Origin of the sequence: Streptomyces litmocidini (assembly GCF_014649755.1) — a bacterium.
Taxonomy (GTDB): domain Bacteria; phylum Actinomycetota; class Actinomycetes; order Streptomycetales; family Streptomycetaceae; genus Streptomyces; species Streptomyces litmocidini.
Window position 1 is genome coordinate 57,672 of sequence record NZ_BMTQ01000010.1, and the last position, 223,682, is coordinate 281,353.

Sequence of the window (223,682 nt, forward strand, 5' to 3'; positions counted from 1 at the left end):
CCGTAGTAGGAGTCGGCCGGTACACGTCTGTCACCGATCAGGTCATGCTCCGTGCGATGCGAAACCACGCGCGCCCCTCAGGTCAGTGCTCGATCCGGTACGCCGCGAGGTGCGGCACACTGAGGAGTATCATGCATTACATGACGCCTCCACAACCCTGCTGTCGAATCATCCGTTACGCTTTCCGGCGTCACCGTGGTCCACCGCCACGGGACATCGCGAGGGGAGCGGACCGAGGGGCGGGCCGCGCGGCCAGGGCGCCGCCCCGACGGCCACCGGGGCCCGCGAAACCCCCTCTCGGCCCTGCGGTTCGCGTGACTCCGGTTCGCCGTAAGGCGCTCATCGGATTCGGCGTCGGCCGAGCCGCCCCCTCCGTACGCCAGGGCTATCCGTGCGCCCTTTTTCAGAACCGGTCGGCACCATCCCCCGCGCCGGTAGCCGGATCGTCACGGAGCGCGCTATCGGCGGGATGCCGATCAAGTTGCGGTTACGGTCGGTAATAGCTCGACAATCCTGAGTTCGGGGCGTTCAAGATCGAAGTCATCCGCCCTGGCCAGCGGGGCGAGGCCGTCCTTCCGGGCCGCCCGCCGCCCCTCGCCGACCGTGCGTCCATTGGGCGAAAATCTCTCCCCGTTAACGCAGCCTTTAACAACGTTTCGGCAGGTCAGGCCGACAAAACCAGCGTAAAACGGATAACCCCAAGATGGGGGCTCCCCAACCAGCACATCGTGGGCTTAACTTATGTGCCATGACCTCCCCCCGCTCCACCTATGGAGGCGGTTACCACACCGCGCCGTCCTTCCCGGACACCCCGATCTACGACTCCCTGGTCGCGGAGCGGGGCACGCCTCAGATCGCCCCGATCCGAGTGCCCGCCGCCTACGACACCGGCAGCAGCTTCTCCGGAAGCGGTTCCCATCTGCCGGCGCTCCCCTCGGCACTGCCCGCCCTCCCGGCGGCGCCCGTCCCGCAGTCCGCCCCGGCCTACGGCGGCGGCTACGGCTACCCGCAGCCCTCGCCCCAGATGGCCCCCGTCCCGCTGCAGCACGCCCCCGCCCCGTACATCCCGCAGCAGGCGGCGGCCCCGCGCGGCTACCCGGGCGGCCCGTACCCGCAGCAGCCCCGTCCGGCCGCCGCCGGGTACGAGGCGATGCGTCCGGCGGCCCCCCGGCCCGCGCCGGTACCGGCCCCCGCGCCGTACGACGACCCGTACAACCGGCCCTACCAGGGCGGGGGTTACTGACCGGCCGCGCGCAACGCCCGACGTGGGGGCCGGGGCGGCTGGCAGGATGGGGACATGCCCACTCCTGTGCTCCGCTCCGTCCACGTCCATCCCGTGAAAGCCATGCGCGCGCTGTCCCGCACGGAGGCCGAGGTGCAGCCCTGGGGGCTGGCCCGGGACCGCCGCTGGGCCGTCCTCGACTCCGCGAACAAGGTCGTGACCCAACGCCGTCACCCCCGGATGGCGTTGGCCACGGCGGAGCCGCTGCCGGACGGCGGGGTCTCCCTGTCCGCTCCCGGCCGGCCGACGCTGACGGTCGAGGTGCCGCACCCCTCGACCACCGTCACGATGGAGATCTTCGACAAGTTCGTGGAGGCGGTCCCGGCCGACCCCGCCGCGGCCGCCTGGCTCTCGGCGTACCTGGAGAGCGACGTGCGCCTCGTGCACATGGACGCGCCCGAGCACCGGCGTCCGGTCGACCCGGACTACGCGCTGCCCGGCGAGACCGTGAGCTTCGCGGACGGCTATCCGCTGCTCGTCACCACCACCGCCTCGCTCGACGCCCTCAACTCCCTGATAGCCCAGGGCGACCACGCCGACGAGGGCCCCCTGCCGATGAACCGGTTCCGGCCGAACCTGGTGATCGAGGGCACCGCCCCCTGGGCGGAGGACGGCTGGAAGCGGATCGCCGTCGGAGAGGTCACCTTCCGCGTCGCCCGGCCCTGCGGGCGCTGCGTCGTCACCACGACGGACCAGTTCACGGCCGAGCGGGGCAAGGAGCCGCTGCGGACGCTCGCCCGGCACCGCACGCACGACGGCCGGGTCCTCTTCGGCCAGAACCTCGTCCCCGAGCACACCGGCACCGTCCGGGTGGGCGACTCCGTGAAGATCCTGGACTGAGGCCCGGCACGCGCACCCCGCTCCACCGGCCCGACGGGCGGGGAACCCGCCCCGGGGGCACACTCGTTGGAGGAAGGTGAACAACGAGGCGTCGTACAACCAGGGGGTCCAGACGTGCGTGCAGCCACCGGACTCTGGCGCTGGCGGCACAATCCCCTGCGCCGGACCACCGATCTCGTCGAGGCGTGGATCGCCCTCGTGGCGGTCCTCCTGCTCTGTACCGCGGTGCCGCTGACCGGCTGGGCGGCCGGCACCTCCGCGTACGGCTCGCTGTCGCGCGCGGCACGCGCGCAGCAGGCGCAGCGGCTGCCGACGACGGCCCGGGTGGTACGGCTCGCCCACGGCCCCGCGAGCGGCTCCCGGTCCGTCGAGGCCACCGGGGAGGAGCGGCTGCGGCGCTCGGTGGTGGCCCGCTGGACCGCGCCGGACGGTTCGGTGCGCACGGGGACGGTGGTGACGGCCCGGCGGCACTCCGCGCCCGGCGCCGCCTTCCGGCTCTGGACCGACCGGGACGGACGCCCGGCGGCGCCGCCGATGCAGCCGGGCACGGCGCGCGCGCACGCGGCCCTCGCCGGCCTGACGGCCGCTCTTCTCGTCGGTTCGCTGGTGGAGCTCGTCCGCCGTCTCGCCGTCCGCAGACTGGTGCTGCGGCGGTACGCGCGCCTCGACCGCGCGTGGGCGGCCGCGGGCCCGGACTGGGGCCGTACGGGCACGGGCAGCTGACACCGGCGGGCGGCCCGTTCGCCGACCGGTCCGCCCGCCCCGGCCGGCACGGCCCTCCCCCACGCGCCGCGTTCGAGTTCGACCGCTCCGCGACCGAGCCCGACCGCTCCGGACCGGCCCGGACCGGCGGTGACGCGTGTCCGGCAGCGGCCGGCCTCCCGTGCGCACGCGGGTCGGCGACCCGTCAACCCGGCGGCGCCGCGCGCGCTACGGTGGGGCATCGGATCAGCGGCGAGGCATGAGGCGGGGGCAGGACACACCCATGGCACAGGGCACGGTCCAGGTGACGCACACCGGCACATCGCGGTGGCGGCGCCGCACGGGTGAGTACCCCTCCCTCGCCGCCGCCCTGGAGGCCGCGGGCGACGGGGACGTCCTCACCGTCGCACCCGGCACCTACCGGGAGAACCTCGTGGTCCGGCGGGCCGTCACCCTGCGCGGCCCCGAAGGCGGGATCGGCTCCGTGCGGATCGCGCCCCCGGACGGGGTGCCGCTGACCCTGCGCGCCTCCGTCACCGTGCAGGACCTGCACATCGAGGGGCAGGACGTGGCCGCGCCCGCGCTGCTCGTCGAGGACGGCACGCCCGAACTGCTCGACCTGCGGATCATGACCCGCTCGGCCGCCGGGATCGAGGTGCGGGGCGCCGCCCGGCCGACGGTCCGCCGCTGCACGGTCGACAATCCGGCCGGGATCGGCATCGCCGTGCTCGACGGCGCCGGCGGGGTGTTCGAGGAGTGCGAGGTGGTCTCCGCCGGGCAGGCCGGGGTCTCGGTGCGCGGCGGGGCGCATCCGCGCCTGGAGCGCTGCCGGGTGCACCACGCCTCCGGCGCGGGGATCGCCGTGACCGGCGAGGGCAGCGGCCTGGAGGGCGTCGGCTGCGAGGTGTACGAGATCAAGGGCGCCGGTCTGCAGATCGCGGCCCGCGCCACCGCTCACCTCACCGACTCCTCGGTGCACCGCACCTCGGCGGACGGCATCACGCTGGACACGGACGCGGTGCTCACGCTCTCGGACTGCGACATCCACGACGTGCCGGAGAACGCGGTCGACCTGCGCTCGCGCTCGGTCCTGACGCTGACCCGCTCGACCGTCCGCCGCTTCGGGCGCAACGGCCTGTCGGTGTGGGACCCGGGGACGCGGGTGGACGCCAACCAGTGCGAGATCCACGACAGCACGGGCGACTACCCGGCCGTGTGGGTCAGCGACGGGGCGACCGCCGTCCTCGACGCCTGCCGGGTGCACGACGTGCCGGACGCGCTGTTCGTCCTCGACCGGGGCTCGCGCGTGGACGTCGTCGACAGCGATCTGTCGCAGGTGCGGAACACGGCGGTGTCGGTGAGCGACGGCGCCACCGCCCAGCTCGACGACTGCCGGATCCGGGAGGCGTCCACGGGCGCCTGGTTCCGGGACCACGGCAGCGGCGGCACCCTCGGCGGCTGCACCATCGACTCCGTGCAGACCGGGGTCATCGTCACCAAGGGCGCCGACCCCACGATCGACCGGTGCGTGGTCACCTCGCCCGCCGAAGCCGGTTTCTACGTCTCGGCGGAGGGCCGCGGCTCCTTCCACGGCTGCCGGGTGACGGGCAGCGGCGGATACGGCTTCCACGTCACGGACGGCTGCCGGACGATCCTGCGCAAGTGCCGCACGGAGCGCTGTGCGCGCGGCGGTTACGAGTTCCCCGAGGAGGGCGCGAGCGCGGAGGACTGCACCAGCGACGAGAGCGCGGTCCGCTCCTCCGTGCCCGACGGCGGCACGGTCCTGACGGCCACGCAGCCGGCGGGGCTGCTCGGCACGGTGCCCGCGCCGCGCACGCCGGTGGCCGCGCCGGAGCCCGCTCCGGAGGCCCGATCCTCGCACGACGTGCTCGGCGAACTGGACGCCCTGGTGGGCCTGGAGAGCGTCAAGCTGGAGGTGCGGACCCTCACCAACATGATCGAGGTGGGGCGCAGGCGTCAGGAGGCGGGCCTCAAAGCGGCCTCGGTCCGCCGCCACCTGGTCTTCACCGGCAATCCGGGCACGGGCAAGACGACGGTGGCCCGGCTGTACGGCGAGATCCTCGCCTCGCTCGGGGTCCTGGAGCGCGGGCACCTGGTGGAGGTCTCCCGGGTGGACCTGGTCGGCGAGCACATCGGCTCGACGGCGATCCGCACGCAGGAGGCCTTCGACCGGGCACGCGGCGGCGTCCTCTTCGTCGACGAGGCGTACGCGCTGTCGCCGGAGGACTCGGGGCGGGACTTCGGCCGTGAGGCGATCGACACGCTGGTGAAGCTGATGGAGGACCACCGGGACGCGGTGGTGGTCATCGTCGCCGGGTACACGGCGGAGATGGAGCGCTTCCTCACCGTCAACCCCGGTGTGGCCTCCCGTTTCTCCCGGACCATCACCTTCGGCGACTACGCGCCGGAGGAGCTGCTGCGGATCGTCGGCCAGCAGGCGGACGAGCACGAGTACCGGCTGGCGCCGGGCACGGACGAGGCGCTGCTCGCGTACTTCGAGAAGCTTCCCAAGGGCCCGGCGTTCGGCAACGGCCGCACGGCGCGGGGGACCTTCGAGTCGATGGTGGAGCGACACGCGGGCCGGGTCGCCGCGCTCGCCGAGGCGAGCACGGACGACCTGACCCTGCTCTATCCCGAGGACATCCCCGACATCCCCTGATCCAGCGGCGATTCGGTCCGCTGGAGCGGGAAGGCCGGCGGGAGCCGGTCGAGGAGTCCGGAGCGGCACCGGGCGAACGCCGGGTCGGCCTGGTAGTCGGAGTGGCCGAGGATCGGTTCGGGCAGCGGGTGCCGGCGGGTGCGGCCGTACGCCACGGGGTCGAGCAGCACCGCCGCGTCCACGGCCGGACGGCCGTCCTCGGCGGGGACCCGGACGGGGCCGCCGATGGGGTCGGTGGCCCGGTACAGATTGCTCCAGCAGTGCACCGTGCGGTTCAGGGCGCGCAGCGCCTCGGGGCCGAAGTAGGCGGGGAACCAGCGGCCGTAGAGCCGCTCCAGCGGCGAGCCGTAGGTGAGCAGGGCGACCCGGCGCCGGGTGGCGGGCTGCAGCTGCCAGACGGCGGCCGCGGCGAGGACGCTGCCCTGGGAGTGCCCGGAGATGACGAGCCGGCCGCCGGTGCTCCGGGTCCAGGAGCTCATCCGCCAGGTGAGGTCGGGGACCGCCCGCTCGGCGTAGCAGGGCGGGGCGAAGGGGTGGGCGGCGCGGGGCCAGAAGGTGCCGACGTCCCAGAGGATGCCGATGGTGCGGCGGGCGGAGGCGTCCTTGTAGGCGCGGCGGCCCCAGGTGACGAAGAGCAGGAAGCCGAAGCCGATCATCCAGGAGCCGAGGGCCTGGGTGACGGAGGCGAGGGAGGCGATCGCCGGGTGGGCCCCGTCGAAGGCCCGGCCCGGCACGTTGCCGCTGGTCCAGGCTCCGACGACGGAGACGGCCCCGAGGAGCAGGGTCGCGCCGGAGACGACGCCGACGAGGACGGGCGCGGAGTCGGTGAGCGAGGCGCGGGCCCGGCCGGCCGCGATCTGTCCCGTACGCACCGGGTCGCGTTCGGCGGCGGCGGCGTAGTCGGCCTCGACGGCGGAGCGCAGGCGCCTGGCGTCCAGGAGGGTCCGTACGGCGAGGAGGGCGGCGGGGGCGAGGAGGAGCAGGAGCAGGACGGGGATCACCGAGGCCTGCCAGCTGAGGAGGACCGGCGGACCGATCCTGGGGCCGCGGTCGCCCATGCCGGGGGTGGCCGGGCCGTCGAGCCAGTCGGCGACCCGCTGCGCCACGCCCCCGGACATGACCCCGGCGAGCGCGCAGGCCAGCATGGCGACCGCCGGCCCGCCGAGTCCGCGCAATGCGGTGCGGGGGTCCCGGTGGGACCGCTGGAGGAGCAGGGCGACGACGCCGAGGGCGACGACCAGACCGCCCTGGACGAGGGTGAGGGCGCCGAAGACGGCGTCGCCGGGGAGGGTGCCGGAGGAGGTCCAGCCGGGGCGGGACCAGCCGGCGTGCACGGCGGTGAGCACGAGGACGACGAGGGCGGCGGCGGGCAGCCAGGAGACGAGGGCCCGTTCGACCCGCAGGTCGAGCCGGCTCTCGCTGCGGCCCCGTCGGCAGACGACCCAGACCACGACGACCGCGAGGACGACGACGGCCGCCTGGAGGACCCGGCCGAGGACCGGACGCGGGCCGGGCGAACCGGCGTCGTGGCGGACGGTGGCCGTGACGAGGGCGGCGGCGACGGTGAGGAACCCGGCGGCGGTGTGGGCGGCCCGGAGACGGGCGACGAGCCGGCGGCCGTACCAGAAACCGGGGCGGCCGAGCGCGGGACGGAGCTCGACGGGGCCGACGGGCTCGGCGGCGTCCGCCGCCTCCGTGTCGGTCCCGGGCTCCGCGACGGGGGCGTCGTACCCGGTGGGCGGGCGCTGCGCCTCGTACGCGCTCCAGGTCCGGTTGGAGAGGTACCAGAGCAGGCCGACGAGCACGGTCGGCACGAGCGCGGCGAGGGCGAGGCGGCGGCCCGGCAGCGACCACCAGCCGCCGCGCCCGGCGGAGAGGAAACCGAGCCAGGAGTACGCGTCGGTGCAGGCGGTGGTGGCCGCGCACTGCCAGGCCGTCAGGTCGAGCGCCACCTCGCAGGCGGCGGCCGTGAGCAGGACGGTGAGGGTGAGGGCGACGAGCCGGACGACGACCCCGTAGAGCCGCACCAGCGTCGGCCTGCCCTCGGCGGGCGGCCGCATCCAGTGCGCCAGGTTGGCCACCATGAAGGGCAGGAGCAGCAGCCACAGGGCGCGGGCGCCGTCGCCGGAGGTCATGTTGGACCAGCAGTACGCCTCCGGGACGGGACGCGCCGCGTACCGCTCGGGGTGCTCCTCGGCGTCGAGGTCCTCGCCGCGCCGGTACACGGCGGCGGTCCGGTCGCCGGTGACCCGTACGGTCCTGGGGTCGTCGAGCATCGACTCGGGGGTGGCTCCGCCGACTCCGTGGACGAGGAGTTCGAGCGCCGCGCCCCCGCTCTCCGGGGTGGTTGTGGCAAGGGACACTGAGGCGACTCCCTCTCGGAGTGGGAAGATGCGACGTCGGCAACAGGATCGCGGAAGGCCGTGCGTCCGCGCACGGCCTCTCACCGAATCCGACACTCATCCCCTTGTCTCCTGCGGAAGGACCGGCCCCGGCGGTGACTGACAACCAGAACCTCCTCGCGGAGCAGCGGCGTGCCCTGATCCTCGACGAGGTACGGCGGCGTGGCGGTGTGCGGGTCAACGAACTGACCCGTCGCCTGAACGTCTCGGACATGACGATCCGCCGCGACCTGGACGCGCTGGCCCGGCAGGGCATGGTCGCCAAGGTGCACGGCGGGGCCGTTCCGGTGGTCGAGGCGAGCACCCACGAGCCGGGCTTCGAGGCCAAGTCGGTGCTCGAACCGAGCGCCAAGGACGAGATCGCCCGCACGGCGGCGGCCCTGGTCGCGCCGGGCACGGCGATCGCCCTGTCCGGCGGGACGACGACCTACGCGCTGGCCCGGCACCTGCTCGACGTGCCGGACCTGACGGTGGTCACCAACTCGGTGCGGGTCGCCGACGTGTTCCACGAGGCGCAGCAGGCCGGCGGCGGGGGCGAAGCCCGGCGCGGGGCGGCGACGGTCGTCCTGACCGGCGGGGTCCGCACGCCGTCCGACGCGCTGGTGGGACCGGTGGCGGACCGGGCGGTCCGCTCGCTCCACTTCGACCTGCTCTTCCTCGGTGTGCACGGCGTGTCGGTGGAGGCCGGGCTCTCCACGCCGAACCTGGCGGAGGCCGAGACCAACCGGTGCCTGATGCGCTCGGCGCGACGGGTCGTGGTGGTCGCCGACCACACCAAATGGGGGACGGTGGGCCTCAGTTCCTTCGCGGCCCTCGACGAGGTCGACACCTGGGTGACGGACAGCGGTCTGCCCGCGGGAGTACGGGCCGAGGTGACGGAGTACGTCCCGGGTCTCCTGGTGCCGGGCGAGGAACAGGAGTGAGCCTCTTCCGGGTCGAGCGCACGGTGCCGTCGGCGCCGGAGGAGGTGTGGCGCCGGCTGACGGACTGGCCGGCGCACGGCCGCCGGGTGCCGCTGACCCGGACGAGGGTGCTGACGCCGGGGCCGTACGGGGCGGGCACCCGGTTCGTCGCCCGCACGGGCATCGGCCGGCTGTCCTTCGACGACCCGATGGAGGTCGTCCGCTGGGAGCCCCCCACGGCCGGCCGTCCCGGCGTCTGCCGCCTGGAGAAGTCCGGGCGGGTGGTGCGGGGCTGGGCGGTCGTCGAGGTGACGGCCACGGCGGAGGGCGGCTGCCGGGTGCTGTGGACGGAGGAGCTGTCGGTACGGGGCGTGCCGGGGGTCTTCGACCCGGTGCTGCGCCTGGCGGGGCGGGTGGTGTTCGGACGGGCGGTGGACGGGTTGCTGCGGGGGGCGTGACCCTGCGCCCGCCCCGTTGCGGACCGCACCCGCCGGGGCGGTGCCCCGCCCGTTGTGGGCGGTCGTTCCGCTGGGGCGAGGGGGGGTCCCCCTGCTCGAGCGGAGCCGAGAGCTCGGGGGAGGGTGGGCACAACGGAACGGCGCCCCTTGCCGGCACACGGGTGCGGGTCCGGGCCCGGAACGCGGAGGCGCCGCTCAGGGCGCCGTCCCGTGTGCCCACCCGTCCCGCCCTGCGGGACGATTGCCCACACGGGCGGGGGCGGGGACGCCGCCCAGCAGGGCGCGGGCCCCGCACGGGCGAGGGGCGGGCGCCCCGCCGGAGGCGGGTCCACGCGGGTGGGGCAGGGGCACCGCACCGTACCCCCTGTGCTGTTGACAGTGCGTCAGCTATGGTGCTGCATCCACCCACGCCCACCCCGGGAGGGTCCATGGCACGCCGACTGCGCCCCGTGGAGCTCGACTTCACCGCGTCCGCGCCCGTCCGCCTGGTCTTCGCCGCGACCCTCGCCGCACCGCCGTCGACCGTCTACCGGTCGGTGGCCGTGGAGGTGGGGAGCCTGCCGTCGTGGTTCACGGCCGTCGCCTCCGCCGTCCCGACCGGCGACGGCGCGGGCCGGACCATACGGCTGCGCGGCGGGATCGCCTTCGACGAGACGATCCTGGCCTCCGAGCCCGACCTCCGCTACGCCTACCGGGTGGACGCGACGAACGCGCCCGGCGTGACGGCCATGGCGGAGGAGTGGGCCCTCTCCCCCACCGGGACCGGGACCCGGCTGCGCTGGACCATGGCCGCCGACGGCGCCGCCGCGTTCCGGCTCGCCCTGCGCCTCGCGGCGCCGGGCGTGGGCTTGTCCTTCCGGGACGCGGCGCGCCGCCTGGACCGGCGGCTCACTCCGGCCAGGCCCCCGTCGCCAGGAACCGCTCGATAGCGGCGGAGTAGGGGGCGATATCCAGGCCCTGCGTGGCCAGCCAGTCGTCGGAGTAGTACTTGTCGAGGTACCGCTCGCCCGGGTCGCAGATGAGGGTGACGACGCTGCCGGTGCGGTCGTGGGCGACCATCTCGGCGATGATCTTGAAGGCGCTCCACAGTCCGGTGCCGGTGGAGCCGCCCGCCTTGCGGCCGATCGCGGTCTCCAGGGCGCGGACGGCGGCGACGCTCGCCGCGTCGGGGACCTTCATCATGCGGTCGACGGCGCCGGGCACGAAGCTGGGCTCCATGCGGGGGCGGCCGATGCCCTCGATGCGCGAGCCGCAGTCGGCGGTGGCGTTCGGGTCCTGGTGGGTCCAGCCGTCGAAGAAGCAGGAGTTCTCGGGGTCGGCGACACAGATCCGGGTGTCGTGCTGCATGTAGTGGACGTAGCGGGCGATGGTGGCCGAGGTGCCGCCGGTGCCGGCGGTGGCGACGATCCAGGCGGGCTCCGGGTACCGCTCCAGGCGCAGCTGCTGGTACATCGACTCGGCGATGTTGTTGTTGCCGCGCCAGTCGGTGGCCCGCTCCGCGTAGGTGAACTGGTCCATGTAGTGGCCGCCGGTGCGCTCGGCGAGGGCGGCGGCCTCCTCGTACATGGTGCGCGAGTCGTCGACGAAGTGGCACCGCCCGCCGTGGAACTCGATGAGCCGGCACTTCTCGGGGCTGGTCGTGCGGGGCATGACGGCGATGAAGGGGACGCCGATGAGCTTCGCGAAGTACGCCTCGGAGACGGCGGTCGAGCCGCTGGAGGCCTCGATGACGGGCTTGCCGGGGCGGATCCAGCCGTTGCAGAGGCCGTAGAGGAAGAGGGAGCGGGCGAGGCGGTGCTTGAGGCTGCCGGTGGGGTGGGTCGACTCGTCCTTGAGGTAGAGGTCGATGCCCCACTTCTCGGGGAGGGGGAAGCGCAGCAGGTGGGTGTCGGCGGAACGGTTGGCGTCGGCCTGGACCTTGCGCACGGCCTCCTTCAGCCAGGACCGGTACGCCGGGTCGCTGCGGTCGACGTCGACCGTGACCGCGGCCGCACTCTCGTGGGTGGTGCTCATCCGTCCCTCTATTCGTGTGTCGCCTCAGGGGTCTCCCCCTTCTCGACAATACCGCTCTCACCTGGGCAAACGTTCCCTTTGACGTTCCATAGGCCTCCCTTGTGGACGGTCTTCGGGAGGGCTACTGGTGCGTACGGCGACGGCCCGGCACACTGGGTGGGGCAACCGGGTGAAAGGAACGGATCGGCATGGCGGAGCCCGAGTTCAGCGCCAGGGGCGTACGGATCGCGCGCTGGCCGCGCTCGCTGACGCGAGCGGGCGAGGTGCGGATCGAGGACGGCCGCCTGGCGCTCCTGACGAGTTACGGCAGCGAGATCGACAGCGCGCCGGTCTCGGCGGTGCGGGCGGGGCGGCCGTGGTTCGCGAAGGCGGACGAGACGGTGGCGACCGTGAACGGCACGCGGTACCGGCTGACGCTCCAGGACGACGACCGTGCGCGGGCCGGCGGGTCCCAGGTGTCGGGGCGCTTCCTCGCGGCGCTGAAGAGGGCGGCCGGACGGCCCTGAGCTGCGAGGGTTCGCGGCGAGTTGCGGGGCGGTCACGGCTGGTCCAGGCTGGAATCCACCTCACCGAGGGTTCAGCGGTGGTGACGCTGCGATCAGGTCGCCACCCCTTCTGTACCGCAGAGACAGATCCGAATCTTCGTCTTCTTCCGGACCACTTCGGGGAGTCGCAGCCGTGATCAGCGAGCCGAGCAGGTACTACGCGGTGGAGCTTCAGGCCCTGCCGTCGCGGATCGGACAGGTCCGCCGCATCATCTCCGCCCATCTCCGGCACTGGCAGCTGGACGCCTTGGTAGACCAGGCCGTGCTGGGCGTGACCGAACTCCTGACGAACGTGCACCGCCACGCCCAGCCGGACAAGGACTGCACGGTCGAGATCGAGCTGCTGCTCGACCGCCTCACCGTCTCCGTCCGGGACCACGATCCCCGGCTCCCCGAGGTCTGCCCGGCGGCCGCCTTCGGTCTGCTGGACGACGCCGAGGCGCTCGCCACCTCCGGTCGGGGCCTCGGCATCGTCAGGGCGGTCAGCGAGAGCTGGGGCATCCGGCCGTGCGGCGCCGAGGGCAAGGTCGTGTGGTTCACCCTCACGGCGCCCGCGCCCCCCGCCCCGTTCGAGGCGCGGCCGCAGGCCGTTCCCCTCTCCCTGGCGGAGGACCCCTTCCCCTCGTACGGCCGTCTCCCCGGGGTGCCGATCAGCGTGCCGGAGGAGCCGCTGAGCGCACCGGCCCACGCGGTCCGCACCCCGGTGGGCGCCCTCTGAGGGGTGCCCCGACGCCGTGGCCGCCCGACCGGTGACCCGGTCGGGCGGCCGCAGCGCGGCCGGGGGCCGATCAGGGGCGTACGCGCTTGGCGTCGGCGCCGGTCGCCGGGGGCGGACGGGTCGGTGCGGCCGACGAGGGCGGGGGCGGCGGTCTACATCCGGCGCCCCTTGGGGTCCGCGGCGCGGCCGAACTGCTCCTCCAGGACGGTCAGGCGCCGCCAGTACTCGTCCTCGTCGATCTCCCCGGCCGCGAACCGGTGGCCGAGCAGGGCGATGGGCGAGCGCTCGTCCGGCCCGGGGCCGCGCCACGGACGGCCCCGGCGCCAGCCGGCGCGGCGGGCGACGGTGACGATCCCGACGACGGCGGCGGCCCAGACGAGGGGGAAGAAGAGGGCCCACGGGCCGGGGCCCGCGTAGGCGAGTGCGTTCATGGGGGTTCAGCTCCTCGGTGGTCTCCGGTTCTGGTTCGAGAGTCGCTCCGGGAGGGGGTTCCGGTCGTCGTCCGGGCAGCGGCTCCTGGCGTACGACACCGGGAGTACGCCGCCTCGCGGGCACTGCTTCCCTTCTGTACCTACTGGTATGTACAGTGCCGCCATGAGCATGAGCACCCCCGAGCGGCTGATCGAGGCGACCCGCGAACTGCTGTGGGAGCGCGGCTACGTCGGCACCAGCCCCAAGGCCGTCCAGCAGGCGGCGGGAGCGGGTCAGGGCAGCATGTACCACCACTTCGCCGGCAAGCAGGACCTGGCGCTCGCGGCCATCCGGCGCTCGGCCGGGGAGCTGGGCGCGGCGGCCGAGGCGGTCCTCGGCGGCGGGGGTTCGGCGTACGCCCGCATCGAGGCGTACCTGCGGCGCGAGCGCGACGTCCTGCGCGGCTGCCCGGTGGGCCGGCTGACCATGGACCCCGAGGTCATCGCGGACCCGGAGCTGCGCGCGCCGGTCGAGGAAGTGCTCGGCCGGGTGCGCGGCAGGATCGCCGAGGTCGTGCGAGAGGGCGTGGAGAGCGGCGAGTTGAACGGCTCCCTCGATCCGGTCGAGATCGCGGCGACGGTCCTCGCGACCGTGCAGGGCGGGTACGTGCTGGCCCGTGCGACCGGTTCGCGCGCCCCGTTCGACACCGCCGTACGCGGACTGCTCGCCCTGCTCGCCCCGGGCGACGCCCCGGTGTGACCCTCCGCGTCCAGAGAAACGGAGCATTCCCGTGCACGCGCTGCAGTACGAGATCACCCTGCCCGCCGACTACGACATGGAGATCATCCGCGAGCGGGTGGCCACCAGGGGGCACCTGCTCGACGCCTTCCCCGGGCTCGGCCTGAAGGCGTATCTGGTCCGGGAGCGGAAGGCCGGGTCGTCCGTGAACCAGTACGCGCCGTTCTATCTCTGGGCCGCCCCCGAGGGCATGAACTCCTTCCTCTGGGGCCCCGGTTTCCAGGGCGTCGTCGACGACTTCGGCCGGCCGGTGGTGCAGCACTGGGCGGGCCTGTCGTACGAGGAGGGGCCGGCGACCGCCTCGGCGCCGGGGGCCGCGACGCGGCGGAGGACCCCGCTCGGGGAGGGCGTCCCGCCGGGCGGGGCCGTGGCGGAGGCGGTGGCCCGGCACGCGCGCGAGGCGCGGCGGGACGGGGTGGTGGCCTCCGCCCTGGCGGTGGACCCGCGCCACTGGGAACTGCTCTCGTTCACCCTGTGGGAGGGCCCGGAGGCGCCCTCCGACGAGGGCGAGCGCTTCCGGGTGCTGCACCTGTCGGCCCCGGGCCGTGCGGCGCTGGGCCGTGGACGGCAGTGGTGAACCGGTCCCCGGTGGACCTCAGACCACGGCGACGAGGGTGAGGTAGGCGATGCCGAGGACGCCCCGGTAGCCGTTCAGCCAGCTGGAACGCTGCCGGTCGACGCGCTCGCGCGTCTCGGCGGCGAGCGGGTGGTCGGGGTGGGCGGCGAGCCAGACCTCGGTGTCGTACCGGTAGCCGGACTCGAACTCCTCCCACTCCTCCGCGCTCGCCGTCTCGATCCACGCGGGCCGGAACCCCGCCTCGACGGCGAGGTCGACGAGGGCGCCGAGGGAGAAGTGGTCGTCGACGGTCGCGCCGGGCCACATCCCGGCGAGTTCCGCCCCGGTCGGCGTGCGCTCCCAGAAGCCCTCGCCGAGCACGACCCGCCCGCCGGGCCGGACGAGCCGGCGCAGCTCGCGCAGGACGGCGGCCGCGTCGTACGGCAGCTCGGGGTCGCAGAGCGCCTGGCCGGCGCCGAGACAGAGGACCGCGTCGACGGGCCCCCGGTCGGTGCCGAGCGCCGACTCCTCGACGAAGGCGACGCGGTCCGCGAGCCCGCGCCGCTCGGCGAGCGCCCGGCCGCGGGCCAGGTCCTCGGCGTTGATGTCGATCCCGACCCCCTCGGCGGCGGGGGCCGCCTCCAGGAGGCGCAGGAGCGACTCGCCCCAGCCGCAGCCGATGTCGAGCACGTCGGCGGGTCCGGCGACGGCGAGCCGCTCGGTCATCCGGGTGGCGCGGGCCTCGGAGAGGGGGCCGTGGAAGGTGAGGCTGCCGAGACGCGGAGGGAGGTCGGTGCCGGAAGTGATCATGACGGGGAACAGTACGTCGTCCCGGCCCCCCGGCACACCGGTTTTCCGACGGCGCCCCGCGCCCTGACGCCCCCCCGGCGGCGCCCCGCGCCCGTGCGCCGCCGGGGGCGTCCGGAAAGCCACGGGGCCGGAGGGCGACGGCCGGAAGGGTGCGCGCCCGGGGTCAGGCCGGGAAGAAGGTGGGGCGTCCCATCCACCAGTTGCCGGTGGCGTCGGGGTCCGGACTGGTCCAGAACTCGATGACCGCGTCGGTGAACTCGGCGGGCGAGAGCATGCCGTCGCCATCGGTGTCGAGGTGGCTGAACGCCTCGGCCGCGCTCTCCTCGGTGAGCTCCGGGAAGTGCCCGCGCTGGAAGGCGAGGAACTCGGCGGGGCTGATCCGGCCGTCCTGGTCGATGTCGGCGATCTGCAGGTAGGTCTCGGCGATCCCGCCGAGGACGGTCCGGGCGGCCCGGGGGTCCTGAGCCAGCGCACGGGTCGAGGCGACGAACCGGTCCTTCGGGATTCCCCGGCCGCCGGCCGGGAGGAACGGCAGATGCACCTCCCGCCAGATGCCCGTGTAGGCGCCGACGATCCGCTCTGCCTCCGGGGAGCCCTCGGCGTGGCCGAGGGAGGACGCCACCCGCCGGCCCATCTCCACGTGGTCGTCCTCGGTCAGTACGCCGCTGCCGTTGACGTCGAGCTGGTCGAAACCCTGCTCGATCTTCGCTGTCAGAAAGTCCTGACCGGTCATCACCGCTCCTCGTGGACAAGCGCGCTGCGCACAGGACGCGGGAGCGTCCTGCCATGCGGGGCAACGAGAAACCGGTGGCGAGGAAACGCCCTCCGTCGTGGTCGCGTCGGCGACGCCGAAAGCGTGGAGCCGGTGCGGAAAGCCGGCGATCGGCGGCCGGGAACCGGCGCCGGGCGGGGGACGACGGGCAGGCCCGGAAGCCGCCGGACCGTCACAGGTTGCGGATCTCGAAGGACGCGCGCGCCTTGGTGAGCAGGTCGTCGGCGCTCTTCTGCGCCGTTCTGCCGTCGGGCAGGTCGACCCCGAGGGTGATGCGTTCCTGCTGCGAGGCGACGATGATGCGGATCTTGAGGATCTTGGTGAGGCGCCGGGGCGTTCCCCGCTGTTCTCGCTGTAGGACTCGGTGAGGACGGCCGCGTCGCGGCCCTGGCGGGTGGTGGGCTCGGCCGTGGCCACGCTCGGCGAGCCGCCGGTGGGCGGGACGGCGCTCTCGTGCTCCTGATTCCAGCGGTCGACGATCGCCCGGGCGGTCTCGGTGCCCCTCTCCTTGCGGTCCGCCGGAAGGGACCTGTCGCCCTTGGGAGCGGTGTAGCGGGTGCCCCGGTACGGGTCCTTGTCCGCGCCCAGGTCGTCCTCGGTGGTGATGGTCCAGTCCGCGGGCGCGGCCACGGACAGGTTCATCCGGTACTCGTCGTACTTCTTCCGGCCGTCCGGCACGTCCTCCTGGTTCAGGAGCACCGCGGTGGTGATGAGGAGGGCGGCGGCAGCCACGCCGCCGATGACGGTCCGACGCCGGTTCGCCCTCCACCGGGCGGGCCGTTCGACGGCGGCCGTCCGTCCGGACCCGGCGAGCAGCGGGGCGGGAGGGGCAGGGGGCGCGGGGGTGGGGAGGGTGAGCGCGCGCAGCGTCGGCTGGGCCGCCGGGACGGTGAGGCGGCTGTCGGGCTCCTTGCGCAGCAGGCCGGTGATCAGGCCGGTGAGCTCGCCGGCCTTCTCCGACGGCCGGTCGGCCGCCGGCGGCGACGCCACGGCCGGTGGTCGAAGCTCGTGGCTCGTGGGCTCCTCGTGCCGTCCCCGACCGTTCACTTCGCCCTCACGACCGCTCACTTCGTCCCTGCCCTCGCCTTCTGCTGTCCTTCCCGCGGCGGCCGCCGGAGCCCCGCCCGGACGGCAGCCTCCGTCCGTAGGGGGCTCGGCCGAAGCCGGCCCGCCAGGACGTGCCGAACGACTGCGACGCCTGATCCCCGACCAGCCTTCACCGGCTCAGAATCCCGCCGGGCCACCGCCGGTGAACCCGCCCCCCGGGCCGTGCCCGCCCCCGCGGCCGCCCGACTTCCACAGGAGCACGCCCACCACCACGACGAGGGCGACGAAGCCGACGAACCACAGCCCGAAGGCAACCACCATGTAGACCAGCAGATCCATGGGTGACCGCCCCCTTCCGGCCCGCCGTCGCGGGCGAACGCCTCCTCGTGCCCGGCCTGTTCAGCGTAGGGATCCGGGAGGCGGCCCGCGTCCACCCAGGGGTGGGCACGGGGGCTGCAACAAGCAGGGCAGCGCCTGGGTTCCTCATACCCAGGGTGTATGCGGTGCGGCGCGAATCCGCTGTCGTGTGCCCTGTGCGTCCCACTGCCGCGGGAACAAGCGCCCCGGTCACGCCCCGGGAGTCAACCCTGGGGTGGACGACGTCTCGGAGGGGCGTGCCTACCCTGCGGGAATGCAGGGAGGCAGAGTGCGGGCGCGGGTCGATCCGCTGGTGATCGACGTGGTTCTGGCGTGTGTCCTGGCGGCGCTGACCATCGTCTACGGCCGGCAGGGGTACGAGGCCGTTTACCGCCACAAGGGATGGCCCCCCTTCGGCCTCCTCGCCGTCGGACTCAGCCTGGCGGTGAATCTCCCCCTCGCGGTACGGGGACGCGCCCCCTGGACGGCGTTCGTCGTCTCCCACGGCGCGTTCGTCGCCTACACCGCGGCGGGATTCCAGCCGTCGGCGAATCTGTGGGCGCCCCTTCTCCTCTGCTACACCGTGATCCGGAACGACCCGGCCCGGCGGGCCGCGTGGGCGGCGGCGGCAACCGCCGCGACATGGATGGCGAGCGGCCTGGCAGCCCCCGTATCGGTCGAACTGGCGATAGGACAGAGCGTCATCGGGGTGGGCGTCGTGTGGTCGTGGGCCACCAGCAACAACCAGCTGGCCCAGCGCAACGCCCAACTGGCGGAACTGTCCGCGAAGCTGCGGCGGGAGCAGGAACTGCGGGCCCGGCACGCGATCGTGGAGGAGAGGCTGCGCATCGCACGGGAGCTCCACGACGTCGTCGCCCACCACCTGTCGGCGCTGGCGGTCCAGGCGGGCCTGGCCGATTTCGTGTTCACCTCCGATCCCGCGGCCGCCCGGAGGGCGGTGGTGTCGATCGGCGCGAGCAGCCGGGAGGCCCTGGAGGAGATGCGCGGCCTGCTCGGAGTGCTGCGCACGGACCCCGACGCCGTCGACCCCGACCCGCTCTACCAGTCCTCGCCCGGCCTGGAGCGTCTGGACGAACTGGCGGAGCGCACCCGTGCGGCAGGGCTCGACGTCGCGCTGACAGTGACGGGACCACGGCGAGCGCTGCCGTCGGGCGTGGACCTGTGCGCTTATCGCATCGTCCAGGAGGCGTTGACCAACACGGTCAAGCACGCCGGCCCGGGGGCACGGGTCAGCGTGGGGCTGAGCTTCGAGGCCGACCGGCTGACGGGCGAGATCAGCGATCGGGGCGGCAGCGCGCCGGCGGCGGTGCCGTCGAACGGGCTCGGCCTGGTCGGGATGCGCGAACGGGTGGGGCTCTACGGCGGGACCCTGCGAGCCGGACCCGGACCCGGGGGAGGGTTCGAGGTCGTCTTCACCCTTCCACTGGCCCCGCTTGACACCACCGGGGGCGGGTGATCGTCTTTCTCCGCAGACACGGGGGGGGGAGGCGGCAGCGATGACACGGCTGCTGATCGTGGACGACCAGGTACTGATCCGGGCGGGGCTCGCGGCCCTGGCCACGGCCGCGCCGGGCTTCGAGGTGGCCGGTCAGGCCGCCACGGGAGAGGAAGCGGTCACGCTCGCCGCCTCCACGCGCCCGGACGTGATCCTGATGGACATCCGCCTGCCCGGCATCAGCGGCATCACCGCCCTGGAGCGCATCCTCGCCGACGCGAGCGAGCCCAGGCCGAAGGTGGTCATGCTGACCGTCTTCGACCTCGACGAGTACGTCTACGCCGCCCTCAGGGCCGGAGCCAGCGGCTTCCTCCTCAAGGACACCCCGCCCGAACGCCTCCTCGCCGCCGTGGCCCTGATCGCCCAGGGCGAGATGCTCTTCGCCCCCGCCGTCACGCGCCGGCTCGTCGAGACCTTCGCCCACCGGTCGGAGACGGAGCGGGAACGGCCCGCCTCCCTCGCCGGGCTCACCGACCGCGAGACCGACGTCCTGCGGCTGGTCGGGCAGGGCCTGACCAACGAGCAGATCGCGCAACGGCTGGTGGTGACCGTCGCCACCGTCAAGACCCACCTCAACCGCGTGATGTCCAAGCTCGGGCTGGCGAGCCGCGCCCAAGCCGTCGTCGTCGCCTACGAGAGCGGCCTGGTCTCCCCCGGCCGGCCCGGCTTCGACCGGCCCGGCCCCGACGGCGACGGAAGCCCCCGTCCCTGAGCGGTCCCGGAGGCGGCACAGCCGGGGAGGACCGGGAGCACCCGGGCGCGGACGACGGCCGAGGCCTCACGTCGTCGCACGCCTCCGAGGCGCGCGGAGGGGGCGCCTTCCGGGTGTCGCCGCGGTACGGGTCGCCCGGCGGCGACGGTCCCGCGGCCCCGGCGGGCGGGCGCGTCGACGTCCTGGGCGCCGCCGCCCGGCGGAAAAGGCGTACGGCGGAAAGGCGTACGGCGGAACAGGGCTCAGACCGGTTCGCGTCCCAGGGCCGCGAGCGGGTCGTCGAGCACCGGCTGCCAGGCGAGTTCGGCCGCACCGACGAGGCTGTTGTGGTCCAGGGTGCAGGGGAGGATCGGCACGCCGCCGCTGCGGCCCCACAGGCTGCGGTCGGCGACGACCGCGCGCAGCCGCTCGGCGTCGGCGTCGAGGAGCTCTCGGTGGAGCCCGCCGAGGATGATCCGGTCCGGGTTGAGGATGTTCACCAGACCGGCGAGCCCGAGGCCGAGCCGGTCGATCAGCTCCCCCACCGCGACCCGGACGCCCGGGTCGTCGGGGCTGGTGCGCAGCAGGTCGCGGGACTGCTGGAGCAGGGACACCTCGGGACCGGGGGTCCGGCCCGCGGCCGTGAGGAACGCGAGCGGGTCCGTCTCGACGTCGAGACAGCCGCGGCTGCCGCAGTGGCAGGGACGGCCCTCGGGGTTGACCGTCAGATGGCCGACCTCCAGGGCGAGTCCCGAACTCCCGGTGTGCAGGCGCCCGTCGAGGACGAGTGCGCCGCCGACGCCGCGGTGGCCGGTGGCGACGCAGAGCAGGTCCCGGGCGCCGCGCCCCGCGCCGTGGCGGTGCTCGGCGAGCGCGGCGAGGTTGACGTCGTTGCCGGTGAAGGCGGGGCCCTCGATGCCGGCGGCCCGCACCCGCTCGGCGAAGATCTCCCGTACGGGCGCTCCGGCGGGCCAGGCGAGGTGGAGCGGGTTGAGCGCCGTGCCCTCGGGCTCGGCCACGGCGGAGGGGGCGGCGAGTCCGGCGCCGACGCACCGGCGGCCGCTCTCCCGGAGCAGCGCGGCCCCCGCGTCGACGACGGCGCCGAGCACCTGTGCCGGGTCGGCCGAGACGGTGACGCAGCCGGGGGCGGTGGCCACGATGGTGCCGCCGAGGCCGACGAGGGCGGCGCGGAAACCGTCCGCGTGGACCTGGGCGGCGAGGGCGACGGGGCCTTTCTCGTCGACGGCGAGGCGGTGCGAGGGACGTCCCTGGGAGCCCGCGGCGGCACCGGGGTTGGAGTCGACGCGGATGAGGCCGAGGGCCTCCAGTTCGGCGGCGACGGCACCCGCGGTGGCCCGGGTGACGCCGAGTTCGGCGGTGAGGACGGCCCGGGTCGGCGCCCTGCCGGTGTGCACCAGTTCCAGTGCGGGGCCGAGTGCGTTACGCCCCCTGTCCAGCCGTGTCCGGGTCGTCGTCGCCTTGCCGTTCATGGTGGTGAGTCTCCCATGATCGGACCGGCGCGCCGCCCCCGCCCGGTTGATTCCCCCGCCCCCGACCCCTATCCTGAGTTTGTGCCGCTACTAAACAAAGTACGGACGGCTCTCTCGGGGGACTCCGGCGGAGACACCGCCACCCGCCCCCTGACCCGCCTCCGCTCCGCCCTGACCCTCTTCTTCGCCCTCGACGGCTTCCTGTTCGCCGGCTGGGTGGTCCGGATCCCCGCCGTCAAGCAGCAGACCGGCGCCTCGGCCGGCGACCTCGGCCTCGCCCTCCTGGGCGTCTCGGCGGGCGCCGTGATCACGATGACGCTGACCGGCCGGCTCTGCCGCCGCCACGGCTCCCACGCCGTCACCGTCGCCACCGCCGTCCTGCTCTCCCTCTCGGTCGCCCTCCCCGCCCTGACCCGGTCCCCGCTCGCGCTCGGCCTCGTGCTCCTCGTCTTCGGCGCCGCGTACGGCGGGATCAACGTGGCCATGAACAGCGCCGCCGTCGACCTCGTGACCGCGCTCCGACGGCCGGTGATGCCGAGCTTCCACGCCGCCTTCAGCCTCGGCGGCATGCTCGGCGCGGGACTCGGCGGACTGCTCGCCGGAAGCCTGTCCCCCACCGCCCACCTCCTCGGCCTCACGGTCGTCGGCCTGGCCCTGACGGCCGTCGCCGGTCCCGTACTGCTGCGCCACCCCTCCCCCGTGCGCCCCGAGGCCCTGCCCGCGCCGTCCGCCCCGAAGGGCTCCGGCACACGCGCGGCCGGGCCGCGCCGTACGGTCCTCGTCTTCGGGGTGATCGCGCTCTGCACCGCGTACGGCGAAGGGGCCCTGGCCGACTGGGGCGCCCTCCACCTCACCCAGGACCTGCACGCCCACCCGGGGACCGCCGCCGCCGGGTACTCCGTCTTCGCACTGACCATGACCGCCGGCCGGCTCTCCGGGACCGCGCTGCTCGAACGCCTCGGTCAGACCCGCGCCCTCGTCGCGGGCGGCACGACCGCCGCCGCCGGCATGCTGCTCGGCGCGCTCGCGCCGAGCGTCTGGGCCGCGCTCCTCGGCTTCGCGATCACCGGCCTCGGCCTCGCCAACATCTTCCCCGTCGCCGTGGCCCGCGCGGGCGCCGTCGCCGGCCCCGGCGGGGTCGCGACGGCCTCCACGCTCGGCTACGGGGGCATGCTGCTCGGCCCGCCCGCGATCGGCTTCCTCGCCGACCGGTTCTCCCTGCCGCTGGCCCTCACCACGGTCGCGGTGCTCGCCGCCGGCGCGGCGGCCATGGGCTACGGGGCGCGCAACGCGGGGACGTCCCGGGACGGTTGAGCGACCGCGCCACGTGCGCCGGCCCCGTGCGACTGCCACAATCCGCGGCATGGACACGCTGAAGATCACGGATCACATCGAGGCCCTCGAGGCGGCCGGCCACGGCCTCGCGGACGCCGCCGCCGAGGCCGGTCCCGACGCGGAGGTGCCGACCTGCCCCGGGTGGCGGGTCCGCGACCTCCTCCGGCACACGGCCATGGTGCACCGCTGGGCCACGACCTTCGTGGCCGAGGGGCGCACCGCCTTCCACCCCGGTGAGGGCGAGACGACGCTCGACGGCGAGGAGTTGCTGACCCACTTCCGCGAGGGGCACGCGCGGCTGGTCTCCGCCCTGCGCGCGGCGCCGGAGGACCTGGAGTGCTGGAGCTTCCTCCCGGCACCGTCACCGGTGGCCTTCTGGGCCCGCCGCCAGACCCACGAGACGACCGTCCACCGCGCGGACGCGCAGTCCGCGCTCGCGAGCGGCCCGGGCCCGGTGGATCCGGCGGTCGCCGCCGACGGCATCGACGAGCTGCTCGGCGCCTTCCACGCCCGCGACCGCAGCCGGGTGCGCACGTCCGAGCCCCGGACCCTGCGGGTACGGGCCACGGACACCGGCGACGTCTGGACCGTGCGCCTGTCGCCGACCGGGCCGCCCCGGACGGAGCGGGGCGACCGGGGCGCCGACGTGGCGGCCGACACCGAACTGAGCGGCTCCGCCGACCGCTTGTACCTGACCCTGTGGAACCGGCTGCCGGCCGGCGCCGTCGCCCTGACCGGCGACGAGGAGGTCCTCCGGGTCTGGCGGGAGAACTCGGCGGTCACCTGGGGCTGACGCCGGCCCCGGCCGGGGCCGACGCCGATCGTCCCGCCCGGCCGGGGCCGACGCCGGTCCCAGCCCGGCCGGCCGGATCCGACGCCGGTCCCGGCCCAGCCGGATCCGGTGCCGGTCTCAGCCCGGCCGGATCCGGTGCCGGTCTCAGCCCAGCCAGCCGGGTCTGACCAGCCCCGACTCGTAGGCCAGGACGACGAGTTGGGCGCGGTCCCGGGCGCCGAGCTTCACCATGGCCCGGCTCACATGGGTCTTGGCGGTGAGCGGGCTCACGACCAGTCGGCGGGCGATCTCCCCGTTCGACAGGCCGATCCCCACCAGGGCCATCACCTCCCGCTCCCGTTCGGTCAGGGTGCCCAGCGCGGCCGTCGCCGCCGGCGCCTTGGAGCGGGCCGCGAACTCCTCGATGAGCCGGCGGGTGACGCCCGGGGAGAGCAGCGCGTCCCCGTGGACGACGGCCCGCACGGCCCGCAGGAGTTCCTCCGGCTCGGTGTCCTTGACCAGGAAGCCGGAGGCACCGGCACGGATCGCCTCGAAGACGTACTCGTCGAGCTCGAAGGTGGTCAGCATGACGACCCGGACCCCGCCGAGGTCCGGATCCCCCGTGAGACGGCGGGTCGCCTCGAGACCGTCGAGCCCGGGCATCCGGATGTCCATGAGCACGACGTCGGGGCGCAGCGCGCGGACCCGGTCCACCGCCTCCCCGCCGTCGGCGGCCTCGCCCGCCACCTCGATGTCGGGCTGGGCGTCGAGCAGCGCACGGAACCCCGCCCGTACCAGGGACTGGTCGTCGGCGAGCAGGACACGGATCACGGACGGTTCTCCTCGGATCTCGGGGTCTTCCCCGTCCTCGGCGCCTCCTGCGGGCGGAGGGGAAGGACGGCGTGGACGCGGAAGCCGCCGTCCGGGCGGGCGCCCGCCTCGATGGTGCCACCGAGGGCCGCGGCCCGCTCCCGCATTCCGGCGAGTCCGTTCCCGCTGCCGCCGACCTCCGTGCCGGTGGCGGGGCCGTCGTCGTCGACGGTCAGCTCCAGGCACCCGGAACCGTGTCCGACCAGCACCCGGGCCGTACGCGAACCGGAGTGCCGCACCACGTTGGTGAGCGCCTCCTGCACGATCCGGAAGGCGGCGAGGTCGGTGCCCGGCGGCAGGGCGGGCGGGGAGCCGCTCGTCGAGACGGTGACGGCGAGGCCCGCGGCGGCGGCCTGCTCGACGAGCTCGGGGAGCCGGTCGAGGCCGGGGGCCGGGGCGCGGGGAGCGTCGCCGGGGGTGCGGAGGGTGTCGAGGACCTGCCGGACCTCGCCGAGCGCCTCCTTGCTGGCCGCTTTGATGGTGGTCAGCGCGGTCCGGGCCTGTTCCGGGTCGGAGTCCAGGAGGGCGAGGCCGACGCCCGCCTGGACGTTGATCACGGAGATCGAGTGGGCCAGCACGTCGTGGAGTTCGCGGGCGATGCGGAGCCGTTCCTCGTCGGCACGCCGCCGTTCGGCGGCGGCCCGCTCGGCCCGCAGCTGGGCGCCCTGCTCGCGCCGCACCCGGACCACCTCGGAGGCGGCGAGCACGGCCGCCGCGAACGCCGCGGCCGGCAGCTCCTGCCCCCAGGGCGCGGGCCCGTCACCGGCCGGGGGCAGCCACCGGTAACACCAGTGCGAGAGCAGCAGATGGCCCGTCCAGAGCAGGCCGATGGCCCACCAGGCGGCGGTCCGGTGGCCGTGGACGACGGCCGCGAAGCAGGCGACGGCCACCATGAGGAAGACCGGGCCGTACGGATAGCCGGCCGCGAGGTACCCGAGGGTGACGGCCGCGACGGCGAAGACCACCGGCACGGGCCTGCGGTGACGGAACAGCAGCGGGACCGCCCCGAGCAGGAGCAGGGCCCGCCCGAGGGCGTCGAGCGTCTCCCGGCCCGGCTGGTTCCGCGCGGAGAAGACGGTTCCCGTCATGACGAACACGGCGATCAGCAGCGTCGACCGCCAGGGCAGCCCCTGACCGCTCCTCCACCTCGGCTCCCCCGGCCCGTACCGGGGCGGACCGTCATGCCCGCGCCCACGCCGGGGCAAGCGGCCACGCTCCCGTCCGCGCCGGGGCTCGCGGCCCCGCCCGCTCCGGGGCTCGGGGTCCTGCCCGCTCCGGGGCTCGCGCCGGGGTCCACCCGGCCGCTCCTCGTCCCTACCGGCTTCCATACCGGTCACGCTAACCGTGACCCCCCGGCGCGCACGTCGACCCGGCGGGGTGGTCGCGCGTACTCCCACGGGAGTAGGGGCAGGGGGCCCGGGCGGCCGGGTCAGCCGCGCGGGAGCAGGCCCACGTCCTGGCCCAGGCGGCGGGCGGCCGCCGCGAAGAAGGTGTCGCGGTCCTCGACGACGCGGTGGAACTGGCCGAAGACCTCGAAGGAGACGAGACCGAAGAGCTGCGACCAGGCGGCGACGAGTGCGGCGGCGAGGGCCGGCGGGAGGTCGGGGGCGATGTCGGCGCTGATGCGCGCGGCTTCGGGGCGCAGGGCGTCGGGCAGCGGCGGGAGGGCGACGCCCTCGCCCGTGTGGGCCCGGCGGACGATGTCGATGAGGACCAGGCCGACGCGGGAGGCGGGGACGACCGTGTCCTGGGGGGCGGTGTAGCCGGGGACGGGGGAGCCGTAGATGAGGGCGTACTCGTGGGGGTGGGCGACGGCCCAGGCGCGGACCGACCGGCAGGCGGCGGTCCAGCGGTCGAGGGGGCGTTCGTCCTCGGCCTCGGCGGCCGCTCGTTCGGCGGCGGCGCCGACGGCGTCGTAGGCGTCGACGATGAGGGCGGTGAGCAGGTCGTCGCGGCTGGGAAAGTAGCGGTAGAGCGCGGAGGACACCATGCCGAGCTCGCGGGCGACGGCCCGCAGGGACAGCTTGGCGGCGCCCTCGGCGGCGAGCTGGGTGCGGGCCTCTTCCTTGATGGCGGCGGTGATCTCGATGCGGGCGCGGGCGCGGGCTCCTCGGACGATCGTCATGGAGAGCAGTGTGCCATTTCCGGAGCACCGGAACGAAACTAGAGCGCCTAAATGAAACGAGAGCGTTGCTCTTGCTCGTGAGTGCCGAACCGTGCACACTGATCTCAAGCGAGAGCAGTGCTCACGGTTTCGTTCCGCAGGATTCGCCAGGAGGCCCCCATGTCCGACCAGCCCGCCACCCCCGCCGGCTCCACCCCCGCCGACTCCTCCCCCACCGGCTCCTCCCCCGCCGCCCACGTCATGAAGCCCGGCTGGTTCACGGTGAACGTCTTCAACCGCGCCGTCGCCTGGATGACCCGCCGGGGGATCAGCGTCTGGGGCTCCCGCGTCCTGGCCGTCCGCGGCCGCAAGAGCGGCGAGTGGCGCCGCACCCCCGTCAACCTCCTGACGGTGGACGGCGCCCAGTACCTCGTCGCCCCCCGCGGCCACGTCCAGTGGACGCACAACATGCGGGCCGCCGGCGGTGGGCAGCTGCACCTCGGCAAGCACGTGGAGGAGTTCACCGCCGTCGAGGTGGCCGACGACGACAAGCCCGCCCTGCTCCGCGCCTACCTCAAGCGCTGGAAGGCCGAGGTCGGCGTCTTCTTCGACGGCGTCGGCCCCGACTCGTCCGCGGAGGAGCTGCGGGCCATCGCCCCCAAGCACCCGGTCTTCCGCATCACGACGACGGGCCCCGCCACCCCGGCGGCGTGACGCGGCCGGGGCGACGGGGCCCGTGAGGAACGCTCAGGCCTCTTCCGGGGCGCTCTCCGACTCGGACGCCGCGCGCTCGCGCGGGCTGACGCCCCGCCCCGCCGGGCCGACACCGGCCGAGGTGTCCATCCGCTTGTCGAGGAGCTCCAGGGCCCGCCGGGCCATGCCGTTCGAGCGGACCATGCCACCGAGCGTGGCCGAGCCCCGGGTGATGTCCGCGAAGGCGTTCCAGGCCGGCCGCAGGCCCGTTATCGTCGCGTGCAGCAGCCCCGGCCGCCGCTCGAAGACGGCGAGCATCCGTCGTCCGACCGCCATTTCGACACCGAGCCCCGCCTTGACGGCGAAGGCGTAGTTCAGGGCCTGGCGCCGCGCGTCGACCGCGTCGTTCGACTCGGCGACCCGCACCGCCCACTCGCCGGCGAGGCGGCCCGAGCGCAGCGCGTACGAGATGCCCTCGCGCGTCCACGGCTCCAGGAGACCGGCCGCGTCGCCGCAGACCAGGACCCGGCCGCGGGAGAGCGGCGAGTCGTCGGTGCGGCAGCGCGTCAGATGGCCGGAGGAGATCGTGGGCTCGAAGCCGGCGAGGCCGAGCCGGGCGACGAAGTCCTCCATGTACCGCTTGGTGGCGGCGCCCTCGCCGCGCGCCGAGATGACGCCGACGGTCAGCGTGTCGCCCTTGGGGAACACCCAGCCGTAACTGCCGGGCATCGGACCCCAGTCGATGAGGACCCGCCCCTTCCAGTCCTCGGCCACGGACGGCGGCACGGGGATCTCCGCCTCCAGGCCCAGGTCGACCTGGCCCATCCTGACCCCCACGTGGGCGCCTATCCGGCTGGCACTGCCGTCGGCGCCGACGACCGCGCGCGCGAGGACGGTCTCGCCGTCGGCGAGGACGACGGCGACGGTCCGCCGGTCCGGCACCGCCGGGCCGTGCTGCTCCACCCGGGTCACCGTGGCGCCGGTCCGCAGTTCCGCACCGGCCTTCTGCGCGTGCTCGACGAGCTGCGCGTCGAACTCCGGACGGTTGATGAGCCCGAAGAGCATCCGGCGCGAACGGCGGGTGCGGGCGAAGCGTCCGTCCAGGGAGAAGGTGACGGCGTGGACCCGGTCCTGGAGGGGCAGTTCGAAGCCCGGCGGGAGCGAGTCCCGCGAGGGGCCGATGATGCCGCCGCCGCAGGTCTTGTACCGGGGCAGTTCGGACTTCTCCAGGAGCAGCACGCGGCGGCCGGCGACCGCCGCCGCGTACGCCGCGGACGCGCCGGCCGGGCCGGCGCCGACGACCACGACGTCCCAGACGTCCGCCGGCTCCGCGGACCCGTCGGCCGAGAGGTCGCCCGCCCGCGCCGGGGCTTCGTCCGACGCCGCGTCATCCGGGAGCCGCGCCGCCTCCGCGTCCGGGCTCCCGGCGGCCCCGGAGGCCCCGCCTTCGGGCTCGGTGGGCTCCGGACCGGCGTTCTCTGCGTGCTCGCTGCTCACGTGTGCTTCTGCTCCTGATCCGACCGGTGGTCTGCTCCTGACGCATCCTACGGCGCGGTAGCCGAGGGGCCGCCCGTAGGATCGACGGTGCGTTCGGCGTACCACGACATACGACGGACGTCGTCCTCACGTCGTAACGTCGCACCCATCAGGAGCGTGCCCATGACCTCGAATCCGATCGCCGAGACCGTCCGGTCACTGATGCCCCGGGCCAGGGCCGAGCTCACCGAGCTGGTGGCCTTCGAGTCGGTGGCGGACGAGGCCGTGGCGCCCCGCAGCGAGTGCGAGGCGGCGGCGAACTGGGTCGCGGACGCCCTGCGCGCCGAGGACTTCCAGGACGTGGCGCTGCTCGACACCCCGGACGGCTCGCAGTCCGTGTACGGCGTCCTGCCCGGCCCGGCCGGCGCGCCGACCGTCCTCCTGTACGCCCACTACGACGTGCAGCCGAAGCTGGACGAGTCCGTCTGGCTCTCTCCGCCGTTCGAGCTGACCGAGCGGGACGGCCGCTGGTACGGGCGCGGCACGGCCGACTGCAAGGGCGGCTTCATCATGCACCTGCTCGCGCTGCGCGCCCTCAAGGCGAACGGCGGCGTGCCGGTGACGGTCAAGGTGATCGTCGAGGGCTCGGAGGAGCAGGGCACCGGCGGTCTGGAGCGGTACGCGGAGCAGCACCCCGAGCTCCTCGCGGCCGACGCCATCGTCATCGGCGACGCGGGCAACTTCCGCGTGGGCCTGCCGACGGTGACCGCGACCCTGCGCGGCATGACGATGATCCGGGTCACGATCGACACCCTGGAGGGCAACCTGCACTCCGGTCAGTTCGGCGGCGCCGCGCCCGACGCGCTGGCCGCGCTGATCCGCGTCCTGGACTCGCTGCGGGGCCCGGACGGCTCCACCGTCATCGACGGCCTCGCGAGCGACCAGGTGTGGGAGGGCCTCCAGTACCCGGAGGAGGACTTCCGCCAGGACGCCAAGGTGCTGACGGGCGTGTCCCTGCCGGGTTCCGGCACGGTCGCCGACCGGATCTGGGCGCGCCCCGCGGTCACGGTCATCGGCATCGACGCCCACCCGGTGGCCGGCGCGACCCCGTCGGTCCCGAGGTCGGCGCGCGCGCAGATCAGCCTGCGGGTGCCGCCGGGCGAGGACGCGGCCGAGGTGACGAAGCTGCTCTTCGCGCACATCGAGAAGCACACGCCGTGGGACGCCCGGGTGTCCTTCGAGCAGGTCGGCCAGGGCCAGCCGTTCCAGGCGGACACCTCCAGCCCGGCGTACGCGTCGATGGCGGAGGCGATGCGGATCGCGTACCCCGGCGAGGAGATGCAGACGGCGGGCATGGGCGGTTCGATCCCGCTGTGCAACACGCTGGCCTCGCTCTACCCGGAGTCGGAGATCCTGCTGATCGGTCTGAGCGAGCCGGAGGCGCAGATCCACGCGCCGAACGAGTCCGTCTCGCCGGAGGAGCTGGAGCGGCTCTCGGTGGCCGAGGCCCACTTCCTCGTCAACTACGCCCGTTCGAAGCAGAGCTGACGCAGGATCGGTTCAGCTCTCGGCGAAGCTCGCCGAGAGCGTAGAAGCACGCGGCGGACCCGCGCGGATGCGTAGGTTCGCCGCATGGCTTCCATCGAACTCGCCGGGATCACCCCGCGGTTGCACCTCCTCGACTTCTCCATCGGCCAGGCCTATCTGTGGCAGGACGAGGAGGAGCTGACCCTGATCGACGCCGGCTGGGCCGGCACGGCGGACGGCACGGCCGAGGCGATGCGGTCGGCCGGCCTGGATCCGGACCGGTTGCGCCGGATCGTGCTGACCCACTGCCACCGGGACCACGTGGGCTCGGCCCAGGAGCTCGCGGACCGGCACGGGGCCGAGATCCTCGCGCACCGGCTGGACGCGCCGGTGATCCGGGGCGAGGCGCCGGTCCCGGAGCCCGACCTCCTGGACTGGGAGGTCCCGATCTTCGAGCACGGCCTGACCACGCCGGAGGCGCCGCCGACCCGGGTCGACCGGGAGGTCGAGGACGGCGAGGAGCTGGGCTTCGGCGACGGCGCCGTGGTGGTCCACGCCCCGGGCCACACCCCCGGTTCGATCGCCGTCCACCTCCCTCGCCACGGCGTGCTGTTCGCCGGGGACACGGTGGCCTCGGTGCCGGACGTCGTGTTCGGCGTCTTCCACGTCGACCGGGCCCTCGCCCTGGACTCGATGCGGGCCCTCGCGAAGCTCGCGCCCTCGGTGCTGTGCTGCGGTCACGGGGCACCGGTGACCACGGACACGGCGGCCCGGCTGACGGCGGCCTCGGCGGCGGCCCGGGTGTGAGCGGCGGTCCGGGTCCGAGCGGGGGCACGGGTCCGAGCGGGGGGGCACGGGTGTGAGCGGGGGCCCGGGTGTGAGCGGGGTTCAGCCCACCGGGTCGCCCGCCTCCAGGTTGAGGACCGTGCCGCGTTCGCGGGCGCGCAGGGCCCAGTGGAGGCGGCGGTAGCGGACGGGGGGCAGCAGCTCGGCGGCCTCCTCCTCGGTGACGAACCGCCAGCCGCGGAGTTCGGCGCCGGGGAGGCGGAGGCGCTCGGCGTCGGCGGTGCGGAGCGTTCCGCCGTCGAAGAGGAGGCGCAGGCCGCCGTAACCGGGGGGCTTCGGCCGTTCCCAGTCGACGAGGAGCAGACGGGGCACGGCGTCGAGTTCGAGGCCGAGCTCCTCGGCGACCTCGCGCATGCCGGCCCGGGCGGGGGGCTCGCCGGGCTCGACGACGCCGCCGGGGAACTCCCAGCCGGGCTTGTAGGTGGGGTCGACGAGGAGGAACCGGTCCTGCTCGTCGAAGAGCAGGACGCCGGCGGCGAGGGTCTCGCCGGTCGGCTCGGGCGTCTGGACGATGCCGCAGGGCGCGATCCGGTCGGCCCGGACCGCGTCGGCGACGGCCCGGGCGGCTTCGGTCGCGGTGAGCGCCGAGGTGTCCAGCGCGTACGCGTCGTGGGCGAGCCAGTCGAGGGCGGCGCGGTACGACGGCAGGTGCCGGTGGCACCACTCCCGGACGCGCGCGTCGACCTCGGGGTCGCCGTACTCCGCACGGTTGTCGATCCGCTGCCGCAGGATCGTTTCCTCCGGGGCGAGCAGCACATGGCGCACGTCGATGCGGCGGGCGGCGAGCCCGCCGAAGATCTCGTCCCGGTACTCCTGGCGCAGCAGGGTCATCGGGACGACCAGGACACCGCCGACCTCGGCCAGCAGGGCGGCGGCGGTGTCGACGACCAGACGGCGCCAGATCGGCAGGTCCTGGTAGTCCTCGACCTCGGCGAGCCGCTTGGCCGGGAGCAGCCGGCGCAGTCCTCCGCCGGTGAGCTCGGGGTCGTACAGGGTGCTGTTCGGGATCAGATCGACCAGTTCGCGCGCGGTGCTGGACTTTCCCGCGCCGAAACCACCGTTGATCCAGACGATCACGTTTCCCCCTCTTCGATAGCCCCCAGTGGCTTGCCCGCAACACCCTGCCACGGAAACCACGAACACACGTCTCGGCATGTGCGTGACACTTCCGGACGACTCTCGTTGAGAACGGCGAGCACGAGGGGGTGCTGAGATGAGTCGTACGGTTCTCGAACGGTTTCCGGCCGGCGGGCCGCGGGGCAGCTGGCCGGCGGAGGAGTTCGCCGGGGCGCGGCGCGAGGAGGGAGTGCCGGCCCGGGTCGTGATGGACCTGGAGTCCGACGCGTTCCTGGTGGTCGTCGAACAGCGGACGGCGGAGCGGATACGGGAATGAGTGGCGGACACGGGAAGGGTTCAGGTCGGCGGTGAGGGGCGCCCGCTCCAGGAGCCCCTCACCGGGCCGGTCCCGCCATGGCCGACGCCGCAGCCCCCAGAAGCCCCGCGTCCGTGCCCGTGACGGCGGGGACGACCTTCAGATCCCGGACGAAGGAGAGCGCGGCGTAGGTGCGGAGGCTGCGCCGGAGCGGGGCGAAGAGGACCTCGCCGGCGCCCGCCACCCCGCCGCCGACGACCGCGATGTCGATCTCGACGAGAGCGGCGGTGGCGGCGATGCCCGCCGCGAGCGCCTGGGCCGCGCGCTCGAACGAGGCGACGGCGATCGGGTCCCCGGCGTGTGCGGCGGCGGCCACCGCGGCGGCGGAGACGTCGCCGTCGGGCCCCGGCCGCCAGCCGTTCTCCACGGCGCGGCGGGCGAGGTGCGGGCCGCCGGCGAGGCGCTCGACGCAGCCGCGTCCGCCGCACGCGCAGGGCTCGCCGTCGAGGTCCACCGGAAGGTGGCCGATGTGACCGGCGTTGCCGGTGGGGCCGGGGTGGACCCGGCCGTCGAGCACGAGGCCGCCGCCGACGCCCGTGGAGACCACGAGGCACAGGGCGTCGGAGTGGCCCCGGGCGGCTCCGAGCCAGTGCTCGGCCGCCGCCATGGCGACGCCGTCGCCGACGAGGGTGACCGGCCGCCCGGTCGCGGCCCGGCGCACCCTCTCGACGAGCGGGTAGTCGCGCCAGCCGGGCACGTTCACCGGGCTGACGGTCCCCAGGGCGGCGTCGACCGGACCCGCGCTGCCGATGCCGACGGCACCGGCGGACTCCCACAGCGGGGAGGCGGCGAGGTCGGCGAGCACCGCCTCGACCGCGGCCGCCACCGTTTCGCCGTCCTCGCGCGCGGGCGTGGGACGCCGGGAGCGGAGGCGGATGCGGCCCTCCCCGTCGACCAGCGCGCCGGCGATCTTGGTGCCGCCGATGTCGAGGGCGGCGACGAGACTCGGGGTGGGTTCGGCGTCCATGCGCGAAGCCTCCTGTCGGCGGCGGGAACGGGAAGTGGCTCCCTGGAGTCTCCCAGGTATGACAACGTTATCCAGGGCCTATGCTCGATCCGAGATCGACTCGACACGCTCCGGAGGAACCGCGCACCGTGGCCGACATCGCCCGCCCCGAATCCCGCTACGGCAATCGGCCCACGATGAAGGACGTCGCCGCCCGGGCGGGCGTGGGCCTCAAGACGGTGTCCCGGGTCGTCAACGGCGAACCGGGCGTCACCCCGGACACCGAGCACCGGGTGCGGGAGGCCATCGAGGCGCTGGGCTTCCGCCGCAACGACAGCGCGCGCGTTCTGCGCAAGGGCAGGACGGCGACCGTCGGACTGGTCCTGGAGGACCTCGCCGACCCCTTCTACGGGCCGCTCAGCCGGGCGGTCGAGGAGGTGGCGCGGGCGCACGGCGCCCTGCTCGTCAACGGTTCCAGCGCGGAGGACCCGGAGCGCGAGCAGGAACTGGCGCTCGCCCTGTGCGCCCGGCGCGTGGACGGACTGATCGTCATCCCGGCGGGCGGCGACCACCGGTATCTGGAGCCGGAGATCCGGGCGGGCGTCGCCACCGTCTTCGTCGACCGCCCGGCGGGCGGGATCGACGCGGACGTCGTCCTCTCCGACAACTTCGGCGGCGCGCGGGCCGGGGTGGCGCACCTCGTCGCACACGGCCACCGGCGGATCGGCTTCATCGCCGACCGGCCCGGCATCCACACCGCGAAGGAGCGGCTGCGGGGCTACCGGGCGGCGATGGAGGACGCGGGCCTCGACGTGGCCGACGCGTGGGTGTCGCTCGGCCCGACCGACCCGGAGCGGGTGGCGGAGGCGGCCGGGGCGATGCTCTCCGGGCCGGAGCCGGTGACGGCGCTGTTCGCGGGCAACAACCGGGTGACGGTCACCGCCGTACGGGTCCTCGCCGGTCGTGAACGCCCGGTCGCCCTCGTCGGATTCGACGACATCGAGCTCGCCGACCTGCTGGGCGTCACCGTCATCGCCCAGGACGCGGCCGCGCTCGGCCGGACGGCGGCGGAACGGCTCTTCCGCCGCCTGGAGGGGGCCGACGAGGCGCCGGCCACGGTGGTCCTCGACACCCGTCTGATCGCCCGCGGTTCGGGCGAGGTCCCGCCGGCCGGGGGCTGACCCCGGCCGGCCCCGTACGGCCGCGCCGGACTCCGCCCCGGCCCGGCACGGGGTGACCGGCCGGCGGTCCGGCGGTCCGTTCAGCAGATCGGGAGGCCGGGCACGGGCCGGTCGTCGGCGCCGCCCTTGAGGTAGACGACGCTGAAGTACACGTTGGTGTTGCCGCTGTCGTCGTCGGTCCTGGCCCACCAGGTGTTGGTCCACTGGCCGTACGTCTCGCGGCGGCCCAGGTCGACCTGGCAGTAGAAGTAGTTCGTGCCGGCGTTCAGGACGCCCATCTCGCCGCCGTCGTGACGGTACGTCTTCTCGGTGCGCCACACCTGGCAGTCGTACTTCCCCCCGCCGATGGAGGTGCAGCCGCCGGAGGCGGGGCTCGGGGACGTGTCGCCGCCGCCCGTCGTGCTCGATCCGCCGCCGGACGTTCCGCCGGCACCGCCTCCCGGCACCGGCGCCTCGGCCGTCCTCGACGGAGACGGGGCCGAGTGCGACGAGGAGGAGGACGAGGACGAAGAGGAGGACGAGGAGGGGGACGCGGACCCGCTCGGGCTCGCGGACGACGGGTTCTTCGGGTCCCCCTCGGAGGGCGTGGCGGACGCGGACGGGCTCAGGGCGGCGGACGCCCCCGCCCCCGGCGCTCCCGAGTCGAGGACCCGGCCGGGGTCGGCGCTCGGGCTCGCCGGCGACCGCCCGCCGGCCGACCGGGCCTGCTCCGGGCCGCCGTCCCGGCCGACCAGGGCGTACGTGACGCCGCCGCCGACCAGCAGGACGCCCGCGACCGCCGCGGCGACCAGGGCGCCCGAACGGTTCCGCCCGGTCCGCCCGCGCGTGGCCGAACGCGTCGTCGGCGCGGCACCGGAGCCGTACGCCACGGGCCCAATCGGCGCCCCGGACACGGGCACGGGGCCGCCGGGACCGGTCGGCACCCCGGCCGCCGGCACCGGACCGCCGGAGCCGGCCCGCCCGGGCGCGCCCGTGGCCGGCGGCACGACCGGCCCGAAACCCTCGGGTCGGTGCGGTACGGCGTCGTGCCGGGTGGGCGACCACGGAGGCCAGGCACCGGGGACCGGCCCGTCGGGGCCGCCGGGCCGGGCGTCCGGGGCCGGGGGCGACGTGCCGGGGCCCGCGGTCGGCGTGCCCTGCGCCGGGGGCGACGCGTCCGGGGCGCCGGCGGCCGCGGACCAGGGGCCGGCGGCGCCGGGCGCCCCGGCCGGTCCGCCCCGCGCGCCCTCCGCGCCCGGCGCCGTCGCGTCCCGTCCCTCCGCGACCTCGGTCAGCAGGCGGGCGGCCGTCCGGGCGTCCGGGCGCAGGGCCGGGTCCTTGTCCAGGAGCCGGGCCAGGACCGGGGCGAGGGGGCCGGCCAGGCGGGGCGCCGGAAGGGGCTCCACCACGATGGCGTTCAGGGTCTGCCAGGTGGAGGTGCGGCGGAACGGGGAGGCGCCCTCGACGGCCGCGTAGAGGGTGGCGCCGAGCGCCCAGACGTCCGAGGCGGGGCCCGGCTGCTGCCCCTGGGCACGCTCGGGCGCCAGGTAGTCGAGCGAGCCGACGATCTCCCCGCTGCGCGTCAGACGGGTGGCGGAGCCGTCGCCGGGGTCGTCCATCGTGGCGATGCCGAAGTCGGTGAGGACGACCCGGCCCCCTCGGTCGAGGAGCACGTTGCCGGGCTTCACGTCGCGGTGGAGCACGCCCGCGTCGTGGGCGGCGGCCAGCGCCTCCAGGACGGCGGCGCCGATCCGCGCGGCCTCCCGGGGATCGAGGGTGCCGCGTTCGCCGAGGACGCCGTCGAGGGAGGGGCCGTCGACGAGTTCCATGACGATGACCGGGCGGCCCTCGTGCTCGGTCACGTCGTGGACGGCGATGACTCCGGGATGCCGGACCCGGGCCGCCGCCCGCGCCTCGCGCTGCATCCGCAGCCGCAGGTCCTCCAGTTCGGGACCCGACGCGTCGTTGTAGGTGCGCAGTTCCTTGACGGCCACCTCGCGGCCGAGGACCTCGTCGACCGCGCGCCAGACGACGCCCATGCCGCCGCGCCCGAGTTGCCGCACCGTTCTGTAGCGGCCCGCGAGCCGCTCGTACTCCCCCGATGACACCGATGCCCCGTTCCCTGTGGCCGCGTTGGACGCGTACAGGGTACGGGGCGGCGGTCGACCGCCCGGGGGCGACCGGTTACTGGGCGGTCGCCGTCAGGTCGCCCCGGCGGGGGGCGGCGAAGCGCTCGACGTCGGCGCGGGTCATGCCGGTGAGGGCGTCGACCTCGGCGGTGTCGAGGGCGCCGCACTGGAGGCCGCGCAGCAGGTAGGAGGAGAGGGCCTTGGCGGTGGCGGGCTCGTCCATGACGTCGCCGCCAGCGTGGTTGGCGTAGGCGGAGAGGCGCTTGGCCGCGGTCTCGAAGCCCTCGCGGTAGAAGGCGAAGACGGCGGCGTAGCGGGTGGGGATGTGGCCGGGGTGCATGTCCCAGCCCTGGTAGTAGGCGCGGGAGAGGGCGCGGCGGGTGAGGCCGTAGTGCAGGCGCCAGGCCTCGTGGACGTGCGCGGTGGGGCCGACGGGGAGGACGTTGGTGGAGCCGTCGGAGACGCGGACGCCGGTGCCGGCGGCGGCGACCTGCATGATCGCCTTGGCGTGGTCGGCGGCCGGGTGGTCGCTGGCCTGGTGGGCGGCGGAGACGCCGAGGCAGGCGCTGTAGTCGAAGGTGCCGTAGTGCAGTCCGGTGGCGCGGCCCTCGGCGGCGCCGATCATGCGGGCGACGGTGGCGGTGCCGTCGGCGGCGAGGATGGCCTGGCTGGTCTCGATCTGGATCTCGAAGCCGAGGCGGCCGGCGTCGAGGCCGTGGGCCTCCTCGAAGGACTCCAGGAGGCGGACGAAGGCGGAGACCTGCTCGGGGTAGGTGACCTTGGGGAGGGTGAGGACGAGGCCGTCGGGGAGGCCGCCGTTCTCCAGGAGGCCGGTGAGGAAGACGTCGGTGGTGCGGATGCCCCGGTCGCGTACGGCGGCCTCCATGCACTTCATCCGGATGCCCATGTACGGGGCGGCGGTCCCCTTCGCGTACGCCTCGGAGATCAGGCGGGCGGCCCGGGCGGCGTCCTGGTCCTCGTCCCGGCCCGCGTAGCCGTCCTCGAAGTCGACGCGGAGGTCCTCGACGGGCTCGCGCTCCAGCTTGGCGCGCACGCGGCTGTAGACGTCCTCGGCGAGGTCGTCGGAGAGGCCGAGGACGGCGGCGAAGGAGGCGGCGTCGGGGGCGTGCTCGTCGAGGGCGGCGAGGGCCTGGTCGCCCCAGGAGCGGATGGTGCCGGCGTCGAAGACGTTGCCGGGCACGTAGACGGTGTGGACGGGCTGGCGGGTGCCGGGGTCTCCCGGGTAGCGGCGGTCGAGCTCGGCGTCCACCGCTGCGAGGGAGGCGCTGATGCCCTCGCTGACCGCGCCCGCGAGGCTCGTCGACACCTTCTCCTGCTGACCCATCCTGCATCCTCCTGTTTTCCGCTGCACGGAATCAACAATCCGTATAGCGAAGTTAGTAGGCGGTCGGGACCTGCGTCAATGGTTGTCCGAAACGGCCGGGGGCCGCACGGCGACAGATCGCCGTGCGGCCCCCGGGACCGACAGAACCGCAGGTCATCAGCCCTTGCGGGACTTGACCTCTTCGGTGAGCTGCGGGACGACGTCGAAGAGGTCGCCCACGACGCCGTAGTCGACGAGGTCGAAGATCGGCGCCTCGGCGTCCTTGTTGATGGCGACGATGGTCTTCGAGGTCTGCATGCCCGCGCGGTGCTGGATCGCGCCGGAGATGCCGGAGGCGATGTACAGCTGCGGCGAGACCGACTTGCCGGTCTGGCCGACCTGGTTGGAGTGCGGGTACCAGCCGGCGTCGACGGCGGCGCGCGAGGCGCCGACGGCGGCACCGAGGGAGTCGGCGAGCGCCTCGATGATCGCGAAGTTCTCGGCGCCGTTGACGCCGCGGCCGCCGGAGACCACGATCGCGGCCTCGGTCAGCTCGGGACGGCCGGTCGACTCGCGCGGGGTGCGGGAGGTGACCTTGGTGCCGGTGGCCTTCTCCGAGAAGGAGACGGTGAGCGCCTCGACGGCGCCGGCGGCCGGGGCGGCCTCCACGGGGGCCGAGTTCGGCTTGACCGTGATGACCGGGGTGCCCCTGGAGACGCGGGACTTGGTGGTGAAGGAGGCGGCGAACGCGGACTGCGTCGCGACCGGGCCCTCGTCACCGGCCTCCAGGTCCACGGCGTCGGTGATGATGCCGGAGCCGATGCGCACCGCGAGGCGGGCGGCGATCTCCTTGCCCTCGGCGGAGGACGGGACGAGCACGGCGGCCGGGGAAACGGCCTCGTACGCGGCCTGCAGGGCCTCGACCTTGGGGACGACGAGGTAGTCGGCGAACTCGGGGGCGTCGGCGGTGAGGACCTTCACCGCACCGTGCTCGCCGAGGACGGCGGCGGTGTCGGCGGCGCCGTTGCCGAGGGCGACGGCGACCGGGTCGCCGATGCGGCGGGCGAGGGTCAGCAGCTCCAGGGTGGGCTTGCGGACGGCTCCGTCGACGTGGTCGACGTAGACGAGAATCTCAGCCATGGGACTTCAATCTCCTGCGAACGAAAAGGGGGCGGACTTCAGCGGCTCGCGCGAGCCCAGCGGCTAGATGAACTTCTGGCTCGCGAGGTACTCGGCCAGCTGCTTGCCGCCCTCGCCCTCGTCCTTGACGATCGTGCCGGCGGTGCGGGCCGGACGCTCGGCGGCGGAGTCGACCGCGGTCCACGCGCCCTCCAGGCCGACCTCCTCGGCCTCGATGTCGAGGTCGGAGAGGTCCAGGGACTCCACCGGCTTCTTCTTGGCGGCCATGATGCCCTTGAAGGACGGGTAGCGGGCCTCGCCCGACTGGTCCGTCACGGAGACGACGGCCGGAAGCGAGGCCTCCAGCTGCTCGGAGGCGGCGTCGCCGTCACGACGGCCGGTCACCACACCGCCCTCGATCTTCACCTCGGAGAGCAGGGTGACCTGCGGGACGCCCAGGCGCTCGGCCAGGATCGCCGGGAGGACGCCCATGGTGCCGTCGGTGGAGGCCATGCCGGCGATGACGACGTCGTAGCCGACCTTCTCGATCGCCTTGGCGAGCACCAGCGAGGTGCCCATCACGTCGGTGCCGTGCAGGTCGTCGTCCTCGACGTGGACGGCCTTGTCGGCACCCATCGACAGCGCCTTGCGCAGCGCGTCCTTGGCGTCCTCGGGGCCGACCGTGAGCACGGTGACCTCGGCCTCGTCGGCCTCTTCGGCGATCTGCAGCGCCTGCTCGACCGCGTACTCGTCGAGCTCCGACAGCAGGCCGTCGACGTCGTCGCGGTCGACCGTCAGGTCGTCCGCGAACTTACGGTCGCCGGTGGCGTCGGGCACGTACTTCACACAGACAACGATCCTCAAGCTCACGCCGGCTCTCCTACTGCATCGTCATAACTGGGCTGCCTTGTTGCTCGCAGCATAGGCGCCTGAAGGGCGGGTTTCCGGTCGGGGCGCCGGACGCCCCGACCGGAATATTACTCGTCAGTACACCCAGTCCGTTACCGGTGAGCAAGCGCTCAGGCATGTGACCTTGCCAACGCGCGGAGAGCGGCGCGCGGGGGAACTCTCAGTCGCGCAGCGCGTTGAAGCGGCCGTGGTGGTAGAGCAGCGGCCGGCCCGCACCGTCCGGGTCCCCGGCGACCGCCTGCGCGATGACGATCCGGTGGTCCCCGGCGGGCACGCGGGCCACCACCCGGCAGACGAGCCAGGCGAGGACGCCGTCGAGGACCGGCACGCCCTCGGGGCCGACGCTCCAGCGGGTCCCCTCGCCGAAGCGGTCGGCGCCGCTGCGCGCGAAGGTGGCCGCGAGCTCCTGCTGGTGCTCGCCGAGTATGTGGACGCCGATGAACTCGGCCTCGGAGACCACGGGCCAGCTGGAGGAGCCCGTGCCCACCCCGAAGGAGACCAGCGGGGGGTCGGCGGCGACGGAGTTGAGCGAGGTGGCGGTGAAACCGACGGGCCGCTCACCGTGCGCGGTGATGACCGCGACGCCGGCCGCGTGCCGCCGGAAGACCGAGCGGAGCAGCTCGGGGGAGGCCTGTCGGGGTGCGCCGATCGTGGGAACGGTGCGGAGCTCGGGCGAAACCGTCATGGAGCTGTCCTTCTGCGAGGGCGTCATGAGAGGGGTCCTGGGGTGGTCAGACACCCGGACAGCGCGCACTCGCGTTGCGGGCCAGGTCCACGTGGGCCCGGCCGTAGAGAAGGAGTTCCATGGGCACTCCGTCAGGGTGACGATCGGTGGAGGGTGCAGTCAAGTGCGTACCGGGATGTGGGAGAAGTGTCACGACGTCAGACGATCCGGTCCGGGGCGGTGTCGCGGCGTCAGACGGCCCGGCCGAGAGCGGCGATGACGTCCGCCCTGCGGGGCTGTCCGGCGGCCCTGCGGACGACGCGTCCGGCGGCGTCGAGGACGAGGACGGTGGGGGTGCGGGCGATGCCGAGTTCGCGCACGAGGTCGAGGCGCTCCTCGGCGTCGATCTCCACGTGTTCCACGCCCGGCACCATGGCGGCGACCTCGGCGAGGGTGCGGCGGGTGGCGCGGCAGGGCTGGCAGAAGGCCGTCGAGAACTGGACGAGGGTGGCCCTCTCCCCCAGTGCGGCGCCGAGCGCCTCCGGCCCCAGGACCTCGGTCATCCCACTCCCCTTCGCTTCTCCCGTTCCCCGGATGCAGCGTCGCACGGGGCCGATCGATTCCCGCCACGACCACCGCGAGTGACGAGAATCTCCCCGTGCGAAGCCGCCTGGACTGGTCACGAGGCCCCACATGGGGCACGATCTGCCCAAAGCCGAAAACCTACGGCCGCGTAACTTCGCCGGGAGAACCCGCTCCGGGCGCACGAAGAAGAGGTTCCTCACCGATGGCAGAACTCGTCTATCGACCGGTCATCGGCGCCGCTCTGACCATGTTCAAGGCGCTCGACCTGAAGATCGACACGCAGGGTTCGGAAAACATCCCGCGGACCGGCGGGGCGGTGCTCGTGAGCAACCACATCAGCTATCTGGACTTCATCTTCACCGGCCTCGCGGCCCTCCCCCAGAAGCGCCTGGTGCGCTTCATGGCGAAGGACTCGGTCTTCAGGCACAGGGTCTCGGGGCCGCTCATGCGCGGCATGAAGCACATCCCGGTGGACCGCGCCCAGGGCGAGCACGCCTACAAGCACGCCCTGGAGTCGCTGCGGGCTGGCGAGATCATCGGCGTCTTCCCCGAGGCGACCATCTCGCAGTCCTTCACGCTGAAGGGCTTCAAGACGGGTGCGGCGCGCCTGGCGCAGGAGGCGGGCGTCCCGCTGATCCCGATGGCACTGTGGGGCACCCAGCGGCTGTGGACGAAGGGCCGGCCGCGGAACTTCAAGCGGAGCCACATCCCGGTGACCATCCGCGTCGGCGAGCCGGTCGAGGCCCCCGCCGACCAGTACGCGGGCGCGATCACGCGGCGGCTGCGCGAGCGCGTCCAGGAGCTCCTGGAGGCCGCGCAGCGCGCCTACCCGGTCCGCCCCAAGGACGCGGGCGACACCTGGTGGGTGCCCGCGCACCTGGGCGGTACGGCTCCGACGCCGGCCCAGGTCAAGGAAGCCGGCTGACGGAGCCGTCCCTCCGTCCCCGGGGTCAGAGCTCCGTGGGCAGGGTCCGGCCCAGGTGCGCGCGGTCCCGGGCGGCCTTCAGGGCGCCCAGGACGGCCGGGTGCGGCTCGGCGTACAGCTCCGGGTAGTCCACCTCGCCGAGCTCCGGCCGCACGGGCCAGGCCAGCCGTTCCTCCCCCAGGGAGAAGCGGGCGTCGACGCCCGGCTTGTTCCCCCGCGCGTCCTGGCGGGCCCAGGCGCTCTCGCCGGGCAGCAGGAGGGCGACCAGGCCGTGGACCGCCGGGTCCGAGCCGTCGTCCTCGGTGAGCCGTTGGTAGCAGAGGGCCGCGGGGATGCCCCGGGCCCGCAGCAGCGCGGCGTACGCGAAGGACTTGGCGTAGCAGATGCCGGTGCGCTGCTCCAGGACGTCGGAGGCGCGCCAGGTGACGCGGGGGTCGCCGGAGTCCATGGAGTGCGGGATGGTGTCGCGGACGTGGACGAAGGCCGCTTGGGCGTATGCGTATGCGTCGGGGTGGTCGTAGGCGAGGCGGTCTGACACTTCCCTGACGAGGGGGTGCTCATGGTCGATGGTCTCGCTCGCCGCGAGGTATGCGTCGATATCAGGGTTCTGCTGGATGAGCTCCATGCGGGATGACCTTATGAAGACGGCCGGACGGAGTCAATGACTTTCCGTCCGGCCGTATATTCATTCACACAGGTCCCGCACGCGTCGCTAGCGGGCCAGCTCTTCCTTCAGCGCCTGGAGGAAGGCGTCCACGTCGTCCTCCGTGGTGTCGAAGGAGCACATCCAGCGGACGTCGCCGGCGGCCTCGTCCCAGAAGTAGAAGCGGAAGCGTTCCTGCAGGCGCCGGGACACCTCCTGCGGGAGGCGGGCGAAGACCGCGTTGGCCTGCACGGGGTAGAGGATCTCCACCCCGTCGAGCTCGCGCACGCCGGCGGCGAGGCGCCGGGCCATCGCGTTGGCGTGGCGGGCGTTGCGCAGCCACAGGTCCTTCGAGAGGAGGGCCTCCAGCTGCACCGACACGAAGCGCATCTTCGAGGCGAGCTGCATGGACAGCTTGCGCAGGTGCTTCATGTGGCTGACCGCGTCGGGGTTGAGCACGACGACGGCCTCGCCGAAGAGCATGCCGTTCTTCGTGCCGCCGTACGAGATCACGTCCACGCCGACCGCGTTGGTGAACGCGCGCATCGGCACGTCCAGCGAGGCGGCCGCGTTGGCGATCCGGGCCCCGTCGAGGTGCACCTTCATGCCCTTGGCGTGGGCGTGCTCCACGATCGCGCGGATCTCCTCCACCGTGTAGACGGTGCCGAGCTCCGTGTTCTGGGTGATCGAGACGACCTGGGGCATCGCCCGGTGCTCGTCCTCCCAGCCCCAGGCCTGCCGGTCGATCAGCTCGGGGGTGAGCTTGCCGTCCGGGGTCGGGACGGTGAGCAGCTTGAGGCCGCCCATCCGCTCCGGCGCGCCGCCCTCGTCCACGTTGATGTGGGCCGACTCGGCGCAGATGACGGCGCCCCAGCGGTCGGTGAGCGCCTGGAGGGCCGTCACGTTCGCCCCGGTCCCGTTGAAGACCGGGAAGGCTTCGGCGGTCGGGCCGAAGTGGCTGTGCATGATCCGCTGGAGGTGCTCGGTGTACTGGTCCTCGCCGTAGGCGACCTGGTGGCCGCCGTTGGCGAGGGCGAGGGCCGCGAGGACCTCGGGGTGGGCGCCGGCGTAGTTGTCGCTGGCGAAGCCCCGGACCGACGGGTCGTGGTGACGACGCGCGTCGGTCCTGGGGCCGAGTGCCGCGGTCACGGCTTGGGGGTCAGCCACAGACGCTGTCCATTCACTTCCTGGGCGGGCTTGTCCCAGAGCCCGGCGATCTCGTCGGCCAGGTCCTTGACGTCGGTGAAGCCCGCGAACTTCGCGTTGGGGCGCTCGGCGCGCATCGCGTCGTGCACCAATGCCTTGATCACCAGGATGGCAGCCGCCGCCTGCGGGCCCTCGTCGCCCCCCAGCTTGCGGAACGAGTCGGCCATGGCGAGGGTCCAGGCCTCGGCGGCCGCCTTGCCGGCGTTGTACGCGGCGTTGTTGGCGACCGGCTTGGACGCGCCGGACTGGCTGATCAGCGCGTACCGGCCGCGTCCGCCGGCCCGCAGCAGCCCGTCGTGGAAGGCGAGCGAGGTGTGCTGGACCGTACGGACCAGGAGCTTCTCCAGGAAGTCCCAGTCCCGGAGGTCGGTCTCCGCGAAGGAGGGCGCGCCGCGCCAGCCGCCGACGAGGTGGACCAGGCCGTCGATCCGGCCGAACTCCTTCTCGGTCTTCGCCGCCCAGTCGCGCGTGGCGTCCAGGTCCAGGAGGTCGACCGTGTCGCCGACGACCTTGGCCCCGCCGTGCGCGTAGCGGGCGGCGTCGACGGCCTCCGCGAGGCGCGCCGGGTCGGCGTCGGAGGCGACGACCGTCGCGCCCGCCTCGGCGAGGCGCAGCAGCGCCGCGCGACCGGCGGGACCGGCCGCGCCGGCGACCGCGATGACGGCGCCGTCGAGCGGCCCGCCGTTTCCGTTGGCGATCATGGGCGCCTCCTCGGTGTTCTCGTCGAAGTCGCTCACGCGGCGGCCCGCTCGGTGCTCGGGACGTCGGCGGCGGTGATCCCCTTGGTGTCGGCGATCACGCCCTTCAGCTTCTTGGCGAGGGCCTCAAAGAACATGCTGAGCGGAAACTCGTCCGGAAGCACGTCGTCGACGAGCTTGCGGGGCGGCAGCGAGAGGTCGAGGGCGTCGGGACCCTTGGCCCACTTCGAGCCCGGGTGCGGGGCGAGGTAGGTGGAGACGAACTCGTACGCCTTGAACCAGTGGACCAGCTTCGGGCGGTCGATGCCCTCGCGGTAGAGGGTCTCGATCTCGGAGCAGAGGCGGTTGGTGACCTCGGGAGCGCGGTCCCAGTCGATCGTGAGGATGTTGTCCGTCCAGCGCACCACGTCGTTCTTGTGGAGGTACGCGAAGAGGAGCTGGCCGCCCAGACCGTCGTAGTTGCGGACGCGGTCGCCGGTGAGCGGGAAGCGGAACATCCGGTCGAAGAGGACGGCGTACTGCACGTCACGGCCGTGCCCGTTGCCCTCGGCCTCCAGCTTCACGGCCTCCTTGAAGGCGGTGAGGTCGCAGCGGAGCTCCTCCAGGCCGTACATCCAGAACGGCTGGCGCTGCTTGATCATGAAGGGGTCGAAGGGCAGGTCGCCGCGGCTGTGGGCGCGGTCGTGGACCAGGTCCCAGAGGGCGAAGGCCTGCTGGCAGCGCTGCTGGTCGCCGAGCATGACGGCGATGTCCTCGGGGAGCTTCACGCCGAGGGTCTCGACCGCGGCCTCGGTGACCTTGCGGAAGCGGGCGGCCTCGCGGTCGCAGAAGATGCCGCCCCAGGTGAAGCGCTCCGGGACCTCGCGGACGGCGACGGTCTCCGGGAAGAGGACGGCCGAGTTGGTGTCGTACCCGGCGGTGAAGTCCTCGAAGGTGATGCCGCAGAAGCCCGGGTTGTCGTAGCGGGTGCGCTCCAGCTCGGAGAGCCACTCCGGCCAGACCATGCGGAGCACGACGGCCTCGAAGTTGCGGTCCGGGTTGCCGTTCTGCGTGTACATCGGGAAGAGCACGAGGTGCTGGAGTCCGTCGGCGCGGCCGGCGGCCGGGTGGAACTCCATGAGGGAGTCCAGGAAGTCCGGCACGGCGAAGCCGCTCTCGACCCACTTGCGCAGGTCCGCGACGAGGGCGCGGTGGTAGGCGCCGTCGTGCGGGACGAGCGGGGAGAGCTGCTCGACGGCCGCGACCAGACGGTCCACGGTCAGCCCGACGAGCGCGCGGGCGGGGGCACCCTCCGCCTCGAAGTCGATGGAGCCGTCCGCGGACTGCCAGGGACGGATCTCCTCCACGGCATTCTTGAGCTCGGCCCAGGCCGGGTGGTCGATCACACGGGCTTCGGTGGATATCCCCCCACCGGTCACGTCCTGCACAAGAATTTCCGTCATGCCTCTTCCTCCACAGGAGAACCTTGCGTCAGGACAACGTAACCATTGACGCTTCGTTCCCACAAGGGGAGACAAGGGAAATTATCCTGCGCGACCCCCCTGACGGCAGAAGTTTTTCCTGCCGGTCAGGGTCGAAGCCGCCCTTCCGCCGGACGGATCACGTCAGCGGCTTGATCAACAGCTCGAACTCCAGGTCGTCCCGCTGGGGCAGCCCGAAGCGCTCGTCGCCGTAGGGGAAGGGGGTCATCCGGCCGGTGCGCCGGTAGCCGCGCCGCTCGTACCAGGCGATCAGCTCCTCGCGGACGGAGATCACCGTCATGTGCATCTCCCGCACGTCCCACAGCTCGCGCACCCGGCGCTCGGCCTCCGCGATGATCCGCTTGCCCAGGCCCGCGCCCTGCAGCTCCGGGCGGACCGCGAACATGCCGAAGTAGGCGACATCGCCCCGGTGCTCCAGCTGGCAGCAGGCGACCGGCTCGCCGTCCCGTTCCACGACCAGGAGCCGGCTGCCGGGAGCGGTGATGACCGCGGCCACGCCCTCGGGGTCGGTGCGCTGCCCCTGGAGGAGGTCCGCCTCCGTCGTCCAGCCGCCCCGGCTGGCGTCGCCCCGGTAGGCCGACTCCACGAGCGGGACGAGTACCGGGACGTCGTCGAGGACCGCTTCCCGGTAGCTGATCCGGCCGGTCTCCTGGGACGTGGCGGTGTCCATGTGACGGGGCTCCTCTCGGGCGCTGACGATCGGCGTGCGCGATCGCCCCGAGCCTAGCGCGCGCCTCCTTCGCTCCCCTCGTACACCTGTGCGCGCCCGTGCGCCCGCGTGCGGCGCGGGGGAGGCGGGCATTCCTCCCCGGAGGGGACGGCATCGAGGGGGAGGTGTGCCGTGCACGGACCGGCTCTGTCCGGATGGTTGCTGGTCGCGCTGTGCGCGGCGACGGGGGTGTACTGCCTGCTGCGGACGCGCGCCTGCGAGGGCGAGGAGCGGCGGGCCGCGGTCGGCGAGGCGGTGATGGGGTTCGGGATGGCGGCCATGGCGCTGCCGGCCGCGGTGCTGACCCCGCCGGCGTGGGGCTGGACGGTGTACGCGGCGGTGTTCGGCGCGGCGACGGTGCACGGCCTCCTGGCGGTCCGGCACGGCGGTCACCACCTGCACCATCTGGTGGGCTCGCTCGCCATGGTCTACATGGCGGTCGCGATGGCGGCGCCCGGCGCGGCGGGGGCGCACGCGGGGCACGTGGCGGGGACGGCGGGCGGCACACCGGTGCTCACGGGCGGGCTCCTCCTCTATTACGTGGCGTACGTGCTCCGCTCGGGGGCCCGGCTCGTTCCGGTGACGGCGACCGCCGGGAGCGGCGCGGGCGCGGCCCGGACGACTTCGGGGCGCGGTACGGGCGACTTCAGGGCGGTTTCCGGAAGAGGTGCCGACGCGGCCCGGACGACCGGTGGTGGCGGGGGGCGCGCCTGGGCGGCCCGGCCGGAGCTGGCGCACGCCTGCCGGCTCTCCATGGCACTCGCGATGCTCGCGATGCTGGTGACCCTGTGACGCCCCCCGAGGACCTCACGGGATCCGGCCCGGCGGCATCGGCTTCCGGCCAACCAAACCGTGGCGTACGTCACTTGCCGTCCGTGCCCGTATACCGGCGAGTACCGCGCTCATAGGCTGACGCCCATGTGGGTCTCCCTCGCGCTGTTCCTGCTCGGCGTCCTGACCGCCGTCGCGGCCCCCGGGCTGCTGTCCCGAGCCGACTGGGTGGAGCGAGAACCCGTGGTGGCCCTGTGGGTGTGGCAGTGCGTGGTGGCCGCGGTGCTGGTCAGCTTCGCGCTCTCCATGACGTTCAGCGCGTCCGCGGCGTGGAAGGCCGTGCGGGGGCATGTCTTCGCGGGCGCGCCGCACGCGGTGGTCGACGCGTACGAACTCGGCACGTCGGGGCCCTGGTCGGCGGCGCTCGCGGTGGTGCTGGCGGCCGGCGGCCTCTGGTCGGGGGCGATGCTGGGCCGGGAGATCGGCCGGGCCCGCGCCCGGCGGCGCCGGCGGCGCTGCGATCTGCTCGTCCGCGCGCCCCTGCTGCCCGGGGAGCGGCCGGGCAGCGAGCGGCTCGTCGTCCTGGAGGGCGAGCGGGCGGACGCCTGGTGGATGGCCGGCCCCGCACCCCAGCTGGTCATCACGACGGCGGCGCTGCGCCGGTTGAAGGGACGACAGCTGGACGCGGTCCTGGCGCACGAGCAGGGCCACGCACGGGCGCGGCACGACTGGCTGTTGCACTCCTCGGCGGCGCTGGCCGCCGGGTTCCCGGGGATCCCGGTCTTCGCCGCCTTCCGCGAGGAGATGCACCGCCTGGTGGAGCTGGCCGCCGACGACGTGGCCTCGCGCCGCTTCGGGCGGCTGACGATCGCGCTCGCGCTGGTCGAACTCAACGAGGACCGGGGCGTCTTCGGCCCCGGCCCGGCGCACGACGCCGATCTCCCGCAGCGGGTGAACCGGTTGCTCACCGCGGCCCCCCGCCTCACCGCGGGACGCCGGTTCCGGCTGACGGCGGCCGCGTCCCTGGTGCCCGTGGTCCCCGTGCTCGTGGCCTTCGTCCCGGCGCTCAGCGCGCTGGGATAGCGGCCGGTGACGGCGCGCACGGCGGACCGGGCCCCGGCGCCGACGCGCACGGGCCGCCCGAAGGGCCGTGCGGGGCGGATCGTCGGGCAGGATCGGCGCATGCGCTCCTCCGCCGTGATCTCCGGGGTCCTGGCCCTGACCCTGCTCGTGCTCGTCGCGGTGGGATGGCCGCCGCTGCTCTCCTTCGACCGTTCGATCGCCGAGGCGCTCCACCGCAGCGCCCTCGCCCACCCCGGCTTCACCCGGGTCAACCGCGTCCTGACGGACTGGGTGTGGGACCCGTGGACGATGCGTGCCCTGGCCGCGGTCGCCACGGTGGTGCTGTGGTGGCGGCGGGAGCGCCGGGCGGCCCTGTGGGTGGCGGGGACGAGCCTGCTGGCCGTCGGCTCCCAGCAGACCCTCAAGGCGGTGGTGGGGCGGGAGCGGCCGCACTGGGCCGAGCCCGTCGACTGGGCGCGGTACGCCGCCTTCCCCTCGGGGCACGCGATGACGGCGACGGTCACCTGCGGACTGCTGCTGTGGGTGCTCGCCCTGCACTGGCGGGACGGGTGGCGCGGCTGGGGCACCCTGGCGGGCGCGGCCGTCGTCTCGGTGCTCGGGGTGGGCTGGACGCGGGTCTACCTGGGCGTGCACTGGCCCTCGGACGTGGTGGAGGGCTGGCTGCTGGGCTGGTGCTGGGTGGCCACGGCGGTGCTCACGTACCGGTGGAGCGAGCGGCGCGGAGCGGCGCGCCCCTCCCCCGGCGACGACGGCGACGGCGCGGGGAGCAACGGGAGCAGAATGGGAGAAGGACGATGAAGCCGTCTGTTCTGGACGATCCCCCGTGTCGCCCAGAACAGACGGCATCCCCGGCGGTATGCCACACGGGCGTGCCGACGGGATGCGCCGAGTATATTGGCCGGCAGCCAGTCAACGCAGGAGTCCAGCATGTCCCCGCGTAGCCCATCGGTCAATGAAGAGCTTCGACGGCGGTCGCGGGAGCGGATTCTCCAAGCCACCGTGGAGCTGATCGACGCCCACGGCTACGAGGCGACCACGCTCGGCGACATCGCGGAGCGGGCCGGCACGGCACGGGGGCTGATCTCGTACTACTTCCCCGGCAAGCGGCAGCTGCTCCAGGCGGCGGTGCACCGGTTGATGCACCTCACCCTGGAGGAGGCGCTGGAACGGGAGCCGCGCACGGAGGACGGCCGCGAGCGGCTGGCCCGCGCGATCGACGCGATCCTGGGGCTCGCGGTGACCCGGCCCACGCTGATGCGGACCCACATGGCGGTCATCCTGCAGGCCGAGGGCTTCGTGCAGTGCCAGGAGCAGCAGCGGCTGGCCTTCCTGCTGCGGGACACGATCGCGCGGTACGGCTCGACGGACGTGGAGACGGACTATCCGCTGCTGCGCGCCCTGCTGATGGGCTCGGTGGTGGCGGTGCTGCTGCCGGGGGCCCCGATGCCGCTGGCGCGCCTGCGGTCGGAGCTGTTCCAGCGGTACGGGCTGGACTGGGAGGCGGGGGCGCCGCCGGACGGGGGCCCGTCCGGCGGCGCCCCGGGGCTCGGGCCGTCAGCCGGCCGTCCTGCCGCCGGTCAGTCGTCGAGGTCGAAGTAGTCCGGCTGGGTCTGGACGTTGAGCCGGTCCATCCGGATCCGCTTCGCCGGGTCCGTACGACGGTCGGAGAGCTTCAGGACGTCGAAGCCCTTCGCGATGTCGTTCGAGTAGATGTGGCCGTTGTAGTAGTACGCGGACCACGAGCCGCCCGTCGCCATGGTGGTGGTGGACAGCGGGCCGCGCTCGAAGTAGGCGATCTCCTTCGGGGCGGAGGAGTCGGTGAAGTCCCAGACGGAGACGCCGCCCTGGTACCAGGCCTGGACCATGAGGTCCTTGCCCTTGACCGGGATCAGCGAACCGTTGTGGGCGACGCAGTTCTCGGTGTCGGCCTGGTGGCGCGGGATCTTGAAGTAGCTGCGGAAGACGAGCTTGCGCGCGTCGCCCTTGCCGACGATGTCGTAGATGCCGTCGGCGCCGCGGTTCGGGCCGACCTGTGCGTTGCAGGTGGCGGCGCCGCCGCCGCCGAGCTCGTCGGTGAAGACGACCTTGTTCGCCTTCTGGTTGAAGGTCGCGGAGTGCCAGAACGCGAAGTTGACGTTGTCCTGGACCTGGTCGATGACCCGCGGGTGCTCGGGGTCCTTGATGTCGAAGAGGATGCCGTCACCCATGCAGGCGCCGGCCGCGAGGTTCTCGCTCGGCAGGACGGTGATGTCGTGGCAGCCGGTGGTCTTGGAGACGCCCGGGTTGGTGGGCGCGCCCGGGTTGCCGCCGCCGTCCGGCCCCTCGCCGGGGAAGAGGACGGGGAAGTTGACGACCGCCGCCTGCTCGGGCGCCTTGCGGGGCACCTTGATGACGGAGATGCCGTCGTGCGGGGGCTGGCAGTCCGGGAAGGCGGCGTTGGGCGAGTAGGAGGAGACGTAGATGTACACGTTCCTGCCCTTGGGCAGGATCGTGTGGGTGTGGGATCCGCAGTTGGTCTCGACGGCGGCGACGTACTTCGGGTCGGCGATGTCGCTGATGTCGAAGATCTTCATGCCCTCCCAGGACTCCTTGACCGAGGCGGGCTGCGTCGTGCTGGCGCACGAGTTGTCGCTCCGGGAGGAGTCGGTGGAGAGGAAGAGCAGGTTCCCGGAGACGGAGACGTCGTTCTGGGAGCCCGGGCAGAGGACCTGCGCGACGGTCTTCGGGTCCTTCGGATCGCTGATGTCGAAGATCCGGAAGCCGTCGTAGTTGCCGGCGAAGGCGTACTTGCCCTGGAAGGCGAGGTCCGAGTTGAGGCCCTTGAGGGCGTCCTTGGGGACGTTCGCGAGGTGCTCGACGTTCTGGCTGTGGACGATCTCGTCCACGCCGGGTATCTCGCCGCTCCGGATGGCGGAGCGCGCCTCGGCGGCCTGCTGCGAGGAGACCGTGCCCTGCGCGGGGCCGGCGTCTCCGGGGTCGGGGGTGGCGGCCGCGGGGCCTGCCGCGAGCAGTGTGGCCAGCAGCCCTGCGGCGGCGGATGCCACACCCAGGCGTCTGGACCGGGCACGCGGATCGCGTGTGTCGGACGTGGTACGCGGGGTACGCAACGAAGTCACTCCGTCCTCCCTGGTGACCGTTCAGCTTTGAACGGGTGCTGCACCCCGGCAGTATCTTCCGTGTCGTGCTCATATCAACAGATGGCAACACAGCCGTCATGAAGGTTTTCGATCGGCCCCTCCGAGAAAAGTGCTAGGAACGGTCACCGTCCCCGCAAGAGCCCCTGGAGGTCGCGTTGTTGATCAGCCGTCAGCGTGCCGTCGTCACCGCGGCCCTGTCCGCCGTCGCCGTACTCGCCCTGGGCGCCTGCGACGCGGCCCCCGACCAGGGCGCACCGCGGGCGGGGGCCCCGGCCGGCCCCGCGGTGGTGGCACCGGGGAGGCCCGGGGAGCCGGCCCGGCGGATATCTCCCGAGGAGGCCGCGCGGCTACTGCCCGACGAGAGCCCGAACGGCGCGGACTTCCGCTACGTGCAGATGATGACCGTGCACCACCGGCAGGCCCTGACGATGACGGCGCTGGTGCCGGGACGGGCGTCCTCGCCCCAGGTGAGGAAGGTGGCCGAGCGGATCGCGGCGGCGCAGCGGCCGGAGATCGACGCGATGGAAGGTTGGCTGAAAAACAACGGCGGTCCGCGCGAGCAGGGCGCCCACGACCACCATTCGATGCCGGGCATGGCGACCGAGGCCCAGCTGGAGGAGCTGCGGGGAGCGAAGGGCAAGGCCTTCGACGAACTCTTCCTGAAGCTGATGATCGCGCACCACGAGGGGGCCGTGACGATGGCCGCCGAGGTGCTGGGCGAGGGGAACAACGTCCTCGTGGAGGAGATGGCGAACGACGTGATCGCCCAGCAGACCGCGGAGATCGACCGGATGCGGTCCCTGTAGACGCGCCGGGAGGGGAGGGAGGGGCCGGACGTCGGCCGCCCCCTCCTCGCCCCGCCCGGGCCCGGCCGTCAGGCCGTCGCCCTTCCGGGCGCGGTCGTCGGTCGTTCGCGTCCCGCCCGGGGCCGGCCGTCAGGCCGGCTCCCCCTCGGGGCCACCCGGGCCCGGCCGTCGGGCGCCCTCCTCCTCGCGCACCGCCTGGGCGCCCGCGGCGGCCAGGACGGAGTCGAGGAGACCGGGGAAGAGGGCGTCGAGGTCGCTCCTGCGCAGGCAGTTGAGCTTGGTCGTGCCCTGGTACGTCTGCTGGATGACGCCGCTCTCGCGGAGCACCCGGAAGTGGTGCGTGGTCGTGGACTTGGTGACCGGGAGGTCGAAGTACGAGCAGCTGAGTTCGGTCTCCTCGCGCGCCAGTTCCCGCACGATCCGCAGGCGCACGGCGTCCGAGAGGGCGTGCAGCACCTCTTCGAGGCGGATCCGGTCGCGCGTGGGGTGTTCGAGGACGCGCGGGGTGGTGGTGGTCGTCATGGCGGCGGCTCCGCTTCATCCGGGATGCGCCCCATTGTACGAGGACCCTCGTAGTTTGACAGGTGTCGTACTACGATGCGTATCGTACGAGCACCTTCGAGGCATCCCGAAACGGAGTCCGTCATGAGCGTCGCCCTGTTCGAGCCGTACACCCTGCGTTCCCTGACCGTGCCCAACCGGGTCTGGATGGCGCCCATGTGCCAGTACTCGGCGGAGACGAGCGGACCGAACGCGGGCGTGGCCGGCGACTGGCACTTCGCCCACTACGCGGCCCGCGCCACCGGCGGCGCCGGACTGATCCTCGTCGAGGCGACCGCCGTCTCCCCCGAGGGCCGCATCAGCCCGGCGGACCTCGGCCTCTGGAACGACACCCAGGTCGAAGGACTGCGGCGCATCTCCGGCTTCCTCAAGGAGCACGGCACCGTGCCCGGCATCCAGATCGGACACGCCGGACGCAAGGCCTCCACCGACCGCCCCTGGGTGGGCCGCGGCCCGGTCGGGCCGGACGAGGGCTGGCAGCCCGTCGGCCCCAGCCCGGTCGAGTTCGCCGAGGGCCACCCCGTGCCGACCGAACTGACCGTGGAGCGCATCCGGGAGATCACCGGACAGTTCGCGGACGCCGCCCGGCGCGCCCTGGCCGCCGGGTTCGAGGTCCTGGAGGTGCACGGAGCCCACGGCTACCTCATCGGCGAGTTCCTCTCCCCGCACAGCAACCACCGCACGGACGCCTACGGCGGCTCGTTCGAGAACCGCACCCGCCTCGCCCTGGAGGTCGTCGACGCCGTGCGCGCCGTCTGGCCCGAGGAACTGCCCCTCCTCTTCCGGATCTCCGCCACCGACTGGCTGGAGGAGCGGGGCTGGACGGTCGACGAGACCGTCCGCTTCGCCGCCCTGCTGCGCGGGCACGGCGTCGACCTCCTCGACGTCTCCAGCGGCGGCAACGGCGGACCGGCCGAGATCCCGGTGGGCCCCGGCTACCAGGTGCCCTTCGCCGCCCGCGTCAAGGCCGAGACCGGGCTGCCCGTCGCCGCCGTCGGCCTGATCACCGAGAGCGAGCAGGCCGAGAAGATCCTCGCCGACGGCGAGGCCGACGCGGTCCTCCTCGGCCGCGAGCTGCTGCGCGACGCCTCCTGGCCGCGCCGCGCCGCCCGCGAGCTGGGGGCGCGGACCCCCGCGCCGCCGCAGTACGCCTGGGCGATCTGACCGCCGGCCGGGCCGGGAGTGTCTCCGGGGGCGTTGTCAGTGGCCGGGTGCAGACTGGCCCGCATCAGTGACAACGACGTCCTGGAGGTGGCAGCCATGCCCGACGTACTCCTCACCGTAGGCACCCGCAAGGGCCTCTTCATCGGCCGGAGGCACGACGGACGATGGGAGTTCGACGATCCCGGCTTCCCCGCGCAGGCGGTCTACTCGGTCGCCATCGACACCCGGCGGCCGACCCCGCGCCTGCTCGCCGGCGGTGACAGCGCGCACTGGGGCCCCTCCGTCTTCCACTCCGACGACCTCGGCAGGACCTGGACCGAACCGGCCCGCCCCGCGGTGAGGTTCCCCGAGGACACGGGGGCTTCCCTGGAGCGGGTCTGGCAGCTGCACCCGGCACCGCGGCACTCCCCCGACGTCGTGTACGCGGGGACCGAGCCCGCCGCGCTCTTCCGGTCGGCGGACGGCGGCGAGTCCTTCGAGCTCGTCCGCCCGCTCTGGGAGCACCCGACCCGCTCGAAGTGGGTGCCCGGCGGAGGCGGCGAGGCCGTGCACACCGTCGTCACCGACGCCCGCGACCCCGAGGCACTGACGGTGGCGGTGTCGACGGCGGGGGTGTTCCGCTCGCGGGACGGCGGGGCCGCGTGGGCACCCTCCAACCACGGGGTGTCCGCCGTCTTCCTGCCCGATCCCGACCCCGAGTTCGGGCAGTGCGTCCACAAGATCGCCCAGGACGCGGGCGACGAGGACCGCCTCTACCTCCAGAACCACTGGGGGGTCTTCCGCAGCGACGACGCGGGGGCGAACTGGACCGACATCGGCTCGGGCCTCCCCTCCGACTTCGGCTTCGCGGTCGCCGCGCACCCGCACCGCCCCGGCACCGCCTACGTCTTCCCGATCACCGCCGACTCGGACCGGGTTCCGGCGGGCCGCCGCTGCCGCGTCTACCGCACGACGGACGCGGGCGGGACCTGGGAGCCGCTGAGCCGGGGACTGCCCGGGGGAGACCACTACGGCACGGTGCTGCGGGACGCGCTGTGCACGGACGACGCGGACCCGGCGGGCGTCTACTTCGGCAACCGGAACGGCGAGGTGTACGCGAGCGCCGACGACGGCGACAGCTGGCAACTCCTGGCGGAGCACCTGCCGGACGTGCTGTGCGTACGGGCGGCCGTGATCTGACGGCACCCCGCATTCCGCTGCCGGTACGACCGGAGGCGCACTGCCTCCGTCAGGCCCGCTCCGCCGATCGGGACGCCGGTCCGCCCGGCGCCCCCTCCGGGCTCAGGGCAGGCGCCAGTCCACCGGCTCGGCGCCCATGCCGACGAGCATCTCGTTCGCCCGGCTGAACGGGCGGGAGCCGAAGAAGCCCCGGTCCGCCGACATCGGGGACGGGTGCGCGGACTCGATCGCCGGCAGGTCGCCGAGGAGCGGGCGGGCGTTGCGGGCGTCGCGGCCCCACAGGATCGACACCAGGGGCTTGCCCCGGGCGGCCAGCGCGCGGATGGCCTGCTCGGTCACCTCTTCCCAGCCCTTGCCCCGGTGGGCGGCCGGCTTGCGCGGCGCCGTGGTCAGCGCCCTGTTGAGCAGCAGGACGCCCTGCCGGGTCCACGGCGTCAGATCGCCGTTCGACGGGCGGGGCAGACCGAGGTCGGTGTGCAGCTCCCGGAAGATGTTCTCCAGGCTGGGGGGCAGCGAGCGGACCTCGGGCGCGACCGAGAAGCTGAGCCCCATCGCCATCCCCGGCGTGGGATAGGGGTCCTGACCCACGATCAGGACCCGCACCTCGTCGAAGGGCTGCTGGAAGGCCCGCAGCACGTTCTGCCCGGAGGGCAGGTACGTCCGGCCCGCGGCGATCTCCGCCCGCAGGAAGTCGCCCATCGCGGCGACACGTCCCGCGACGGGGCCCAGGGCCTCCGCCCAGCCGGGCTCCACCAGTTCGTTCAAGGGTCGCGCTGTCACGGTCCGTCACTCTACCGGCCTACGCCGACAGTGCCCCGCCTCCCAGGGGGCGTCCCGCCGATCAGGCCCCGCGAGCCCGGCCTGATCGGCGGGACGCCCCCTAGACTGCCGAGCCCCTTCCGACTGCCCCCGTGAGGACGGTGTTCCGTGGTCTCCCTGAACGCACCCGCATCAGGTCTCGTCGTCGGCGTCGACTCCGGCGGGTCGGGGCTCCGCGTCGCGCTGGCCGAGGCGGCGAGCGGCACCGTCCTGGAGGCCGTCTCCTCCCGCGAGCCGGTGCGGACGGGACCGGACGGGATCTCCGCCGGCCACTTCCTGGAGCAGGTCCTGCCCGCCGTCGTCGCCCTGCGGGAACGGGCCGGCGCACGGCCGGTCGCAGCCGTGGCCGTGGGCGCCGCCGGAATGGCGACCCTCGGGGACGAGTTGAGGGCCGAACTGCCGCGCGCCTTCGAGGAGGCCTGGGGCGTGCGCCGTCTCGCGCTCGCGGCCGACGCGGTCACCGCCTACGCCGGAGCGCTCGGGCAGCGGCCGGGCGTCGTCGTCGCGGGCGGCACCGGCCTGATCGCGCTCGGCACGGATCTGACGGCCTGGCGGCGGGCGGACGGCTGGGGGCACCTCCTCGGCGACTGCGGCAGCGGCGCCTGGATCGGCCGGGCCGGACTGGAGGCGGCGATGCGCGCGCACGACGGGCGGCGCGGGGGTTCGACGCCGCTCCTGGACCGGGCCGAGAAGCTCTTCGGGCCGGCGGCCGGACTGCCGGGCCTGCTCTACCCGCGCACGGACCGGCCCGCGATGCTCGCCTCCTTCGCCCCCGAAGTGGGACGCTGCGCCGCTGCGGATCCCGTGGCGGCCGGCATCCTCGCACGGGCCGGCGCCCACATCGCCGAGGCCGCCGAGGCCGCGTGCCCGGCGGAGCCGGGCGCCCTGGTGGCCCTCACCGGCGGGCTCTTCAGGATGGGCGAGCCCCTGCTCGCACCGCTCCGGTCCGCCCTCGGGGAGTTGCTGCCGGAGGCGCGGACGACGGAGGCCGCGGGAGACCCGCTCGCCGGGGCGGTCGCCCTCGCCTCCGCGCTCGCCACCGGCACCCTGTGCCTGCCGGAAGACCCGTCGCTGCTCCGCCTGTTCGGCGCCTGAACGGTGCGGGCGGGAGCGTCGTCCCAGGTGGAACGGGGTGCGCGGAAACGGGAGAAGGCACGGACCGGGCGGCGGAGAGGAGGAAGCGGAACCTGATCCGGGGCGGACGCGAAAGGGGGGCGGAACGGAAGCCGGGGCCGAGAGCGGACATAGGGGGACGGAAGGCGCGTGACCGCACCTCAGCCAACGGCGCGGCAGGCGAAACCAGTAGCATGCGGCGCCATGAGCTCCCCCACTGGGCCTGCTTCCGGCCTGCCTGTACGAATGCCTCGACCCCGCCAGTCCGGGCGGCACCGTCGCCCCGAACCCGCGGCGGCGCCCGAGGGCGCTCCCGCACTGGTCCTCGCCGTGCCCGGCGCGCCGTCCGACGCCATACGCGCGTTGGCCGAGGAGGTCGTGAGCATCGCCCGCTCCGAGCTGCCCGGCCTGGAGGCCGCGATCGGTTTCCTGGAGGGCGACGACACCGAGTTCCCGTCGCTCGCGTCCGTCCTCACGGCGGCCGCCGCGCTGCGCACCGAGCGGTACGAGCTGGCCCTGGCCGCCGGCCGTGAGGCCACCGCCCCGACGGGCCCCGCCGCGGTCGTCGTCCCGCTGCTCGCGGGCCCGGACAGCGCCCAGATGCGCCAGGTGCGCCAGGCCCTGATGGACGGCGGCAACACCGCCGAGCTGACCGACGTCCTCGGCCCGCACCCGCTGCTCGCCGAGGCGCTGCACGTGCGCCTCTCCGAGGCCGGTCTGGCCCGCGCCGACCGCGCCCGGCTGTTCACGGTGGCGACGGCCGCCGACGGCATCATCCTGGCCACGGTCGGCGGCGAGGAGGCCGTGCAGGCCGCCGGGATCACCGGCATGCTGCTCGCCGCGCGCCTCGCCGTCCCGGTGATGGCCGCCGCTCTCGACCAGGAGGGTTCCATCGCCTCCGTGGCCGAGCAGCTGCGCGCCGCCGGCGCGGAGCAGCTGGCCCTCGCCCCGTACCTGATCGGCCCCGAGCTGGCCGACGGTCTCCTCGACGAGGCGTCGAAGGAGGCCGGGTGCGCCGCCGCCGAGCCGCTGGGCGCCTACCCGGCCATCGGCAAGCTGGTGCTCTCGCAGTACACGGCCGCGCTGGGCATCGCGCCCCAGCAGCCGCAGGGCGCCCCGTCGCTCTGAGGCCCGCTCCCCGAGGCCCTGAGGCCCGCTCTCCGAGGATCGCCCTCCGGGGCCCGTCCTCCGAGGCGCCCGCCCCGTGTCGTACGGAAGGGCCCGCTCCGGATTCGTCCGGCGCGGGCCCTTCGTCGTGTCCGGCGGGGTCCGGAGGTTCAGCCGAGGACGACGCAGGAGGCCGCGGGGGCCTCGATCGCGCCGGCGCGCGCCGGGATCCCGGTCTCCGGGTCGAGGGTGAACCAGGTGACGTCCCCGGAGCGCTCGTTCGCCGCGTACAGGCGCCGTCCGGAGGGGTCGAGGGTCAGGTCGCGGGGCCAGGTGCCGCCGCAGGGCACGGTGGCGACGAGCCCGGCCTCGGCGCCGCCGGCTCCGAGGGCGAGCACGGCGAGGGTGTCGGTCCCGCGCACGGCGGCCCAGAGGAAGCGGCCGTCGGGAGCGACGACCACCTCGGAGGGGTAGCGGGGCCCGGTGGTGCCCTCGGGGACGACGGGGGTCTCCCGGAGGGGTTCGAGGACGCCCCGCTCCGCGTCCCAGCGGCAGATCGTGAGGGTGGGCTCCAGCTCGTTCAGGACGTACGCGTGCGTGCCGGCCGGATGGAAGGCGAGGTGGCGCGGTCCGGTGCCGGGGCGCAGCGCGGTCTCGCCGTGCAGGGCGAGCTCCCCGGTCGCGGGGTCGAGCGCGCAGATCCGTACGGAGTCGGTGCCGAGGTCCACGCTGACGACCCAGCGACCGCTGGGATCGGGGAGCACCTGGTGGGCGTGCGGGCCGCTCTGGCGGTCGGCGACGGGGCCGCTGCCCTCGTGCCGCAGGACCGCCGCGGCGGGGCGGGCGGTGCCGTCCCCGGCCAGGGGCAGGGCGGTGACGCTGCCGGAGGTGTAGTTGGCGGTGAGGAGGTGTCCGGCGGCGAGCGCCAGATGGGTGGGGCCCGCGCCGCCGACGGGGACGGGAGCGCCGAGCGGCCGGGGCGCGGGGCCGGTGACGTCGAAGGCGGCGACGGCACCGGCCCCGGTCTCGGACACGGCGTGGAGCACGGGCCCGGCGAGGGCGAGGAAGGAGGGGTCGGCGACGGCGTCGCTGCCGCCGGTGACGGTCAGCGCGCCGGTCTCCTCGTCCACGTCGGCGACGAGGACGCCGCGGCCGCCCGCCGTGGTGAAGGAGCCGATGTACGCCCGTACCCCGCTCCGGCCTCGGACCGTCCCTGTGCCGCCCACGGCGCCTCCCCTGTCCCCGGGCCGGTCGCGGTCGACCGGCCGTCGTCTCGTCGGCCCGACGGTAGCAGTCGGTCTAGACCAAAGGGAGGAGCTCGGGCCTCGCGACTCGGAGACGACGGGGGCCCGGAGACGACGGGGGCGGAAGCGACGGGGGGCCGGAAGCGACGGGCGCTCGGGATCCGGAAACGGAAGACGACGGGGACCTGGCGCTCGGGGCCCGGGCCCCGGAAAGCGACGGGAAGCGACGGGAAGCCGGGGCTTCAGGAACGGAGGATCCACGCCCCGGGCGGAGTCCGCAGCGGAGCGTCCAGCTCCGTGAGCACGCGAGCGAGTCCGCTCGCGTGGGCGAGAGCCGGCGCGCCCGCGTGGGCATGGCCCTCGATCCGCGGGTGACCGTCCGGCTCCGCCGCGGCCCCTCCGCGGGAGGTGAGGGCTTCCACGGCGGCTTCGACCCGCCAGCAGGCGGCGGCCAGGCGGGCGTCGTGACCGGCGTCCGGGTCGGCGGCGACGGCGACCAGTCCCCGCACCTCCCCGGCCGCTTCGTCGAGAAGCGCGAGGACGCGGCGCGCTCGCTGCTTCCTCCCCCTGAACGGGGTCAACGGATGCACCAACGGAGCCAGCGAGAGCCGCACGCGCCCGAGAAGGGCCTCCAGCTCGGCGGCGTGCGGCGTCGGGTCGGCGGCTTCCTCGCCGGCCAGACGGCGGACCGACGCCGAGGTGGCGGACCGGACGCAGAGGAGCGCTCGCTGGATCCACGCGTCGTTCGTCGTGTGCGTCCGGACGGGAAGGACCAGCGTCACGGCGAGGCCCGCGCACGCGGCCCCGACGCAGGTCTCGGTGACGCGCAGGAGGAGCAGGGCGCCGTCCAGCACCCCCAGCAGTCCGTAGAGCAGGCTGGCCATGACGGTGACCGCCAGGATCATCCAGCTGTACGAGACGGGGGCGGCGTAGAAGATCCCGAACACGCACAGGGCGACCAGCAGGGCGGTGGCGACGGGCGCGCCCCCCAGCGGGACGGCGACCAGGAATCCGGCGGCGATGCCGGTGACGGTGCCGAGGACGCGACGGAAGCCCCGGACGAGCGTCTCGCCCCGCGAGGCCGTGTTGACGAAGATCCACCAGACGGTGCCGACGGCCCAGTACCAGCGCTCCTCCGAGAGGAACTGCCCGATGACGAGGGCCGCCCCCGAGGCGACGGAGACCTGGACGGCCTGACGGGTGGTGGCCCGGGCGAGCCCCGTTCCGGGCAGGGGGGCGGGGACGGCCGGCGGCGGGACCCGACGCTCGACGGGCCAGAGCACGAAGCGCACGGCCGCGGCCGCACCCAGGGCGATGCCGGTGGCCGCGTACAGCTCGGGGAGCTGGGCGGGCAGGGCGTGCAGGAACTGGGTCACGAAGAACTGCATGAAGGCGAAGATCCCGAGCGCGTGTCCGCGCGGTCCCCAGCGGCGCGCGTAGACGCCCGCGAAGATCACGACCAGCCAGACCGCGTCGCGCAGGAGCGGCACGCCGTGCAGGAGGGTCGCGAGGGCCAGCACGGGGAAGCCGACCGTCGGCAGCAGGGCGGTGGTGACGGCCTGACGGCGCACCGAGGGATCGGCGACCGTGAAGAGGGCGAGCAGCGCGGCGAGGCCGGCGGTGACGGACGCGACGAGGGACAGGCCGGACGACTCGGCCAGGGCGACCGCGAGCGCGACGCCGAGGACGGCGCGGAGCGAGACCCGGAGCCGGACGAGCCCCGGATCCGGGGCCATGAAGTACTTCTGCACGGCGGCCAATTCCGCCCCCCTTGATCTGTCCCTCACCGCGCGCGAGGCTCCCCTGGGGTGGTGGGGGCCCGGGCACGACGAAAGCACCGCCGGCCGGTCCGGCCTCGTCGCCGGACGGCGCTGCGGCGCCGAAGATGTGTGATGGCTACAAGGATAGACGGAGAGGGGTGCATCGGCTCAACCGAGAGCCGAAAGGGTGGGCCATCGGCCCATCGATGCGGTGGGGCGGGTGACCGTGCGCGGCCATTGGCCCACACCGTCGGGCCGACCGTCCACGGCCACGGGGGGGAGCCCCCTTCGTCCACGCGTCACCCCGGACGTCGCCGCGTCCGGTGCCGCCGAGGTCCCGAGGACCTGGCGGTCGGCCGCCGCACGGCGGACCGCCTCTTTGGTGGCGCCTTTCGGATCGTGCCGGGCCCGGGGCCCGGTCCGGCGGGCCCTAGACGCCGTCCCCGCCCAGTTCGGCCCAGACGGTCTTGCCGACGTCGGTGTACCGCACGCCCCAGTTGTCCGCGAGGGAGGCGCAGATCAGGAGCCCCCGGCCGCCCTCGTCGACGGCTTTGGCGTGACGGAGGTGGGGCGCGGCCTGGCCGGCGTCGCTCACCTCGCAGGTCAGGGACGGGCCGTCGGCGATCAGGCGGAGGACGATCGGGGCCGCGCCGTGGCGGAGGGCGTTGGTGACGAGTTCGCTGGCGACGAGCGCCACCGCGAACGGGTCGGCGGGGTGCTTCCACCGCCCGAGCTGTTCCTCGGCGCGGGCCCGCGCCGTCCCCACGGCGGACAGGTCGTGGGGGATCTCCCATTGGGCGAGCTCGTCCGGCGGCAGGTGGCGGGTGCGGGCGACGAGCAGGACCCGGTCGGGGGCGAGGAGCCGTTCCACGTCGTCGGCCATCGCCTCCGGGTCGCGTTCCGGGTGGGCGAAGGCGGCCATGAGGTCCTCCGTCCGGGGCTCCTCGCCGTCGGACGCCAGACAGAGGGTGCTGCCCTCGGGCAGGTGGAGCGTCGCGCAGGCGAACGGCGGACCCTCGCCGCCCAGCAGGGGCCCGTCGTCGAGCGGCCGGGTGTCCACCGTCCCGTCGGGGTGGACGACGACGAACAGGGAGGCGCCGGCGCGCGCGACGTCGAGCCGCCCGTCGACGGGGTCGTGGACGGCGATCGTGCAGCCGGCGGTGGGGTGGGCGTCGGGGGGCGGCGCGTCGGGCGCGCCGGCGGGGGACGCCTCCCCCTCCCCGGCGGGGCCTTCCACCGCGGGGCCCTCCACCGCGGGGCCTTCCACCGCGGGGCCCTCCACCGCGGGGCCTTCCGCCGGGAGGCCCTCGACGGTGGAGCCCTCCGCGGCGAGGCCCTCCGCCGCGAACCGGAGGGTGGTCGCGTGGAGGCGGGCGAGCAGTTCGTGCGGGTCGAGGTCGAGCGTGGTCAGGCTGTGGACGGCGGTGCGCAGCCGGCTCATGGTCGCGACGGCCCCGGCCCCCGAGGACTCCACCTGTCCCACGACGAGGGCGACGCGCGCACCCGGCAGGGGGATCACGTCGCACCAGGAACCGGCGCCGCTGCCACCGGGCCGGTGGCGGCCGGCCACGTCGACGGCGCTCTGGGTGGCCTCCTCCTTGGGCGGCGGCCAGCTCTGCAGGGCGGTCATGACGATGTGCTCGCGGGTGTACCGGAGCGCGTTCTCCAGGCAGCCGGCGGTACGGGACGCGAGGGCGTCGGCGAGGGCGCGGTCCTCGGGTCCGTACGGCTCCCCGCCGACGAGGCGCTGGAAGGCGACCGCTCCGAAGATCTGCCCGCGCAGGGTCAGCGGCACCACGAGACGCGCCGCCCCCTCGTCGCTCGTCGCCGCCGGAGGGAGGGGACGGGCGGGCGTCGGCTCCCCGTCCCCGAAGAGGCCCGGCAGCAGCACGGCACCGGCCGGCGGGCACTCCGGTCCGGTCCCCGTGCCGCCGGTGGCGGTGCAGCGCAGCAGCGGGACCGTGTCCCGGGACTGGAGGGCCGGGTCCTGCCCCCGCAGGACGGCGTCGGTGAGGGCGACCACGACGGAGTCGGCGAACGCCGGCACGGTCACGTCGACGAGCTCCCGTGCGGTGCGCTCCACGTCGAGGCCGGTGCCGATCCGCTCGTGCGCCTCGTGCAGGAGCCGCAGGCGGGCGTGGGCCCGTTCGCGGTCGGTGACGTCGGTGCTGGTCACGACCACGCCGAGGACCCGGCCCGTGTCGTCCTGGAGGCGGTGGGCGGAGGCCGAGTAGACGCGTTCGGCGTGTTCGGCGCCGGGCGGGCGGCCGATGACGCGCCGCTCGGTCGTGGAACGGCCCGTCGCGAGGACCTCGCGCAGGGCGGCCTCGTCGACGTGCACGCCGGCGAACGAGGCGTACGCCTCGACGGCGGGCATGCCGAGCATGCGGTCGGCGGGGATGCCGTGGACTCCGGCGGCGACGGCGTTCACCCGGACGACGCGCAGGTCCGTGTCGAGTACGTGGACTCCGATGTCGGACTGGGTGAACACCGCGTCCAGGACGGCGTCGCCCCACGCGGTCTCCGCGTTCCAGGGGTCGGCCGCCCCGGGCGGGGACGTGCCCGCCGGATCCTGCCCGCCGTCCGTGTCCACTCGTCGTCGCTCCCGCCGGAAGTGCCCGGCCGCGCCTCAGCCGGTTCCGACGAGCCTCTCCCAGATCGCGCCGCCTCGCGAACCGAACCGGAGGGCACCGGCGCCTTCCGCCCCGCTCCGGAACGGTGCGGGGCACGCCGGGTCCGCGGACGGTGGGGCACGCCGGGTCCGCGGACGGTGGGGCGCGCCCCGGAGGTCCGCGCGGTCGGCCTGCGGGGAGGCCCGGGCTCGTACGACCCGGGCCGGGCGCCCGGCCGGGGGAGCGCGCCGGGATCGGAGGACGACGGTTTCGGGCGCGTCCTTCGTCTCCGTCGCTTCGGCCGACCGGGGGACCTCCCCGCAGAGGGGTACGTACTCCTGCCGGGGCACGGGCGCGGCACCTCCCGAGGGCGTGGGTACAGTCGGACATCGGACGGACCGGGGCGGAGGAGGCCGACGGGGCATGGCGGTGGACGCACTCGACACGCGGATCCTGCGGCTGCTCATCGAGCAGCCGAGGACCAGCGTGCGCGAGTACGCACGGATCCTGGGGGTGGCTCGGGGCACCGTGCAGGCGAGGATCGACCGCCTGGAGCGGGACGGGGTGATCACGGCGACCGGGCCGGTCCTCTCCCCCGCCGCGCTGGGGCACCCGGTGCTCGCCTTCGTGCACGTCGAGGTGACGCAGGGTCACCTCGACGAGGTCGGCGACGCGCTCGCGGGCGTGCCGGAGATCGTGGAGGCCTTCTCCATCACCGGCGGCGGTGATCTCCTGACCCGGGTGGTGGCACGGGACGCCGGGCACCTGGAGGACGTCATCCAGCGGCTGATCCGGCTGCCCGGGGTGGTCCGCACCCGTACCGAGATCGCGTTGCGGGAGCGGGTGGCGCACCGGCTGCTGCCGCTGGTCGAGGCGGTCGGACGGCGGTCGGGCACGGCCTGAGCCGCTGGTCGAGGCGGTCGGACGGCGGCCGGGCACGGCCTGAGCCCCGCTCCGTCCGGTCGGCCCGCCCCGTGGTCCGGCGACCGTCGTCGTGCGGCCTTCCGCGCCTTGCAGGGGGGATTCCGTACGGCCTAGCGTGACCGGCATGCAGTCCTACACCATCGGGCAGGCGGCGCGCCTGCTGGGCGTCAGCCCCGACACGGCACGCCGCTGGGCCGACGCGGGCCGGGTCGCGACCCACCGCGACGAGAACGGCCGGCGGCTCATCGACGGCCGCGATCTGGCCGCCTTCTCCGTCGAGGTCGGGCAGGGCGCCGGCGGCGACGGGGAGGAACCGTACACCTCGGCCCGCAACGCCTTCCCCGGGATCGTGACCGCCGTCAAACTCGGCGACGTCGCCGCCCAGGTCGAGATCCAGGCCGGTCCGCACCGGATCGTCTCGCTGCTCACCCGCGAGGCGGTGGAGGAGCTGGGCCTGGAGGTCGGCGTGCGGGCCACCGCCCGCGTGAAGTCGACCAGCGTGCACATCGACCGGTCCTGAACCCGACGGCCCACCCCCACGGGGGGTCCAGGGCCGTCCGGAACCCCTTGTTCGCGGGCGCCGGGCGGGCTCCCGTGGCAGGGTACGACGGTCCCGTCCCCGTGCGATCCGGAGCGTCCCGTGCCCCTGCCCGAGCGACTCGTCCCCCTCCTCGACCAGTTCGACTTCGCCCGGCGGCGGCTCGTCGACCGGCTGACGGGACCGGTGATGGACAGCGGAAACGGGACGGACGTCGAAGTCGGTCCGATCACCGACGCGGAGTACCTCTGGGAGCCGGTGCCCGACTGCTGGTCCGTCCGGCGGCACGCCGACGGCCCGGGGCCGCGCGCGACCGTCCTGGTGGGCGCCGGCGCGTGGGGCCGGGACACGACGCCCCCGCCGCACCCCGCGCCGCCGCCGTTCACGACGATCGCCTGGCGGCTGAGCCACCTCTCCGAGATGCTCGCGCTCCGCGCCGACCACACGCACGGCAGCCGCCGCCTGACCCGTGACGACTTCCCCGTCTGCGGGGACGTCGCCACCGCCCTGCCGGCCTTCGACGCCGCCGCGACCGCGTGGCGCGAGGCGCTGCTGTCCGTCGACGACGAGGCGCTCGACACGGTGGGCCACTGCACCTACCCGCACGGCAGCGATCCGGAGGACCCCTTCCTGGAGATCGTCTGGTGGATGAACCAGGAACTCCTGCACCACGGGGCCGAGATCGCCCTCCTCCGCGACCTGTACCGGCTGCGCGCGTAGGGCTCGTCCGGCGGGTCGGGGCCGGCCGGCCGGGTTCAGCGGGTGGTGCGGGCGAGGAGCATCGCCACGTCGTCCTGGGCGGGGCCCGCCAGGAGCCGCCTGAGGACGTCGTCGCACAGCGTGTCCAGCGGCCGGTCCAGGGGGCGCAGCGCCTCGGCGAGCTGCCGCATGCCCTGGTCGAGGTCGCGGTCGCGGGCCTCGATGAGACCGTCCGTGTAGAGGACGAGGAGTCCGCCCCCGGGCAGGGCGACCTCCTCCGTACCGAAGTCGTGCGCTCCGGTGCCCAGCGGGGTCCCGGGCGGTCCGTCGAGAAAGGTGACGGTGCCGTCCGAGGTGGCGACGGCCGGCGGCGGATGGCCGGCGCGGGCGATGACCCAGCCGCCGGTGGCCGGGTCGTGGACCGCGTAGACGCAGGTCGCCATCTCGTCCTCGCCGAGATCGGCCACGACCGCGTCCAGGGACCTGAGCATGCGGGCCGGTGCGATGTCGTGACGGGCCAGGGTCCTCACGGCGGTGCGCAGTTGACCCATGACGGCGGCGGCGTGGATGCCGTGGCCCATGACGTCGCCGATGACGAGGCCCGTCCGGCCGCCGGGCAGCGCGATGACGTCGAACCAGTCGCCGCCGACGTCGTGGGAGCTGGCGGGGAGGTAGCGGCCGGTGAGTTCCAGGCCGGTGACGGCGGGAAGCTCGTTGTTGGTGAGGCTGCGCTGCAGGGTGAGGGCGGCCTCCCGCTGGGTGGTGTAGAGGCGGGCGTTGTCGATGTTGAGGGCGGCCCGGGCGACGACCTCGTCGATGAGGACCCGGTCCTGCGCGTCGAAGGGCTCACGGGTCTTCAGCCGGGTCACCGTGACCGCCCCGAGCACCTGCCCCCGGGCCACCAGGGGGACCAGCCGGGCCGAGCCGATGCGGGTGGCGAGGTACGTCTGGAGCGCTTCGGTGCGCGGATCGGTGAAGAGCTCCGGGATGTCGGTCGTGCAGAGGTTCGTGGGCAGTCCGCGGTCGATGACCTGCTCGTACACGGTGTCGAGGGGGATCTGGAAGGTCTGGCCCGGGGTGAGCAGGGCCGTGGGCGCGGTCGGGTCGGGGAAGCGGGCCGCGAGCCTGCGCAGCACGCCCCGGTTGGACTCGGCGGGATCGTCGGGTTCGAGGACGGACTCCAGCATCTGCACGTCGGCCGAGTCGGCGAGTTGGGGCACGAGGAAGTCGACGACCTCCCCGGCGGTCTGCTTCAGGTCCAGGGTGGTGCCGATCCGGGCGCCGGCCTCGGCGAGCAGGGCGAAGCGCCGACGGGCGCGCTCGACCTCGATGTGCGCCTCCTGGCTCTCGGTGATGTCGACGAGGGAGGCGATGAGCCCGAGCGGCCGGGATTCGGTGCGGTCGACGAGCGGGGCGTACGAGCAGGACCAGATGTGGTCCCGGTCGGGGTCGGCGGGGGTACGGCCGACCCGGCGGGCGTCCACCACGGCCCTGCCGCTCTCCAGTGCCTGGCGCATGAGCGATTCGAGCCCGGCGGCGTTGACGCCGGGCACGACCTCGGTGAGCCGGCGGCCCACGTGCCGGGCGGCCGACACGCCGTTCATCCGCGCCAGGGCGTCGTTGACGCGCAGGAAGCGCAGGTCGGGGCCGAGGAGGGCGAGCCCTATGGGCGACTGGGTGAAGAGGCTCTCCATCGCCGCCAGGTTCTCCCGCATCCGCAGGACCTCGGAGGTCTCCACCGCGATGAGCATCGCCCCCGGGCGTCCCTCGGGGTCGGCGGCCGGGACGATCCACATCTCCATGGCGACCGTGTGGCCGTCGCGGTGCCGGACGGGCAGCGTGCCGACCATGGTCTCGCCCGACTGGACGCGGTGGGTGAGCCGGTCGGCGAGCTCACGGTTGGCGTCGGGGACGAGGAGCGGGGTGGCGAGCCTTCCGAGGACGTGCTCCGGCCGGTGGCCGAGGAGGTCCTGCGCGGCGAGCGACCACTCGACGATGCGGCCCTCGGCGTCCTCCCGCCAGAGGGCGATCGGCAGCAGTTCGCGGAGCACGCCCGCGTCCCCGACGGCCGCACGGGGCGGCTGCGGGACCCTGCTCGACGACTGATGAGTCTCCACGCCTCGACCTACGCATCGGCCCGGCCCCGGGGGGCGCAATCCCTACCGAATCACCCTAGCCGAGGAGGCGGGGGCGGGCGCTCCGCAGTGCGGCCGATCGGTAGGGCCGTTGTGCTCGTCCGGGCCGGTGGGGGCGGCGCGGGGGCGGGTGGGGTACTGGGTGGGGGCGCCGCGGGGCGGGGGTGGGGGGTGGGGGCGGGGTGCCGAGGGGAGGGACGGCGGGGTCGGCGCGGGGTTCCGTAGTTCTACGGATGTGCGGGGCGGGGCGGGGATGCGAGAGTCGGTCCGACCTGTGTGGACGGGCGTGCCTCCGCGCCCCCTCGTCTCGGCTCACTTCCCTTCGTCTTCGGGATCCCCTGTTCGTATCCGACGTCCTGGCCATGAACGTCGGCTCCCCCATCCAGTCCCCCGGAGCAGCCCGCATGAGCAGCCGCTCGCCCGAGGAGTTCCGTCTCGGCGCGTCGCCGTACGACCGGGGGCCCGGCCGCGGCAAGGAGCCGGAGGACGCGTACGAGCTGCTGCGCCGGGCCCGGCGGCTCACCGCCGAGGGGCATCCCTCGGCCGGCGGCGCCTGGGAACGGGCGGCGCCGGCCCTGTGGCGCGTCGGCGGCTCCCTCACGCCCGGTGACCACGCCGACGCCCTGGACGCGACCGCGTTCGCCTGCCGGGGCCGCGCCCGGCAGGCGGCGGCCCCGCTCTTCTCCCGCGCCGCCGACCTGCACGAACGGTCCGGGCAGCACGGCAAGGCGCTGGTCTCGCGCGCGCGGGCGCTGCTCGGTGCCCCGGAGCCGGGGGCGACGGTCTGCGCCGGTCTCGGGGAGCTGGGCAAGCGGGCGACCGCCCTGCACGCCGTCGGGCGGGCCACCGCCGCCGAGACCGCGACGGTGCTCCTGCTGCGCTGCCGGGCCCGCGCGGACCTCCTCGACACGGGACCCGACCCGGTCGCCGAGGCCGCCGCGCTGCGCGCGGATCTCGCGCGGCTCGTCTCCTTCGTCGCACCGCACCGGACGAGCCCGGCCGCCCTCGGCGTGCTCGCCGAGGCCCGTACGCTGCTCGGCCGCGTCACCGCGCCCGACGACCCGGCCGCCGCCCTCGTCCACCTGCGGACCGCGATGGCGGACCACCGCGCCGGGGGCCGACCGTGGCCGGCCGCCGAGGGCGTGCTCCTCCTCACCGGCCTGCTCCGTGCCACCGGCGCCCGTCAGGAGGCGGCCGCGCTCCTCCGTGCCGCTCTCGGCACGACGGCCTCCAGGGGGTGCCGTGCCGACCGGGCGCGGCTCTGTCTCGCCCTCGCGCGCACACCCGCCGGAGCCCCCGGCCGCCCGGCCGGGGACGAAGAGGTCTCCCTCCTCGGCGAGGCCGTCCGGCATGCCGACTCGGTGGCCGGGGACGGGCGGCTGAGCGTCCTCGCCCGCCTCGCGCTCGGCATCGCGCGGGCCGAGCGCGGCCGGTGGCGACAGGCCTCCGCCCTCCTGAGGGAGGTCCTGTCCGGCCTCGCCGAGGCCGAGGCCGGCGACGGAGACTGCTACGGCTACGGCTACGGCCATGAGGCGGCGCGCGTACGGGCCGGGGCCTGGCTCGCGTTCTGTGCGCTGGGCCTCGGCGAACCCGGCCGCGCGGCCCGGGAGTTCGCGCGCGTGGCGGCGGAGGCCCGCAGGTGGGACGACCTGCGCCACGGCGCGGCCCTGAGCGAGCTCACGGCGCGTGCGCTCGGCGCGGCGGGGTCGCCGGAGAAGGCGGCCCGTGCCCATGAGCGGGCCGCCGACCTGTGGCGGTCGGCCGGTGACCACGCCGCCGCGGCGCGCTCCCTGCGCACCCGCGCCCGGCAGGTGCGGAAGGCGTGGGGCGCGGCCGCCGCCGAGGTGGTCGAGGCGGAGGCCCGGCGGGAGGCGGGACGCGCGCGGCCGGGCGACGGCGAGGGGCCGGCCGGCCTCCGGGCGTGGCTGCGCGGGCTGCCCGAACCGTACGGGCCGCCCGGCCGCTACCAGGTGGACGTGTACGGCGAGGTGGGCGGGGCCGGAACCGGTCCCCTCGGCCCGCGGCGCCGTGAGGAGCAGGAAGTGACCCGAGTACAGGGGTGCGTGTGAACAGAGTGATCGACGGCCGTTTCGAACTGGTGGAGCGGCTGGGCGGCGGGGGGATGGGGACGGTGTGGCGCGCCCGCGACCTGGCCCTCCACCGTGACGTGGCGGTCAAGGAGGTGCGCCCGCCGGACCCCGCGATGGCGGAGCACGACGTCGAGGGCGCCCGGACCCTGCGGGCGCGCGTGCTGCGCGAGGCACGCGCCCTCGCCAGGATCGACCACCCCAACGTGGTGACGATCCATCACATCGTGGACGCGGGCGAGGGCACCTACCCGTGGCTCGTGATGGAACTGGTCACCGGCGGCTCCCTCCAGGACCGGCTCGAACGGGGCACGATGACACCGGCCGAGGCCGCCGCGCTCGGCCGCGAGCTGCTGTCCGCCCTGCGCGCCGCCCACGAGCGGGACATCGAGCACCGCGACGTGAAACCCGCCAACGTCCTTCTGCGGCCGGACGGGCGGCCGGTGCTCACCGACTTCGGCATCGCGGCGATCCGCGAGTCCACCGTCCTGACGGCCTCGGGCTCCCTCATCGGTTCGCCCGACTACATGGCGCCCGAACGGATCCGCGGCGGCACGAGCGGCCCGGCCGCCGACCTCTGGTCGCTCGCCATGCTCCTGTACGTGGCGGTGGAGGGCCGTCACCCCCTGCGCCGGGAGAACACCCTGGCCACCCTCGCCGCCGTCCTCTCCGACGACGTGCCCCCTCCCCTGCGGGCCGGTGCGCTGACCGGCGTACTGACCCGGCTGCTCGTACGGGACCCTGCCGCCCGGCCCGACGCGGACGAGCTCGACCGTGCGCTGACGGCCGTCGCGACCGCCGCCTCTGCGGAGGGCTCGGTGGCGGAGGGGCCGGTGGCGGAGGGGTCGGTGGCGGAGGGCCCGGCGGCCGGGGGGACGACGGCCTCCGCAACGGGAGGGACGACCTCGTTCCGGATCGCACCACCGAACACCGCGCCGGAGGGCGCGGTGTCGGAAGGCGCGGCGGTGGACCTCGCACCGGTGGGGGCCACGCCGGCGGCAGGCACGCCGGTGACGGTCTCCCCTGCGGACGCAGCTCCGGTGGGAACCGCTCCGGCGGGAACCCCTCCCGAGAGAACCGCCCCGGTGACGGGCGTGCCGTCCGGCGGCGGCGGACGGAGGCGGCGCGGGCCTCTCGGCCGCTTTCTGGGGGCGGCCGCCGTCGTCGTGCTCGCCGTCGGGATCCCCGTGGCCGCGATGAACGGGGAGTGGCGGCCGGCCGGCCCGGGGAGCGGGCCGAGCACCACCGCGCCCTCGCGGCAGGGCCCGGCCGCGCAGCACCCCGCCACCGCGTCGGCGTCCGCGGAGGGGACGGCCCCGGAGAAGCTCGACCTGCTGACGGCCGACGGGGTCCGGACCGCGGTGGCGGCCGTCAAGGCGGCCTCGGGCGGGGCGAAGGTCACCAGCTTCGTCGTGTACCCGGACTACGCGGTGGCCGAGTGCCTGGTCAAGGGCAGCACGAAGCGGTACGACCGGTACATGTACCGGGGCGGTGACGTGGCCGTCCGGCAGGGCCCCGGCGGCACCGCCTTCCCGGGCGCCGTCCCGGCCGACCTGGACGCGTTCTCGTGGGACGCTCTCCCGGCGCTCATGAAGCGCGCCGACAAGGAACTCGGCGTCGACGAGCCGACGAGCCGCTACCTCGTCCTCACGCCGGGTTCGACGCTCCTCGGCAGCGAGGCGGGGCTCAGCGTCTACCTGTCCGACACGTACGGCGTGGCCTATCTGACCGCCGACGCCAAGGGCCGGGTGACCGCCACCTATCCCCGCAAGGACTGATCTGTCGCCCTCTCGTCCCGGACGACCAGCGAGGCCAGTCCCGCTCGGGTCTCCACCCCCGTCTTGCGGTAGACCCGGGCGACGTGGCTCTCGACCGTGCGGGGGCTCAGACAGAGCAGGTCGGCCACGGCCCGGTTGGTGAGCCCCTCCGCCACCAGGGCCGATATCTCCCGCTCGCGCGGGGTGAGGACGGCGAGCCTGCCGCCGGTGCCGTCGCCCCGGGACGGCACCGGCCGGACGCGGTCGGCCAGGTCCACGAGCATGCGGGCGTCCGCCCCGACCGCCAGCCGGCGGCCCGCGCGCCAGGAGCCGGCGGCCTGCTCCGCGTCGCCCGAGGCCTGGAACTGCGGGGCGGCGAGGAGCAGGCCCTGGGCCTCGCGCAGAACCGCACCGGAGCGCGCGCTGTCCGCCGCCGCCTCGGTGAACGTCCGCGCGGCGGCCGCCGGTTCGCCCCGCCGGGCCAGGACCCGGCCCCAGGCGCGCCGCGCCGCCCCCCTCTGGACGGGCAGCCCGAGCGACTCCGCCTCCGCGAGGGCCCTGCGGGCGGCCCGCTCGGCCTCCGGGAGGTCCCCGGCGGCGAGGGCGGCGCCCGTGAGGACTTCGAGGTAGCCGGGGCGCAGGGAGGGCTGGAGCCGGGAGAGGTCCCGGTCGCCCCCCGCGCGCAGGAGCACCTCCCGCACCCGGTGCGGGTCCCGGTCGAGCGGGACGGTGTGGGCGAGCATGCAGCGGGCCTGGGTGGCCCACCAGCCTTCGGCGGTCCCGACGGTCGCCGCGGCCTCCTCGGCGGCGGCCGTCACCTCGGGGTCGCCGAGCGGCCGGGCGTGCAGGAGAACCGTGGCCCGGATCGCCCGGCTGAAGCCGACGAGTTCGGCGCCGCCCAGGGCGCGGGCCACCGCGAGGGCCTCCTCGGCCTGGCCGAGTGCGGTGCCGACCCGGCCCGTCAGGAGGTGGACGTACGCCGAGCAGAGCAGGAGCTGCGAGAGGGCGAAGGGGCGTCCGGCGCGGCGGGCCATCGCGACGCCCCGGGTGGCGTGCCGCTCGGCCGCCCCGTACCGCTCCAGGAAGGCCTCGCTCCAGCCGAGGCGCACCAACGACTCGGGGTGGTCGGCCAGTCGGCCGTCGGTGAAGGAGTCGGTGAGCGCCGCGGCCTCGGCGGCGTGGGCGCGGGCGGCCTCGGTCTCGCCCTCGTACGCCTCGCCGAGGGCGGTCAGCGTCAGGACCTCGGCCGTCCCCGCGTCGTCGTGGTGCCGCCGGGTCGCGTCGAGGGTCTCCGCGACCACGTGGCGGACCTCGGGGTAGCGGGCGGCGAACAGGGCGCGGCAGCCCCACTCGACGACGAGCCGGGTCCGCAGGTCCGGCCGGGGTCCGGGGGCCCGGGCCAGTTCGCGGCGGAGCAGGGCGTCCGCCTCGGGGTAGCGGCCGAGGTGTCGCTCCGTGAACGCGCAGAGCAGCACGGCCGAGGTCCGTGGCTCCGCGTCCTCCGTTCCTCCCTCGCCGCGGCCGTCGTCGATGAGGTGGTGGAGGAGGTTCCGGCTCTCCGCGACGCGTCCCGCCGAGCCCAGGGCGCCGGCCCGCTTGAGCGTCAGCTCACGCCGGGTGCCGTGGTGTTCGGGGGCGTCGGGCAGCAGGTCGAGCACGGCGCCCAGCCAGTCGGCGGCGCGCGAGGGGTCGGCCGCCGTGATCCGCTCGGCGGCCTCGACCAGTTCGGCGGCCGTGGCCGGATCCCAGACGGTCGCGGCCCGCACGAGGTGCGGGGCCCGCTCGGTCACGGGCGCTCCGGCCGCCGCGAGCGCCGCGGCGGCCCGCCGGTGCAACTCCCTGCGACGCCAGGGATCGAGTGCGCCCAGCAGCAGCTCGGACAGTGCGGGATGCCGGGGCGCGAGGACACGCCCGTCGTGCCCGGCCCGGACGAGATCCCGCCGGACGAGCTCCCGCAGCGCCGCGCCGACCCCCGCCGGCACGGACGGGCACGGCGCCCCGCCGATCCCCGCCGGGACCGGACCGGCAGCCTCCCGGTCCGCCGGACGCGGCTCTCCGTCGCTCCCCTGCCCGGCCGGCCGTCCCGCGTCCCCGCCGGGTCCCCGCCGGGGCGCCGGATGCGGGTCCGCGCCGGCGTCCTCGCGGGTGACGGCCGCGAGCAGTTCGGGAGTCGCGCGGGGGCCGAGTACCGCCGTGGCCTCCACGAGCGACCGCTCCGTCGGACCCAGCGGGGCGAGTTCGTCGAACAGGGCGGCCATCGGTCCGGGGCCGGGCGCCCCGCCCCGGTGCGTCCGGGTGAGGGCGAGTGCGCGGTGGTAGAGCGGGTTTCCGCCGCTGGCGGCGTGGAGGTCCCTCGCCTGCTCGGGCGGCAGCCCGGCGCCGGGCCCCTGGGCGCACTCCTCGGGCGTCAACGGGCCCAGCACCAGCCTCGTGAGGGTCCCCGCGTCGTCGGCGCGCGCGAGGGCGGAGGCCAGGGCGGGTGGTGTCTGGCGCTCGCGCCGGGCCAGGACGAGGAGGAGGGGCGCCCTCGGCGGGTGCCGGAGGAGGTGGTCCACGAGCGCGACGGAGGAGGCGTCCGCGCCGTGGAGGTCGTCGAGCAGGAGCACGAGCCCGGGTGCCGGGACCCGCCCCAGCGCCGCCGCGATCCGGCGCACCGGCGCCGCGTGCTCGACGAGTTCCGCGAGCCCGGCCAGGTCCGGTGCCGTAGCGTGGTCCTGGGGGTCCAGGTCGGCGAAGGCGTCCACGAAGGGCTGGTAGGGGGTGCCGTCCGCGGGGGCCGAGCCCGCCCGGCCGTGCAGGACGGTCGCGCCGCACCGCCTGGCCCGTACCGCGAACTCGGTGAGGAGGCGGGTCTTCCCGATGCCCGGCTCGCCCGTGACGTCCACGGCCGCCGGGGCCCTCCCGTCGGCCCGGGCGCGCGACAGCCCGTCGAGCCGGGCGAGTGCGCGCTCGCGTCCGGCGAAGGGCGCGCGGTCGGCGCGCCCCGGATCCGTGAAAGTGTCCACGTACAGTCCCCCTGCCCCGTACCCGCCCCTGTTCCCGTCCCTCTCGGTTCTCAGTTGTACGGCACGCCGCCGACAACGGCCTCAGCCGGTGGCGAGGGCCCCGGAGGCGCGGGGCTGTGGCGACGGCGCCGTCCCGGCCCCTGGTGGCCGGTCTCCCGAGGGCTCGACGACGGCCGCCGGCATGCTGTCGAAGCCGTTCCGGGGTGGTCTGCGGAGGGGGCGGTTCTCGCCCCAGGTGATGGTCCGGCCCGCGGCGATCAAGGTGGCGGTGGACCCGGCCGGTGGGCGGCCCCGCGCTGTGGGTGCGGGTCCCGGGCGCCGGCGCGGAGGCCCTCGCCCGGCCGGCGCGGCGCCACGGGGGCCGGTGGTCCCCGGGGCCCGTGGGGTTCAGGGGTGCATCCGGGCTCCCTTCAGCACCTTGTCGACCGCGTTGCGCGGCCCGTACACGGCGAGGCCGGCCAGATCGAGCCGTCCGGTGCCCACGGCCCGTACGGCGGCGCGGTTGTCGCGGTCGTTGCCGGTGGCGAAGAGGTCGGTCGTGAACACCGCCCGGGGCAGCGCGCGGGAGAGGGCGCGGCCGTGCGCGGTGGTCAGCGTCTCCTCGGTGCCCTCGAAGACCAGGACGGGCTGTCGGAACATCGGCAGGTACGGGGTGTCGTCGGCGTCGGCGTACGGCTCGCCGATCACCTCGGGGAGCTCCGTGCCGAGTCCGCTGACCAGGAAGGCCGTCACGTTCAGCCGCTGCCAGGTCTCCAGGTCCTCGCGCAGCAGCACGGCGATCTTGGTGTCGAAACGTACGGGCGTGTCGTCGGTCGTCGTCATGCCCCGAGACTGCCGCCGGTCCCGTCGCGCGGTCTTGTACATTCCTTGCATGGTGGTCCGTACGGCGGCCCGGCAGCAGGTCACGGCGTGGCGGCCGCACGTCCCCGGGGTCGTGGAGGTGTTCCACGCCCGCTTCACCGAGCACGCGTACCCGATGCACGTGCACGACGTGTGGACCCTGCTCATCGTCGACGACGGTGCGGTCCGCTACGACCTCGACCGGCACGAGCGCGGCACTCCCGGCGACACGGTGTCCCTGCTCCCGCCGCAGGTCCCGCACAACGGCTCGCCCGCCACCGCCGACGGCTTCCGGAAGCGGGTCCTGTACCTGGACCTGACCCAGCTGGACGAGAGCCTCATCGGTCCGGCGGTCGACGCGCCCGACCTCGTCGACCCGCTGCTGCGGCGCCGCGTCGGGCAGTTGCACACCGCGCTCGCGGAGCCGGGTGACGAGCTGGAGGCGCAGAGCCGTCTCGCCCTCATCGGCGAGCGGCTGCGCGGCCACCTGCGGCCCCGGCTCGTCACGCCCGCGCGGGGAGCCGGTCCCGGTGTGGCGCGCGACCTGCGGGAGCTCCTCGACGCACGCCTCGTCGAGGGCGTGACCCTGGACGAGGCCGCCGGACTGCTGCACGCCCACCCGGCCCATCTCGTACGGGCGTTCAGCGGCGCCTTCGGCATCGCGCCGCACCAGTACCTGACGGCCCGCCGGATCGACCGGGCCCGGCGCCTGCTGCTCGAGGGGCGGCCGCCGGTCGAGGTGGCGGCCGCGACCGGGTTCTACGACCAGTCGCACCTGAACCGCTCGTTCAAGCGGATCGTGGGCACCACTCCGGGCCGCTTCTCCCGGACGTCCGGGAGAACGCCGCCCTTCTCGTGAGCGGCCCGGGAACCTCTCACCACCCCATGGCGTTATACCCCCCAAGGGTATACAGAGGAGGGGTTCCGTGACCACGAGAAGACTGACCGCGCTCGCTCCCGAGCAGGCGCCCGGCCGCGCGCGCGAGCTGCTGACCGACATCGTCGAACGGCACGGCTCCGTCGGCGAGATGGTGTCCACGATGGCGCACTCGCCCGCGCTGCTCGACGGCTATCTCGGCCTCTCGCGCGCCATGAGGAGGGTGAAGATCCCCCGCGCCCTGAGCGAGAAGCTGTCCCTCGCCGTCCAGGAGTGGATCGGCTGCGGCACCTGCCGCGAGGCGCACCGGGAGGCCGGGCGCGCGGCGGGGCTGACCGAGACCGACGTCGAACTCGCCCGCCAGGGCACGTCGACCGATCCGCGCGAGGCCGCCCTCATCGGCCTCGCCCTGCGGGTCCTGGCCGAACCGGGTTCGCTCTCGGACGAGGACGTCGCCGGGGTGCGGGCGCACGGCTGGAGCGACCGGGTGATCGCCGAAGTGGTCGGCGTGGTCACCCTCAACCTCCTCACCGGCGCCTTCAACCTCCTCGCGGGCATCCAGCCGCGACCTGAGGACTGAGGGACGACCGGCCCGGCGTCGGCCTACGGGGCCGTCCGCCGGGGCGGCGGGGCCGAAGGGCGCCGAGGAGCCGTGAAAGCGACGCCGGCCGCCGTGACGGTGGTCTCGGCGTCGCTCCCGAGGGCGTACGCCGCGACGCGGGAGACCGTCGCGGCCGGCACGGCCCCGCCGATCCCCGGTGCCGCCGGGATGTCCTGCGTCGCGTGGGCGTCGTGCGGGACGACGACCCGGTAGCCGAGGGCCAGGGCCGTACGGGCCGTCGCCTGCACGCACATCTCCGACATCACCCCGCAGACGGCGATGGCCCGTATCCCCGCGTCGGTGAGCACGGCCTCCAACCGGGTCTCCTGGAAGCCGTCGTCGTGGGGCTTGCGGATCACGACCTCGGCCGGTCCGGGTTCCACGGGGTGGTGGAGTTCCCAGCCGGGCGTGTGCGGTTCGTCCTCGGCACCGGGCGGCCCGTCGTTCTGCAGGTGGGCGATGAACGCCCCCTCCCGCCGGGCCCGGGCGATCAGGTCGGCAGTCCGGTCGACGAGGCGGTCGGCGGCGGGCACGGCCCCGTCGCCGGTGACGAAGGCCGACTGCACGTCGACGACGACGAGGGCGTCCACGGGCCCGACCCGCCACGGGATTTCGGCCCCTCCGGAAGGCCGGGAGACCTCCGCGCGCACCACCCGGACCCGCGGGCCGCCTCACCGGTCGGGAACAGGGGGCCGCACAACCGGATCGACGACGTCCGCGTGGGGGGCCTGCTGCCGGACGGCATCCGCGGCGAGGCCGACGGGTACGCCCTCCAGGACCACCGGCTCCAGGCGGTGCGGGTCGTCCTGGAGACGTCCGTACGGCACCCGGGCGAGGCGCGGGCCGCGGAGTCGCGCCGTACGGAGGCCACGGGCCGCCGAAGCTGCGGGCCGGGCGCCGGGCGAACGCCTCTCGGCCCCCGTCCACGTGACGGGTCCCGTCACGCCGGATCGGACGGCGGCGGAGCCACCGGCCCGGTCGGAACGGGCCGAGCGACCGGACGTGGCAGACCGAGCGGGTCCGGCAGACCCTCCGGATCCGGCCGTCCGAGCGGGTCCGGCAGACCGAGCGGGTCCGGCAGACCGAGGGGGTCCGGCAGACCGACGGCGGTGTCCGCCTCGTCGAGGAAGTCCGGTGGCCCCGGCTCGGGTCGGAGGACGTCGGTCAGCGCGGTCAGCCGGATGAGCCGCAGGATCCACGGCTGGTCGCAGAGGAGTCGCCAGCGCGCACCGCGCCGGTGCACGCGCCCGGCGCAGTGGGCGAGGAGCCCCAGTCCCGTGGCGTCGCAGAAGGAGAGGCGCCGGATGTCGACGGTCAGGGCGTCGGACTCCCGGACGAGGGCATCGAGCTCGGGCCGCAGGTGCCGCACCAGGACGAGGTCGAGCTCGCCCCGGAGGGCGGCGACCGTGAGACCGCCGGTCGAGCGGACGACGAGGTACGGGTCGTGACGGGGAATCAGCTGCATCGGACGCTCCACAAGGTGGCTCCATGTGTCACGTCGAGCGTGGCCGCCCCCTCGCGGGGAGGGACGTTTCGCCTCGACCGCTGTCACCTGAATCGGTGAAGATCCGCTCCTCTTTCTCTCGTTCGGGCGCACGTGGTCCGGACGCGCGTCCGGACCACGGCGGGCGGGCCGCGGGACCTCAGCCCGCGTACCGGGCCATCCACGCCTCGACCTCGGCCGAGGAGCGCGGCAGACCGGCCGACAGGTTCTCGTGGCCCTCCTCGGTGACGACCAGGTCGTCCTCGATCCGGACGCCGATGCCGCGCCACTCCTCGGGCACGGTCAGGTCGTCCGGCTGGAAGTACAGGCCGGGCTCGACCGTGAGCACCATGCCCGGCTCCAGGACGCCGTCGACGTACTCCTCCGTACGGGCCTGCGCGCAGTCGTGGACGTCCAGCCCGAGCATGTGACCGGTGCCCGCCATGGTGAAGCGGCGCTGGAGGCCGAGCTCGTACGCGCGGTCGACGGGCCCCTCGATGAAGCCCCACTCGACGAGCCGGGCCGCCAGGTGGCGCTGGGACGCCTCGTGGAAGTCGCGGTACGGGGCGCCTGGCTTCACCGCGGCCATGCCCGCCTCCTGGGCCTCGTACACCGCGTCGTACACCTGGCGCTGCACCGGGGTGAAGGTGCCGCTGATGGGCAGCGTGCGGGTGACGTCGGCGGTGTAGAGGGAGTGCGTCTCCACGCCGGCGTCGAGGAGGAGCAGCTCGCCGGGGCGCACCGGGCCGTCATTGTTCGTCCAGTGCATGATCGTGGCGTGGTCGCCGGCGGCGCAGATCGAGCCGTAGCCGACGTGGTTGCCCTCCAGGCGGGCGCGGCGGAAGAAGGTGCCCTCGATCCACCGCTCCGACGAGGCGATCGCCCGGGAGAGCTCGGCGACGCAGTCGGTGAAGCCGCGCACGGTGGAGTCCACCGCCTTGCGCATCTCGCCGAGCTCCCACGCGTCCTTGACGAGGCGGAGGTCGCTGAGCGCGCCCTCCAGTTCGGAGTCGCGCTCCTCGTCGGTGGTGACGGCGGCCTCCAGGGCCGGGTCGACGCCGCGGACGATCCGGGTCGGCACGCCGGAGCCGGCGGCCAGGTCCTCGGTGACGGTGCGGACGTCGCGGCAGGGCAGGCCGAGGACGGTCGCGGACTCGGCGAGGGAGCGGCGGCGGCCCATCCACAGCTCGGCCGTGTAGCCGATCCAGAACTCGTCGTCGTCCCGGCTGTCACGGGGCAGCTGATAGCAGTAGGCGTCGTGGCCGCCGTCGGCGCGGGGCTCCAGGACGAGCGCGCCGTCGCGGGTCTGGTCGCCGGTCATGTGCACGTAGCCGGAGTACGGGCGGAACGGGTAGTTGTCGTCGTTGGAGCGGTACTTGAGCTTCCCCGAGGGGACGATCAGGCGCTCGCCGGGGAAGAGCGCGGAGAGCGCGGCGCGGCGGCGGGCCGCGTACGGCGCCTGCTCGGCCGGTTCGAGATCGTGCCGCTCGGTGTCCGCCCATCCCGTCCTCATCAGAGCGGAGAGCTCCTCGGAGACGCCGTCGTAGAGGCCGTTCTTGCGACCCTTCGCCACGTCCTGCACCTTCTTCCCGTACGTTCTCGGCCGCCGCTCGTCGACGGCACCCGGACGGTACTGCGCAGCGGGGCCGCCGGGTGCCCGGATCGGCCAGTGGCACGGATCGGCCACGCCCCGGGCGGCGGGGGCTGCCGGGCCGGGCCGATAATGCGGTCCATGGCGAACGCGAAGCTCGGTGAGGCCCTCCGGCTGCTCGGGATCGGCGACGAGGCCCGCCGGGTCTACGTCCGGCTCCTGGAACTCGGTCCCGCGCCGCTGAGCGCCATCGGTTCGGCGGCCGGTCTCGCCGGTGCGGAACTGTCGGCGGCGTACGGGGAACTCGTCGACGCGGGCCTGGCGAGCCCCGCCGGACAGGACCCGGTGGCACCGGTGCCGCCCGCCGCGGGCCTGGAGATCCTGGGACGGCACCGGGCGGCCGAGCTCGACGAGTCGCGGATCACCGTCGGCGGCGCCTTCGAGTCGTTCCGGCGGCAGCGGCTCGCCGCGTACCACGACGACCTCGTCGAGGTGGTGACGGGGGACGCGGTGGGTCCCCGGATGCGGCACGCCTGGGCCAGCGCGCGCGAGGAGATCCGGCAGCTGGACTCTCCCCCGTACTTCCCGCTGCCGAGCGCCACCGACGACGCCCTCGCGACCCTGGCGCGCGGGGTGACGCAGCGGGTCGTCTACTCCCAGGCCTCGCTGGAGCACCCGGGGCAGCTGGAGGAGTCGATCGAGCCGTGCGTGGAGGCGGGCGAGCAGGCGCGGGTGCTGCCGTCGGTGCCGGTGAAACTGGTGATCATCGACGACGCGTACGCCATGGTCTCGCTCTCCATCAAGGAGGCCGACGTGCACAACAGCATGCTCGTGGTGCAGCCGTGCGGCCTGCTGTCGGCGCTCGTGGCGCTGTTCGAGCAGGCCTGGCAGAGCGCGCTGCCGCTGCACGGCCGTTCCGTGCGGCCGGCCGGGCTGCTGCCGGCCGACCGCCGGCTGCTGCGGCTGCTCGCGGGCGGGGCGGGCGACGAGGTCATCGCCCGGGAGATCGGGGTCAGCCGCCGCACGCTCTTCCGCCGGATCCAGGTCCTCATGGCCCGGCTCGGCGCCACGAGCCGCTTCCAGATGGCGCTGCAGGCGCAGCGCCAGGGCTGGCTGTGAGGGATCAGGTCAGGTGCCGCCGGAGGAAGGTGTGCACGAGGGCGCTGTTGTGGGCGGCCTGTTCGTTGTCCCCGGCGCCCGCGTGGCCGCCGCCGGTGTTCTCGTGGAACAGCACGGGGTGGCCGAGTTCCCGTAGCCGTGCCGCGGTCTTGCGCGCGTGGCCGGGGTGGACGCGGTCGTCGCGGGTGGAGGTCATCAGGAGCACCGGCGGGTAGGTCCGGTCGGCGGCGAGCCGGTGGTACGGGGAGATCTCCCGCAGGTGGGCCAGGTCGGCCGGGTCGTCGGGGTCGCCGTACTCGGCGATCCAGGAGGCGCCCGCGAGGAGCTTGTGGAAGCGGGTCATGTCGAGCAGCGGGACCTGGGCGACGATCGCGCCGAAGAGCTCCGGGTACCGGGTGAGCATGGCGCCCATGAGCAGGCCGCCGTTGCTGCCGCCCGACGCGGCGAGCCGGTCCGGGGTGGTGACGCCCCGCGCGACGAGGTCCTCGGCGACGGCCGCGAAGTCCTCGAAGGCCCGCGGCCGGTGCGCGCCGAGCGCGGCCTGGTGCCAGTCCGGGCCGTACTCGCCGCCGCCCCGGATGTTCGCGATGACGTAGGTGCCGCCGTCCTCCAGCCACGCCCGGCCCGTGACGGCGCCGTAGAAGGGGGTGAGGGAGACCTCGAAGCCGCCGTAGCCGTAAAGCAGGGTGGGGCCGGGGCCGGTGACGGCGTGGTCGGGGCCGATGACGAAGTAGGGCACGCGGGTGCCGTCGGGGGAGGTCGCGAAGTGCTGCTCCACCGTGAGGCCGGCGGTGTCGAAGCGGTCCGGGGCCCGCTTGAGGACCTCCGTGTCGCCGCCGACGTGCCCGCGGTGGAGGCTGGAGGGCTGGAGGAAGCCGGACACGTCGAGGAAGTACTCGTCGGAGACGTCCGGGTCCGTGTCCACGACGCCGACGGCGGACAGCGGCGGGACGCCGACGAGCGGGGTGCGCGTCCAGCCGGTGCCGTCGCGGCCCGGGGTGAGGACCTCGATGTGGGCGCTGACGTCCCGCATCGTCTCCAGGATCAGGTGGTGCCGGGTCCAGGAGTGCCCGGCGAGGGCCGTCCGCGCGTCCGGGGTGAACAGCACCTCGGGGGTGCGGTCGCCCGCGAGGAAGGCGTCGAAGCCGAAGGCGAGGAGGGAGCCGGTGGGCTGCCCGAGCCAGTCGGACTTCAGGGTGACGAGCAGGTGCCCGCGGTGGGCCTCGACGAGCGCGTCGTCGGGGACGTCGAGGCGCACGGTCGTGCCGTCGGGCTCCAGGAGGTACGTCTCGCTGCGGAAGAAGTCCAGCGAGCGGCCGACGAAGTCCCGCTCGAAGCCGGGCGTGGGGTCGCGGTAGCCCCAGGCCGACACGTCGGCGTCCTCGGCCTCGTAGACGAGTTCGGACTCCTCGACCGGCGTGCCGCGCCGCCACCGCCGGACGGTGCGCGGGTAGCCGGATTCGGTGAGGGAGCCCGGTCCGGTGTCCGTGCCGACGAAGACGGTGTCGGCGTCGATCCACCCGATGCGCGTCTTCGCCTCCGGCACCGCGAAGCCGTCCGCGACGAACTCCCGCTTCTCCAGGTCGAATTCGCGGACCACGACGGCGTCGCCGCCGTCCCGGGAGAGCCGCACCAGGGCCCGGTCGTACGCGGGGCGGCGCACCCGGGCCCCGTCCCACACCCACTTCTCGCCCTCCGCGGCGGCGAGCGCGTCGACGTCGAGGAGGACCTCCCACGCGGGTTCGTCCTTGCGGTACTGCTCCAGGGTCGTGCGCCGCCACACCCCGCGGACGTGCTCGGCGTCGCGCCAGAAGTTGTAGAGGTGGGCGCCGCGCCGCACGGTGTACGGGATGCGGTCCGAGGCGTCGAGCACCTCCCTCAGGCGCGCCTTCAGCGGGGCGAACCCGTCGTCGGCGGCCAGCACGTCCGCCGTCTCGGCGTTCCGCTCGGCCACCCACGCGAGGGCGGCCTCGCCGGAGATGTCTTCCAGCCACAGGTACGGGTCGTCATCGCTCACCCCCGTATTGTGCAGGTCCGGCCGCCGGGTCCTCCCGTCAGCGCCGCTTCTCGCGGTGGAGCCGTACCGCGAGGTGGTGCTGGAGCGGCCGGCCGACGGCGGCGAGGTCGTGGACGAAGTCGAGGGTGTCCTCGTCGGTGAGGGTGTAGCGGCGGCGGGTGGCGTCGACCCGCTTGGCGGTGGGGGCCGAGGCGACCTGCTCGGTGGCGAGGTCGACAACGGTGCCGTCCGCGCGGCCGACGGCGATCTCCGCGATGCCGGTGGGCTGGGTGACCAGCGCCTCGACCCGCCCCTCGGGCTGCAGCCGCCACCAGCCGCTCTCCCGCGCGGACGGCCGCAGCGGGGTGCCGTCCTCGTCGATCAGCCAGGCCCGCGCCTCGTAGTGCAGGAAGGGGCGGCCGTCATGGCTGAAGGTGACCTCCTGCTCGTACGCGAACTCGTCGGCGAGCGTCGGATAACCGCCCCGCCCCCGCCCGACCCAGGTCCCGAGCAACCCCGCCACCGGGGCGAGCAGCGCGTGCGGTGCGGGCGCCCCGTCCGCCCGGAACGCGTCGGGGTACGGGCGCTGCGGGTCGCGGTCGTTCATGAGGTGCGCTCCTGGGTCGGGGCCTGTGCCGTACGGCAGCTTAGAGGTCATCCCATTGGGCGGGCCCGGTAGGCCGCGGGCCATGGCCGGGATCGTTGGACGGCTGGTGCCGGACGAGGGGTGGGAACCGTTCCCACCGGTGGTGCCGGAGGCTCCGTCGCGGCCCCGGGGTGGCGGCCGGCGTCGGCACGGCGGCCGGGAGGTGCCGGCCGCGATCGTGTTCGTGGCCACGTCGGGCTGCACGTGGCAGCAGTTGCCGTCCGCCGACAACCTCGCCAAGTACGTGAACGACGAAACCATACCGACCCGGCGAGGAACTCATGAGGACATACGGCTCGAACCGATCTCGGCACACGCCCTCTCGGCCCAGTTCGGACCCCTCAACCGGTGACAGCCCCCGTTGAAATCCTCACCGGGGGCCTGCGCGACGGGCGCGTTAGTCGAACGCAACCAGAACGCAAGCGGCTCCCCCTAGGCTGCGGCTCCCGCGATCAAGGCACCACCGGAGCGCCGACGTGTTCAGGCAGGGCAGGCAGAAAAGGCGGGACCAGATCGGGGGACCAGACAATTCGAAAACCTAGGATGACATTCGAATGAGCCGTCAAAGACCTCCCGTCGTTTCGTTTCTGACCCTATGGCGGCTCCTGTCACTGGGTCTCGTCACAGCCTTGATGGGCGGCTTCCTGGTGGGCCTGGCCCAGCCCGCGCATGCGGTTGTTCCCGGAGAGCAGCGGGTGATGACCTGGAACATGGCCCATACGCCGAGGGCCTGGCAGAACGCCTACAACTACGCCCTCAGGTACGACGTCGTGGCGTTGCAGGAAATGCCGATGTCCCCGATCTCCGCCGCAAACGTGGTGAACGACGGAGAAATTCTGGTCCCCGGCACCAGCTACCGGATCCAGAGGAAGAGGCTGACCTCCCGGCTGGGCTACCGTCCGGACATCTACCTCACCTATGTCGAGGACAGCCTCCGGCCGCAGATGTACCGTCTCGGATTCATGACGCACCGTCGTCCGGAAAGCGTGGAGATCGTCGAGACGCAATTCGTCAATACGCGCCCGGGGCTCGTCATCGTCGACGGCGCCGGCGCCGATGCCATGACCTTCGGCTCCATTCACGCGATCTCCCCCGGCGGAGCCAACGGGAGCGAGTTCGTCAACGCGGTCGCAGGGCGGTCGGGAGCCCTGAGTGCGGGGCGATGGGCGGTCCTGGGCGATTACAACCGCGAGCCGGGAACCATGGCCGATCTCCCCGCGAACAGCCTGACGCACTCCACCGCCCCCGGTGTCCGCACCTTCTGGACCGGCGGGCGGTACGACTACATGGTCACCTCACAGCTGTTCAGCGACTGGAACATCGTCGGTCGGGCCGACACCACTCACGACAGCGACCACTATCCGGTGTTCTTCGGCGGCCTTCAGGCCGGAGCCGATCCGGAAGTCCCGTACTGGCTGACGGGTGGGACCTCGGAGGACTCCGCCTCCTGGACGATCGGCGTCGACCAGGCCCGGCTGGAGGACGACAGCATCGGCGAGGACGCCCCGTTCGTCCTGCAGGACATCCACACGAAGAACGGGAGCCAGGTCCTGTCACCGTTCGGGGCGGTCGACATCAGCGGGAAGAAATACTCGCTGCTCCTGCTCGCGAGATCCCTGAAATGTCTCACCATCGCTCCCGACGGCACCGGAAAGATCGTTCACGAGAACTGTCAGATGGGCCAGAAGGAGAGCCAGCTCTGGCGTTTCGACGGTGATTCCGGGCAGTTGGTCAACCCCGAGGGATTCACGATCGCCCCGGAGCATCAGGAAGTCGGTTCGGGACTTCGCGCGGTGTCTCAGGGTACGGCTCCCACCTGGAAGTGGAAGACGAGGCCGTTCAAGGGTTGCCCAGCGTCCTCGGCCGGCAGCGTGACGGTGGCCTCGGCGCTGAACGTTTCCGTCCCGTCCGACGGGCAGACACCCTTCCCCGGCCCGGAGCCCGATCCCTGCACAGCGGTACCGACGGTGGTGTCGATGGGTGACAGCTACGTCTCCGGCGAGGCCGGCCGGTGGGCCGGCAACGCGGACGCCTCCGCCGACGGCTCGGTGTGGGGCACCGACCGCTCCGCCGTGGGCTGCAACGCCGGCGAGAGCAGCTGCACCCACGACCTCACGCGGGTGTACGGCGACACCTCCTACGCCGCCAAGCCCGACGCGGCGTGCGACCGGTCGGACTCCGCCGAGATCAACGGTGTGGCCGTGCCCGGCGCGGAAACGGTCGACCGGGTCAACCTGGCCTGTTCCGGAGCGACCACGGCCAGCGTCCTGACCACCGCGTTCAAGGGGGAGCGCCCGCAGATCGAGCAGCTGCGCGACCTCGCCGCCACACGTGACGTCTCCACCGTGGTGCTGTCGATCGGCGGCAACGACCTCCAGTTCTCCGACATCGTGAAGGAGTGCGTCAAGGCCTACCTCGCCCCGTCCGTGAACAACAACGGCTGCCGGGCCGTCAAGCAGGCCGACTTCGATGCGGCGTTGGGCGGGGTCGAGGAGGACGTGGTCAAGAGCCTGACCGCGATCCGTGACGTCCTGCGCGACTTCGGGCAGTCCGACGACAGCTACCGCATCGTGCTCCAGTCCTACCCGAACCCGCTGCCCAAGAGCTCCGAGTACCGCTACCCGGAGAACTCCTCCAACCCGTTCGAGAAGTACGGGCGTTACACCAAAGGCGGCTGCCCGTTCCTCGACAAGGACAGCGACTGGGCCCGCGACCACGTGATGGCGAACATCACCGCGATGCTGAGCCGGGCCGCCACACGGGCGAAAGTCTCGTTCCTGGACCTCCAGGACGCCTTCGCCGGCCATGAGCTGTGCTCCGCTTCCGCCCAGCAGGCCACCTCGGCCAACACCTCGACCGCACCCCTGGACGCCGCACAGGCCGAATGGATCCGCTGGGTCCCCTACCTGATCGACACGGACATCCCGTGGACGGCCCAAGGCCACCAGCAGGAGGCGATCCACCCCAACCACTTCGGCCAGCAGGCCCTCTCCGCCTGCCTCACCAAGATCCTCGCCGACCCCGACACCGGACCGGTCACCTCACGCTGCACCGGCAGTGCGGGCTCCTCCCCCGGCAGCCTGGACGACACCAGCCAGGTCCTGGCCAAGGGCAACCGCCGCACCGGTCTGGGTGGTGACCTGCCGGACTGGAGCAAGGCCGGCTACCGGGGCGGGCAACGGCTGCCCGGCCCCGCGGAGCGCTCCGCCGACCCGCGCTGCAAGATCACTCCCCAGGTCCTGGCCGACCACTACGGCGTGAGGGCCGACGACGGCCAGGACGACACCGCCGGCATCCAAAAGGCCATCGACGACATCCGCACCGCCTGCACCCCCAACGCCTCGCCCACCAAGCTCTCCTCGATCGAACTGCCCAAGGGCACCCTGGAAGTCAGCAAGCAACTGGCCGTCGACGCCTCCTACCTCGTTGTCCGCGGCCAGGGCACGAAAGCCGACAGCGGCACCAAGATCGTGTTCCGGCCGGACAGCGCGACCAAGTACGACACCCTCTACCAGGGCAGCCGCTGGGACCAGGACGCGATGCGCTACGTGTGCCAGGGCACGATCGGCTCCATCACCGGCACCGGCGGCTGGATCTGGCCCGGACGCGGCCTGTTCCGCGTGCAGACGCGCGAGGTGTCGGCCAAGCACCAGCGCATGTGCGGCAACATCTCCGCGATCCCGGAGAACCGCCGGGACCTGTTCGAAGGATCGGTCAACCAGCACTGGGAATCGGGTGTCACCCTCGCCGAGAACACTTCCACCCCCGGATACGCCGCACGGGAGGGCGACAGCACCATCCAGCTGAACGGCGCCGCCGACATGTCCGTCTTCAGGCCGGGCGGCTACCTGTGGGTCGGGGCGGCCAACAGCATGAAGTTCTACCAGAGCCAGCAGATCGACACCGCCGGGCAACTGGGCAGCCTGGAGGACCTGCACATGCGCCAGCAGGTCTTCACCATCTCCTCCGTCGACAGCACCCGACGCACCGTCACCGTCGACAAGCCGCTGGAGTTCGACGTCCCCGTGAACTCCGTCTCCGACGGGTCCGCGCCCATAACCCCAGGGGGTCCCGCCTATCCCAGCAAGGTCACCCCGCTCAAGATGATCACGGACGTCGGGTTCGAGGACTTCACCTTCACCCAGCAGATGGACGGCCTGACCGCCCAGTGCGTCGACCTGACCCCCAACTGCGCCACCCACAATTACGGCAACCTCGCCCCCGACGCCGCCATGCACGGCATCGTCTTCAAATGGGCCGCCAACAGCTGGGTCCGCGGAATCAGGGGCGAGATGACCGGCTCCCACCCCGTCGTCACCGAGGTCGCCAAGAACCTCCAGATCGAGAACAACCACTTCGACGGCTCCTGGAACAAGGGCAAGGGCGGTAACGGCTACCTACGCGGCTCACGCGTCTGGGACTCCCTCTACGCCTTCAACACCACCCGTAACCTCCGCCACTTCACCTTCCAGTGGTCCTCCTCCGGCAACGTCGCCTTCGCCAACGACTTCGACTCCGACCTCAACCTGCACGGAGGCTGGGAACGCCGCAACCTCTTCGACAACAACATCGTCCACGTCCCCCACAACCACTCCTCCAGCAACTGCAGCGCCAACTGCGGCGGAGAAGGAGGCGTCGGCGACAAGGGCACCTGGTGGCCGATCTACTGGAGCGCCGGCAACAAGGCCGTCAAGTGGTCCGGTTCCAGCGGCCCCCAGAACGTCTTCTTCAACAACAGCCTGACCAAACAGACCACCAAGAACGGCCCCTACGCGCTCTACCAGCCTTACTCCACCCGCGGCCGCGCCTACCAGTTCGGCTCCGCCGAGGACTCCCCGCGCTCCTTCAAACACCTCGACTACGGAACCGGCAGCTTGCCGCCCATCGACACCAACCCCATCCAGGACTGGGCCGGCTACGAGAACGGTGGCTTCACCTCGGGACTGGGCGTCAACAACAACCACCAGGACAGCGGGGACTCCCTCTTCCTGAAGTCCTTCCGACGCTGACCGTCACCGACCCGCGACCGAAGGCCGTGCCGCCGTCCGATCAGGCGACACGGCCTTCGGCCGCCGATGACGATCCCGGCTGAAAGTCTCGGCGCACCTCTGCTCCGCCTCCTCAAGACCACGACGATGGCCCGCGGCCCACCGAGCCCGCCGAACGAGATGACCTCCTGGACACGGCCTCAGGCCGCGGCGCCCGGTGCGCCCCGCGGGGAGAGCCGGAGCGCGGTGGCCGTCTCCGGGCCGAGCGCCCCGTCGCCGGGCAGGTGCAACGCCTCGGCGCCGGCTCCCGCCCACCACGGGAGTGCGGTGAGCAGCAGCCCACCGATCAGTGCGGGCATCGCCGCACGCCGGCAGGTCACGTCCTGCCCCCTCGTGAACGTGTCGCCGGCGCGCCCCCGTCGGAGTCCGGGGTCCACCGATCACGTGTCGGCCACGGAAGCACGCCGGTCCGGCGGGCAGGGCGCTCCGGGGACCGCGCGTCCAGGGTCCGAGACACCGTTGACCGCGCGCGTGCCGGCCGCTACGTTCGCGCCATGTTGCGTACAGCCCTGCTCACCACGCGCGGTCACATCGACCTGCTGCGGGTGGCCTCCGCCGCGTGTCGCCGCGGCCGCTGACGCCCTCTCACCCTCACCACATCCCTGACGCCCTGATCGCCGTGCGCGCGTGTCCGCTCCGCGCCCACGGCCGCTGAGGCGTACCTCCCCCTCCCTCTCCCCCGGAGTCCGTCATGACGGTCGACCACGCCCCTCCCGCTTCTCCGCCCGACATATCGCCTTTGCCGGACGTCGAAGCCCTGGTTCCCGCCCGGAGGCCGGGCCGCGGCCCGTCCGTTCCGCGCTGGCTCCGCCGGACCGCGGGCCCGGTGCTGCTGCTCGCCCTCTGGCAGTCGTGCAGTGCGGCGGGGGTGCTGCCGGCGGACGTCCTGGCCTCGCCGGGGACCATCGCCCGGGCCGCCGGCGAACTGATCGGCGACGGGACGCTGCCGACCGCGATGGGCGTCTCGCTGCGCCGGGTCGCCGTGGGACTGCTGCTCGGCGGGGTGGTGGGGGTCTCGCTCGCCCTGGTGTCCGGGCTCTCGCGGCTCGGGGAGGACCTGGTCGACGCTCCCGTGCAGATGCTGCGCACGGTGCCGTGGGTCGGGCTCATCCCGCTGTTCATCATCTGGCTGGGCATCGGGGAGGCGCCCAAGGTGGCGCTGATCGCCCTCGGCGTCGCCTTCCACCTCTACCTGAACGTGTACGCCGGGATCCGGGGCGTCGACGCGCAACTCGTCGAAGCGGGCGAGTCCCTGGGGCTCGGGCGGTGGGGACTGGTCCGGCACGTCGTCCTGCCGGGCGCGCTGCCCGGGGCGATGACCGGACTGCGCTACTCCCTGGCCACGGCGTGGCTCGCGCTGGTCTTCGGCGAGTCCATCAACGCCGACGCCGGGATCGGCTTCCTGATGAACCAGGCGCGGGAGTTCTTCCGCACGGACGTGATCGTCGTCTGCCTGGTCGTCTACGCCTTCCTCGGCCTGCTCGCCGACGCCCTCGTCCGTACTCTCGAAAGGCTGCTGCTGCAATGGCGACCGACCTTCACGGGGCAGTGACCGTCCGGGGCCTCACCCGCTCCTTCGACGGGCGTCCCGTCGTCGACGGGCTCGATCTGACCCTGCGCGCGGGGCAGTTCACCGCGCTGCTCGGGCACAGCGGCTGCGGCAAGTCGACCCTCCTGCGGGTCCTCGCGGGCCTCGACCGGGAGGTCTCCGGCACGGTCCTCGTGCCGCGCCGCCGCGCGGTCGCCTTCCAGGCGCCGCGCCTGATGCCCTGGAAGAAGGTCTGGCGGAACGTACTGCTCGGCCTGCCGGGCGCGCCGGACCGGGCGGTGGCGGAGAAGGCGCTCGCGGAGGTGGGGCTCGCCCACCGTTCGGGGGCGTGGCCGAAGACCCTGTCGGGCGGTGAGGCCCAACGCGCCTCGCTCGCACGGGCGTTGGTGCGCGATCCGGATCTGCTGCTGCTCGACGAGCCGTTCGGCGCGCTCGACGCGCTGACCCGGATCAAGGCCCAGCGGCTCGTGGCCGAGCTGTGGCAGCGGCGCGGCTGCACGGTCCTGCTCGTCACGCACGACGTCGACGAGGCGCTGCTGCTCGCGGACCGCGCGCTGGTGATGCGGGACGGCGTGATCGCGTACGACACCGCCGTCGACCTCGACCGCCCCCGCTCCCCCGGCGATCCCGCGCTCACCGCGCTCCGCACCCGACTGCTCGCCGAACTCGGCGTCACCGAAGGCGAGTTCGCCGCAAGCACGACGGCGTGACCGACCCGCCGTTCCCCCCGCCCCTCACCCCCGCCCCGCCCCGCCGACCCACTGATCCACCGATCCGCCGCCCACCGATCCGCCGCCCCACCGATCCATTGATCCACCACCCCACCGCCCCACCGATCCACCGATCCACCGATCCGCTGTTCCCGAGGAGACGATCGTGAAGTCCTTCCGCCGGTCCGCCGCGGCACTGCTCGTGCCGCTCTCCCTGCTCGCCTCCGCCTGCTCCGGCGCCTCCGCGGCCGGTGACGTCCCGAACTCCGACGGCAAGGGCTCCCTGGTCCTCCACGTCGGCGACCAGAAGGGCGGCTCCGAGGCCCTGCTGCGCGCCGCCGGTGAACTCGACGACCTCCCGTACCAGGTGAAGTGGTCGACGTTCACCTCCGGTCCACCGCTGCTCGAAGCGGTGAACGCCAGAGCCGTCGACTTCGGCTCCGTCGGCAACACCCCGCCCGTCTTCGCGGCCGGCGCCGGCTCGAAGATCACCGTGGTCGCCGCCACGCACGGCGACTCGGCGGGCGAGGCGATCCTCGTCCCGAAGGACTCGCCGCTGCGCACCGCCCGGGACCTGAAGGGGAAGCGGATCGCCGTCGCGCAGGGGAGCTCCGCCCACTTCCAGCTGATCGCCTCGCTCCGGCGGGCCGGGCTCGGCCTGGACGACGTGCGGGTCAGCCTGTTGCAGCCGGCCGACGCCCTGGCCGCGTTCAACGGCGGCAAGGTCGACGCCTGGGCGGTCTGGGACCCGTACACCTCCCAGGTCCTGCTGAGCGGCAAGGGCCGGGTGCTGACCGACGGACGGGGCCTCGTCAACGGCCTCGGCTTCCAGGTCGCCGCCCCCTCGGCGCTGGCCGACGAGGAGAAGGCGGAGGCGATCGGCGACTTCGTCGAGCGGCTGCGCCGCGCCCAGGACTGGGTCTTCGACCACCCCGAGGAGTGGGCGAAGGTCTGGTCGAAGGAGACCGGGCTGCCGTACGAGGTGGCGCTGGCCGCCGTGAGGCGCAGCAACGGGACGCGGATCCCCGTCGCCCTCGACGACGCGGCGGTCGCCTCCGAACAGCGCATCGCCGACACCTTCACCGCGCTCAGGCTGATCCCCCGCACGTTCCGCTTCGCCGACTACGTCGACACCCGCTTCAACAAGGACCTGCCGCCGTCCACCACCCCGGTGCGCAGCTTCGGAAAGGCCTCCTGATGACCGTCCACCTGCACTGGTTCCTGCCGACCGGCGGCGACGGCCGGACCCTCGTCGACCGGCACGCCTACACGGACGGCGGGATCACCCGGGACCGGACCGTGACCGGGGTGCGCGCGCCCGACATCGACTATCTGGTCCAGATCGCCAAGGCGGCGGAACGGCTCGGCTTCGAGGCCGTGCTGACCCCGACCGGCACGTGGTGCGAGGACGCCTGGCTGACGACGGTGGCGCTGGCCCAGCACACCGAGCGGCTGAAGTTCCTGGTGGCGTTCCGGCCGGGGGTGATCTCGCCGGTGCTGGCGGCCCAGATGGCGGCCACGTACCAGCGGATCACCCGGGGCCGGCTGCTGCTCAACGTCGTGACGGGCGGCGACTCGGCCGAGCAGCGCCGCTTCGGCGACCACCTCGACCACGACCGGCGGTACGCGCGCACGGCCGAGTTCCTCTCGGTGGTGCGGGGCGTGTGGGGCGGGCGGCCGTTCGACTTCGACGGCGAGCACTTCCGGATCGAGGGCGGGCTCACCGCGCTGCCGCCGGACCCGCTGCCCGAGATCTTCTTCGGCGGTTCGTCCGCGGCGGCCGGTCCGGTCGCCGCGGAGCACGCGGACGTCTACCTGACGTGGGGCGAGCCTCCGTGGCAGGTGAAGGAGAAGATCGACTGGATCCGGCGGCTGGCGGAGGAGCGCGGCCGGGAGGTCCGGTTCGGGATCCGGCTGCACACGATCTCGCGGGACTCGGCGCGCGAGGCGTGGGCGACGGCCGACCGGCTGCTCTCGGACCTCGACGCGGAGACCGTGGCGGCGGCGCAGGACCTGCTCGGCCGGAGCGAGTCGGTCGGGCAGCAGCGGATGCTGGCGCTGCACGGCGGCGGCTCGCTCGACCGCGACCGGCTGGAGGTCTCGCCGAACCTGTGGGCGGGCGTCGGTCTGGTGCGGGGCGGGGCGGGGACCGCGCTGGTCGGCAGCCACGCCGATGTGGCGGACCGGATCGAGGAGTACCACGCCCTGGGGGTGGAGCACTTCGTGCTGTCCGGCTATCCGCACCTGGAGGAGGCGTACTGGTTCGGCGAGGGCGTGACGCCCGAGCTGGCGGCGCGCGGGCTGCTGCCGTCGGCGCCCGCTTCCCCGTTGCCCGGCGTCCCGGCGGCGAACGGACGGCCGGCCTCGGCCCCGGGCGGTGCGCCGCTGCTCGTGCCCGGCGGGCGGTAGACGGCCCCGGGGCGGGGGCGGGAAGAACCTCGCCCCCGCCCCGGTTGGTGGAAGCGTGAACGATTTCGGGCGCGAAGAGGTCAGGACGGTGGACGTCGTCGTCGTCGGCGCCGGGCAGGCGGGGCTCTCCGCCGCCTTCCACCTGCGCCGTGCCGGCCTGGAGCCGGACCGGGACTTCGTCGTCCTGGACCACGCCCCCGCCCCGGGCGGTGCCTGGCAGTTCCGGTGGCCCTCGCTCACCTACGGCAAGGTGCACGGGATGCACGCGCTGCCCGGCATGGAGCTGACCGGGGCCGATCCCTCGCGTCCCTCCTCGGAGGTGATCGGCGCGTACTTCGACGCGTACGAGCGGACGTTCGGCCTGCGGGTGCACCGGCCCGTCGACGTCGCGGCCGTCCGGGAGGGCGAGGACGGCCGGCTCCGGGTCGAGACCTCGGAGGGCGTGTACGCGCCCCGGGCCCTGATCAACGCGACGGGCACCTGGGACCGTCCGTTCTGGCCGCGCTACCCCGGTCAGGAGACCTTCCGGGGCCGTCAGCTGCACACCTCCGGCTATCCGGGCCCCGGGGAGTTCGCCGGGAAGCGGGTGCTCGTCGTGGGCGGCGGGGCTTCCGGCACCCAGCACCTCATGGAGGTCGCCGAGGTCGCGGCGGAGACGTTCTGGGTGACCCGGCGCGAGCCCGTCTACCGCGAGGGTCCCTTCGGCGAGGCGGAGGGCCGCGCGGCCGTCGCGCTGGTCGAGGACCGGGTGCGGCGCGGGCTGCCGCCGCAGAGCGTCGTCTCGGTCACCGGGCTTCCGCTCAACGACGCGATCCGCGACGCACGCGCGCGCGGGATCCTGGACCGGCTGCCGATGTTCGACCGGATCACCCCGACCGGGGTGGCCTGGGACGACGGCCGGACCGTCGACGTGGACGTCATCCTGTGGGCGACCGGTTTCCGGGCGGCGATCGACCATCTGGCGCCGCTGCGGCTGCGCGAGCCGGGCGGCGGCATCCAGGTGGAGGGCACGCGCGCGGTCCGCGACGAACGCGTCCACCTCGTCGGCTACGGCCCCTCGGCCTCGACGATCGGCGCCAACCGGGCCGGCCGCGCGGCCGTCTCCGACATCCGCCGTCTCCTCGCCCGCGACCGGGTCGCCGCGCCGACCGCCTGAACCGCGCGGCATCCGGCCCCGCACGCGGCGGCGCCGCCGGCCCCCTGGGACGGGGGGCCGGCGGCGCCGGGCACTGCGATCGTCAGACGAGCCAGCCCAGGAAGTGGAGGACGCCGGCGAGCAGGTTGGTGATGACGTTCATGGTGGTGCTTCTCCTCATACAGGTACATCAGTGGGACGTGTGCGGTCGCGGTCTGCAGCCCGTCGCTCGCACTCCGTAATCTTCCGATGCCGTAAGGGAGTTGGGCAACGAATCCCGGGGCGATCACACGTTCTGGGGAACAACCGCTCCCACGTTCGCCCGTTCGGTGCGGGCGTCCCGGCGGACCAGGGCCGCGTACCGCCCGTCCCGGGCGAGCAGTTCCTCGTGCGTCCCGCGCTCGACGATCCCGCCCGCCTCCAGGACGACGATCTGGTCGGCGTCGCGGACGGTGGAGAGCCGGTGGGCGATGGTGATGGTGGTGCGCCCGGCCGACAGGGCGTCGATGGCGCTCTGCACGGCGTGCTCGGTCCGGGTGTCGAGGGCGCTGGTCGCCTCGTCGAGGATCAGCACCGGCGGATCGCGCAGGATGGTGCGCGCGAGGGCGAGGCGCTGCTTCTCGCCGCCCGAGAAGCGGTAGCCGCGCTCGCCGACGAGGGTGTCGTACCCCTCGGGGAGCGAGGCGATGTGCTCGTGGATCTGGGCGGCGCGCGCGGCCGCCTCCATCTCCTCGTCGGTGGCGTCCGGCTTGGCGAAGCGGAGGTTGTCGGCGACGGAGGCGTGGAAGAGGTACGTCTCCTGGGAGACGACGCCGACGGCGCGGGCGAGGGTGTCGAAGTCCAGGTCCCGCACGTCGACCCCGTCGAGGGTGACGCGGCCGCCGGTGACGTCGTACAGCCGGGGCACCAGGTAGCTGAGGGTGGACTTGCCGGAGCCGGTGGGGCCGACGACGGCGAGGCTGCCGCCGGCGGGGACGGTCAGGTCGATGCCGGCCAGGGTCGGGCGGTCCTGCCCCTCGGGGTCGTAGCGGAACTCGACCTTCTCGAAGGAGACCTCGCCCCGGATCTCCGGGAGCCGGACCGGCTCGTCGGGCTCGGTGATGTCGACGGGCAGGTCGAGGTACTCGAAGATGCGCTGGAAGAGCGCGAGGGAGGTCTGCACCTGCACGCCGGTGGAGAGCAGGCTGACGGCGGGCCGGAAGAGGCCCTGCTGGAGCGAGACGAAGGCGACGAGCGTGCCGAGCGAGATCTCCGAGCCGCCCGAACCGAGGGCGATGCCGGCGGCCCAGTAGATCAGGGCGGGCATGGCGGCCATGACGATGCCGATGGTGGACATCCGCCACCGCCCCGCCATGGAGGAGCGCACTTCGAGGTCGACGAGGCGCTCGGACTCCTCGGCGAAGGACCGGGTGAGCGAGTCGGCGCGGCCCATGGTGCGGCCGAGCAGGATGCCGCTGACCGAGAGGGACTCCGTGACGGTCGCGGCCATGGCGGCCATCTGCTTCTGGCGCTGGGTGGTGATCTTCTTGCGCTCGCGGCCGACGCGCCGGCTGATCCAGACGAAGACCGGCAGCAGGAGCAGCGAGACGAGGGTGAGGCGCCAGTCGAGGGCGAGCATGGCGACGACGGTCGCGACGACGGCGGTGAGGTTGGAGACGAGGGAGGTGGCCGTGGAGGTCACGGTCGCCTGCATGCCGCCGATGTCGTTGGCGATGCGGGACTGGACCTCGCCGGTGCGCGTGCGCGTGAAGAAGGCGAGCGGCATCCGCTGGAGCTGCTCGTAGACCCCGGTGCGCAGGTCGTGCATGACGCGCTGGCCGACGGTGGTCGAGATGAGGGTCTGGAGCACGCCGAAGACGCTGGTCAGGACGGCGGTGGCGATCATGCCGAGGGCGAGCAGGCTGAGCAGCCCGGTGCGGCCCTGGGGGATCGCGGTGTCCAGGATCTCCCGGAGGAGGAACGGCGAGGCGACCGACACGAGCGAGGCGGCGCCGACCAGGAGGCCGACGAGCGCGAGGCGCGCGCGGTAGGGGCGGAAGAGCCGCAGGATCCGCCGCACCTGGGCGGGCTCCCTGGGCTGTCCGGAGTCGCGGGGCGGGGGCGTCCAGTCGGACTGGTCGTGGGGGCGCATGGGCTCCTTCGAAGAGGGGTGATCCATCGGAGCATAGCTCACTGTTACCTATACTCACAATGAAGGTGGTCCTGATATTGTTCCCCCATGAGCACCCCCGGCCGTCCGAGCACCTCCGAGCGCCCGAGCACCCCCGACCGTGCGGGCGGGACCGACGCCGACGGGCTCCTCGCCGAGCAGCTGCTGCGGCTCACCCGGCGCCTGCACCGCATCCAGAAGCACCATCTGGAGCCGGTGGGCATCACCCCCGCGCAGTCCCGGCTCCTGCGCACGGTCGCACACTTCGGGGAGCCGCCCCGGATGGCGGACCTCGCGGCCCGCCTGGAGGTCGTCCCGAGGGCCGTGACCAGTCTCGTCGACGGCCTGGAGGCGTGCGACCGGGTGCGCCGGGTGCCCGACCCGAGCAACCGCCGGGTGGTGCGGATCGAGCTCACCGACGCGGGACGCGCCACGCTGCGCGAGTTGCGCAGCGCGCGCCGGGCCGCCGCAGAGGACATCCTTGCTCCATTGACCGTCGAACAGCGCGAGGTGCTCGAGGGTCTGCTGTCCGCCCTGGTCGACTCCGGCCCCGAGCGCGGCTGCTGATCCGTCGGGCGCGGGGCCGCGCCGAAGGGGAGCCGTGACATGCCGCTGCTTGAGCCGAACCCGCAGGCCCTGCGTCCCGGCACGAAGCGGACCCCCGCCCCGGACCGCGTGCCGGAGCTCCTGGCGCGGGGCACTCCGCGGCGACTGCGCGAGGAGCTCACGGAGCTCCTCGGACCGGGGAAGGTCCTGTCGAGGATCTCCGACCTGGTGCGCTACGCCTCGGACGCGAGCCCGTACCGCTTCGTCCCGCAGGTCGTCGTGGTCGCCGAGGACGTCGACGACGTCTCCGCCGTCCTGTCGTACGCCCACGGCAAGGGCCGCGAGGTGGTCTTCCGGGCCGCCGGGACCAGCCTCAACGGACAGGCGCAGGGCGAGGACGTCCTCGTCGACGTGCGCCGCCACTGGGCCGGCGTCGAGGTCCTGGACGACGGGGCCCGGGCGCGGATCCGGCCCGGCACCACGGTGGTGCGGGCGAACGCCGCGCTCGCCCCGTACGGGCGGGTCCTGGGGCCCGATCCGGCCAGCGCGGTCGCCTGCACGATCGGCGGCGTCGTCGCCAACAACGCCTCGGGGATGACGGCCGGCACCGCCCGGAACTCGTACCGGACCGTCGCGTCCCTGACCGTGGTGCTGCCGAGCGGGACCGTGGTCGACACGGCGGACCCGGACGCCGACGAGCAGCTCGCGCGCGCCGAGCCGAGGCTGTGCGCGGAGCTGATGGCGCTGAAGGCGGAGATCGAGGCGGACCCCGCGCTGACCGCGCGGATCCGCGCCAAGCACGCCATCAAGAACACCAACGGCTACCGTCTCGACGCCTTCCTCGACGGCGACACCCCGGTGCGGATCCTGCGCGGCCTGATGGTCGGATCCGAGGGCACCCTCGGCTTCATCTCCGAGGTCGTCTTCGACACCCTGCCGCTGAACCGGGAGGTGTCCACGGCCCTGCTCCTCTTCCCCTCGCTGCCGGCGGCCGCCGCGGCCGTGCCCCTGTTCAACGAGGCCGGGGCGCTCGCCGTCGAACTGATGGACGGCAACACGCTGCGGGCCTCGGTGAGGGTGGCGGGCGTGCCCGCCGACTGGGCGGAGCTGCCCAAGGAGGCGGCGGCCCTCCTGGTCGAGTTCCGGGCCCCGGACGCGGCGGCCCTGGAGGCGTACGAACGGGCGGCCCTGTCCGTGCTCGCAGGCCTCGACCTGGTCGCCCCGGTGGCCTCCGTGGAGAACGCCTTCACCCGGGACCCGAAACGGATCTCCGGCTACTGGAAGGCCCGCAGGGCCTTCGTGACGGCGGTCGGCGGCTCCCGCCCCTCCGGCACGACCCTGATCACCGAGGACTTCGCGGTGCCGCCGGAGCGGCTGGCGGAGGCCTGCGAGGCGCTGCTCGGCCTCCAGGCCCGGCACGGCTTCGACGCGGCCGTGGCCGGCCACGCGGCCCACGGCAACCTCCACTTCCTGCTCGCCTTCGACGCGGGCGACCCCGCCGACGTCCAGCGGTACGCGGCCTTCATGGACGAGTTCTGCAAGCTGACCGTGGAGCGCTTCGACGGCTCGCTGAAGGCGGAGCACGCCACCGGCCGCAACATCGCGCCCTTCCTGGAGCTGGAGTGGGGAACGCGGGCGACCGAGCTGATGTGGCGGGTCAAGGAGGCCCTCGACCCCGCCGGGGTGCTCGCCCCGCGGATCGTCCTGGACCGCGACCCGCAGGCCCATCTGCGCGGCCTGAAGACGATCCCCACCGTGGAACGGACCGCCGATCCCTGCATCGAGTGCGGCTTCTGCGAACCGACGTGCCCCAGCCAGGACCTGACGACCACTCCGCGCCAGCGGATCGTGCTGCGCCGGGAGATGATGCGCCAGTCCGACGGCTCCCCCGTCGAGGCCCGGCTCCTGGAGTCGTACGGCTACGACGCCGTCGACACCTGCGCCGGCGACTCCACCTGCGGGCTGGCCTGCCCGGTCGGGATCGACACGGGGGCGCTCATGAAGGAGTTCCGGCACGAGCGGCACTCGCCGGGCGAGGAGCGGATCGCAGCCCTGGCCGCGCGGAACTTCCGCGCGGTGGAGGCCTCCGCGCGGCTCGCGGTCGCCGCCGCGGACCGGATCGGCGACCGGATTCTGGGGTCGCTGACGGGCCTCGCCCGCAGGGCCGTCCGCCCCGACCTCGTACCGGAGTGGCTGCCGGAGATCCCGGGCCCGGCGGCGAGGCGGCTGCCCCGCACCCACCGGCCGGCCGCGGTCGCCGTCTACTACCCGGCCTGTGTGAACCGCGTCTTCGGCGGTCCGGAGGGCGATCCCGGGCCCTCGCTCCCGGAGGCCGTCGTCGCGGTCTCGGCGCGGGCCGGACGGCCGGTGTGGATCCCGGACGACGTGGCCGGCACGTGCTGCGCGACGATCTGGCACTCCAAGGGGTACGAGCGGGGCAATGAGGTGATGGCGAACCGGATCGTCGAGGCCGCCTGGGGGTGGACGGCCGGCGGACGGCTGCCGCTCGTGGTGGACGCCTCCTCGTGCGCCCTCGGGATCGCGGACGAGGTGGTGCCGTACCTGACGGAGGACAACCGGGCGCTGCACGCCGAACTGACCGTCCTCGACTCGCTCGTGTGGGCGGCGGACGAACTGCTCCCCCGGCTGGAGGTGCGGCGTCGCGTCGCCTCGGCCGTGGTCCATCCGACGTGCTCGATGCGGCACCTGGGCGACGAGGAGAGGCTCACCGAGCTCGCCGGGGCCTGCGCGGAGGAGGTCGTCGTCCCGGCCGACGCGGGTTGCTGCGCCTTCGCCGGGGACCGGGGCATGCTGCATCCGGAGCTGACGGCCTCGGCGACGGCCCGCGAGGCGGCCGAGGTCACGGCCAGGCCGTTCGACGCGCACCTCTCGGCCAACCGGATGTGCGAGATCGGGATGGACCGGGCGACGGGCCGGAGCTACGGATCGGTGCTCCTCGCACTGGAACGCGCCACTCGACCCTGACTATCCGTCAATCCGCCCGCCGCCCCGGGCGGACAGGACCCCTCACCCCGTACGGTGAGGGGTCCTTCGTATGTTCGGGTGATCATCCGCGGCCGGTGCCGCTCGACGGAGGAACCGGAACAGTACAGTCCAACCACCCGCCACCAGGGAGGTCCCATGGACGACCAGACATCGCGCCCCCCGAGCCGTCGCACGGTCCTCAGGACCACCGCGGGAGCGGCCGGAGCCGGGCTCGGCATCACCGCCGCGGGCGGGCAGACCGCCCGGGCCGCCACCGGAGCCGTCCCCGCCGCCCGGCCGGAGGCCGCGGCCGTGCCCCGGCGCCGGGGCGCCACCATGGCCGGGGTCCCGTTCGAGCGCCGCTCCACCGTCCGGATCGCCCTCGTCGGGCTCGGCAACCGCGGCGGCAGCATGATCAACCTCTACCTCGCCCTCCCCTGGGTCCGGGTGGTCGCCGTCTGCGACCCGGTGCGCGAGAAGGCCGAACGGGCCGCCGCGGCCGTCGTCGCCGCCGGACAGCCCGCCCCCGCCCTGTACACCCACGGCGAGGACGACTACGAGAACCTCCTCACCCGCACGGACATCGACTTCGTGCACGTGGCGACCCCCTGGGACAGCCACTTCGCGATCGCCAGATCGGCGATGCTGAACGGCAAGCACGTCGGCGTGGAGTGTCCGGTCGCGATGGAGCTCGCCGAGCTGTGGGAGCTGGTCGACCTGTCGGAGCAGACCCGCCGCCACTGCATGCAGCTGGAGAACTGCTGCTACGGGCGGAACGAGATGCGGGTGCTGCGGATGGCGCACGCCGGGAAGTTCGGGGAGCTGCTGCACGGCGCGGGGGCGTACAACCACGACCTGCGCGAACTGCTGTTCTCGCCGACGTACTACGAGGGGCCCTGGCGCCGGCTGTGGCACACGCGGCTGCGCGGGGACCTCTACCCGAACCACGGCTTCGGGCCGGTCGCCAACTACATGGACGTCAACCGGGGCGACCGGGCGGTGAGCATCAGCAGCTTCGGCACCCCGGCGCTCGGCCTCGCCGAGTACCGCGCGGCGCACGTGCCGCCCGGCGACCCGAGCTGGAAGGAGACGTACGTCGAGAGCGACCGGACGGTCAGCGTGGTCAGGACGGCCAAGGGGCGGCTGATCCGTCTGGAGCACGACGTCTCCACCCCGCACCCGTACAGCAGGATCAACAGCCTGGGCGGTACGCGGGGGGTCTTCGAGGACTACCCGGCCCGGATCTATCTGGAGCCGGACCACAAGGACGACCAGTGGGGCGACTTCTCGGCGTACGCGGCCGAGTTCGACCACTGGCTGTGGAAGGAGCACGCCAACCCGCCGGGCGGTCACGGCGGCATGGACTACATCATGGTCCACCGCCTGACGCAGTGCCTCCAGCTGGGTCTTCCGCCGGACTTCGACGTGTACGACGCCGCCACCTGGACGGCTCCGGTGCCGCTGAGCCACGCCTCGGTGAAGGCGAACGGCGCGCCGCAGGAGATCCCCGACTTCACGCGCGGCGAGTGGAAGAAGGCGCGCTCGGGCGTGGACTCGGTGAAGCCGGTCTGATCGGTCCGTGCCCGGCCCCGGAGGCACCGGGGCCGGGCACCGTCGTGTTCAGCAGCGCCGCAGGTCCTGGGTGACCGTGCCCTGGACGGACGTCAGGATCCGGTCGTAACAGCCGTCGGAGCCGTACAGGCGGTAGCGCTCGGTGCTGGTGCCGAGCGCGTGCCGCTGTTCGCGGGGGACGCCGAGGTTGAAGGAGGCGTCGCCGGTGTACGTGTCGTCCAGGCGCGACCAGGAGAGCCGCTCGCCGCCCCGGACGACGTCGACGGCGGCGCGGTCGCCGACGGTGAGGACGGTCCGCAGGCGGTTCGCCCCGTCGACGGAGATCTCGCCGTCCATGGTGTACGTGCGCCGGGTGTGGGTCGCGGTCCGGCCGACGGTCACGGTCTCGTCGTCGGTCCAGCGGGCGGTCAGCCCGTCGGGGTTCTCGTCCGCGCCCCAGCGGTGCGTGGAGCGGTGGTCGACGGTACGGGTGACGGTGGTCGCGACGCGGCCGTGCGAGGTGTTCAGGTGGCCGGCGACGGTGAGCGCGTCGCCGCCCGTGGTCTCCAGGACGTCCGGCGAACCGGCCGTGTACACGGCCGAGTTGCGCGGGGTGCCGGACTCCTGCCGGTCCAGGGCGCCGGTGACGACCTCGCTGCCCTCGTCCTGCCAGAGGAGCACGTTGGCGGGGACGCTCCAGCCGGACTGCCCGGCGGGGACGCCGGCGACGGAGACCTCCACGCGATGGGCCGCGCCGTCGTTGAGCAGGGCCGCGAACGGCGTGAGGTCGTAGGTGATCGGCTGCACGTCGAAGGCGCGCGGCGCGGGCGTCACGTACCAGAGGAAGGGGTTGGACCAGCCGCCGGTCCAGACGTGCGGGAAGGGGGCCGCGATGCCGGCGAGCTTCCCGTCGACGGAGATCCGCACCTCCCGGTAGGGGCCGTCGGCGGCCTTGCAGGAGTAGGGGGCGGCGTCGGGGACGGTGAGGTACCAGAACTCCTCGCAGCCGCCGCCGGATCCGGTGGCGTACACCTCGGCGAGGACGCGCTCGGTGTTGCGCGGGGTGGTGAGGGTGGTGCCGGTGAGCGGCACGACCCGGTCGGGGGTGCCGGCGGCGGGCTTCACGCGGCCCCCGGCGGTGTGGAAGGTGAGGGTCACGCGGACGTCGATGACACCGGTGTACGTCTCGTTGACGACGTTGCCGATGAGCATCTCGACGGGCTGCGGGCGGCTGAGCGTGTCGCGGTAGCGGGTGACGTCCTTCTCGACGGACCAGGCGATGCCGTCGGGAGAGGGCTCGGGGGTGGAGGTGCGCAGGAGCTCGACGCCGCCGAGGCTGAGGTGGCCGAGGCGGTCGTACTGGCGGCCCTCGACCTGTCCGTCGAGGCGCAGGACGACCTTGTTCCAGCGGGCGTCCGTGCCGCACTCCTTCGGCGGGGTGTAGCTGCCGCGGTACGGGGTGAAGTCGCGGAACCGGGCCGCGGCGAGGGTGACCTCGCAGGTGCGGGTGCCGGGGGTGGCGACGGGCGGCGCGGCGGTGACCGGGTCGTGCCAGTCGGTGGTGAACTCGGCGGGGGGCGTCGGGCCGGTCGGACCGTCGGCGGCGGCCGGGTGGGCGGTGAACAGCGCGCCGGCGGCGAGCACCAGACCGCCGATCACGCTCGTGATCTTGAGTGATCTCATGGGGCGGAAGTGAAACGTGGTCCCGCACCGCGGTCCAGAGGGCGATGAGCGGACATGGCGCGATCCGTTCCCCGATGGGAGGAATCGTTCGACGCGCCGGGCACTCCCGGCCGGACGCCCCCGGACGCGCCGGGCTCTCCCGGCCGGACGCCCCCGGACGCGCCGGGCACTCCCGGCCGGACGCTTCCTAGAGGAACCCGAGCGCCGAGGCCCCGCCGACGCCGCCCAGGACCATGAAGGCGGGCATCAGGACCTTGAGCTCGACCCAGCTTCCGGCCCGGAAGCGCATGCCCTTGGGCGGGCCGATCGGGTACCAGCGCTTGCGGCCGACGGGGATGGGCCACAGGATCGGGCAGCCCGAGACGGTCAGGGCGTCGCCGATGTCGTGCACCAGGGCGCCGAGGACGATGGGCAGGCCCAGCCACAGGTACTCCTGGCCGGAGCCGGTGAAGAGCCAGTCCGAGCCGTTGCCGGGCTGGTCGAGGACGCCCGCGAGGATCCAGGCGCCGGCGGCGCCGAGCAGCCAGACCAGGACGTCGCTGGACATCCGGGCGGCCCGCCACAGCAGGCCTTCCACGGCGAGGACCAGGTGGACGAAGAGGATCGCGAGGACGGCCCAGCGGCCGCCGGTGACCGCCGCGACGGAGGCCCCGGCGCCGATCAGGACCGCCCAGAGCCAGGTGTGGGTCAGGGTCCGGTGGCCGCCGGACCTGCGGGGGTCGGCGGAGGAGCGGGTCGCCTTGTAGACGGCGTACGACAGCTTGTCGACGATCTCGCAGAGGCCCCGGGAGACCGGCCCGAAGGCGCGGGAGATGGTCGCCGACCTGTGGTCGAGGTCGGGTGCGAGGGCCGCGCCCGCGCAGATGAGCGCGCCGGCGACGAGAACGGGCCAGGGCATCGGGTGGTCGAAGGCGGCCGCGGCCGCTCCGACGCCCAGCCAGGCCGCCGCTCCGGACAGCGAGTGCGCCGGTCCCATCATGGTTGGCCCGCCCCGTTTCTCCCCTGCCGGCGGTCGGTTGACGTCCGGTCGACGGACGAGCCTACCGTCCGTGATCACGGCAGCTGATGGCCGGTTCCCTCATCCGAGCGGAATGCGGGCAAGATGGGGGCGTGACCCTTATCGATCAGCTGCCGCCGACCGCCGACCCCGACGCCCTCTTCGAGGCCTTCTCCTCCTGGGCCGAGGACCGGGGCATCACGCTCTACCCGGCCCAGGAAGAGGCGCTGATCGAGGTCGTCTCCGGGGCCAACGTGATCCTCTCCACCCCCACCGGATCGGGAAAGTCGCTGGTCGCGGCGGGGGCGCACTTCACCGCGCTCGCCCATGACCAGGTGACCTTCTACACCGCGCCGATCAAGGCGCTGGTGTCGGAGAAGTTCTTCGACCTGTGCAAGCTCTTCGGCACCGAGAACGTCGGCATGCTGACCGGCGACGCCTCCGTGAACGCGGACGCGCCGGTGATCTGCTGCACGGCGGAGGTGCTCGCCTCGATCGCGCTGCGGGACGGCAAGGACGCCGACATCGGCCAGGTCGTCATGGACGAGTTCCACTTCTACGCCGAGCAGGACCGCGGCTGGGCCTGGCAGATCCCGCTCCTCGAACTCCCCCAGGCGCAGTTCGTCCTGATGTCGGCGACCCTCGGCGACGTGTCGATGTTCGAGAAGGACCTGACCCGGCGGACCGGGCGGCCGACCTCGGTGGTCCGCTCGGCGACCCGGCCGGTGCCGCTGTCGTACGAGTACCGGCTCACGCCCATCACGGACACCCTGACCGAGCTCCTGGAGACCAAGCAGGCGCCCGTCTACATCGTGCACTTCACACAGGCGCAGGCCGTCGAGCGCGCGCAGTCGCTGATGAGCATCAACATGTGCACGCGCGAGGAGAAGGACCGGATCGCCGAGCTGATCGGCAACTTCCGCTTCACCACCAAGTTCGGCCAGAACCTCTCGCGGTACGTGCGGCACGGCATCGGCGTGCACCACGCGGGCATGCTGCCGAAGTACCGGCGGCTCGTGGAGAAGCTGGCCCAGGCGGGCCTCCTGAAGGTGATCTGCGGCACCGACACCCTCGGCGTCGGGGTGAACGTGCCGATCCGCACGGTGCTCTTCACGGCCCTCACCAAGTACGACGGCAACCGGGTGCGCACGCTGCGCGCCCGCGAGTTCCACCAGATCGCGGGCCGGGCCGGCCGGGCCGGCTTCGACACGGCCGGTCTCGTGGTGGCGCAGGCCCCCGAGCACGTCATCGAGAACGAGAAGGCGCTCGCGAAGGCCGGCGACGACCCGAAGAAGCGCCGCAAGGTGGTCCGCAAGAAGGCCCCCGAGGGCTTCGTCGCCTGGAGCGAGACCACCTTCGAGAAGCTGATCGAGGCCGAGCCGGAGCCGCTGACCTCCCGCTTCAAGGTCACCAACATCATGCTGCTCTCGGTGATCGCCCGGCCGGGCGACGCCTTCGAGGCGATGCGCAAGCTCCTGGAGGACAACCACGAGCCGCGCAAGGCGCAGCTGCGGCACATCCGCCGGGCCATCGCGATCTACCGCTCGCTGCTGGACGGCGGTGTGGTGGAGCGGCTGGACGAGCCGGACGCCGAGGGCCGCACGATCCGGCTGACGGTCGACCTCCAGCAGGACTTCGCGCTCAACCAGCCGCTGTCGACCTTCGCCCTCGCCGCGTTCGACCTGCTGGACCCGGAGTCCCCCTCGTACGCCCTGGACATGGTGTCCGTCGTCGAGTCGACGCTGGACGACCCGCGCCAGATCCTCGCCGCCATGCAGAACAAGGCGCGCGGGGAGGCCGTCGGACGGATGAAGGCGGACGGCGTCGAGTACGAGGAGCGGATGGAGCGGCTCCAGGACATCTCGTACCCGAAGCCGCTGGAGGAGCTGCTCTGGCACGCGTACAACGTCTACCGGAAGTCGCACCCGTGGGTCGGCGACCACCCGGTGTCGCCGAAGTCGGTCATCCGTGACATGTACGAACGGGCGCTGACCTTCACGGAGTTCACCTCCTGGTACGAGCTGGCGCGGACCGAGGGCATCGTCCTGCGGTACCTCGCGAGCGCGTACAAGGCGCTCGACCACACCATCCCCGACGACCTGAAGACCGAGGACCTGGAGGACCTGATCGCCTGGCTGGGCGAGATGGTGCGGCAGGTGGACTCCTCGCTGCTGGACGAGTGGGAGCAGCTGGCCAACCCGGAGGTCCAGACGGCCGAGGAGGCCCAGGAGAAGGCCGACCAGGTCAAGCCGGTCACGTCGAACGCCCGCGCGTTCCGGGTGCTGGTGCGCAACGCCATGTTCCGCCGGGTGGAACTGGCCGCCCTCGACAACGTCGACGCGCTCGGCGAGCTGGACGCCGAGTCCGGCTGGGACGCGGACGCGTGGGGCGAGGCGATGGACGCGTACTGGGACGAGTACGACGATCTGGGTACGGGCCCGGACGCGCGCGGTCCGAAGCTGCTCGCGATCGAGGAGGACGCGGCGCACGGCCTGTGGCGCGTCCGGCAGACCTTCGCCGACCCGAACGGCGACCATGACTGGGGCATCAGCGCGGAGGTGGACCTCGCGGCCTCCGACGAGGAGGGCCGGGCGGTGGTCCGCGTGACGTCCGTCGGACAGCTGTAGAGGAGACCTGTGGTGACCAACCCCGCCGAGAGGCTCGTGGACCTGCTCGACCTGGAGCGGATCGAGGTCGACATCTTCCGCGGGCACAGCCCGCAGGAGTCGTTGCAACGGGTCTTCGGCGGCCAGGTCGCCGGGCAGGCCCTGGTGGCGGCCGGCCGCACCACGGAGGGCGACCGGCCGGTGAACTCGCTGCACGCCTACTTCCTGCGGCCGGGCCGGCCCGGGGTGCCGATCGTGTACCAGGTGGAGCGGGTGCGCGACGGCCGGTCGTTCACGACCCGCCGCGTCACCGCGATCCAGGAGGGGCGGACGGTCTTCAATCTGACGGCCTCCTTCCACAAGCCGGAGGAGGGCGCCTTCGAGCACCAGTTGCCGCCGAGGCACCTGACCGACCCGGAGACCCTGCCGAACCTCGCGGACGAGATCCGGGAGCACCTGGGCGCGCTGCCGGAGGCCCTGGAGCGGATGGCCCGCCGGCAGCCCTTCGACATCCGGTACGTGGACCGGCTGCGCTGGACGCAGGAGGAGGTCAAGGACGCGGACCCGCGCTCCGCGGTGTGGATGCGGGCCGTCGGTCCGCTGGGCGACGACCCGCTGGTCCACACCTGTGCCCTGACGTACGCCTCGGACATGACCCTCCTGGACGCGGTCCGGATCCCGGTCGAGCCGCTGTGGGGTCCGCGGGGGTTCGACATGGCCTCGCTGGACCACGCGATGTGGTTCCACCGGCCCTTCCGGGCGGACGAGTGGTTCCTGTACGACCAGGAGTCCCCGGTCGCCACGGGCGGCCGGGGACTCGCGCGGGGCCGGATCTACGACCGCGAGGGCCGGCTCCTGGTGTCGGTGGTCCAGGAGGGCCTGTTCAGGAAGCTCTGACCCTCGCGGGCCGCGGGAGGTTCCGGCCCTCGTGGGTCGCGGGAGGTTCCGGCCCTCGTGGGTCGCCCGTACTCGGCGCCGTCCCGGGCGTCTCCTTCCGGGCCGGGGTCAGCAGTCCAGTGAGAGTGCGTTCTTGGCGCGCTCGACGGACTCCTCCGAGGCGGGTCCTCCGGGATTCTCGGTGGCCAGGGCCTGGTTGAGAGTGACGAAGGGGCGCATCCGCCGCTCGTAGCGGGCATACGCGGTGCGGTGGTCGCCCTCGGCCCGGGCGAGGCAGTCGGCCAGCACGTGGGCGCCGACGAGGGCCAGGCTGGTGCCCTGCCCCGACAGGGGGGAAGGGCAGTAGCCGGCGTCGCCGAGCAGGGTCACCCGGCCCCGCGACCACGTCTCCATGCGGATCTGGGCCATGGCGTCGCAGTAGAAGTCGGGCGCCCTCCGGGCGGCTTCGGCCAGGCGGGGCCCCTCCCAGCGCATCGACGCGAGCTTGTCCACGACGATCCGCCGCAGGGCGCCCTGGTCGTGGAGGTCGCGGGCGAGCGGGGCGGACTCGAAGCCGAAGGCGATCCTGAGTTCGGTGTTGCCGCGCACGGGCATGATGCCGAAGCCCGCGTCACCGTCCCGGAGCCACATCTGCCAGTCGTCCAGGGCGAGGAAGTTGTCCGCGCCGAACACCGAGAGGTAGCTGCCCAGGTGGTGGGCGAAGCGTTCCTCCGGGCCGAAGGCCAGGCGCCGCACCGTGGAGTGGAGGCCGTCGGCCCCGACCACGAGGTCGAAGGTGCGGGAGGGCCCGTGCGCGAAGGCGACGTGGACGCCGGTCCCGTCCTCGTCGAGCGCGGTGACGCTGTCGCCGAAGAGGTACTCGACGTCCGACCTCGTGTGCTCGTGGACCATGCGCACCAGGTCCTCGCGCAGCACCTCGATGTCCTCGCCGTCGAGCCGTCCGCTGCTGAAGGTCGCCTCCGTGGAGCGGTGGACCTCGTTGCCGTCGGGGTCGAGGACCGACATGCCGCGCATCCGGGTCCGTTCGCGGCGCACCTGCTCCAGCAGGCCCATCCGCTCGACGACGTCGAGCGCGACGCCGCGGACGTCCACGGCCTGGCCGCCGGGCCGTCGCCCCGGAGCGCGTTCGACGACGGTGGGGGCGAAGCCGTGGCGGTGGAGCCAGTGGGCGAGGACGGGGCCGGCGATGCCGCCGCCGGAGACGAGTACGGTCCGCATGGGAGGCTCCCCTGTTCTGGTGTACGGCGTATGCGCTCCGAACGTACGCCGTACACACAGTTGCTTCAACGGACCGTTCACACGTCCTGTACTAGGCCAGAGGACTCCGATCCGGCATTGCCGCTGCTACCTTCTGCACTAGTACAGACAAGAAAGGCGACCGGTCGTGACGAAGACCACAGGAACAGCGGGCGATCCGCCCTATCTCCGCATCGTCGCCGCGCTCCGGCGGCGCATCGCGGACGGTGAACTCGCCCCCGGAGACCGGGTTCCCTCGACCCGGCGGATCGCTGCGGAGTGGGACGTCGCGCTCGCCACCGCCACCAAGGCCCTGACCACCCTGCGGCTGGAGGGTCTCGTCGAGGCCCGGCCCCGGATCGGCACGGTCGTCGCCGGAACCGTCCTCGCCGCGCAGGCCCGCGGCCGTCCCTCGTCCGCCCCCGACTCCGAGCGGGAGCTGAGCCTCGACCGGATCGTCCGTGCCGCCATCGAGATCGCCGACGCCGAAGGGCTCCCGGCGCTCTCCATGCGCGGCGTCGCGGCCCGCCTCGGCGTCGCGGCCATGTCGACCTACCGGTACGTCGCGAGCAAGGAAGACCTCGTCCTGCACATGGCCGACGCCGCCTTCGGCGAGGGCTCCTACCCCCCGGACGCCCCCGAGGACTGGCGCGGCCGCATCGAGCTGGGTGCGCGGACCCTGTGGGACCTGTACCGGAAACACCCGTGGCTGGCCCACCTCGACACCCTGACGCGCCCGCTGCTCGTACCCAACCTGATGGTCCACGGCGAGTGGGTGCTGGACGCCCTCGACGGCCACGGGCTCGACCCCACGACGCTGTTCGACATCCACGTCCTGCTCTACAGCCACGTCCAGGGCCTGGCAGTGCACCTGGAGAAGGAAGCGCACGCCGAGGCCACCACGGGCCAGTCGGAGGAGGAGTGGATGAAAAGCCGCGGTCCCGCCCTCCGGGAACTGGTGGAATCCGGCCGCTTCCCGACCTTCGGCAAGGTGCTCGGCGCCTTCGAGGCCGGCTACGACCTGCGTCTGGACGCACTCTTCGCATTCGGCCTCAAGGCGCTCCTCGACGGTCTGGCCCCCCTCGTCGAAGGCCGGCGGACCGACACGTAGGGAACGCGTGCGGAACGGTCGCCTCAGTCGGCCGGCGGCTCCAGCCCCGGGAGGGTGTCCTGTTCGACCTCGTGGCGGCGGGTGCGGATGTCCGGGGGCGCCGGGTGGAGTTTGGCGTCGCAGGTGGGGCCCAGCCCCGTGCGCCGGGAATCCGCGCCGGTCAGGGGGCGGCCGCAGAGCCGGCAGTACACCCGGCGCGGTCCCGTCCGCTCCGCGGAATCGATCGCGATTGCCAGTGGTTCGTCTCCCATGCTGAGATCAAACCCCATTCCGACGAGGAGCAGTCCATGAGCCTGTACGACATCCCCCTGAAGACCCTGGCCGGCGAGCCGTTCTCCCTCGCCGACCACCGCGACCGTGCCGTGCTGGTGGTGAACGTGGCATCGAAGTGCGGCCTCACCCCGCAGTACGCGGGTCTGGAGCGGCTGCAGAAGGAGTACGGGGAGCGCGGCTTCACGGTGCTCGGGGTGCCCTGCAACCAGTTCGCGGGGCAGGAGCCGGGCAGCGCCGAGGAGATCGCGACCTTCTGTTCGGCGACGTACGGGGTCTCCTTCCCGCTCCTGGAGAAGACCGACGTCAACGGCGAGGGCCGCCACCCGCTCTACTCGGAGCTGGTGAAGGTCGCCGACGCCGAGGGCGAGGCCGGTGACGTGCAGTGGAACTTCGAGAAGTTCCTCATCGGCCGTGACGGCGAGGTCACCCGCTTCCGCCCCCGCACCGAGCCGGAGGCCCCCGAGGTCGTGGCGGCGATCGAGGCACAGCTTGCCTGACCCGGGGGTCGTCGAACGGCTGCGGGCCGCCGGGTGCGTCTTCGCCGAGGAGGAGGCGGAGATGCTCCTCGCGACCGCCGCCGGGCCCGCCGAGCTCGACCTGATGGTCGAGCGGCGGGCCTCGGGCCTGCCGCTGGAGCACGTCGTGGGGTGGGCCGAGTTCGCCGGGCTGCGGATCGAGGTCGACGCCGGGGTCTTCGTGCCCCGGCGGCGTACGGAGTTCCTCGTCGGCCACGCGGTGGAGCTGGCCCGGCCCGGCGCCGTCTGCGTCGACCTGTGCTGCGGCTCCGGCGCGGCGGGCGCCGTGCTGCTCGCCGGGGTCGAGGGGGCTCGGGTGCACGCCTCGGACGTCGAGCCGGCGGCGGTGCGCTGCGCCCGTCGGAACGTCGAGCCGCGCGGCGGCCGGGTGTACGAGGGGGACCTCTTCGCGCCGCTGCCGCGGGAGCTGCGGGGCCGGGTCGAGGTCCTGGTCGCCAACGTGCCGTACGTGCCCACCGGGGAGATCGGGCTGCTGCCGCCCGAGGCCCGCGACCACGAGCCGCTCGTCACGCTCGACGGCGGCGCGGACGGTCTCGACGTGCTGCGGCGGGTCGCCGGCGAGGCGCCGGAGTGGCTGGCGCCGGGCGGACACCTGTTGGTGGAGACGAGCGAGCGGCAGACGGAGGCGGCGCTCGCGGTGATGTCCGCGGCCGGTCTGGCGCCGCGGGTCCTCACCTCCGAGGAGTGGTGGGCGACGATCGTGGTCGCGACCCGGCCGTAGGGCGGGGGAGCGGTCCCGGCCGCTCCCCCGTGCGGTCCGGCTACGCCTTCCTCGGCACCAGTCGGCAGCGGGCCGGGCCCTGTGTGGTGAGGGTGATCGCGGAGCCCACGGGCACCTCCGTGTCGACGGCTTCGAAGCCGTACTTCTGGAGGATCATCGCCAGCGCGATCACCGACTCCAGCATCGAGAAGTGCTGGCCGATGCAGGCGCGCGGGCCGCCGCCGAAGGGGAACCAGGCGTACCGGGGGCGGCCCGCCTCCGCCTCGGGCGTGAAGCGGTCCGGGTCGAAGCGCTCGGGGTCCTCCCAGTAGGCGGGGTGCCGGTGGGTGACCCAGGAGGAGACGATGACGTCCGCGCCCGCCGGGATGGTGACGCCGTCGATCACGGTGGCGGCGACGGCGCGGCGGCCGATGGCCGGGGCGGCGGGGAAGAGGCGCATGGTCTCCTTGAGGACGCGGGTGACGTACGGCAGCGCGTCGAGGTCGCCGGCGCCGGGGGTGCGGCCGTCGAGGACCCGGTCGACCTCCTCGTGGGCCCGCTTCAGCACCTCGGGGTGGCGGCCCAGGAGGTGGAGGGCGAAGCCGAGGGAGGTGGCGGTGGTCTCGTGCCCCGCGAGCAGGAAGACGAGGACCTGCTCGCGCAGCTCCGTGGCGTCGAAGCTGCCGTCCTCGGCGCTCTCGGCCTCGACGAGCAGGGTGAGGAGGTCGTCGCCCTCGCCGGAGGCCCGGCCGGAGCCGCGCCGCTCGGCGATGATCCGGTCGCAGACCTCGTACAGCGCCTGGTGGACGGCGGCGGCCCTGCGGTTGCCGGGGGTGGGCCAGTCGCGCGGGAACTTGACCGGGGAGTAGCCGCGGCGGAGCACGTAGGCGCCGAGTTCGGGGAAGCAGCGCTCGACGATCTCGACGGCCGCGTCGACGTCGGTGCCGAAGAGGATGCGGGCGACCGCGCGCAGGGCGAGGCGGGTCATCTCGTGGAGGACGTCGACGGTCCCGGCGCCGCCGTCCTCCCATTCGCCGATGAGGGTGGTGACCTCGGCGGCGACGGCCCCCGCGTAGCCGTCGACGCGGCGCTTGGTGAAGAGGGGCTGGACGAGCCGGCGCTGGCGGAGGTAGTCCTCGTCCTGGCTGGTCAGCAGGCCGTTGCCGAAGGACTCGCGGATCTCCTGGTAGAAGGCGTTGTCCTTGCGGAAGTTGGCGGATTCCCCGGCGAGGACCTGCTGGGCGCCCTCGGCGGAGAAGACGCCGTAGAAGGTGGCGCGGATCCCGGGCGGGCCCGCGGTCAGCTTCACGACGTCCCCGTGCTCGCGCCGGGCGCGCAGGAAGGTGCCCAGCGAGTCCTTCTTGAGGTCGAGCATGGAGCCGAGAAGCGGGCTCCCCCCGAGTTCGGGTGCTTCGGCAGCTGTGGTGATGGCCATGAACGGTTCCCCCTCGATCGTCACCTGCGAGCTGATTCTCCCTCAGGAGGTGACCCGCGGGTAGGGCTGCCCGAACCGTGGACCGAATCCGGCCGGTCGGTTCGGAGGGGCCGTTGTCGGTGGCGTCCGGAAGGCTCCTTCCCGTGGAGCGACCCGAGCTGACGCTGCAACCGGCCATCGACTGCGCCGACCCCGGGCGTCTGGTGCCCTTCCGGCTGGACGCCCTGCGCTACGTCCCCGACCCGCCGCCCGCCGGCCACGCCACCTGGCGGGCGTACCGGGAGGCGATCGGCGTGCCGGAGGACGAGCTCGGCGAGGACGCCGGGGAGCTCCCGGAGTCCATCGTCGACCCGAAGGGCGCGGGCCCCCGGCTCTGGTTCCGGCGCGTCCCGGAGCCCAAGGCCGTCAAGAACCGCGTCCACCTCGGCCTGGAGGTCGGGGGCGGCCGCGAGGTCTCCCTCGCCGTCCGGCGCGAGCGCGTGGACGGCGAGGTGGCCCGGCTGACGGCGCTCGGCGCTTCCGTCCTGTACGCGTCGGACGAGCCGAACGGCATGGACCACTACGCGGTGGTTCCTCCAGGACCCGGAGGGCAACGAGTTCTGCCTCGTGTGAGGGCGCTCGCCCCCGGGCCGCGCCCGGCTACTTCGCGAGGGCGCGGCTGATGACCATGCGCTGGATCTCGCTCGTGCCCTCGAAGATGGTGTAGATGGCCGCGTCGCGGTGCATGCGCTCCACCGGGTACTCGCGGGTGTAGCCGTTGCCGCCGAGGATCTGGATGGCCTGGGCGGTGACCTTCTTGGCGACCTCGCTCGCGTACAGCTTGGACATGGAGCCCTCGGCCGCCGTGAAGGGCTTGCCGGCGGTGGCCATCCAGGAGGCGCGCCAGACGAGGAGGCGGGCGGCGTCGATCTGGGTGGCCATGTCGGCGAGCTGGAAGGCGACGCCCTGGTTCTCGATGATCGGGCGGCCGAACTGGACCCGGGTCTTCGCGTAGTCGAGGGCGACCTCGTACGCGGCGCGGGCGGTGCCGACGGCCATGGCGCCGACGGCCGGGCGGGAGGCCTCGAAGGTGGCCATGGCGGCGTTCTTCACGCGCTCGCCGGACTTCGCCTTCTCGCGGGCGCGGGCGAGGCGCTCGTCCAGCTTGTCCTTGCCGCCGAGGAGACAGGAGCCGGGGACGCGGACGTCCTCCAGGACGACCTCGGCGGTGTGGGAGGCGCGGATGCCGTGCTTCTGGAACTTCTGGCCCTGGGAGAGCCCGGGGGTGTGCGGCGGCACGATGAAGGAGGCGTGTCCCTTGGAGCCGAGCCCGGGGTCGACGACGGCGACGACGACGTGGACGTTGGCGATGCCGCCGTTGGTCGCCCAGGTCTTGGTGCCGTTGAGGATCCACTCGTCCTTGGCCTCGTCGTACACGGCGCGGGTGCGCATGGAGGCGACGTCCGAGCCGGCGTCGGGCTCGGAGGAGCAGAAGGCGGCCACCTTGACGTCATTCGCGTCGCCGTACATCTGCGGGACCCAGGTGCCGATCTGCTCCTCGGTGCCGTTGGCGAGGACGCCGACGGCGGCGAGGCCGGTGCCGACGATGGAGAGGGCGATGCCGGCGTCGCCCCAGAAGAGCTCCTCCATCACCATGGGGATGCCGAGACCGGTCGGGTCGAAGAACTGCTGGGCGTAGAAGTCGAGGGAGTAGATGCCGAGCTTGGCCGCTTCCTGGATGATCGGCCAGGGGGTCTCCTCACGCTCGTCCCACTCGGCGGCCGCGGGGCGCATCACATCGGCGGCGAAGCCGTGGAGCCAGTCGCGGACCTGCTTCTGGTCCTCGTTGAGTTCGAGCGTGAACTCGCCCATGTTCCCTCCCAGCATGACGTTACTTGCGGTAACAGCAGTCTGTTACCGGTGGGTAGAGCCTGTCAACCTGCGGTGGAGCGGTTCGGCCCGACCGAGACCGGATCCCGGCCGGGTGTTACGTTGCGAGAGCCTCACGAATCGCACGGGCGGGGAGACACGCACATGGACATCGCACACCGGGCCACCGACCAGCAGACGACCGCCGAGCAGCGGCGCCGCGAGCTGTTGGAGGCGGCGGACCGGGTGGTGCTCCGGGACGGCCCCAAGGCCTCCATGAACGCGATCGCGGCCGAGGCCGGCATCACCAAGCCGATCCTCTACCGCCACTTCGGCGACAAGGGCGGCCTCTACCGCGCCCTCGCCACCCGGCACACGGACGCGCTCCTCGCCTCGCTCCGGGCCTCGCTCGACGCGCCCGCCGACCGGCGCCGCCGCGTCGAGGCCACCCTCGACACCTACCTGGCGTCCATCGAGGCGATGCCCCAGGTCTACCGCTTCCTCATGCACCCGGCGGAGGAGCCGCACCAGACCGAGCAGGGCTTCGACGTCGGCCGCCACTCGGCCCCGCTGCTGCGCCGCATGGGCGAGGAGCTCGGCCAGGTCATCGCCGAGCGCGTCGACCTGGGACCGGCCGCCGACGCCCAGGCCCGGATCTGGGGCCACGGCATCGTCGGCATGATGCACGCGGCCGGCGACTGGTGGCTCGGCGAGCGCCCCTGCTCCCGCGCGGACCTGGTCAAGAGCCTGGCCGACCTCCTGTGGGGCCGCCTCGCGGCGGCCGACGACCTCCCGGGCGGACCGGGCTTCTAGGGGGCGTCCTGCCGATCGGGCCGGACCGGGAAGACGTCCCCCCGGACCCGTCCGGCGGATCGGGGCGGGACGGGCCCCTGGAGGCCTCAGGCCTCCAGGACGGACGCCTTGTCGCCCCACGGCTGCTTGCGGATCGTGCGCACCAGGCGTGACTTGCGCCACCCCGTGACGCGGTCCGCGTAGACCCCGCCCTCCAGATGGTCCGTCTCGTGCTGGAGGCAGCGGGCGAAGAAACCCGTCCCCTCGATCCGTATCGGCGTGCCGTCCAGGCGTACGCCCTCCACCACCGCGCGGTCGAAGCGGGGCGTCGGCGCCTCCAGGCCCGGCAGGGAGAGGCAGCCCTCGGGGCCCCGGACCACCTCGCCGTCCGCCTCCACCAGGCGCGGGTTCACCACATGGCCCAGGTGGCGGTTCTCCTCGTCGTCGGGGCAGTCGTACACGAACACCCGCAGGCCCACGCCGACCTGGTTCGCCGCCAGGCCCACGCCGTGCGCCGCGTACATCGTGGCGAACATGTCCTCGACGAGCCGGGCCAGTTCGGGCCCGAAGTCGGTGACGGGCGCGCAGGGGGTGTGCAGCACGGGGTCGCCGAGGAGCGTCATCGCTCGGACGAGGCCGGAACTGCCGGGGATGGGGCGGTTTCGCATGGCCGTAAGGGTACGGTCCGCCGTGACCTCCCCGTTTCCCGCGGCCGCTCGCCGGTGCCGCTGTTCGGGCTGCTGGCCGGATCTCGATAGGCTGAGCCCGGACCGACGCAAGGAGGAACAAGAACGATGTCAGGACACCCCGGTAATCCAGAGCCGCTGTCGCCGCGCGCCAAGCTGGCCGTGACGGCGGGCAAGGCCGCGGCCGCGGTGTCGCGTGCGGCGGGGCGCGGCAGCGGATCGGTGATCGGCGGCCGGGTGGCGCTGAAGCTCGACCCCGACCTGCTCGGTCGGCTCGCGCAGCATCTGGACGTCGTCCTGGTGTCGGCGACCAACGGCAAGACCACCACGACCCGGCTGATCGCGGAGGCCCTGCGCGCCGCCGGCCCCGTGGTCTCCAACGCCCTCGGCGCCAACATGCCCGCCGGCATCACCTCGGCGCTGGCCGGCGGCACGGACTCCAAGTTCGGTGTGATCGAGGTCGACGAGAAGTACCTGGCCGGCGTCGCCCGGGACACCACGCCCAAGGCGATCGCGCTGCTCAACCTCTCCCGCGACCAGCTCGACCGCGCGGCCGAGACCCGGATGCTCGCCGAGAAGTGGCGCGAGGGCCTCAACGGCACCAAGGCCGTGGTCATCGCCAACGCCGACGACCCGCTCATCGTGTGGGCCGCCTCCTCCTCCCCCAACGTGGTGTGGGTCGCCGCCGGCCAGGAGTGGAAGGACGACGCCTGGTCGTGCCCCGCCTGCGGCGGTGTGATGCAGCGCCCGGGCGACGACTGGTTCTGCGGCGAGTGCGGCTTCCGCCGTCCCGCGCCGAGCTGGGCGCTCAGCGGCGACCACGTGCTCGACCCGCACGGCTCGGCCTGGCCGATCCGCCTCCAGCTGCCCGGCCGCGCCAACAAGGCGAACGCCGCCACCTCGGCCGCCGTCGCCGCGGTCTTCGGGGTGCCGCCGCAGGTGGCGCTGGAGCGCATGTACCAGGTGCAGGCCGTCGCCGGCCGCTACGACGTGGTCTCCTTCCAGAACCGCGACCTGCGCCTGCTCCTCGCCAAGAACCCGGCCGGCTGGCTCGAAACGTTCTCCCTCATCGACGGGCCGCCCGCCCCGGTGATCCTCTCGGTCAACGCGCGGGGCGCCGACGGCACGGACACCTCCTGGCTGTGGGACGTGGACTACGGCAGGCTCGCCGGCCACCCGATCATGGTGATCGGCGACCGGAAGCTGGACCTCGCGGTCCGCCTGGAGGTCGCGGGCGTGGACTTCCGCGTCTGCGAGACGCTGGACGAGGCCGTCTCGATGGCCCCGCCCGGGCAGATCGAACTGATCGCCAACTACACCGCCTTCCAGGACGTCCGCCGCCGCGTCGGCAACTGACCCGTAGAGGACTTTGCAGCATGAGTGACAGCAGCCTGCGCCTGGTCTGGGTCTACCCGGACCTGCTCAGCACCTACGGCGACCAGGGCAACGTCCTCGTCGTCCAGCGCCGCGCCGAACAGCGCGGCCTCAGCGTCGAGCGCGTCGACGTCCGCAGCGACCAGCCGGTGCCCACCTCGGGCGACATCTACCTGATCGGCGGCGGCGAGGACCGTCCGCAGCGGCTCGCGGCCGAGCGGCTGCGGCGGGACGGCGGCCTGAGCCGCGCCGCCTCCAACGGCGCGATCATCTTCTCGGTCTGCGCCGGGTACCAGATCCTGGGTCACGAGTTCATCAACGACCTCGGCGAGCGCGAGGCCGGCCTCGGGCTCATCGACGTGATCTCGACCCGCGGCGAGGGCGCCCGCTGCGTCGGCGACGTCCTCGGGGACATCGACCCGCGCCTGGGCCTCCCCCAGCTGACCGGGTTCGAGAACCACCAGGGCATCACCCATCTCGGCCCGACGGCCCGGCCGTTCGCCCGGACCGTCTTCGGCAACGGCAACGGGACCGGCGACGGCACCGAGGGCGCGTACAACGACACCGTCTTCGGCACGTACATGCACGGCCCCGTCATGGCCCGCAACCCGCAGATCGCGGACCTGCTCCTGAAGCTGGCCCTCGACGTGAACGCGCTGCCGCCGACCGACGACCGCTGGTACGAGGCGCTGCGCGCCGAGCGCATCGCGGCGGCCACGCAGCCCGCCTGAGTCCCCCCCCGGGGCCGCCGCAGGCCCCTCGTACGAACGTACGTTGTCCACTGTGCGGACATCCGGTTCGATCCCGCCACCCCTGCGGCGATAGGGTGGCGGGGATCCAGCCGGACGACGTGGTCCGGGAGTCGGCCCACGTTGCAAAGGTTTTTGGGCTATGCGCATTGGCGTGCTCACCTCCGGCGGAGACTGCCCCGGTCTGAACGCTGTCATCCGTTCCGTCGTGCACCGCGCCGTCGTCGACCACGGCGACGAGGTCATCGGCTTCCACGACGGGTGGAAGGGCCTCCTGGAGTGCGACTACCGGAAGCTCGACCTCGACGCGGTGGGCGGCATCCTGGCCCGGGGCGGCACCATCCTCGGCTCCTCCCGGGTCCAGCCCGCGCACCTCGTCGACGGCGTCGAGCGTGCCAGGGGCCACGTCGCCGACCTCGGCCTCGACGCCATCATCCCGATCGGCGGCGAGGGCACCCTGAAGGCGGCGAACCTGCTCTCCGAGGCGGGGCTCCCGATCGTCGGCGTCCCGAAGACGATCGACAACGACATCGCCTCCACCGACGTCACCTTCGGCTTCGACACGGCCGTCACCGTCGCCACCGAGGCCCTCGACCGGCTGAAGACCACCGCCGAGTCGCACCAGCGGGTCCTCGTCGTCGAGGTGATGGGCCGCCACACCGGCTGGATAGCGCTGCACTCCGGCATGGCCGCCGGCGCGCACGCCGTGGTCGTCCCCGAGCGCCCCTTCGACATCGACGAGCTGACCTCCCGGGTCGGCGAGCGCTTCGAGGCCGGCAAGCGGTTCGCGATCGTGGTCGTCGCCGAGGGCGCGAAGCCGCGCGAGGGCTCGATGGACTTCAAGACCGCCGGCACCGACATCTACGGCCACGAGCGCTTCACCGGCATCGCCAACCAGCTCTCCGCCGAGCTGGAGCGGCGCCTCGGCAAGGAGGCCCGCCCGGTCATCCTCGGCCACGTCCAGCGCGGCGGCACGCCGACCGCGTACGACCGCGTCCTCGCGACCCGCTTCGGCTGGCACGCCGTCGAGGCGGCGCACCGCGGCGAGTTCGGCATGCTGACCGCGCTGCGCGGCACGGAGATCACGATGGTCCCGCTGGCCCGGGCCGTGGAGACCCTCAAGACGGTTCCGGCCGACCGGTACGTCGAGGCGGAGTGCGTGCTCTGACGACTCCCGTGCGTGACAACCGCCCCCGGTCGCCGTCGCGGCCGGGGGCGGTTCTAGTCTGGTGCGGACAACAAGCGCGAATCGGGCTCCAGGAGTGTACGGATGGATCACAGCGGGCACGGCATGACCACGGATCTGCCGCCGTTCACGCTGGGACGGGGCCTGGAGTTCTCCCCGGACCTCTTCTTCCTGATCGGATGCCTGGCGGCGCTCGGTCTGTACGGCTGGGGCGTGGCACGGCTGCGGCGGCGCGGTGACGCGTGGCCCGTCGGCCGGACGGTGGTCTTCGCCGTCGGCGTGCTGACCGTCGCGCTGGTGATGTGCACCAAGCTCAACGACTACGGCATGGTCATGTTCAGCGTGCACATGGTGCAGCACATGGTGATCTCCATGCTGTCGCCCATCCTGCTGCTGCTCGGCGCGCCGGTGACCCTCGCGCTGCGGGCGCTGCCGGTGGCGGGCCGCGGTTCGACGGGGCCGCGCGAGCTGCTCCTGAAGCTGCTGCACAGCCGGTACATGCGGGTGATCACGCACCCGGCGTTCACCATCTCCCTCTTCATCGCGAGCCTGTACGCGCTGTACTTCTCGCCGCTCTTCGACTTCCTGATGGGGTCGAAGGCCGGGCACCTCGGGATGATGGTGCACTTCCTGATGGTGGGCCTGGTCTTCTTCTGGCCGATCATGGGCGTGGACCCGGGACCGCACCGCCCCGGATACGTGATGCGGATGCTGGAGCTGTTCGCCGGGATGCCGTTCCACGCGTTCTTCGGCATCGCGATGATGATGGCGACCGAGCCGCTGGTGAAGGCGTACGAGAACCCGCCGGCCTCGCTCGGCATCGACGCCCTCGCCGACCAGAACGCCGCGGGCGGCATCGCCTGGGCCTTCAGCGAGATCCCGTCCGTGCTGGTGCTGATCGCGCTGGTCTACCAGTGGTACCGCTCCGAGCAGCGGCAGGCCGTCCGCAAGGACCGGGCGGCCGACCGGGACGGCGACAAGGAGCTGGAGGCGTACAACGCGTACCTGGCTTCGCTGCGGAGCCGCTGACGAGGTCGCCCGCCGCCTCCTGAGGACCGCTTCCGGCGCCGGGCCCGCTTCGCGTTCCGGCGCACGCCGGCGCGTCCGGGGAGTAGCGCGCGCCCCTCTCTCGGGGTCACGATGGGCTGGACGGCTTGCGCGGCCCCGGTCGGGAGGAGGGCGGGCTGATGTCCGGTCCCACGAAGACGATGACGGCGCTCACCTGCGCGGCGCTGGTGCTGACCACGGCCTACACGGTGGCGCTCGGCAGCAGCGGCTGGCTCTGGTTCGGTCTGGTGGTCCTGCTGGTGGCGACGATCGGGATGGCGGCGGCGGACAGCTCCGTACCACCGTCTCCCGAATCCCGCCCGCCGGGCACCACGTCCTGATCGGCAGGACGCCTCCTAGGCGCGCGGGGCCAGGACGATCCAGGTCTGGCCCGGGGCGAAGGGCAGGGGCGCGCCGGCCGGGGTGGTGAAGGTGGTGCCGGCGCCGGCGGAGGGGCGGGACCAGCGGGCCTCGTGGGCACGGCCGTCGCGCAGGACGACGGCGGTGCCGCTGCCGACGGTCTCGCTGTACGGCGAGACCGAGCCGAAGCGGTCGTGGAAGCGGGAGGGGCGGATCGTGACGTGCTGGACGACGACCGTCTTCGGAGCGAGCGGGCCCGTGTCGGTGGTGCGGGCCTCGCGGCCGTCCATGGCCACGTGCCAGGCGTGGTCGGCGGCGGACCAGGTGAAGGTGTAGCGGGCCGCCGGATAGCGGACGGTCGAGGTGGTGACCGGGGTGCCGCCGGACGGGGCGGGCCCGAAGCGGAAGCCGACGTCCCGGGCGTCGGCGGCCCTCGGCGCCGCGGCGAGGGCGCGGCCGGGGCGCAGGTAGAGGTTGTGCGGGGCGGGTCGGTCCGGTGAGCGCAGGAAGGCCCGGGGCGCGGTGGTCTCCGTGACGAGGTCGAGGGGCGCGGCCCGGAGGAGCGGGGTGAGGGCGGACTGGGCGCCGGAGTAGGCGAGGACCGGTCGGCCGTGGTCGGCGAGCAGGGCGATGTCGGACTCGCGGGCGCTGCGGACGGGGCCGGTGAGGTCGGGGAGGTGGGAGGAGTAGACGGCCATGAGGCGGGTGACTCCGCCCTCGACCTGCTCGACGTAGACGAGGTCGGCGGCGCCGAGTCCGGTGTGGGGGCGGGCCGCCGGCACGTTGTCGATCTTCACGGCCAGGGCGGGCGCGGGCTTCGCGGGGAGCCCGGTGAGGGGCGAGAGCCCGGTGGCGGGGGTGGCGGGCGCGGTCGTCCGCGTGGGGCGGGGCTGCGGCGGGCCCGAGTGGGAGCAGCCGTAGAGCCCGGCCGCCGTCAGCGCGCACACCAGCGCGGTGAGGACGCGGCCGGGGCGCCTGGCTCCGCGCTCGTCCGTCATGTGACGCTCCCCCACCAGTGGACCACGGGCCCGTGCGGGGATACAACGGGCGTGACGGACGACGAACGGGGATCTCGGTGTTCTACCGGTTGATGAAGCACGTCCTGCTCGGGCCGCTCCTCAGGCTGCTGTTCCGGCCGAGGATCGAGGGGCTCGAGCACGTCCCGGAGGAGGGGGCCGCGATCGTCGCGGGCAATCACCTCTCCTTCTCCGACCACTTCCTGATGCCGGCCGTCCTGGACCGGCGGATCACCTTCCTGGCGAAGCAGGAGTACTTCACGGGTCCCGGCCTCAGGGGCCGGCTGACGGCGGCCTTCTTCCGGGCCGCCGGGCAGATCCCGGTGGACCGGTCGGGGAAGGAGGCGGGGAAGGCGGCGATCCGCGAGGGCCTCGCCGTCCTCGGCCGGGGGGAGCTGCTGGGGATCTATCCCGAGGGGACGCGTTCGCACGACGGCCGGCTCTACAAGGGCAAGGTGGGGGTGGCGGTGATGGCGCTGACCGCGGGAGTGCCGGTGGTCCCGTGCGCGATGGTGGGGACCTTCGAGATCCAGCCGCCGGGGAAGGTCGTGCCGAGGATCCGCCGGGTCACCATCCGGTTCGGGGAGCCGCTGGACTTCTCCCGGTTCGCCGGGTCGGCGGACGAGAGGGCGGTGGTCCGGGCGGTGACGGACGAGATCATGCACGCGATCCTGCGCCTGTCGGGCCAGGAGTACGTGGACGAGTACGCGGCGGTGGTGAAGGCCGCCGGACCGCGTGGTGACGCGCCGTCGGAATAGTTCCCGCACGGGGAACGCCGAGGGCGGATCCGCGCACGGCGCAATCCCCTGGGCCACGGCCTCGGGCACCCGTAGCGTCCCTCGCATGACCAAGGGAAACGCGTTCGTGCTGGGTGCGACGGGACAGGTGGGGCGGGCGTCCGTGCGGGCGCTCGTCGCGGACGGCTGGGAGGTGACGGCCGCCTCGCGGGGCGGCGCCAGGGACGACGGGTGGCCGGACGGGGTCCGGACGGTCCGGCTCGACCGGAACGAGGAGGGCGCGCTCGCGGCGGGTCTGGGCGACGGGTGCGACGTGCTCGTGGACATCGTCGCGTACGACGCCGGTCACGGCCGGCAGCTGACGGGCCTGGCCGACCGGATCGGATCGGCGGTGGTGGTGTCGAGCGGGGCGGTGTACGAGGACGAGCGGGGGCGCAGCTTCGACACCCAGGACCGGCCGGACGGCTTCCCCGCCTATCCGGTGCCGCTCGCGGAGGGCTGGCGTACGGTCGCGCCCGGCGACGCCACGTACGGCACGCGGAAGATCGCCCTGGAGCGGGAGCTGCTCGCGGCGGGCGACGCGCTGCCGACGACGCTGCTGAGGGCCGGCGCCGTCCACGGCCCGTACTGCCCCGGGCCGCGCGAGCTGTGGTTCGTGAAGCGGGCGCTCGACGGGCGGCCGGTGCGCGTGCTCGCGTACGGGGGGACGTCGCGGTTCCACCCGGCCCACGTCGACAACATCGCGGAGCTGGTCCGGCTCGCGGCGGCGGCCCCCGGCGGCCGGGTGCTGAACGCGGCGGACCCGGAGGCGCCGACGGTGGCGGAGATCGGGGCGGCGATCGACGCGGTCCTGGGGGCGGAGAGCGAGACGGTGCTGATGGAGGGGGCGCCGCAGGGCACCGTGGGGCTCACTCCGTGGACGTCGGAGCACCCCGTCGTCTACGACATGACGGCGGCCGAGCGGGAGTTGGGGTACCGGCCGGTGGTGTCGTACGCGGAGTCGCTGCCGGAGACGGTCGAGTGGCTGACCGGGCACCTGAGGGGGCGGGAGTGGCGGGAGGCCTTCCCCGGCCTCGCGAAGTACCGGGTGGATCTCTTCGACTACGCGGCGGAGGACGCCTGGCTGGCGTCCCGGTCATGACGGGAGGGGCGGCCGTCGGACGGCCGCCCCTCCCTTCACGCCGTGCGGGGTGTTACGGCTTCGGGGTGGCGTGCGGCTCGCACGTCACGTCCTGGCCGTCCACCTTGCCGGTGAGCAGGTACGTGTCGACCCGCGAGTTGATGCACGGGTTCACCAGACCGGTGACGCCGTGCGAACCGGCGTCCTTCTCGGTGATGAGACGCGAGCCCTTGAAGCGCTTGTGCAGCTCGACCGCGCCGGCGTACGGCGTCGCCGCGTCACGCTCGGACTGGACGATGAGCACCGGCGGCAGGCCCTTGCCGGTCTTGACCTGGGTCGGCTTCTGCTGCGGCGCGGACCAGGTGGCGCACGGCAGGTTCATCCAGGCGTTCGCCCAGGTCATGAACGGGTACTGCTCGTGGAGGGCCGAGTTGTCCCGGTTCCACCTGTTCCAGTTGGTCGGCCACGCGGCGTCGGCGCACTCGACGGCGGTGTAGACGGCGTTGCCGTTCTCCGACGCGATGTTGCCGGCCGTGTCGGTGAGGTCCGCGGCGGCACCGTCGATCAGCGGCTGCGGGTCACCCGCGGCGTACGCGCTCCAGGCCTCCGCGACCGGGACCCACGAGGAGTCGTAGTACGGGGCGCTCTGGAAGAAGCCGATGAGCTCGGCCGGTCCGACCTTGCCGCCCAGGGGCTCCTTCTTGGCGGCGGCGCGCAGGGTCACCCACTGCTGCTGGACCTCCGCCAGGGTGTCGCCGAGGTGGTAGGTGGCGTCGTTCTGGGCGACCCAGTTCATCCAGTCCTTGAGGCGGCCCTCGAAGGCGATGTCCTGCTCCAGGTTGGCCTGGTACCAGATGTTGCTCTTCGCCGGGTTGACCACGCTGTCGACGATCATGCGACGCACGTGGTCCGGGTACAGCGTGCCGTAGACGGCGCCCAGGTAGGTGCCGTAGGAGACGCCGATGAAGTTGAGCTTCTTCTCGCCGAGCGCGGCCCGGATGACGTCGAGGTCACGGGCGGTGTTGCGCGTCGTCATGTAGGGCAGCATGTCGCCGCTCTTCTCGGCGCAGCCCTTGGCGTACTCGGCGGCCAGCTTGCGCTGGGCGAGCTTGTCCGCCTCGCTGTCCGGGACCGGGTCGAGCTTGGGGCCCTTGACGAACTCGGTCGGGTCGACGCAGGAGATGGGCGCCGAGTGGCCGACGCCGCGCGGGTCGAAGCCCACGAAGTCGTACGCCTTCGCGGTGTTCACCCAGAGCGGGCTCTTGGTGGTGATCCGGCGCGGGAAGCGCAGGCCGGAACCGCCGGGGCCGCCCGGGTTGTAGAGCAGCGCGCCCTGGCGCTCGGCGGCGGTGCCGGTGGACACGGCGCGGTCCACGGCGAGCTTGATCTTCTTGCCGTCGGGCTTGGCGTAGTCGACCGGGACGGTGACCCAGCCGCACTGGATGGGCTTGGCGAAGCCCCAGTCGGCCGGGCAGTCCTGCCAGTCGATGCCGGCCTTGGCGGCCTCGGCGGCGGCGATGGCCGCGCCGCGCGCCTCGGCGTCCCGGCTCTGGCCGGTGACGGCACCGGCCGTCGGCGCGGCGAGCGCGGTCGCCATGAGCGTGCCCGCTATCAGAGTGCCGGCAGAGCCGAGCACTGCTGTGCGTCTCAATGGTCCTCCCCCTGAAGGAGTCTGTGTGTCCGGGGGATCCTTTCGTCACCGGGGCTCAGGATGTAAGGGCGTACACGTGTTTCTTTGCCGAACCAATAACCGGTGAGTGGTGTACCGCTGAGCGGTACGACGCCGGGGAGGGTTCAGAACGGGGCGAGTTCGGACAGAGCCTCATCGAGGAGCCGGCGCAGCGCGAGCGCGTCGGGGGCGACGGCGGTGGCGAGGGCGGCAGGACCGGCGAGCGGGCTGACCACGGCGTTCTCCCCGTACAGCCGTGCCTCCACCGGCTTGTCGGCGAACGCCGGGTCGACGACGAGGAGTTGGCCGGTGGCCCGGTGGCCGCCGAGGACCGCGCCGCCGTCCCAGCCCCCCGGCGCCTCGGGGCCGAAGGCGAGCTCCTGGTCGAACAGGGGGCGGCCGGCGCGGCGGACGGTGAGGCGGGTGACGAGGGTGCCGGGCGGTTCGCCGTGCCGGCCGAGGACCTGTTCCTCCCGGAGGACGAGCCGTGCCGTGGGCGCGAGGTCGACGGCGGTGCGCATCCGCAGGTGCGAGCCGGCCGCGGAGACGAGCTGCTCGGGCAGCCACCGGAGCACCGCTCCGTCGCCGACGGCGATCCGCACGTCGTACGCGGCGGGGTCGGCGCTCCGGCCGGGCAGGGCGAGGGTGGCGGCGGCCGAGTCGACCAGGAGCCGGGCCCCGTCCCGCACCTCGGTCTCGATCGCGAGCCGGTCACCGCCGAGCGGGGCGCTCATCGCCCCGACGACGGTGACCCGCGCGTACGGTCCGGCAGCCCGGGTGCGGCGCAGGGCGAGGGGACCGTCGCTCACCAGGAGCGGCAGTCCGCCGTCGGCGTCGGCGGTGATCCGGGCGGTGGCGCGCAGGCTCACGCGGTCCACGCCGCGAGCTGTGCCCGGACCCAGTCGGCGACGGGCGCGACGCCGTTCTCGCCGCGCAGGGAGGTGAGGGCGACGGGCAGGTCGCCGCGCTGCTCCTTCGCGTCGCGGGCCATCCGCTCCAGGTCGGAGCCGACGTACGGGGCGAGGTCGGTCTTGTTGATCACGAGGAGGTCGGCGGTGGTGACGCCGGGGCCGCCCTTGCGGGGGATGTCGTCGCCGCCGGCCACGTCGATGACGAAGATCTGGGCGTCGACGAGCCCCTTGGAGAAGGTGGCGGTGAGGTTGTCGCCGCCGGACTCGACGAGGACGAGGTCGAGCGGGCCGACGGTGTCCTCCAGGTCCTCGACGGCTTCGAGGTTGGCGGAGATGTCGTCGCGGATGGCGGTGTGGGGGCAGGCTCCGGTCTCCACGGCCTGGATGCGCTCGGGCGGCAGGACGGCGTTGCGGAGCAGGAACTCGGCGTCCTCGCGGGTGTAGATGTCGTTGGTGACGACGGCGAGGGAGAGGGTGTCGCGCAGCTCCCGGCAGAGGGCGGCGACGGTGGCGGTCTTGCCGGAGCCGACGGGTCCGCCGAGCCCGATGCGCAGGGCGCGGCGGGTGCCGTCGGGGCGGTGGGCGTCGGCGGAGACGGCTCCGTGGTGGGTGTGGCCGTGGTCGAGGTGCATGGGTGGCTCCCGGGTGGTCAGGGGGTGCTCGGGGTGCTCGGGGTGCTCAGGACGCGAAGAGGCGGACGGGCCAGGCCGCGTGCTGTTCGGCGGTGAGGTCGAGCAGCGGTGCGGAGGCGGCGGGCAGGGCGTCGACGTCGCCCTGCCGGGCGGCCGCGGCGGCGCGCCCGGCCACGTGGTCCATCTCGGGTGCGAGGCGGGCGAGGACGGCGGTGGCCCGGTAGGGGTCGAGGCTGAGGAGGCGGACGGCCGCGGTCGCCGGGCCGCCGACCGTCTCGTACGCGACGCAGTGCGCCGCCTCCTCGGGGCCGAGTCCGGCGGCCCGTGCGGCGGTGCCGAGGACGACGGGCTGGTGGGCGCCGCGGGGGAACGCGGCGGCCAGTGCGTCGAGTTCGGGGCTCGGCCAGGTGGCGCGGGCGGCCCGCATCAGCTGGCGGCCGAGTCTGCGGGCGGCGGCGCGCAGGGCCGCCGAGGGCGTGCGGGCGTCCGCCGCCGCGTCGAGCTCGTACGGGTCGAGTCCGTGCGCGGCCCCGGCGGCGAGCGCGGCCGAGGTGAGGCCCGTGGTGTGCAGGCGGCCCCGGCAGAAGGACTCCAGGTCGGCGGCGTCCTTGATGCGGCCCGCCCTGACGGCGGCCTCGGCGCCGCCGGAGTGGGCGTGCCCGCCGGCGGGGAAGCGCCCGTCGGCGAGCACCAGGAGTGCGGAGAGTGTCATCAGAAGAGGAAGTAACGCTGGGCCATGGGCAGTTCGGCGGCCGGTTCCGGTTCGACCACCTCGCCGTCGATGCGCACCGTGAAGGTGTCGGCGTCGACCTCGACCCGGGGCAGGGCGTCGTTCTCGCGCATGTCGGCCTTGGTCACCCGCCGGGTGGAGCCGATGGCGGTGAACTCCTTGTGCAGCCCGAGCTTCCGGGGCAGGTCGTCCTCGATCGCCGCCTGGGCGACGAAGTTGACCGAGCCGGCCGCGGCGGCCCGGCCGAGCGCGCCGAACATCGGGCGGGGCAGCACGGGCTGCGGCGTGGGGATGGAGGCGTTGGCGTCGCCCATCTGCGCGTACGCGATCTGGCCGCCCTTGACGACGACGAGCGGCTTCACGCCGAAGAAGGCGGGTTCCCAGAGGACCAGGTCGGCGAGCTTGCCGGGCTCGACGGAGCCGACGAGGTGGTCCATGCCCTGGGCGACGGCCGGGTTGATCGTGTACTTGGCGACGTAGCGGCGGGCGCGGTGGTTGTCGGCGGGGCCGTCGCCGGGCAGGGCGCCGCGGCGCTTCTTCATGACGTGGGCGGTCTGCCAGGTCCGCATGATCACCTCGCCGATCCGGCCCATGGCCTGGGAGTCGGAGGAGATGATGGAGATGGCCCCCAGGTCGTGGAGGACGTCCTCGGCGGCGATGGTGGAGGGCCGGATGCGGGACTCGGCGAAGGCGAGGTCCTCGGGGACGGCCGGATTGAGGTGGTGGCAGACCATCAGCATGTCGAGGTGTTCCTCGATGGTGTTGACGGTGTGCGGCCGGGTCGGGTTGGTGGAGCTGGGCAGGACGTACGGCTCGGAGACGACGGTGATGATGTCGGGGGCGTGCCCGCCGCCGGCGCCCTCGGTGTGGTACGCGTGGATCGTGCGGCCGGCGATGGCGGCGAGGGTGTCGCCGACGAAGCCCGCCTCGTTCAGGGTGTCGGTGTGGATGGCGAGCTGGGCGCCGGTCTCCTCGCACACGCCCAGACAGGCGTCGATGACGGCGGGGGTGGCGCCCCAGTCCTCGTGGATCTTGAAGCCGAGGGCGCCGCCGCGCAGCTGGGAGTGCATCGCCTCCCGGGACATGGTGTTGCCCTTGCCGAGCAGTCCGATGTTGACGGGGAAGGTGTCCAGCGCCTCGAACATCCGGGCCATGTGCCAGGGGCCGGGCGTGATCGTGGTCGCCTTGGTGCCCTCGGCCGGGCCGGTGCCGCCGCCCACGAGGGTGGTGACGCCGGTGGCGAGGGCCTGCTCGACCACGGTCGGCGAGATGAAGTGGACGTGGGTGTCGACGGCGCCCGCGGTGACGATGCGGCCGTTGCCGACGATGATCTCGGTCTCGGGGCCGATGACGAGGTCGGGGTGGACGCCGTCCATGGTGTCGGGGTTGCCGGCCTTGCCGAGGGCGGTGATCCGGCCGTCCCGGATGCCGATGTCCGCCTTGACGACGCCCCAGTGGTCGATGACGACGGCGCCGGTGATGACGGTGTCGGGGGCGCCCTCGGCCCGGGTGGTGCGCGCCTGGCCCATGGACTCGCGGACGACCTTGCCGCCGCCGAAGACGGCTTCCTCCCCGGCGCGGCCGGGGCCGCCGCAGCGGTCCTCCTCGATCTCGACGAGGAGGTCGGTGTCGGCGAGGCGCACGCGGTCGCCGGTGGTGGGGCCGAACAGGTCGGCGTAGACGGCGCGGTGGAGGTCAGGCACGGTCGCCGTCCTTGTCGTGTACGGAGGTGTCGAGGGGGCCCGCGGGGTCGAGGGGGCCCGCGGTCTCGCCGCGCAGGCCGGGCACGATCCGGCGGCCGGCGATCGGGACCAGTTCGACCTCGACGGGGATGCCGGGCTCGAAGCGGACGGCGGTCCCGGCGGCGATGTGCAGCCGCTGCCCCCGGGCGGCGGCGCGGTCGAAGTCGAGGCCGGGGTTGACCTCGGCGAAGTGGTAGTGGGAGCCGACCTGGACGGGCCGGTCGGCGGCGTTGAGCACGGTGAGGCGGGTGACGGGCCGTCCCTCGTTGAGGGCGACGGGTCCGTCCGCGTACAGGATCTCTCCGGGGATCATCGGCGGCCGCCCCTCAGACGATGGGGTCGTGGACGGTGACGAGCTTGGTGCCGTCCGGGAAGGTGGCCTCGACCTGGACGTCGTGGATCATCTCCGGGATGCCGTCCATGACCTCGTCGCGGGTGAGCACCTTGCGCCCGGAGGCCATCAGCTCGGCGACCGTCCGGCCGTCCCGGGCGCCTTCCAGGATGTGGGAGGTGATCAGCGCGACGGCCTCGGGGTGGTTGAGCCGCACGCCGCGGGCCCGGCGCTTCTCGGCCACATCGGCGGCCACATGGATGAGCAGGCGCTCCTGCTCGTGCGGGCTCAGTTGCACTCTTCCACCTCACAGTCGTCGACCGGATCCGATCCGGACAGCTGCGGACCCTACCGACCGTCAACACTCTGTTGAACTGCGGAGATGCGGTACGCGGCCAGACATTGCACGTTAGGGCGGAAGTTTTTCCGGCTCGTTAACCACGGCTTTGCATTTTTATGATCATCGAGCCGCTTCGGCGCTTCCGGGCACGGACATCGACATCAGGCCACGCAACCCGTCCTCCAGGACCTCGGCGGTCACGTCGTCGAAGAGCGCCCGCTGGGCGATGAAGCCCCGGGCGGTGGCGATGAGGGTGCGGGCCACGCGGTCGGCGGGGACGCCGGCGCGCAGCAGGCCGCCGTCGCGGTGGGTGGCCACCGGCCCCGTCCAGGCGGCCCGCATCCCGCGGTACCCCTCGGCGAGGGCCGAGGCCGGCTCCCCGTTGCGCAGGGTCCCGGTCCACACCTGGACGATCAGCCGCGCGGACCCCGGCGGGGGCACCGGTCCGGGTCACGGACGTGGTCGCCGCGCCGTCGGGCGACCCGCGGCGCCGTGCCCGGCGCGAGCCCGCTGGCCCTCGCCCCGGCCGGGGCGGCCACGGGCGCCGCCACCGTCCTGCTCGGGCTGCGCGGGGCCGGGGCGGTCGCGACCCCGGTGGGCGCCGCGGCGATCGCCGGACTCGTGGGCGCGACGCTCGCCGGCAGCCGGCTCGGCGCGCCGACCGGCGACTGGTGGGCCGGGGTCCTCGGTCCGACCGTCCTGGCCGACGGCTCGGCCTTCGCGGCGCTCGCCACCCTGCTCGGCAAGCCCGGCTCCGGGCTCGGGGCCGCCCTGACGGCCCTTCTCGGCAACGCCTTCTCGGGGATGTCGAGCGCCGGAGCTGCTGCCACTGGAGTGGGTGCGCTCGGCCGGTGGGTGCCGCCGGGCGCCGGCGGCTCGGCCCTCCGGTCGGTGTCCGCCTTCGACGGCGCGGCGGCGGGCCGCCCGCTGCTCGTCCTCTCCCTCCGGGCCGTGGCGGGGCCGGCCGCTTCCGCCGGGCGGCGCCCGCCGTCGCCCCGCGCGTCCTCGGTCAGGAGACGCCGGGCTCGCGGTGATGGGCGGCGATGCCGAAGCGGCGCTGTTCGCCAGGAGCGGAGTCGACCGGGTGCAGCCCGGAGAGCGAACTGACCACCTGTTCGTCGGCGGGCTTCTCCGCCGCCTCGAGTTCCTCCAGGTCAGCGGCGGAGACCAGGGCGACGAGCGGCTTCCCGTGGCGGGTGACGACGACGCGCTCCCCTCCGTAGACGACGCGGTTGATGAGGTCGGCCAGTTCGGCCCGCGCTTGCGTCACCGGGATCTCGTAGGTCATGCTCCCCATCTTACGGCCTGTACGTCCTGTACATTTTTTACAGACAGCTGGAGGTGCTCAGCCATGGACGCGCGTCACGTCCTGCCCGAGTTCACGGAGCGGACGAGCTTCGGAACCCGGACCCTCGACCCGTACTCGAAGCTCCTCGGATCCCGGATCGTCTTCCTCGGCACACCGATCGACGAGACCTCGGCCAACGACGTCATCGCCCAGTTCCTGTACCTCGACCACGCGGCCCCGGGGCAGGACATCGCGCTCTACATCAACTCCCCCGGCGGCTCGATCGGCTCCATGACCGCCATCCACGACACGATGCGGACGCTCTCCTGCGACGTGGAGACCACCTGCCTGGGCCAGGCCGCGTCCACCGCCGCCGTCCTGCTCGCCGCCGGAACCCCCGGCAAGCGGCACGTCCTCCCCGGCGCCCGGATCACCCTCCGGCAGCCGGCCATGGACGAACCCCTGCGGGGACAGCCGAGCGATCTCGACATCCACGCGCGCGAGCTGCTCCGGCTGCGCGCCCTGACGGCCGGGATGCTCACCGAGTACACCGGGCAGGGCCGGGAGCGGATCGACGCCGACCTCGACCGCCTCACCGTCCTGGACGCGTCCGCGGCCGTCGCGTACGGACTGGTGGACCACGTGATCACGAACCGGCGCGACGCCGGCGCGACGCGGTGAGCCGGCCGTGCTGCCCGAGCTGCCACCGCTGCCCGCGCTGACGCGGGCCGAGGGCGAGTTGATCGACGCGTACCTCGAAGTCGTCGACCTCCTGGGGAAGATCAACCCTTCCAGGGGTACGCACACCTATGGGGCGTTGCGGGCGGCGCAAGCACTGGTGGGACGCGCGGAGGCGTTGCGCGAGGCCCTGACGGTCATGCACGCGCGGGGCGAGAACGAGGTGCACGCGGACACCCTCGCGCGCGCCCTGCGGGTGTTGGACGGCGAACGCCGTGCCGACCGCGTCACCGTCCCGCGCGCACGGGCGAGTTGACATTCCGGCATGTCGTGTCGAGGTCCGTACGGCCGACAGGGGGCGCAGGATCGCTCGCTCGTTCGGCGTAGTCGACGAGTCGACATATGTGCGGGGCGAGTTGCGCAACAGGTGTACACATCTGGCGGAATGGGGCGTTCCACCGCTGGTGCGGGGCTCGTGGGCCAAACCTCCAAGGATCACGAAAGCACCCTGTCCACCTGAATGGATCAGTCGTGAGGAGCCTCACATATGGCCGTTTCAGCTCGGATTTCGCCCCGGTTGTAGGTCAAGATCCCTGTCGACGACAAGCCCCCGCCATCCGCGGCGGGGCGGTCCGGGCGGACGCCGAGTCCTGCCGCCGTCCCGGACGACTGGTCGACAGAAGTGGATCGGCAGGAGTGGAGGACCCGAGCAGTACGGGACGTGCGCGCTGTTTCCGCAGCGGGACCGTCCCTTGGGGTGAAGCCGCAGCCGCGGCCGGGCATCTTCGCCAGCCCGAACCCGACAGGTCATCCTTCGCAGGCGGCTGACGAAGGGTTGCGCATGACTGCGCAGATGCACGTCCCGTCCCTGCTGTCCCGGGCCGGAGCCGTCTCGGCTCTCACCCTCGCCGCCGTCGGCGGCACGATGCTCGCACCGGGTGCGGCACCCGAGGCCCAGGCGGCGACCACCTACGCGAACAAGGCACTGAGCGTCGCCGCGTCCAAGAAGGGAGCCCCCTACCGGTACGGAAGCGCCGGACCCACCCGGTTCGACTGCTCCGGCCTGACGCTCTACGCGTACAAGAAGGCGGGCAAGTCGCTGCCCCGCACCGCGCAGCAGCAGTACAACAGCACCCGGCACGTCTCCGCGTCCAGCAGGCAGCGGGGGGACCTGGTCTTCTTCCACTCCGGCGGGAGGGTCTACCACGTGGGCATCTACGCCGGCAGCGGCAAGATCTGGCACTCGCCCAAGACGGGGTCCTGGGTGAAGCTCGACAGGATCTGGTCGTCGAAGGTCTACTACGGCCGCGTCCGATGACGTCCGCCGGGCACTGACCCGGTCTCGGGCCTCGGGGGCCCGTGACCCCGCCCAGGGGTGCGGTGGCGCCGCCGCACCCCTCGCCGGGGACGAAGGCCCCAGGACCTGTCCCCGGGGCGGCCCGTGGCCGTACGAGGACGGCCTCAGACGTACGAGGCGGCCGTCCGGACCCACGGGAGCGTGATCCAGACCGTCTTGCCGCCCTCCTCGGTCGGAGTGACCGAGAGCCGGCCGCCCGCCTCCGCGGCCAGGGAGCGGATGATGACCATGCCCCGGCCGTTGTCCTGCTGGACCGCCGCCGGAAGACGGCGCGGCCAGCGCGGGTGGCTGTCGGTGACGCCGATGTGGAGGTGTTCCTCGCGCTCCAGGCGGACGTCGACCGTGAAGGTGGGCGACTGCCCGAAGGTGTGCAGGACGGCGTTGGTGGCCAGTTCCGAGACCATCAGGCGGATCGCGTCCGCCAGGTCCTCGGCGCCGTCGAGACCCCATCCGTCGAGGACCTTCGCGACGTACCGCCGGGCGGTGGGGACCGACGCGGGATCGCTCGGCAGCGTGACGGATGCTTCCTGGTGGTCTGCCATGGCGACGCTGTCCCTTTCCCGCCGGGGCTTCGGCCCCGGATCGCGCTACGCGTCAGGGTCCCACCGATCGTGCCGCCCCTGCAGGCGTTCCGCCAAGATATGTCCCCGTCTGTCGCCCGAAGCGGTGAACTCTGCTGCCGGAGAACGTCCTTGGACCTCCCGACGGGTCGTCAGACCGACGGTGCGGTCCGCAGGATCGTCTCCACCGCGCGCCCGATCTCCGCGTCCGTCAGATCGGCCCTGGCCGTGAGGCGCAGCCGCGAGATGCCGTCGGGGACGGACGGGGGCCGGAAACAGCCCACGGCGAGGCCCTGTTCGCGGCAGTCCGCCGCCCAGCGCAGCGCCGCCTCCGGGGAGGGCGCGTGGACCGAGACGACGGCCGCGTCGGGCCGGGCGGAGGTCAGCCCGGCCTCCGTGAGCAGCCGGTGCAGCGCCCCGGCGACGGTCCGGGCCCGCTCGGCGAGGCCCGGTTCGGCCGCGATCAGGCGCAGGCTCGCGAGCGCCCCGCCCGCGGCGGCCGGGGCGAGCCCGGTGTCGAAGATGAAGGTGCGGGCCGCGTTCACCAGGTGCTCGATCACCCGTGCCGGGCCGAGGACGGCGCCGCCCTGGCTGCCGAGGGACTTGGAGAGGGTGAGGGTGGCGACGACGTCCTCGTCGCCCGCGAGCCCGGCCTCGTGCAGGGCGCCCCGGCCGCCGTCACCGAGGACGCCGAAGCCGTGGGCGTCGTCGACGACCAGTCCGGCGCCGTGCGCGCGGCAGGCCTCGGCGAGCCCGGGGAGCGGGGCCTTGTCGCCGTCGACGGAGAAGACGGAGTCGCTGACGACCAGGGCCCGGCGCCCCGGATGCGCGTCCAGGGTCTTGGCGACGGCCTCGGCGTCGGTGTGCGGGACGACGGCGGTCTCGGCGCGCGCGAGGCGGCAGCCGTCCACGATCGAGGCGTGGTTGGAGGCGTCGGAGACGATCAGGGAGTCCCGGCCGCCGAGCGCGGTGAGCGCGGCGAGGTTCGCGGTGTAGCCCGAGGAGAAGACGAGGGCCGCCTCGAAGCCGCAGAACTCGGCGAGCTCGCGCTCCAGACGGGTGTGCAGCCGGGTGGTGCCGGTGACGAGCCGCGAGCCGGTGGAGCCGGCGCCCCAGCGCCTGGCCGCCTCGGCCGCCGCCCCGGTGACCTCGGCGCGGCGGGTGAGCCCGAGGTAGTCGTTGCCCGCCAGGTCCAGGAGGTCCGACTCGGCCGCCCGGGGCCGCAGCGTCCGGCCGAGGCCGGCCTCGGCCCGGCGGCGCGCCTCGGCGTCGGTCCAGTCGAAGGCGGTGCGGCGCGGGCCCGCGACCCGCGCGTCGTCGGCGCCCTCGGCGCGTGCGTCCTCGTCCCGTGACATGCGGCGATCCTTTTGTAGGCAGCGCACAGACCCTAACCGCAGGGCGCCGGGGTCGGGATGTGGTCATCCACACACCTCGATCGGAGGCGTTTGTTCGGTTCCTCCTTGGCCCGGGGGCGGGCGGTAGGCAAGGATCTGCGGTTATGGACCTGCTGAACACGCTGGTGGAGAAGGGGCTGCGGCGCGAGCTGCCGACCCGTGAAGAAGCGCTCGCCGTGCTGGCGACCTCCGACGACGAACTGCTCGAGGTGGTGGCGGCGGCCGGCAAGGTGCGCCGTCAGTGGTTCGGGCGCCGGGTGAAGCTGAACTACCTGGTCAACCTGAAGTCCGGCCTCTGTCCCGAGGACTGCTCGTACTGCTCGCAGCGGCTCGGCTCGAAGGCGGAGATCCTCAAGTACACCTGGCTGAAGCCGGACGAGGCCTCGCAGGCCGCGGCGGCGGGTGTCGCGGGCGGCGCCAAGCGGGTCTGCCTGGTGGCGAGCGGCCGCGGTCCGACGGACCGGGACGTGGAGCGCGTCGGGAAGACGATCGAGGCGATCAAGGAGCAGAACGAGGGCGTCGAGGTGTGCGCCTGCCTCGGTCTGCTCTCGGACGGCCAGGCGGAGCGGCTGCGGGAGGCCGGCGCCGACGCGTACAACCACAACCTGAACACGTCCGAGGCGACGTACGGGGACATCACCAAGACCCACACCTACGCGGACCGCGTGGACACCGTGCAGAAGGCGCACGCCGCCGGTCTGTCGGCCTGCTCGGGTCTGATCGCGGGCATGGGCGAGAGCGACGAGGACCTGGTCGACGTCGTCTACGCGCTGCGCGAGCTGGACTCGGACTCGGTGCCGGTCAACTTCCTGATCCCGTTCGAGGGCACCCCGCTCGCCAAGGAGTGGAACCTCACCCCGCAGCGCTGCCTGCGGATCCTCGCGATGGTCCGGTTCGTCTGCCCCGACGTCGAGGTGCGGATCGCCGGCGGTCGTGAGGTGCACCTGCGGTCGATGCAGCCGCTGGCGCTGCACATCGCGAACTCGATCTTCCTCGGCGACTACCTGACCAGCGAGGGCCAGGCCGGCCAGGCCGACCTGGACATGATCGCGGACGCGGGCTTCGAGGTGGAGGGCGCGGGCACGACCACCCTGCCGAAGCACCGCGCGGACGCGCTCGCGGCGGCGGGCGCCGCGGGCGGCTGCGGCTCGGAGGCCTCGGCGGGCTGCGGCTCGGAGGCCTCGGCCGGCTGTGGCTCCCCCACCGAGGAGGCCGGCGGCTGCGGCCCGTGCGGCGGCCACGCGGCGCCCTCCGCGGCTCCGGCGCGCACCTCCGACGAGGCCCGCACCGACCTGGTGGCCGTGCGTCGCCGGGGCGCCGGCACGGACCTCGCTCCGAATGCGTGACGACGAGCTCCTCGCCCTGGACCGGGCGCACGTCTGGCACCCGTACGGCCCCATGCCGGGCCGGGTGGATCCGCTGGTCGTCGCGTCCGCGTCCGGTGTGCGGCTCCGGCTCGCCGAACCCGTCGAGGGGCAGGCCGAGTTGGTCGACGGCATGTCCTCGTGGTGGTCGGCGGTCCACGGCTACAACCACCCCGTGCTCAACGAGGCGGTGCGCGGCCAGCTGGAGAAGATGAGCCACGTCATGTTCGGCGGGCTCACCCACGAGCCGGCCGTCCGGCTCGCCGCCCGGCTCGTGGAGATCACCCCGGAGCCGCTGCGGCACGTCTTCCTCAGCGACTCGGGCTCGGTCTCCGTCGAGGTCGCGGCCAAGATGTGCCTGCAGTACTGGCGTTCCCTGGGCCGCCCCGAGAAGCAGCGGCTCTTCACCTGGCGCGGCGGCTACCACGGGGACACCTGGCAGCCGATGTCCGTGTGCGACCCGCAGGGCGGGATGCACGAGCTGTGGTCGGGGGTGCTCCAGCGGCAGGTGTTCACGGACGCGCCGCCGGCCGCGTACGAGGAGTCGTACGCGGAGCTGCTGCGGACCCGGATCGCCGAGCACGCGCACGAGCTGGCCGCGGTGGTGGTGGAGCCGGTCGTGCAGGGCGCGGGCGGCATGCGCTTCCACGACCCGGCGTATCTGCGGGTGCTGCGCGAGGCCTGCGACGCGCACGACGTGCTGCTCGTCTTCGACGAGATCGCGACCGGGTTCGGACGGACGGGCACGCTGTTCGCCGCCGACCGGGCCGGGGTCTCCCCCGATGTGATGTGCGTGGGCAAGGCGTTGACCGGCGGCTATCTGTCGATGGCTGCGACGCTCTGCACCAGCCGCGTCGCCGACGGGATCTCGCGCGGTGAGGTCCCGGTCCTGGCGCACGGGCCGACCTTCATGGGGAACCCCCTCGCCGCGGCGGTCGCCCTCGCCTCCATCGACCTGCTGCTCTCCCAGGACTGGCAGGTCGAGGTCAAGCGGATCGAGGCGGGCCTGCGGGACGGGCTCGCCCCGGCGGCCGGCCTCCCGGGCGTCCGCGAGGTGCGGGTGCTCGGCGCGATCGGCGTCGTCCAGCTCGACCACGAGGTCGACATGGCGGCCGCCACGCGCGCGGCGGTCCGCGAGGGCGTGTGGCTGCGCCCGTTCCGCGACCTGATCTACACGATGCCGCCGTACGTGACGGGCGACGAGGACGTGGCCAGGATCTGCAGGGCGGTGAGGGCGGCGGCGGAGGAGGGCTGATCCTCCCCCGTCGTGGGCAGTCGTTCCGCGGGGCGGAACGGGTGGGCACGACGGAACGGCGCCCCTTGCCGGCGCCAGGGGCTCCCGCGCCCGAACCCGCACCGCCCGCGCGCCCCCACCGAACGAGAAAGGACCCCATGAGCATCATCGTCATCAGCGGCACCGGCACGGAGATCGGCAAGACCGTCGTCACCGCGGCCGTCGCCGCCGTCGCCACCGCCGCGGGAAGGTCCGTCGCCGTCCTGAAGCCCGCCCAGACCGGCATCGGCCCGGACGAGCGGGGCGACGCCGACGAGGTCGTACGCCTCTCGGGCGCGCGGGCCTCCGCCGAACTCGGCCGTTTCCCGGAGCCGCTGGCCCCGGGGACGGCCGCCCGGCGGGCCGGGCTCGTCCCGGTCGGGCCCGGGGAGGTCGCCGAGGCCGCCCGGAAGCTGGCCGAGGAGCACGACCTGGTGCTCGTGGAGGGCGCGGGCGGACTCCTCGTCCGCTTCGACGAGGAGGGCGGCACGCTCGCCGACGCGGCCGCGCTCCTCGGCGCGCCCGTCCTGGTGGTGGCGCCGGCCGGTCTGGGGACCCTCAACTCGACGACCCTGACGGCCGAGGCGCTGCGGGCGCGCGGGATCGAGCAGCTCGGCGTGGTCGTCGGCAGCTGGCCGGCCGCGCCGGACCTCGCGGCGCGCTGCAACCTCGCGGACCTGCCGGAGGCGGCGGGCGCTCCGCTGCTCGGGGCCGTGCCGGAGGGGTCGGGCGCGCTCGACCCGGCGGAGTTCCGGGCGGCCGCGGGCGGCTGGCTGGGACCGGAGCTCGGCGGCGCGTGGGACGCGGAGGCTTTCACGGAGGCGCACGCGGCACCGCTCTCCGTACGCTGACCGTATGCGCGCACACGTTCAGGAGATCGTCTTCGACTGCGCCGCCCCGGCGGCGCTGGTCCGCTTCTGGTCCGGGCTCCTCGACGGCGAGCCCGTCGACCGCAGACCGGACTGGTCGTACGTGGATCCGCCGGAGTTCGTACGGATCGCCTTCCAGCGGGTGCCGGAGGGCAAGGCCGTGAAGAACCGGGTCCACCTCGACCTGGAGGTGGCCGATCCGGCGCGGGCCGCCGGGGAGGCGGTGCCGCTCGGGGCGGTCGCGGTCGGCGGGCTCGTCACCGACGAGCAGGGCTCCTTCCAGGTCATGCGGGACCCGGAGGGCAACGAGTTCTGCTTCGTGACGGGCTGAGGGCGGCTCCGGTGTCCCCGAATCCCCCCGGCCGGCCGACGTCCCGGGCTCCCCGCGTCCACCATCCCCTCTTCGCCCGGTTCTACGCCCGGTTCAGCGAGTCCGCCGACACGCGGGGCGGGCTCGGGGCCCTGCGGACGGAGCTGCTCGCCGGGCTCTCCGGCCGGGTCGTCGAGATCGGGGCGGGGAACGGCCTGAACTTCACGCACTACCCGCCCGGGGTCACCGAGGTCGTCGCCGTCGAGCCGGAGCCGCACCTGCGCCGGCTCGCCGGGGAGGCCGCCCGCCGGGCGGCCGTCCCGGTGACGGTGCTGCCGGGCACGGCCGAGGCGCTGCCGGGTCCGGACGGCGCCTTCGACGCGGCGGTGGCCTCGCTGGTGCTGTGCACCGTACGGGACGTGCCGGGGGTCCTCGCCGAGCTGCGGCGGGTCCTGCGTCCCGGCGGCGAGCTGCGGTTCTTCGAACACGGGGTGGCGGACACGCCGGGGCTGGCGCGGGTGCAGCGGGGTCTCGACCGGACGGTCTGGCCGCTGTTCTTCGGCGGCTGCCACACCTCCCGCGCCCCGCTCGCGGCGATCGGGGCGGCCGGTTTCGACCTCGTCTCGTACCGCTCCTTCGACGTCCCGGAGCAGGGGCCGCGGCTGCCGTCCTCCCCCTGCGTGCTGGGCACGGCCCGACGTTGATGTCCGGCGGTGGTGCCCGGTGGTGATGCCTGGCGGTGTCGCCGCCCCGCGTGATGGGATCCGGCCATGATCGATCTGCAGATACGTCCTGCTGCTCCCGACGACGTCGAGGCCGTCCTGGCCTTCTGGAAGGAGTCGGCGGAGGGCACGTCCGTGTCGGACGACGCGGACGGGGTGACCCGGCTGGTGGAGCGCGACCCCGACGCCCTGATCCTCGCCCTCGCCGACGGCGTGATCGTCGGTTCCGTGATCGCCGGCTGGGACGGCTGGCGCGCCTCCCTCTACCGGCTCGCCGTGCTGCCCTCGCACCGCCGCCGCGGCGTCTCCACCGCGCTTCTGCGCGCGGCCGAGGAGAGGTTCCGGGCGCTCGGCGGACGGCGTGCGGACGCCATGGTCCTGGAGGCGAACGAGACGGGACGGGCGCTGTGGACGGCCGCCGGGTACCGCCGCGAGGAACGCTGGCGGCGCTGGGTGAAGCCGCTCGCGGCTCCGGCCGCGAAGTGACCGCCGAGGTGACCGCCGGGGCGACCGCCCCTCGGCTTTGCCGATCCTTTACCATGGTGTCCTCCCGTCCGCCGACCGAAAGGTGTGAGCGTCCGCCCATGGGCGAGCCCCCCAGTAGCACTGGTCCCGACCGCCGACATCGAGCGGTCCCTCCCTCCCTGACTGATCATGGGACGGAGGTGAACCGATGACCGAAGTGCTTCTGCTCGTGGTGGCGCTCCTGCTCGCGCTCGCGTGCGGCGCGTTCGTCGCGGCCGAGTTCTCGCTGACCACGGTCGAGCGCGGCGAGCTCGAAGCCGCCGTGGAGCGCGGCGAGCGGGGGGCGCTGGGCGCCCTCAAGGCCGTCCGCTCGCTCACCTTCCAGCTCTCCGGCGCGCAGCTGGGCATCACCGTGACCAACCTGGTCGTCGGCATGCTCTCCGAGCCCTCGATCGCCAAGCTGATCCGCGGCCCCGTCGAGGCGCTCGGCCTCTCCCCCTCGGTGGCCTCCTCGGTCGCCCTCGTCCTGGGCACCGCCCTGTCGACCGTCGTCCTGATGGTCGTCGGCGAGCTGGTCCCCAAGAACTGGGCGATCTCCTCGCCGCTCGCCGTCGCGAAGGTGGTGGGCACCCCGCAGCGCGTGTTCACGGCCGCCTTCAAGCCGTTCATCAGTCACCTCAACAACACCGCGAACCGGATCCTGCGCCGCCTCGGCCTGGAGCCGACCGAGGAGCTGGCCTCCGCGCGCTCCCCGCAGGAGCTGGTGGCGCTCGCCCGGCACTCCGCGAAGGAGGGCGCCCTGGAGGCGGACACGGCCGAGCTGTTCGTCCGCACCCTCAACCTGGCGGAACTGACCGCCGAGAACGTGATGACGCCCCGCGTGCAGGTCACCGCCCTGGAGATGCAGGCCACCGCCGAGGACGTCGCCAACGCGACCCGCGCGACCGGCCTGTCCCGCTTCCCCGTCTACCGGGGCAGCCTCGACGCGGTCGTCGGCATCGCCCACATCAAGGACGTGCTCGCCATACCGGCCGCGGAGCGGCCCCGTCGCCGGATCGGCGAGATGCTGCGCGAGCCGCTGCTCGTCCCCGAGACGCTCACCGTGGACCGGCTGCTCGACCGCCTGTCGGGCAGGCAGACGATGGCCGTCGTCATCGACGAGTACGGCGGCACGGCCGGGGTCGTCACCCTGGAGGACATCGTCGAGGAGGTCGTCGGCGAGGTGCGCGACGAACACGACCCGCACGAGACGCCGGACCTGGCCCGGGCGGGCGAGGACGCGGACGGGCGCGAGCTGTGGTCCGCCGACGGCGCCGCCCGTACGGACCAGCTGGCCGCGATCGGCCTGCGCGTGCCGGACGGCCCGTACGAGACGCTCGCGGGCGTCCTCGCGACGGAGCTGGGCCGCATCCCCGCGTCCGGCGACACCGTCGAGCTGGCCGGCTGGCGCCTCGACGTCGTCGACGCCTCGGGCCGGCGCGCCGCGCGCGTGCTGCTGCACGCCCCCGCGGAGGCCGCCTCGCACGACACCGACGAGTCCGGGGAGGCCGGCCGATGATCGCGATCCAGCTGCTGATCGGTCTGCTCACGCTGGTCGTCAACGCCTTCTTCGTCGGCGCCGAGTTCGCCCTGATCTCGGTCCGCCGCAGCCAGATCGAGCCCCTGGCCGACTCCGGGAACCGGCGGGCGCGCAGCGTCGTCTGGGGCCTGGAGCACGTCTCCGCGATGCTCGCGGCGGCGCAGCTCGGCATCACCCTGTGCACCCTGGTCCTCGGCATCGTCGCCGAGCCGGCCATCGAGCACCTGCTCGAACCGGTCTTCGACGCGATCGGCGTGCCGCACGGCCTGACCACCACGATCTCGTTCGCGATCGCGCTGGCCCTGGCGACGTACCTGCACATGCTGCTGGGCGAGATGGTGCCGAAGAACATCGCGCTCGCCGAGCCGACGCGCTCCGCGCTGCTGCTCGGGCCGCCCCTGGTGACGCTCGCGCGGGCGCTGCGGCCGGTGATCTTCGCGATCAACGCCTTCGCCAACGCGCTGCTCAAGCTGCTGCGGGTGGACACCAAGGACGAGGTCTCAGCGACCTTCTCGGACGACGAGCTGGCCCGGATGGTCACCGACGCGGGCGACGCGGGCCTCCTGGACGACCGGGCCGCGGAGCGGCTGCACGACGCCCTGGAGCTGGGCCGGCGTCCCGTGCGGGACGTCGTCATGCCGGCGGAGAAGGTGGTGTACGCGCAGGTCGGCACCACTCCGGAGGAGCTGGAGGCGCTGGCGGCGCGGACCGGGTACTCCCGCTTCCCCGTCGTCGACTCCGAGCGCCGCATCCTGGGCTATCTGCACGTCAAGGACGCCCTGGACGCCACCCCGCGCGATCTGCCGTTCCCGGTGACGGCGCTGCGGCCGATCGCCCGCGTCCGGGCGGCGACGCCGCTGGACGACGTCCTCACCGCGATGCGCCGCAGCCGGACGCACCTGGCGGCCGTGCTCGACGAGGACGACAAGCCGGCCGGCCTGGTGACGATGGAGGACGTGCTGCGCGAGCTGGTGGGGCGCCCGGCGGCTTCCTGACCCGCCCCCGCCCGAGAGGGGCCCCGGGATTCGCCTCCCGGGGCCCCTCCGGCGCGTTCAGAGCGCGGTGGCGGCGAGCCAGTCGTCGAGCAGGTCCCGGTCGCCGGTGTGGCCGAAGCGCGGGTCGTCGGCGTCGTACCGGCGGTGGAGGAGGAGCAGCAGCTCGCCGGCGTCCGCCTCGACGGAGGCGGTCGGCTCCACGCCTCCGCTCCCCCGGACCTCGCGGATCGCTCGGTTATCCGGGTTCTCCCGGCTCCAGGTGAAGCCGCCCCCGCCGAGGGCGAGGGTCCAGGCCGTGCCGGTGTCGCGGGCGCCGAGGCGCAGGACGGCACCGTCACGGCCGAGGTGGGCGAGCGGTTCGGCGATCCAGGGGATGTACGGGGCGTCGGCGAGGAAGTGGTCGAGCGTGGCGACGGCGGTGCGGGGATCGATCGGCCCCGCGGCGCCGTGGAGGGCGAGTTCGGCGTCGGCGAGGTGGACGACCGCCTCGGAGAGCAGCCGGCGCGGGTAGTACCGGGCGTGCGGGTCCGCCCCCGGAGACCAGACCGGGAGGTCGGGGGCGGCGGCGCGGAGGGTCGTGAGCACGGTGTCGGCGCCCTCGGCCAGCCAGTCGGCGCACGCGGCCGGGTCCGACGGCGGGTCGAGCGGGAGGTCCTTCGGGCGGACGCGGACGGTGGCCCGGGTGCGCACCAGGTGATCGGCCCAGCGGTGGACCGCGCCGAGGTGCCGGGTCAGGTCCGCGAGGGTCCAGCCGGGGCACGTGGGCACCGGGGCGGCGGGGTCGGCCTCCCGCACGAGGGCGGCGAAGCGCAGCACGCGCTCGGCGACGGCGTCGCAGACGGCGGCCGGATCGTCGGCCGGCGGGGCGGCGCCGGGGGCCGTGGACGGGACGCGCGAGGCGGTCGGGGCCGGCCGGGCGCCCGCGGTCGCCGACGGGCCGGCCGCGGCGGTGGCCGTCTCGCTCGGCCGGGGGCCCTCGGAGACGCCGAGCTGCCTCGGAAGGCGGAGCAGCGCCTCGCGGTGGGGCCCCTCCGGGCGCCGCAGCGCGGTCTCGCGGAACAGCCCGTCGAGGGCGCGGCGGTCGGCGGGGCCGAGTGCGCCCAGGGGGCGCCCCGTGTTCTCCAGCCACTGCACGGCCGTGTCGGGATCGAGGACCTCGTCGTCGGAGGTCTCGACCGCCGTCACCAGCTCGGCCAGGGACTCGGCCAGGGCGCTCAGCAGCGCGTCACTCATCGGATTTCCCCTCCCGGGTTCTCCTCGGCGTCCCGCGCATACCGCGCGGTATGATCGCTCCGCCATGGAGATCAATGCCACGTACAACAGTCTCGTCGCCGTCGGGGACAGCTTCACCGAGGGTATGTCGGACCTGAACCCCGACGGCTCCTACCGAGGCTGGGCGGACGTCCTCGCGGGCCGTCTCGCCGCCCGTTCCCCCGGCTTCCGCTACGCGAACCTCGCCGTGCGCGGCAAGCTCATCGGCCAGATCGTCGACGAGCAAGTCGGCCTGGCCGCAAGCATGGAGGCCGATGTGGTGACCCTGGTCGGCGGGCTCAACGACACCCTGCGCCCCAAGGTCGACATGGTCCGGGTGCGGGACCTGCTCACCGAGGCAGTGGAACGCCTCACACCCTCCTGCGGGCAGCTGGTCCTCATGCGCAGCCCCGGCCGCAACGGCCCCGTCATGGAGCGCTTCCGCCCCCGGATGGAGGAGCTGTTCGCCCACATCGACGCGCTCGCCGCCGCGCACGGCGCCCTGGTCGTCGACCTGTACGGCGCCCCGTCGCTCGGCGACCCCCGGCTGTGGGACGTGGACCGGCTGCACCTGACGGCCGACGGGCACCGGCGGGTCGCCGAGGCCGTGTGGCAGGCACTCGGCCTGGCGCCCGAGGAGGACTGGCGCACGCCGCTGCCCCCGGCCGTCCGGCCCGGCTGGGCGAGCCGCCGGATCGCTGACGCCCGCTTCGCCCGGGAGCACCTCGGCCCCTGGATCGGACGGCGTCTGACCGGCCGCTCCTCGGGGGACGGCCGCCCGCCCAAGCGCCCCGACCTGCTGCCGTACGAGCCCCGGGCCGAGGCGTAGCGGGGGCGTCCGCGCGCGCGGGTGACCTGCGTCTCGTAGCAAGCTCCACACCGGACCGTGGCGCTGGCCTGCAGAAACCACCAGTAAACTCTGTCCACGTGACTGCTGTGACTGCGAAGCCCCGCATCCCCAACGTTCTGGCCGGCCGCTACGCCTCCGCGGAGCTCGCCGTCCTCTGGTCCCCCGAGCAGAAGGTGAAGCTGGAGCGTCAGCTGTGGCTCGCCGTGCTGCGTGCGCAGAAGGACCTCGGGATCGAGGTTCCGGAGGCCGCCCTCGCCGACTACGAGCGCGTCCTCGACCAGGTCGACCTCGGTTCCATCGCCGAGCGCGAGAAGGTCACCCGGCACGACGTGAAGGCCCGGATCGAGGAGTTCAACGCCCTCGCCGGCCACGAGCACGTCCACAAGGGCATGACCTCGCGCGACCTCACCGAGAACGTCGAGCAGCTGCAGATCCGGCTCTCCCTGGAGCTGATGCGGGACCGCACGGTCGCCGTCCTCGCCCGTCTCGGCAAGCTCTCCGCCGAGTACGCGGAGCTGGTCATGGCCGGCCGCTCGCACAACGTCGCCGCCCAGGCGACCACCCTCGGCAAGCGTTTCGCGACGGCGGCGGACGAGCTGCTCGTGGCGTACGCCCGCCTGGAGGAGCTGCTCGGCCGCTACCCGCTGCGCGGCATCAAGGGCCCGGTCGGCACCGCGCAGGACATGCTGGACCTGCTCGGCGGCGACGCCGGCAAGCTGGCGGAGCTGGAGCAGCGGATCGCCGGTCACCTCGGCTTCGCACACGCCTTCACCTCGGTCGGCCAGGTCTACCCGCGCTCGCTCGACTACGACGTGGTCACCTCGCTGGTGCAGCTGGCCGCCGCCCCGTCCTCGATCGCCAAGACGATCCGCCTGATGGCGGGCCACGAGCTGGTCACCGAGGGCTTCAAGCCCGGCCAGGTCGGCTCCTCGGCGATGCCGCACAAGATGAACACCCGCTCCTGCGAGCGCGTCAACGGCCTCATGGTCATCCTGCGCGGCTACGCCTCGATGACCGGCGAGCTGGCGGGCGACCAGTGGAACGAGGGCGACGTGTCCTGCTCCGTGGTCCGCCGGGTCGCGCTGCCGGACGCGTTCTTCGCGCTCGACGGCCTCCTGGAGACCTTCCTCACCGTGCTCGACGAGTTCGGCGCCTTCCCGGCCGTCGTCGCCCGCGAGCTCGACCGCTACCTGCCCTTCCTGGCGACCACCAAGGTCCTCATGGGCGCCGTCCGCGCCGGCGTGGGCCGCGAGGTCGCCCACGAGGCCATCAAGGAGAACGCCGTCGCCTCCGCCCTCGCCATGCGCGAGCAGGGCGCCGAGCGCAACGAGCTCCTCGACAAGCTGGCCGCCGACGAGCGGATCCCGCTGGACCGGGCGCAGCTCGACGAGCTGATGGCGGACAAGCTGTCCTTCACCGGCGCCGCCGCCGACCAGGTCGCCTCCGTGGTCTCCCGCATCGAGGAGATCCTCAAGCAGCACCCGGAGGCCGCCGCCTACACCCCCGGGGCGATCCTCTGACCCGGACCCCCCGGTTCACCCAGCAGGAGCTGGAGGCCGCTCGCGACCGCGTCGTTCCCGACGTGGTCGCGAGCGGCCTCTCCGTGCTTTTCTGCGGGATCAATCCGGGGCTGATGACGGCGGCGACGGGCCACCACTTCGCCCGCCCGGGCAACCGCTTCTGGCCGGTGCTGCACCTGTCCGGCTTCACGCCGAGACGGCTGCGGCCCGACGAGCAGGAAGAGCTCCTGACGTACGGGCTCGGGATCACGAACGTGGTGGCGCGGGCGACCGCGCGGGCCGACGAGCTGAGCCCCGAGGAGTACCGCGAGGGCGGGCGGCTGCTCGTGGAGAAGGTGGAACGCCTCCGGCCGCGCTGGCTCGCGGTCGTCGGCGTCACCGCGTACCGCACCGCCTTCGGCGAGCCGAAGGCGGTGATCGGGCCGCAGGACCGCACGATCGGTTCCACCCGGATCTGGGCACTGCCCAACCCGAGCGGCCTCAACGCCCACTGGACGACGGAGACGATGGCCGAGGAGTTCGCCCGGCTGCGGGAGGCGGCGGAAGGCTCCCCCTGAGGGGTGTCGGCGGGGCCGGACCGCTCCGGTCGTGCGGGGAAGGGGCCGGCGGGGAGCGGGACGACCGTCGCCAGGTGCCGTGCCGCGGTCGGGGGACGGCGAAGCCGTCGTCACCGGCAGTCGGCGTTCCGTCAGGTGCGGGGCGCCGTGCGCCCGGTTCCGCCGCGGGGCGGCACTCGCCGCGGCCGTACCCATTGAGTACCATCCGCCGAAGAGGCGCACGAGCTGGGAGGACACACTGTGGGGCGGCTGACCGGCGGGGATCCGTCTCTGCTGCGGCGGATCAACTCCGCGGTGGTACTCCATGCGCTGCGCGGCGCCGACGCGCCCACGCTCACGGATCTGACCCGGATCACGGGCCTGTCGCGGCCCACGGTCGAGGGGGTCGTCGAGGGCCTCATGGAGGCCGGTCTCGTCGTCGAGTCGGCCCCCGAGGAGGGCGAGGCCCGGCGGCAGGGACGCCCGGCGCGGAGGTTCCGCTTCCGCGCGGAGGCCGGTCATCTGCTCGGCATCGAGATCGGCCCGCACCGCGTGGCCGCCCTGCTCTCCGGCCTGGACGGGCGCATCATCGGCGCCGGGTCCCGCGAGGTGTCGGAGACCGCGTCCGAGGACGAGCGTCTGGACCGGGTGCGCACGGTCGTGGCCGACGTGCTGCGCAGGGCCGGGGTCGCCCGGTCCAACCTGCGGGCCGTCGGCGTCGGCACGCCCGGCATCGTGGAGGCCGACGGCACCGTACGCCTCGGCACGGCGCTGCCCGGCTGGACGGGCCTCGCGCTCGGCGAGCGGCTGCGGCGCTCCTTCCGCTGCCCGGTGATCGTGGAGAACGACGCCAACGCGGCGGCCGTCGCCGAGCACTGGAAGGGTGCCGCGACCGACTCCGACGACATCGTCTTCGTCCTCGCCGGCCTCAGCCCCGGCGCCGGTTCGCTGATCGGCGGCCGGCTGCACCGGGGCTTCGGCGGGGCGGCCGGGGAGATCGGAGCCCTGCACCTGCTCGGCCGGGACGTGACGCCGGAGCACCTCCTGTCGACCACGGACGAGCCGCTGCACCCGCTGGACGAGCAGGCGGTCGCCGAGGTCTTCGCGCTGGCGCGCGGGGGCGACGCGCGCGCGGAGGCCGCGGTGGACCGCTTCATCCAGCGGCTCGTGCACGACGTGGCGGCCCTGGTCCTCGCCATCGACCCCGAGCTGGTGGTCGTCGGCGGCTGGGCGGCCGGCCTCGACGGGGTGCTCCAGCCGCTCCGCGAGGAACTGGCGCGGTTCTGCCTGCGGCCGCCCCGGGTGGTGCTGTCCCTGCTCGGCGAGGCCGCCGTGGGCACGGGCGCCCTGCGGCTCGCCCTGGACCACGTCGAGGAGCAGCTCTTCGCCGTCGAGGGCACGGTGACGGCCCGCCGCCAGGAGTCTTCCCGCGACGGGCCGTGTCCGAAGCCGTGGGGTCCTACGAGGCCATGACCAGGTCGGCCGAGTCGCCGAAGGTGAGGCGGCAGGTGTCGGCGCGGTAGGTGGCCACCGAGACGGCGGCCGGACGCCCGGCGGAGAGGTAACGGGTCGTCACGACGAGGACGGGCGCGCCCGGCAGCCGGTCGAGCTCCTTGGCGTCGTCGGCGCGGGCGGAGCCCAGTTCCACGGCGCGGTCCTGGCCGTCGAGGGTGAGGTGCTGGAGTTCGCGGAGCACGGCGCGGGCGCGGGCGGGGCCCGCGGGGGCATCGATGGCGCTGAGGCCCGGGACGGAGCCGGCCGGCACGTAGAGCAACTCGGCCGCGACCGGCTGGCCCTGGCTGATGCGGAGGCGGCGGACGATGTGCACCTGCTCGTCGGCGGCGGTCTCCAGGACGCGCGCGACGGCGGCCGGGGCCACGTCGGCGACGGAGTCCTGGGGCTGCCAGACGTCGTCGCCGACGCCGGGCCAGGCGTGCTGGGCGGTGGAGACGTCCACGCCGACGCGCGGCGGGGCGACGGTGGTGCCGACGCCCCGGCGGCGCTGCAGGCGTCCCTCCAGCTCCAGCTGCTCCAGGGCCTGGCGGAGCGTGGCACGGGCGACGCCGAAGCGGGCCGCGAGTTCGCGCTCGTTGGGCAGGATCTCCCCGACCTCGAAGTCCGAGTCGAGCGCTTCGCCGATCACTGTCTTGAGGTGCTGGTACTTCGGCTCCGGTACCGATGTCAGCTGCGTGGTCCCCACCCTGATCCTCCGCAATTCGCCGTGTCCCGCGGCGTTTTTCCGCGCCCTTGTTTATTAAAGGTTCCTGCACTAACTCTGCGACCATAAGGCGAGCCACCCCCTTGGTCAAGACCAATCCTCTGTCGAACGTCCCTGAATGTGACCCTCTGACCTGGATCGTTCACGGGACGTTCGCGCCCTCGTGAACCCCGCGCAGCAAAAGACCCCGCCTCCCGGGAGGGGAGGCGGGGCGGGTTCCGGCCGGCCGGCGCGATCTCCGTCAGTCGTCGGCGGGGTCGGCGAGGCCCTGGAGCTTGTCGGGGTTGCGGATGATGTGGACGCGCTGGACCAGCCCGTCGCGCACCTCGATCTGGAAGGCGGTCTCGGGCTCCCCGTCGGCGAGGACGAGCACGGCCGGGGCGCCGTTGAGCTCCAGGAAGCGCGCCTCGTACCCCTCCCACGAGTCCCGGGCGACGGCGACGAGGAAGCGGCCGACCTTGTCGGCGCTCTCGATGATCCGCAGCGGCGCCTTGGACTTGCCGCCGCCGTCTCCGACGAGGCGGACGTCCGGGGCGAGGAGCGCGAGGAGTTCGCCGAGGTCGCCGCCGGCCGCGGCGGAGAGGAAGCGCTCGGTGAGGTCGCGGCGTTCGGCCGGGTCGACGTCGTAGCGCGGCCTGCCCTCGTCGACGTGGCGCCGGGCGCGCCCGGCGAGCTGGCGCACGGCCGCCTCGGAGCGGTCGAGGGCGGCGGCGATCTCCCCGTACGGGAAGCCGAAGGCCTCGCGGAGCACGAAGACGGCCCGCTCCGGCGGGGAGAGGGATTCGAGCACCACGAGGACCGCGAGCGAGACGGAGTCGGCGAGCAGGGCGCGCTCGGCGGTGTCGGGGGCGGCGGGGCCGAAGTCGGTGACGAGGGGTTCGGGGAGCCAGGGGCCGACGTAGGACTCGCGGCGCGCCTGCGCCTGGCGGAGCCGGTCGATGGCGAGCCGCGTGGTGATCCGTACGAGGAAGGCGCGGGGCTCGCGGACGGCGGCCCGGTCCGTGGCGGTCCAGCGCAGCCAGGCCTCCTGGACGACGTCCTCGGCGTCGGCCGTGCGGCCGAGCATCCGGTAGGCGACGCCGAGGAGCATCGGGCGGTGTTCCTCGAAGAGTTCGGTCAGGGCCTCGGTCGGAACGGCGGTCGGGATGTCGGTGGGCACCCGGCCATCCCAGCCCGCGCCGCCGGTCCTGTCCAGTGTCGGGATCCCGTCTTGAACTCCTGGCTACCGAGCGGTAATTCTTGCTGACGGGGCGTCCGGAAGGTGGCGCCCGCCGGTGTTCGCGAGGGAAGTTCCGCGAGGGAGCTCCACGAGGAGGCGAGGGGTCCGCATGCCCGCACGGATCGCGTTCACGATCGAGACCCCGTCGGGTCCCCGCGGGCTCTCCCTGGCGTACGAGCGGCGGGGCGCGGGCGAGCCCCTGCTGCTGCTCCACGGCATCGGGCACCACTGGCAGGCCTGGGGGCCCGTTCTCGACGTCCTCGCCGCCGAGCGCGAGGTGATCGCCGTCGACCTGCCCGGTTTCGGGGCCTCCGACGGACTGCCGGAGGGCGTCCCGTACGACCTGTCGACCGTCGTCCCCGTGCTCGGCGCCTTCTGCGGGGCCGTCGGCTTCGAGCGGCCGCACGCGGCGGGGAACTCGCTGGGCGGGCTGCTCGCCCTGGAGCTCGGCCGGAAGAGGCTGGTGCGCTCGGTCACCGCCCTCTCCCCCGCCGGTTTCTGGTCGGAGGCCGAGCGGCGGTACGCCTTCGGGACGTTGCGGGCCATGCGCGGCGCCGCCCTGTCGCTGCCCGTACCGGTGATCGAGCGGCTCTCGCGCACGGCCGCCGGGCGCACCGCGCTCACCAGCACGATCTACGCGCGGCCCGGCCGCCGGTCACCCGAGGCCGTCGTCGCCGAGACGCTCGCCCTGCGGCGGGCCACCGGCTTCCACCAGACGCTGGCGGCGGGACGGGCCGCCCTCTTCCGCGACGACGTCCCCTCGGTCCCCGTCACCGTCGCCTGGGGTGCCCGCGACCGGCTGCTGCCGCGCCGCCAGGGCGTCCGCGCCAAGCACGTCCTGCCCGCCGCGCGCCTGGTCCGGCTGCCCGGCTGCGGCCACGTGCCGATGAACGACGACCCCGCCCTGGTCGCGCGCGTGATCCTGGACGGCAGCCGCTGAGTCCGGGCGGGACGACCGGGTGAACAGGCCCGTGCCCAGGGCGGCTCCGGCGCCGACGAGCAGGCTGCCGACCGCCTGGGGGAGGCCGAAGGCGGCGCCTCCGGCCAGGGCGGCGCTCAGGGCCGCGGCGATCGGGATGGCCCCGGTGCAGAGAGTGGCCCTCTCCATGCCGACGCGCTGGACGCCCATGTAGAAGAGGACGAACCCGACGACCGTGGCCAGGCCCGCCTGCCAGGCCAGGGCCCCCGCCTCCACGGCCGTCGGCATCCGTACGAACCCGGCGCCGTCCGCCACCAGGCCGACGAGCGCCGCCTCGGCCGCGCCGATCCCGCACACGGCGGCCGTCAGCAGCTTCGGTCCGAGCACCCGCAGCACCGGGACGGCCAGCACGGTGAACCCCACCTCGCCCGCGAGCGCCGCCACCGACCAGCCGATCCCGGCCGGGTCCGTCCGGCCCCAGCCCTGCACGGTGAGGGCGCCGGCGGCGACGAGCAGCGCGCCGTACAGCACGGCGGGGGCGGGCCCGCGGCCCTCGGTGAGCGGGACCAGGACGGCGACGACGACCGGGGCGCAGCCGACGAGGACGCCGGGGACGGCGGGTTCCGCGCTCCGTTCGGCGGCCAGGACGGCGAGGTTGAAGCCGACCATGCCGACGGCCGCGAGGGCGGCGAGCCGCACCCGGTGGCGGGCGGTCAGGAGCCGCAGCGGAGCGAGTCCGCCACGGCCGAGCAGCGGGAGGAGGAGCAGACAGGCGGCGCCGTAGCGGAGGGCTTGTCCGCCCGCGTACGGGTAGGCGCCGAGCAGGCTGTTGGCGGTGAAGGAGGCGCCGACGAGGGCGTAGGCGAGGATCACCAGGAGGACCCCGCGCAGGGCGTTCGCGTTCATGCCTCCGACGCTAGGGAGCCGCGCGGCCCGGGTTGGGGTCCACTTCCGTCACGTCATCGGGGACCACTTCCGACGCGTCCGGCGGGGCCGGTGCGGGAGCGGAAGGTGCGGCGGTAGGTGTCCGGGGGCACGCCGACGGTGCGGTTGAAGTGGCGGCGGAGCGTGGCGGCGGTGCCCATGCCGGTGGCCTCCGCGATGGCGTCGACGCTGTCGTCGGTGGCTTCGAGGAGCTCCTGGGCGCGGCGGATCCGCTGGGTGAGCAGCCATTGCAGCGGGGTGGTGCCGGTCGCGGCCCGGAAGTGGCGTCCCAGGTGGCGCGAGCTCATGCGCGCCCGGCGTGCCAGGTCCTCCACGGTCAGCGGTTCGCCGAGCCGTTCGACCGCCCAGGGCAGCAGCTCGGTGAGCGGGTGGTCCTTGCGGGCGGGCACGGGCGCGGTGACGAACTGGGCCTGCCCGCCGTCCCGGTGCGGGGGCACGACCAGGCGCCGGGCGACGGTGTTGGCGATCGCCGAGCCGTGGTCGAGGCGGACGAGGTGCAGGCAGAGGTCCATCGCGGCGGCCTTGCCGGCGGAGGTGAGCACCGTGCCCTCGTCCACGTAGAGCACGTCCGGGTCGACCTCCACGCGCGGGTGGCGACCGGCCAGGGTCTCGGTGTGCGCCCAGTGCGTGGTGGCGCGCCGCCCGTCGAGGAGGCCGGCGGCGGCGAGGACGAAGGCGCCCGTGCACAGGGAGGCCACGCGCGCGCCGGCCTCGTGGGCGGCGCGTACCGCGTCGACCAGGTCGGCGGGCGGTTCCCGGTCGACGTCGGCCCAGCCGGGGACGATCACCGTGTCCGCGTACGGAAGCCGGTCGAGCCCGGCGTCGGGTTCCAGGCGGAACCGCTCGACCGCGACGGGGCCCGGCGCGCAGACGGTCACGTCGTACCAGGGGACGGCGACGGCGTCCGGAGGGGAGCCGAACACCTCGTGGGCGAGGGAGAGTTCGAAGTGCAGCATGCCGTCGGTGACGGCGAGCGCGAGCGTACCCATGTCCGTAATTGTACGGGGCATGGCGTTCCGGACACTCGCGGTCGGCCGCACCGGACGCCAGGATGTGACTAGTTGAACATTCGACAACTGGGAACGGCGGGAGAAATCATGGAATCGGTTCGGACGGTCGCGGTGTTCGGCGCCTACGGTCACACCGGGCGCTTCGTCGTGGCGGAACTGCTGGAACGGGGGTTCGTCCCGGTGCTCTCCGGCCGCGACGCCGACAGGCTGCGGACGCTCGCCGCCTCCCACGGCGGACTCGACGTCCGCCCGGCCTCGGTCGACGACCCCGCCTCGCTCGACCGCGCGCTGGCCGGCGCGGCGGCCGTCGTCAACTGCGCCGGGCCGTTCGCCGTGACCGGCGCCCCGGTGATCGAGGCCGCGCTGCGCGCCGGGATCCCGTACGTGGACGTGGCGGCCGAGATCGAGGCCAACGCCGACACCTTCGCGCGCTTCGCCGACCGGGCCCGCGCCGCCGGAACGGCCGTCGTCCCCGCCATGGCCTTCTACGGCGGACTCGGCGACCTGCTGGCCACCACGGCCATGGGCGACTGGACGACGGCCGACGAGGTGCACGTCGCGTACGGACTGAGCAGCTGGCACCCCACGGCGGGCACCCTCGCGGCGGGCAAGGTCTCGCGCGAGCGGCGCGGCGGCCGGCACCTCCGCCACACCGGAGGCCGGCTGGAGCACCACGACGAGCCGCTCCCCGTCCTGGAATGGCCCTTCCCCGCCCCCATGGGCCCCCGGCCCGTCATCGGCGGGTTCACCATGGCCGACGTCGTGACCGTCCCCAGCCACCTGGCGGTGCCCGAGGTACGCACGTACATGGCGGTCGACGCGGCCCGTGACCTGTCGGCGCCGGACGCGCCCGCACCGGTCGCGGTCGACGAGCACGGCCGGTCCGCGCAGACCTTCCTCGTGGACGTCCTCGTCCGCTCCGGGGGCGCGGAGCGCCGGGCCGTCGCCACCGGCCGGGACATCTACGCCGTCAGCGCGCCGCTCGCGGTGGAGGCGGTCCACCGGATCCTCACCGGCCGGACCCGGACGACCGGCGTCGCCTCGGCCGGCGCGATGTTCGACGCCCCCGAGTTCCTGCGCGCGCTGTCCGCGCACCTCTCCCTGGAGGTGCGGCACTGACCCCCCGGCGGTCTCGGCATCATGGGTCACGCCCGGGGCGGATCGGCGAACTCCCGGGCGGCGACGGCGAGAAGGGCCATGTGACATGAGAAGCCAGGGGCAGGCGGCCTGGGAGCTGCTTCTGCCGGCCGTCGGCGCTCCGGCGCGACGACGGGGGCGGGCACTGCAGGAGGCCCTGCGGGAGGCCGTGCGCTCGGGGCGGCTCGCGGCCGGGACGCGGCTGCCGTCGACCCGCGCGCTCGCGGCCGACCTCGGCGTCTCGCGGGGCCTCGTCACCGAGGCGTACGAACAGCTGACGGCCGAGGGGTACCTGCGGAGCGACCGGGGTGCGGGGACCTGGGTGGGCGGCGCGGCCCGGGCGGCCGTGCCCGGGGTCCGTGACCCGGCCGCCGGGGCGCCCGGGGTCCGGGTGGACTTCCGTCCGGGGACCCCCGACCTGTCGCTGTTCCCCAGGAGCGCGTGGGCGGCGGCGCAGCGGTCCGTGCTCGCGCGGCTCCCCCACCGGGCACTCGGCTACCCGGACCCGCGCGGCCTCCCCGAGCTGCGCGGGGCACTCGCCGCGCTGCTGGCGCGGCGGCGGGGAGTGGTGGCCGATCCGGAAAGGCTCGTGGTCTGTTCGGGCGTGGCGCAGGCGTCGACCCTCCTCGGCTTCGTCCTGGGCGCGCGGGGACTGCGCCGGGTCGGGATCGAGGATCCCGGCAGCCCCGAGCACGGGCGCCTGTTCGCCTCGACCGGCCTGGAGACGGTGCGGCTGCCGCTGGACGAGGAGGGGCTGCGCCCGGGGCCGCTCGCCGACTCGGGGGTACGGGCGGTCGTCGTGACGCCCTCGCACCAGTTCCCGTCCGGCATCAGCTGGTCGGCGGAGCGCCGGGCCGCGCTCCTCGACTGGGCGCGCGCCGTGGACGGATACGTCCTGGAGGACGACTACGACGGCGACTTCCGCTACGACCGCGCTCCCGTCGGCGCGCTCCAGGGACTCGACCCCGAGCGGGTCGCCTACACGGGCTCGGTCAGCAAGTCGCTGGCCCCGGGGCTGCGGCTCGGCTGGATGCTCGTCCCGGAGGCGCTGCTCGACGAGACCGTCGAACGCAAGCGGACGATGGACCTCGGCAATCCCGTGCTCGACCAGGCCGTCCTCGCGGAGTTCGTGACGCGCGGCGCGTACGACCGTCAGCTGCGCCGCTGCCAACGCGCCTACCGCGAGCGGCGGGACGCGCTGCTCGCCGCCCTCGCCGAACACCTTCCGGGGACCCGGGTGAGCGGCATCGCGGCCGGACTCCACGTCATCGCGCGCGTACCGGCCCGGTTCGGGCCCCGGGAGCGGTTCCTCGCGCGGGCGGCGGAGGCGGGGGTGGCCCTGCGGACCCTGGAGGAGTACGGCACCGCCGGGCCGGCCGACGAGGACGTACGACTCGTCATCGGGTACGCGCACCTGACTCCTTCGGCCATCGACACCGGGATCGGGCTGGTGGCGGAGGGGCGCGGGAGGGGGTGAGGCGGGCTCGGACGGACGATGTGGCATCACCTGCCCTCGCCCCCGGATCCGATGTCCCGGATCCCGAATGCCGGATCCGATGTCCCGGATCCCGGATCCGAGCTCCACAGCCGCCAGGAGGGCGATCTGTTCACGCGGGGTTCGTGCGGCCGCCGCACCCGACCGTTAGGCATGGGGCGGCGCGCCCGGCCCGGCGGACACGGACACGGCGCGCCGTCCGCGACCGGAACGACCGACCCCGGAGGCCCTTCATGCCCCTTCCCCTGCCCGGCTCCTCCCCCTCCCCCGCCCGGCGCAGTCTCCTGCGCGGCTCGTTGGCCGCCTCGGCGGCGCTGACCCTCGGCGGCACCGGTCTCGCCGCCCCCGCGTTCGCGCTCTCGGGACGGCCCCGGGCCGGGTGGGGCGTGCAGGCGGGTGACGTCACCGCCTCCTCCGGCCTGGTGTGGGTGCGCTCGGACCGACCGGCGCGGATGCTCGTGGAGACGTCGGCGACCGAGTCCTTCCGGCACGCGCGCCGCCACTTCGGGCCGCTGATCGACGCGGGCACGGACTTCACCGGCACGACCGCGCTGCGCGGCCTGCCGGCCGGCGAGCAGATCCACTACCGGGTCACCCTCATCGACCCGGACGATCCGCGCCGGGCGGGCGAGCCGGTCCTCGGCACCTTCCGCACGGCTCCGGACCGGCGCCGCGACGGGGTCCGCTTCCTGTGGTCCGGGGACATCGCGGGGCAGGGCTGGGGCATCAACCCGGACATCGGGGGTTTCCGCGCGTACGAGGAGATGCGGCGGCTCGACCCGGACTTCTTCCTGTGCAGCGGCGACACGATCTACGCCGACGGGGTCATCCAGCCGAACGTGACCCTGCCGGACGGACGGATCTGGCGGAACGTCACGACGCCGGAGAAGTCGAAGGTCGCCGAGACCCTCGACGAGTACCGGGGCAACTTCCGCTACAACCTCCTCGACCACAACGTCCGGGCCTTCAACGCGCAGGTGCCGTCGGTGGTGCAGTGGGACGACCACGAGGTGCGGAACAACTGGTACCCGGGACAGATCCTGGACGACCCCCGCTACACGGAGAAGGACGTGGACGTCCTCGCGGCCCGGGCCTCGCGGGCGTTCGGCGAGTACTTCCCGGTCTCCACGCTCCACGCGCGCGGGGAGGGCCGCGAGCGGCGGATGCACCGGGTGGTGCGGTACGGGCCGCTGCTCGACGTGTTCGTGCTCGACATGCGCTCGTACCGGAACGCCAACTCGCCCGGACGGCAGGCCGACGACACCACCGGCATCCTCGGCGCCGAGCAGCTGGCGTGGCTCAAGCGGGAGCTGACCGCGTCCCGGGCGGTGTGGAAGGTGCTCGCGGCGGACATGCCGATCGGTCTGGTCGTCCCGGACGGCGCGGCGGACTTCGAGGCCGTCGCCCAGGGCGACCCGGGTGTTCCGCTGGGCCGGGAGCTCCAGATCGCGGAACTGCTGCGGTTCGTGAAGCACCGGCGGATCACCGGCACGGTGTGGCTGACGGCGGACGTCCACCACACCTCGGCGCAGCACTACGCACCGGAGCGGGCGGCCTTCCAGGACTTCGCCCCCTTCTGGGAGTTCGTGTCCGGGCCGCTGGCGGCGGGCGCGTTCCCGGCGAACGCCCTGGACGCCACCTTCGGCCCGGAGCGGGTGTTCGTCCGGGCACCGGAGCGGGGGAACCTGTCGCCGATGGAGAGCCCGCAGTACTTCGGCGAGGTCGACATCGACGGCCACAGCGGGGAGCTGACCGTGCGGCTGCGGGCCGAGGGCGGCACGGTGCTGTTCAGCAAGGTGCTCCAGCCGGGCCGGGTCGGTCAGTAACCGCAGGTCAGAGGCGTGCGGAGAGGCGTCCCAGGTGATTGTCAGTGGGGGGTCCTACCGTCGTATCCATGACGCGATCCGTACAGACGCTCACCTGCCTCCCCCCGCCCGCCCCGGAGCCCACGGGCTCCGGCGGGCTGCGCGGCGGCACCGGCGGCGCGAAGGGCGGGGCCGGGGTCGAGGAGCTGCTCGCCGCCGTGCGCGAGGGGCGGGCCGCCGCGGTGCCGGGGCTGCTGGAGCCGCTGGACGCCGCCGCCCGCGAGGCCGCGCTCACCCGGCTCAGGGCGCTGCGGGCGGAGGTGCGCGCCGGGAAGCGGGCGACGCCCCCGCACCTGCCGGACCTCATCCGCAGCGCGCTGTACGTGGCGGGCGCGGGCTGTCTCCCGACGGCCGCGGCGGCCGCGAGCTGGCTGGGCGCGCGCGACCTGCTGATCCGGGAGGAGGACGGCGCCCTCGCTCTCCGGGCGCTCGGCGACCGGGGCCCGGAGTGGGCGGCGGACCTGGCGGGGCGTCTGGCCGGGCGCCGGGCGGTGGCGGAGAACAGCTACGCGCTGCTCCACGGGCTCGTGGTCCGCTCCGGGTACACGGTTCCGCCCACCGACGGCTACGTCGCCGCCTGGACCCGGCACATCACCGACGACCGGCTCGTGGAGCGGCTCCGGGAGGACCCGCAGACGCCGGTCCTGGTGGCCCATGCCCTCGCGATGGCCGAACCCCCCGAGCGGCCGGCGCGCGCCCTCGGGCGTCGGCCGCAGAGGTACTGGCCCACCGCCCTGCGGGCGCTCGTCGAGGAAGGGGTCCTGGACCGGGCCCGGGTCCTGGACGTGTGCGTGTCCCGACTGCTGCGCGGCGGCCCCGTCCGGAACCTGCGCCTCGCGCTGGAGATGGTGCGGCTGCTCGAACCGGACGCGGAGGAGCTGCGCGAGCGGATCCCCGACTGGGTCGGGATCGCGTCCGACGCGCCCTCGCTCGTCGCCGGGTACGCGCAGGACGTCCTGACGGGGCTCGCCTCGGCGGGGGCGCTGCCGGTCGGGGCGCTCGCGGAGATGACGGCCGGTGTCCTCTTCCGTACCGAGAAGAAGCTGGTGCGGGCCCAGTTGGCGCTGGTCGGCAAGGTGCTGGCCGAGGAGCCGGGCGCGGCCGGGGAACTGCTGCCCGCCGTGACGGAGGCCTTCGGGAGCGAGGACACCGATGTGCAGGAGCGGGCCCTCAAGCTGGTCGGCCGTCACCTGCCGTCCGTGGACGCCGAGGTGCGGGGCGGGCTCGCGGAGGCCGCCGGGCTGCTGAGCCCGATGCACCGGCGGGCCGCCGGGGAGCTGTTCGGCGCGGACCTGGGGCAGGGGGCGGCGCTTCCGTACGAGGAGATCCTGCCGCCGGTGCCGGAGGCGCAGCGGCTCGCGCCCCCGGCGACGACGGTCGAGGAGCTGGTGGCGCAGCTGGTGGCGGGGCGGCTCTCGGAGGAGCCCGCGGCGTTCGAGCGGGCGCTCGACGGGCTGGTGCGGCACGCGCACCGGGACCGGGCGGCCGTGGTGGAGGCGGTGCGGGAGGCCTTCCCCCGGCCCCGGTGGGAGCAGGAGGTCCACTCCTCCACGCACGGGACCCCGGGGATCCACGTGGTGCTCGCGGGGCTGTCGGGGCTGCTGGACCCGGCGCTCGTCGCCTTCCGCCGGACCCGGGGTCCCGGCTCGGACCTCTGCCTCCACCGGGCCCTGTCGGGGGTCCTCGACGCCCGGCTGTGGGAGGCCGCCGAGCTCGTCGGCACGGACGCGCTGCCGTTCCTCCTCGCGACGCCGACCTGGAGCACGGGGGCGATCGACCCGCGGGTTCTGGTGGAACGCCTGCGGGAGTACCGGGACGCCGGCGTCGAGCCCGCTCCGGCCGATCTCGCCCAGGCCCTGCTCCGGGTGGGGCGGGCCGGTCCGTCGGCCGGGCGGGCGGCCGGGGAGGCGGCGGCGCTCGGCACCCCGGCGGGCCGGCGGCTCGCCGCCCGGCTGCGCGGGGAGGTGGCCGTGGGGGCGACCGTGCGGTTCCTCCCCCGGGACGAGGACGGGACGACGAAGAGGTGGGGGCTGATCGACCGGACGGTGGTCGACCTCGACGGACACCCCGCGGTCCGGGCGGAGTTCCCGCCCGCCTTCCGGTGGCTCGGTGGGGCTCCGGAGGCGACCCCTCGCCGCTGCGACCACCGGGGGGAGGGCCGGGCGCAGTGGGCCCCGGTGCTTCCGGCCGACCGCGAGCTGCTCGCGGCCTGTCTCCTGCCGGCCCTCGTGCAGTGCGCCGAGGGGGACGCGCGCGGCGCGACCGAACCGCTGACCGCGCTGGTCGAGGCCGACGGGCCGGTCGGCCGTGCGGTGTCGCTGGCCCTCGCGCTCGGTCTCGGCTGTGTGGACGCGGACGACCGGCTGCGCGCGGTGGACGGCGTGCTCGTCCTGGCGGCACGGGGCGAGCTGAACGCCCGGCGGCTCGGCACGGAGCTGGCGTGGCTGGTGGCGAAGGGCTCGGTGAAGCCGAACCGGTTGGCGGACGCGGCCCGTACGGCGGCCGCCACGGGCGCGTACCACACGGTCTGGACGGTGCTGGAGGCGATGCTTCCGGAGGTGCTCTCCTCGGAGAAGCCGGTGCGGGGGCTCGGCGAGGTCCTCGCGGTGGCCGCCGACTGCGTGGAGCGGTGCGGGGCCGGCGGGGTGGTCGCCGGGCTCGGGGCGCTCGCCTCGGGGCGGGGTTCCTCTCAGCTGGTGGTGCAGGCGGGACGGCTCCTGGGCGCACTCCGCCAGGGGGTCGATCAGCCTCCGACAGAAACGGTCCGAATCGACCCCTAAGTCAACAGATCGGCACTTAACCCGTCAGTCACAAAGCGTTCGCGATCACGCAACACCGTTGGGCCACAGTGAGGTCATGACCGATGTGACGTCTTCGAAGAGCGCCCGCAGCCCGCACCACTGGCGGCACGACCTGATCGAGCTCGCCGCCCTGTTCACCGCCGTGGTGGTGGCCGACACGATCGCCAAGACCATCGTCAAGGGCCCCGACGGCCCCTACCTCCTGGTCTTCTCCGCGATCACGCTGGTCGCCACCGCCGCGTTCCACACCTGGTGGGCGCGCAGGCGCAGTCATGCCGACCATGCCCCGCCCGCCGGTCACACCGGCGGGCACCCCACCACGGAGGCGCCGGCCCCGAGCGAACTCCCGGCGGACGAGCGGGAGGCGGAGGGGGAGTCCGGAGCACCGGCCGGGACGACGCTGTGGCGGATGCGGACCACCGTCGCGGACGCGCCGGGCAGCCTCGCCGCGCTGTGCACGGTCCTCGCCCGCCTGGGCGTGGACATCCTCACCCTCCAGACCCATCCGCTCGCCGACGGCACGGTCGACGAGTTCCTGCTGCGCGCCCCCGCCGGCCTCTCGGCCAGGACCCTCGTCCGCGAGACGGCGGCGGCCGGCGGTCGCGACACCTGGACCGAGCGGGCCGACACCCACGACCTGGTGGACACCCCCACCCGGGTCCTGGGACTGGCCACCCGTACCGCGCTCGACGCGGCCGAACTCCCGCTCGCGCTGCGGCAGCTCCTCGGCCGCTGCACCCTCCACTCCGTGCCGGCGGTCTCGCTGACCGGCCGCCCCACCGGCGAACAGGCCCCGGTCGAAGGCGTCCTGGAGGAGAGGGTGATGCGGCTGCGCGACCCGCACGGCGGCACCCTCATCGTCGAGCGGCCCCATCTGCCCTTCACCCCGACCGAGTTCGCCCGGGCCCGCGCCCTCGTCGAGCTCGACGCCCGGCTCGGCCCCCGCGTCCCGCGCAGCCAGGACGTGCTGACCCTGCCGGAGGGCAACGAGATCACGGTCCGCCGCGCCGACCAGCGCGACCTGCCCGCCGCGCGCGCCATGCACGACCGCTGCTCGGCCCGCACCCTGGGCCTGCGCTACCACGGCCCCGTCGGCGACGCCGACCGCTACCTCGACCACCTGCTCAGCCCCCGCTTCGGCCGCACCCTCGCCGTGCAGACCGCCTCCGGCCGCCTCGTCGCCCTCGGCCACCTGCTGTGGGACGGCGACGAGACGGAGGTCGCCCTCCTCGTCGAGGACGACTGGCAGCGGCGCGGCATCGGCTCCGAACTCCTCGGCCGGCTGGTGGCGATGGCCGAGGAGACCGGCTGCGACAGCGTGTACGCCGTGACGCAGTCCTCCAACACGGGCATGGTGGCCGCGATGCGGGCGCTGAACCTCCCCCTCGACTACCAGATCGAGGAGGGCACCCTGGTGATCACCGCCCGGCTGTCCCCAGCGCCGCGACCGACCGCTCGGGCACGGCAGGAGCAGTCGCGCGAAGGGACTCGACCGGCGGAGCGCTGAGCGCCTGGGTCAGGTCGCTCCACAGGTCCTCGACGTCCTCCAGGCCGACCGACATCCGCAGCAGCCGGTCGTTGACGCCCGCGGAGCGCCGGTCTCCCTCGGCCACGATCCGGTGGCTGATGGAGGCCGGGTGCTGGATGAGGGTGTCGACGCTGCCGAGACTGACCGCGGGGGTGATGAGCCGTACGCCGGCGATCACGTCATGGGGGTCCCCGTACACCTCGAAGGCGATCATCGCGCCGCCGATCCGCGGGTAGTGGACGCGGGCGACGCGGGGGTCGACGGCGAGCCGCCGGACCAGCTCCGCGGCCGTCGAGGACGCCGCCCCGACCCGTACCGGCAGGGTGGAGAGACCCCGCAGCAGCAGGTATCCGGCGAGGGGGTGGAGCACCCCGCCGGTGGCGAACCGGACCTGACGGAGGGTACGGGCGAACTCCTCGTCGCAGGCGACGACCCCGCCCATGACGTCGCCGTGGCCGCCCAGGTACTTGGTGGCGCTGTGCAGCACGATGCGCGCGCCCTGCTCGACGGGACGCTGGAGCACCGGCGTGGCGAAGGTGTTGTCGACGAGCAGCGGGACGGAGCCGCAGGAGTGGGCGATGGCCCGGACGTCGGCCTCGGCGAGCGTCGGGTTGGCGGGCGACTCGACCATGACGAGCCCGGTGTCGGGCCGGATCGCGTCGGCGATGCCCGCCGGATCGGTCCAGGTCACCTCGGTGCCCAGCAGCCCCGCGTCGAGGAGGTGGTCGCTGCAGCCGTACAGCGGGCGGACCGCGACGACGTGCCGCAGCCCCTGGCTCGCCCGGGCGAGGAGGACGGCGGAGACGGCGGCCATGCCGCTGGCGAAGGCGACGGCGGCCTCGGCGCCCTCCAGACGGGCGAGGGCCTCCTCGAAGCGGGCGACGGTCGGGTTGTCGAGCCGGGCGTAGACGGGCGGGCCGTCGAGCCGGGCGCCGGTGGTGGCGAACTCGTCGATCCGGGCGGCCTCGGCCCGGGCGTCGTACGAGGGATAGGTGGTGGACAGGTCGATCGGCGGGGCGTGCAGTCCGAGTCCGGCGAGGTCTTCGCGGCCGGCGTGCACGGCTTCGGTGGCGAGGGCCCTCGGGGTGGCCGAGGGGCCGTGATCCATGGCGTCCATGGCGGCACTGTGAACGGATACCGGGAAGTAGCGTCACATCACCGTGTTACGTTCGCCAGATGGCCGATTCTGTCGTACTGGACGCGGTCGATCTGCACATTCTTCGCCTCCTGCAGAACGACGCCCGGAGCACCTACCGCGAACTCGCCGCCGAGGTCGGGGTCGCACCCTCCACCTGCCTCGACCGGGTGGCACGACTGCGCCGCACCGGGGTGATCCTCGGACATCAGCTACGACTGGATCCGGCCAAACTCGGGCGTGGACTCGAAGCGCTGCTTCTCGTCCAGGTCCGTCCCCACCGGCGCGAACTGATCGGTCCGTTCGTCGACAGGATCCGGGCCCTCCCCGAGTCCCGGGCGCTGTTCCACCTCACCGGTCCCGACGACTACCTCGTCCACGTGGCCGTGGCGGACCCCGCCGACCTGCAGCGTCTCGTCCTCGACGAGTTCACCTCGCGCCGCGAGGTGGCCCGCGTCGAGACCCGGCTGATCTTCCAGCAGTGGGAATGCGGCCCTCTGCTGCCGCCCTCCCCCGGCCCCTCCATGTCAGCCGACTGAGGCCCGACGAGGGTGACGCGGGCCCGCCGGAAGCGTCAGGATGATTCCCATGCCAGACACTTCCAGCAGCGCGCTGCCCCGCCAGGTCGCCGACGACCACGTCGACGCACTCATCGCCCTCGACCCGATCACCGGTACGTACCTGGGAGTCAAGGAGAGCGCCGGACTGCTGCCGGACTTCTCGCCCGCCGGCCAGCGTGCGGTGGCCGACCTCGCCCGCCGCACGCTCGCCCGGCTCGACGAGGCCGAGCGGGCACCCGGCGCGGACAGCGACGCCGAGCGGCGCTGCGCCCGGCTGCTGCGGGAGCGGCTGACGGCGGAACTGGCCGTGCACGAGGCCGAGGAGAACCTGCGGACGGTCAGCAACATGCGCTCGCCCGCGCACAGCGTCCGCATCGTCTTCACCGTCATGCCGACGGAGACCGAGGAGGACTGGGAGGCGGTCGCCGCCCGGCTGCGCGCGGTCCCGGCCGCGCTCGACGGCTACCGCTCCTCCCTCGCGCTGGGCCTGGAACGCAAGCTCTTCGGCGGGCCGCGCCCCACCGCCACGTTCGTCGAGCAGCTCACCGAGTGGGCGGGCGGGGAGAACGGGAAGCCGGGCTGGTTCGAGGAGTTCGCCGCCGCCGGCCCCGACACGCTCCCCGAGGGGCTGCGGGCCGAACTCGCGGCGGCCGCGAAGGGCGCCACCGCCGCCGTCGGGGCGCTGCGGGACTGGATGCGGGACGTGTACGCGCCGGCCGTGGCCGGCGCGCCGAACACGGTGGGCCGCGAGCGCTACCAGCGCTGGACCCGTTTCTTCAACGGCACCGACCTGGACCTCGACCAGGCGTACGCGTACGGCTGGAGCGAGTACCACCGGCTCCTCGGCGAGATGCGGACCGAGGCCGAGCGGATCCTGCCGGGCGCGGGCCCCTGGGAGGCGCTCGCCCACCTCGACGAGCACGGCACGCACATCGAGGGCGTGGAGGAGGTCCGGGTCTGGCTCCAGGAGCTGATGGACCAGGCCATCGAGGCGCTCGACGGCCACCACTTCGAACTCGCCGAGCGGGTACGGCGGGTGGAGTCCCGGATCGCCCCGCCGGGCGGTGCCGCCGCGCCGTACTACACGGGCCCCTCCGAGGACTTCTCGCGCCCGGGCCGCACCTGGCTGCCCGTGGACGGCACGACCCGCTTCCCGGTCTACGACCTGGTGTCGACCTGGTACCACGAGGGCGTCCCCGGCCACCACCTGCAGATCGCGCAGTGGGCGCACGTGGCCGACCGGCTCTCCCGCTACCAGGCGACCATCGGGAAGGTCAGCGCCAACTCGGAGGGCTGGGCGCTGTACGCCGAGCGCCTGATGGACGAACTGGGCTTCCTGCCCGACGCGGAGCGGCGCCTCGGCTATCTCGACGGCCAGATGATGCGCGCGTGCCGGGTGATCGTGGACATCGGCATGCACCTCGGCCTGGAGATCCCCGCGGAGTCGCCCTTCCACCCGGGCGAGCGGTGGACGCCGGAACTCGCCCAGGAGTTCTTCCAGCTGCACAGCAGCCGCCCGCCGTCGTTCGTGGAGAGCGAGATGACCCGCTATCTGTCGATGCCGGGCCAGGCGATCGGCTACAAGCTGGGCGAGCGCGCCTGGCTGCTCGGCCGGGCCAACGCGCGGGCCGCGCACGGCGAGGCGTTCGACGCGAAGGCCTGGCACATGGCGGCGCTCTCGCAGGGCCCCCTCGGCCTGGACGACCTGGTGGACGAGATCTCCCGCCTCTGAGCCCTTCACCCGGCGGGAATCCCCGGTCGGTCACTTGATCGACCGGGGATTCCCCTGCACGCTCTCCCCATGAGCACCGCATACACCCCGGACGCCACCGACTGGCGCATCCTCGAAGCGCTCCAGTCCGAGGGCCGCGCCAGCTTCGCCGAACTCGCCCGCACCGTGTCGATGTCGCCGTCCGCGGTGACCGAGCGGGTGCGGCGCCTGGAGGACGCCGGGGTGATCACGGGATACACCGCGATCGTCGACCAGGACCGCCTGGGCCTGCCCATCCTCGCCTTCGTACGGCTGCGCTACCCGCACGGCAACTACAAGCCGTTCCACGACCTGCTCGACGCCACGCCCGAGGTCCTGGAGGCCCACCACGTCACCGGCGACGACTGCTTCGTCCTCAAGGTCGCCGCCCGCTCCATGAAGCACCTGGAGGAGATCAGCGGGAAGGTCGCCACGCTCGGCGCGGTGACCACCAGCGTCGTCTACTCCTCGCCGCTGCCCCGGCGCTCCCTCAGCCGCTGAGCGCGTCCCCGCCGGTGCGCAGCCGCACCGCCGAGCCCTGTCGCCCCTTGACGACCTCCAGCTGGGCCGGGATCCGGCGGCGCAGGTCGCCGACGTGGCTGACGATGCCGACGCTGCGGTCCCGTTCGCGCAGCGAGTCGAGGACGTCGAGGACCTCGTCGAGCGTCTGCTCGTCGAGGCTGCCGAAGCCCTCGTCGATGAAGAGGGTGTCGAGCCTGACGCCGCCGGCCTCGTCGGTGACGACGTCGGCGAGGCCGAGGGCGAGCGCGAGCGAGGCGAAGAAGGTCTCGCCGCCGGAGAGCGTGGCCGTGTCGCGTTCGTTGCCGGTCCAGGCGTCGACGACGTGCAGTCCGAGCCCGGACCGCTTGCCGCCGGAGCGCGCGTCGGAGTGGACGAGGGTGTAGCGGCCCGAGGACATGCGCTGGAGGCGGGCGCTCGCGGCCGCCGCGACCTGTTCGAGGCGGGCGGCGAGCACGTACGACTCCAGGCGCATCCGGCGCTCGTTCTCCGCGGAGGTGCCGGCGGTGAGGGCGGCGAGCCGGGCCACCCGGTCGTACTCCTCGCGCAGGGGTCCGAGGCGGCGGACCTCGGCGGCGGCCTGCCGGGAGAGTCCGGCGAGTCCGGCGGCCCGCTCGCGGGCGGCGGCCAGGGCGGAGTCGGCCTCGCGGAGGGCGCGTTCGGCCGCCGTGTGCGCGGCCGCCGCGGCGGCCGGGTCGGCGGGCGGCCGGGCGGCGGCCTCGGCCGTGCCGGGCTCGGCGAGCCGGTCCGCGACGGCGGCGGCCTCCGCCCGCCAGGCGTCCACGCGCCGCTGGAGGTCGCGGCGCTCGCTCTCGCCGAGGAGGGCGCCGGCGGCCTCGGCCGGAGTGGCGAAGCCCGCCCGGTAGGCGGCGTCGGCGAGCCGGTCGTCGGCCTCCTTGAGGCGCCGGGCGGCGAGTTCGGCGGTGCGTACGGCTCCGGCGGCGTCGACCAGGAGGGCGATCCGCCGCTCCAGGCGGGTGGCGTGTTCGGCCACGCCGGCGAACGCGCCGCGCCCCCGGGCGAGTTCCTCGTCGAGCGCGGACTGCTCCCGTTCCAGGGCCTCCCGCCGCGAGGTCCGCGCGGCGACCCGCCGCTCGGCCTCGCGCTGCGCCCCCACCCGCTCCTCGTGCTCCCGCTCGGCCCGGGCGAGCGCCTCGCGCGCGCCGTGCGTCTGTCCGGCGAGCGCGTGCGCCTCGGCGTGCAGCCGGGCCATCCCTTCCGCTTCCGCCGCCAGTTCGCGGACGGTGGGCTCGGCCCCGGGCCCGGCGGTCTCCAGACCGGCCAGGACCTCCGTACGGGCCGCGGACCAGGACTCGCGGGTGACGGCGAGTTCGCGTTCGGCGGCCGTGCGGGCCTCCTCGGCGCGGGCGTAGGCCGCGTAGGCGGCGTCCTCCGTGGCGCGGTCGACGTGGCCGGCGATGGTGCGGGCGGGGGCCGGGTGGTCGGTGGAGCCGCAGACCTGGCAGGGGTCGCCGGGGGTGAGGGCGGCCGCGAGTTCGGCGGCGATGCCCTCCAGGCGGCGGGACTTGACGTCGAGCCAGCTCTCGTGGGCGGCGTTGCGCCGCTCGCGGGCCTCCGCGAGGCGGGTCTCGGCCGCCCGGACGTCCTGGGCGAGGGAGTCGCGGCGGCGGGCCGCGGCGAGCCTGCGGCGGGCGGGGTCCAGACGGCCCGCGAGGTGTTCGGCGCGGGCGGCGGCGTCGCGGGCGGCCTCGACGCGTTCGGCGAGGGCCGTGCGGCGTGCTTCCCAGCCGGCGAGCCAGTCGGCCGCGTCCCGGAGGGCGTCCTCGTCGGCGCGCGCCTCCCGGGCGAGTACGGCGCGTTCCTCGGCGACGGCGGCCGCGCGGCGCTCGGCGCGGCGGGCCGCGTCGAGGCCGCCGAGCTCTTCGCGCAGCCGGTGTTCGAGGGCGGAGAGGTGTTCGGCGCCGGCCTCGGCGAGGTCGGGGGGCAGCAGGGCGCGGGCGCGTTCCCGGGCGGTGTGCGCGGCGGCGTGCTCGCGCTCGGCGTCGCGGCGCAGTCCGAGGGCGGGGGCCACCCGGTCGGCCTTGAGGCCCCGGTCGAGGGCGTCCTGGAGGCGGTCGCGCTCGGGGGCCTGTTCGGTGAGCCGCTCGCGGCGCCGGAGGGCGTCGGCGTGCCGGGCCTGCCGGGCGGCGAGGTCGTTCTCCGCGTCGAGGGCGGCGCGTGCGGCGTCCCGGGCGGCCTCGGCGGCGGCGAGGCGCACGTCCGCGATGTCGAGGGCCTCACGCGCCTCGGTCCGGGCGACGGCGGCCCAGGTGAGGACGGAGTCGGCGAGTCCGGGGTCGCCCGGCCGGCCCTCGACGGGGGTGCGGGCGGAGTCGAGGCCGCCGGCGGCCTGGGCCATGCGGTGGGCCAGGGCGAGCAGCCGTGCGTCCCCGTCCTCGACCTGCTGCTGGGCGGTGCGGCGCAGTTCGGCGAGGCGCTCCTCGACGGCGGCGAAGCGGCGGGTGTCGAAGAGGCGGCCGAGGAGCTTGCCCCGGGCCTCGGCGTCGGCGCGCAGGAAGCGGGCGAAGTCGCCCTGCGGGAGGAGGACGACCTGGCAGAACTGCTCGCGGCTCATGCCGAGGAGCTGGGTGATCTCCTCCCCCGTCTCCTGGTGGGAGCGGCTGAGGCCGGCCCACTCGCCGGTGGCGGCGTCGTACTCGCGGAGCCAGGTCTGGGCCTTCTCGGTGGTGAAGCCGCCGCCGCGCTTCTTGGGCCGCTGCTGGGCGGGACGGCGGGTGATCTCCAGGTGCCGGTCCCCCACGGTCAGTTCGAGGAGGACCTCGGTGTACGTGCCGACGGGGGCGTGGTCGCTGCGCAGGGAGGCGCCGGGGGTCTGGCGGACGCCGGGCACGCTCCCGTACAGGGCGAAGCAGACGGCGTCGAGGACGGAGGTCTTGCCGGCGCCGGTCGGCCCGTGGAGGAGGAAGAGCCCGGCGGAGGACAGGGCGTCGAAGTCGATCCGCTGCGTGGTGCCGAACGGGCCGAAGGCGGTGATCTCCAGGCGGTGCAGCCTCACCGGCCCACCTCGCGTTCGGCCGTGTCGACGCGGACGTCGTCGAAGGCGCCGTACAGGACCGTCCGTTCGGCGCCGTCGAGGGCGCCGCCGCGCACGTGGGCCACGAAGTCCTCCGCGATCTGCCGGTCGCTGCGGTCCCGGAGCCGCTGGGCGTAGGAGGCGCCGGGGTCGTCCGGGGCGCGCTCGGGATCGAAGACCAGGTTGAGGGTGTGCGGGAAGCGTTCGGCGAGCCGGGCCATGGGCTCGGGGGGCCGCACGGGGTCGGTGAGGGTGGCCTCGACCCAGGACTGCTCGTGCGGGGTGAGCGCGGGGTCGGCGAGGAGGTCGTCGAGCCGTCCCCGGATGCGGGCGAGGGGGCGCGGGACGGGGCAGTCGAGGCGTACGTCGCCGGTGATCGTCCCGTCCTCGCCGAGGTCGATCAGCCACATGGTCTTGCGGTGGTCGGCCTCGGAGAACGAGTAGGCGAGGGGGGAGCCGGAGTAGCGGACGCGCGGGGTGAGGGTCTGGCTGCCGTGGAGGTGGCCGAGGGCGACGTAGTCGACGCCGTCGAAGACCCCGGCGGGGACGGCGGCGACGCCGCCGACCGTGATGTCCCGTTCGCTGTCGCTCGGTGTGCCGCCCGCGACGAAGGCGTGGGCGACGACGACGGAGCGGGTGCCGGCGGGCCGGCGGGCGAGGTCGGCGCGGACCCGGTCCATGGCGGCGGCCAGGACGGCCTCGTGGCCGCCCTTCTCGGCGCCGAGCCGCTCGCGGACGAGGACGGGTTCGAGGTAGGGCAGCCCGTAGAGGGCGACCTCGCCGTGGGCGTCGGAGAGGACGACGGGGGTGCCGATGCCGTCGGGGTCGGTACGGAGGTGGATGCCGGCCCGCTCGATGAGTCCGGCGCCGACGCCGAGCCGCCGGGCGGAGTCGTGGTTGCCCGAGATCATGACGGTGGGCACCCCGGCCTCGGCGAGGCGGTGCAGCGCGGTGTCGAAGAGCTCGACGGCGGGCAGCGGGGGCACGGCCCGGTCGTAGACGTCCCCGGCGACGAGGACGGCGTCCACGTCGTGGGCGTGGACGGTCGCCACGAGGTGGTCGAGGAAGGCGGCCTGGGCGTCGAGGAGACCGACGCGGTGGAAGGACCGGCCGAGATGCCAGTCCGAGGTGTGCAGGAGCCTCACGATGCCGCCCCACCCCGCATGTGCCCTGCCCCTCGCCGCCGGTTCCCGTTCGTGCGCGCACCACGCTATCCCGAGCGGGGGCGTGGGGGCGGCCCGTCCACCGGGGAGCGTGCGACCGGCCGTGCCCCCGGCGCCCCGGCCGCACCGCGTCCCGTGCGGGGTGCCGCCCACGGAGCGTCCCTGACGTCCCGTCACGTGAGGCGCGTCACGTGAGGCGCCTCACGCGTCGCCGTACGCCTCGCCGCCGAGTTCGAAGGAGGCCGTGCCGGCCGTGGCGTCGGCGAGCCAGCCGCGGAAGGCGGGCACGTCCGCGTCCGGGAGGCCGATCTCGATCGTGACGGCGTCGGCGTACCGCACCTCGCGGACGGCGCGGCCGGTGGCCCGCAGGTCGTTCTCCAGCTTGCCCGCGCGCTGGTGGTCGACGGTGACGGTGGCGAGCCGGAAGCGCTGCCGGGTGACGGTGCCGAGGGCGTCGAGCGCCTCGCCGACCACCCCGCCGTACGCGCGGATCAGGCCGCCCGCGCCCAGTTTCACGCCGCCGTAGTAGCGGGTGACGACGGCGACGACGTACCGCATCTCGCGGCGCAGCAGCATCTGGAGCATGGGGACGCCGGCCGTGCCGCCGGGCTCGCCGTCGTCGCTCGCCTTCTGCACGGAGGCGTCGGCGCCGAGGACGTACGCGAAGCAGTTGTGGGAGGCGGTCGGGTGCTCCCTGCGGATCCGCGCGACGAACTCCTGCGCCTCGCGCTCGTCGGCGACGGGCGCGAGCGCGCAGAGGAAGCGCGAGCGGTTGATCTCGGTCTCGTGCACGCCCTCGCGGGCCAACGTGCGGTACTGCTCCTGCATCCGACCAGCCTACGGTCCGTCCGGCCCGGCTCCCCCCGGCGGCCTCCCGGACGACCGCGCCCCGATCGGCGGGACGCCCCCTGGGGAAGGACTCGGGGGCGCCGGGGCGGCCGTACGGGAATCACGGTCCGCCGCGGCCCGTTCTCCTCACAGACGGGACGCACCGACGAGAGGCAGCAGAAGCGATGAGCGCAGACACCACGACCACGGACCCCGCCGCGTACTCCGCGTCGGAGGCGGTGCGGCGGATCCTGACGTCCACGGGCGACACCTGGGCGGTGGTCGGCCTCTCGTCGAACCGGTCCCGTGCCGCGTACGGGGTGGCGGCCGTCCTCCAGCGCTTCGGCAAGCGGATCGTCCCGGTGCACCCGAAGGCGGAGACGGTCCACGGCGAGCGGGGCTACGTCTCGCTGGCCGACATCCCGTTCCCGGTCGACGTCGTGGACGTCTTCGTGAACAGCGAGCTGGCGGGGGCCGTCGCCGACGAGGCCGTCGCGATCGGCGCCAAGGCGGTCTGGTTCCAGCTGGACGTCGTCGACGACGAGGCGTTCGCCCGGACCCGCGGGGCGGGCCTCGACATGGTCATGGACCGCTGCCCCGCGATCGAGATACCGCGCCTGGGCTGAGCCCTCGGCCGCGTCCTCGGCTCCGCCGCGTCCTCGCCCCCGCCGATCGCTCGGCCCCGGGCCGCGCCCCCGCCCCCGCCGATCGCTCAGCCCCGGGCCGCGCCCCCGTCCCCGTCGTGTCCTCGGCCGACGGGGACGCCGAGGCCCTCCAGGACGACGGCGCCGGGGAGTTGGGCGAAGGCCTTGCCGGGAAGGATGAGCTTGCCCCGGCGGCGGCCGCTGCCGACGAGGACCCACTCGGTGTCGACGACGGCGGCGTCGACGAGCAGCGGCCAGTCGGCCGGGAGGCCGATCGGCGTGATCCCGCCGTACTCCATGCCGGTCTCGCCGGTCGCGGTGTCCATCGGCGCGAAGGAGGCCTTGCGGGCACCGAGGTGCTTGCGGACGAGGCCGTTGACGTCCACGCGGGCCGCCGACTTCACGAGGCACGCGGCGAGGGTGGTGGTCTCCCCGCGCCTGCCCGCGACGACCACGCAGTTGGCGGAGGCGTCGAGGAGTTCGGGCCCGTGGTGCTCCACGAAGACGGCCGTGTCGGCGATGGCCGGGTCGGTGTCCACGTACAGCACCCGGTCGGCCGGGACGGGTCCCGTCCAGGCGCGGACGGCGGCCGCGACGGGGGCGGTCAGGAGGTCGAGGCGGTCGGGGGCGGGCCGGGCCTCGTCGAAGTCTCCGATGGGTGCGCGCATGCGCCCCACGCTAACGGCCGCCGCCCGTGTCGGGGCGTCCGTCTCAACGTACGGGCGGGATGGAGACGGCCATCGTCATCTCGACCGGCTCGTCGCCCTCGTTGCGGTAGGTGTGCGCGACGTTCGCCTCGAAGACGGCGGAGGTGCCGGCGGGCATCGGGTGCTCCTCGCCGTCCACGACCAGGATGAGCGTGCCGGCGGTGACGTGCAGCAGCTCGATCGTGCCTTCGGGGTGCGGGTCGGAGGCGGTGCCGTCACCGGGCATGAGGGTCCAGGACCAGAGCTCCAGCGGGCCGCGGGCCTCCGTGCCGACCAGGAGGGTGGTGTGGCTGCCGGTGGGGGTGGACCACATCCGGACGGCCTGGCCGGGCGGGACGAGCCGGACCTGGGGGCCCTGCTCGTGGTCGAGGAGCGTCGTGATGGAGACGCCGAGGGCGTCGGCCAGCTTCACCGTGGTGCCGACGCTGGGGTTGGTCCGGGCCTGCTCGATCTGGATGATCATGCCGCGGCTGACGCCGGCGCGTGCGGCGAGCGCGTCCAGGGTGAATCCCCGCTCCTTGCGCCAGCGCTTCAGGTTCCGGGCGAGCGACTGCGTGAGCTGGTCGAGGTCCGACACGTTCCGTCCAATATTCTGGATGACAGAGTTCAATGAACTGAACTACGGTGGGGTGCACCCGATGGTTCACTGCACTGTACTGCCGCACGCCCTTGCGAGGATCCATGACCGCCCTGTTCGCCCTGGCCACCAGCCTCCTCTGGGGCCTCGCCGACTTCGGGGGCGGACTCCTCACCCGCCGGTTCCCCGCACTCACCGTCGTCGTGGTCTCCCAGGTGCTCGCGGCCCTCGTCCTGGGCACGGTCGTCCTCGCGACCGGCGCCCGGACCGAGGCGGGGCCCCAGCTCTGGTACGCGGTCGGAGCGGGCGTCGTCGGCCCGGCGGCCATGCTCGCGTTCTACAAGGCGCTCGCGCTGGGGCCCATGGGCGTGGTCTCCCCGCTCGGCTCGCTCGGCGTCGTCGTCCCCGTCTCCGTCGGCCTGCTCGTCGGCGACCGGCCGGGGCTGCTCCAGTTCGCCGGCATCGGCGTGGCGGTCCTCGGCGTGGTGCTCGCGGGCGGACCGGAGCTGCGCGGGGCGCCCGTCCAGCGCCGGGCGGTCCTGCTGACCCTGGTCGCCGCCTTCGGGTTCGGCTCGGTGATGGCGCTCATCGCCGAGGCGTCCACGACCGTCACGGGCCTGTTCCTCGCCCTGTTCGTCCAGCGCGTCACCAACGTCCTGGTCGGCGGCGGGGCCCTGTACGCCTCGGTGCGCCGCGGCGGCCGCGCGCTCCCCGGGGGCGGGGCCCGTGCCGTGGGCGCCGCGCTCCCGGCCCTGGCCTTCGTGGGCCTCGCGGACGTCGCCGCCAACGGTACGTACGCGGTGGCCGCGCAGCAGGGCCCGGTCACCGTCGCCGCCGTCCTCGCCAGCCTCTATCCGGTCGTCACGGCCCTCGCGGCCCGCGGCGTGCTCAAGGAACGCCTCCGCGCCGTCCAGGCAGCGGGCGCGGGCCTGGCCCTGGTGGGCACGGTCCTCCTGGCGACGGGCTAGGGAGCGTCCTGCCGATCGGGCCGGATCAGGGAACGGGCCGGATCAGGGAGCGGGGCGGATCAGGAGGGCACGGACTCGGAACTGCCCGCGCGCCGGGCCTCCCAGACCGCCAGCGCCGCGAGCTGCTCCGGGGTGACGTGCTCCGGGATCGGGGTCGGGGCGGGGGTGCGGAGCGGGGGCTGCCAGCCCTTCTCCCGGTCCCAGCTGCGGACGACCTTCGCCGGGGCGCCCGCCACGACCGAGTGGTCCGGGACCTCGCCGCGCACCACCGCGCCCGCCGCGACCACGACGTTGCGGCCGAGGCGCGCACCGGGAAGGACCACGGCGCCCGTGCCGAGCCAGCAGCCGGGGCCGATGGAGACGGGTTCCGAGCGGGGCCACTGGCGGCCGACGGGCTCGTCCGGGTCGTCGTAACTGTGGTTCGTCGAGGTGATGTAGACGTACGGGCCGCAGTACGTGTCCGAGCCGATCGTCACCTTCGCGTCGGCGATGACGTGGCTGCCCCGCCCGAGGACGACCCCGTCCCCCAGGGTCAGCACCGTGTCGGCCCCGAGGTCGAGGTCCGGCAGCATCCCCGCCGTCAGCGTGACCTGCTCGGCGATGATGCAGCACTCGCCGATCTCGATCCACGGCTCGCCGAAGACCGTGCCCTGCGGGAAGGCGAGCCGGGTGCCCGCGCCGAGGCGGCGGAAGCGCAGCTTCCCGGGATGCTCGGCGGTGACGGAACCGGCCCGCTGCACCCAGCGCCATCCGCCCTGCACGGCACGGGCGAGGACCCTGCGCCGCCAGGCGGCGAGGGATGAGAACGTGTTTCTGTTCCTGGGCACCCGGCCACCGTAGTCGGAGCCGTCGTGCCTGATCAGTGCGGTGCGCTGTGATGTCCGTCATGAGCACGGCATAGGCTGCGCCCGGGGGCACCCCCGGGCGTGACACGACGGCCGACGATCCCAGGATCCGACGATCAGGAGCGAACCATGACAGAGGCGTTGATCAAGGGAGTGGGCGGCAAGGAGCCGCGCATCGACCCGACCGCCTTCACCGCCCCGACCTCCGTGGTGCTCGGCGAGGTCACGCTCGGCGCCCGCGCCGGCATCTGGTACCACGCGGTGCTGCGGGCGGACTGCGGTCCGATCGCGATCGGCGAGGACTCCAACGTCCAGGACAACTGCACGGTCCACGTCGACCCCGGCTTCCCCGTCTCGATCGGGGACCGGGTGACCGTGGGACACAACGCGACCGTGCACGGCTGCGTGATCGAGGACGACGTGCTCGTCGGCATGGGCGCGACCGTCCTCAACGGGGCCCGGATCGGAGCCGGCTCGCTCGTCGCCGCCCAGGCGCTCGTCCCGCAGGGGATGGAGGTCCCGCCGGGCTCGCTGGTCGCGGGCGTCCCGGCGAAGGTGCGCCGTCCGCTGACCGACGAGGAGAAGGCGGGGATCCGTCTGAACGCCGAGATGTACCTGCACCTCGCCAAGGTCCACGCCGAGGCCTTCGAGGACTGAGGCCCGGTACGGCGGAGGGCGGCGCCGCACCACGGGGCCGCCCTCCGCCGCACGGAGCGGAGGGCGGGGCACCGCGGAGAGCGGGGGCACCGCACGACGGGAGCCGCGCGCCCACCGCACGGCGGAGGGCGGCACCCGTCCGGGGTGCCGCCCTCCGCTCCGTACGCGTGCGGTCCGCGCTCAGTCCGTCGCGGGGACCGGCTCCCGCTCCGCGGCCTCGGCCCGCTGCGCCGCCGCTTTCCTGGCGCGGTTCCTGACGACCAGCATCGAGGCGACGCCGATCAGCACGGCGAGGACGAGGCCCAGCCAGGAGAAGCGCTTGAGCCAGGCCTCGGCGACGACGCCGACCGAGTAGATGACGGCCGTGGTGCCGCCGGCCCACACGATGCCGCCGAGGACGTTGGCGATGAGGAACTTCCAGTACGGCATGTGCAGGACGCCCGCGAGCGGCCCCGCGAAGATGCGGAGGAGGGCGATGAAGCGGCCGAAGAAGACCGCCCACATGCCCCACTTCTGGAAGGACTGCTCGGCGAGCCCGACGTTGGCCTCGCTGAAGTGCTTGGGGAACTTCCCGCCCAGCCAGGCGAGCAGCGGCCGTCCGCCCTTGCGGCCGATCGCGTATCCGATCGAGTCGCCGACGATCGCGCCGGCGGTGGCGCAGGCGCCGAGGACGTACGGGTTGATGTCGCCGTGCTGCGAGGCGAGCAGCGCCGAGCTCACGAGCACGATCTCGCCGGGGAGCGGGATGCCCAGGCTCTCCAGCCCGATCACCACCGCCACAAGGACGTAGACGGCGACCGCGGGGATCGTCTCCAGCCACTCCTGGACGTGCAACGTGCTTCCTCCCGTATCGGCTGCTCGGCTGCTCGATGGCCCGGACTCACCTCGACGGGCACGCCGTCGAAGCCTACCCCGGCCGGTGGGACGAGGCCCTCGGTGAGCGCCGCCCCCCATACGGACGCCCCCGCACCCCGGAGGGTTGCGAGGGCGGCGCGCGGCGGTCCGGGATCAGGCGTTCGGGCGCAGGGTCCAGACGACGGTCATCTCGCCGGTCACGGCGCCGTCCTCGCGGGTGATGTCGATCCGCACGGGGAACTCCGGTCGCCGTCCGGCGTCGAGTTCGGCGACGACCTCGGCGGCCGGGCGGCCGAGGGTGGCGGTGGCCGTGACGACGCCCATGGCCAGCTTCTTGTAGCCGATCTCGGCCTTGACGGCGAGCGGGACCGCGCGGCCCAGCTGGTCGCCGAAGGCGGCGAGCACGATGGCGCCGCTGGCGGACTCGGCGAGGGTGAACATCGCTCCGGCGTGCGGGCCGCCGACGTGGTTGTGGTAGGCGGGCTGGTCCGGGAGGCGCACGACGGCGCGCTCGGCGGTGGTCTCCAGGAACTCCAGGTTCAGGGTTCCGGCCATGGGGACCGTGGCGGCGAGCATCTCGCCGACGGACATCTGGTCTGCGCTCATGGACCGTGATGTTACCCACCAGTAGCAGCCTTGGCCATCCCCCGCCCGGGCCCGGTCCGGGGGCGGGCGTGGTCGAGCGGCCCCCGCACCTCTATGGTTACTGGCCATGTGGCCAGGACAGCAGCCGCCCGGGGGCGAGCAGAACCCGCAGGACCAGAATCAGAACCCCTACCAGCAGTCGGGGTACCAGCAGCCGAACCCGTATCAGCAGCAGCCGGCCCAACCCGGGTATCCGCAGCAGCCGCCGACGCAGCCCGGCTACCCGCAGCAGCCGCCGGCCCAGCCGGGCTACCCGCAGCAGGGGTACGCCCAGCAGCCGGGCTACCCCAACCCGTACCAGCAGCCGACCGTGCCGCAGCAGTACGCGGTGCCCGGCCCCGGACAGCCCGGCGGGCCCGACGGCGGGAAGAAGAAGCAGACGACGCTCGTGGCGATCGTCGCCGCCACCGCCGTGGTCGTGGCGGCCGGAGTCACCGGCTTCCTCGTGCTCGGCAAGGACGACGACCGGAAGAACACCGCCGACGACCCCAAGCCGTCCGCCACCGCCTCCGCGGCGCCCTCGTCCGCCCCGGCGCCCTCCCCGAGCCAGTCGATCGCCAACCCGCGCGACGGCGCGGCGCAGCAGCCGACGATCCCCGGCTGGAAGGTCGTCTACAACCCGAAGTACGGCACCCTCTTCGACGTCCCGCCGGAGTGGGAGGTGCACAAGCCGGGCTCGATCACCTTCTTCGAGGACGAGAAGAAGGGCGGCGGCGTCCCGCTGGTCACGATGTCCAGCCCCACGAGCCTCAAGACCAAGTGGTGCGCCTACGACGTCGACAAGAACGGCACCGACGAGACCTGGAGCCTGGCCACCGCCGGCACCAAGGGCGGTCAGGGCGCCAAGGACACCGCGGCCGCCGCGCGCGGCGAGGCCGGCACGTGGGTGTGGGGCGGCTACGCCCAGCACATGCCGCAGAGCACCATCAAGATCACCAAACCCGTGCCGTACACCACGAAGTCCGGCCTCACCGGCAGCCTGGCGACCGCCACGGCGCCGGGCGTCAAGAAGCGCAACAGGTGCGAGACGGACGGCAAGTCCTACGCCTTCACCTTCAAGAACACGGCAGGCGACTTCTCGACCTGGGTGCTCTACGGGGCCGACGGCGTCAAGGACGAGCTGCCCGACGCCACGATCCGGCAGATCCTCTCCACGGTCCGGCTCGCCCCCTCCGCGTCCTGACCACCCGTCCGCCGGGGCCGCCGTGCCGGCCCCGGCGGACGGCTCCCAAAGGCCGGCGGACCTCCCGATATCCGGTTGGCAGCACGGGGAGGAGCCGGGGATAGTCCCGGGGTGACATCACCCGCCGCCTCCCCCCGCCAGGCACCGTCCCGCTCCCGCCGCCCCGAGTGGGCCGGCCGCAACTACCTCCTGCTCACCGCCGCCACCGTCGTGACCAACCTCGGCACGCACGGCGCGCTGATCGCCACGACCTGGGCGGTCTTCGACGCCGGGGGCGACGCCGGCGACGTGGGCCTGGTGGCCATGGCGCGTTTCGCGCCCCTGGTCCTCTTCCTTCTCATCGGCGGCGCAGTGGCCGACCGGATGCCCCGGCACCGGGTGATGGTCGCCGCCAACGCCCTCAACTGCGTCTCGCAGGCCGCCTTCGCCGCCCTCGTGCTCTCCGGTGAGGCCCGCGTCTGGCAGATGATGGTGCTCACCGCGCTCTGCGGCACCGGCCAGGCCTTCTTCAACCCGGCGGCCGAAGGCATGCTCATGTCCAGCGTCAGCGGCGAGCAGGCGAGCCGTGCCTTCGCCGTCTTCCGGATGGCGATGCACGGCGCCGCCATCGGCGGCGCGGCGCTCGGCGGCGCGCTCGTCGCCTTCGTCGGACCGGGCTGGGTGCTCGCGATCGACGCGGTCGCCTTCGCCGTCGCGGGCGGCCTGCGCGCCTTCCTCGACGTGAGCGGCATCCCGGACCGCGCGCCCGGCGGCGGGCTCTTCGCCGATCTTCGGGAGGGCTGGCGGGAGTTCGTCGGCCGGCCCTGGCTGTGGTCGGTCGTCGCGCAGTTCTCGGTGGTGGTGGCCCTGATCGGGGCGGTCGAGGCGGTGTACGGACCACTGGTCGCCCGGGACGCGCTGGGCGGCTCGCGCCCCTGGGGCATCGCGCTCGCCGCGTACGGGGCGGGAACGGTCGCGGGCGCCGTCCTGATGACCCGGTGGAAACCGCGCCGGATGCTCTTCGTCGGCACCCTGTGCGTCTTCCCGATCGCCCTGCCCTCCGCCGCGCTCGCCGTGCCGCTGGACGCGGCCGGTCTGACGGCGGCGATGTTCGTCAGCGGGACGGCGATCGAGGTCTTCGGCGTCTCGTGGATGACGACCATGCACCAGGAGATCCCGGAGGAGAAGCTGTCCCGGGTCTCGGCGTACGACTGGTTCGGCTCGACGGCGCTGCTGCCGCTGTCCACGGCCCTGGCGGGCCCGGCGGAGAGCGCCTTCGGCCGGAGCGAGGCGCTGTGGGGCGCGGCGGCGCTGATGACGGTCGTCACCGCGCTCGTCCTCCTGGTGCCGGACGTACGGAACCTGACGCGCCGTCCGCACCCGAAGCGGGTCGCGGGCGTCCCCGCCCCCGGCGCCTCAGCCGATGCCGAAGGCGCCCTCCGGGGGAACGGGTGACGGAACGGCCCCGGCGTCGAGGACCGGTCGCGCGTCGCCGGTGAACCGGTCGAGCGTCTTCCCGTGCTCCACGCGCGCGGGGAAGGCGTCGGCCGCCGCGCGCCGCGCGAGGCGGGCGGTGTCGATCTCCTCCCCGGAGGCGACGAGCACCGCGTTCCCGAAGCGGCGGCCGCGCAGCACGGCGGGCTCCGCGACGAGCGCCCGTTCGGGGAAGACGAGGGCGAAGGTGGCGAGCTGGGAGCGGAGGAAGGCGAAGGGCGCGCCGTCGGCCAGGTTGGCGGCGTAGAGGCCGCCGGGCCGCAGGACGCGCCGGACCTCGTGCGCGTACTCGACGGAGGTGAGGTGCGCGGGCACGCGCGAGCCGCCGAAGACGTCGCCCACGATCAGATCGGCCGAGGCGTCCGGCGCGGCCTCCAGCCAGGCGCGGGCGTCCGCGGCGTGCACGGTGGTCCCCGAGCCCCCGGGCAGCGGCAGGTGCTCCTCGACCAGGGCGAGCAGCCCCCGGTCGGCCTCGACGACGTCCTGACGGGAGCCGGGCCGGGTGACGGCGACGTACCGGGGCAGGGAGAGCGCCCCGCCGCCCAGGTGGAGGACGTCGAGGGGCGCCCCGGGTTCGGCGGCGCCGTCGACGACGTGGGCGAGGCGCCGCGCGTACTCGAACTCCAGGTACGCCGGATCGTCCAGGTCGACGTACGACTGCGGCGCGCCGTCGACCGTCAGGAGCCAGGCCCGCTCCCGGTCCACGTCGGGCATGAGGCGTGCGGTGCCCTGGTCGACCTCGCGGATGACGGGGATGTGCTCGTTCACGCCCTCATTGTCACCCGGTCGGAGGACGACGACGGCCTCGGCGTCCCCCGGCCCGCCCGACCCGGGCCCCTCACCCGACCCGCCCCGCCGCCCGACCCGCTCGTCCCTCGGCCCGTCACCCGGCCCGCCCCGCCGCCCGGCCCGCCCGTTCCTCGGCCCGCCCGTCACCTGGCCCAGACCGCGGCGACGGCCTCGGCGTGGGAGGCGGCCTGGGTCCGCCCGGCGCGGGCCGCGGCGGCCCGGTGCGCGGGGTCCAGCACGTTGCGCCCGATCGCCTTGCGGGAGGCCTCGTCGGGGGTGATCACCTCGACGAGGGCCCCGGCGGCGGCGAGGTCGGCGCCCTGCCGGGCCGGGGAGGGCACGGCCTTGCCGCCCCGGGCACTGGGAGCGACGACGACGACCCGGTCGTAGCCGGCGGCGAGGTGGGCGTTGGCCGGGGAGTGGATGCCGCCGTCGATCCAGCGGCGCCCCTCGATCGTCGCCGGGGGCCAGACGCCGGGGACGGCGCAGCTCGCGGTGACGGCGTCGGTCAGCGGGACGCCGCTGCCCTCGTCGTACACGGCGAGTTCGCCGGTCTCGGCGTCGACCGCGGTGATCAGCAGCGGCCGCGCGGGCCAGTCGGCGGCCCGGCCGAGCCGCCGGGCGACGGTCGCGCGGCGGTCCGCCTCGGCCACGGTGGGGGCGGCGAGGGCGAGCCGGCCGAGCCTGCGCCCGTACTCCTCCGGGGTCCGGGAACGGAGGACGGCGAGGGCGTACCGGAGGACCGTCGGGATCCCGAGCCGGGCGGCGGACTCGGTGGCCTGCCCGTCGAGCTGGTCCTCGTACAGGGCGTCGAGCCCGCCCCGGCCGGAGGCGAGCCGTGCCCCGACGACGGCCCCCGCGGAGCTCCCGACGATCAGATCGGCGGTCGTCAGATCGACCCCGGCGTCGAGGAGCCCGCGCAGCACCCCGGCCTCCCACCCCGCCCCGACGAGCCCTCCGGCCCCCAGGACCAGTGCCGTCCGCTTCCCCGCCCGCTTCTCCGTCCGTGTCATGTACCGAGTCTGGCGCAGGAGTTGGCCCGGCCCGTGACCGGGGTGGGCTCAGAGGTTCTTGAGGGCCTCGCGGACGGAGAGCGGGGAGAGACGGGAGCCGTGGGCGGTGACGAAGGCGCGGACCTCGGCGGGGGCCGTCCTGCCGTACTCGCGCAGGCTCCAGCCGATGGCCTTGCGGACGAAGAAGTCGGGGTGGGCCGAGCGGCGCAGGCAATGGGCGAAGAGCCGGTCCGCGTCGGTGGCGTCCTTGAAGCGCAGCTGGTGGAGGAGGGCGGTGCGGGCGACCCACGGGTCCTCGTCGTCGATCCACACGTCCATCTCCGCGGCGAGGGCGGGATCGGCCGCGACCAGGCCGCCGACGACGTGGGCGGCGAGGTGGTCGACCGTGTCCCACCAGGAGACGGTGGTGACGAGCCGGCGGGCGACCGGCAGGAAGCCCGAGGAGCAGCGCTTCACGTGCCGGCGCAGGTAGTCGACGGCGAAGTAGTGGTACTCCCGCTCCGGGAGGGCGAAGCAGCGCAGGGCGATGGCGGCGCAGTCGGTCTCGTCGGGCCGCGGGGTGCCGTCGAGGACCGTGCGGGACAGGGCGCGGCGCTCGGGCGTGCGGATGCCGAGGAAGGGAGCCGCGCCCTTCATGTACGCGACCATCTCCTGGGCCCGGAAGGGGTTCCCCGCGGCGGGGTAGACGGTGGTGAGCCGCTCCAGGAGGGTGTCGGCGAGGGCGCTCGCGGGCGGCGGGGTGTCGGTCACGGGTCCCTCTCGGTCACGGTGCGCCCCTCGGGGCGCACCGGATGGATCCGGGAGCGCGCCCGGGCGGACATGACGTACATTACGGCGCTCCTACGGACGCGTCCGTTACCCTCCCCGAATGCTCGCTCCCGTCCCCCGGCCGCCGGGCTCCCTCGCCCTCCGCTGTTCCCGGGCCCTGCTCTCCCCCCGCTCGCGGCTGTCGCTGCTCGCGCTCCTGCTGCTCACGGCCGCCTCCCTCGTGGTCCTCTACCAGCCGCAGCGGATGCTCGCCTCGGGCTGGCCGCCGCACACGAGCGGCGCCGGGGCGGTGCTGCTCTTCGGCCTGGCGTACGGGGTGTGCGCGGCGGCCTTCGTACCGCGTCCGGTGCTCAACCTGGCGGCGGGCGCGCTCTTCGGCGCCGCGGCCGGTCTGACGGGGGCGCTCGCGGGGACGGTGCTCGGCGCGGGGATCGCCTTCACCCTCGGCCGGGTCCTGGGGCAGGACGCGCTGCGGCCGCTGGTGCGGGGCCGCTGGCTGACGGCGGCGGACGGGCAGCTGAGCCGGCACGGATTCCGTTCGATGCTGGCGGTCCGGCTCTTCCCCGGGGTGCCGTTCGCGGCGGCCAACTACTGCGCGGCCGTCTCGCGGATGCGGTACGTCCCCTTCCTGGTCGCGACGGCGCTCGGCTCCCTGCCGAACACGGCGGCGTACGTGGTGGCGGGCGCCCAGGCCGGTTCGCCGGGCTCGCCGGCGTTCCTCCTGTCGGCGGGGTTCATCGTCCTGTCGGGCCTCGGCGCGGCGGCGGTGGCCTGGCGCAAGCGGCACGGTCTGCGGGCCGCCGCTCCCGCTCCGGCCCGGGAGCCCGGACCGGAGCGGGAGCCGGTGCTCCCGTAGGGCGTCCCGCCGCGCGACCGGCCTCGCCACGGGCCCGTCATCTTGGGCATGTACGCTGCGCTCGACCTTCTGACCGCACACGTACATAACGGGACGGCCCTAGCCCCATGAGTTGGTTCGAATCGTTCATCCTGGGACTCGTCCAGGGGCTGACGGAGTTCCTTCCCATCTCCTCCAGCGCGCACCTCCGCCTCACGGCGGCGTTCGCCGGCTGGGAGGACCCGGGTGCGGCCTTCACCGCGATCACCCAGATCGGCACGGAGACGGCGGTCCTGATCTACTTCCGCAAGGACATCGCCCGGATCGTCTCGGCCTGGTTCCGCTCCCTCACGAACAAGGCGATGCGCTCCGACCACGACGCCCAGATGGGCTGGCTGGTGATCGTCGGCTCGATCCCGATCGGCGTCCTCGGCGTCACGCTCAAGGACCAGATCGAGGGCCCCTTCCGCGATCTGCGGATCACGGCGACCACCCTCATCGTGATGGGCGTCGTCCTCGGCGTCGCCGACCGGCTCGCCGCCCGGGACGAGATAGGCGGCCGGCACCGCGCGATGCGCGAGCGCAAGACGCTCAAGGACCTCGGGGTGAAGGACGGTCTGATCTACGGCCTCTGCCAGGCGATGGCGCTGATTCCGGGCGTCTCCCGCTCGGGTGCGACGATCTCCGGCGGTCTGTTCATGGGCTACACCCGCGAGGCGGCGGCCCGGTACTCCTTCCTCCTCGCCATCCCGGCGGTGCTCGCCTCCGGCGCGTTCGAGCTGAAGGACGCGGGCGAGAGCGGCCACGTCTCCTGGGGCCCGACGATCTTCGCCACGGTCATCGCCTTCGCCGTCGGCTACGCGGTGATCGCGTGGTTCATGAAGTTCATCACCACCAAGTCCTTCATGCCGTTCGTGATCTACCGGATCCTGCTCGGCATCCTGCTCATCGTGCTGGTCTCGGCCGGCGTGCTCAGCCCGCACGCCGGCGAGTCCGCCGGCTGAGGACCTCAGGCCCGGTGGGGCACCCGGGCGATCTCCTCGATGCCGCCCAGGGTGCCCCACTCGTTCTTGCCGAGCCGGGACAGCGGGCGCATCAGGGTCATCTCGGGGTGGCCGTCGACCATGACGGACTCGTCGACCGCCGCGTGCACGACCCGGCCGAAGACGACCGTGGAGTCGCCGATCCGCAGCGTGCTGTGCAGTTCGCACTCCAGGGCCACCGGCGACCGGGCGACCCGCGGCGGCTTCACCCGCAGGCTCGGCTCCCGCTCGATGCCGCACGCGTCGAACTCGCTCACCCCGCGCGGGAAGTCCGTCGCCGTGGCGTTGATCCGCTCGAAGAGCCCCTCGGGGGCGAGGTTCACCACGAACTCCCCCGTCTCCTCCACGTTGCGCAGCGAGTCCTTGCGCCCGACCGAGGTGAACTGCACGACCGGCGGCGCGACCGAGGAGATGGTGAAGAAGGAGTGCGGGGCGAGGTTGTCCGTGCCGTCGGCCGAGGCCGTGGACACCCAGGCGATCGGCCGGGGGACGACGGTGGCCGTCAGCAGCCGGTAGAAGGAGGTGCGGTCGGTCAGACCGGGATCGATGTTCACGCGCATGGCGGCCAGTATGACCGGCGGCGACCGGCGCACACCCCTTGGCCCCCGGCGCCCGCTGCCCGACACTGAGCCGATGACGCAGCGCGTGGACCTCGCGACCGTGATGGACCGATTCGCCCTCGACGACCTGGTCACCGGCTACGCGGCGGCCGTGGACGAGGGCGACTGGAACGCCTACCGGGGGCTGTTCGCCCCGGACGGCAGGGCCGACTACCGGGGCTCGGGCGGGATCGAGGGGCCGGCGGCGGAGGTCGCCGACTGGCTGGCCGCGACGCTGCCCCTCTTTCCCGTACGCCAGCACCTCATCGTGAACCGGCGGGTGCGGTTCCGGGAGCCGGGCGGGTATCCGGAGACCGGGGACCGGGCGGACATCGGCGCCGACTACGTCAACCCGATGCGGTTCGCCACCGGCGAGGACTTCGTCTGCGGCGGGCGCTACGCCTTCGCGGCACGGCGCACCGCCGACGGCTGGCGGCTCGCCTCGGTCGTCGTCGACGAGCGCTGGCGCCGCGCCTGACGTGCGGTCAGGACGCCTGGGCGAGCGCTTCGCGGACGACGCGTTCGCACATCTCGTGGGTGAGCAGGGCGTCCCGGGCGCTGAGCACCCGGCCGTCCCGTACCGAGTCGAGGAAGGCGAGGACCGCCTGCTCGATGCCGCGCTGCCGGGCCACGGGCACCCAGTCGCCGCGGCGGCGCACGGTCGGCTGCCCCTTGTGGTCGACGACCTCGGCGAGGTTGAGGACCTGGCGCTTGGTGTCCTGGCCGGAGACCTCCAGGATCTCTTCGGTGGAGCCGTTCATCCGGTTCATCATGCCGATGGCGGTGAACCCGTCGCCGGAGAGCTGGAGCACCACGTGGTGCATGAGCCCCTCGCGGATCCGGGCGCGCACGTCGATGTGCTCGACCTCGCCGGGCAGCAGGAAGCGCAGGGTGTCGACGACGTGGATGAAGTCGTCGAGGACGAGGGTGCGGGGGTCCTCGGGCAGGCCGATGCGGTTCTTCTGGAGGAGGATCAGCTCGCGAGGGTGCTCCAGGCACTGGGCGTAGCCGGGGGCGAGGCGCCGGTTGAAGCCGACGGCGAGGCTGACGGAGCGCTTCTCGGCGAGTTCCACGATCTGCTCGGAGTCGGCGTACTCGTACGCGAGGGGCTTGTCGACGTACGTGGGGACGCCGGCTTCGATCAGCCGGCCGGCGATCTCGGCGTGGGCCGCGGTGGAGGCGTGGACGAAGGCCGCGTCGAGCCCGGCGGAGAGCAGCGAGTCGAGGTCGCGGTGGCGCCGGTCGGCGGGCAGGTGCAGGGTGTCGGCCACCCGCTTCAGGGTCGCCGGGGTGCGGGTCTGGAGGTGGAGGTCGACCCCGGGAAGGGTGCCGAGGACGGGGAGGTAGGCCTTCTGCGCGATGTCGCCGAGTCCGATGCAGCCAACCTTCACGGGGTCTCCCTTGTCGTCGTTCGCCGGCCCTGGCCGTACGGGCCGTTCGCGCCGGTCAGCTTACGCGGGGCGGGTCGCGTCCCCGGGCGAGGGGACGGGGTCGGCGGGCGGGTTCCAGTCGCAGATGCCGTCGAAGCCGCGCAGGGCGAGGCCGGGCCCGAAGCGGGAGGCGGCGCCGACGGCCGCGGCGCGGAGGGCGACGGCGGGGCGGGCGGAGAGCATGGTGATCGCGCCGGTGCGGGCGGCCCTGCGGACGATGGCGGTGGTGCGCGGCAACCGGTCGGCGGTGTACGCGGCGAGTGCGCGGCCCGGGACGAAGCCGGGGGCGGTGCGGGCGTGGTGGGCGAGGACGACGGCGTCCTCGACCGCCTGGTTCCCGCCCTGGCCGAGGCTCGGCATCATCGCGTGCGCGGCGTCGCCGAGGAGGGCGACCCTGCCCCGGTGGAAGGCGGGCAGCGGGTCGGGCAGGTGGTGGACGTCGTGCCGCAGGATCCGGTCGGGGGCGACTCCGGCCAGGATCTCGGGGACGGGGTGGTGCCAGTCCCCGAAGAGCCGGAGCAGTTCGGCCCTCTCGTCGTCGGGCGCGTGGACGCTGGCGGGGGCCACGGCCATGGCGTACGCGTAGACCCGGCCGTCCTTGAGGGGCTGGCTGCCCCACAGCCGGCCGGCGCCCCAGGTCTCGTGCGGGGCGAAGGGCCGGGCGGGCGCGGGGACGACGAGGCGCCAGCTGGTGCTGCCGGAGTAGCGGGGGCCGGGGTGGCCGGGGAAGAGCGTCCGGCGGGTCTCCGAGTGGATGCCGTCGGCGGCGACGACGAGTTCGGCCTCGATCCCGCCCCGGTCCGCGGTCCCGGTGCCCGGGGCGGTGAGCCGGGCGGGGCGCTGGTCGTCGCCGGGGTCGGTGACGGTGGCGGTCACGCCCGTGCGGACGACGCCCTCGGGGAGGGCGGAGAGGAGGATGTCGACGAGGGCGGCCCGGTGGAGGAGGACGAGGGGGCCGCCGAAGCGAGCGGCGGCGGCCCCGGCGTCGGTGCGGGAGAGCCAGCGGCCGCCGGGGGTGCGCAGGCCGCCGTCGCCCTGCCAGGCGGAGAGTGCGCGGACGCGGTGGCCGAGGCCGATGACGTCGAGGGCGCGCTGGGCGTTGGGGGCGAGGGCGATGCCGGCGCCGACGGGGGTGAGGGCGGTGGCGCGTTCGAGGAGGGTGACCTGCCAGCCGCGCCGGTGCAGGGCGACGGCGGCGGTGAGACCGCCGATTCCGGCTCCGACGATGACGGCGCGGTGCTGCTGTTCCATGGCTGCTCCTCGGTTCGGGCGGGTGGGGCGGGCCGGAGGGGCGGGGCGACCTGGTCGAGCCCCTGGCCGGGTCGGGTCGGATCGACCGGGCCGGGTCGCATCGACCAGGTCGGTCGGGTCGGACCAGGCCGGATCGGGCCGGGCCAGGTCGGGTCGGACCAGGTCGGGTCGGGCGGGCCCAGGCCGGGCCGGGCCGGTCGGGAACTACAGGTGTAGTGACCCCTTCCGGTCGCGACCGTACTACAGGTGTAGTCACGCCGGTAGTAGATTGCCCCCATGACCCGAACCACCGCCGGGACCCCCACCCCGGAGACCGCCGTCTCCCGCGCCGCGCGGATCGGCGACGCCGCGCTCGCCCTCCTCGTCGAGCGCGGGATGCGGGGCCTGACCCACCGCGCCGTGGACGAGCGGGCCGGGCTGCCGCAGGGTTCGACGTCCAACCACGCCCGCACCCGCCAGGCCCTCCTGGAGACGGCCGTGCGGCGCCAGGTCCAGCGGGAGGCCGAGGTCCTCACCCCGCACGAACTGCCCGGCCCGGAGAGCGGCGGCGACGCGCTGGTCGACGCGCTCGCCCTCGCCCTGCACCGCTATCTCACCGACCACCGCTCCCTGCTCGTCTCCCGCTACGAGCTCGCCCTGGAGGCCACCCGCCGGCCCGAACTGCGCACCTTCTTCGACTCGGCCGGCTCGACGTTCCACGCCCCGCTGATCGCGATGATGGCGGCGGCCGGTTCCGCGGAGCCCGAACGGCACGCGCTCTCGCTGATCGCCTGGAGCGAGGGGGTGATGTTCTCCTGCGCGGCGGGCTCCTTCCACGCGGCCGTGCCGAGCCGCACCGAACTGCGCACCGGCATCGACGAGCTGATGCGCGGCATGCTCGGCGACCTCGCCTGACACGGGCTGCCGACGGCGGACCCGGCAGGTCGTGGAACCCCCGGACGGCGTCGTGCCGTTCGGGCCGGGCTCGCGGGGCCCGAACGGCACGACGCCCCCCTGGCGCCGCCCGCGATCATGGGAGACGATGCCGCCCATGACCACCGAACGCACCGAAACCACCCCGCGCGTCGACCCGTCCACCACCACGGGCGAGCGCGAGGCGCTGGAACAGTGGCTCGACTTCCACCGCGCGACCCTCGCGATGAAGTGCGAGGGGCTCGACGACGCCCAGCTGCGCACTCCGTCCGCCCCGCCCTCGGACCTCAACCTGCTGGGTCTGGTCCGGCACATGGCCGAGGTCGAACGCGGCTGGTTCCGCCGTGTCCTGGCCGGCGAGAAGGCGGAGTGGATCTACTCGACGGAGGAGGACCACGACCGGGACATCCACGTCACGGACGAGGACACCTACGAGGAGGCCCACGCCACCTGGCAGGCCGAGATCGCGCACGCGCGCACCCTGGCCGCCGGCCGCGACCTCGACGACCTGGGCGTGGGCGACCACCGCAGCGGCGAGACCTTCAACCTCCGGTGGATCTACCTCCACATGATCGAGGAGTACGCCCGCCACAACGGCCACGCGGACCTCCTCCGCGAGCGCATCGACGGCGCGACCGGGGACTGACCCCGGCCGGGCCGGTCAAGACCGGGCCCCGCACGCCTCACCCGTGCGGGGCATTCCCCGCCGGTAGGGGCGCGAAGATCGCGTACGGACCAGCAGAGTTGCGCGGGTGCATGGAACCCGAACAACAGCGAAGATCCTGGTCGGGGCGGCGGTCGCCGCCCTGGCGGGCTGCGTCTCGGTGGACGCCCCGCCGACGGCGCCCACCCCCGCGCCCGCGCCCGACATCGCCCCCGCCCACGACGTGGCACCGCAGATCGTCGAGGGCCCGGCCCGCGAGGCCCTCGAAGCGGCGCTCCCGGCTCCCCCGTCGTCCGCCGCGCCCCGCGCGGCACCTCCGGCGGCGCAGCACCGGCGGACGGTGACGCCGTCCCGTCCGGAGGAACCGCGGCCCGCCCCCGTGCCGCGGCAGCACGAGCGTCCGCGCCCGGCGGCCCGGCCGGACCTTTCCGTACCGCCGAAGCTCACGGAGTTACCGGGGAACCCCCCGGTCTCCCGGGCGGACGTCTGCGACCTGGGCGAACGGTACGGCGGCTGGGACCCCGGCAGCGTCCAGGCCAGGATCTGTCACGGCGCGTACGACCGGTGAGCCCCCGTCACGCGTCCCCGAGCCGCAGCTCCAGACGCTCGATCGCGGCCCGCACCCCGTTCCCGTAACCGTCGTCGTCGAGGTGGTCCGAAGCGGCGCGGGCCCGGTCCAGATGGACCCGCGCGGCGTCGGGCCGCCGGAGCTTGACGTAGTCGGCGGCCAGGTTGAGGTGGAGCGAGGGATAGAGCGCCCGGAGGGCGGCCGCCGAGTCGTGCGCGGCGAGCCGCTCCTCGGCGAGCCCCTCGGCCGCGCTCAGCGCCCGCAGGTCCCAGGCCAGCTCGGCGTCGGGGTCGTCCTGGGCGTCCGCCATGTAGTGCGCGAGGGTGCAGCGGTGCAGGGGGTCGCCGTCCGGGCCGATCTGCTGCCACAGCAGCCCGAAGCGGTTGCGGGCCTCCTCGCGGTCGCCGCCGTGGAGCAGCATCATGGCCTGCCCGATCCTGGTCATGACCCCGTCGTCCGACACCTGCTGCTGCTCGGTCACCGCGACCTCCACCCGCTCACCCACTGGGAGTGACGACGCTAGCCGCACCCGGCCCTGATCGGGCCGAGGCTCAGCCGAGGTCGGGGATGCGCCAGTCGATCGGCTCGTGGCCCTGGGCCGCCACGGCCTCGTTGATCTGGGTGAAGGGGCGCGATCCGAAGAACTTCTTCGCCGACAGGGGCGAGGGATGGGCGCCCTTCACCACCACGTGCCGCTCCTGGTCGATGAGCGGCAGCTTCTTCTGCGCGTAGTTGCCCCACAGGACGAAGACGGCCGGGTCGGGGCGCGAGGCGACGGCGGTGATCACCGCGTCGGTGAACTTCTCCCAGCCCTTGCCCTTGTGCGAGTTCGCCTCGCCGGAGCGGACCGTCAGCACGGCGTTGAGCAGCAGGACGCCCTGCTCGGCCCACGGCATCAGATAGCCGTTGTCCGGGATCGGGTGACCGAGCTCCTCGTGCATCTCCTTGTAGATGTTCCGCAGGGAGGGCGGGGTCTTCACCCCGGGGCGGACGGAGAAGCAGAGGCCGTGGCCCTGCCCCTCGCCGTGGTAGGGGTCCTGACCGAGGATCAGGACCTTCACCTTGTCGTACGGGGTGGCGTCGAGGGCGGCGAAGACCTCGTCCTTCGGGGGGAAGACCGGCCCCTTGGCGCGCTCCTCCTCGACGAACTCGGTGAGCCGGGCGAAGTACGGCTTCTGCAGCTCCTCGCCGAGGACACCGCGCCAGGACTCGGGCAGCATGCTGGTGTCGGTCACGGTCAACAACCTCCGGTGGACGTTCCTGTTACTCCGTCCGAAAACCTACCGGGGGCCACTGACAGTGGCCCCCGCAGGCCCGCTACCAGCTGGCGCGGCGGCTCAGCTCCCACATCTGCATGACCGTCTGCGGGTCGAGGGCGCGCTCGCTGCCGCCGATGTCCTCGCCGGCCGCGATGTACAGCTTGCCCTGCCACAGGGGCAGCAGCCGGACGTCATGGACCAGGATCTCCTGGGCCTCCACGAACTCGTCCGTGACGGTCCCGCGATCGCTCTCGCGGCGGGACTTGGGCAGCAGTTCGTTGGTGATCCGGGGGCTCTCGTAGGGCGTGCCGAGGACGTTCTCCTTGCCCACGAAGGGGGCGACGAAGTTGTCCGGGTCCGGGAAGTCGGGGAACCAGCCTCGGCCGAAGACCGGGTACTCGCCCTTCTGGTAGCCCGCCTGGAACTCCTTCCAGGGCTTGCCGTGCAGGGTGACCTCGAAGAGGCCGGACTCCTCCAGCTGCCGCTTGAGCTCGGTGAACTCGGCGGCCGTCGAGGAGCCGTACCGGTCGGTGGTGTACCAGAAGTCCAGCGCGACGGGCTCGGTGATGCCGGCGTTGCGGAGGATCTTCTTCGCCTTCTCCGCGCTGGGCGAGCCGAAGCGGTCGAAGAACTTGGTGGTGTGGGTGGCGATGCCCTTGGGCACCATCGAGTACAGGGGCTCGGCGGTGCCCTGGTAGACCTTGTTGACCAGTTCGTCGCGGTCGACGAGCTGGGCGATGGCCTTGCGGACGGGGAGCTTGGCGACGGACTCGTCCTGGGTGTTGAAGACCAGGTAGCGGATGTCGGCGCCGGTCGACTCGACGAGCTGGAGGCCCTTGTTCTCCGGCTTGTCCTCCTGGAGGGCGACGACCTCCTCGGCGGTGAGGCCGCGGTAGGTGGCGTCGATCTCCTTCTTCCGGAGGGCGGCGACCATGGCGTCGGAGGAGTCGAAGTACCGGATCGTGACGCCGCCGTTCTTCCGGTCGGCGAAGCCCTTGTACGTGGGGTTCTTCGTCAGCTCCGCCGTCTCGCGCTCGGTGTACGAGTCGAGGACGTACGGGCCGGAGCCCATGATCTTGCCGTCCTTGCGGAGCTGGTCGGCCGGGTACTCGGCGGGGTCCACCAGCGACATCGCGGGGGTGGCGAGGACGAAGGGGAAGGTGGCGTCCGACTTGTTGAGCCGGAAGACGACGGTGCGGTCGCCGACGGTCTCGATCTTGTCGAGCGAGCCGAGCATGCCGTTCGGGCCGCCCTTGTAGTTGATCGTGCGGATGCGCTCGATCGAGTACTGGACGGCCTTGGCGTCCAGTTTGTGCCCGTTCGAGAAGGTGAGGCCCTCCACGAGCTTGCACTCGAAGACCCGACTGGAGGTGTCCGTGAACTTGCAGTCGGCGGCGTCCGACTGCGGGGCGGTACTGCCCGTCGGGAAACTCACCAGGGTCTGGAACACATTCCGGAAGAGCTCCCAGGAATTGTCCCAGGCGGCGGCCGGATCAAGCGTGGTGGGAGAACTCGTCGTGCCGACGACGATTCTCTGCTCCCCGGCGGATTCGCTGTCCGAGAAGACACCGCATCCGGTTACCAGGGATATGGACACAAGGGCTGCAGCGGCCTGCAGACTGGTCCGGTTGAACACGTGCACGCTCCTCGTTCAGCCAGGGGTCGGCCGACGATACCGCAGCACCCCGCCAGGTCAATCTTCGAGCCTGCCGGGGCACTTGAGGCATTCAGCGCTCAACCGGGGTCAATCCGGACACGGGAATCCGAAAAGTGTCCGATTATCGGTCACCCGACTCCGGCGTTCAGGAAGATGCCGCCGTCGACGACGAGCGTCTGACCAGTGATCCACTTCGACTGCGACGAGGTGAGGAAGGCCGCCGCCCCCCCGATGTCCTCGGGCTCCCCGAGCCGGCCGAGCGGGTAGGAGGCGGCCGCCTCCGCCTCGCGGCCCTCGTAGAGCGCCTGCGCGAATTTCGTCTTCACGACGGCCGGAGCGATTGCGTTGACCCGCACGACCGGCGCGAATTCATGCGCCAGCTGAAGGGTCAGGTTGATCATCGCGGCCTTGCTCATTCCGTATGCGCCGACGAAAGGCGAGGCGGTGACGCCGGCGATCGAGGCGATGTTCACGATCGCCCCGCCGTGTTCCTTCTGCCAGGCGTGCCAGCTCCGCTGGGCGAAACCGAGCGCGGAGATCACATTCGTCTCGAACACCTTGCGGGCCACCCCGAGGTCCATGTCCGCGATGGGCCCGAATACGGGGTTCGTGCCGGCATTGTTGATCAGGAAGTCCAGACGGCCGAAACCGTCCATGGCCGCCTCGACGGCGGTGGCCTGGTGGGCCTCGTCGTGCGCCTTGCCGGCGACGGCGATGACGCGGTCGGCCCCGAGCCGCTCGACGGCCTCCTTGAGCGCCTCCTCGCCGCGTCCGGTGATGACGACCCGGTCGCCGCGGGCGACGAGGGCCTCGGCGACGCCGTAGCCGATGCCCCGGCTGGCGCCGGTGACGAGGGCGACCCTGCCGGACGGCTCCGGCCGTTCCTGTGCGCTCATGCGCGTCTCCTCCTCTCGCCGCCGGTCGTCAGTTGAGCGGGCCGCCGGCCACGTACATGACCTGGCCGGAGACGAAGCCGGCGTCGTCGCCCGTGAAGAACGCGATCGCGTTGGCGACGTCCTCGGGACGGCCGACCCGCTGCACCGGGATCATGGAGGCGGCGGCGGCCTGGAAGTCCTCGAAGCCCATGCCGACGCGCTCGGCCGTCTGCGCGGTCATCTCGGTGACGATGAAGCCCGGGGCGACGGCGTTGGCGGTGATGCCGAACTTGCCGAGCTCCTTGGCGAGGGTCTTGGTGAAGCCCTGCAGACCCGCCTTGACGGCCGAGTAGTTGGCCTGGCCCCGGTTGCCGAGCGCCGAGGAGGAGGAGAGGGAGACGATCCGGCCGAAGCCCGCGTCCACCATGTGCTTCTGGACGGCCTTCGCCATCAGGAAGGCGCCCTTGAGGTGGACGTTCATGACGATGTCCCAGTCGGACTCGGACATCTTGAAGAGCAGGTTGTCGCGGAGCACGCCCGCGTTGTTGACGAGGATCGTCGGCGCGCCAAGCTCGGCGGCGACCCGCGCGACGGCGGCCTCCACCTGCGCGCCGTCCGACACGTCGCAGCCGACCGCGAGGGCGGTGCCGCCCGCGGCGGTGATCTTCTCGACGGTGTCCTTGCAGGCCGCCTCGTCGAGGTCGAGCACGGCGACGGCGCGGCCCTCGGCCGCCAGGCGGAGCGCGGTGGCCGCGCCGATGCCCCGTGCGGCACCCGTGACGATGGCTACGCGCTGCTCGGTGGTGGACATACTTGGTTCTCCTCGCCGTTGGATCGTCCCTGATGGCGGCCGAACCGTCCGTCCGCTCCTGCGTCCCGCACATGAGCGACCGCTTAGTATCGTCCGCAGGACGAGACGCTAGAAGCCCTGGCACCCGGTGTCAACGGCCCACCGGGTGCACCGGGTCACTCCCCCGCCCCTATCGGACGAGAAGGTCGAGCAGGCGTTCCACCTCGGCCTCGGGGTCGGCGGTCAGACCCGTGTGGACGGGCCCCGGCTGCACGACCGTGGAGCGCGGCGCGATCAGCCAGCGGAAGCGCCGTCCCGCGTCGTCGCGCGCGGCCTGCCCCGCCGCGTCGCCGCCCAGACAGACCCCCTCGACGGCACGCAGCGCGGCCCGCACGCCGGTCACGTCGGCCGCCGGGTCGAGCACCGTCAGCTTGGCCTCGTCGAGGTGCGTACGGGCGGCCACGAAGGACCGGGCGCGGCAGTAGACGACCACTCCCGCGTTGAAGCACTCGCCGCGCTCCACCCGGGGCACGACGCGCAGCAGCGCGTACTCGAAGACATCGCGGTCGGTCACGTCGTGCTGTCCTTCTCGGTGGTGTGCTTCCGGGGCGCGAGGCGTTCGGCGAGCCAGCCGGGCGGCTGCTGCGGCCGGCTCTCGGTGCGCGGCCCGAGCGTGATCCGCTCGTGGATGGCGGCGGCGCGCGGCAGCAGCGCCGAGACGTACGCGGCCCGCACCTCGTCCGCGCCGTCGAAGCCGGGCTCGTCGACGAGCCACTCGTCGGGGACGTCGGCGGTGACCTCCTCCAGGAGCTCGCGGGTGACGAGCGGAGCGAGCTCGGCGGCCGCGGCGGCGACGTCCGGGGCGAAGGGGGCGAGCGCGTGGTCGGAGGCGTCGTACGGCTTCGCCGCGGAGGCCCGGGCGCCCGGCCAGTTGTGGTGCCAGATCATGGTGGCGCCGTGGTCGATGAGCCACAGGTCGCCGTGCCAGACGAGCATGTTCGGGTTGCGCCAGGAGCGGTCGACGTTGTTGATCAGCGCATCGAACCAGACGACCCGGCCGGCCTCCCGGGGGTCGACCTCGTAGGCGAGCGGGTCGAAGCCCAGCGAGCCCGGCAGGAAGTCCATGCCCAGGTTGAGGCCGCCGCTCGCCTTGAGCAGTTCCTGCACCTCCTGGTCGGGTTCGGAGAGCCCGATGACGGGGTCGAGCTGGATGGTGACGAGCTCCGGCACCCGCAGACCGAGCCTCCGGGCGAGCTGCCCGCAGACGACCTCGGCGACCAGGGTCTTGCGCCCCTGGCCGGCGCCGGTGAATTTCATGACGTACGTGCCGAGGTCGTCGGCCTCGACGATCCCGGGGAGCGAGCCGCCTTCACGCAGGGGCGTGACATAGCGGGTCGCTACGACCTCTTCCAACACTTTCCCAGGCCACCCATCTCTTCAGCCTTGCGGTCAACGGAGGGCTTCTTCGGGGCGCGGGGGCGGGAATCGCCGGTCGGCGTGCCGGGGAGAACCCGGGGACTCCGGCCGGCATGCCGGTCTCCCCGCTCCCCCGGCGGTCCGCCGACGGCGCCGCGCTCCTTGCTGCCGGCCTCCGGCATGAAGTGAGCATAGTAACCGAGGGTGATCGCGGGAGAGGAGCGCCCGGGCGTCGACGGCCCCACGGACTCGCGGGGGCGGTACGCGGCCGTCGCGACAGCACGGCCTGCGGGCCGCCCCGGACGGCGCGCACCACCGGGCCCTCGCGCGGAGCATCCGCGCGGGAGCCGTCCACGCCGGCGCCGTCCGCCCGCCGTCCGTCGGGCACCGCGGAGCCGGCTCGGGAAGGACCGCGGTCGCCCCGACGGGCCGCGGCGGAGCGGAGCGGTCGGGCACGGCTCGGCGCGGGGCGTTCAGGGCGTGCCGGGCGTCCCGGTGGGGGCCGCCGGGGCGGGGCAGGCGACCGTGCCCGGCCGTACGGAGAGCGAGAGCTTCGGGGTGGTGAGGAGGCCCGGGATCTGGAAGTCCTGGGCGGTGCCGGTGATCCGGTCGAACTTGGCGTAGCGCGCCTGGATGCCGAAGCGGTGCTGCGGGCTGTCCAGGGGGTTGGCGACGTACGCGCCGGAGGCGTCCTTGACGGTCTTCACGTCGGCGCCGTCGACGTTGAGGTCGACGACGCCGTCCATGTCGAGGACCCCGGTGGCGCCGCGCAGGTCGAGGACGGTGTTCTTCGTCCTGATCTCCCAGGAGCCCGGGTCGTCGTCGCCGAGGGTGAGCAGCAGGGTGTACGTGGCTCCCCCGATCTGCTGCCGTCGGCTTAGGCAGAGGCCGTTGATGACGCCGTCCGCGAAGCCCATGCGGAGCACGCGCTCGCTGCCGGTGGAGCCGTCGGCCCGTACGACGGTCTGGTCGACGACGGCGGCGCCGTACTGCGTCCCGTACAGGCTGCTGGTGGTGAAGTCGACGGGCCGGTCCTGGATGCGGAGGCCGACGGCCAGCGCCCCGGTCGCCATGGCGGAGCCGAGGCCGCCCGCGGCGAGGAGCGCGGGCAGGGCGACGGCGAGGGACCGGCGCCAGTGGGTCCGTCCTTCCTCGCGGGCGCTCGTGCGGCGGGCGTTCACGTCACGGGGGCTCATGGCGTGGTCACCGTGATGGTGCCGGGGAGGTGGACGGGGTTGTCGGTGGAGTCGAGGGCGGCGTGGTCGTCGACCGTCCGGATCGCGTAGATGTCCCCGGTGAAGTCCTCGGCTCCGGCGGTGAGCGGGATGAGGGAGCCGAAGAAGTCGAGCAGTCCCTGCACTCCGCAGATCTTGACGAGGACGCGGACGCAGACGTTGGTGATGTTCCCCCACATCGTCGTCGTCTCGGCCCTGCCCGCGCTGTCGTAGCCGCCGAGCGAGCCCTCCCCGGGCACGTCGATGGTGACGGTGTGCCCGGCCGCGCGCTGGACCACGTTCATGTGCGAGCGGATCTTGAGCTTGGTGAAGGTGTACCGGGTGGTGGTGCGCGTCGAACCGTCGGAGAGCCGGATGGTGACGTCCTTGTCGACCGTCATCGAGACGGCGACCATGCTGCCGATGGTGACGTGCAGCGGGTCCGGGGAGGGCAGGAAGGGCACGCCGAGCGGCTCGACCGCGGCGCTCCCGCCCGAGGCGCTGCTCGGCTGCCCGGACCAGACGGCGGTGACGACCGCGAGGACCAGGGCCGCCGCCACGGCGAGGGCCCTGCGCGGCGCCCCGCGCCCCTCGGCCGTCATCCTCCCACCGCCCGGCGGCGGGGTCGCTTGGCTCCCCAGCCGACCGTCATGGAGCCGCCGAGCACGCCGAGGGCCATGCCGAGCAGGAAGCCGCCCAAATTGGAGACGACGAGCGAGACGACGGCGAGGACCGCGCCGATGAGCCCGAAGGTGTACCGCTGGGAGGGCAGGGCCAGCGGGATGAGCCCGCACAGGATCATCCCGCCGCCGACGAGGTAGCCGGCCACTCCCCCGAAGCCGGTGCTGACGACCAACTGCAGGGAGCTGAGGGAGAACTTGAGGACGGTCCAGCCGCCGGCGACCAGCCACACCCCGCCCCAGAACGGCCGGGTGCGACGGAACGCGCGGAACCAGACGTGCGCGGCCTTCGCCCGGCGCGTCCCGGACCGTTCGTGCGCGGCCTCCGACCGCTCCGTCCCGGACCGTTCGTGCGCGGCCCTCACCCGGTCCGTCCCGGACCGGTCGTCCGCGGTGCTCGCCCGGCTCAGCACGCGGTCGCCGTTCCCGCGACGACCCTGATCTTCAGATCGGGAAGGACGAGCGCCCCGGCCATCTCGGCGTCGTACGCGCTGGCGTTCAGTCCGTGCAGCGCGATGGAGCTGCCCCCCTCGCCGCCGGCCGAGCCGAGTCCGAAGCCGCCGGGCAGGGCGCCGGTGAGCGGCTTGCCCGCGACGGTGACCTGGTCGGCGGACTGGCCGAGGACCGCGTTCTGGAGGGTGGTGGGTCCGTACGCCTGGAGTTCGGTGGCCTGGATGTAGAGGTTCGAGGCGTCGATGTCGGTGGTGAAGGTGGCGGGCGGTGTCGCCGCCACCTTCTGGCCGCCCGTCAGGAGCAGGGAGTACGGGAGTCCGGCGATCGTCTGGTGGACGATGCCGCACAGTCCGGCGAGGTGGGCGCTGGCGAAGCCGACGCGCGCCATCGCGGTGTCGGTGCTCGTGGTGCCGTCGGGGCGTCCGACGGCGGGGGTGTTGACGATGGCGCCGAAGCCGCTGCCCTCGACCCCGTTGGACGTCAGGGTGAAGGGCTGCCCGGTGACGCTGAAGTTGGCGGCGAGCGCGCCCTGCGCGAGGGCGGTGCCGAGGACGCCGACGGCGAGGACCGAGGGGACGAACGCGAAGGCGCCGCGCCCCCAGCGGGTGCCGCGGCGGGTGCCGTCGGCGGCCTGGGCGAGCATCCGGGCGTTCCAGTCGGCGGCGGCGGCGCGGGCCCCGGAGAGGAGGTGGTTCATGCGGATCCGCTCCCCATGGACGCGGGCCTTTCGACGGAGGGGGCGGTACGGCGCGGGCGGCGCCGTCCGGCGGGCTTCTCCGGCAGCCAGGCGAAGGCCATGGAGCCGCCGAGGACCGAGAGGAACATGCCGACGAACAGGCCGCCGAGGTTGGACAGGGGGAAGGAGGCGACGCCCGCGATCACCGCGATGACACCGGCCGTGTGGCGCTGTCCGGGGAGCAGCAGGACGAGCAGGGCCATCGCCATCAGGAGGACGCCGCCGGCCATGCCCGCGATGCCTCCGACGCCGACCTGGAGGATCTTGCCGAGCGGCGCCATCGGCAGGAAGAAGACGACGAAGCCGCCGAGTCCGGTCCAGAGGGCCGCCCAGAACGGCCGGGTGCGGCGCCAGCGACGGAAGGCGATGCGCGCCCGGTGCGGCCCGCCCGGGGCGGACGCCTCGGTCGGCTCGGGTGGCTCGGGCGGCTCGACTGACGGATCGGTGGTCATGGAGGCCTCGCAGCGGTGGGTCGGGGTGGGAGGGCCGGGGCCCCGCGCCGTACGGAGGACGCGGAGCCCCGGGATGGTGCGCGCGGTCAGGCTCCGCAGGTCTTGTCGCCGTGGGCGATCCCGATGGCGAGGTCGGGCAGGGTGATCGCGCCGGCGATCGTGGCGCCGTTGGCGTCGGCGTTGAGGTTCTTGATGTCAGTCCGGCCGCCGGTGGCGTCGAGGCCGAACTGGCCCGGGGTGCCGTCGTTGATGCCGGTGCCCTTGATCCCGGCGCCGTCGGCGGCCGCGCCGATGACGTTCGGGGTGGTGTCGCTCGCGTTGAGCGTGGCCGTGGCCGCCTTGAGCGCCTGCGCGTCGAGCACGAGTTTGTTCGCCTGGAGCCCGGCGCCGGCGACGAGTTGGTCGCTGGTGAGCGGGGTGGCGGCGGCGGGTGAGGAGATGTTGAGCGACCAGGTGCCGAGGCTGCCGATCACCGGGAGGTCGACCGACTGGACGGCGTGGACGCAGATGCCGTCCAGGCCCGCCTTGGCGATGCCGACCTCGGCGGCGCCCTTGGCCCCGCCGGCGTCGACGGTGTGCATGACCGCGCCGATGCCCTGGGGCGCGGCGACCGTCTTGGAGCTGAGGGTGAAGGGGACGCTGGTGAGCGAGAGGTTCGCGGCGAGCGCGCCCTGCACCATGGCCGTCGCCATGGCGGCGACGGCGGCCGTCGCGGGCACGGCGAGGAACGCCGATCTGCGCCAGCGGGTGACGCCTCTGGTCTCGTGCTGCATGGGGTCTCCAACCGTCGTGCCGCGCCGGCCTGATGACACTTCGCGGCTATATGTTCGAGAATTGGACACTTCCCAGAGAAGTGTCAACACTTCTGACGGCCCCGGGAAGATTTCCTCCCTGGACTAGGCTTGGCCGATGCCACGGTTCAGGGAGACGGTCCGGACACTGCTGCGCGAACGCCTGCTGGACGCCGCGTACGAGGCGGTCGCGGACCGCGGCTTCGACAAGCTGCGCATGGCGCACCTGGCGAGCGCCGTCGGCGTCAGCCGGCAGACGCTGTACGCGGAGTTCCCCTCCAAGGAGGCGGTCGGCGAGGCCCTCTTCCAGCGCGAGCTGGAACGCTGCCTCGTCGGCATCCAGGAGGGTTTGGACGCGCACCGGGACGACCTGAGGGCGGCCGTCCGGGCCTCCGTCGGCTTCACGCTCACGCTGGCCGGCCGGAACCCGCTGATCAAGGCCATGCTGACCAGTACCGGCGAGGACGGGCTCCTGCCGTACCTCACGACGCGGTCCGCGGCGGCCTTCGACCTGGCGACGGCGATGACCGACGCGTACGTCACGGAGGCCTGGCCCGCCATCGACCCGGTGGCGCGCGAGCTGGCCGTGGACGCGGCGGTCCGGCTGACCGCCAGTCACATCGTCCAGGCCGGCCCCTCGCCGGAGGAGTCGGCCCGCCGCATCGCGGACACCGTGGTCCGGATCGCCCTGAGCACGGGCCGGGAGCAGCTCCCCCGGTAGGCCTCAGGGACTCGGCCCCCGGTACTCCTCCAGGACGGGCCGGTTGCCGATGCCCGAGGCCGCGGAGACGGGGAGGGCCCGCGCTCCGACCCGGCCCTCGATCCGCGCCAGGGCTCCCCAGCCGTACGCCCGCGAGTCGTCCGACAGGTCGGGGTTGTCGCCCAGGTAGAAGAACGCGCCCTCGGGCACGGTCCGCAGCCCGGGCCGCGCCGACCGGGTGCCGTCGGGTCCGCAGCAGGCGCTCGTACGGTGGGCCTGCGACGCCCACGAGGGCGCCACCACCCGGCGCACCGGGCCCCGGCCGCCCTCCTGGAGGAGGACCTGGAAGGGATCGTCCGGCGTGGAGACGATCGCCACCCGGTCGCCGGGCAGGGCGATCACCCGCTTCACCAGGAGGGCGTCCTTCCCGGTGGCCCGCAGCAGCACCACGTCGAACCGGTGCGCCTCGCCCGCCGAGCCCGGGGAGACGAGGATCCGGTCGCCCTGGTGGAGGGTCGGGCTCATGCTGGTGCCGTCGACCCGGACGCCGAGGGCGGTGACGGCGGCCCCGGCGAGGAGGCTGAGCAGGACACCGGCCCCGAGGACGGCGCCGGCCGCCCGGCGCGGGTTCATCGGCGTCGGGAGGGGGCCGGCGGCCAGGGACCGCCGGACCGGTCGATTTCGGTCATGGCGGGAAGGTAGGCCCCGTGGCGGGCGGCGGCTGTGACCGTACCGCTCAGGGTTGTTGACCGCGCGTCCGATAGGAGCGGGGCGTCTCGCCGGTCCAGCGCCGGAACGCCCGGTGGAAGGCGCTGGGCTCGGAGAAGCCCAGCTGCCGCGAGAGCCGCTCGATCGACACCCGCCCGCCGGTCAGCTCGGCGATGGCGTGGTCGCGCCGCACCTGGTCGCGGAGCCGCTGGTACGTCGTCCCCTCGGCGGCCAGTTGGCGCCGCAGGGTCTGCGGGCTGACGGACAGCCGCTCGGCGAGCTGCTCGGGCGTCGGCACCGGCCCCGCGGGCAGCGCCCGGCCGATCAGGTGCCGCACCCGGCCGGTCACCGTACTGCCGTGGTCCCCGCAGACCAGCACGTCGACCGGGGCCCGGCGGAGGAAGGCCTTGAGCGCCGCCGCGTCCCGCAGGACGGGCTCGTCGAGGTCCGCCCGGTCGAAGACGGCCGCCGTCCGTCCGGCGCCGAAGACGCAGGGCGCACCGAAGAGCAGGGCGTACTCGCGGGCGTGCCGGGGCTCGGGGTGGACGAACTCGACCCTCCTCAGGCCGATCCGGCGCCGGACGAGCCAGCCGGCGAAGCGGTGCGCGACCAGGACGGTGGACTCGGCGCCGAAGTGGAGGGGGTCGTCGTACCCGGAGACGTCGAACTCCATCCGCGCCTCGTCGGGTCCACCGGCCCCGCCCGCGTCGGGTTCGAGCAGCCGGAAGCGCGGGCCGGCCGGGAAGAGGGAGTAGAAGGTCTGCGCGCGCCGGAGCGCCTCGCGCAGGTCCCGGCTGCCGTGGACCACGACGTGGGCCATCATCGCGAAGGTGCCGACCTTGCTGGGCGCGCCGCCGAAGCCGATCAGCTCGTCGTCGAGCGTGGCCCACAGGGTCCTGACGAGCTGTCCGAACTGCTCCGCCGGGATCCGGGCCCGCGATTCCTCCAGGAGCGCGGAGGGCAGTCCGGCGCGGGCGAGGAGCGGCCCCGGGGCCACCCCGTGCCGCTCGGCCCCGAGCAGCACGGCCCGTACGTGATGAGCACTGACCGAGGAGTTCACCGAAGCTAGACACTTTCATCGAAGGATGTCCAGGTTCCGACACTCTACTCAGAACTGTAAGGCACCCGGAGTGCGCATCTCGCGAACGGGACGCAGCTCACAGCCGTACCGTCACCCATGCAACGAGCACACCGAGGAAAAGGGGCAGCACATGAGCGGAGTGGCACGCCGGACGGTGGTCGCGGCGGCGGGCGGCGCGGGCCTGGCGGCGGCGCTCGCCGCCTGCGGGGGCGGCGCGGACGGCAAGGACACGGCGCCGGAGGGCACGGCCCTCGCACGGACCGGGGACATCCCGGTGGGCGGCGGAAAGATCCTCGCCGACAAGGGGCTGGTGATCACCCAGCCGAAGGCCGGCGAGTTCAAGGCCTTCTCCTCGAAGTGCACCCACCAGGGCTGCGCCGTGAGCAGCGTCGAGGACGGCGTCATCGTCTGCCCCTGCCACCAGAGCCGCTTCGACATCTCGGACGGCAGCGTGAAGTCCGGCCCGGCGCCCTCGCCGCTGCCGCCGGAGCCGATCCAGGTGGTGGGCGAGGAGATCAGCCCCGGCTGACGGCACCTCCGTCGCCCGCGGGGGCCCTCCAGCACTCCAGCACCTCGTCGGTCGTGGTGATCGTGGCGACGAGGGCGAGGGTGTGACGGATCATCGCGGGGGTGTAGTCGGCCGGCACCCCCGCGACGGCGTCCCCGGGCACGACGACCGTGTAGCCGAGGTTCACGGCGTCGAAGACGGCGTTGGGCACGGCCACGTTGGCGGAGACCCCGGTGACGACCAGCGTCCTGCAGCCGAGGTTGCGGAGCAGCGCGTCGACGTCGGTGCCGGCGAGCGGCGAGAGTCCGTGCAGGCGCCGGACCACCAGGTCCTCGCCGGCGACCTCGATCGGTTCGGCGATCCGGACGGCCCCGCTGCCGCTGTGCTGCTGCACGGGCAGTCGGGCGGCGGCCCTGAACAGCCGGGCGTTGGTGTTGGCGCCCCGGCCGTCGGGACGCCGCTCGGCGACGGCGTGGACGACCTGGACGTCCGCCGCGTGCGCGGCGGCGACGAGCCGGGCGACGTTCCGCAGGACGCCCGACTCCCTCGCCGCGGCAGCCAGTTCGGGCAGCGCGCTGTCGGGGCCGACGACACCGCGCTGGCATTCGACGGTGAGCAGGACGACTCCGCCGTCCGGGCGGATCCGTTCCCCGAGCCGTTCTCCCGCACTCCGCCCCCCGGCCCGCGCTTCCACCTCCCGCTCCCCGACCCCCGCCTCACCTCCCCGCTCCCCGGCCCGTGCTCCCGTACTCCGTGCCATGGCTCTCCCGACCTCCCCTTGCACGCGCGCGACCGACCCCCCATGCTTTCTGACGTCTCATCAGAAATCCAGAAGGGTGCGGACGATGACCGTCGCACAGCGCCGTGGACGCCGGATCATGATGACCCCGGCCGAGCTCGACTCCTTCCTCACCGAACAGCGCACCTGCCGGGTCGCGACCGTCTCCGCCGACGGCCGCCCGCACGTCAGCGCGCTCTGGTTCGCCTGGGACGGCTCCTCGCTGTGGCTGTACTCGATCACCCGCAGCCGGCGCTGGGCGGAGCTGCGCGCCGATCCCAGGATCGCGGTCGTGGTGGACGCCGGCGAGGAGTACGGGGAGCTGCGCGGCGTCGAACTGTCCGGCACCGCCGTCTTCGTCGGCGAGGCGCCGCGCACGGGAGAGCCCTGCCCCGAACTCGACGTGCCCGAGCAGCTCTTCGCCGCCAAGAACTTCGGCCTGGACTCCATGCCGCACGACGGCCGGCACGCCTGGCTCCGGCTGACCCCGGACGCCATCGCCTCCTGGGACTTCCGCAAGCTCGCGCACCCCTGAGGGCGGGCGGGGCCTCAGCTCGCCAGCGGCTCCGCCGCCGCCCGCAGCGCCGCGACGACCGCCCGCACGGAGGGGCGGCGTCCGGCGTCGGCGCGCCAGGTGGCGTAGATGTGGCGCCGCACCTTCTGCCGCACGGGGACGAAGGCGACCCCGTCCGGCACCGGCCGTCCGAGCCGGGGGGTGATGCACACCCCGAGCCCGGCCGCGACCAGGGCCAGCTGGGTGTGGTGCTCCCCCGCGAAGTGCCCGATGCGCGGCTCGATGCCCTGGGAGCGCAGCGTGAACATCAGCCAGTCGTGGCAGAACTCGCCCTCGGGCCAGGACACCCACTCCTCGTCGGCGAAGTCCTCCAGGCCCACCGCCTCCCGTCCGGCCAGCGGGTGGCCGGCGGGCAGGGCCACGTCGGCGGAGTCGTCGAGGAGGTGGGCACGCTCCAGACCGCCGGGGACGGGCGCCCGCTTGTTGCTCCAGTCCAGGACGATCGCCAGGTCCGCGTCACCGCGCAGGACCGCCCGCACCCCCGGCTCCGGCTCCAGTTCCGTCGTGCGGACGCGGAGTTCGGGGTGCCCCCCGCGCAGGGCGGCGAGGGCGGCCGGGAACAGTCCGCGCGCCGCCGTCGGGAAGGCGGCGAGCCGCACCTCGCCCACCACCCTTCCCCGCTGGGCCTCGATGTCGGCCTGCGCCATCTGGACCTGGGACAGGATCCGGGCGGCGTGCTCGGCGAGCAGCAGCCCGGCGTCGGTGAGCCGTACGCCCCGGCCGTTCTTGGCGAGCAGCTGCTGCCCGACCTCGCGCTCCAGCTTGGACAGCTGCTGGGAGACGGCCGAGGTGGTGACGTGCAGGCCGTCGGCCGCGCCGCTGACCGAGCCGTGCCGGGCGACGGCGTCGAGGGTGCGCAGGCGCTCCAGGTTCAGCATGTCCGCTCCAGGTTCGACATGTAAGCGATCCTAAGGGGAGGGGTCGAGGAATTCTCGCTTGTCCTAAGACGTCGTTCCGGTCACCCTGAGCGCATGAGCCCCGCAGCCCCCTCTCCGTCCTCCCCCCTCCTCGACTGGCGCGTCCGCTTCGGCGCCCTGGCCCTCATCTGGGGCTTCAGCTTCCTCTTCATCAAGGTCGGCACGGAGGGCTTCGCGCCCTTCCAGGTCACCTTCGGGCGCCTCCTGTTCGGCACGGCGGTGCTCGCCGCCGCGATCGCCGTCAAGCGCGACCGGCTGCCGCGCGGCGCCCGCGTCTGGGGTCACCTGGCGGTCGCGGCCTTCCTCCTCAACGCGCTGCCGTTCTCCCTCTTCGCGTACGCGGAGCTGACGATCCCCTCCACCCTGGCGGGCATCTGCAACGCGACGACGCCCCTGTGGGGCATGGTGCTCTCGCTGGTGGCGCTCTCCGAGGACCGCCCGACCCGGGTCCGCGCGGCCGGCCTGGGCATCGGCTTCGTCGGCGTGCTCACCGTGCTCGGCGCCTGGCAGGGCTTCTCCGGGCTCGACGTGACCGGCACGGCCCTGGCCCTGCTCGCCTCCTTCAGCTACGCGGTCGGCTGGATCTACGTCCGCAGGACCCTGAGCGGCACGGGCGTCTCGAACCTCTCGCTGGCCGGCTCCCAGGTCGGCCTGGCGACCCTGCAGCTGGCGGTGGTCACTCCCCTGTTCACCACGGTCCCGGAGTCCGTGGAACTCCTGCCGCTCCTCTCCGTGGTCGCGCTCGGCGCGCTCGGCACGGGGTACGCGATGCTGCTCCAGTACGGCGTCGTGGCGGAGGTCGGCCCGACGACGGCCTCGATGGTCACGTACTTCATCCCGGTGATCGCCACGGCGGCGGGCGTCGCCCTCCTGGACGAGCGCCTCACCTGGAACACCCCGGTGGGCGCCCTGGTGGTCCTGGCCGGCGCGGCCCTCACCCAGACCCGGGCCTCCCGCCGCGCGGCGCCGCCGACGACGACGGTCCCCCAGCCGGCCGCCGCGCCCGCCGGAACGCCTCCCAGGGCGGCGAGCCGCGCCTGAGGCCGTCGCCCGGGCGGCGGGGCGCGCGGGGACGGCCGGGCGCCTCCCCCCCTCCCGTCCCGCCCTCCGTCACGGAGAGGTCCGCAAGGTCGTCGGAGGACTCACCGCACGCGGACAGCGGGGCACGGGAACGGCCGGACACCACGAGGACGGTGTCCGGCCGTTCCGTTCCCCCGAAGCGTCAGCCGGCACCCTCGCGCACGCCGCCGAACAGCGCCTCCAGGGCGTCGACGGCACTGCCGTCGTGGTCACTGCCCGCCGTGCCGCTGCTGCCGTACTGGACGTTGGCCGTCCGGTCGATCTCCACGACGGAGTCGGCGTGGGAGTTGTCGATGACGGTGAGCAGGCCGCCTCCGGCCGCGGCCGGAGCGGCGCCCGCCGCCAGCAGGGCGACGGCCAGGCCGAGCGTCTTCAGCGGGGACCTGAGCGGCCCGCCGGCCGCCGCCTTCGGCACGGGCCCGGACGCCCCCTCCCCCCGCCGTCCGGGGATCACGGAGCTCACGCGCCGATCCGCTCGGGCACCGCGTGGTGGCGGGTGATGTTCCGCTCCAGGAGGCGGGTCGAGGCGGCGACGCCGACGCCGGACTCGGGGTCGAAGGACGGCAGCCGGCCGTCGTCCCGCTTCAGCTCGGCGAGCGCCGAGTCCATCGCCTCGTGCGCCGCGAAGAGACAGGGCGTGCTGTAGATCGCCACGTCCACGCCGAGATCGGAGAGCTCGCTCAGCGAGAGCCGCGGGGACTTGCCCCCGGCGATCTGGTTGAAGAGCAGCGGCTTGCCGTCGACCACCTCGCGGATCCGGTGGATCCACTCGACGCTCCGCACGCCGTCCACGAGCACCACGTCGGCGTCGGTGGCGGCCAGGCACTCGGCCCGCCGGAGGATGTCCGCCTCGTCGGTGGCGTCGGTGCGGGCCACCACGACCATGTCCCGGCGGGTGGCCAGGACCATCTCCAGCTTGGCCAGGTACTCCTCGAGCGGCAGCACCTGCTTGCCGTCCGCGTGGCCGCACCGGCGGGGCCTCTTCTGGTCCTCCAGGATCACGCCCGAGGCGCCGATGCGCTCCAGGCCCTCCACCACGTGACAGGCCACCTCGGGGTCGACGTAACCGTCGTCGATGTCCACGAGCAGGTGGTGGCGGGGGAACGCGCCGCGCAGCCGCTGCACGAACGCCACCATGTCCGGCCAGGCGATGAAGCCGATGTCCGGCAGCCCGTAGTACGAGGCGGCGAAGCCGAACCCGGAGACGAACATCCCGTCGTAGTGGTCGGCGGCGACGGAGGCCGAGTACATGTCGTACACGCCGATCAGCGGGGTCGTGCCCGGCGCCGCGACGGCCTCGCGCAACTTGTTCCCGTAGCTCAAGGTCTGACTCCTGGTCATCTCGGAAAACACGGAGAAGGTGCAGAACCGCCGCAACACGACGGAGCTTTACCAAAACCTGATGATTTCCTGAGACTGGACGGAACTCCGTCTTACGAGCGCTTTACTCACTCTCCAGGCCTAGCGCATTCACCGGAGAAACGTCACTCGGGTGAGGAACGGCCGTTCCGTGCGGGCCAGATGGGCCCGTCGCCCCCGTTCCCGGCACCGCCGTCCCTATCCGTAGCTCCGCGCCGGCGCCGGCCCCGCCGCCCCCGCCACCGCGTCCGCCAGTGCCTCGATCTCCGCGGCCGCGAGCCCGGAGACGGTGAGCCGGACGGCCGGCCCCGCGTCCGTCCGGAAGCGCGCGCCCGGCGCGACGGCCCACCCGGCGGCGAGGAGCCGGGCGACCGCGCCGGTCTCGTCGGAGACCGGCACCCAGACGTTCATGCCGCCCCGTCCGTGCGCCTCGACGCCGCGCCGCGCGAGGGCCCGCACGAGCCCGTCGCGCCGCTTCCCGTAGGCGCGCGCGACGACGGCCGGATCCACCGCGCCCGTGGCCCAGAGGTGCGCGACGGTCCGCTGGAGGAGCCTGCTGACCCAGCCGGGGCCGAGGCGCTGCCGCCCGAGCACCCGGTCGACGGTCTCGGCGTCGCCGGTGAAGGCGGCGATCCTCAGGTCGGGCCCGTACGCCTTGGCGACCGAGCGGACGAGCACCCAGTGGTCGGTGACGCCGGCCAGCGGGTGGAGGGGCTGCGCGACGATGCCGTGCCCGTGGTCGTCCTCGACGAGCAGCACGCCGGGGTGCGCCCCGAGGACCCGTCGCAGCTCCCGGGCGCGCTCCTCGGTGACGCAGGCGCCGGTGGGGTTCTGCGCCCGGTCGGTGACGATCACGGCCCGTGCCCCGTCCTGCCGGATCGCGCGTTCCACGGCCTCCGGGAGGGGCCCGTCGTCGTCCACGGCGACCGGCACCGGACGCAGTCCGAGCGCGGGCACGAGGTCGAGGAGGCTGCCCCAGCCCGGGTCCTCGACGGCGACGGCGTCGCCGGGCCTGAGGCGGGCGGCGAGCACCCGCTCGACGGCGTCGAGGGAGCCCGAGGCGACGCCGACGGGCCCGGCGGGCACGCCGTCCGCGTCGAAGGCGGCGCGCGCCAGGCGCCCGAACTCCTCGTCGACGGGAGCCTCTCCGTACATGCCGGGCCGCTCGGCGTACCGGCGGGCGACCTCCGCGAAGGCCTCGCCGAGGGGCGGGAGCAGGGCGGGGTCGGGACTGCCGTCGCTGACGTCCCGGACCCCGGCGGGCGCGTCCACGCGGATCGAGCCGCGCGCGGTCGTGGCGGGGCGCGGACGCACCCGGCTGCCGCGCCGGCCGTCCGTCTCGATGACCCCGCGCTCGCGCAGGGTGCGGTAGGCGGCGGCGACGGTGTTGGGGTTCACGCCGAGGGTGGTCGCCAACTCCCTCATGGGTGGCAGCAGTTGGCCGGGCCGGAGCGCACCCGTGCCCACTCCCCGCTCGACGCTGGCGGCGATGTCCGATGCGCGGCGGCCTTCGATCCGATACTCTCCTAGCACAAACATGATTATGCACTAGTGCAATGGAGACGGCAATGAGCACCACCCCGGAGACGTACGCGGCGACCGAGCGGACCGTGCCCACCCGCTCCCGTCACCGGGCCTCGTACGACAAGGACCTCGTGCGCTCGATACTCGACGAGGCCTACGTCTGCCACCTCGGCTTCGTCCGCGACGGCGCGCCGGTCGTCCTCCCGACGCTCTTCGGCCGGGTCGGCGAGCGCCTCTACGTCCACGGCTCCACCGGCTCGCGGCCGCTGCGCGCGGCCGGCGACGGCGTGACCGCCCCCGGACTGCCCGTCTGCCTGACCGTGACGCACGTCGACGGCCTCGTGCTCGCCCGCTCCGCGTTCCACCACTCGCTCAACTACCGCTCGGTCGTCGTCCACGGGACCGCCCGTCAGGTCACGGACCCCGAGGAGCTGCGGACCGCGCTCGACGCCCTCGTCGACCAGGTCGTCCCCGGCCGTTCCGCCGACTCGCGCCCCGGGAACGCCAAGGAGCTCGCCGCGACCTCCGTGATCCGGCTCGACCTGGACGAGGTCTCGGCGAAGGTCCGCACCGGCGGCCCCGACGACGACCCCGAGGACCTCGGCCTCCCGTACTGGTCCGGCGTCGTCCCCGTGCGGGGCGGCTACGGCACGCCCGTTCCGGCCGACGACCTCGACCCGTCCGTCGCCCTGCCCGGCTACCTCGCCTCGCTCTGACCCGGAGAGGACGGACCGACCGTGCTGATCCACCCCTGGGACGCCGCCCACCACGAGGGCGAGTGGCGCGACTGGCTCTCCCGGCACGACTTCGGCCAGCTCGCCGTCAACGGCCTGGACGGCGAGCCGCCGTGGGTGCAGCCCCTGCACTTCCGGTACGACGCCGAGCCCGGCCCGTACGGCCGGGCCCTGGCCCACCTGGCCCGGCCCAACCCCCTCTGGCACGCCCTGGAGGCGAATCCGACGGTGCTCCTGAGCGTGGTCGACGACTACGTCTACGTGCCGGGGCACTGGACGGCCCCCGAGGGCGCCCCGTCCGAGCACGGCACCCCGACCTCGTACTACGCGGCCGTCCAACTGCACTGCACCGCGCGCGTGGTCGACGATCCGGAGGAGAAGGCGGCGCTCCTCGACCGCCAGGTCGCCCACTTCCAGCCGGAGGGCGGCACGGCGACCGTCGCGCCGGGCGAGGCGCCGTTCGGCCGCATGCTGCCGGGGATCCGGGTGCTGAGCCTGGAGGTGACCGGCGTACGGGCGAAGTTCAAGTACGCGGGCAACAAGCCGCAGGAGGTCCAGGACCGCGTCTCGCGGCGGCTCGCCGAACGGGCCGGCCCCGGCGACCTGAACGCCCGCGCCCACCAGCTGCGCCGCCGCGCGGACGGATGACCGCGCCGGGGCGGAGCCACACGGGGTCCTCCCCGGACGACCGCACGGAGCGAGGCCGCGCCCGCCTCCCTCCGGGCGCCCGCCGGGGGCGGGGCCGTGCGGCCCCGCCCCCGGCAACGGCCTCCTACACCGCCACGGGCTCCCGCCTGCGGGCCTCCGCCGCCGTCCGCGCCACCGCGAGGGCGACACCGAGCGGCCGCACCCCCGCGGCTCCGCCGCCCGGGACGAGGACGATGAGCCCGGCGAGCGCTCCGGCGACGGCGGCGATCCCGCCGCGGCCGAGGCGCTCCCCCGTGGTGAGCCGGGCGCCGATCGCGATGAGGACGGGCCCCGCACCCAGGGTGACGACGGTGCCCACCGTGAGGCCGGTCGCCTCGACGGCAGCGAAGCAGGCGCTCTGGAAGACGGTGAGGCCGGTGCCCGTGCCGAGGACGCGGGCCGTCCGCCGGCCGCACGGTGCGGCGGACGTGCGGGCAGAGGAGCGCCGGGGCCGCAGCGCCAGCGCGCCCAGGAGCGGGGCGAGCCCGCCGACGCAGCGCCAGAAGGACAGGGTCGGCGGGCCCATGTCGCCGACCCGGAAGATCAGCGAGGCGGCGGCGCCGGCCGTCCCCCGGGCGATGCCGGCGACGACCAGGTAGAGGAGGCTCCGCCCGACGGACGGGGCGGATCCCGAGGAGTTCGACACCTGGGTCCTCCGTGGAAGACAGGAGGGAAGGGTGGTCGCTGGGCTCCGCGCGCGGGCAGCGACGAACCGCCCGGCGGCGAGGAGTCGCCCGCCCGGGTCCGGTCTTCGTCGAGGAGGGCCTCCGCGCGCTGGGCGGCGGGAGGCGGAAGCACGGTCGGCCCCCTACGGGGCGGTTCGCCCGGCCGACAACCGCGTGTCCCGCCCGGCGCCTGCCGCGCCGGAACCGGAACCGGGCTCAGGCTCGGACACGGCCCCCGCCCCGGCGTCGGCCCCGGACCCGGCGACCGGACCCGGCGCCGGTGCCTTCGGCGTCGAGGACTGGGCGATGAAGGCCCCGACCAGGACCACCGCGCCGCCGGCGATCTGCGGCGCGTCCAGGTGTTCGCCGAGCAGGATCCAGGCCAGGACGGTCGCGATGACCGCCTCCAGACAGGCCACGACGCCCGCCACCTGCGGGGAGAGCTTGCGCACCGAGATGACGCCGGTGACGTACGCGAGGACGGTGGCGATCAGCACGATCCAGCCGAGCAGCAGCCACGCGGGCACGCTCGTCCCGTCCATGTCGGCCCGCCCGGCGAGGACGCTCCAGTCCATGCCCCAGGGCCGGGCCACGACCGTGAGGACGAGCGCGCCGACGAGCAGCCCGTACGCGATGACACCGACCGGATCGGCCCGCTCGGCCCGCTCGGCCTCGTCGGCGCCCTGGTCGGAGAGGACGAAGTACCCGACCTGGCAGCAGGCGGCGGCGAGGGCCAGGAGCAGTCCGGCGAGGTCGAGGCTCAGCCCGGACCAGACCTGCACGACGCACGCGAGGCCACCGGCGGCGAGGACGACGCCGAGGGCGGCGGCGCGGGTGACGGGCCGGCGCTGGACGAAGCGGACCCAGCCGAGGACGAGGGCGGGGGCGAGGTACTCGATGAGCAGGGCGACGCCGACGGGGATGCGGGATATCGAGGCGAAGTAGAAGGCCTGGACCCCGGCGACGGCGAGCAGGCCGAAGCCCACGAGGAGGGCGGGTTTGCGGCGCAGGAGGTCCCGGTGGCGCCAGGCGACGGGCAGCATGACGAGCGCGGCACCGGCGACCCGGAGCCACACGACGTGGAGCGGGTCGAGTCCCGCCTCGATGAGCGGCTTGGCCGCCACTCCTGAACCACCGAATGCGAAGGCCGAGGCCAGGGCGAGTCCCAGGCCGGCGCTTCTCCCCTGAGACGCGTGCATCGGGCCATCATGACAGGACGCCATCAGGGGCGTAACCCCCGTTACACCTGTTGAGACGGCTCCTCCTCCAGAGCGGCGATCCGGGCGGTCAGCGCGGCCGGATCGACCCCCGCGCGGCGCAGCACCTCCACGGCGCGGCTCTCGGGATCGGCGGCGACGGCCACGAGCAGATCGACACCGCGGGCCCGTGGCTCGCCGCGCTCGGCGGCCCGCAGGAAGGCCCCTTCCAGGGCGGCGGCCGCGGCCGGGGACCACGGGGAGGGGCGGGCGTCCGGGGATTCCGCCCGGCGCGCGGCGGGCAGCAGGCGCCGGGCCGCCGACCCCTCCTCCGTCCGCTGCCAGCGCAGGCCGTAGCCGATGGAGCGCTGGACGAGGTAGCCGAGGACGCGGGCGAGCTGGTGGCCGCCCTCGAAGGCGGCGCCGACCTCGGGGTCGGACTCGACGAGCGAGTGCAGGAGGTGGGCGGTGTCGATCTGGCGGTCACCGTCCCGGAGCGCCCTGCGCCGCGCGCCCGACACGACAGCGGCCAGCGAGGGCGTCAGGTAGGGCGCGACCGCCGCGAGCGAGGGCGACGGGGAGGACGCGAGCTCCGCGCGCGGGGCGACGGACGGCGGGAGCGACTGGGAGCGCGGGACGGGATGGTGCACCCTCCCACCTCATCAGGCCGCGGCGTCCGGAGCATCACCGGGGAGAAGCATGTCCGCATCCCACCGGAGTTGGGCACGGGCGCGCGGTTCCTCCTCCTTACGGATGAGATCGCGCACATCGCCCCCGAGAGGCGCGCGCCGCCTTGCTTCGCGCCCCCCTTGCAACCACGGCCCCCCTCCCGCGCGTCCTCCGGTCGTGTTCTGGACGGTGGGCCTGCTCGCGCGTGACGGGCGACAGTACGTGTACCGGGTGTACGCACCCCGGGAGGCACTGCCGGCCGATCTGTTCTGGGCGGCCTTCCACTGCCACGAGGAGGACGGGGCGCCGCGGGCCTCCGACAGCTTCGACGCGGCGGAGATCCGGTGGGTCGGCGGCGGCAGGGGGCCGACGGCCGCAGAACTGACGGTTCATCAGTATTGAATGTTCACGGCCGCCCCGCTACGTTCCGCGACACCGGAACCCAGTTGGCACGCCTGAAGGGGTGGTCTCATGGCCGAAGTCAGCGCGGAGGCACGGATCGAGGCGCCGGCCGGAAGGGTCTGGGCGCGGCTCACGGACTTCTCCTCGTACGGCGAGTGGAACGCCACCCACACCAGCTTCCCGAACGGCGGGCCGGCCGCCCTGGAGACGGGCTCGACCTTCACGGAGAACATGAAGCTGATGGGCTTCCCCGCCGAGGTCCTGTGGACGGTCGAGGAGCTGGAGTCCGAGCGGGCGTTCGCCATCAGGGGCAGGGGCCCGATGGGGGTCGTCGTCGCCACCCGCTACTCGCTGGCGGCGGAGGGGGACGCCACGACGGTGCGGATCGACGGCGAGTTCACCGGCGCCGCGGTCTCCCTGATGGCGGGCAAGCTCAGGGACTCGGCGACGGCGGCACTGACCGAGTCCCTGAGCAAGCTCTCGGGCCTGGTGGCCTGAGCCGCGCGCACGGAACGGCGGAAGGGCCCCGCGACGGCCGTCGCGGGGCCCTTCCCGTGGCACGCGCCGGACTCAGCGCGCGCCCGGCTCAGTGCTCGTCGGCGAGGATCAGGTACAGCTTCTTGCGCGCCTCGTTGATCACGGCGACCGCCTTCTGCCGCTGTTCGGCGCTGCCGGTCTTCCAGACCTGTCCGAAGGCCTCCATCAGGCCGAAGCCGGCCTGCCGGATCTCGTTGACGGCTTCCCAGTCGACCCCGCGCCCGGCCTCTTCCCAAGGCGCCTCGGGGCCCTCCTCGGCCTCGGCGCGCCCGGTGTCGGTGAGCGTGAACAGCTTCTTGCCGCCCTCGGTCGCGCTGGTGATCAGCCCCTCGTCCTCCAGCAGCTGGAGGGTCGGGTAGACCGAGCCCGGACTGGGCTTCCACGCCCCGTCGCTGCGCTCGCCGATCTCCCTGATCATCTCGTAGCCGTGCATCGGGCGGTCCTTCAGGAGCGCCAGGATCGAGGCGCGCACGTCACCGCGCCGCGCCCGTCCCCGGCCGCCACCGCGCCCGGGCCCGAAGGGCCCGCCGAACGGTCCGCCGCGGAACCCGGGCCCGAACGGCCCGAACGCGGCGCGCCGCCCCTCGAATTCCCCCCGGGGCCCGGGGCCGCAGCCTCCACGACCGTGGCCGTGTCCGTTTCCGTACTCGTGTCCGTGTGAACGCATCGCAACGCTCCTTCCAGCGAGATTCCATCGTCGAACTGTCGCGATGCTTCAACGATATATCGGAACTGTTCGGCGAGCAATACCCGACAGGTCGGTCGCGAAGACGGGATCAGCGCCGCGGGACGTCCCTGACGAACACCAGGCCGTCGCAGGTCGCCAGATGCTCCGGGTCGAGCGGGGCGTAGCCGAACCAGGGGGACACGCGCGGCGCGGGCCGCCCGTCGCCCAGGGCGGCGGCCAGACGCCGGGCGTCCACGGCACAGCGCTCCTCCGGAAGGGCGTACAACAGCCCTTCCACGGTGTCCGCCGGCGGCACGTCCACCCCCTGGTGCCGGATCGTGCCGAGGGCCATGGCCACGAAGGCGTACTCCTCGCCGAGCTCGGCGGCGACCAGCGCGCCGGCGCTCCACCACTCCAGCCGCCGCCCGCCCATCCGCATCGAGCTCTTCTCCCGCTGGAGGTGGGCGTTGTGGCTGTGGACGAACGTCGGGCCCCGGTCGGCGAGCGCGAGGAGGTTCCGGGACATCATCCGGTCCCGGACGCCCGCCAGCCGGGCCAGGCGGCCCGGCGAGGTGTCGGCCATCCAGTGGTGGTAGCGCAGCAGACCGAGCGCCGTACGGCCGTACAGGCGGGCCCGCTCCCCTTCCTCCGCCGAACCCACCGCGATCAGGTACGGGCGCTGCTCGTCGAGCAGCGCCACCAGTTCGTCGGCGAGCAGCCGCAGGCGGGCGGCCTCGGCCGACCGCCCCACGGAGCGGGCCGGCTCCCTCATCGCGGCGGGATCGGTCCACCGGTCGTCGGTGCCGAGCAACTCGTCGAGCTGGTCCGCGGTACAGGGGAGCAGGTCCGCGTCCACCCGCGCCGCGAGGTGGCCGTGGAGTGCGGTGAGGGCCCGCCGGGGACTCGCGGCGCCGGCGATCTCCAACGGGCCGTCGAACCCGGCGAAACGGACCTGCTCGGACGCGGGGCGGCCCTCGTTGTGGGCGCGCATCCAGCGCACGAGTTCACGGTTGGCCTCGGAGGCGCCCCAACCGTGGCTGAATCCGTTCTCCATGACCTCGTCGAGGGTCCCGGTGCCCGACGTGACGTGGTCGTCCACGGCCAGGCCGTTCAGGCAGTCGGTCTCGAGCGCGATCGTCCGGTAGCCCTCCTCCTCGACGAGCTGCCGGAAGAGCTCGTTGCGCAGGTCGAGCAGGGCGTCCTCGCCGTGGGTGGGCTCGCCCAGGGCGAGCAGCCGGGGCCGGGCCGGGAGCAGCCCCATGAGGGCGGCGGCGTCGACGGCTCGGGCGTTGTCCTTGAGGTCAGTCACCATGCCTTCCACGCTATCGTTGAAGCTTCGGTGGAGACTTTCGTGTGATGACCCCGCGATATCGTCGGATCCATGGGAAAGAACCTTCAAACCGGAGGTCAGCTGAGGCCGGTCGACCTGGCCCGCGCGCACGGTCTGTCCACACAGGCGGTCAGGAACTACGAGGAGGCCGGGATCCTCCCCACCGCCGACCGCACCCCTTCCGGTTACCGCGCCTACACACCGCTGCACGCGGCGGCTCTGCGCGCGTTCCTGGCCCTGCTGCCCGGCCACGGGCACCCGACGGCGACGTCGATCATGCGGGCCGTCAACCGGGGCGCGGCCGAGGAGGCGTTCCGCCTGATCGACGAGAGCCACGCCCAGCTCCTCGACGACCGCCGGACCCTCCGGGCCGTGGAGGGCGCCCTCCGCGACCTGGACCCCACCACGGCACCCGGTCCGGCCGCGCCGCCCGGCCCCGGCGGCACGTTCATCGGACCGCTGGCCCGGCAGCTCGGCATCCGCCCCGCGACGCTCCGCGCATGGGAGCACGCCGGGCTCGTACGCCCGCGCCGCGACCCCCGGACCGGCTACCGCGTCTACGACGGGACCGCCGTGCGGGACGCCCGCATGACCCACCAACTCAGGCGGGGCGGCTACCTGTTGGAGCAGATCGCCCCGCTGATCGACCAGGTGCGGGCGGCCGGGGGCACCGAGCCGCTGGAGTCCGCGCTCGGTGAGTGGCACCGCCGCCTGTCGGCCCGCGGCCGCGCGATGCTGACCGGCGCCGCCGAACTGGAGGCGTACCTCCGCGTCCGGGAATGAGATCGCCCCGAACCGGCGGGCGGTGGCAGGGCCCACGCCGTGCCGACGCGCCCGCTCCTTCCCGGAGCCCGGGGCCCGGGGCCCGGGGAGGCGATCGGCCGGGGTGCCGGGGTCGTTCCCGCCCGGGGGCGGGAGGAGCGTGGTCGTGTCACCGACGTCCGGTCCGCGCCCGCCCGGCCGGGCCGGTGCGGTCGCGCCCGGCGGGTCCGCTCTCGCGACCGCCCCGGACGAGAGCACCGCTCCGGACGAGAGCACCACCCCGGACGAGAGCACCGCCACGGCCGTGCGCACGCCGGGCGGGAAGGATCGGTCCAGTTCTCCGCGATTGGCCTTGGTCCGCGGTTTTCCGCCCCCGGTACGGTCGGTGCCATGCGCATCCGAATCGTCGACGCCTTCACCGACCGGCCCTTCTCCGGCAACCCGGCCGGAGTCCTGCTCCTCGACTCCTTCCCCGACGACGCCTGGCTCCAGCAGGTCGCCGCCGAGGTCAACCTGTCCGAGACGGCCTTCGCCCACCCGCTGCCCGCCGGCGGCGAGGCCGACTGGGCCCTGCGCTGGTTCACCCCGACCACCGAGGTCGACATGTGCGGTCACGCCACCCTGGCCACGGCGCACGTCCTGCACACCACCGGCACCGCGAGCGGCACCGTCCGTTTCGCGGCCCGCTGCGGCGTCCTGATCACCACGGCCGAGGCCGACGGCACGATCACGATGGACTTCCCGACCTCCTCCCTCACCCCGTTCCCCGTCCCCGAGGGCCTGGAGAAGGCGCTCGGCGCCGAGATCGTCGCCGTCCACGACACGGCCGAACACATCGGCGACCTCGTCGTCGAGCTGCGCGACGAGGCCACCGTCCGCTCGCTCGCGCCGGACTTCGCCGCCCTGAAGGTCCTGTCGTCGCGCGGTGTCATCGTCACCGCCGCCGCCGAACGCCCGCACGACGGCTACGACTTCGTCTCGCGCGGCTTCTTCCCCGCCGTCGGCATCGACGAGGACCCGGTGACGGGCAGCGCGCACACCGCCCTCGCCCCGTACTGGTCGGCCAGGTTCGGCCGCGAGGAGCTCACCGGCTTCCAGGGCGGTGCCCGCACGGGTCTCGTCCGCACCCGTCTGAACGGCGGGCGCACCCTCCTGAACGGCCACGCCGTCACGGTCGTCGAGGGCGACCTGCGGGTCTGACGTACGGGAGGGGGTGTGCGGCGATCGCCGCACACCCCCTCCTCCCCTTCCGCGTCCGGTCACGCGGTGGGCAGCCAGCCCACCTTCCCGGCGAGCAGCCCGTACCCGACGAAGGCCACGATGTCGAGCAGCGCGTGCGCCACGACCAGCGGCCCGACCCGCCCCCAGCGGCGGTACAGCAGCACGAAGACCACGCCCATCACCATGTTGCCGATGAAGCCGCCGACCCCCTGGTAGAGGTGGTACGAGCCGCGCAGCACCGAACTCGCCACCAGCGCGGCCATCGGCGTCCACCCCAACTGGCCCAGTCTGCGCAGCAGGTAGCCGACGACGACGACCTCCTCCAGGACGGAGTTCTGCACCGCCGAGAGGATGAGCACCGGGTACTTCCACCACACGTCGGGCAGCGACTCGGGCACCACCGTCAGGTTGGCCCCCGACGCCCGCGCCGCCAGGTAGAAGGCGAGGCCCGCGCTCCCGATCCCGGCCGCGACCAGCGCCCCGCGTCCCAGGTCGGACCACGGCCGGGTCCGGTCGAAGCCGATGGCCCGCAGACCCCGTGTCCCCGGTCCTTCCCGCATCAGCAGGTGGGCGACGAGCACGACCGGCACGAGCGCCGTGGCGATGTCGAAGAGCTGCCAGGACAGGTCGAGCCAGGGCCGCCCGGGGGCGTACGAGCCGTTGAGCTTCGCCGCCTGGTCCTTCAGCGGCCCCGGCTTGGTCAGCGAGCCGATGAAGCTGATGAGCGCGGACACCCCGCTCGCCCCGAGCGAGAGCGCGAGGACGATGAGCGTCTCGGAGCGCAGCACGCGGTGCGGCAGTCCTCCGGGGGGCGGGGAAGCGTCCCTCAGTCGTTGCTCCGACACCACACCTGTCTCCACTTCCCGTCGCGGGGCACACGCCGTTCCGGTGGTCCCGGCCGTCCGGGACCACCTTGACATGATCACCCATGTTTCCGACGGGTCCGGGGTCAGTCGATGCCCACCGGCCAGGTGTGCACCGGTTCGCCCGCGAGCATGAGCGTGCGGTAGCGCCGGGTGGTCGCCGCGAGGGCGGCCTCCCGGTCGAGGCCCGCCTCCAGGGCCCGGTGGAAGGTGTCGGCCTGCCAGGAGGCGCCGTTGACCCGCCGCAGACAGCGCTGCTCGATCACCCCGAGGTAGAAGTCGCGGTCCGCCGGCTCGATGTGCCAGGCGTCGAGCCCCGCCGCGGCGAGCGGCAGCAGCTCGTCGAGGACGAGCCGTACGGCGGGGAGGGTCGCGATGCCGCCGGCACGTCCCGAGCGGGGCCAGCGCAGCTCCGCCTCGATGCCGTGGCGGCAGGCGGTGTCGAAGTTGGCCTCGGCGTCCTGGAAGGACATGCGCTTCCACACCGGCCGGGGATCGTCGGCGAGCGAGCGGACGAGCCCGTAGTAGAAGGCCGCGTTCGCGATCACGTCGGTGACGGTCGGACCGGCCGGCAGCACCCGGTTCTCGACGCGCAGGTGCGGGACCCCGTCGACCCAGCCGTACACCGGCCTGTTCCAGCGGTAGACGGTGCCGTTGTGCAGGACCAGTTCCTGGAGGCGCGGCACCCCGCCCCGGTCGAGGACGAGCAGCGGGTCCTCCTCGTCGCAGAGCGGCAGCAGGGCGGGGAAGTAGCGGACGTTCTCCTCGAAGAGGTCGTACACCGAGTCCACCCAGCGCTCGCCGAACCAGGTGCGGGGCCGCACCCCCTGGGACTGCAGCTCGGGCGGCCGGGTGTCGGTGGCCTGGGTGAAGAGCGGTGGCCGGGACTCGCGCCACAGCTCGCGGCCGAAGACGAAGGGCGCGTTGGCGCCGAGGGCGATCTGGACGCCGGACACGGCCTGTGCCGCGTTCCACACGGGGGCGAAGCGGGCGGGCGTCACCTGGAGGTGCAGCTGCACCGAGGTGCAGGCCGCCTCGGGCACGATCGACTCCGAGGTGCACAGCAGACGTTCGACGCCATGGATGTCGAGGGTGAAGTCCTCGCCGCGGGCGGCGAGGATCTGGTCGTTGAGAAGGGTGTAGCGGTCGTTGTCCGAGAGGTTCTCGAGGACCAGGTCGTGCTGGGCGAGCGTGGGCAGTATGCCGATCATGACGACGCCCGCGTCGAGTTCCGCCGCCTTGCGGTCGGCGTATCCGATGCCGGTTCCGATCTCCTCCGCGAGCCGGTCGAATACGCGTCCGTCGAGCTGGTGGGGCGCGATGTTCACTTCGAGGTTGAACATTCCGAGTTCGGTCTGGAAATCGGTGCTCGCGATCTTTTCGAGAACCGGTCCGTTGAGCATCCTGGGCAGCCCGTCGGCGCCGGCGAGATTGAGTTCGATCTCCACGCCCATGAGATTGCGCGGCCGGTCGAACCTCTTCTCCGCGAGCAGCCGCGCGAGCCCCGCGAGACACTGCTGGAGCTTTCTCCGGTACTGCTGCCGGTCGGACGGGCCGAATCCGTCGGCCACGACCTTCTCCCCCATCGAAGCGTCCCTCCCCGAGTGGGCAGCCGCCACGACGGCCGCGCGTCACGGACGATGATGCCCAGCCCGCTGATCCACAACGCCTGCGGAACCGGCCTGTCGGAGGATAGGCTGGACCGAGCGGTCCACCGGCACATCCCGAAGGCAAGGAACGCGCGACATATACCAATGTCGTATTTCCCGGAGATCTCGGGTCGGAATTCAGCCGTCCCCCTTGGCGAGGCATACGCAGGTGAGAGCGGTATCGTCCTCGTGATTCCGCTTCAACTCCCGCCGATTACGGCCTGATGACGCCTTGTCAGGAATATCCACGGGGTCTAGCGGAAACACTGTGTGAACACGTGTCGTATAAACTTCGCGGACGAGGCAGAGTGTTGGCGCCCGGCCATGGCCCCATGGCCCTCCTCCGGCCCCGCCGCCGACAGCGTCGTCGTACCTGCCCCGCTCCACCGTGTCTCCTGAGTGAGAGGCGACCCACCATGCTCCGACCCTCTTCGGCCCCTGCGCCGGTCCTCCGCAGTGTCCTCGCGGCCCTCGGCTCACCGACAGCCGTCCGCGAGCCGCGAACTCCCGCACTGCGGGCCGCACAGGGGCCGCTGAGCCCCGAACACCCCCTGCCCGTGCACGTCCTCGACGTCGCCGGAGCACCGGGGCTCGCACCCCGCATCCGGCTCACCGGCTGGCGCTTCCTGATCCGGAGCGGGGACCGGGCGATCGCCGCCGCGGACACCATGCTCACCCCCGACGGCTGGGCCTTCTCCCACTTCTTCGAAGGCCCGTACGTCCCCTCCACGGAGCAGGCCCTGCTCCAGGCCGAGGCCCTGCCCGGCACGTACGAGCCGAGGCTGCTCTCCGTGCCGGAGCTCTACATGCTGACCCTCTGGCTGCACTCCGCCCCCGAGACGGACGGCGCCGCCGACACCCCGGCCGCCGCCGACCTGATGGTGCCCCTGGCCCCCGCACCCCCGGGGATCGCGGCCCACCGCCCGTACCAGGTGTCCGATCTCCTGCCCGTGATCAGCACGCGCCTCGCGCCGCCGCCCCTCCTGGGTTCGCCGGCGCCCGCCTGATCCCCCGCACGCGCGCCCCTCGCCCCGTGACCCGACCGGGTCGCGGGGCGCACTCCTGTCCGGTCCGTGCGCCCGAACGCGCCGTCCGAACGCCCCTCCCGTACGGACTAGCCCGCTCGGACCATCCCGAACCATCCGAAGAGGCGGTGCAGTTGACCTGAACCGCCCCTGCGGGTGACGCGTCTTCCCAGGAGAGGACGAGCTGTCGCGAAATACCTGCGGAAGACCGTCCGTGGGGCAAGACTGGGACCGGAACCGAACCGACCGACGGGGGGCGGCCATGAGCGCGCAGAGCCGCAGGACATCCACCACGACGCAGCGAAAGAACCCACCCATGTGCCAGCATCAGCCTGCCTGTCCCACCGCCGACTCCGCCGACCGGGAGGCGGCCCGACTGATGGCACACCACCCGGAGCAGGGCTGGAGCCTGCTGTGCAACGGCGTCCTGCTCTTCGAGGACACCGGAGAACTGCTGCCGGACGGGCAGATCATCGCCCCGCACCGGCCGCTGACCGCGGGGCAGGTGACGACCGCCGCCTGAGAAGGAGGCGGAAGGACGCCGTACGAGGAAGAGAACGCCGAGGGCCGGCCCGGAGGAGATCCTCCGAACCGGCCCTCGGCTCGTGCTCAGTTGTCGTACTCGTCCAGCGGCGGGCAGGAGCAGACCAGGTTCCGGTCGCCGAAGGCACCGTCGATGCGGCGCACCGGCGGCCAGTACTTGTCGGCGGCCGAGACGCCGGCCGGGAAGACCGCCTCGTCGCGCGTGTACGGGTGGTTCCACTCGCCGCCCAGCGCGGCCGCGGTGTGCGGGGCGTTGTGCAGCGGGTTGTCGTCGGCGGGCCACTGGCCCGAGGCGACCTTCTCGATCTCGCCCCGGATCGCGATCATCGTGTCGCAGAAGCGGTCGAGCTCGGTCAGGTCCTCGGACTCGGTCGGCTCGATCATCAGCGTGCCGGCCACCGGGAAGGACATCGTCGGCGCGTGGAAGCCGTAGTCGATGAGGCGCTTCGCGATGTCGTCGACGCTGACGCCGGTGGCCTTGGCCAGCGGGCGGATGTCCACGATGCACTCGTGCGCGACCAGCCCGTTCGGGCCGGTGTAGAGCACCGGGAAGTGCGGCTCCAGACGCTTGGCGATGTAGTTCGCGGCGAGCAC

216 protein-coding genes, 2 pseudogenes and 1 riboswitch (2 of these 219 cut by a window edge) are annotated in these 223,682 nt (G+C 73.9%); of the genes and pseudogenes, 109 read left to right on the forward strand and 109 right to left on the reverse strand.

What is annotated here, in order from left to right; translation table 11 throughout:
* Positions 1-68, reverse strand: the start of a protein-coding gene (locus IE180_RS21545) for an aspartate ammonia-lyase (RefSeq protein ID WP_190158559.1). Its footprint begins 1,330 nt before the window's first position; 68 of the gene's 1,398 nt are visible here — the first part of the coding sequence; it begins with the start codon at positions 66-68; the stop codon falls past the left edge of the window.
* 680 nt (positions 69-748) lie between these two features.
* On the opposite strand from IE180_RS21545, the gene IE180_RS21550 reads away from it, so the two are divergent.
* The 4 genes from IE180_RS21550 (at position 749) to IE180_RS21565 (ending at position 5,504) form a co-directional block, all read left to right on the forward strand.
* Positions 749-1,243 (forward strand): DUF6643 family protein, encoded by a 495-nt coding sequence (locus tag IE180_RS21550; RefSeq protein ID WP_190158560.1) that lies wholly within the window; start codon positions 749-751, stop codon positions 1,241-1,243.
* Between the two features lie 54 nt (positions 1,244-1,297).
* On the forward strand, positions 1,298-2,122 hold the full coding sequence (locus IE180_RS21555; RefSeq protein ID WP_190158561.1) for an MOSC domain-containing protein: 825 nt from the start codon (positions 1,298-1,300) through the stop codon (positions 2,120-2,122).
* 114 nt (positions 2,123-2,236) lie between these two features.
* On the forward strand, positions 2,237-2,845 hold the full coding sequence (locus IE180_RS21560; RefSeq protein ID WP_190158562.1) for an Rv1733c family protein: 609 nt from the start codon (positions 2,237-2,239) through the stop codon (positions 2,843-2,845).
* 262 nt (positions 2,846-3,107) lie between these two features.
* Positions 3,108-5,504: a right-handed parallel beta-helix repeat-containing protein gene (locus IE180_RS21565; protein WP_190158563.1), complete on the forward strand. Its 2,397-nt coding sequence runs from the start codon at positions 3,108-3,110 to the stop codon at positions 5,502-5,504.
* Here IE180_RS21565 and IE180_RS21570 read toward each other — a convergent pair.
* Positions 5,474-7,867, reverse strand: a complete 2,394-nt coding sequence (locus IE180_RS21570; RefSeq protein WP_190158564.1) for a hypothetical protein — start codon at positions 7,865-7,867, stop codon at positions 5,474-5,476. The genes IE180_RS21565 and IE180_RS21570 overlap by 31 nt on opposite strands.
* A gap of 134 nt (positions 7,868-8,001) precedes the next feature.
* On the opposite strand from IE180_RS21570, the gene IE180_RS21575 reads away from it, so the two are divergent.
* The 3 genes from IE180_RS21575 to IE180_RS21585 all read left to right on the forward strand — a co-directional run bounded on the left by IE180_RS21575 (position 8,002) and on the right by IE180_RS21585 (position 10,195).
* Positions 8,002-8,829 (forward strand): DeoR/GlpR family DNA-binding transcription regulator, encoded by an 828-nt coding sequence (locus IE180_RS21575; RefSeq protein ID WP_190158565.1) that lies wholly within the window; start codon positions 8,002-8,004, stop codon positions 8,827-8,829.
* Positions 8,826-9,266: an SRPBCC family protein gene (locus IE180_RS21580; RefSeq protein ID WP_190158566.1), complete on the forward strand. Its 441-nt coding sequence runs from the start codon at positions 8,826-8,828 to the stop codon at positions 9,264-9,266. The genes IE180_RS21575 and IE180_RS21580 overlap by 4 nt, the downstream gene beginning before the upstream one ends.
* Before the next feature lie 428 nt (positions 9,267-9,694).
* Entirely contained in the window at positions 9,695-10,195 is a 501-nt protein-coding gene (locus IE180_RS21585; RefSeq protein WP_190158567.1) for an SRPBCC family protein, read from the forward strand.
* Here IE180_RS21585 and cds1 read toward each other — a convergent pair.
* Entirely contained in the window at positions 10,155-11,279 is a 1,125-nt protein-coding gene (cds1, locus tag IE180_RS21590) for an L-cysteine desulfhydrase Cds1 (protein WP_190158568.1), read from the reverse strand. The genes IE180_RS21585 and cds1 overlap by 41 nt on opposite strands.
* Positions 11,280-11,467: 188 nt before the next feature.
* Between cds1 and IE180_RS21595 the strand changes: the two genes are divergently transcribed.
* A complete protein-coding gene (locus IE180_RS21595) occupies positions 11,468-11,785 on the forward strand; it encodes a hypothetical protein (RefSeq protein WP_190158569.1) in 318 nt (105 codons plus the stop codon).
* Between the two features lie 172 nt (positions 11,786-11,957).
* Positions 11,958-12,542 (forward strand): ATP-binding protein, encoded by a 585-nt coding sequence (locus tag IE180_RS21600; RefSeq protein WP_190158570.1) that lies wholly within the window; start codon positions 11,958-11,960, stop codon positions 12,540-12,542.
* A gap of 152 nt (positions 12,543-12,694) precedes the next feature.
* Here IE180_RS21600 and IE180_RS21605 read toward each other — a convergent pair whose 3' ends face one another.
* Positions 12,695-12,973, reverse strand: a complete 279-nt coding sequence (locus tag IE180_RS21605) for an SHOCT domain-containing protein (RefSeq protein WP_190158571.1) — start codon at positions 12,971-12,973, stop codon at positions 12,695-12,697.
* A 148-nt stretch (positions 12,974-13,121) separates the two neighbouring features.
* On the opposite strand from IE180_RS21605, the gene IE180_RS21610 reads away from it, so the two are divergent.
* Together IE180_RS21610 and IE180_RS21615 are read left to right on the forward strand one after the other, a co-directional pair.
* Positions 13,122-13,712 carry a TetR/AcrR family transcriptional regulator gene (locus tag IE180_RS21610; RefSeq protein ID WP_190158572.1) on the forward strand — a complete coding sequence of 197 codons (591 nt, stop codon included), beginning with the start codon at positions 13,122-13,124 and terminating at the stop codon, positions 13,710-13,712.
* 31 nt (positions 13,713-13,743) lie between these two features.
* Positions 13,744-14,328: a DUF4865 family protein gene (locus tag IE180_RS21615; RefSeq protein WP_190158573.1), complete on the forward strand. Its 585-nt coding sequence runs from the start codon at positions 13,744-13,746 to the stop codon at positions 14,326-14,328.
* Between the two features lie 18 nt (positions 14,329-14,346).
* Here the strand turns inward: IE180_RS21615 and IE180_RS21620 are convergent, their stop codons facing one another.
* The 3 genes from IE180_RS21620 to IE180_RS21630 form a co-directional block, all read right to left on the reverse strand.
* Positions 14,347-15,117, reverse strand: coding sequence for a cyclopropane-fatty-acyl-phospholipid synthase family protein (locus tag IE180_RS21620; RefSeq protein WP_190158574.1), 771 nt, complete (start codon positions 15,115-15,117; stop codon positions 14,347-14,349).
* 163 nt (positions 15,118-15,280) lie between these two features.
* A complete protein-coding gene (locus IE180_RS36625; protein WP_229860729.1) occupies positions 15,281-16,879 on the reverse strand; it encodes an EF-hand domain-containing protein in 1,599 nt (532 codons plus the stop codon).
* Between the two features lie 234 nt (positions 16,880-17,113).
* Entirely contained in the window at positions 17,114-17,275 is a 162-nt protein-coding gene (locus IE180_RS21630) for a hypothetical protein (RefSeq protein ID WP_190158575.1), read from the reverse strand.
* 292 nt (positions 17,276-17,567) lie between these two features.
* Between IE180_RS21630 and IE180_RS21635 the strand changes: the two genes are divergently transcribed.
* Together IE180_RS21635 and IE180_RS21640 are read left to right on the forward strand one after the other, a co-directional pair.
* Entirely contained in the window at positions 17,568-18,770 is a 1,203-nt protein-coding gene (locus IE180_RS21635) for a sensor histidine kinase (RefSeq protein ID WP_229860731.1), read from the forward strand.
* 40 nt (positions 18,771-18,810) lie between these two features.
* Positions 18,811-19,521, forward strand: coding sequence for a response regulator (locus tag IE180_RS21640; protein WP_190158576.1), 711 nt, complete (start codon positions 18,811-18,813; stop codon positions 19,519-19,521).
* A 242-nt stretch (positions 19,522-19,763) separates the two neighbouring features.
* Here the strand turns inward: IE180_RS21640 and IE180_RS21645 are convergent, their stop codons facing one another.
* Entirely contained in the window at positions 19,764-20,990 is a 1,227-nt protein-coding gene (locus IE180_RS21645; protein WP_190158577.1) for an ROK family protein, read from the reverse strand.
* An 81-nt stretch (positions 20,991-21,071) separates the two neighbouring features.
* Here IE180_RS21645 and IE180_RS21650 point away from each other — a divergent pair, with 81 nt between their 5' ends.
* Both IE180_RS21650 and IE180_RS21655 read left to right on the forward strand, forming a co-directional pair.
* On the forward strand, positions 21,072-22,304 hold the full coding sequence (locus IE180_RS21650) for an MFS transporter (protein ID WP_190158578.1): 1,233 nt from the start codon (positions 21,072-21,074) through the stop codon (positions 22,302-22,304).
* Between the two features lie 58 nt (positions 22,305-22,362).
* On the forward strand, positions 22,363-23,118 hold the full coding sequence (locus IE180_RS21655) for a maleylpyruvate isomerase family mycothiol-dependent enzyme (protein WP_190158763.1): 756 nt from the start codon (positions 22,363-22,365) through the stop codon (positions 23,116-23,118).
* Positions 23,119-23,262: 144 nt separating this feature from the next.
* Here the strand turns inward: IE180_RS21655 and IE180_RS21660 are convergent, their stop codons facing one another.
* The 3 genes from IE180_RS21660 to IE180_RS21670 all read right to left on the reverse strand — a co-directional run bounded on the left by IE180_RS21660 (position 23,263) and on the right by IE180_RS21670 (position 26,092).
* Complete coding sequence (locus tag IE180_RS21660; protein ID WP_190158579.1) at positions 23,263-23,928, reverse strand: response regulator transcription factor; 666 nt, start codon at positions 23,926-23,928, stop codon at positions 23,263-23,265.
* Positions 23,925-25,295, reverse strand: a complete 1,371-nt coding sequence (locus IE180_RS21665) for a sensor histidine kinase (protein WP_373302805.1) — start codon at positions 25,293-25,295, stop codon at positions 23,925-23,927. The genes IE180_RS21660 and IE180_RS21665 overlap by 4 nt, the downstream gene beginning before the upstream one ends.
* 101 nt (positions 25,296-25,396) lie before the next feature.
* Positions 25,397-26,092, reverse strand: coding sequence for a TetR/AcrR family transcriptional regulator (locus IE180_RS21670; RefSeq protein WP_190158581.1), 696 nt, complete (start codon positions 26,090-26,092; stop codon positions 25,397-25,399).
* A gap of 240 nt (positions 26,093-26,332) precedes the next feature.
* Between IE180_RS21670 and IE180_RS21675 the strand changes: the two genes are divergently transcribed.
* Entirely contained in the window at positions 26,333-26,785 is a 453-nt protein-coding gene (locus tag IE180_RS21675) for a nitroreductase family deazaflavin-dependent oxidoreductase (RefSeq protein ID WP_190158764.1), read from the forward strand.
* A gap of 33 nt (positions 26,786-26,818) precedes the next feature.
* Here the strand turns inward: IE180_RS21675 and IE180_RS21680 are convergent, their stop codons facing one another.
* Positions 26,819-28,069, reverse strand: a complete 1,251-nt coding sequence (locus IE180_RS21680; RefSeq protein WP_229860754.1) for a geranylgeranyl reductase family protein — start codon at positions 28,067-28,069, stop codon at positions 26,819-26,821.
* 354 nt (positions 28,070-28,423) lie between these two features.
* Between IE180_RS21680 and IE180_RS21685 the strand changes: the two genes are divergently transcribed.
* Complete coding sequence (locus IE180_RS21685) at positions 28,424-29,788, forward strand: dipeptidase (protein WP_190158583.1); 1,365 nt, start codon at positions 28,424-28,426, stop codon at positions 29,786-29,788.
* A gap of 84 nt (positions 29,789-29,872) precedes the next feature.
* Complete coding sequence (locus tag IE180_RS21690) at positions 29,873-30,574, forward strand: MBL fold metallo-hydrolase (protein ID WP_373302806.1); 702 nt, start codon at positions 29,873-29,875, stop codon at positions 30,572-30,574.
* An 81-nt stretch (positions 30,575-30,655) separates the two neighbouring features.
* Here IE180_RS21690 and IE180_RS21695 read toward each other — a convergent pair whose 3' ends face one another.
* A complete protein-coding gene (locus tag IE180_RS21695) occupies positions 30,656-31,690 on the reverse strand; it encodes an NUDIX hydrolase (RefSeq protein ID WP_190158584.1) in 1,035 nt (344 codons plus the stop codon).
* Positions 31,691-31,826: 136 nt separating this feature from the next.
* Between IE180_RS21695 and IE180_RS21700 the strand changes: the two genes are divergently transcribed.
* Positions 31,827-32,006 (forward strand): DUF8839 family protein, encoded by a 180-nt coding sequence (locus IE180_RS21700; RefSeq protein ID WP_190158585.1) that lies wholly within the window; start codon positions 31,827-31,829, stop codon positions 32,004-32,006.
* Positions 32,007-32,064: 58 nt separating this feature from the next.
* On the opposite strand, the gene IE180_RS21705 is transcribed toward IE180_RS21700, so the two are convergent.
* The gene (locus IE180_RS21705; RefSeq protein WP_190158586.1) at positions 32,065-33,012 is read right to left on the reverse strand and encodes an ROK family protein; all 948 of its coding nucleotides are present in this window, start codon (positions 33,010-33,012) and stop codon (positions 32,065-32,067) included.
* 128 nt (positions 33,013-33,140) lie between these two features.
* Here IE180_RS21705 and IE180_RS21710 point away from each other — a divergent pair, with 128 nt between their 5' ends.
* The gene (locus IE180_RS21710; RefSeq protein ID WP_190158587.1) at positions 33,141-34,172 is read left to right on the forward strand and encodes a LacI family DNA-binding transcriptional regulator; all 1,032 of its coding nucleotides are present in this window, start codon (positions 33,141-33,143) and stop codon (positions 34,170-34,172) included.
* Between the two features lie 80 nt (positions 34,173-34,252).
* On the opposite strand, the gene IE180_RS21715 is transcribed toward IE180_RS21710, so the two are convergent.
* The 6 genes from IE180_RS21715 to IE180_RS21740 form a co-directional block, all read right to left on the reverse strand.
* The gene (locus IE180_RS21715) at positions 34,253-36,259 is read right to left on the reverse strand and encodes a serine/threonine-protein kinase (RefSeq protein WP_190158588.1); all 2,007 of its coding nucleotides are present in this window, start codon (positions 36,257-36,259) and stop codon (positions 34,253-34,255) included.
* A gap of 76 nt (positions 36,260-36,335) precedes the next feature.
* Positions 36,336-37,625: a DUF6986 family protein gene (locus IE180_RS21720; RefSeq protein WP_190158589.1), complete on the reverse strand. Its 1,290-nt coding sequence runs from the start codon at positions 37,623-37,625 to the stop codon at positions 36,336-36,338.
* Between the two features lie 156 nt (positions 37,626-37,781).
* Positions 37,782-38,744: an electron transfer flavoprotein subunit alpha/FixB family protein gene (locus tag IE180_RS21725; protein ID WP_190158590.1), complete on the reverse strand. Its 963-nt coding sequence runs from the start codon at positions 38,742-38,744 to the stop codon at positions 37,782-37,784.
* Between the two features lie 63 nt (positions 38,745-38,807).
* Positions 38,808-39,593, reverse strand: a complete 786-nt coding sequence (locus IE180_RS21730; RefSeq protein ID WP_190158591.1) for an electron transfer flavoprotein subunit beta/FixA family protein — start codon at positions 39,591-39,593, stop codon at positions 38,808-38,810.
* A gap of 199 nt (positions 39,594-39,792) precedes the next feature.
* Complete coding sequence (locus IE180_RS21735; protein WP_190158592.1) at positions 39,793-40,317, reverse strand: flavin reductase family protein; 525 nt, start codon at positions 40,315-40,317, stop codon at positions 39,793-39,795.
* Positions 40,318-40,547: 230 nt separating this feature from the next.
* Positions 40,548-40,859: a TlpA family protein disulfide reductase gene (locus tag IE180_RS21740; protein WP_190158593.1), complete on the reverse strand. Its 312-nt coding sequence runs from the start codon at positions 40,857-40,859 to the stop codon at positions 40,548-40,550.
* 224 nt (positions 40,860-41,083) lie between these two features.
* Here IE180_RS21740 and IE180_RS21745 point away from each other — a divergent pair, with 224 nt between their 5' ends.
* Positions 41,084-41,806 carry a lysophospholipid acyltransferase family protein gene (locus tag IE180_RS21745; protein WP_190158594.1) on the forward strand — a complete coding sequence of 241 codons (723 nt, stop codon included), beginning with the start codon at positions 41,084-41,086 and terminating at the stop codon, positions 41,804-41,806.
* Positions 41,807-41,831: 25 nt separating this feature from the next.
* On the opposite strand, the gene IE180_RS21750 is transcribed toward IE180_RS21745, so the two are convergent.
* The 5 genes from IE180_RS21750 to IE180_RS21770 all read right to left on the reverse strand — a co-directional run bounded on the left by IE180_RS21750 (position 41,832) and on the right by IE180_RS21770 (position 46,504).
* The gene (locus tag IE180_RS21750) at positions 41,832-42,431 is read right to left on the reverse strand and encodes a transglutaminase-like domain-containing protein (protein WP_190158595.1); all 600 of its coding nucleotides are present in this window, start codon (positions 42,429-42,431) and stop codon (positions 41,832-41,834) included.
* An 87-nt stretch (positions 42,432-42,518) separates the two neighbouring features.
* Positions 42,519-43,598 (reverse strand): threonine aldolase family protein, encoded by a 1,080-nt coding sequence (locus IE180_RS21755; RefSeq protein ID WP_190158596.1) that lies wholly within the window; start codon positions 43,596-43,598, stop codon positions 42,519-42,521.
* Positions 43,595-44,356, reverse strand: coding sequence for an SDR family oxidoreductase (locus IE180_RS21760; RefSeq protein WP_190158766.1), 762 nt, complete (start codon positions 44,354-44,356; stop codon positions 43,595-43,597). Before IE180_RS21760 ends, IE180_RS21755 begins: the two co-directional genes overlap by 4 nt.
* 32 nt (positions 44,357-44,388) lie before the next feature.
* Positions 44,389-45,795: a DUF6421 family protein gene (locus tag IE180_RS21765; protein ID WP_190158597.1), complete on the reverse strand. Its 1,407-nt coding sequence runs from the start codon at positions 45,793-45,795 to the stop codon at positions 44,389-44,391.
* A 157-nt stretch (positions 45,796-45,952) separates the two neighbouring features.
* Positions 45,953-46,504 (reverse strand): GNAT family N-acetyltransferase, encoded by a 552-nt coding sequence (locus IE180_RS21770; RefSeq protein WP_190158598.1) that lies wholly within the window; start codon positions 46,502-46,504, stop codon positions 45,953-45,955.
* Between the two features lie 171 nt (positions 46,505-46,675).
* Here IE180_RS21770 and IE180_RS21775 point away from each other — a divergent pair, with 171 nt between their 5' ends.
* From IE180_RS21775 to IE180_RS21790, 4 genes are all read left to right on the forward strand, one after another.
* Complete coding sequence (locus IE180_RS21775) at positions 46,676-47,335, forward strand: DUF5134 domain-containing protein (protein ID WP_190158599.1); 660 nt, start codon at positions 46,676-46,678, stop codon at positions 47,333-47,335.
* A gap of 126 nt (positions 47,336-47,461) precedes the next feature.
* A complete protein-coding gene (locus tag IE180_RS21780) occupies positions 47,462-48,397 on the forward strand; it encodes a M56 family metallopeptidase (protein WP_190158600.1) in 936 nt (311 codons plus the stop codon).
* A 99-nt stretch (positions 48,398-48,496) separates the two neighbouring features.
* The gene (locus tag IE180_RS21785; RefSeq protein WP_190158601.1) at positions 48,497-49,195 is read left to right on the forward strand and encodes a phosphatase PAP2 family protein; all 699 of its coding nucleotides are present in this window, start codon (positions 48,497-48,499) and stop codon (positions 49,193-49,195) included.
* A gap of 129 nt (positions 49,196-49,324) precedes the next feature.
* Positions 49,325-49,996, forward strand: coding sequence for a TetR/AcrR family transcriptional regulator (locus IE180_RS21790; RefSeq protein WP_190158602.1), 672 nt, complete (start codon positions 49,325-49,327; stop codon positions 49,994-49,996).
* Here IE180_RS21790 and IE180_RS21795 read toward each other — a convergent pair.
* A complete protein-coding gene (locus IE180_RS21795) occupies positions 49,975-51,513 on the reverse strand; it encodes an LVIVD repeat-containing protein (RefSeq protein ID WP_190158603.1) in 1,539 nt (512 codons plus the stop codon). The two genes, IE180_RS21790 and IE180_RS21795, sit on opposite strands and share 22 nt — an antisense overlap.
* A gap of 176 nt (positions 51,514-51,689) precedes the next feature.
* Between IE180_RS21795 and IE180_RS21800 the strand changes: the two genes are divergently transcribed.
* Positions 51,690-52,340 (forward strand): DUF305 domain-containing protein, encoded by a 651-nt coding sequence (locus tag IE180_RS21800; RefSeq protein ID WP_373302807.1) that lies wholly within the window; start codon positions 51,690-51,692, stop codon positions 52,338-52,340.
* 129 nt (positions 52,341-52,469) lie between these two features.
* Here the strand turns inward: IE180_RS21800 and IE180_RS21805 are convergent, their stop codons facing one another.
* A complete protein-coding gene (locus IE180_RS21805; protein ID WP_190158604.1) occupies positions 52,470-52,862 on the reverse strand; it encodes an ArsR/SmtB family transcription factor in 393 nt (130 codons plus the stop codon).
* Between the two features lie 123 nt (positions 52,863-52,985).
* Here IE180_RS21805 and IE180_RS21810 point away from each other — a divergent pair, with 123 nt between their 5' ends.
* Together IE180_RS21810 and IE180_RS21815 are read left to right on the forward strand one after the other, a co-directional pair.
* Positions 52,986-54,065: an NADH:flavin oxidoreductase/NADH oxidase gene (locus IE180_RS21810; protein ID WP_190158605.1), complete on the forward strand. Its 1,080-nt coding sequence runs from the start codon at positions 52,986-52,988 to the stop codon at positions 54,063-54,065.
* Positions 54,066-54,161: 96 nt separating this feature from the next.
* Entirely contained in the window at positions 54,162-55,244 is a 1,083-nt protein-coding gene (locus IE180_RS21815; protein ID WP_190158606.1) for a WD40/YVTN/BNR-like repeat-containing protein, read from the forward strand.
* Between the two features lie 102 nt (positions 55,245-55,346).
* On the opposite strand, the gene IE180_RS21820 is transcribed toward IE180_RS21815, so the two are convergent.
* Complete coding sequence (locus IE180_RS21820; protein ID WP_190158607.1) at positions 55,347-56,024, reverse strand: uracil-DNA glycosylase; 678 nt, start codon at positions 56,022-56,024, stop codon at positions 55,347-55,349.
* A 147-nt stretch (positions 56,025-56,171) separates the two neighbouring features.
* On the opposite strand from IE180_RS21820, the gene IE180_RS21825 reads away from it, so the two are divergent.
* Positions 56,172-57,158 (forward strand): N-acetylglucosamine kinase, encoded by a 987-nt coding sequence (locus IE180_RS21825; protein WP_190158608.1) that lies wholly within the window; start codon positions 56,172-56,174, stop codon positions 57,156-57,158.
* A gap of 222 nt (positions 57,159-57,380) precedes the next feature.
* Positions 57,381-58,304, forward strand: coding sequence for a sirohydrochlorin chelatase (locus tag IE180_RS21830; RefSeq protein WP_190158609.1), 924 nt, complete (start codon positions 57,381-57,383; stop codon positions 58,302-58,304).
* 149 nt (positions 58,305-58,453) lie between these two features.
* Here IE180_RS21830 and IE180_RS21835 read toward each other — a convergent pair whose 3' ends face one another.
* The 3 genes from IE180_RS21835 to IE180_RS21845 all read right to left on the reverse strand — a co-directional run bounded on the left by IE180_RS21835 (position 58,454) and on the right by IE180_RS21845 (position 63,880).
* Positions 58,454-59,509 (reverse strand): lactonase family protein, encoded by a 1,056-nt coding sequence (locus IE180_RS21835; RefSeq protein ID WP_190158610.1) that lies wholly within the window; start codon positions 59,507-59,509, stop codon positions 58,454-58,456.
* A 260-nt stretch (positions 59,510-59,769) separates the two neighbouring features.
* A complete protein-coding gene (locus IE180_RS21840) occupies positions 59,770-61,263 on the reverse strand; it encodes an FUSC family protein (RefSeq protein ID WP_190158768.1) in 1,494 nt (497 codons plus the stop codon).
* Between the two features lie 454 nt (positions 61,264-61,717).
* Positions 61,718-63,880, reverse strand: coding sequence for a SpoIIE family protein phosphatase (locus IE180_RS21845; RefSeq protein ID WP_190158611.1), 2,163 nt, complete (start codon positions 63,878-63,880; stop codon positions 61,718-61,720).
* Between the two features lie 442 nt (positions 63,881-64,322).
* Between IE180_RS21845 and IE180_RS21850 the strand changes: the two genes are divergently transcribed.
* From IE180_RS21850 to IE180_RS21860, 3 genes are all read left to right on the forward strand, one after another.
* Positions 64,323-64,802: an Lrp/AsnC family transcriptional regulator gene (locus IE180_RS21850; protein ID WP_190158612.1), complete on the forward strand. Its 480-nt coding sequence runs from the start codon at positions 64,323-64,325 to the stop codon at positions 64,800-64,802.
* Positions 64,803-64,947: 145 nt separating this feature from the next.
* On the forward strand, positions 64,948-65,343 hold the full coding sequence (locus IE180_RS21855; RefSeq protein ID WP_190158613.1) for a TOBE domain-containing protein: 396 nt from the start codon (positions 64,948-64,950) through the stop codon (positions 65,341-65,343).
* Positions 65,344-65,463: 120 nt separating this feature from the next.
* Positions 65,464-66,081: a DinB family protein gene (locus tag IE180_RS21860; protein ID WP_190158614.1), complete on the forward strand. Its 618-nt coding sequence runs from the start codon at positions 65,464-65,466 to the stop codon at positions 66,079-66,081.
* A 35-nt stretch (positions 66,082-66,116) separates the two neighbouring features.
* On the opposite strand, the gene IE180_RS21865 is transcribed toward IE180_RS21860, so the two are convergent.
* Positions 66,117-68,177 (reverse strand): SpoIIE family protein phosphatase, encoded by a 2,061-nt coding sequence (locus IE180_RS21865; RefSeq protein WP_190158615.1) that lies wholly within the window; start codon positions 68,175-68,177, stop codon positions 66,117-66,119.
* A 422-nt stretch (positions 68,178-68,599) separates the two neighbouring features.
* On the opposite strand from IE180_RS21865, the gene IE180_RS21870 reads away from it, so the two are divergent.
* Complete coding sequence (locus IE180_RS21870) at positions 68,600-70,264, forward strand: hypothetical protein (protein ID WP_190158616.1); 1,665 nt, start codon at positions 68,600-68,602, stop codon at positions 70,262-70,264.
* A gap of 53 nt (positions 70,265-70,317) precedes the next feature.
* Entirely contained in the window at positions 70,318-72,060 is a 1,743-nt protein-coding gene (locus tag IE180_RS21875) for a serine/threonine-protein kinase (protein WP_229860757.1), read from the forward strand.
* Here the strand turns inward: IE180_RS21875 and IE180_RS21880 are convergent.
* Complete coding sequence (locus tag IE180_RS21880) at positions 72,042-75,044, reverse strand: helix-turn-helix transcriptional regulator (RefSeq protein ID WP_190158618.1); 3,003 nt, start codon at positions 75,042-75,044, stop codon at positions 72,042-72,044. The genes IE180_RS21875 and IE180_RS21880 overlap by 19 nt on opposite strands.
* Before the next feature lie 387 nt (positions 75,045-75,431).
* Positions 75,432-75,917, reverse strand: coding sequence for a DUF2000 domain-containing protein (locus IE180_RS21885; RefSeq protein ID WP_190158619.1), 486 nt, complete (start codon positions 75,915-75,917; stop codon positions 75,432-75,434).
* Here IE180_RS21885 and IE180_RS21890 point away from each other — a divergent pair.
* The gene (locus tag IE180_RS21890) at positions 75,916-76,743 is read left to right on the forward strand and encodes a helix-turn-helix transcriptional regulator (RefSeq protein ID WP_229860735.1); all 828 of its coding nucleotides are present in this window, start codon (positions 75,916-75,918) and stop codon (positions 76,741-76,743) included. The genes IE180_RS21885 and IE180_RS21890 overlap by 2 nt on opposite strands.
* Before the next feature lie 67 nt (positions 76,744-76,810).
* On the forward strand, positions 76,811-77,341 hold the full coding sequence (locus IE180_RS21895) for a carboxymuconolactone decarboxylase family protein (RefSeq protein WP_190158621.1): 531 nt from the start codon (positions 76,811-76,813) through the stop codon (positions 77,339-77,341).
* Between the two features lie 23 nt (positions 77,342-77,364).
* On the opposite strand, the gene IE180_RS21900 is transcribed toward IE180_RS21895, so the two are convergent.
* The 4 genes from IE180_RS21900 to IE180_RS21915 form a co-directional block, all read right to left on the reverse strand.
* The gene (locus IE180_RS21900; RefSeq protein WP_308434432.1) at positions 77,365-77,952 is read right to left on the reverse strand and encodes an isochorismatase family protein; all 588 of its coding nucleotides are present in this window, start codon (positions 77,950-77,952) and stop codon (positions 77,365-77,367) included.
* Positions 77,953-78,033: 81 nt separating this feature from the next.
* The gene (locus tag IE180_RS21905) at positions 78,034-78,189 is read right to left on the reverse strand and encodes a hypothetical protein (protein ID WP_190158622.1); all 156 of its coding nucleotides are present in this window, start codon (positions 78,187-78,189) and stop codon (positions 78,034-78,036) included.
* Positions 78,190-78,302: 113 nt separating this feature from the next.
* Positions 78,303-78,827 (reverse strand): STAS domain-containing protein, encoded by a 525-nt coding sequence (locus IE180_RS36630; protein WP_229860737.1) that lies wholly within the window; start codon positions 78,825-78,827, stop codon positions 78,303-78,305.
* A 178-nt stretch (positions 78,828-79,005) separates the two neighbouring features.
* Positions 79,006-80,418 (reverse strand): aminopeptidase P family protein, encoded by a 1,413-nt coding sequence (locus tag IE180_RS21915; RefSeq protein WP_190158623.1) that lies wholly within the window; start codon positions 80,416-80,418, stop codon positions 79,006-79,008.
* Positions 80,419-80,577: 159 nt separating this feature from the next.
* On the opposite strand from IE180_RS21915, the gene IE180_RS21920 reads away from it, so the two are divergent.
* Entirely contained in the window at positions 80,578-81,555 is a 978-nt protein-coding gene (locus IE180_RS21920; RefSeq protein WP_190158624.1) for a helix-turn-helix domain-containing protein, read from the forward strand.
* A gap of 4 nt (positions 81,556-81,559) precedes the next feature.
* On the opposite strand, the gene IE180_RS21925 is transcribed toward IE180_RS21920, so the two are convergent.
* Positions 81,560-83,572 (reverse strand): prolyl oligopeptidase family serine peptidase, encoded by a 2,013-nt coding sequence (locus IE180_RS21925; protein ID WP_229860738.1) that lies wholly within the window; start codon positions 83,570-83,572, stop codon positions 81,560-81,562.
* A gap of 37 nt (positions 83,573-83,609) precedes the next feature.
* Positions 83,610-84,158 carry a heme-binding beta-barrel domain-containing protein gene (locus IE180_RS21930; RefSeq protein ID WP_190158625.1) on the reverse strand — a complete coding sequence of 183 codons (549 nt, stop codon included), beginning with the start codon at positions 84,156-84,158 and terminating at the stop codon, positions 83,610-83,612.
* 82 nt (positions 84,159-84,240) lie between these two features.
* On the opposite strand from IE180_RS21930, the gene IE180_RS37565 reads away from it, so the two are divergent.
* A complete protein-coding gene (locus tag IE180_RS37565) occupies positions 84,241-84,549 on the forward strand; it encodes a transposase (RefSeq protein WP_373302808.1) in 309 nt (102 codons plus the stop codon).
* Between the two features lie 346 nt (positions 84,550-84,895).
* The gene (locus IE180_RS21940; protein ID WP_190158626.1) at positions 84,896-89,206 is read left to right on the forward strand and encodes a GDSL-type esterase/lipase family protein; all 4,311 of its coding nucleotides are present in this window, start codon (positions 84,896-84,898) and stop codon (positions 89,204-89,206) included.
* Between the two features lie 179 nt (positions 89,207-89,385).
* Here the strand turns inward: IE180_RS21940 and IE180_RS21945 are convergent, their stop codons facing one another.
* Complete coding sequence (locus tag IE180_RS21945) at positions 89,386-89,565, reverse strand: hypothetical protein (protein ID WP_190158780.1); 180 nt, start codon at positions 89,563-89,565, stop codon at positions 89,386-89,388.
* Positions 89,566-89,936: 371 nt separating this feature from the next.
* Between IE180_RS21945 and IE180_RS21950 the strand changes: the two genes are divergently transcribed.
* From IE180_RS21950 to IE180_RS21970, 5 genes are all read left to right on the forward strand, one after another.
* Complete coding sequence (locus tag IE180_RS21950; protein ID WP_190158627.1) at positions 89,937-90,797, forward strand: ABC transporter permease; 861 nt, start codon at positions 89,937-89,939, stop codon at positions 90,795-90,797.
* Positions 90,770-91,504, forward strand: a complete 735-nt coding sequence (locus tag IE180_RS21955; protein WP_190158628.1) for an ABC transporter ATP-binding protein — start codon at positions 90,770-90,772, stop codon at positions 91,502-91,504. The genes IE180_RS21950 and IE180_RS21955 overlap by 28 nt, the downstream gene beginning before the upstream one ends.
* A gap of 166 nt (positions 91,505-91,670) precedes the next feature.
* A complete protein-coding gene (locus tag IE180_RS21960) occupies positions 91,671-92,702 on the forward strand; it encodes an ABC transporter substrate-binding protein (RefSeq protein ID WP_190158629.1) in 1,032 nt (343 codons plus the stop codon).
* Positions 92,702-93,913 (forward strand): LLM class flavin-dependent oxidoreductase, encoded by a 1,212-nt coding sequence (locus IE180_RS21965; RefSeq protein ID WP_190158630.1) that lies wholly within the window; start codon positions 92,702-92,704, stop codon positions 93,911-93,913. Before IE180_RS21960 ends, IE180_RS21965 begins: the two co-directional genes overlap by 1 nt.
* 55 nt (positions 93,914-93,968) lie before the next feature.
* Complete coding sequence (locus IE180_RS21970; RefSeq protein ID WP_229860740.1) at positions 93,969-95,069, forward strand: NAD(P)-binding domain-containing protein; 1,101 nt, start codon at positions 93,969-93,971, stop codon at positions 95,067-95,069.
* Positions 95,070-95,334: 265 nt separating this feature from the next.
* Here the strand turns inward: IE180_RS21970 and IE180_RS21975 are convergent, their stop codons facing one another.
* Positions 95,335-97,179: an ABC transporter ATP-binding protein gene (locus IE180_RS21975; RefSeq protein WP_190158631.1), complete on the reverse strand. Its 1,845-nt coding sequence runs from the start codon at positions 97,177-97,179 to the stop codon at positions 95,335-95,337.
* A gap of 87 nt (positions 97,180-97,266) precedes the next feature.
* Here IE180_RS21975 and IE180_RS21980 point away from each other — a divergent pair, with 87 nt between their 5' ends.
* The 3 genes from IE180_RS21980 to IE180_RS21990 all read left to right on the forward strand — a co-directional run bounded on the left by IE180_RS21980 (position 97,267) and on the right by IE180_RS21990 (position 102,300).
* Positions 97,267-97,764, forward strand: coding sequence for a MarR family winged helix-turn-helix transcriptional regulator (locus IE180_RS21980; RefSeq protein ID WP_190158632.1), 498 nt, complete (start codon positions 97,267-97,269; stop codon positions 97,762-97,764).
* A gap of 39 nt (positions 97,765-97,803) precedes the next feature.
* Entirely contained in the window at positions 97,804-100,728 is a 2,925-nt protein-coding gene (locus IE180_RS21985) for an FAD-binding and (Fe-S)-binding domain-containing protein (RefSeq protein ID WP_190158633.1), read from the forward strand.
* Between the two features lie 156 nt (positions 100,729-100,884).
* Positions 100,885-102,300, forward strand: a complete 1,416-nt coding sequence (locus tag IE180_RS21990) for a Gfo/Idh/MocA family protein (protein WP_190158634.1) — start codon at positions 100,885-100,887, stop codon at positions 102,298-102,300.
* 48 nt (positions 102,301-102,348) lie between these two features.
* On the opposite strand, the gene IE180_RS21995 is transcribed toward IE180_RS21990, so the two are convergent.
* Together IE180_RS21995 and IE180_RS22000 are read right to left on the reverse strand one after the other, a co-directional pair.
* Positions 102,349-103,962 (reverse strand): peptide-N4-asparagine amidase, encoded by a 1,614-nt coding sequence (locus IE180_RS21995; protein ID WP_190158635.1) that lies wholly within the window; start codon positions 103,960-103,962, stop codon positions 102,349-102,351.
* A 187-nt stretch (positions 103,963-104,149) separates the two neighbouring features.
* A complete protein-coding gene (locus tag IE180_RS22000) occupies positions 104,150-104,941 on the reverse strand; it encodes a metal-dependent hydrolase (protein WP_190158636.1) in 792 nt (263 codons plus the stop codon).
* Positions 104,942-105,027: 86 nt separating this feature from the next.
* Between IE180_RS22000 and IE180_RS22005 the strand changes: the two genes are divergently transcribed.
* Positions 105,028-107,586, forward strand: a complete 2,559-nt coding sequence (locus IE180_RS22005) for a DEAD/DEAH box helicase (RefSeq protein ID WP_190158637.1) — start codon at positions 105,028-105,030, stop codon at positions 107,584-107,586.
* 12 nt (positions 107,587-107,598) lie between these two features.
* Positions 107,599-108,462, forward strand: coding sequence for an acyl-CoA thioesterase (locus IE180_RS22010; protein ID WP_190158638.1), 864 nt, complete (start codon positions 107,599-107,601; stop codon positions 108,460-108,462).
* 108 nt (positions 108,463-108,570) lie between these two features.
* Here the strand turns inward: IE180_RS22010 and IE180_RS22015 are convergent, their stop codons facing one another.
* Positions 108,571-109,680: an FAD-dependent monooxygenase gene (locus tag IE180_RS22015; protein WP_190158639.1), complete on the reverse strand. Its 1,110-nt coding sequence runs from the start codon at positions 109,678-109,680 to the stop codon at positions 108,571-108,573.
* A gap of 166 nt (positions 109,681-109,846) precedes the next feature.
* On the opposite strand from IE180_RS22015, the gene IE180_RS22020 reads away from it, so the two are divergent.
* Entirely contained in the window at positions 109,847-110,809 is a 963-nt protein-coding gene (locus IE180_RS22020; RefSeq protein ID WP_190158640.1) for a TetR/AcrR family transcriptional regulator C-terminal domain-containing protein, read from the forward strand.
* Between the two features lie 23 nt (positions 110,810-110,832).
* Here IE180_RS22020 and IE180_RS22025 read toward each other — a convergent pair whose 3' ends face one another.
* The gene (locus IE180_RS22025; RefSeq protein ID WP_190158641.1) at positions 110,833-111,060 is read right to left on the reverse strand and encodes a DUF6011 domain-containing protein; all 228 of its coding nucleotides are present in this window, start codon (positions 111,058-111,060) and stop codon (positions 110,833-110,835) included.
* Positions 111,061-111,096: 36 nt separating this feature from the next.
* Here IE180_RS22025 and IE180_RS22030 point away from each other — a divergent pair, with 36 nt between their 5' ends.
* Positions 111,097-111,579: a glutathione peroxidase gene (locus IE180_RS22030; RefSeq protein ID WP_190158642.1), complete on the forward strand. Its 483-nt coding sequence runs from the start codon at positions 111,097-111,099 to the stop codon at positions 111,577-111,579.
* Positions 111,580-111,640: 61 nt separating this feature from the next.
* Positions 111,641-112,339 carry a putative protein N(5)-glutamine methyltransferase gene (locus IE180_RS22035; protein WP_229860759.1) on the forward strand — a complete coding sequence of 233 codons (699 nt, stop codon included), beginning with the start codon at positions 111,641-111,643 and terminating at the stop codon, positions 112,337-112,339.
* A gap of 40 nt (positions 112,340-112,379) precedes the next feature.
* Here the strand turns inward: IE180_RS22035 and IE180_RS22040 are convergent, their stop codons facing one another.
* Positions 112,380-113,753, reverse strand: coding sequence for a cytochrome P450 (locus tag IE180_RS22040; RefSeq protein WP_190158644.1), 1,374 nt, complete (start codon positions 113,751-113,753; stop codon positions 112,380-112,382).
* 143 nt (positions 113,754-113,896) lie between these two features.
* On the opposite strand from IE180_RS22040, the pseudogene IE180_RS22045 reads away from it, so the two are divergent.
* Positions 113,897-114,365 (forward strand): annotated as a pseudogene (locus tag IE180_RS22045) (VOC family protein).
* 27 nt (positions 114,366-114,392) lie between these two features.
* Here IE180_RS22045 and IE180_RS22050 read toward each other — a convergent pair.
* Entirely contained in the window at positions 114,393-115,604 is a 1,212-nt protein-coding gene (locus IE180_RS22050; RefSeq protein WP_190158645.1) for an acyl-CoA dehydrogenase family protein, read from the reverse strand.
* 162 nt (positions 115,605-115,766) lie between these two features.
* Here IE180_RS22050 and IE180_RS22055 point away from each other — a divergent pair, with 162 nt between their 5' ends.
* Positions 115,767-116,414 (forward strand): TetR/AcrR family transcriptional regulator, encoded by a 648-nt coding sequence (locus IE180_RS22055; RefSeq protein ID WP_190158646.1) that lies wholly within the window; start codon positions 115,767-115,769, stop codon positions 116,412-116,414.
* Between the two features lie 86 nt (positions 116,415-116,500).
* Here IE180_RS22055 and def read toward each other — a convergent pair whose 3' ends face one another.
* Positions 116,501-117,061: a peptide deformylase gene (gene def / locus IE180_RS22060; RefSeq protein ID WP_190158647.1), complete on the reverse strand. Its 561-nt coding sequence runs from the start codon at positions 117,059-117,061 to the stop codon at positions 116,501-116,503.
* A gap of 126 nt (positions 117,062-117,187) precedes the next feature.
* Between def and IE180_RS22065 the strand changes: the two genes are divergently transcribed.
* The 5 genes from IE180_RS22065 to IE180_RS22085 all read left to right on the forward strand — a co-directional run bounded on the left by IE180_RS22065 (position 117,188) and on the right by IE180_RS22085 (position 121,776).
* Positions 117,188-118,435, forward strand: a complete 1,248-nt coding sequence (locus tag IE180_RS22065) for a Mur ligase family protein (protein ID WP_116162279.1) — start codon at positions 117,188-117,190, stop codon at positions 118,433-118,435.
* A 20-nt stretch (positions 118,436-118,455) separates the two neighbouring features.
* Positions 118,456-119,184, forward strand: a complete 729-nt coding sequence (locus tag IE180_RS22070) for a type 1 glutamine amidotransferase (protein ID WP_030686136.1) — start codon at positions 118,456-118,458, stop codon at positions 119,182-119,184.
* Positions 119,185-119,344: 160 nt separating this feature from the next.
* Positions 119,345-120,370, forward strand: coding sequence for a 6-phosphofructokinase (locus IE180_RS22075; RefSeq protein ID WP_190158648.1), 1,026 nt, complete (start codon positions 119,345-119,347; stop codon positions 120,368-120,370).
* A 102-nt stretch (positions 120,371-120,472) separates the two neighbouring features.
* Positions 120,473-121,417, forward strand: a complete 945-nt coding sequence (locus IE180_RS22080) for a cytochrome c oxidase assembly protein (RefSeq protein ID WP_190158649.1) — start codon at positions 120,473-120,475, stop codon at positions 121,415-121,417.
* A 158-nt stretch (positions 121,418-121,575) separates the two neighbouring features.
* On the forward strand, positions 121,576-121,776 hold the full coding sequence (locus tag IE180_RS22085; RefSeq protein ID WP_190158650.1) for a hypothetical protein: 201 nt from the start codon (positions 121,576-121,578) through the stop codon (positions 121,774-121,776).
* A 15-nt stretch (positions 121,777-121,791) separates the two neighbouring features.
* Here the strand turns inward: IE180_RS22085 and IE180_RS22090 are convergent, their stop codons facing one another.
* A complete protein-coding gene (locus tag IE180_RS22090) occupies positions 121,792-122,793 on the reverse strand; it encodes a DUF3048 domain-containing protein (protein ID WP_190158651.1) in 1,002 nt (333 codons plus the stop codon).
* 77 nt (positions 122,794-122,870) lie between these two features.
* On the opposite strand from IE180_RS22090, the gene IE180_RS22095 reads away from it, so the two are divergent.
* Together IE180_RS22095 and IE180_RS22100 are read left to right on the forward strand one after the other, a co-directional pair.
* Positions 122,871-123,569 carry a lysophospholipid acyltransferase family protein gene (locus IE180_RS22095; RefSeq protein WP_190158652.1) on the forward strand — a complete coding sequence of 233 codons (699 nt, stop codon included), beginning with the start codon at positions 122,871-122,873 and terminating at the stop codon, positions 123,567-123,569.
* Positions 123,570-123,654: 85 nt separating this feature from the next.
* Positions 123,655-124,689, forward strand: coding sequence for an NAD-dependent epimerase/dehydratase family protein (locus IE180_RS22100; protein WP_190158653.1), 1,035 nt, complete (start codon positions 123,655-123,657; stop codon positions 124,687-124,689).
* Positions 124,690-124,741: 52 nt separating this feature from the next.
* Here IE180_RS22100 and IE180_RS22105 read toward each other — a convergent pair whose 3' ends face one another.
* The 10 genes from IE180_RS22105 to IE180_RS22150 all read right to left on the reverse strand — a co-directional run bounded on the left by IE180_RS22105 (position 124,742) and on the right by IE180_RS22150 (position 132,311).
* The gene (locus tag IE180_RS22105; RefSeq protein WP_190158654.1) at positions 124,742-126,319 is read right to left on the reverse strand and encodes an alpha/beta hydrolase; all 1,578 of its coding nucleotides are present in this window, start codon (positions 126,317-126,319) and stop codon (positions 124,742-124,744) included.
* Between the two features lie 143 nt (positions 126,320-126,462).
* Entirely contained in the window at positions 126,463-127,206 is a 744-nt protein-coding gene (locus IE180_RS22110) for an urease accessory protein UreD (protein ID WP_190158772.1), read from the reverse strand.
* The gene (ureG, locus tag IE180_RS22115) at positions 127,203-127,880 is read right to left on the reverse strand and encodes an urease accessory protein UreG (RefSeq protein WP_190158655.1); all 678 of its coding nucleotides are present in this window, start codon (positions 127,878-127,880) and stop codon (positions 127,203-127,205) included. The genes IE180_RS22110 and ureG overlap by 4 nt, the downstream gene beginning before the upstream one ends.
* Before the next feature lie 46 nt (positions 127,881-127,926).
* Entirely contained in the window at positions 127,927-128,592 is a 666-nt protein-coding gene (locus tag IE180_RS22120) for an urease accessory protein UreF (protein ID WP_190158656.1), read from the reverse strand.
* Positions 128,592-130,313 carry an urease subunit alpha gene (locus IE180_RS22125; protein WP_190158657.1) on the reverse strand — a complete coding sequence of 574 codons (1,722 nt, stop codon included), beginning with the start codon at positions 130,311-130,313 and terminating at the stop codon, positions 128,592-128,594. Before IE180_RS22125 ends, IE180_RS22120 begins: the two co-directional genes overlap by 1 nt.
* The gene (locus tag IE180_RS22130; RefSeq protein ID WP_190158658.1) at positions 130,306-130,665 is read right to left on the reverse strand and encodes an urease subunit beta; all 360 of its coding nucleotides are present in this window, start codon (positions 130,663-130,665) and stop codon (positions 130,306-130,308) included. The genes IE180_RS22125 and IE180_RS22130 overlap by 8 nt, the downstream gene beginning before the upstream one ends.
* A 13-nt stretch (positions 130,666-130,678) precedes the next feature.
* Positions 130,679-130,981 carry an urease subunit gamma gene (locus IE180_RS22135; RefSeq protein WP_030686168.1) on the reverse strand — a complete coding sequence of 101 codons (303 nt, stop codon included), beginning with the start codon at positions 130,979-130,981 and terminating at the stop codon, positions 130,679-130,681.
* A 162-nt stretch (positions 130,982-131,143) separates the two neighbouring features.
* A complete protein-coding gene (locus IE180_RS22140; RefSeq protein ID WP_190158659.1) occupies positions 131,144-131,428 on the reverse strand; it encodes a hypothetical protein in 285 nt (94 codons plus the stop codon).
* A gap of 8 nt (positions 131,429-131,436) precedes the next feature.
* The gene (locus tag IE180_RS37395; protein WP_190158660.1) at positions 131,437-131,769 is read right to left on the reverse strand and encodes a hypothetical protein; all 333 of its coding nucleotides are present in this window, start codon (positions 131,767-131,769) and stop codon (positions 131,437-131,439) included.
* Between the two features lie 263 nt (positions 131,770-132,032).
* Entirely contained in the window at positions 132,033-132,311 is a 279-nt protein-coding gene (locus tag IE180_RS22150) for a type II toxin-antitoxin system Phd/YefM family antitoxin (protein WP_190158661.1), read from the reverse strand.
* Between the two features lie 63 nt (positions 132,312-132,374).
* Between IE180_RS22150 and IE180_RS22155 the strand changes: the two genes are divergently transcribed.
* From IE180_RS22155 to IE180_RS22165, 3 genes are all read left to right on the forward strand, one after another.
* The gene (locus IE180_RS22155; protein WP_190158662.1) at positions 132,375-132,992 is read left to right on the forward strand and encodes an ATP-dependent Clp protease proteolytic subunit; all 618 of its coding nucleotides are present in this window, start codon (positions 132,375-132,377) and stop codon (positions 132,990-132,992) included.
* A gap of 7 nt (positions 132,993-132,999) precedes the next feature.
* On the forward strand, positions 133,000-133,305 hold the full coding sequence (locus IE180_RS22160; protein ID WP_190158663.1) for a hypothetical protein: 306 nt from the start codon (positions 133,000-133,002) through the stop codon (positions 133,303-133,305).
* A gap of 400 nt (positions 133,306-133,705) precedes the next feature.
* Positions 133,706-133,827, forward strand: a riboswitch (cyclic di-AMP (ydaO/yuaA leader).
* A 3-nt stretch (positions 133,828-133,830) separates the two neighbouring features.
* Positions 133,831-134,307: a C40 family peptidase gene (locus tag IE180_RS22165; protein ID WP_190158664.1), complete on the forward strand. Its 477-nt coding sequence runs from the start codon at positions 133,831-133,833 to the stop codon at positions 134,305-134,307.
* A gap of 143 nt (positions 134,308-134,450) precedes the next feature.
* Here the strand turns inward: IE180_RS22165 and IE180_RS22170 are convergent, their stop codons facing one another.
* Both IE180_RS22170 and IE180_RS22175 read right to left on the reverse strand, forming a co-directional pair.
* A complete protein-coding gene (locus tag IE180_RS22170; RefSeq protein ID WP_190158665.1) occupies positions 134,451-134,888 on the reverse strand; it encodes an ATP-binding protein in 438 nt (145 codons plus the stop codon).
* Between the two features lie 170 nt (positions 134,889-135,058).
* Positions 135,059-136,261, reverse strand: coding sequence for an 8-amino-7-oxononanoate synthase (locus IE180_RS22175; protein ID WP_190158666.1), 1,203 nt, complete (start codon positions 136,259-136,261; stop codon positions 135,059-135,061).
* Positions 136,262-136,404: 143 nt separating this feature from the next.
* Here IE180_RS22175 and bioB point away from each other — a divergent pair, with 143 nt between their 5' ends.
* From bioB to IE180_RS22215, 8 genes are all read left to right on the forward strand, one after another.
* Positions 136,405-137,646, forward strand: a complete 1,242-nt coding sequence (bioB, locus tag IE180_RS22180) for a biotin synthase BioB (protein WP_190158667.1) — start codon at positions 136,405-136,407, stop codon at positions 137,644-137,646.
* A complete protein-coding gene (locus IE180_RS22185) occupies positions 137,639-138,919 on the forward strand; it encodes an adenosylmethionine--8-amino-7-oxononanoate transaminase (protein WP_190158668.1) in 1,281 nt (426 codons plus the stop codon). Before bioB ends, IE180_RS22185 begins: the two co-directional genes overlap by 8 nt.
* 137 nt (positions 138,920-139,056) lie before the next feature.
* Entirely contained in the window at positions 139,057-139,788 is a 732-nt protein-coding gene (gene bioD / locus IE180_RS22190; protein WP_190158669.1) for a dethiobiotin synthase, read from the forward strand.
* Positions 139,789-139,792: 4 nt separating this feature from the next.
* Positions 139,793-140,137 carry a VOC family protein gene (locus IE180_RS22195; protein WP_190158670.1) on the forward strand — a complete coding sequence of 115 codons (345 nt, stop codon included), beginning with the start codon at positions 139,793-139,795 and terminating at the stop codon, positions 140,135-140,137.
* Positions 140,138-140,148: 11 nt separating this feature from the next.
* Complete coding sequence (locus tag IE180_RS22200; protein WP_190158671.1) at positions 140,149-140,820, forward strand: class I SAM-dependent methyltransferase; 672 nt, start codon at positions 140,149-140,151, stop codon at positions 140,818-140,820.
* A gap of 66 nt (positions 140,821-140,886) precedes the next feature.
* Entirely contained in the window at positions 140,887-141,324 is a 438-nt protein-coding gene (locus IE180_RS22205) for a GNAT family N-acetyltransferase (protein ID WP_190158672.1), read from the forward strand.
* 187 nt (positions 141,325-141,511) lie between these two features.
* Positions 141,512-142,861: a hemolysin family protein gene (locus IE180_RS22210; RefSeq protein WP_190158673.1), complete on the forward strand. Its 1,350-nt coding sequence runs from the start codon at positions 141,512-141,514 to the stop codon at positions 142,859-142,861.
* A complete protein-coding gene (locus IE180_RS22215) occupies positions 142,858-143,877 on the forward strand; it encodes a hemolysin family protein (protein ID WP_190158674.1) in 1,020 nt (339 codons plus the stop codon). The genes IE180_RS22210 and IE180_RS22215 overlap by 4 nt, the downstream gene beginning before the upstream one ends.
* A 57-nt stretch (positions 143,878-143,934) precedes the next feature.
* On the opposite strand, the gene IE180_RS37230 is transcribed toward IE180_RS22215, so the two are convergent.
* On the reverse strand, positions 143,935-145,110 hold the full coding sequence (locus IE180_RS37230; RefSeq protein ID WP_190158675.1) for a maleylpyruvate isomerase N-terminal domain-containing protein: 1,176 nt from the start codon (positions 145,108-145,110) through the stop codon (positions 143,935-143,937).
* Between the two features lie 64 nt (positions 145,111-145,174).
* Here IE180_RS37230 and IE180_RS22225 point away from each other — a divergent pair, with 64 nt between their 5' ends.
* From IE180_RS22225 to IE180_RS22240, 4 genes are all read left to right on the forward strand, one after another.
* Entirely contained in the window at positions 145,175-145,957 is a 783-nt protein-coding gene (locus IE180_RS22225) for an SGNH/GDSL hydrolase family protein (protein ID WP_190158676.1), read from the forward strand.
* 98 nt (positions 145,958-146,055) lie between these two features.
* Positions 146,056-147,498 (forward strand): adenylosuccinate lyase, encoded by a 1,443-nt coding sequence (purB, locus tag IE180_RS22230; RefSeq protein WP_190158677.1) that lies wholly within the window; start codon positions 146,056-146,058, stop codon positions 147,496-147,498.
* 62 nt (positions 147,499-147,560) lie between these two features.
* Positions 147,561-148,055, forward strand: a complete 495-nt coding sequence (gene mug / locus IE180_RS22235; RefSeq protein ID WP_190158678.1) for a G/U mismatch-specific DNA glycosylase — start codon at positions 147,561-147,563, stop codon at positions 148,053-148,055.
* A 240-nt stretch (positions 148,056-148,295) separates the two neighbouring features.
* Entirely contained in the window at positions 148,296-149,507 is a 1,212-nt protein-coding gene (locus IE180_RS22240) for an ROK family transcriptional regulator (protein ID WP_190158679.1), read from the forward strand.
* Here IE180_RS22240 and IE180_RS22245 read toward each other — a convergent pair.
* Positions 149,494-150,234, reverse strand: coding sequence for a GntR family transcriptional regulator (locus IE180_RS22245; RefSeq protein WP_190158680.1), 741 nt, complete (start codon positions 150,232-150,234; stop codon positions 149,494-149,496). The two genes, IE180_RS22240 and IE180_RS22245, sit on opposite strands and share 14 nt — an antisense overlap.
* 259 nt (positions 150,235-150,493) lie before the next feature.
* A complete protein-coding gene (locus IE180_RS22250) occupies positions 150,494-151,411 on the reverse strand; it encodes an RNA polymerase sigma-70 factor (protein WP_268255483.1) in 918 nt (305 codons plus the stop codon).
* Positions 151,412-151,580: 169 nt separating this feature from the next.
* On the opposite strand from IE180_RS22250, the gene IE180_RS22255 reads away from it, so the two are divergent.
* Positions 151,581-152,411, forward strand: coding sequence for an alpha/beta fold hydrolase (locus IE180_RS22255; RefSeq protein ID WP_190158681.1), 831 nt, complete (start codon positions 151,581-151,583; stop codon positions 152,409-152,411).
* A gap of 938 nt (positions 152,412-153,349) precedes the next feature.
* Here IE180_RS22255 and IE180_RS22265 read toward each other — a convergent pair.
* Positions 153,350-154,324, reverse strand: a complete 975-nt coding sequence (locus IE180_RS22265) for a helix-turn-helix domain-containing protein (RefSeq protein ID WP_190158682.1) — start codon at positions 154,322-154,324, stop codon at positions 153,350-153,352.
* Between the two features lie 108 nt (positions 154,325-154,432).
* On the opposite strand from IE180_RS22265, the gene IE180_RS22270 reads away from it, so the two are divergent.
* The 5 genes from IE180_RS22270 to IE180_RS22290 all read left to right on the forward strand — a co-directional run bounded on the left by IE180_RS22270 (position 154,433) and on the right by IE180_RS22290 (position 163,150).
* Positions 154,433-155,464, forward strand: coding sequence for a saccharopine dehydrogenase family protein (locus tag IE180_RS22270; protein WP_190158683.1), 1,032 nt, complete (start codon positions 154,433-154,435; stop codon positions 155,462-155,464).
* Positions 155,465-155,549: 85 nt separating this feature from the next.
* The gene (gene pdxR / locus IE180_RS22275) at positions 155,550-156,959 is read left to right on the forward strand and encodes a MocR-like pyridoxine biosynthesis transcription factor PdxR (RefSeq protein WP_190158684.1); all 1,410 of its coding nucleotides are present in this window, start codon (positions 155,550-155,552) and stop codon (positions 156,957-156,959) included.
* 251 nt (positions 156,960-157,210) lie between these two features.
* Positions 157,211-158,803, forward strand: coding sequence for an alkaline phosphatase D family protein (locus tag IE180_RS22280; protein ID WP_190158685.1), 1,593 nt, complete (start codon positions 157,211-157,213; stop codon positions 158,801-158,803).
* A gap of 68 nt (positions 158,804-158,871) precedes the next feature.
* Complete coding sequence (locus IE180_RS22285; RefSeq protein WP_190158686.1) at positions 158,872-161,622, forward strand: DUF7824 domain-containing protein; 2,751 nt, start codon at positions 158,872-158,874, stop codon at positions 161,620-161,622.
* A gap of 76 nt (positions 161,623-161,698) precedes the next feature.
* Complete coding sequence (locus IE180_RS22290; protein ID WP_190158687.1) at positions 161,699-163,150, forward strand: GNAT family N-acetyltransferase; 1,452 nt, start codon at positions 161,699-161,701, stop codon at positions 163,148-163,150.
* Here IE180_RS22290 and IE180_RS22295 read toward each other — a convergent pair.
* Positions 163,062-164,288 carry a trans-sulfuration enzyme family protein gene (locus tag IE180_RS22295; RefSeq protein ID WP_190158688.1) on the reverse strand — a complete coding sequence of 409 codons (1,227 nt, stop codon included), beginning with the start codon at positions 164,286-164,288 and terminating at the stop codon, positions 163,062-163,064. The genes IE180_RS22290 and IE180_RS22295 overlap by 89 nt on opposite strands.
* 59 nt (positions 164,289-164,347) lie before the next feature.
* On the opposite strand from IE180_RS22295, the gene IE180_RS22300 reads away from it, so the two are divergent.
* From IE180_RS22300 to IE180_RS22310, 3 genes are all read left to right on the forward strand, one after another.
* Entirely contained in the window at positions 164,348-164,845 is a 498-nt protein-coding gene (locus IE180_RS22300; RefSeq protein WP_190158689.1) for an Lrp/AsnC family transcriptional regulator, read from the forward strand.
* A gap of 49 nt (positions 164,846-164,894) precedes the next feature.
* Positions 164,895-166,598, forward strand: coding sequence for a DUF885 domain-containing protein (locus IE180_RS22305; RefSeq protein ID WP_190158690.1), 1,704 nt, complete (start codon positions 164,895-164,897; stop codon positions 166,596-166,598).
* 69 nt (positions 166,599-166,667) lie between these two features.
* Positions 166,668-167,117: an Lrp/AsnC family transcriptional regulator gene (locus IE180_RS22310; protein WP_190158691.1), complete on the forward strand. Its 450-nt coding sequence runs from the start codon at positions 166,668-166,670 to the stop codon at positions 167,115-167,117.
* Here IE180_RS22310 and IE180_RS22315 read toward each other — a convergent pair.
* The 3 genes from IE180_RS22315 to IE180_RS22325 all read right to left on the reverse strand — a co-directional run bounded on the left by IE180_RS22315 (position 167,107) and on the right by IE180_RS22325 (position 172,160).
* Positions 167,107-170,151 (reverse strand): AAA family ATPase, encoded by a 3,045-nt coding sequence (locus tag IE180_RS22315; RefSeq protein ID WP_190158692.1) that lies wholly within the window; start codon positions 170,149-170,151, stop codon positions 167,107-167,109. The genes IE180_RS22310 and IE180_RS22315 overlap by 11 nt on opposite strands.
* Positions 170,148-171,314: an exonuclease SbcCD subunit D gene (locus IE180_RS22320; RefSeq protein ID WP_190158693.1), complete on the reverse strand. Its 1,167-nt coding sequence runs from the start codon at positions 171,312-171,314 to the stop codon at positions 170,148-170,150. The genes IE180_RS22315 and IE180_RS22320 overlap by 4 nt, the downstream gene beginning before the upstream one ends.
* A gap of 219 nt (positions 171,315-171,533) precedes the next feature.
* Positions 171,534-172,160: a YigZ family protein gene (locus IE180_RS22325; protein WP_123458758.1), complete on the reverse strand. Its 627-nt coding sequence runs from the start codon at positions 172,158-172,160 to the stop codon at positions 171,534-171,536.
* Between the two features lie 185 nt (positions 172,161-172,345).
* On the opposite strand from IE180_RS22325, the gene IE180_RS22330 reads away from it, so the two are divergent.
* The gene (locus tag IE180_RS22330) at positions 172,346-172,786 is read left to right on the forward strand and encodes a CoA-binding protein (protein ID WP_190158694.1); all 441 of its coding nucleotides are present in this window, start codon (positions 172,346-172,348) and stop codon (positions 172,784-172,786) included.
* 86 nt (positions 172,787-172,872) lie between these two features.
* Here IE180_RS22330 and IE180_RS22335 read toward each other — a convergent pair whose 3' ends face one another.
* Entirely contained in the window at positions 172,873-173,472 is a 600-nt protein-coding gene (locus tag IE180_RS22335) for a YbaK/EbsC family protein (protein WP_190158695.1), read from the reverse strand.
* A 43-nt stretch (positions 173,473-173,515) separates the two neighbouring features.
* Positions 173,516-174,088, reverse strand: a complete 573-nt coding sequence (locus IE180_RS22340; RefSeq protein WP_190158696.1) for a helix-turn-helix domain-containing protein — start codon at positions 174,086-174,088, stop codon at positions 173,516-173,518.
* A gap of 104 nt (positions 174,089-174,192) precedes the next feature.
* Here IE180_RS22340 and IE180_RS22345 point away from each other — a divergent pair, with 104 nt between their 5' ends.
* Positions 174,193-175,056 carry a DMT family transporter gene (locus tag IE180_RS22345; RefSeq protein WP_190158697.1) on the forward strand — a complete coding sequence of 288 codons (864 nt, stop codon included), beginning with the start codon at positions 174,193-174,195 and terminating at the stop codon, positions 175,054-175,056.
* Between the two features lie 59 nt (positions 175,057-175,115).
* Here IE180_RS22345 and IE180_RS22350 read toward each other — a convergent pair whose 3' ends face one another.
* Complete coding sequence (locus tag IE180_RS22350; RefSeq protein WP_190158698.1) at positions 175,116-175,883, reverse strand: acyltransferase; 768 nt, start codon at positions 175,881-175,883, stop codon at positions 175,116-175,118.
* Positions 175,884-176,030: 147 nt separating this feature from the next.
* Here IE180_RS22350 and IE180_RS22355 point away from each other — a divergent pair, with 147 nt between their 5' ends.
* The gene (locus tag IE180_RS22355) at positions 176,031-176,558 is read left to right on the forward strand and encodes a gamma carbonic anhydrase family protein (RefSeq protein WP_123458764.1); all 528 of its coding nucleotides are present in this window, start codon (positions 176,031-176,033) and stop codon (positions 176,556-176,558) included.
* A gap of 180 nt (positions 176,559-176,738) precedes the next feature.
* Here the strand turns inward: IE180_RS22355 and IE180_RS22360 are convergent, their stop codons facing one another.
* Together IE180_RS22360 and IE180_RS22365 are read right to left on the reverse strand one after the other, a co-directional pair.
* Entirely contained in the window at positions 176,739-177,392 is a 654-nt protein-coding gene (locus IE180_RS22360; RefSeq protein ID WP_190158699.1) for a DedA family protein, read from the reverse strand.
* Positions 177,393-177,566: 174 nt separating this feature from the next.
* Positions 177,567-178,019, reverse strand: a complete 453-nt coding sequence (locus IE180_RS22365) for a DUF4442 domain-containing protein (protein ID WP_190158700.1) — start codon at positions 178,017-178,019, stop codon at positions 177,567-177,569.
* Between the two features lie 106 nt (positions 178,020-178,125).
* Between IE180_RS22365 and IE180_RS22370 the strand changes: the two genes are divergently transcribed.
* Both IE180_RS22370 and IE180_RS22375 read left to right on the forward strand, forming a co-directional pair.
* Positions 178,126-179,241: a DUF8017 domain-containing protein gene (locus IE180_RS22370; protein WP_190158701.1), complete on the forward strand. Its 1,116-nt coding sequence runs from the start codon at positions 178,126-178,128 to the stop codon at positions 179,239-179,241.
* 111 nt (positions 179,242-179,352) lie between these two features.
* Positions 179,353-180,675 carry an MFS transporter gene (locus IE180_RS22375; protein WP_190158702.1) on the forward strand — a complete coding sequence of 441 codons (1,323 nt, stop codon included), beginning with the start codon at positions 179,353-179,355 and terminating at the stop codon, positions 180,673-180,675.
* Here the strand turns inward: IE180_RS22375 and IE180_RS22380 are convergent.
* From IE180_RS22380 to IE180_RS22390, 3 genes are all read right to left on the reverse strand, one after another.
* Complete coding sequence (locus IE180_RS22380; protein WP_190158703.1) at positions 180,637-181,482, reverse strand: spermidine synthase; 846 nt, start codon at positions 181,480-181,482, stop codon at positions 180,637-180,639. The two genes, IE180_RS22375 and IE180_RS22380, sit on opposite strands and share 39 nt — an antisense overlap.
* Before the next feature lie 164 nt (positions 181,483-181,646).
* Entirely contained in the window at positions 181,647-182,516 is an 870-nt protein-coding gene (locus IE180_RS22385) for a patatin-like phospholipase family protein (protein WP_190158704.1), read from the reverse strand.
* A 48-nt stretch (positions 182,517-182,564) separates the two neighbouring features.
* On the reverse strand, positions 182,565-183,266 hold the full coding sequence (locus IE180_RS22390) for a DNA alkylation repair protein (RefSeq protein WP_190158705.1): 702 nt from the start codon (positions 183,264-183,266) through the stop codon (positions 182,565-182,567).
* A gap of 118 nt (positions 183,267-183,384) precedes the next feature.
* Between IE180_RS22390 and IE180_RS22395 the strand changes: the two genes are divergently transcribed.
* Together IE180_RS22395 and IE180_RS22400 are read left to right on the forward strand one after the other, a co-directional pair.
* Positions 183,385-184,140: a TVP38/TMEM64 family protein gene (locus tag IE180_RS22395; protein ID WP_190158706.1), complete on the forward strand. Its 756-nt coding sequence runs from the start codon at positions 183,385-183,387 to the stop codon at positions 184,138-184,140.
* Positions 184,141-184,247: 107 nt separating this feature from the next.
* Positions 184,248-185,123 carry an undecaprenyl-diphosphate phosphatase gene (locus IE180_RS22400; RefSeq protein ID WP_190158707.1) on the forward strand — a complete coding sequence of 292 codons (876 nt, stop codon included), beginning with the start codon at positions 184,248-184,250 and terminating at the stop codon, positions 185,121-185,123.
* Positions 185,124-185,128: 5 nt separating this feature from the next.
* Here IE180_RS22400 and IE180_RS22405 read toward each other — a convergent pair whose 3' ends face one another.
* Positions 185,129-185,722, reverse strand: coding sequence for a flavin reductase family protein (locus tag IE180_RS22405; protein ID WP_190158708.1), 594 nt, complete (start codon positions 185,720-185,722; stop codon positions 185,129-185,131).
* A gap of 73 nt (positions 185,723-185,795) precedes the next feature.
* Between IE180_RS22405 and IE180_RS22410 the strand changes: the two genes are divergently transcribed.
* Positions 185,796-186,239, forward strand: a complete 444-nt coding sequence (locus tag IE180_RS22410; protein ID WP_190158709.1) for a nuclear transport factor 2 family protein — start codon at positions 185,796-185,798, stop codon at positions 186,237-186,239.
* 7 nt (positions 186,240-186,246) lie between these two features.
* Here IE180_RS22410 and IE180_RS22415 read toward each other — a convergent pair whose 3' ends face one another.
* Complete coding sequence (locus IE180_RS22415; RefSeq protein WP_190158710.1) at positions 186,247-187,152, reverse strand: Gfo/Idh/MocA family protein; 906 nt, start codon at positions 187,150-187,152, stop codon at positions 186,247-186,249.
* A gap of 60 nt (positions 187,153-187,212) precedes the next feature.
* Positions 187,213-188,442 (reverse strand): FAD-dependent monooxygenase, encoded by a 1,230-nt coding sequence (locus IE180_RS22420; RefSeq protein ID WP_190158711.1) that lies wholly within the window; start codon positions 188,440-188,442, stop codon positions 187,213-187,215.
* Positions 188,443-188,718: 276 nt separating this feature from the next.
* On the opposite strand from IE180_RS22420, the gene IE180_RS22425 reads away from it, so the two are divergent.
* The 3 genes from IE180_RS22425 (at position 188,719) to IE180_RS22435 (ending at position 190,586) form a co-directional block, all read left to right on the forward strand.
* The gene (locus tag IE180_RS22425) at positions 188,719-189,336 is read left to right on the forward strand and encodes a TetR/AcrR family transcriptional regulator (protein ID WP_190158712.1); all 618 of its coding nucleotides are present in this window, start codon (positions 188,719-188,721) and stop codon (positions 189,334-189,336) included.
* A gap of 127 nt (positions 189,337-189,463) precedes the next feature.
* The gene (locus tag IE180_RS22430) at positions 189,464-190,000 is read left to right on the forward strand and encodes a DinB family protein (protein WP_373302809.1); all 537 of its coding nucleotides are present in this window, start codon (positions 189,464-189,466) and stop codon (positions 189,998-190,000) included.
* Positions 190,001-190,106: 106 nt separating this feature from the next.
* A complete protein-coding gene (locus IE180_RS22435) occupies positions 190,107-190,586 on the forward strand; it encodes a hypothetical protein (RefSeq protein ID WP_190158714.1) in 480 nt (159 codons plus the stop codon).
* Between the two features lie 7 nt (positions 190,587-190,593).
* Here IE180_RS22435 and IE180_RS22440 read toward each other — a convergent pair whose 3' ends face one another.
* From IE180_RS22440 to IE180_RS22500, 13 genes are all read right to left on the reverse strand, one after another.
* Positions 190,594-191,067 (reverse strand): hypothetical protein, encoded by a 474-nt coding sequence (locus IE180_RS22440; RefSeq protein WP_190158715.1) that lies wholly within the window; start codon positions 191,065-191,067, stop codon positions 190,594-190,596.
* Positions 191,068-191,137: 70 nt separating this feature from the next.
* Positions 191,138-191,821: a uracil-DNA glycosylase gene (locus IE180_RS22445; protein WP_190158716.1), complete on the reverse strand. Its 684-nt coding sequence runs from the start codon at positions 191,819-191,821 to the stop codon at positions 191,138-191,140.
* An 82-nt stretch (positions 191,822-191,903) separates the two neighbouring features.
* On the reverse strand, positions 191,904-193,481 hold the full coding sequence (locus IE180_RS22450; protein ID WP_190158717.1) for an ABC transporter substrate-binding protein: 1,578 nt from the start codon (positions 193,479-193,481) through the stop codon (positions 191,904-191,906).
* Between the two features lie 149 nt (positions 193,482-193,630).
* On the reverse strand, positions 193,631-194,398 hold the full coding sequence (locus IE180_RS22455; protein WP_190158718.1) for an SDR family oxidoreductase: 768 nt from the start codon (positions 194,396-194,398) through the stop codon (positions 193,631-193,633).
* 28 nt (positions 194,399-194,426) lie between these two features.
* Positions 194,427-195,188 carry a 3-oxoacyl-ACP reductase FabG gene (fabG, locus tag IE180_RS22460; protein ID WP_190158719.1) on the reverse strand — a complete coding sequence of 254 codons (762 nt, stop codon included), beginning with the start codon at positions 195,186-195,188 and terminating at the stop codon, positions 194,427-194,429.
* Between the two features lie 169 nt (positions 195,189-195,357).
* Positions 195,358-195,741 carry a DUF3037 domain-containing protein gene (locus tag IE180_RS22465; protein WP_030686313.1) on the reverse strand — a complete coding sequence of 128 codons (384 nt, stop codon included), beginning with the start codon at positions 195,739-195,741 and terminating at the stop codon, positions 195,358-195,360.
* Positions 195,738-196,583, reverse strand: coding sequence for a HipA family kinase (locus IE180_RS22470; protein WP_190158720.1), 846 nt, complete (start codon positions 196,581-196,583; stop codon positions 195,738-195,740). The genes IE180_RS22465 and IE180_RS22470 overlap by 4 nt, the downstream gene beginning before the upstream one ends.
* A 473-nt stretch (positions 196,584-197,056) precedes the next feature.
* Positions 197,057-197,779, reverse strand: coding sequence for a DUF6230 family protein (locus IE180_RS22475; RefSeq protein ID WP_190158721.1), 723 nt, complete (start codon positions 197,777-197,779; stop codon positions 197,057-197,059).
* Entirely contained in the window at positions 197,776-198,399 is a 624-nt protein-coding gene (locus IE180_RS22480; protein WP_190158722.1) for a hypothetical protein, read from the reverse strand. The genes IE180_RS22475 and IE180_RS22480 overlap by 4 nt, the downstream gene beginning before the upstream one ends.
* Positions 198,396-198,890: a DUF6114 domain-containing protein gene (locus IE180_RS22485; protein ID WP_190158723.1), complete on the reverse strand. Its 495-nt coding sequence runs from the start codon at positions 198,888-198,890 to the stop codon at positions 198,396-198,398. The genes IE180_RS22480 and IE180_RS22485 overlap by 4 nt, the downstream gene beginning before the upstream one ends.
* Positions 198,884-199,627 (reverse strand): DUF6230 family protein, encoded by a 744-nt coding sequence (locus IE180_RS22490; protein ID WP_190158724.1) that lies wholly within the window; start codon positions 199,625-199,627, stop codon positions 198,884-198,886. Before IE180_RS22490 ends, IE180_RS22485 begins: the two co-directional genes overlap by 7 nt.
* Positions 199,624-200,118, reverse strand: coding sequence for a DUF6114 domain-containing protein (locus IE180_RS22495; protein ID WP_229860746.1), 495 nt, complete (start codon positions 200,116-200,118; stop codon positions 199,624-199,626). The genes IE180_RS22490 and IE180_RS22495 overlap by 4 nt, the downstream gene beginning before the upstream one ends.
* Positions 200,119-200,204: 86 nt before the next feature.
* On the reverse strand, positions 200,205-200,891 hold the full coding sequence (locus IE180_RS22500) for a DUF6230 family protein (protein WP_190158725.1): 687 nt from the start codon (positions 200,889-200,891) through the stop codon (positions 200,205-200,207).
* A 136-nt stretch (positions 200,892-201,027) separates the two neighbouring features.
* Between IE180_RS22500 and IE180_RS22505 the strand changes: the two genes are divergently transcribed.
* A complete protein-coding gene (locus tag IE180_RS22505) occupies positions 201,028-201,630 on the forward strand; it encodes a TetR/AcrR family transcriptional regulator (RefSeq protein ID WP_190158726.1) in 603 nt (200 codons plus the stop codon).
* Positions 201,631-201,633: 3 nt separating this feature from the next.
* On the opposite strand, the gene lepB is transcribed toward IE180_RS22505, so the two are convergent.
* A complete protein-coding gene (lepB, locus tag IE180_RS22510; protein ID WP_190158727.1) occupies positions 201,634-202,242 on the reverse strand; it encodes a signal peptidase I in 609 nt (202 codons plus the stop codon).
* Between the two features lie 103 nt (positions 202,243-202,345).
* The gene (locus tag IE180_RS22515; RefSeq protein WP_190158728.1) at positions 202,346-203,377 is read right to left on the reverse strand and encodes an AraC family transcriptional regulator; all 1,032 of its coding nucleotides are present in this window, start codon (positions 203,375-203,377) and stop codon (positions 202,346-202,348) included.
* 151 nt (positions 203,378-203,528) lie between these two features.
* Here IE180_RS22515 and IE180_RS22520 point away from each other — a divergent pair, with 151 nt between their 5' ends.
* Positions 203,529-203,927: a Rieske (2Fe-2S) protein gene (locus tag IE180_RS22520; protein ID WP_190158729.1), complete on the forward strand. Its 399-nt coding sequence runs from the start codon at positions 203,529-203,531 to the stop codon at positions 203,925-203,927.
* Here the strand turns inward: IE180_RS22520 and IE180_RS22525 are convergent.
* Positions 203,914-204,600, reverse strand: a complete 687-nt coding sequence (locus IE180_RS22525; RefSeq protein ID WP_373302810.1) for a cysteine hydrolase family protein — start codon at positions 204,598-204,600, stop codon at positions 203,914-203,916. The two genes, IE180_RS22520 and IE180_RS22525, sit on opposite strands and share 14 nt — an antisense overlap.
* 151 nt (positions 204,601-204,751) lie before the next feature.
* Between IE180_RS22525 and IE180_RS22530 the strand changes: the two genes are divergently transcribed.
* Positions 204,752-205,219, forward strand: coding sequence for a pyridoxamine 5'-phosphate oxidase family protein (locus IE180_RS22530; protein ID WP_190158730.1), 468 nt, complete (start codon positions 204,752-204,754; stop codon positions 205,217-205,219).
* Positions 205,220-205,233: 14 nt separating this feature from the next.
* On the opposite strand, the gene IE180_RS22535 is transcribed toward IE180_RS22530, so the two are convergent.
* Positions 205,234-206,136 (reverse strand): LysR family transcriptional regulator, encoded by a 903-nt coding sequence (locus IE180_RS22535; protein ID WP_190158731.1) that lies wholly within the window; start codon positions 206,134-206,136, stop codon positions 205,234-205,236.
* 93 nt (positions 206,137-206,229) lie between these two features.
* On the opposite strand from IE180_RS22535, the gene IE180_RS22540 reads away from it, so the two are divergent.
* Positions 206,230-207,216: a DMT family transporter gene (locus IE180_RS22540; protein WP_190158732.1), complete on the forward strand. Its 987-nt coding sequence runs from the start codon at positions 206,230-206,232 to the stop codon at positions 207,214-207,216.
* A gap of 181 nt (positions 207,217-207,397) precedes the next feature.
* Here the strand turns inward: IE180_RS22540 and IE180_RS22545 are convergent, their stop codons facing one another.
* From IE180_RS22545 to IE180_RS22555, 3 genes are all read right to left on the reverse strand, one after another.
* Entirely contained in the window at positions 207,398-207,718 is a 321-nt protein-coding gene (locus tag IE180_RS22545) for a hypothetical protein (RefSeq protein ID WP_229860748.1), read from the reverse strand.
* The gene (locus IE180_RS22550; RefSeq protein ID WP_190158733.1) at positions 207,715-208,578 is read right to left on the reverse strand and encodes an isocitrate lyase/PEP mutase family protein; all 864 of its coding nucleotides are present in this window, start codon (positions 208,576-208,578) and stop codon (positions 207,715-207,717) included. Before IE180_RS22550 ends, IE180_RS22545 begins: the two co-directional genes overlap by 4 nt.
* A 234-nt stretch (positions 208,579-208,812) precedes the next feature.
* On the reverse strand, positions 208,813-210,147 hold the full coding sequence (locus IE180_RS22555; RefSeq protein ID WP_190158734.1) for an aminotransferase class I/II-fold pyridoxal phosphate-dependent enzyme: 1,335 nt from the start codon (positions 210,145-210,147) through the stop codon (positions 208,813-208,815).
* Positions 210,148-210,182: 35 nt separating this feature from the next.
* Between IE180_RS22555 and IE180_RS22560 the strand changes: the two genes are divergently transcribed.
* Both IE180_RS22560 and IE180_RS22565 read left to right on the forward strand, forming a co-directional pair.
* A complete protein-coding gene (locus IE180_RS22560) occupies positions 210,183-210,854 on the forward strand; it encodes a pyridoxamine 5'-phosphate oxidase family protein (RefSeq protein ID WP_190158735.1) in 672 nt (223 codons plus the stop codon).
* Positions 210,855-210,875: 21 nt separating this feature from the next.
* Entirely contained in the window at positions 210,876-211,520 is a 645-nt protein-coding gene (locus IE180_RS22565; RefSeq protein ID WP_190158736.1) for an FMN-binding negative transcriptional regulator, read from the forward strand.
* A gap of 151 nt (positions 211,521-211,671) precedes the next feature.
* On the opposite strand, the pseudogene IE180_RS22570 reads toward IE180_RS22565, so the two are convergent.
* The 3 genes and pseudogenes from IE180_RS22570 to IE180_RS22580 form a co-directional block, all read right to left on the reverse strand.
* Positions 211,672-212,205, reverse strand: a pseudogene (locus IE180_RS22570) (EamA family transporter); the annotation flags it as partial.
* Between the two features lie 162 nt (positions 212,206-212,367).
* Entirely contained in the window at positions 212,368-213,423 is a 1,056-nt protein-coding gene (locus IE180_RS22575) for an EamA family transporter (protein WP_190158737.1), read from the reverse strand.
* A 41-nt stretch (positions 213,424-213,464) separates the two neighbouring features.
* Positions 213,465-214,070, reverse strand: coding sequence for a Clp protease N-terminal domain-containing protein (locus tag IE180_RS22580; protein ID WP_190158738.1), 606 nt, complete (start codon positions 214,068-214,070; stop codon positions 213,465-213,467).
* Between the two features lie 196 nt (positions 214,071-214,266).
* Here IE180_RS22580 and IE180_RS22585 point away from each other — a divergent pair, with 196 nt between their 5' ends.
* Both IE180_RS22585 and IE180_RS22590 read left to right on the forward strand, forming a co-directional pair.
* On the forward strand, positions 214,267-214,491 hold the full coding sequence (locus tag IE180_RS22585; protein ID WP_190158739.1) for a hypothetical protein: 225 nt from the start codon (positions 214,267-214,269) through the stop codon (positions 214,489-214,491).
* Between the two features lie 69 nt (positions 214,492-214,560).
* On the forward strand, positions 214,561-214,989 hold the full coding sequence (locus IE180_RS22590) for a type II toxin-antitoxin system Rv0910 family toxin (protein ID WP_190158740.1): 429 nt from the start codon (positions 214,561-214,563) through the stop codon (positions 214,987-214,989).
* 88 nt (positions 214,990-215,077) lie between these two features.
* Here the strand turns inward: IE180_RS22590 and IE180_RS22595 are convergent, their stop codons facing one another.
* Both IE180_RS22595 and IE180_RS22600 read right to left on the reverse strand, forming a co-directional pair.
* Positions 215,078-215,695, reverse strand: a complete 618-nt coding sequence (locus IE180_RS22595) for a PadR family transcriptional regulator (protein ID WP_190158741.1) — start codon at positions 215,693-215,695, stop codon at positions 215,078-215,080.
* A 109-nt stretch (positions 215,696-215,804) separates the two neighbouring features.
* On the reverse strand, positions 215,805-217,007 hold the full coding sequence (locus tag IE180_RS22600) for an erythromycin esterase family protein (RefSeq protein WP_190158742.1): 1,203 nt from the start codon (positions 217,005-217,007) through the stop codon (positions 215,805-215,807).
* Positions 217,008-217,076: 69 nt separating this feature from the next.
* Here IE180_RS22600 and IE180_RS22605 point away from each other — a divergent pair, with 69 nt between their 5' ends.
* Entirely contained in the window at positions 217,077-217,808 is a 732-nt protein-coding gene (locus tag IE180_RS22605) for a TioE family transcriptional regulator (protein ID WP_190158743.1), read from the forward strand.
* 369 nt (positions 217,809-218,177) lie between these two features.
* Positions 218,178-218,987, forward strand: coding sequence for a PhzF family phenazine biosynthesis protein (locus tag IE180_RS22610; RefSeq protein WP_190158744.1), 810 nt, complete (start codon positions 218,178-218,180; stop codon positions 218,985-218,987).
* A 59-nt stretch (positions 218,988-219,046) separates the two neighbouring features.
* Here the strand turns inward: IE180_RS22610 and IE180_RS22615 are convergent, their stop codons facing one another.
* Both IE180_RS22615 and IE180_RS22620 read right to left on the reverse strand, forming a co-directional pair.
* A complete protein-coding gene (locus IE180_RS22615) occupies positions 219,047-219,838 on the reverse strand; it encodes a CPBP family intramembrane glutamic endopeptidase (RefSeq protein ID WP_190158777.1) in 792 nt (263 codons plus the stop codon).
* Between the two features lie 119 nt (positions 219,839-219,957).
* A complete protein-coding gene (locus IE180_RS22620; protein WP_190158745.1) occupies positions 219,958-221,457 on the reverse strand; it encodes a glutamate-cysteine ligase family protein in 1,500 nt (499 codons plus the stop codon).
* A gap of 479 nt (positions 221,458-221,936) precedes the next feature.
* Here IE180_RS22620 and IE180_RS22625 point away from each other — a divergent pair, with 479 nt between their 5' ends.
* Positions 221,937-222,527, forward strand: coding sequence for a hypothetical protein (locus IE180_RS22625; RefSeq protein ID WP_190158746.1), 591 nt, complete (start codon positions 221,937-221,939; stop codon positions 222,525-222,527).
* 334 nt (positions 222,528-222,861) lie between these two features.
* Entirely contained in the window at positions 222,862-223,068 is a 207-nt protein-coding gene (locus tag IE180_RS22630) for a DUF5999 family protein (RefSeq protein ID WP_017238438.1), read from the forward strand.
* An 86-nt stretch (positions 223,069-223,154) separates the two neighbouring features.
* On the opposite strand, the gene gcvP is transcribed toward IE180_RS22630, so the two are convergent.
* A protein-coding gene (gcvP, locus tag IE180_RS22635) for an aminomethyl-transferring glycine dehydrogenase (RefSeq protein WP_190158747.1) crosses the window boundary here: on the reverse strand, positions 223,155-223,682 show its 3' end. It continues 2,358 nt past the right edge of the window; only the last 528 of its 2,886 coding nucleotides appear in the window; its start codon lies off the right edge, out of view — the gene reads right to left on this strand; it ends in the stop codon at positions 223,155-223,157.

Coding starts and splice junctions, on each gene's coding strand:
- IE180_RS21550 (WP_190158560.1), top strand. CDS start 749: ATGACCTCCCCCCGCTCCACCTATGGAGGCGGTTACCACACCGCGCCG.
- IE180_RS21555 (WP_190158561.1), top strand. CDS start 1,298: ATGCCCACTCCTGTGCTCCGCTCCGTCCACGTCCATCCCGTGAAAGCC.
- IE180_RS21565 (WP_190158563.1), top strand. CDS start 3,108: ATGGCACAGGGCACGGTCCAGGTGACGCACACCGGCACATCGCGGTGG.
- IE180_RS21585 (WP_190158567.1), top strand. CDS start 9,695: ATGGCACGCCGACTGCGCCCCGTGGAGCTCGACTTCACCGCGTCCGCG.
- cds1 (WP_190158568.1), bottom strand. CDS start 11,279: ATGAGCACCACCCACGAGAGTGCGGCCGCGGTCACGGTCGACGTCGAC.
- IE180_RS21595 (WP_190158569.1), top strand. CDS start 11,468: ATGGCGGAGCCCGAGTTCAGCGCCAGGGGCGTACGGATCGCGCGCTGG.
- IE180_RS21605 (WP_190158571.1), bottom strand. CDS start 12,973: ATGAACGCACTCGCCTACGCGGGCCCCGGCCCGTGGGCCCTCTTCTTC.
- IE180_RS21610 (WP_190158572.1), top strand. CDS start 13,122: ATGTACAGTGCCGCCATGAGCATGAGCACCCCCGAGCGGCTGATCGAG.
- IE180_RS21620 (WP_190158574.1), bottom strand. CDS start 15,117: ATGATCACTTCCGGCACCGACCTCCCTCCGCGTCTCGGCAGCCTCACC.
- IE180_RS21630 (WP_190158575.1), bottom strand. CDS start 17,275: ATGGATCTGCTGGTCTACATGGTGGTTGCCTTCGGGCTGTGGTTCGTC.
- IE180_RS21635 (WP_229860731.1), top strand. CDS start 17,568: ATGCAGGGAGGCAGAGTGCGGGCGCGGGTCGATCCGCTGGTGATCGAC.
- IE180_RS21640 (WP_190158576.1), top strand. CDS start 18,811: ATGACACGGCTGCTGATCGTGGACGACCAGGTACTGATCCGGGCGGGG.
- IE180_RS21645 (WP_190158577.1), bottom strand. CDS start 20,990: ATGAACGGCAAGGCGACGACGACCCGGACACGGCTGGACAGGGGGCGT.
- IE180_RS21665 (WP_373302805.1), bottom strand. CDS start 25,295: ATGGAAGCCGGTAGGGACGAGGAGCGGCCGGGTGGACCCCGGCGCGAG.
- IE180_RS21670 (WP_190158581.1), bottom strand. CDS start 26,092: ATGACGATCGTCCGAGGAGCCCGCGCCCGCGCCCGCATCGAGATCACC.
- IE180_RS21675 (WP_190158764.1), top strand. CDS start 26,333: ATGAAGCCCGGCTGGTTCACGGTGAACGTCTTCAACCGCGCCGTCGCC.
- IE180_RS21685 (WP_190158583.1), top strand. CDS start 28,424: ATGACCTCGAATCCGATCGCCGAGACCGTCCGGTCACTGATGCCCCGG.
- IE180_RS21690 (WP_373302806.1), top strand. CDS start 29,873: ATGGCTTCCATCGAACTCGCCGGGATCACCCCGCGGTTGCACCTCCTC.
- IE180_RS21700 (WP_190158585.1), top strand. CDS start 31,827: ATGAGTCGTACGGTTCTCGAACGGTTTCCGGCCGGCGGGCCGCGGGGC.
- IE180_RS21705 (WP_190158586.1), bottom strand. CDS start 33,012: ATGGACGCCGAACCCACCCCGAGTCTCGTCGCCGCCCTCGACATCGGC.
- IE180_RS21720 (WP_190158589.1), bottom strand. CDS start 37,625: ATGGGTCAGCAGGAGAAGGTGTCGACGAGCCTCGCGGGCGCGGTCAGC.
- IE180_RS21725 (WP_190158590.1), bottom strand. CDS start 38,744: ATGGCTGAGATTCTCGTCTACGTCGACCACGTCGACGGAGCCGTCCGC.
- IE180_RS21735 (WP_190158592.1), bottom strand. CDS start 40,317: ATGACGGTTTCGCCCGAGCTCCGCACCGTTCCCACGATCGGCGCACCC.
- IE180_RS21740 (WP_190158593.1), bottom strand. CDS start 40,859: ATGACCGAGGTCCTGGGGCCGGAGGCGCTCGGCGCCGCACTGGGGGAG.
- IE180_RS21745 (WP_190158594.1), top strand. CDS start 41,084: ATGGCAGAACTCGTCTATCGACCGGTCATCGGCGCCGCTCTGACCATG.
- IE180_RS21750 (WP_190158595.1), bottom strand. CDS start 42,431: ATGGAGCTCATCCAGCAGAACCCTGATATCGACGCATACCTCGCGGCG.
- IE180_RS21760 (WP_190158766.1), bottom strand. CDS start 44,356: ATGATCGCCAACGGAAACGGCGGGCCGCTCGACGGCGCCGTCATCGCG.
- IE180_RS21765 (WP_190158597.1), bottom strand. CDS start 45,795: ATGACGGAAATTCTTGTGCAGGACGTGACCGGTGGGGGGATATCCACC.
- IE180_RS21770 (WP_190158598.1), bottom strand. CDS start 46,504: ATGGACACCGCCACGTCCCAGGAGACCGGCCGGATCAGCTACCGGGAA.
- IE180_RS21780 (WP_190158600.1), top strand. CDS start 47,462: ATGTGGGTCTCCCTCGCGCTGTTCCTGCTCGGCGTCCTGACCGCCGTC.
- IE180_RS21785 (WP_190158601.1), top strand. CDS start 48,497: ATGCGCTCCTCCGCCGTGATCTCCGGGGTCCTGGCCCTGACCCTGCTC.
- IE180_RS21790 (WP_190158602.1), top strand. CDS start 49,325: ATGTCCCCGCGTAGCCCATCGGTCAATGAAGAGCTTCGACGGCGGTCG.
- IE180_RS21805 (WP_190158604.1), bottom strand. CDS start 52,862: ATGACGACCACCACCACCCCGCGCGTCCTCGAACACCCCACGCGCGAC.
- IE180_RS21810 (WP_190158605.1), top strand. CDS start 52,986: ATGAGCGTCGCCCTGTTCGAGCCGTACACCCTGCGTTCCCTGACCGTG.
- IE180_RS21815 (WP_190158606.1), top strand. CDS start 54,162: ATGCCCGACGTACTCCTCACCGTAGGCACCCGCAAGGGCCTCTTCATC.
- IE180_RS21830 (WP_190158609.1), top strand. CDS start 57,381: ATGAGCTCCCCCACTGGGCCTGCTTCCGGCCTGCCTGTACGAATGCCT.
- IE180_RS21840 (WP_190158768.1), bottom strand. CDS start 61,263: ATGGCCCCGGATCCGGGGCTCGTCCGGCTCCGGGTCTCGCTCCGCGCC.
- IE180_RS21850 (WP_190158612.1), top strand. CDS start 64,323: ATGGCGGTGGACGCACTCGACACGCGGATCCTGCGGCTGCTCATCGAG.
- IE180_RS21855 (WP_190158613.1), top strand. CDS start 64,948: ATGCAGTCCTACACCATCGGGCAGGCGGCGCGCCTGCTGGGCGTCAGC.
- IE180_RS21870 (WP_190158616.1), top strand. CDS start 68,600: ATGAGCAGCCGCTCGCCCGAGGAGTTCCGTCTCGGCGCGTCGCCGTAC.
- IE180_RS21875 (WP_229860757.1), top strand. CDS start 70,318: ATGGGGACGGTGTGGCGCGCCCGCGACCTGGCCCTCCACCGTGACGTG.
- IE180_RS21890 (WP_229860735.1), top strand. CDS start 75,916: ATGGTGGTCCGTACGGCGGCCCGGCAGCAGGTCACGGCGTGGCGGCCG.
- IE180_RS21885 (WP_190158619.1), bottom strand. CDS start 75,917: ATGCAAGGAATGTACAAGACCGCGCGACGGGACCGGCGGCAGTCTCGG.
- IE180_RS36630 (WP_229860737.1), bottom strand. CDS start 78,827: ATGCAGCTGATTCCCCGTCACGACCCGTACCTCGTCGTCCGCTCGACC.
- IE180_RS21920 (WP_190158624.1), top strand. CDS start 80,578: ATGGCGAACGCGAAGCTCGGTGAGGCCCTCCGGCTGCTCGGGATCGGC.
- IE180_RS21930 (WP_190158625.1), bottom strand. CDS start 84,158: ATGAACGACCGCGACCCGCAGCGCCCGTACCCCGACGCGTTCCGGGCG.
- IE180_RS37565 (WP_373302808.1), top strand. CDS start 84,241: ATGGCCGGGATCGTTGGACGGCTGGTGCCGGACGAGGGGTGGGAACCG.
- IE180_RS21940 (WP_190158626.1), top strand. CDS start 84,896: ATGACCTGGAACATGGCCCATACGCCGAGGGCCTGGCAGAACGCCTAC.
- IE180_RS21950 (WP_190158627.1), top strand. CDS start 89,937: ATGACGGTCGACCACGCCCCTCCCGCTTCTCCGCCCGACATATCGCCT.
- IE180_RS21955 (WP_190158628.1), top strand. CDS start 90,770: ATGGCGACCGACCTTCACGGGGCAGTGACCGTCCGGGGCCTCACCCGC.
- IE180_RS21965 (WP_190158630.1), top strand. CDS start 92,702: ATGACCGTCCACCTGCACTGGTTCCTGCCGACCGGCGGCGACGGCCGG.
- IE180_RS21975 (WP_190158631.1), bottom strand. CDS start 97,179: ATGCGCCCCCACGACCAGTCCGACTGGACGCCCCCGCCCCGCGACTCC.
- IE180_RS21980 (WP_190158632.1), top strand. CDS start 97,267: ATGAGCACCCCCGGCCGTCCGAGCACCTCCGAGCGCCCGAGCACCCCC.
- IE180_RS21985 (WP_190158633.1), top strand. CDS start 97,804: ATGCCGCTGCTTGAGCCGAACCCGCAGGCCCTGCGTCCCGGCACGAAG.
- IE180_RS21990 (WP_190158634.1), top strand. CDS start 100,885: ATGGACGACCAGACATCGCGCCCCCCGAGCCGTCGCACGGTCCTCAGG.
- IE180_RS21995 (WP_190158635.1), bottom strand. CDS start 103,962: ATGAGATCACTCAAGATCACGAGCGTGATCGGCGGTCTGGTGCTCGCC.
- IE180_RS22000 (WP_190158636.1), bottom strand. CDS start 104,941: ATGATGGGACCGGCGCACTCGCTGTCCGGAGCGGCGGCCTGGCTGGGC.
- IE180_RS22005 (WP_190158637.1), top strand. CDS start 105,028: ATGGCCGGTTCCCTCATCCGAGCGGAATGCGGGCAAGATGGGGGCGTG.
- IE180_RS22015 (WP_190158639.1), bottom strand. CDS start 109,680: ATGCGGACCGTACTCGTCTCCGGCGGCGGCATCGCCGGCCCCGTCCTC.
- IE180_RS22025 (WP_190158641.1), bottom strand. CDS start 111,060: ATGGGAGACGAACCACTGGCAATCGCGATCGATTCCGCGGAGCGGACG.
- IE180_RS22030 (WP_190158642.1), top strand. CDS start 111,097: ATGAGCCTGTACGACATCCCCCTGAAGACCCTGGCCGGCGAGCCGTTC.
- IE180_RS22035 (WP_229860759.1), top strand. CDS start 111,641: ATGCTCCTCGCGACCGCCGCCGGGCCCGCCGAGCTCGACCTGATGGTC.
- IE180_RS22040 (WP_190158644.1), bottom strand. CDS start 113,753: ATGGCCATCACCACAGCTGCCGAAGCACCCGAACTCGGGGGGAGCCCG.
- IE180_RS22050 (WP_190158645.1), bottom strand. CDS start 115,604: ATGGGCGAGTTCACGCTCGAACTCAACGAGGACCAGAAGCAGGTCCGC.
- IE180_RS22055 (WP_190158646.1), top strand. CDS start 115,767: ATGGACATCGCACACCGGGCCACCGACCAGCAGACGACCGCCGAGCAG.
- def (WP_190158647.1), bottom strand. CDS start 117,061: ATGCGAAACCGCCCCATCCCCGGCAGTTCCGGCCTCGTCCGAGCGATG.
- IE180_RS22065 (WP_116162279.1), top strand. CDS start 117,188: ATGTCAGGACACCCCGGTAATCCAGAGCCGCTGTCGCCGCGCGCCAAG.
- IE180_RS22070 (WP_030686136.1), top strand. CDS start 118,456: ATGAGTGACAGCAGCCTGCGCCTGGTCTGGGTCTACCCGGACCTGCTC.
- IE180_RS22075 (WP_190158648.1), top strand. CDS start 119,345: ATGCGCATTGGCGTGCTCACCTCCGGCGGAGACTGCCCCGGTCTGAAC.
- IE180_RS22080 (WP_190158649.1), top strand. CDS start 120,473: ATGGATCACAGCGGGCACGGCATGACCACGGATCTGCCGCCGTTCACG.
- IE180_RS22085 (WP_190158650.1), top strand. CDS start 121,576: ATGTCCGGTCCCACGAAGACGATGACGGCGCTCACCTGCGCGGCGCTG.
- IE180_RS22090 (WP_190158651.1), bottom strand. CDS start 122,793: ATGACGGACGAGCGCGGAGCCAGGCGCCCCGGCCGCGTCCTCACCGCG.
- IE180_RS22100 (WP_190158653.1), top strand. CDS start 123,655: ATGACCAAGGGAAACGCGTTCGTGCTGGGTGCGACGGGACAGGTGGGG.
- ureG (WP_190158655.1), bottom strand. CDS start 127,880: ATGCACCTCGACCACGGCCACACCCACCACGGAGCCGTCTCCGCCGAC.
- IE180_RS22120 (WP_190158656.1), bottom strand. CDS start 128,592: ATGACACTCTCCGCACTCCTGGTGCTCGCCGACGGGCGCTTCCCCGCC.
- IE180_RS22130 (WP_190158658.1), bottom strand. CDS start 130,665: ATGATCCCCGGAGAGATCCTGTACGCGGACGGACCCGTCGCCCTCAAC.
- IE180_RS22150 (WP_190158661.1), bottom strand. CDS start 132,311: ATGACCTACGAGATCCCGGTGACGCAAGCGCGGGCCGAACTGGCCGAC.
- IE180_RS22155 (WP_190158662.1), top strand. CDS start 132,375: ATGGACGCGCGTCACGTCCTGCCCGAGTTCACGGAGCGGACGAGCTTC.
- IE180_RS22165 (WP_190158664.1), top strand. CDS start 133,831: ATGACTGCGCAGATGCACGTCCCGTCCCTGCTGTCCCGGGCCGGAGCC.
- IE180_RS22170 (WP_190158665.1), bottom strand. CDS start 134,888: ATGGCAGACCACCAGGAAGCATCCGTCACGCTGCCGAGCGATCCCGCG.
- IE180_RS22175 (WP_190158666.1), bottom strand. CDS start 136,261: ATGTCACGGGACGAGGACGCACGCGCCGAGGGCGCCGACGACGCGCGG.
- bioB (WP_190158667.1), top strand. CDS start 136,405: ATGGACCTGCTGAACACGCTGGTGGAGAAGGGGCTGCGGCGCGAGCTG.
- IE180_RS22185 (WP_190158668.1), top strand. CDS start 137,639: ATGCGTGACGACGAGCTCCTCGCCCTGGACCGGGCGCACGTCTGGCAC.
- bioD (WP_190158669.1), top strand. CDS start 139,057: ATGAGCATCATCGTCATCAGCGGCACCGGCACGGAGATCGGCAAGACC.
- IE180_RS22195 (WP_190158670.1), top strand. CDS start 139,793: ATGCGCGCACACGTTCAGGAGATCGTCTTCGACTGCGCCGCCCCGGCG.
- IE180_RS22205 (WP_190158672.1), top strand. CDS start 140,887: ATGATCGATCTGCAGATACGTCCTGCTGCTCCCGACGACGTCGAGGCC.
- IE180_RS22210 (WP_190158673.1), top strand. CDS start 141,512: ATGACCGAAGTGCTTCTGCTCGTGGTGGCGCTCCTGCTCGCGCTCGCG.
- IE180_RS22215 (WP_190158674.1), top strand. CDS start 142,858: ATGATCGCGATCCAGCTGCTGATCGGTCTGCTCACGCTGGTCGTCAAC.
- IE180_RS37230 (WP_190158675.1), bottom strand. CDS start 145,110: ATGAGTGACGCGCTGCTGAGCGCCCTGGCCGAGTCCCTGGCCGAGCTG.
- IE180_RS22225 (WP_190158676.1), top strand. CDS start 145,175: ATGGAGATCAATGCCACGTACAACAGTCTCGTCGCCGTCGGGGACAGC.
- IE180_RS22255 (WP_190158681.1), top strand. CDS start 151,581: ATGCCCGCACGGATCGCGTTCACGATCGAGACCCCGTCGGGTCCCCGC.
- IE180_RS22265 (WP_190158682.1), bottom strand. CDS start 154,324: ATGGGTACGCTCGCGCTCGCCGTCACCGACGGCATGCTGCACTTCGAA.
- IE180_RS22270 (WP_190158683.1), top strand. CDS start 154,433: ATGGAATCGGTTCGGACGGTCGCGGTGTTCGGCGCCTACGGTCACACC.
- pdxR (WP_190158684.1), top strand. CDS start 155,550: ATGAGAAGCCAGGGGCAGGCGGCCTGGGAGCTGCTTCTGCCGGCCGTC.
- IE180_RS22280 (WP_190158685.1), top strand. CDS start 157,211: ATGCCCCTTCCCCTGCCCGGCTCCTCCCCCTCCCCCGCCCGGCGCAGT.
- IE180_RS22285 (WP_190158686.1), top strand. CDS start 158,872: ATGACGCGATCCGTACAGACGCTCACCTGCCTCCCCCCGCCCGCCCCG.
- IE180_RS22290 (WP_190158687.1), top strand. CDS start 161,699: ATGACCGATGTGACGTCTTCGAAGAGCGCCCGCAGCCCGCACCACTGG.
- IE180_RS22295 (WP_190158688.1), bottom strand. CDS start 164,288: ATGGACGCCATGGATCACGGCCCCTCGGCCACCCCGAGGGCCCTCGCC.
- IE180_RS22300 (WP_190158689.1), top strand. CDS start 164,348: ATGGCCGATTCTGTCGTACTGGACGCGGTCGATCTGCACATTCTTCGC.
- IE180_RS22305 (WP_190158690.1), top strand. CDS start 164,895: ATGCCAGACACTTCCAGCAGCGCGCTGCCCCGCCAGGTCGCCGACGAC.
- IE180_RS22310 (WP_190158691.1), top strand. CDS start 166,668: ATGAGCACCGCATACACCCCGGACGCCACCGACTGGCGCATCCTCGAA.
- IE180_RS22325 (WP_123458758.1), bottom strand. CDS start 172,160: ATGCAGGAGCAGTACCGCACGTTGGCCCGCGAGGGCGTGCACGAGACC.
- IE180_RS22330 (WP_190158694.1), top strand. CDS start 172,346: ATGAGCGCAGACACCACGACCACGGACCCCGCCGCGTACTCCGCGTCG.
- IE180_RS22335 (WP_190158695.1), bottom strand. CDS start 173,472: ATGCGCGCACCCATCGGAGACTTCGACGAGGCCCGGCCCGCCCCCGAC.
- IE180_RS22345 (WP_190158697.1), top strand. CDS start 174,193: ATGACCGCCCTGTTCGCCCTGGCCACCAGCCTCCTCTGGGGCCTCGCC.
- IE180_RS22355 (WP_123458764.1), top strand. CDS start 176,031: ATGACAGAGGCGTTGATCAAGGGAGTGGGCGGCAAGGAGCCGCGCATC.
- IE180_RS22365 (WP_190158700.1), bottom strand. CDS start 178,019: ATGAGCGCAGACCAGATGTCCGTCGGCGAGATGCTCGCCGCCACGGTC.
- IE180_RS22370 (WP_190158701.1), top strand. CDS start 178,126: ATGTGGCCAGGACAGCAGCCGCCCGGGGGCGAGCAGAACCCGCAGGAC.
- IE180_RS22385 (WP_190158704.1), bottom strand. CDS start 182,516: ATGACACGGACGGAGAAGCGGGCGGGGAAGCGGACGGCACTGGTCCTG.
- IE180_RS22395 (WP_190158706.1), top strand. CDS start 183,385: ATGCTCGCTCCCGTCCCCCGGCCGCCGGGCTCCCTCGCCCTCCGCTGT.
- IE180_RS22400 (WP_190158707.1), top strand. CDS start 184,248: ATGAGTTGGTTCGAATCGTTCATCCTGGGACTCGTCCAGGGGCTGACG.
- IE180_RS22405 (WP_190158708.1), bottom strand. CDS start 185,722: ATGCGCGTGAACATCGATCCCGGTCTGACCGACCGCACCTCCTTCTAC.
- IE180_RS22410 (WP_190158709.1), top strand. CDS start 185,796: ATGACGCAGCGCGTGGACCTCGCGACCGTGATGGACCGATTCGCCCTC.
- IE180_RS22420 (WP_190158711.1), bottom strand. CDS start 188,442: ATGGAACAGCAGCACCGCGCCGTCATCGTCGGAGCCGGAATCGGCGGT.
- IE180_RS22425 (WP_190158712.1), top strand. CDS start 188,719: ATGACCCGAACCACCGCCGGGACCCCCACCCCGGAGACCGCCGTCTCC.
- IE180_RS22430 (WP_373302809.1), top strand. CDS start 189,464: ATGCCGCCCATGACCACCGAACGCACCGAAACCACCCCGCGCGTCGAC.
- IE180_RS22455 (WP_190158718.1), bottom strand. CDS start 194,398: ATGAGCGCACAGGAACGGCCGGAGCCGTCCGGCAGGGTCGCCCTCGTC.
- fabG (WP_190158719.1), bottom strand. CDS start 195,188: ATGTCCACCACCGAGCAGCGCGTAGCCATCGTCACGGGTGCCGCACGG.
- IE180_RS22475 (WP_190158721.1), bottom strand. CDS start 197,779: ATGAGCCCCCGTGACGTGAACGCCCGCCGCACGAGCGCCCGCGAGGAA.
- IE180_RS22480 (WP_190158722.1), bottom strand. CDS start 198,399: ATGACGGCCGAGGGGCGCGGGGCGCCGCGCAGGGCCCTCGCCGTGGCG.
- IE180_RS22490 (WP_190158724.1), bottom strand. CDS start 199,627: ATGAACCACCTCCTCTCCGGGGCCCGCGCCGCCGCCGCCGACTGGAAC.
- IE180_RS22495 (WP_229860746.1), bottom strand. CDS start 200,118: ATGACCACCGATCCGTCAGTCGAGCCGCCCGAGCCACCCGAGCCGACC.
- IE180_RS22500 (WP_190158725.1), bottom strand. CDS start 200,891: ATGCAGCACGAGACCAGAGGCGTCACCCGCTGGCGCAGATCGGCGTTC.
- IE180_RS22505 (WP_190158726.1), top strand. CDS start 201,028: ATGCCACGGTTCAGGGAGACGGTCCGGACACTGCTGCGCGAACGCCTG.
- lepB (WP_190158727.1), bottom strand. CDS start 202,242: ATGAACCCGCGCCGGGCGGCCGGCGCCGTCCTCGGGGCCGGTGTCCTG.
- IE180_RS22520 (WP_190158729.1), top strand. CDS start 203,529: ATGAGCGGAGTGGCACGCCGGACGGTGGTCGCGGCGGCGGGCGGCGCG.
- IE180_RS22530 (WP_190158730.1), top strand. CDS start 204,752: ATGACCGTCGCACAGCGCCGTGGACGCCGGATCATGATGACCCCGGCC.
- IE180_RS22535 (WP_190158731.1), bottom strand. CDS start 206,136: ATGCTGAACCTGGAGCGCCTGCGCACCCTCGACGCCGTCGCCCGGCAC.
- IE180_RS22540 (WP_190158732.1), top strand. CDS start 206,230: ATGAGCCCCGCAGCCCCCTCTCCGTCCTCCCCCCTCCTCGACTGGCGC.
- IE180_RS22560 (WP_190158735.1), top strand. CDS start 210,183: ATGAGCACCACCCCGGAGACGTACGCGGCGACCGAGCGGACCGTGCCC.
- IE180_RS22575 (WP_190158737.1), bottom strand. CDS start 213,423: ATGCACGCGTCTCAGGGGAGAAGCGCCGGCCTGGGACTCGCCCTGGCC.
- IE180_RS22590 (WP_190158740.1), top strand. CDS start 214,561: ATGGCCGAAGTCAGCGCGGAGGCACGGATCGAGGCGCCGGCCGGAAGG.
- IE180_RS22595 (WP_190158741.1), bottom strand. CDS start 215,695: ATGCGTTCACACGGACACGAGTACGGAAACGGACACGGCCACGGTCGT.
- IE180_RS22600 (WP_190158742.1), bottom strand. CDS start 217,007: ATGGTGACTGACCTCAAGGACAACGCCCGAGCCGTCGACGCCGCCGCC.
- IE180_RS22605 (WP_190158743.1), top strand. CDS start 217,077: ATGGGAAAGAACCTTCAAACCGGAGGTCAGCTGAGGCCGGTCGACCTG.
- IE180_RS22610 (WP_190158744.1), top strand. CDS start 218,178: ATGCGCATCCGAATCGTCGACGCCTTCACCGACCGGCCCTTCTCCGGC.
- IE180_RS22620 (WP_190158745.1), bottom strand. CDS start 221,457: ATGGGGGAGAAGGTCGTGGCCGACGGATTCGGCCCGTCCGACCGGCAG.
- IE180_RS22625 (WP_190158746.1), top strand. CDS start 221,937: ATGCTCCGACCCTCTTCGGCCCCTGCGCCGGTCCTCCGCAGTGTCCTC.
- IE180_RS22630 (WP_017238438.1), top strand. CDS start 222,862: ATGTGCCAGCATCAGCCTGCCTGTCCCACCGCCGACTCCGCCGACCGG.